Annotated in this window: 172 protein-coding genes and 1 tRNA gene; 75 read left to right on the forward strand and 98 right to left on the reverse strand. The window is 37.0% G+C overall.

What is annotated here, in order from left to right; all coding sequences use genetic code 11:
* Positions 1 to 157 precede the first annotated feature (157 nt).
* Together E0Y80_RS11355 and E0Y80_RS11360 are read right to left on the reverse strand one after the other, a co-directional pair.
* Positions 158 to 883: a YebC/PmpR family DNA-binding transcriptional regulator gene (locus E0Y80_RS11355; protein ID WP_156307793.1), complete on the reverse strand. Its 726-nt coding sequence runs from the start codon at positions 881 to 883 to the stop codon at positions 158 to 160.
* Position 884: 1 nt separating this feature from the next.
* Entirely contained in the window at positions 885 to 1,835 is a 951-nt protein-coding gene (locus tag E0Y80_RS11360) for an NAD-dependent epimerase/dehydratase family protein (RefSeq protein WP_156307794.1), read from the reverse strand.
* 371 nt (positions 1,836 to 2,206) lie between these two features.
* Between E0Y80_RS11360 and E0Y80_RS11365 the strand changes: the two genes are divergently transcribed.
* The gene (locus E0Y80_RS11365; protein WP_156307795.1) at positions 2,207 to 3,196 is read left to right on the forward strand and encodes an aspartate-semialdehyde dehydrogenase; all 990 of its coding nucleotides are present in this window, start codon (positions 2,207 to 2,209) and stop codon (positions 3,194 to 3,196) included.
* 140 nt (positions 3,197 to 3,336) lie between these two features.
* On the opposite strand, the gene E0Y80_RS11370 is transcribed toward E0Y80_RS11365, so the two are convergent.
* Both E0Y80_RS11370 and E0Y80_RS11375 read right to left on the reverse strand, forming a co-directional pair.
* Positions 3,337 to 4,329, reverse strand: a complete 993-nt coding sequence (locus E0Y80_RS11370; protein ID WP_156307796.1) for a Kelch repeat-containing protein — start codon at positions 4,327 to 4,329, stop codon at positions 3,337 to 3,339.
* A gap of 3 nt (positions 4,330 to 4,332) precedes the next feature.
* Positions 4,333 to 5,724 carry a DUF4270 family protein gene (locus tag E0Y80_RS11375; RefSeq protein ID WP_156307797.1) on the reverse strand — a complete coding sequence of 464 codons (1,392 nt, stop codon included), beginning with the start codon at positions 5,722 to 5,724 and terminating at the stop codon, positions 4,333 to 4,335.
* Between the two features lie 274 nt (positions 5,725 to 5,998).
* Here E0Y80_RS11375 and E0Y80_RS11380 point away from each other — a divergent pair, with 274 nt between their 5' ends.
* Genes E0Y80_RS11380 through pncA form a run of 3 tightly spaced genes read left to right on the forward strand, consistent with a single transcriptional unit; the run spans position 5,999 to position 8,716 of the window.
* Complete coding sequence (locus E0Y80_RS11380; RefSeq protein WP_156307798.1) at positions 5,999 to 7,441, forward strand: sensor histidine kinase; 1,443 nt, start codon at positions 5,999 to 6,001, stop codon at positions 7,439 to 7,441.
* The gene (locus E0Y80_RS11385) at positions 7,438 to 8,112 is read left to right on the forward strand and encodes a response regulator transcription factor (protein ID WP_156307799.1); all 675 of its coding nucleotides are present in this window, start codon (positions 7,438 to 7,440) and stop codon (positions 8,110 to 8,112) included. The genes E0Y80_RS11380 and E0Y80_RS11385 overlap by 4 nt, the downstream gene beginning before the upstream one ends.
* Before the next feature lie 13 nt (positions 8,113 to 8,125).
* Complete coding sequence (gene pncA, locus E0Y80_RS11390) at positions 8,126 to 8,716, forward strand: bifunctional nicotinamidase/pyrazinamidase (protein ID WP_156307800.1); 591 nt, start codon at positions 8,126 to 8,128, stop codon at positions 8,714 to 8,716.
* A 3-nt stretch (positions 8,717 to 8,719) separates the two neighbouring features.
* Here pncA and E0Y80_RS11395 read toward each other — a convergent pair whose 3' ends face one another.
* Both E0Y80_RS11395 and trmB read right to left on the reverse strand, forming a co-directional pair.
* A complete protein-coding gene (locus E0Y80_RS11395; protein ID WP_156307801.1) occupies positions 8,720 to 10,156 on the reverse strand; it encodes a M28 family peptidase in 1,437 nt (478 codons plus the stop codon).
* 33 nt (positions 10,157 to 10,189) lie between these two features.
* Complete coding sequence (gene trmB / locus E0Y80_RS11400) at positions 10,190 to 10,846, reverse strand: tRNA (guanosine(46)-N7)-methyltransferase TrmB (RefSeq protein ID WP_156307802.1); 657 nt, start codon at positions 10,844 to 10,846, stop codon at positions 10,190 to 10,192.
* A 55-nt stretch (positions 10,847 to 10,901) separates the two neighbouring features.
* Here trmB and fcl point away from each other — a divergent pair, with 55 nt between their 5' ends.
* Positions 10,902 to 11,834, forward strand: coding sequence for a GDP-L-fucose synthase (gene fcl, locus E0Y80_RS11405; protein ID WP_156307803.1), 933 nt, complete (start codon positions 10,902 to 10,904; stop codon positions 11,832 to 11,834).
* Between the two features lie 17 nt (positions 11,835 to 11,851).
* Here the strand turns inward: fcl and E0Y80_RS11410 are convergent, their stop codons facing one another.
* From E0Y80_RS11410 to E0Y80_RS11425, 4 genes are all read right to left on the reverse strand, one after another.
* On the reverse strand, positions 11,852 to 12,406 hold the full coding sequence (locus tag E0Y80_RS11410; protein WP_156307804.1) for a hypothetical protein: 555 nt from the start codon (positions 12,404 to 12,406) through the stop codon (positions 11,852 to 11,854).
* Positions 12,407 to 12,410: 4 nt separating this feature from the next.
* Positions 12,411 to 12,860 (reverse strand): hypothetical protein, encoded by a 450-nt coding sequence (locus tag E0Y80_RS11415; protein ID WP_197091569.1) that lies wholly within the window; start codon positions 12,858 to 12,860, stop codon positions 12,411 to 12,413.
* A gap of 97 nt (positions 12,861 to 12,957) precedes the next feature.
* A complete protein-coding gene (locus tag E0Y80_RS11420; protein WP_156307805.1) occupies positions 12,958 to 13,227 on the reverse strand; it encodes a YtxH domain-containing protein in 270 nt (89 codons plus the stop codon).
* A 283-nt stretch (positions 13,228 to 13,510) separates the two neighbouring features.
* A complete protein-coding gene (locus E0Y80_RS11425) occupies positions 13,511 to 13,918 on the reverse strand; it encodes a VOC family protein (protein ID WP_156307806.1) in 408 nt (135 codons plus the stop codon).
* Positions 13,919 to 14,132: 214 nt separating this feature from the next.
* Here E0Y80_RS11425 and E0Y80_RS11430 point away from each other — a divergent pair, with 214 nt between their 5' ends.
* Positions 14,133 to 15,635 carry a YifB family Mg chelatase-like AAA ATPase gene (locus E0Y80_RS11430; RefSeq protein ID WP_156307807.1) on the forward strand — a complete coding sequence of 501 codons (1,503 nt, stop codon included), beginning with the start codon at positions 14,133 to 14,135 and terminating at the stop codon, positions 15,633 to 15,635.
* 520 nt (positions 15,636 to 16,155) lie between these two features.
* On the opposite strand, the gene E0Y80_RS11435 is transcribed toward E0Y80_RS11430, so the two are convergent.
* From E0Y80_RS11435 to E0Y80_RS11445, 3 genes are all read right to left on the reverse strand, one after another.
* On the reverse strand, positions 16,156 to 16,440 hold the full coding sequence (locus E0Y80_RS11435; protein WP_156307808.1) for an Imm27 family immunity protein: 285 nt from the start codon (positions 16,438 to 16,440) through the stop codon (positions 16,156 to 16,158).
* Between the two features lie 317 nt (positions 16,441 to 16,757).
* Entirely contained in the window at positions 16,758 to 17,381 is a 624-nt protein-coding gene (locus tag E0Y80_RS11440) for a hypothetical protein (protein WP_156307809.1), read from the reverse strand.
* A 40-nt stretch (positions 17,382 to 17,421) separates the two neighbouring features.
* Positions 17,422 to 17,877 (reverse strand): hypothetical protein, encoded by a 456-nt coding sequence (locus E0Y80_RS11445; RefSeq protein ID WP_156307810.1) that lies wholly within the window; start codon positions 17,875 to 17,877, stop codon positions 17,422 to 17,424.
* 53 nt (positions 17,878 to 17,930) lie between these two features.
* Here E0Y80_RS11445 and E0Y80_RS11450 point away from each other — a divergent pair, with 53 nt between their 5' ends.
* The 4 genes from E0Y80_RS11450 (at position 17,931) to E0Y80_RS11465 (ending at position 19,536) form a co-directional block, all read left to right on the forward strand.
* On the forward strand, positions 17,931 to 18,284 hold the full coding sequence (locus tag E0Y80_RS11450; protein WP_156307811.1) for a hypothetical protein: 354 nt from the start codon (positions 17,931 to 17,933) through the stop codon (positions 18,282 to 18,284).
* Entirely contained in the window at positions 18,284 to 18,634 is a 351-nt protein-coding gene (locus tag E0Y80_RS11455) for a hypothetical protein (RefSeq protein ID WP_156307812.1), read from the forward strand. The genes E0Y80_RS11450 and E0Y80_RS11455 overlap by 1 nt, the downstream gene beginning before the upstream one ends.
* A gap of 270 nt (positions 18,635 to 18,904) precedes the next feature.
* Complete coding sequence (locus tag E0Y80_RS11460; RefSeq protein WP_156307813.1) at positions 18,905 to 19,126, forward strand: hypothetical protein; 222 nt, start codon at positions 18,905 to 18,907, stop codon at positions 19,124 to 19,126.
* 2 nt (positions 19,127 to 19,128) lie between these two features.
* Positions 19,129 to 19,536 (forward strand): DUF4279 domain-containing protein, encoded by a 408-nt coding sequence (locus tag E0Y80_RS11465; RefSeq protein WP_156307814.1) that lies wholly within the window; start codon positions 19,129 to 19,131, stop codon positions 19,534 to 19,536.
* Between the two features lie 267 nt (positions 19,537 to 19,803).
* Here E0Y80_RS11465 and E0Y80_RS11470 read toward each other — a convergent pair whose 3' ends face one another.
* From E0Y80_RS11470 to rsfS, 7 genes are all read right to left on the reverse strand, one after another.
* Positions 19,804 to 20,088: an Imm27 family immunity protein gene (locus tag E0Y80_RS11470; RefSeq protein WP_156307815.1), complete on the reverse strand. Its 285-nt coding sequence runs from the start codon at positions 20,086 to 20,088 to the stop codon at positions 19,804 to 19,806.
* 1,219 nt (positions 20,089 to 21,307) lie between these two features.
* Positions 21,308 to 21,838, reverse strand: a complete 531-nt coding sequence (locus tag E0Y80_RS11475; RefSeq protein WP_156307816.1) for a hypothetical protein — start codon at positions 21,836 to 21,838, stop codon at positions 21,308 to 21,310.
* Between the two features lie 223 nt (positions 21,839 to 22,061).
* Complete coding sequence (locus tag E0Y80_RS11480) at positions 22,062 to 22,478, reverse strand: SRPBCC domain-containing protein (protein ID WP_156307817.1); 417 nt, start codon at positions 22,476 to 22,478, stop codon at positions 22,062 to 22,064.
* A gap of 78 nt (positions 22,479 to 22,556) precedes the next feature.
* A complete protein-coding gene (locus E0Y80_RS11485) occupies positions 22,557 to 23,186 on the reverse strand; it encodes a rhomboid family intramembrane serine protease (protein WP_156307818.1) in 630 nt (209 codons plus the stop codon).
* Positions 23,186 to 23,833, reverse strand: a complete 648-nt coding sequence (locus E0Y80_RS11490; protein WP_156307819.1) for a LutC/YkgG family protein — start codon at positions 23,831 to 23,833, stop codon at positions 23,186 to 23,188. Before E0Y80_RS11490 ends, E0Y80_RS11485 begins: the two co-directional genes overlap by 1 nt.
* A gap of 51 nt (positions 23,834 to 23,884) precedes the next feature.
* A complete protein-coding gene (ftsH, locus tag E0Y80_RS11495; RefSeq protein WP_156307820.1) occupies positions 23,885 to 25,957 on the reverse strand; it encodes an ATP-dependent zinc metalloprotease FtsH in 2,073 nt (690 codons plus the stop codon).
* Between the two features lie 33 nt (positions 25,958 to 25,990).
* Positions 25,991 to 26,365 (reverse strand): ribosome silencing factor, encoded by a 375-nt coding sequence (gene rsfS, locus E0Y80_RS11500; RefSeq protein ID WP_156307821.1) that lies wholly within the window; start codon positions 26,363 to 26,365, stop codon positions 25,991 to 25,993.
* Positions 26,366 to 26,477: 112 nt separating this feature from the next.
* Here rsfS and E0Y80_RS11505 point away from each other — a divergent pair, with 112 nt between their 5' ends.
* The 4 genes from E0Y80_RS11505 (at position 26,478) to pfkA (ending at position 30,575) form a co-directional block, all read left to right on the forward strand.
* Positions 26,478 to 27,206 carry a biotin--[acetyl-CoA-carboxylase] ligase gene (locus E0Y80_RS11505; RefSeq protein WP_197091570.1) on the forward strand — a complete coding sequence of 243 codons (729 nt, stop codon included), beginning with the start codon at positions 26,478 to 26,480 and terminating at the stop codon, positions 27,204 to 27,206.
* A 96-nt stretch (positions 27,207 to 27,302) separates the two neighbouring features.
* The gene (locus E0Y80_RS11510; RefSeq protein WP_156307823.1) at positions 27,303 to 27,755 is read left to right on the forward strand and encodes a protein-disulfide reductase DsbD domain-containing protein; all 453 of its coding nucleotides are present in this window, start codon (positions 27,303 to 27,305) and stop codon (positions 27,753 to 27,755) included.
* Positions 27,756 to 27,828: 73 nt separating this feature from the next.
* Positions 27,829 to 29,547 carry a protein-disulfide reductase DsbD family protein gene (locus E0Y80_RS11515; protein ID WP_156307824.1) on the forward strand — a complete coding sequence of 573 codons (1,719 nt, stop codon included), beginning with the start codon at positions 27,829 to 27,831 and terminating at the stop codon, positions 29,545 to 29,547.
* A gap of 53 nt (positions 29,548 to 29,600) precedes the next feature.
* Positions 29,601 to 30,575, forward strand: coding sequence for a 6-phosphofructokinase (gene pfkA, locus E0Y80_RS11520; RefSeq protein ID WP_156307825.1), 975 nt, complete (start codon positions 29,601 to 29,603; stop codon positions 30,573 to 30,575).
* 55 nt (positions 30,576 to 30,630) lie between these two features.
* On the opposite strand, the gene E0Y80_RS11525 is transcribed toward pfkA, so the two are convergent.
* Positions 30,631 to 30,840, reverse strand: a complete 210-nt coding sequence (locus E0Y80_RS11525; RefSeq protein ID WP_156307826.1) for a hypothetical protein — start codon at positions 30,838 to 30,840, stop codon at positions 30,631 to 30,633.
* Positions 30,841 to 30,978: 138 nt separating this feature from the next.
* Between E0Y80_RS11525 and E0Y80_RS11530 the strand changes: the two genes are divergently transcribed.
* Both E0Y80_RS11530 and gloA2 read left to right on the forward strand, forming a co-directional pair.
* On the forward strand, positions 30,979 to 32,283 hold the full coding sequence (locus E0Y80_RS11530) for a UDP-N-acetylmuramoyl-tripeptide--D-alanyl-D-alanine ligase (protein ID WP_156307827.1): 1,305 nt from the start codon (positions 30,979 to 30,981) through the stop codon (positions 32,281 to 32,283).
* Positions 32,283 to 32,672: an SMU1112c/YaeR family gloxylase I-like metalloprotein gene (gloA2, locus tag E0Y80_RS11535; protein ID WP_156307828.1), complete on the forward strand. Its 390-nt coding sequence runs from the start codon at positions 32,283 to 32,285 to the stop codon at positions 32,670 to 32,672. The genes E0Y80_RS11530 and gloA2 overlap by 1 nt, the downstream gene beginning before the upstream one ends.
* Here the strand turns inward: gloA2 and E0Y80_RS11540 are convergent.
* The 9 genes from E0Y80_RS11540 to xseA all read right to left on the reverse strand — a co-directional run bounded on the left by E0Y80_RS11540 (position 32,669) and on the right by xseA (position 45,968).
* On the reverse strand, positions 32,669 to 33,115 hold the full coding sequence (locus E0Y80_RS11540) for an RrF2 family transcriptional regulator (RefSeq protein ID WP_099369382.1): 447 nt from the start codon (positions 33,113 to 33,115) through the stop codon (positions 32,669 to 32,671). The genes gloA2 and E0Y80_RS11540 overlap by 4 nt on opposite strands.
* 47 nt (positions 33,116 to 33,162) lie before the next feature.
* Positions 33,163 to 34,803: an alkaline phosphatase PafA gene (gene pafA / locus E0Y80_RS11545; RefSeq protein WP_156307829.1), complete on the reverse strand. Its 1,641-nt coding sequence runs from the start codon at positions 34,801 to 34,803 to the stop codon at positions 33,163 to 33,165.
* Positions 34,804 to 34,814: 11 nt separating this feature from the next.
* Positions 34,815 to 37,622, reverse strand: coding sequence for an excinuclease ABC subunit UvrA (gene uvrA, locus E0Y80_RS11550; protein ID WP_156307830.1), 2,808 nt, complete (start codon positions 37,620 to 37,622; stop codon positions 34,815 to 34,817).
* A gap of 83 nt (positions 37,623 to 37,705) precedes the next feature.
* The gene (locus E0Y80_RS11555; RefSeq protein ID WP_156307831.1) at positions 37,706 to 38,830 is read right to left on the reverse strand and encodes a cytochrome-c peroxidase; all 1,125 of its coding nucleotides are present in this window, start codon (positions 38,828 to 38,830) and stop codon (positions 37,706 to 37,708) included.
* A gap of 8 nt (positions 38,831 to 38,838) precedes the next feature.
* Complete coding sequence (locus E0Y80_RS11560; RefSeq protein WP_156307832.1) at positions 38,839 to 40,347, reverse strand: DUF6850 family outer membrane beta-barrel protein; 1,509 nt, start codon at positions 40,345 to 40,347, stop codon at positions 38,839 to 38,841.
* A gap of 4 nt (positions 40,348 to 40,351) precedes the next feature.
* Positions 40,352 to 41,554 (reverse strand): DUF4876 domain-containing protein, encoded by a 1,203-nt coding sequence (locus tag E0Y80_RS11565; RefSeq protein WP_156307833.1) that lies wholly within the window; start codon positions 41,552 to 41,554, stop codon positions 40,352 to 40,354.
* Between the two features lie 13 nt (positions 41,555 to 41,567).
* On the reverse strand, positions 41,568 to 44,330 hold the full coding sequence (locus tag E0Y80_RS11570; protein WP_156307834.1) for a TonB-dependent receptor: 2,763 nt from the start codon (positions 44,328 to 44,330) through the stop codon (positions 41,568 to 41,570).
* 161 nt (positions 44,331 to 44,491) lie between these two features.
* Positions 44,492 to 44,707 (reverse strand): exodeoxyribonuclease VII small subunit, encoded by a 216-nt coding sequence (gene xseB, locus E0Y80_RS11575; RefSeq protein WP_156307835.1) that lies wholly within the window; start codon positions 44,705 to 44,707, stop codon positions 44,492 to 44,494.
* Positions 44,697 to 45,968 carry an exodeoxyribonuclease VII large subunit gene (gene xseA, locus E0Y80_RS11580; protein ID WP_156307836.1) on the reverse strand — a complete coding sequence of 424 codons (1,272 nt, stop codon included), beginning with the start codon at positions 45,966 to 45,968 and terminating at the stop codon, positions 44,697 to 44,699. Before xseA ends, xseB begins: the two co-directional genes overlap by 11 nt.
* Positions 45,969 to 46,056: 88 nt before the next feature.
* Here xseA and E0Y80_RS11585 point away from each other — a divergent pair, with 88 nt between their 5' ends.
* Positions 46,057 to 47,787: a serine hydrolase domain-containing protein gene (locus E0Y80_RS11585; RefSeq protein WP_156307837.1), complete on the forward strand. Its 1,731-nt coding sequence runs from the start codon at positions 46,057 to 46,059 to the stop codon at positions 47,785 to 47,787.
* Complete coding sequence (locus E0Y80_RS11590) at positions 47,787 to 48,959, forward strand: dipeptidase (protein ID WP_156307838.1); 1,173 nt, start codon at positions 47,787 to 47,789, stop codon at positions 48,957 to 48,959. The genes E0Y80_RS11585 and E0Y80_RS11590 overlap by 1 nt, the downstream gene beginning before the upstream one ends.
* Before the next feature lie 377 nt (positions 48,960 to 49,336).
* Here the strand turns inward: E0Y80_RS11590 and E0Y80_RS11595 are convergent, their stop codons facing one another.
* Positions 49,337 to 49,876: a DUF2892 domain-containing protein gene (locus tag E0Y80_RS11595; protein WP_156307839.1), complete on the reverse strand. Its 540-nt coding sequence runs from the start codon at positions 49,874 to 49,876 to the stop codon at positions 49,337 to 49,339.
* A 96-nt stretch (positions 49,877 to 49,972) separates the two neighbouring features.
* Here E0Y80_RS11595 and ung point away from each other — a divergent pair, with 96 nt between their 5' ends.
* Positions 49,973 to 50,644 carry a uracil-DNA glycosylase gene (gene ung / locus E0Y80_RS11600; protein WP_156307840.1) on the forward strand — a complete coding sequence of 224 codons (672 nt, stop codon included), beginning with the start codon at positions 49,973 to 49,975 and terminating at the stop codon, positions 50,642 to 50,644.
* A gap of 20 nt (positions 50,645 to 50,664) precedes the next feature.
* Here the strand turns inward: ung and E0Y80_RS11605 are convergent, their stop codons facing one another.
* Together E0Y80_RS11605 and E0Y80_RS11610 are read right to left on the reverse strand one after the other, a co-directional pair.
* The gene (locus E0Y80_RS11605; RefSeq protein WP_156307841.1) at positions 50,665 to 51,729 is read right to left on the reverse strand and encodes a DUF6695 family protein; all 1,065 of its coding nucleotides are present in this window, start codon (positions 51,727 to 51,729) and stop codon (positions 50,665 to 50,667) included.
* A 9-nt stretch (positions 51,730 to 51,738) separates the two neighbouring features.
* Positions 51,739 to 52,209, reverse strand: coding sequence for an Lrp/AsnC family transcriptional regulator (locus tag E0Y80_RS11610; RefSeq protein ID WP_093101265.1), 471 nt, complete (start codon positions 52,207 to 52,209; stop codon positions 51,739 to 51,741).
* 326 nt (positions 52,210 to 52,535) lie between these two features.
* Between E0Y80_RS11610 and sufB the strand changes: the two genes are divergently transcribed.
* From sufB to E0Y80_RS11630, 4 genes are all read left to right on the forward strand, one after another.
* Positions 52,536 to 53,987, forward strand: a complete 1,452-nt coding sequence (sufB, locus tag E0Y80_RS11615; RefSeq protein ID WP_156307842.1) for a Fe-S cluster assembly protein SufB — start codon at positions 52,536 to 52,538, stop codon at positions 53,985 to 53,987.
* Positions 53,988 to 54,003: 16 nt separating this feature from the next.
* Positions 54,004 to 54,762, forward strand: coding sequence for a Fe-S cluster assembly ATPase SufC (gene sufC, locus E0Y80_RS11620; protein ID WP_156307843.1), 759 nt, complete (start codon positions 54,004 to 54,006; stop codon positions 54,760 to 54,762).
* A gap of 48 nt (positions 54,763 to 54,810) precedes the next feature.
* Positions 54,811 to 56,118, forward strand: coding sequence for a Fe-S cluster assembly protein SufD (gene sufD, locus E0Y80_RS11625; RefSeq protein ID WP_156307844.1), 1,308 nt, complete (start codon positions 54,811 to 54,813; stop codon positions 56,116 to 56,118).
* A 311-nt stretch (positions 56,119 to 56,429) separates the two neighbouring features.
* Positions 56,430 to 57,653, forward strand: coding sequence for an MFS transporter (locus E0Y80_RS11630; RefSeq protein WP_156307845.1), 1,224 nt, complete (start codon positions 56,430 to 56,432; stop codon positions 57,651 to 57,653).
* Positions 57,654 to 57,657: 4 nt separating this feature from the next.
* Here E0Y80_RS11630 and E0Y80_RS11635 read toward each other — a convergent pair whose 3' ends face one another.
* The 3 genes from E0Y80_RS11635 to E0Y80_RS11645 form a co-directional block, all read right to left on the reverse strand.
* Complete coding sequence (locus E0Y80_RS11635) at positions 57,658 to 58,023, reverse strand: PH domain-containing protein (RefSeq protein WP_156307846.1); 366 nt, start codon at positions 58,021 to 58,023, stop codon at positions 57,658 to 57,660.
* 124 nt (positions 58,024 to 58,147) lie between these two features.
* Positions 58,148 to 58,223, reverse strand: a tRNA-Gly gene (locus E0Y80_RS11640).
* 74 nt (positions 58,224 to 58,297) lie between these two features.
* Entirely contained in the window at positions 58,298 to 59,845 is a 1,548-nt protein-coding gene (locus E0Y80_RS11645; RefSeq protein WP_156307847.1) for an NAD(P)/FAD-dependent oxidoreductase, read from the reverse strand.
* A 153-nt stretch (positions 59,846 to 59,998) separates the two neighbouring features.
* Here E0Y80_RS11645 and E0Y80_RS11650 point away from each other — a divergent pair, with 153 nt between their 5' ends.
* From E0Y80_RS11650 to E0Y80_RS11665, 4 genes are all read left to right on the forward strand, one after another.
* On the forward strand, positions 59,999 to 60,577 hold the full coding sequence (locus tag E0Y80_RS11650; protein ID WP_156307848.1) for a LemA family protein: 579 nt from the start codon (positions 59,999 to 60,001) through the stop codon (positions 60,575 to 60,577).
* Positions 60,578 to 60,662: 85 nt separating this feature from the next.
* A complete protein-coding gene (locus E0Y80_RS11655) occupies positions 60,663 to 61,097 on the forward strand; it encodes a TPM domain-containing protein (protein ID WP_156307849.1) in 435 nt (144 codons plus the stop codon).
* A 5-nt stretch (positions 61,098 to 61,102) separates the two neighbouring features.
* A complete protein-coding gene (locus E0Y80_RS11660; protein WP_156307850.1) occupies positions 61,103 to 61,930 on the forward strand; it encodes a TPM domain-containing protein in 828 nt (275 codons plus the stop codon).
* A 45-nt stretch (positions 61,931 to 61,975) separates the two neighbouring features.
* Complete coding sequence (locus E0Y80_RS11665) at positions 61,976 to 63,103, forward strand: TlpA disulfide reductase family protein (protein ID WP_156307851.1); 1,128 nt, start codon at positions 61,976 to 61,978, stop codon at positions 63,101 to 63,103.
* A gap of 72 nt (positions 63,104 to 63,175) precedes the next feature.
* Here the strand turns inward: E0Y80_RS11665 and radA are convergent, their stop codons facing one another.
* Positions 63,176 to 64,564, reverse strand: a complete 1,389-nt coding sequence (gene radA / locus E0Y80_RS11670; RefSeq protein WP_156307852.1) for a DNA repair protein RadA — start codon at positions 64,562 to 64,564, stop codon at positions 63,176 to 63,178.
* 69 nt (positions 64,565 to 64,633) lie between these two features.
* Here radA and E0Y80_RS11675 point away from each other — a divergent pair, with 69 nt between their 5' ends.
* On the forward strand, positions 64,634 to 65,140 hold the full coding sequence (locus E0Y80_RS11675) for an RNA polymerase sigma factor (protein ID WP_156307853.1): 507 nt from the start codon (positions 64,634 to 64,636) through the stop codon (positions 65,138 to 65,140).
* Complete coding sequence (locus tag E0Y80_RS11680) at positions 65,140 to 65,781, forward strand: hypothetical protein (protein ID WP_156307854.1); 642 nt, start codon at positions 65,140 to 65,142, stop codon at positions 65,779 to 65,781. Before E0Y80_RS11675 ends, E0Y80_RS11680 begins: the two co-directional genes overlap by 1 nt.
* A 15-nt stretch (positions 65,782 to 65,796) precedes the next feature.
* On the opposite strand, the gene E0Y80_RS11685 is transcribed toward E0Y80_RS11680, so the two are convergent.
* The 4 genes from E0Y80_RS11685 to E0Y80_RS11700 all read right to left on the reverse strand — a co-directional run bounded on the left by E0Y80_RS11685 (position 65,797) and on the right by E0Y80_RS11700 (position 69,394).
* The gene (locus tag E0Y80_RS11685) at positions 65,797 to 66,270 is read right to left on the reverse strand and encodes a hypothetical protein (RefSeq protein WP_156307855.1); all 474 of its coding nucleotides are present in this window, start codon (positions 66,268 to 66,270) and stop codon (positions 65,797 to 65,799) included.
* 9 nt (positions 66,271 to 66,279) lie between these two features.
* On the reverse strand, positions 66,280 to 66,753 hold the full coding sequence (locus E0Y80_RS11690) for a DUF4293 domain-containing protein (protein WP_156307856.1): 474 nt from the start codon (positions 66,751 to 66,753) through the stop codon (positions 66,280 to 66,282).
* 101 nt (positions 66,754 to 66,854) lie between these two features.
* Positions 66,855 to 68,852: an ATP-binding protein gene (locus E0Y80_RS11695; RefSeq protein ID WP_156307857.1), complete on the reverse strand. Its 1,998-nt coding sequence runs from the start codon at positions 68,850 to 68,852 to the stop codon at positions 66,855 to 66,857.
* Positions 68,853 to 68,935: 83 nt separating this feature from the next.
* The gene (locus E0Y80_RS11700; protein WP_156307858.1) at positions 68,936 to 69,394 is read right to left on the reverse strand and encodes a hypothetical protein; all 459 of its coding nucleotides are present in this window, start codon (positions 69,392 to 69,394) and stop codon (positions 68,936 to 68,938) included.
* A gap of 197 nt (positions 69,395 to 69,591) precedes the next feature.
* Between E0Y80_RS11700 and truA the strand changes: the two genes are divergently transcribed.
* The 3 genes from truA to E0Y80_RS11715 all read left to right on the forward strand — a co-directional run bounded on the left by truA (position 69,592) and on the right by E0Y80_RS11715 (position 72,733).
* Positions 69,592 to 70,350, forward strand: coding sequence for a tRNA pseudouridine(38-40) synthase TruA (gene truA, locus E0Y80_RS11705; RefSeq protein WP_156307859.1), 759 nt, complete (start codon positions 69,592 to 69,594; stop codon positions 70,348 to 70,350).
* A gap of 10 nt (positions 70,351 to 70,360) precedes the next feature.
* A complete protein-coding gene (locus tag E0Y80_RS11710; protein WP_156307860.1) occupies positions 70,361 to 72,124 on the forward strand; it encodes an ABC transporter ATP-binding protein in 1,764 nt (587 codons plus the stop codon).
* Positions 72,125 to 72,187: 63 nt separating this feature from the next.
* Complete coding sequence (locus E0Y80_RS11715; protein ID WP_156307861.1) at positions 72,188 to 72,733, forward strand: putative glycolipid-binding domain-containing protein; 546 nt, start codon at positions 72,188 to 72,190, stop codon at positions 72,731 to 72,733.
* 41 nt (positions 72,734 to 72,774) lie between these two features.
* Here E0Y80_RS11715 and E0Y80_RS11720 read toward each other — a convergent pair whose 3' ends face one another.
* The gene (locus E0Y80_RS11720; protein ID WP_156307862.1) at positions 72,775 to 74,901 is read right to left on the reverse strand and encodes a M3 family metallopeptidase; all 2,127 of its coding nucleotides are present in this window, start codon (positions 74,899 to 74,901) and stop codon (positions 72,775 to 72,777) included.
* 160 nt (positions 74,902 to 75,061) lie between these two features.
* Here E0Y80_RS11720 and E0Y80_RS11725 point away from each other — a divergent pair, with 160 nt between their 5' ends.
* From E0Y80_RS11725 to E0Y80_RS11750, 6 genes are all read left to right on the forward strand, one after another.
* The gene (locus E0Y80_RS11725) at positions 75,062 to 76,150 is read left to right on the forward strand and encodes a DUF4407 domain-containing protein (protein WP_156307863.1); all 1,089 of its coding nucleotides are present in this window, start codon (positions 75,062 to 75,064) and stop codon (positions 76,148 to 76,150) included.
* A 50-nt stretch (positions 76,151 to 76,200) separates the two neighbouring features.
* Complete coding sequence (locus E0Y80_RS11730) at positions 76,201 to 77,376, forward strand: DmpA family aminopeptidase (protein WP_156307864.1); 1,176 nt, start codon at positions 76,201 to 76,203, stop codon at positions 77,374 to 77,376.
* Positions 77,345 to 78,460, forward strand: a complete 1,116-nt coding sequence (locus E0Y80_RS11735) for a serine hydrolase domain-containing protein (protein ID WP_197091571.1) — start codon at positions 77,345 to 77,347, stop codon at positions 78,458 to 78,460. Before E0Y80_RS11730 ends, E0Y80_RS11735 begins: the two co-directional genes overlap by 32 nt.
* Before the next feature lie 14 nt (positions 78,461 to 78,474).
* Positions 78,475 to 79,227, forward strand: coding sequence for a cysteate racemase (locus tag E0Y80_RS11740; protein WP_156307866.1), 753 nt, complete (start codon positions 78,475 to 78,477; stop codon positions 79,225 to 79,227).
* A 41-nt stretch (positions 79,228 to 79,268) separates the two neighbouring features.
* Positions 79,269 to 79,778, forward strand: coding sequence for an ecotin family protein (locus tag E0Y80_RS11745; RefSeq protein WP_197091572.1), 510 nt, complete (start codon positions 79,269 to 79,271; stop codon positions 79,776 to 79,778).
* Positions 79,779 to 79,869: 91 nt separating this feature from the next.
* Positions 79,870 to 81,279: an aldehyde dehydrogenase family protein gene (locus E0Y80_RS11750; RefSeq protein WP_156307867.1), complete on the forward strand. Its 1,410-nt coding sequence runs from the start codon at positions 79,870 to 79,872 to the stop codon at positions 81,277 to 81,279.
* Here E0Y80_RS11750 and E0Y80_RS11755 read toward each other — a convergent pair.
* The 4 genes from E0Y80_RS11755 to E0Y80_RS11770 all read right to left on the reverse strand — a co-directional run bounded on the left by E0Y80_RS11755 (position 81,276) and on the right by E0Y80_RS11770 (position 85,478).
* Positions 81,276 to 81,587, reverse strand: coding sequence for a Rieske (2Fe-2S) protein (locus tag E0Y80_RS11755; RefSeq protein WP_197091573.1), 312 nt, complete (start codon positions 81,585 to 81,587; stop codon positions 81,276 to 81,278). The two genes, E0Y80_RS11750 and E0Y80_RS11755, sit on opposite strands and share 4 nt — an antisense overlap.
* Before the next feature lie 141 nt (positions 81,588 to 81,728).
* Entirely contained in the window at positions 81,729 to 83,534 is a 1,806-nt protein-coding gene (gene typA / locus E0Y80_RS11760; protein ID WP_156307869.1) for a translational GTPase TypA, read from the reverse strand.
* Positions 83,535 to 83,724: 190 nt separating this feature from the next.
* Positions 83,725 to 84,915: a glycine C-acetyltransferase gene (kbl, locus tag E0Y80_RS11765; protein ID WP_156307870.1), complete on the reverse strand. Its 1,191-nt coding sequence runs from the start codon at positions 84,913 to 84,915 to the stop codon at positions 83,725 to 83,727.
* Between the two features lie 149 nt (positions 84,916 to 85,064).
* The gene (locus E0Y80_RS11770) at positions 85,065 to 85,478 is read right to left on the reverse strand and encodes a DUF2147 domain-containing protein (protein WP_156307871.1); all 414 of its coding nucleotides are present in this window, start codon (positions 85,476 to 85,478) and stop codon (positions 85,065 to 85,067) included.
* A 150-nt stretch (positions 85,479 to 85,628) separates the two neighbouring features.
* On the opposite strand from E0Y80_RS11770, the gene E0Y80_RS11775 reads away from it, so the two are divergent.
* Positions 85,629 to 85,976: a phage holin family protein gene (locus E0Y80_RS11775; protein WP_156307872.1), complete on the forward strand. Its 348-nt coding sequence runs from the start codon at positions 85,629 to 85,631 to the stop codon at positions 85,974 to 85,976.
* Between the two features lie 137 nt (positions 85,977 to 86,113).
* Here the strand turns inward: E0Y80_RS11775 and E0Y80_RS11780 are convergent, their stop codons facing one another.
* From E0Y80_RS11780 to E0Y80_RS11790, 3 genes are all read right to left on the reverse strand, one after another.
* Complete coding sequence (locus E0Y80_RS11780) at positions 86,114 to 87,586, reverse strand: PepSY-associated TM helix domain-containing protein (protein ID WP_156307873.1); 1,473 nt, start codon at positions 87,584 to 87,586, stop codon at positions 86,114 to 86,116.
* A gap of 78 nt (positions 87,587 to 87,664) precedes the next feature.
* Positions 87,665 to 89,017, reverse strand: coding sequence for a hypothetical protein (locus E0Y80_RS11785; protein ID WP_156307874.1), 1,353 nt, complete (start codon positions 89,015 to 89,017; stop codon positions 87,665 to 87,667).
* A 22-nt stretch (positions 89,018 to 89,039) separates the two neighbouring features.
* On the reverse strand, positions 89,040 to 91,463 hold the full coding sequence (locus E0Y80_RS11790; protein WP_156307875.1) for a TonB-dependent receptor: 2,424 nt from the start codon (positions 91,461 to 91,463) through the stop codon (positions 89,040 to 89,042).
* Between the two features lie 89 nt (positions 91,464 to 91,552).
* Here E0Y80_RS11790 and E0Y80_RS11795 point away from each other — a divergent pair, with 89 nt between their 5' ends.
* The gene (locus E0Y80_RS11795) at positions 91,553 to 92,497 is read left to right on the forward strand and encodes a helix-turn-helix transcriptional regulator (protein ID WP_156307876.1); all 945 of its coding nucleotides are present in this window, start codon (positions 91,553 to 91,555) and stop codon (positions 92,495 to 92,497) included.
* A gap of 109 nt (positions 92,498 to 92,606) precedes the next feature.
* On the opposite strand, the gene E0Y80_RS11800 is transcribed toward E0Y80_RS11795, so the two are convergent.
* Together E0Y80_RS11800 and nagB are read right to left on the reverse strand one after the other, a co-directional pair.
* Positions 92,607 to 95,027: a TonB-dependent siderophore receptor gene (locus E0Y80_RS11800; RefSeq protein WP_156307877.1), complete on the reverse strand. Its 2,421-nt coding sequence runs from the start codon at positions 95,025 to 95,027 to the stop codon at positions 92,607 to 92,609.
* Positions 95,028 to 95,184: 157 nt separating this feature from the next.
* A complete protein-coding gene (nagB, locus tag E0Y80_RS11805) occupies positions 95,185 to 97,107 on the reverse strand; it encodes a glucosamine-6-phosphate deaminase (protein WP_156307878.1) in 1,923 nt (640 codons plus the stop codon).
* 264 nt (positions 97,108 to 97,371) lie between these two features.
* Between nagB and E0Y80_RS11810 the strand changes: the two genes are divergently transcribed.
* A complete protein-coding gene (locus tag E0Y80_RS11810) occupies positions 97,372 to 98,037 on the forward strand; it encodes a peroxiredoxin family protein (RefSeq protein ID WP_156307879.1) in 666 nt (221 codons plus the stop codon).
* A gap of 386 nt (positions 98,038 to 98,423) precedes the next feature.
* Here the strand turns inward: E0Y80_RS11810 and E0Y80_RS11815 are convergent, their stop codons facing one another.
* Complete coding sequence (locus tag E0Y80_RS11815) at positions 98,424 to 99,245, reverse strand: SMP-30/gluconolactonase/LRE family protein (RefSeq protein WP_197091574.1); 822 nt, start codon at positions 99,243 to 99,245, stop codon at positions 98,424 to 98,426.
* A gap of 132 nt (positions 99,246 to 99,377) precedes the next feature.
* On the opposite strand from E0Y80_RS11815, the gene uxaC reads away from it, so the two are divergent.
* Positions 99,378 to 100,784: a glucuronate isomerase gene (gene uxaC / locus E0Y80_RS11820; protein ID WP_156307881.1), complete on the forward strand. Its 1,407-nt coding sequence runs from the start codon at positions 99,378 to 99,380 to the stop codon at positions 100,782 to 100,784.
* A gap of 4 nt (positions 100,785 to 100,788) precedes the next feature.
* On the opposite strand, the gene E0Y80_RS11825 is transcribed toward uxaC, so the two are convergent.
* The 4 genes from E0Y80_RS11825 to E0Y80_RS11840 all read right to left on the reverse strand — a co-directional run bounded on the left by E0Y80_RS11825 (position 100,789) and on the right by E0Y80_RS11840 (position 106,252).
* Entirely contained in the window at positions 100,789 to 101,376 is a 588-nt protein-coding gene (locus E0Y80_RS11825; protein WP_156307882.1) for an LOG family protein, read from the reverse strand.
* A gap of 238 nt (positions 101,377 to 101,614) precedes the next feature.
* A complete protein-coding gene (locus E0Y80_RS11830) occupies positions 101,615 to 104,044 on the reverse strand; it encodes an outer membrane beta-barrel family protein (RefSeq protein WP_156307883.1) in 2,430 nt (809 codons plus the stop codon).
* 57 nt (positions 104,045 to 104,101) lie between these two features.
* A complete protein-coding gene (locus tag E0Y80_RS11835) occupies positions 104,102 to 105,892 on the reverse strand; it encodes a PspC domain-containing protein (RefSeq protein ID WP_156307884.1) in 1,791 nt (596 codons plus the stop codon).
* Positions 105,893 to 105,916: 24 nt separating this feature from the next.
* Positions 105,917 to 106,252 (reverse strand): PadR family transcriptional regulator, encoded by a 336-nt coding sequence (locus E0Y80_RS11840; RefSeq protein ID WP_156307885.1) that lies wholly within the window; start codon positions 106,250 to 106,252, stop codon positions 105,917 to 105,919.
* A gap of 190 nt (positions 106,253 to 106,442) precedes the next feature.
* On the opposite strand from E0Y80_RS11840, the gene E0Y80_RS11845 reads away from it, so the two are divergent.
* On the forward strand, positions 106,443 to 106,829 hold the full coding sequence (locus tag E0Y80_RS11845; RefSeq protein WP_156307886.1) for a VanZ family protein: 387 nt from the start codon (positions 106,443 to 106,445) through the stop codon (positions 106,827 to 106,829).
* A gap of 20 nt (positions 106,830 to 106,849) precedes the next feature.
* Here E0Y80_RS11845 and E0Y80_RS11850 read toward each other — a convergent pair whose 3' ends face one another.
* Positions 106,850 to 107,542, reverse strand: coding sequence for a ComF family protein (locus tag E0Y80_RS11850; RefSeq protein WP_156307887.1), 693 nt, complete (start codon positions 107,540 to 107,542; stop codon positions 106,850 to 106,852).
* Between the two features lie 150 nt (positions 107,543 to 107,692).
* Between E0Y80_RS11850 and E0Y80_RS11855 the strand changes: the two genes are divergently transcribed.
* The 3 genes from E0Y80_RS11855 to rlmN all read left to right on the forward strand — a co-directional run bounded on the left by E0Y80_RS11855 (position 107,693) and on the right by rlmN (position 110,802).
* Entirely contained in the window at positions 107,693 to 108,727 is a 1,035-nt protein-coding gene (locus E0Y80_RS11855) for an LLM class flavin-dependent oxidoreductase (protein ID WP_317163545.1), read from the forward strand.
* Between the two features lie 69 nt (positions 108,728 to 108,796).
* On the forward strand, positions 108,797 to 109,687 hold the full coding sequence (locus E0Y80_RS11860) for a DUF4349 domain-containing protein (protein WP_156307888.1): 891 nt from the start codon (positions 108,797 to 108,799) through the stop codon (positions 109,685 to 109,687).
* A gap of 32 nt (positions 109,688 to 109,719) precedes the next feature.
* Entirely contained in the window at positions 109,720 to 110,802 is a 1,083-nt protein-coding gene (rlmN, locus tag E0Y80_RS11865; RefSeq protein WP_156307954.1) for a dual-specificity RNA methyltransferase RlmN, read from the forward strand.
* 51 nt (positions 110,803 to 110,853) lie between these two features.
* Here rlmN and miaE read toward each other — a convergent pair whose 3' ends face one another.
* Positions 110,854 to 111,435: a MiaE family protein gene (miaE, locus tag E0Y80_RS11870; RefSeq protein ID WP_156307889.1), complete on the reverse strand. Its 582-nt coding sequence runs from the start codon at positions 111,433 to 111,435 to the stop codon at positions 110,854 to 110,856.
* Between the two features lie 75 nt (positions 111,436 to 111,510).
* Between miaE and E0Y80_RS11875 the strand changes: the two genes are divergently transcribed.
* On the forward strand, positions 111,511 to 112,740 hold the full coding sequence (locus tag E0Y80_RS11875) for a glycosyltransferase (RefSeq protein WP_231596029.1): 1,230 nt from the start codon (positions 111,511 to 111,513) through the stop codon (positions 112,738 to 112,740).
* A 38-nt stretch (positions 112,741 to 112,778) separates the two neighbouring features.
* On the opposite strand, the gene E0Y80_RS11880 is transcribed toward E0Y80_RS11875, so the two are convergent.
* Entirely contained in the window at positions 112,779 to 113,186 is a 408-nt protein-coding gene (locus E0Y80_RS11880; RefSeq protein ID WP_156307891.1) for a hypothetical protein, read from the reverse strand.
* 168 nt (positions 113,187 to 113,354) lie between these two features.
* Between E0Y80_RS11880 and E0Y80_RS11885 the strand changes: the two genes are divergently transcribed.
* From E0Y80_RS11885 to E0Y80_RS11895, 3 genes are all read left to right on the forward strand, one after another.
* Positions 113,355 to 114,410, forward strand: a complete 1,056-nt coding sequence (locus tag E0Y80_RS11885) for a sugar phosphate isomerase/epimerase family protein (RefSeq protein ID WP_156307892.1) — start codon at positions 113,355 to 113,357, stop codon at positions 114,408 to 114,410.
* 497 nt (positions 114,411 to 114,907) lie between these two features.
* Positions 114,908 to 118,384 carry a SusC/RagA family TonB-linked outer membrane protein gene (locus E0Y80_RS11890; RefSeq protein WP_156307893.1) on the forward strand — a complete coding sequence of 1,159 codons (3,477 nt, stop codon included), beginning with the start codon at positions 114,908 to 114,910 and terminating at the stop codon, positions 118,382 to 118,384.
* Between the two features lie 10 nt (positions 118,385 to 118,394).
* Positions 118,395 to 119,771: a RagB/SusD family nutrient uptake outer membrane protein gene (locus E0Y80_RS11895; RefSeq protein WP_231596031.1), complete on the forward strand. Its 1,377-nt coding sequence runs from the start codon at positions 118,395 to 118,397 to the stop codon at positions 119,769 to 119,771.
* Between the two features lie 72 nt (positions 119,772 to 119,843).
* On the opposite strand, the gene E0Y80_RS11900 is transcribed toward E0Y80_RS11895, so the two are convergent.
* Entirely contained in the window at positions 119,844 to 121,652 is a 1,809-nt protein-coding gene (locus tag E0Y80_RS11900) for a hypothetical protein (protein WP_156307894.1), read from the reverse strand.
* 240 nt (positions 121,653 to 121,892) lie between these two features.
* Between E0Y80_RS11900 and E0Y80_RS11905 the strand changes: the two genes are divergently transcribed.
* From E0Y80_RS11905 to E0Y80_RS11915, 3 genes are read left to right on the forward strand one after another with little or no spacing between them, the layout of a single operon-like run.
* Entirely contained in the window at positions 121,893 to 122,231 is a 339-nt protein-coding gene (locus E0Y80_RS11905) for a hypothetical protein (RefSeq protein ID WP_156307895.1), read from the forward strand.
* Position 122,232: 1 nt separating this feature from the next.
* On the forward strand, positions 122,233 to 122,772 hold the full coding sequence (locus E0Y80_RS11910) for a hypothetical protein (RefSeq protein WP_156307896.1): 540 nt from the start codon (positions 122,233 to 122,235) through the stop codon (positions 122,770 to 122,772).
* Positions 122,773 to 122,777: 5 nt separating this feature from the next.
* A complete protein-coding gene (locus E0Y80_RS11915; RefSeq protein ID WP_156307897.1) occupies positions 122,778 to 123,674 on the forward strand; it encodes a hypothetical protein in 897 nt (298 codons plus the stop codon).
* A gap of 25 nt (positions 123,675 to 123,699) precedes the next feature.
* Here the strand turns inward: E0Y80_RS11915 and E0Y80_RS11920 are convergent, their stop codons facing one another.
* From E0Y80_RS11920 to E0Y80_RS11950, 7 genes are all read right to left on the reverse strand, one after another.
* Positions 123,700 to 123,966 (reverse strand): hypothetical protein, encoded by a 267-nt coding sequence (locus E0Y80_RS11920; RefSeq protein WP_156307898.1) that lies wholly within the window; start codon positions 123,964 to 123,966, stop codon positions 123,700 to 123,702.
* A 214-nt stretch (positions 123,967 to 124,180) separates the two neighbouring features.
* Positions 124,181 to 124,576 carry a hypothetical protein gene (locus E0Y80_RS11925; protein WP_156307899.1) on the reverse strand — a complete coding sequence of 132 codons (396 nt, stop codon included), beginning with the start codon at positions 124,574 to 124,576 and terminating at the stop codon, positions 124,181 to 124,183.
* Positions 124,566 to 125,180, reverse strand: coding sequence for a class I SAM-dependent methyltransferase (locus tag E0Y80_RS11930; protein WP_231596032.1), 615 nt, complete (start codon positions 125,178 to 125,180; stop codon positions 124,566 to 124,568). The genes E0Y80_RS11925 and E0Y80_RS11930 overlap by 11 nt, the downstream gene beginning before the upstream one ends.
* Positions 125,181 to 125,308: 128 nt before the next feature.
* Positions 125,309 to 126,046, reverse strand: coding sequence for a DUF2071 domain-containing protein (locus E0Y80_RS11935; RefSeq protein ID WP_156307901.1), 738 nt, complete (start codon positions 126,044 to 126,046; stop codon positions 125,309 to 125,311).
* A gap of 1 nt (position 126,047) precedes the next feature.
* A complete protein-coding gene (locus E0Y80_RS11940) occupies positions 126,048 to 126,446 on the reverse strand; it encodes a DoxX-like family protein (RefSeq protein WP_231596033.1) in 399 nt (132 codons plus the stop codon).
* Positions 126,447 to 126,566: 120 nt separating this feature from the next.
* Positions 126,567 to 128,207, reverse strand: a complete 1,641-nt coding sequence (locus tag E0Y80_RS11945; RefSeq protein WP_156307902.1) for a hypothetical protein — start codon at positions 128,205 to 128,207, stop codon at positions 126,567 to 126,569.
* 30 nt (positions 128,208 to 128,237) lie between these two features.
* Entirely contained in the window at positions 128,238 to 128,420 is a 183-nt protein-coding gene (locus E0Y80_RS11950) for a hypothetical protein (RefSeq protein WP_156307903.1), read from the reverse strand.
* Between the two features lie 700 nt (positions 128,421 to 129,120).
* On the opposite strand from E0Y80_RS11950, the gene E0Y80_RS11955 reads away from it, so the two are divergent.
* Positions 129,121 to 130,011 (forward strand): helix-turn-helix domain-containing protein, encoded by an 891-nt coding sequence (locus E0Y80_RS11955; protein ID WP_156307904.1) that lies wholly within the window; start codon positions 129,121 to 129,123, stop codon positions 130,009 to 130,011.
* Between the two features lie 48 nt (positions 130,012 to 130,059).
* Here E0Y80_RS11955 and porM read toward each other — a convergent pair whose 3' ends face one another.
* From porM to E0Y80_RS12040, 17 genes are all read right to left on the reverse strand, one after another.
* On the reverse strand, positions 130,060 to 131,592 hold the full coding sequence (gene porM, locus E0Y80_RS11960; protein ID WP_156307905.1) for a type IX secretion system motor protein PorM/GldM: 1,533 nt from the start codon (positions 131,590 to 131,592) through the stop codon (positions 130,060 to 130,062).
* A 30-nt stretch (positions 131,593 to 131,622) separates the two neighbouring features.
* Entirely contained in the window at positions 131,623 to 132,435 is an 813-nt protein-coding gene (gene porL, locus E0Y80_RS11965) for a type IX secretion system motor protein PorL/GldL (protein ID WP_156307906.1), read from the reverse strand.
* 59 nt (positions 132,436 to 132,494) lie between these two features.
* Positions 132,495 to 133,664, reverse strand: coding sequence for a type IX secretion system ring subunit PorN/GldN (gene porN, locus E0Y80_RS11970; protein ID WP_156307907.1), 1,170 nt, complete (start codon positions 133,662 to 133,664; stop codon positions 132,495 to 132,497).
* Positions 133,665 to 133,697: 33 nt separating this feature from the next.
* Positions 133,698 to 134,984 carry a T9SS ring complex lipoprotein PorK/GldK gene (gene porK, locus E0Y80_RS11975; protein ID WP_156307908.1) on the reverse strand — a complete coding sequence of 429 codons (1,287 nt, stop codon included), beginning with the start codon at positions 134,982 to 134,984 and terminating at the stop codon, positions 133,698 to 133,700.
* 53 nt (positions 134,985 to 135,037) lie between these two features.
* Complete coding sequence (locus E0Y80_RS11980) at positions 135,038 to 135,727, reverse strand: outer membrane beta-barrel protein (protein ID WP_156307909.1); 690 nt, start codon at positions 135,725 to 135,727, stop codon at positions 135,038 to 135,040.
* A gap of 587 nt (positions 135,728 to 136,314) precedes the next feature.
* A complete protein-coding gene (locus E0Y80_RS11985; protein WP_156307910.1) occupies positions 136,315 to 137,970 on the reverse strand; it encodes a RagB/SusD family nutrient uptake outer membrane protein in 1,656 nt (551 codons plus the stop codon).
* A gap of 21 nt (positions 137,971 to 137,991) precedes the next feature.
* Entirely contained in the window at positions 137,992 to 141,153 is a 3,162-nt protein-coding gene (locus tag E0Y80_RS11990) for a SusC/RagA family TonB-linked outer membrane protein (protein WP_156307911.1), read from the reverse strand.
* Positions 141,154 to 141,487: 334 nt separating this feature from the next.
* Positions 141,488 to 142,486, reverse strand: a complete 999-nt coding sequence (locus E0Y80_RS11995; RefSeq protein WP_156307912.1) for a DUF5007 domain-containing protein — start codon at positions 142,484 to 142,486, stop codon at positions 141,488 to 141,490.
* Between the two features lie 2 nt (positions 142,487 to 142,488).
* Complete coding sequence (locus E0Y80_RS12000) at positions 142,489 to 143,178, reverse strand: fasciclin domain-containing protein (RefSeq protein WP_156307913.1); 690 nt, start codon at positions 143,176 to 143,178, stop codon at positions 142,489 to 142,491.
* 4 nt (positions 143,179 to 143,182) lie between these two features.
* Positions 143,183 to 144,628, reverse strand: a complete 1,446-nt coding sequence (locus E0Y80_RS12005) for a RagB/SusD family nutrient uptake outer membrane protein (protein ID WP_156307914.1) — start codon at positions 144,626 to 144,628, stop codon at positions 143,183 to 143,185.
* An 11-nt stretch (positions 144,629 to 144,639) separates the two neighbouring features.
* A complete protein-coding gene (locus tag E0Y80_RS12010) occupies positions 144,640 to 147,792 on the reverse strand; it encodes a SusC/RagA family TonB-linked outer membrane protein (RefSeq protein ID WP_156307915.1) in 3,153 nt (1,050 codons plus the stop codon).
* 310 nt (positions 147,793 to 148,102) lie between these two features.
* Complete coding sequence (locus E0Y80_RS12015) at positions 148,103 to 149,431, reverse strand: glycoside hydrolase family 99 protein (protein WP_197091575.1); 1,329 nt, start codon at positions 149,429 to 149,431, stop codon at positions 148,103 to 148,105.
* Positions 149,432 to 149,483: 52 nt separating this feature from the next.
* Positions 149,484 to 149,795, reverse strand: a complete 312-nt coding sequence (locus E0Y80_RS12020) for a DUF3823 domain-containing protein (protein WP_156307916.1) — start codon at positions 149,793 to 149,795, stop codon at positions 149,484 to 149,486.
* On the reverse strand, positions 149,732 to 150,214 hold the full coding sequence (locus E0Y80_RS12025) for a DUF3823 domain-containing protein (protein WP_156307917.1): 483 nt from the start codon (positions 150,212 to 150,214) through the stop codon (positions 149,732 to 149,734). Before E0Y80_RS12025 ends, E0Y80_RS12020 begins: the two co-directional genes overlap by 64 nt.
* Before the next feature lie 15 nt (positions 150,215 to 150,229).
* Positions 150,230 to 152,197: a RagB/SusD family nutrient uptake outer membrane protein gene (locus E0Y80_RS12030; RefSeq protein WP_197091576.1), complete on the reverse strand. Its 1,968-nt coding sequence runs from the start codon at positions 152,195 to 152,197 to the stop codon at positions 150,230 to 150,232.
* Between the two features lie 14 nt (positions 152,198 to 152,211).
* Positions 152,212 to 155,409: a SusC/RagA family TonB-linked outer membrane protein gene (locus tag E0Y80_RS12035; protein WP_156307919.1), complete on the reverse strand. Its 3,198-nt coding sequence runs from the start codon at positions 155,407 to 155,409 to the stop codon at positions 152,212 to 152,214.
* A gap of 279 nt (positions 155,410 to 155,688) precedes the next feature.
* Positions 155,689 to 158,253, reverse strand: a complete 2,565-nt coding sequence (locus tag E0Y80_RS12040; RefSeq protein WP_156307920.1) for a hypothetical protein — start codon at positions 158,251 to 158,253, stop codon at positions 155,689 to 155,691.
* A gap of 553 nt (positions 158,254 to 158,806) precedes the next feature.
* On the opposite strand from E0Y80_RS12040, the gene E0Y80_RS12045 reads away from it, so the two are divergent.
* Positions 158,807 to 161,398 carry a TonB-dependent receptor gene (locus E0Y80_RS12045; RefSeq protein WP_156307921.1) on the forward strand — a complete coding sequence of 864 codons (2,592 nt, stop codon included), beginning with the start codon at positions 158,807 to 158,809 and terminating at the stop codon, positions 161,396 to 161,398.
* 54 nt (positions 161,399 to 161,452) lie between these two features.
* Here E0Y80_RS12045 and E0Y80_RS12050 read toward each other — a convergent pair whose 3' ends face one another.
* Entirely contained in the window at positions 161,453 to 161,905 is a 453-nt protein-coding gene (locus E0Y80_RS12050; protein ID WP_156307922.1) for a hypothetical protein, read from the reverse strand.
* Between the two features lie 227 nt (positions 161,906 to 162,132).
* On the opposite strand from E0Y80_RS12050, the gene E0Y80_RS12055 reads away from it, so the two are divergent.
* The 5 genes from E0Y80_RS12055 to E0Y80_RS12075 all read left to right on the forward strand — a co-directional run bounded on the left by E0Y80_RS12055 (position 162,133) and on the right by E0Y80_RS12075 (position 170,278).
* The gene (locus E0Y80_RS12055; protein WP_156307923.1) at positions 162,133 to 164,553 is read left to right on the forward strand and encodes a hypothetical protein; all 2,421 of its coding nucleotides are present in this window, start codon (positions 162,133 to 162,135) and stop codon (positions 164,551 to 164,553) included.
* A gap of 199 nt (positions 164,554 to 164,752) precedes the next feature.
* Positions 164,753 to 166,591: a right-handed parallel beta-helix repeat-containing protein gene (locus tag E0Y80_RS12060; RefSeq protein WP_156307924.1), complete on the forward strand. Its 1,839-nt coding sequence runs from the start codon at positions 164,753 to 164,755 to the stop codon at positions 166,589 to 166,591.
* Between the two features lie 69 nt (positions 166,592 to 166,660).
* Positions 166,661 to 167,551 (forward strand): alkaline phosphatase family protein, encoded by an 891-nt coding sequence (locus E0Y80_RS12065; protein WP_156307925.1) that lies wholly within the window; start codon positions 166,661 to 166,663, stop codon positions 167,549 to 167,551.
* Between the two features lie 65 nt (positions 167,552 to 167,616).
* A complete protein-coding gene (locus tag E0Y80_RS12070; protein ID WP_156307926.1) occupies positions 167,617 to 169,143 on the forward strand; it encodes a sulfatase in 1,527 nt (508 codons plus the stop codon).
* A gap of 118 nt (positions 169,144 to 169,261) precedes the next feature.
* On the forward strand, positions 169,262 to 170,278 hold the full coding sequence (locus tag E0Y80_RS12075; protein ID WP_156307927.1) for an acyltransferase: 1,017 nt from the start codon (positions 169,262 to 169,264) through the stop codon (positions 170,276 to 170,278).
* Positions 170,279 to 170,289: 11 nt separating this feature from the next.
* Here the strand turns inward: E0Y80_RS12075 and E0Y80_RS12080 are convergent, their stop codons facing one another.
* From E0Y80_RS12080 to E0Y80_RS12100, 5 genes are all read right to left on the reverse strand, one after another.
* Positions 170,290 to 170,862 carry a hypothetical protein gene (locus E0Y80_RS12080; protein WP_156307928.1) on the reverse strand — a complete coding sequence of 191 codons (573 nt, stop codon included), beginning with the start codon at positions 170,860 to 170,862 and terminating at the stop codon, positions 170,290 to 170,292.
* Positions 170,863 to 170,947: 85 nt separating this feature from the next.
* The gene (locus E0Y80_RS12085) at positions 170,948 to 171,511 is read right to left on the reverse strand and encodes a hypothetical protein (RefSeq protein ID WP_156307929.1); all 564 of its coding nucleotides are present in this window, start codon (positions 171,509 to 171,511) and stop codon (positions 170,948 to 170,950) included.
* Between the two features lie 260 nt (positions 171,512 to 171,771).
* Positions 171,772 to 172,005, reverse strand: a complete 234-nt coding sequence (locus E0Y80_RS12090; RefSeq protein ID WP_156307930.1) for an ABC transporter permease — start codon at positions 172,003 to 172,005, stop codon at positions 171,772 to 171,774.
* 452 nt (positions 172,006 to 172,457) lie between these two features.
* Positions 172,458 to 173,141: a response regulator transcription factor gene (locus E0Y80_RS12095; RefSeq protein ID WP_156307931.1), complete on the reverse strand. Its 684-nt coding sequence runs from the start codon at positions 173,139 to 173,141 to the stop codon at positions 172,458 to 172,460.
* Positions 173,131 to 174,507: a sensor histidine kinase gene (locus tag E0Y80_RS12100; RefSeq protein ID WP_156307932.1), complete on the reverse strand. Its 1,377-nt coding sequence runs from the start codon at positions 174,505 to 174,507 to the stop codon at positions 173,131 to 173,133. The genes E0Y80_RS12095 and E0Y80_RS12100 overlap by 11 nt, the downstream gene beginning before the upstream one ends.
* Before the next feature lie 77 nt (positions 174,508 to 174,584).
* On the opposite strand from E0Y80_RS12100, the gene E0Y80_RS12105 reads away from it, so the two are divergent.
* A complete protein-coding gene (locus E0Y80_RS12105) occupies positions 174,585 to 176,960 on the forward strand; it encodes an outer membrane beta-barrel family protein (RefSeq protein WP_231596034.1) in 2,376 nt (791 codons plus the stop codon).
* 399 nt (positions 176,961 to 177,359) lie between these two features.
* On the opposite strand, the gene E0Y80_RS12110 is transcribed toward E0Y80_RS12105, so the two are convergent.
* Entirely contained in the window at positions 177,360 to 180,332 is a 2,973-nt protein-coding gene (locus E0Y80_RS12110; RefSeq protein ID WP_231596035.1) for a DEAD/DEAH box helicase, read from the reverse strand.
* A gap of 200 nt (positions 180,333 to 180,532) precedes the next feature.
* Here E0Y80_RS12110 and E0Y80_RS12115 point away from each other — a divergent pair, with 200 nt between their 5' ends.
* The 7 genes from E0Y80_RS12115 to E0Y80_RS12145 are packed head-to-tail and all read left to right on the forward strand — an operon-like array spanning position 180,533 to position 192,484.
* Positions 180,533 to 181,333: a type IV toxin-antitoxin system AbiEi family antitoxin domain-containing protein gene (locus E0Y80_RS12115; protein WP_099369292.1), complete on the forward strand. Its 801-nt coding sequence runs from the start codon at positions 180,533 to 180,535 to the stop codon at positions 181,331 to 181,333.
* Positions 181,334 to 182,200, forward strand: coding sequence for a nucleotidyl transferase AbiEii/AbiGii toxin family protein (locus E0Y80_RS12120; protein ID WP_099369291.1), 867 nt, complete (start codon positions 181,334 to 181,336; stop codon positions 182,198 to 182,200). It begins immediately after the preceding gene.
* Entirely contained in the window at positions 182,200 to 185,268 is a 3,069-nt protein-coding gene (locus E0Y80_RS12125) for a type I restriction endonuclease subunit R (RefSeq protein ID WP_156307933.1), read from the forward strand. The genes E0Y80_RS12120 and E0Y80_RS12125 overlap by 1 nt, the downstream gene beginning before the upstream one ends.
* Before the next feature lie 3 nt (positions 185,269 to 185,271).
* Positions 185,272 to 186,912, forward strand: coding sequence for an HsdM family class I SAM-dependent methyltransferase (locus tag E0Y80_RS12130; RefSeq protein WP_156307934.1), 1,641 nt, complete (start codon positions 185,272 to 185,274; stop codon positions 186,910 to 186,912).
* Positions 186,905 to 188,818 carry a restriction endonuclease subunit S gene (locus tag E0Y80_RS12135; protein ID WP_156307935.1) on the forward strand — a complete coding sequence of 638 codons (1,914 nt, stop codon included), beginning with the start codon at positions 186,905 to 186,907 and terminating at the stop codon, positions 188,816 to 188,818. Before E0Y80_RS12130 ends, E0Y80_RS12135 begins: the two co-directional genes overlap by 8 nt.
* A gap of 5 nt (positions 188,819 to 188,823) precedes the next feature.
* The gene (locus tag E0Y80_RS12140; protein ID WP_156307936.1) at positions 188,824 to 191,622 is read left to right on the forward strand and encodes an N-6 DNA methylase; all 2,799 of its coding nucleotides are present in this window, start codon (positions 188,824 to 188,826) and stop codon (positions 191,620 to 191,622) included.
* The gene (locus E0Y80_RS12145) at positions 191,615 to 192,484 is read left to right on the forward strand and encodes a DNA-binding transcriptional response regulator (protein ID WP_156307937.1); all 870 of its coding nucleotides are present in this window, start codon (positions 191,615 to 191,617) and stop codon (positions 192,482 to 192,484) included. Before E0Y80_RS12140 ends, E0Y80_RS12145 begins: the two co-directional genes overlap by 8 nt.
* A gap of 167 nt (positions 192,485 to 192,651) precedes the next feature.
* Here E0Y80_RS12145 and E0Y80_RS12150 read toward each other — a convergent pair whose 3' ends face one another.
* Positions 192,652 to 193,446, reverse strand: coding sequence for a MerR family transcriptional regulator (locus E0Y80_RS12150; RefSeq protein WP_156307938.1), 795 nt, complete (start codon positions 193,444 to 193,446; stop codon positions 192,652 to 192,654).
* A gap of 467 nt (positions 193,447 to 193,913) precedes the next feature.
* On the opposite strand from E0Y80_RS12150, the gene E0Y80_RS12155 reads away from it, so the two are divergent.
* From E0Y80_RS12155 to E0Y80_RS12175, 5 genes are all read left to right on the forward strand, one after another.
* Positions 193,914 to 194,189 (forward strand): helix-turn-helix domain-containing protein, encoded by a 276-nt coding sequence (locus tag E0Y80_RS12155; protein ID WP_156307939.1) that lies wholly within the window; start codon positions 193,914 to 193,916, stop codon positions 194,187 to 194,189.
* On the forward strand, positions 194,182 to 194,487 hold the full coding sequence (locus E0Y80_RS12160) for a hypothetical protein (RefSeq protein ID WP_156307940.1): 306 nt from the start codon (positions 194,182 to 194,184) through the stop codon (positions 194,485 to 194,487). The genes E0Y80_RS12155 and E0Y80_RS12160 overlap by 8 nt, the downstream gene beginning before the upstream one ends.
* A 4-nt stretch (positions 194,488 to 194,491) precedes the next feature.
* Complete coding sequence (locus E0Y80_RS12165; RefSeq protein WP_156307941.1) at positions 194,492 to 195,037, forward strand: BfmA/BtgA family mobilization protein; 546 nt, start codon at positions 194,492 to 194,494, stop codon at positions 195,035 to 195,037.
* A 2-nt stretch (positions 195,038 to 195,039) separates the two neighbouring features.
* The gene (locus E0Y80_RS12170; protein ID WP_156307942.1) at positions 195,040 to 195,960 is read left to right on the forward strand and encodes a DUF5712 family protein; all 921 of its coding nucleotides are present in this window, start codon (positions 195,040 to 195,042) and stop codon (positions 195,958 to 195,960) included.
* 190 nt (positions 195,961 to 196,150) lie between these two features.
* Positions 196,151 to 196,621, forward strand: coding sequence for a JAB domain-containing protein (locus tag E0Y80_RS12175; RefSeq protein ID WP_156307943.1), 471 nt, complete (start codon positions 196,151 to 196,153; stop codon positions 196,619 to 196,621).
* Positions 196,622 to 196,644: 23 nt separating this feature from the next.
* Here E0Y80_RS12175 and E0Y80_RS12180 read toward each other — a convergent pair whose 3' ends face one another.
* Both E0Y80_RS12180 and E0Y80_RS12185 read right to left on the reverse strand, forming a co-directional pair.
* Complete coding sequence (locus tag E0Y80_RS12180; protein WP_156307944.1) at positions 196,645 to 198,345, reverse strand: HEPN domain-containing protein; 1,701 nt, start codon at positions 198,343 to 198,345, stop codon at positions 196,645 to 196,647.
* Positions 198,335 to 198,811, reverse strand: coding sequence for a hypothetical protein (locus E0Y80_RS12185; protein ID WP_156307945.1), 477 nt, complete (start codon positions 198,809 to 198,811; stop codon positions 198,335 to 198,337). Before E0Y80_RS12185 ends, E0Y80_RS12180 begins: the two co-directional genes overlap by 11 nt.
* Positions 198,812 to 198,976: 165 nt before the next feature.
* Between E0Y80_RS12185 and E0Y80_RS12190 the strand changes: the two genes are divergently transcribed.
* Entirely contained in the window at positions 198,977 to 199,372 is a 396-nt protein-coding gene (locus E0Y80_RS12190; protein WP_156307946.1) for a helix-turn-helix domain-containing protein, read from the forward strand.
* A 92-nt stretch (positions 199,373 to 199,464) separates the two neighbouring features.
* Here the strand turns inward: E0Y80_RS12190 and E0Y80_RS12195 are convergent, their stop codons facing one another.
* The 3 genes from E0Y80_RS12195 to E0Y80_RS12205 all read right to left on the reverse strand — a co-directional run bounded on the left by E0Y80_RS12195 (position 199,465) and on the right by E0Y80_RS12205 (position 203,189).
* Positions 199,465 to 200,682, reverse strand: a complete 1,218-nt coding sequence (locus E0Y80_RS12195; RefSeq protein ID WP_156307947.1) for a site-specific integrase — start codon at positions 200,680 to 200,682, stop codon at positions 199,465 to 199,467.
* A gap of 744 nt (positions 200,683 to 201,426) precedes the next feature.
* Positions 201,427 to 202,140, reverse strand: a complete 714-nt coding sequence (locus tag E0Y80_RS12200; protein WP_156307948.1) for a LytR/AlgR family response regulator transcription factor — start codon at positions 202,138 to 202,140, stop codon at positions 201,427 to 201,429.
* Positions 202,137 to 203,189: a sensor histidine kinase gene (locus tag E0Y80_RS12205; protein ID WP_156307949.1), complete on the reverse strand. Its 1,053-nt coding sequence runs from the start codon at positions 203,187 to 203,189 to the stop codon at positions 202,137 to 202,139. Before E0Y80_RS12205 ends, E0Y80_RS12200 begins: the two co-directional genes overlap by 4 nt.
* Positions 203,190 to 203,397: 208 nt before the next feature.
* Here E0Y80_RS12205 and E0Y80_RS12210 point away from each other — a divergent pair, with 208 nt between their 5' ends.
* Positions 203,398 to 205,824: an outer membrane beta-barrel protein gene (locus tag E0Y80_RS12210; protein ID WP_156307950.1), complete on the forward strand. Its 2,427-nt coding sequence runs from the start codon at positions 203,398 to 203,400 to the stop codon at positions 205,822 to 205,824.
* Positions 205,825 to 205,877: 53 nt separating this feature from the next.
* Here the strand turns inward: E0Y80_RS12210 and E0Y80_RS12215 are convergent, their stop codons facing one another.
* Positions 205,878 to 207,095 (reverse strand): site-specific integrase, encoded by a 1,218-nt coding sequence (locus tag E0Y80_RS12215; RefSeq protein ID WP_156307951.1) that lies wholly within the window; start codon positions 207,093 to 207,095, stop codon positions 205,878 to 205,880.
* Between the last annotated feature and the right edge of the window lie 203 nt (positions 207,096 to 207,298).

Genomic DNA, 207,298 nt, shown 5'->3' on the forward strand with positions numbered 1-207,298 from the left:
GAATAGCCATGGAGCTCCGGGATATGATAACTGCTATTCTAATCATATTTGCAGGAGGCGACCCAGGTAAAGTTTTTAAAACATAAAAAATGGTCGGAATTTCTTCCGACCATGACTAGCTTAACACCCTCTTTTAATATTTTTTATGGATCAATCCTTAGTCCATATTATGATAAACTGCTTGCACATCATCATCCTCTTCAATTTTATCAATTAATTTAAGAACATCAGCAGCTTGTTCTTCATTAAGAGTAGAATGAGATAGGGCAATACGCTCTAATTTCGCAGAAGAAACCTCAATACCTTTCTCTTCTAAAAGTTTTTGCATGTTTCCAAAGTCTTCAAAAGACGTTTGAACCACAACGATATCATTACCCTCTTCATCAGACTCCACATATAATTCCTCTAAACCACCATCAATCAATTCCAACTCTAATTCTTCAACATCCAATTCTTCACTCGCAGGAAAACGGAATATAGATTTTCTTTGGAAGATAAAGTCAAGAGATCCGGTTTTCCCTAAAGAACCACCAGATTTAGTAAAGTAACTTCTGATATTAGCGACCGTTCTATTGGTATTATCGGTTGCAGTTTCAATTAACACAGGAACACCGTGCGGGCCATACCCTTCATATACAAATTCTTCGTATCCTTTAGAATCCTTTTCAGAGGCTCTTTTTATAGCAGCTTCAACACGGTCTTTCGGCATGTTTACAGCTTTGGCGTTTTGAATAGCCGTACGTAATCGGGAGTTACCCTCCGGGTGAGGACCGCCTTCTTTTACTGCGATTGCAATCTCTTTTCCAAGACGCGTAAATTGAACGGCCATCTTGGCCCAGCGTTTAAATTTTCTTTCTTTTCTAAATTCGAAAGCTCTACCCATTTTATTTTAGTTTTGTTTTAAGATTCTCCAGCATGTCTTTTGCCATCCCTGCCAGATCAAATGTTGGCTGCCAGCCCCAGTCTGCTCTTGCCTCATCATCGTTGATGCTTTTTGGCCATGAATCAGCAATTGCTTGACGCGGATCATTGTCTGAATAGGAGATTTCAAAATTAGGGAGAATTTTTTTAATTTCTTCAGCAATTTGTGTAGGAGTAAAACTAACTCCTGCCAAATTGTAGCTTGAACGAATTGTCAAAGCCTCTGATGGAGCGTCCATTAGCTCAATGGTTCCTCTTACTGCATCATCCATATACAACATCGGTAACTCAGTCATTTTGGATAGGAAGGAGGTATATTTCCCTTGCCTAATCGCTTCAAAGAAAATGTGAACTGCATAATCAGTGGTACCACCTCCCGGTTCTGTTCGCCAAGAAATAATTCCAGGATAACGAACACTACGGATATCTAAGCCATATTTGTTGTGATAGTATTCACACAAACGCTCTCCAGCCAACTTGCTGATCCCGTAAATACTATTTGGATCCATAACACAATATTGCGGAGTATCGATTTTCGGAGAGTGAGGCCCAAATACTGCAATGGAACTGGGCCAGAAGATTTTCTTGATTCCCAATTCAACCGCTAAATCCAAAACATTCAAAAGACCGTTCATATTTAAGTCCCATGCCTTTTGTGGATATTGTTCACCTGTTGCTGACAGCATCGCTGCCAATAAATAAATCTGTGTAGGTTTATATTTTAAGATTAAAGCTTTGATAGCTTCCTTATCTAGGACGTTCAATGTTTCAAAGATCTCTCCTTCAGCGATTTCCTTTGGAGCTCTAATATCTGAGGTTATCACATTTTCGTTCCCGAACTTAATACGCAATGCTGCGGCTAATTCAGAACCAATTTGACCATTGGCTCCGATCATCAAAATGACTTCTTTCATTATGGCAATGATAGTTTTATAAATTTAGTTATTTCAATAACTTCTAAAATAATATGGCGAAATTACCAATTAAATGCCTGAATATGATGCTTCCCAACATTTTGCGCAAACGTATGATTTAATTTTTTACAATCAAAAAGCTAAAGCAATATTATCCTCTCCAAAAGCATTTTTTCAATGACATATTGTCAACGAAACACTTCTTTAACTGAACGAATCACATCAAATTATCCAACTTGTTGAATTTTATTCTATCATTGTGATAATCAATTATTAAAAGCTAAAATATTCCAAAAATGTTGAGTTTTATTTAGTATGTTTGTTACCTTAAGAAAATCTATAATAATTAAAATTTAAAGCAAATAAAATTTATGAAAGTTGCAGTAGTAGGCGCGACAGGTCTTGTCGGGTCAGAAATGTTAGCAGTTTTAGCGGAGCGTAATTTCCCAGTTACAGAATTGATTCCTGTTGCTTCTGAAAGAAGTAAAGGTAAAGAAATCGAATTCAAGGGAAATAAGTATAAGGTTGTTACTCCTTCTGAAGCTATTGCACTTAAACCGGATGTTGCTCTATTTTCAGCAGGCGGAAGCACTTCTACTGAATATGCCCCATTATTTGCTGAGGCTGGAATCACTGTAATCGATAATTCATCCGCTTGGCGAATGGACCCTACTAAAAAATTAGTAGTTCCAGAGGTAAACGGCGATGTATTGACTGCAGATGATAAAATTATTGCAAACCCAAACTGTTCTACCATCCAAATGGTAGTAGTGTTAAAACCTCTTCACGAGAAATATAAAATCAAACGTGTTGTTGTTTCTACTTACCAATCTGTAACCGGTACAGGTGTTAAAGCAGTAGATCAATTAATGAATGAGCGTCAAGGAGTCGAAGGAGAAAAAGCTTATCCTTATCAAATTGACCTAAATGTCATCCCTCATATTGATGTGTTCCAAGAAAATGGATATACCAAAGAGGAAATGAAGATGATTCTTGAAACGAATAAGATTATGGGTGATGACTCTATCAAAGTTACCGCAACAACGGTGCGTATTCCTGTTATTGGCGGACACTCTGAATCTGTGAATATTGAGTTCGAAAACGAATTTGAACTTGCAGATGTTCGTGCAGCTTTAGAAGCTCAAGATGGCGTTATTGTAGTTGACAATCCAGCAAACTTAGAATACCCGATGCCTAAAGATGCTCATGGTAAAGATGAAGTCTTTGTAGGTCGTATCCGCAGGGACGAAACCCAGCCTAAAACACTTAACCTTTGGGTGGTTGCAGACAACCTTCGTAAGGGTGCTGCTACAAATGCTGTTCAAGTAGCCGAACTTTTAAACGCAAAAGGATTAATCTAAGAATTAATCTTTTCTGAATACAATAGCCTGTTCAATTAATTGAGCAGGCTATTTTTTTATGAGTTTGCTAAATAAGTTTTACAACCATAAAAAAAGGGATCTCCTAATGGAAATCCCTTTTCTATCGTTATATAAAATTATTATCTAACTGGAGTGAACACGTATGTGTCATCGAAGAATGAAGTTCCGTTATTTCCAGTAGTGATATAACCTTTACCTTTAATAGCGAATGAAACAGCTTTCTCACGTGGTGAAGGCAATGCTTGACTACCATCAGTCCATGAATCATCAGATGGATTGTATTTCCAAACTGTAGAAACAACACCTGACTGAGAACGACCACTTACAACATAACCATTGTTACCGATTGCAAATGCTCCTGCTCTAAAACGTCTAGCATCTTTGTTGTCTTCGTTAAGAGCTTTTTTCTTAGTCCAGTTTGTACCGTCAAATGCATAGAAATCTTCTGTAGGAATTCCGTTTGAGTATCCACCACCTACATAAGCAACATTATTGATCACGAATGCATATGCATCGCCTTTTTTGTTGCTAAATGAAGTTTTAATCTCTGTCCATTTATCAGCTGCTGGATCATATTTATAAAAATCTGAGAATGTCTCATCAGTAGCATCAATTCTGCCTAATCCAACATATGCAGCATTACCTAAAGTAAATGCAACAGCCGAATGACGAGCTTCACCTGGAAAATCAGCGATTTTCTTCCATGTGTTAGCCGCTGGATCAAATTGATAAAAATCTTTTAACGCACCTGTTGTTTCTCCATCAGTACCATAACCTAATCCTACATATCCTTTACCTGCTACGGAAAAACCTACAGCACTATGTCTTTTAGGACCTGAAAAATCAGCTTTCTTAGTCCATGCAGTTCCATCAAATGAATAAGAATCACTTAATATCTCTGTAGTTTTCATCTGACCACCTACTAAATAAGCTACATCATTTATAGTAAAACTAGCAGCACCATTTCTTGGTTTACCAGTAAAAACGATAGATTTCTCCCATTCAGTCGGACCAGAATCAGTTTCTGTTTCTTCCTCTTTCTTACACGAGTTAAAAGTAGTAATTGCGAAGGCTCCTATCAAAAGTAGTACAAGCCAATTTCTCTTATTCATAAACTATTTAAATTTTGTATATACGATATTTAATTTAACTTTCGGTTTATTGTTTTCTGTCGCTAAGACAGTGGTATAAGGTGTAAACCCTAATCCGGCATCACGCTGCAAAGTTAAGAATAATGATTTATCCTCTGAATTCGCTTCTGTAGCTGATTTAATATATTGTATGAGGTCAAAAAGGTATCTACCCTTTTTACCCGTATTATTCCCCACTACATAACTCCCTACTTGCGCTCCCCCTAAAAATGGTGCGGTAACATAAGATACAGGAACGCCTGCCTCTGCAATCATTAATACAGGATATGGAAATGCTGGGAACATACCTGTATGTGGTGTTTCCAATTCAATCTCCAATTCCGCCTTATTAATGGCAACTCCTGGCTGCGATAAGAATTCCTTCAATGCCGGGAATTTTATCTCAGTAACTACACCCGATCCTGCTTGTACATAAGTCACCCCATTTGTACTTGTGCTTGGAATTGACTTGCTCGTACTTAATCCCGCAAAAGCAGTTCCAGCAACATTTTTCTCAAATTGACTGTATAATAAGTTTCTATCCCCCAAATTCAACACTTTCGCCCCTACCTTTTTAAATCCATCAGATCCAATATAAGAATAATTTACCCGTACTTGAACCGTATCTGAAAAGGCCATCATAGCTGTATTGGTCTCTGCGGAAACCAAACTCAAACCTTTAAAATATTCTTGAAAGTTAGATGGAGAATTAAATGCAATATCTGATGCCTTAATTTTACTAAAGAATTCTTTTCCTAATGCATCATTCAACCTCATTTTCACCGAATCTTTCCTATTCACTTTAGGAAGGAACTTTACAGATCCTATAGCCTCCGTTGCATAATTGAACTTCATATCACCGAACATTGCAGGCCCAGTTACATAAACTGGAACTGGTAATCCTGTTAATGAATTATCAATTGTCTTAACTTCTAAAGATTGGCTTAAACGATGTGCTGAGATTGTTTGGTATTTGGTTGTATCTCCGTAGACAATTTTTCTTGCACTTGGGATCAACACTAAATTTAATGAATCGAAAATTGCATTTGTAGGAATGTCATTCGTAATTCCTGTTGGATTTAAACGGAAATATGAAGTTGACTTTAAACTACCTGTTACTGGATGGTTAATTTTACCAACCAAGACCATAAATGGTACACCACTTCCATTCTGCATGATACCTGTCCCTGAAGTAGGAATATTAGCCATTTGAACTGTGGAGACCGTAGCCGTCAGTGTATCATCTGAAGTCACGTTCAGGTTGTCTAGATTATCGTTGTCCAACGAAACAGACATGTCCTTATCGCAACTAACCGTAAATAATGCAGCACTTAAACCAAGGGTAGCAAAAAGAATAACTCGTAAATATTTAATCATAAAATCAATTAGTCTAGCAAAAGTATGGATTGCAATTAGATATCATTTGTTATTATATGTTAAAACTCTGTATTTTTAACATACAAACCACTGATTTTCTATTCATGCAATCGAAAATCTTTTGTAAGCAGCATAAACCTTTTGAGCAATTAACGTAAAAATATCTTAAAATGCGACAATTTAACCCTACACTTTGTTAATCAGTGTTATAATTTGTTAAAACCCATCCAATATTTATGCGGAGCAAATCTACTAATTTAAATTTGTTTTAATTATGTTAAAAAAGTATAAAATATTGTTAGCTTCCATTGTCTTAACAATCGCCGGAATAATCGTCGTATTGGGGTTTTGGCTATTTGGAAGTTATTTCGGACATAAACAGTTCTACCTAGGAATGACCGAACATGAACTTTTTGATGCAGTTCAAAACTTTTATAATGAAAATGAAGAACAGATTCAGAAAGAAAATCAAAACCAAAGGACCTTAAGGATTGAAAGACTATCTGCTGCTTTTAAGGAAAAATACCCTGAAATCAATGTCGATACCGTCAAAAACATTATTGAAAACCAAAATTTTGGCCGTAGAAGCTCCAATGCGAATGACAAAACAGGAAATCCAGACTCCACTGACAATAGTAAAAAGTCCATGTCAAGGCAGTATATATCATCTTATGTAGTCCGAACAATCAATTGGAATGATACAACATTAGATTCTTTAAAAGTTCGTTTGACGACCTCCCTTAAAGATAAAGGCATGTATTCACCATTTGATTTACGCCTTTCTGTCCTTCCTGATGAAGAACATAGAAATAAACAATTCTATCATCAAAGATATCAAGACAGCAAATCAAAGCCAATCCTTGTAGATCAGGGTGAAAATCTGTATTTGGAAGTAGACTATATCAACCCTACTGCTTACCTAATCTCTAAAATTGCCTGGCAGCTTATTTTCTCAATCGTCTTAACTATTGCCTTAATAGGAACCTTCTTAGCTCTTTTAACTACAATTAAGAAACAAAATCAATTAGCAAAAATGCGTAAGGCATTCGTCAACAACATGACGCATGAACTGAAAACACCGGTATCAACAGTCATGGCAGCTATTGAATCCATACAACGATTCGGAGCGAAAGACGATAAGGAAAGAATGAATAAATACCTATCCATCTCTCGTCAGGAATTAGAACATCTTTCTGATATGATTGAAAGAGTGTTACAAGTTGATGTCGCTGAAACAAATGGAGTTCAGCTTGATAAATCTTGGTTTGACTTGAATAGCCTAACAGAAGAATGTATTGAAAACGCAAAAATATTTGCAAAAAAAGAGGTTGAAATTCAAAAAAACAGCTCTGGGAGGTCCTTTAATTTATTTGCTGACCAAGCTCATATAAAAAATGTAATCAGCAATTTATTAGATAATGCGATTAAATATGCCGATGGTCCTGTTAAAATTTCAATCAATTTGAAAGAAAATCAAAACAATTTAGTATTATCAATAACCGATAACGGAATCGGAATCCCTAAGGCATACCAAAAAGGTGTATTTGATTTATTTTTCAGGGTGCCTTCTGGAAACATCCATAACGTAAAGGGATTCGGATTAGGCCTAGCCTATGTGAAGCAAATTGTTCTCCAACACCAGGGAAGCATTAATTTAACGAGTGAAGAATCGGTTGGCAGTACTTTTGTAATAGAATTACCAAAAGAGGTGAAATGACGAACATTCTCTATGTTGAAGACGAAGAAAGCTTAGCGATGATAGTTTCAGACAGCCTGGAAGCTCATGGCTTTATGGTTCGTCATGTACTTAATGGCCAACAAGCTTTGGTTTTTCACAATAAATATAAACCGGATATTATTGTGATGGATGTTATGATGCCCATTATGGATGGTTTTACCACTGCAAAGGAAATCCGAAAGACAGATCTCCTGACGCCCATTATCTTTTTGACAGCTATGACACAAACTGAAGATGTGGTGAAAGGATTTAAACTTGGCGCAAATGATTATATCCGAAAACCATTCAAAATCGAAGAGCTTATTGTAAGGATTGAAGCAGCATTGAAAAAGATCGGACAAAGTATGTCTCCAAGCAAACTTATCCTCGGCAATTACACGCTGGATAGTGCGAAGAGCATATTGTCATTTGGAGACAGCTCTGAAAAACTATCTTACCGGGAATCAGAATTACTCAAGCGACTCATTGAAAACAAAGACAAGGTTGTTCCTCGAGACGAAATAATCCGAACCTATTGGAGCAACGACACCTATTTTACAGGTAGAAGTCTGGATGTTTTTATCAGTAGAATCAGAAAATACTTAGCACAGGACGAAAGAATTAAAATCACAAATATTCGTGGTGTGGGCTATATGTTATCCGTAGATTAAACACGAAAGAAAAATGAAAGCATTAATTATTGTAGATGTACAATATGATTTTCTCCCGGGAGGCTCATTAGAAGTTCCTCGAGGCGATGAAATAATCCCAATTATTAATAATATTCAAAAAGATTACGATTTAGTGGTAGCAACCCAAGACTGGCATCCCGCTAACCACTTGAGCTTCGCTAGCCAGCATGAAGGCAAATTACCCTTCGAACAAATTGATTTGGATGGACTTGACCAAATTTTATGGCCGGACCATTGTATCCAAGAAAGTTACGGCTCAGAAATATCTGAAGAATTAAACACTTCCCGAATTGAGGCTATTTTCAGAAAAGGAATGGATCCGAATATCGATAGTTATAGTGGTTTCTATGATAATGGAAAAAGAAAAGATACAGGACTATCTGGATATCTTAAAGCCAGGAAAATAGATGAAGTCCATGTATGTGGTTTGGCAGCAGATTTCTGCGTTTATTTTACAGCAATGGATTCAATAGCTGAAGGATTTAAAACCAGTATTATTTCCAAAGCAACAAAAGCAATAGATAAAGGTGAATTCATGGAAAAGAAAAACACCTTTATCCAGGCTGGTGGAACATTAATCTAATCATTATTTCCCCCAGCGCCATTCTCCGGAAATCATCAAAGGTTCTTTAAGTCCTTTCGAATCTAAAAACTTAACAATTTCCGCATCTGAAAAACGCTGTGCTGGAATATCTTTGACGCTCGACAATCCGTACAGATATGCTGCACCTACTCGGACTGTCTGTTCCAATCCTCGTTTATCAACTAATTTGAAAACATCATTGTCAGAATGATAATATAATCCTGCATCATTAGGCAATTGCCCTCCTGTTCCTGATCCGCTCGGAATTCCCTGTAGCATAAAAGGCTGATGGTCACTATGAAGCCCAGCACCCGAGCTATTCTTATTTTTAAAGTCCGAATCAATGCTTGAATACAGCAAACCAATCGAATCCAACAAAGGAATCATCTCGTCACGACTGGTTGAAAATCCTATTGGAGCATTGACCATATCAAAATTCAACATATATTTTACCTGACCTAAAGTCCCGCTCTTGATAGCCTCTTGAACATAAGCTTTAGATCCTAGCAACCCCTGTTCTTCACCCATAAATAAAACAAAATCAATAGATCTTTTAGGTTTCAATCCCAATTTCTTGAATGATCTCGCCATATCAATAATGGCATAGGAACCTAATCCATTATCAATCGCTCCGGTCGCTAAATCCCAACTATCCAAATGGCCTCCAATCACAATTTTCTCCTCAGGATATTCTGAACCTACAATCGATACAATTACATTTCTTGCAGTAGCCTCATCCGATTTATTGTGCATCTTAATGTCCGCAACAACCTTTTCTTTGGCTAGTTTTTCCTTCCACTTCATCCCATCTTCAAAACCAATACATATAGCAGGAATTTCGATTAACTTCCCTGTAATGGAGGCCGTTCCAGTTAATAATACATTTCCTTTGACACTATTGATGAATACAATTCCTTTTGCACCGTATTTACTTGCAAGAGCAGTTTTTTCTGAACGATGTAGATTTTTTAGGTTTTCACCAGAATTAGGTAGGATATGCAGGAAAACCAAAGCTATTTTGCCTTTAATTTTACTGCCAATTTTTTCATAGTCTGTTTCCAGTCCATTTCCCAAATCGACTAAATCAGCCTGCAGATCCACTTTAACCGGCGAATGAGCCAATGAAACCGATGGTACTGTAGTTTTATTTAAAGTTAAGCTTAGTGATTCCCTTGCCCAGCTTTGTGCCGAAAATGGCTGATATTTAACATCATATCCATATGATTTCAGAAGATTATAAACATGCTCCTCAGCTTTCTTACCCTGCTCTGAACCCGTGAGACGGTGACCAAGATGTTCTGTGCTGTATTTTAACCGTTCATAAGCTTCCGAATTCGTATTGATATCCTCGTAAATCCTTTGGAAGGTACTTTTTAAATCATCTTGTGCTTGGGCAAAATGACAACTTAATAATAGGCAGATTAGGTAAATTCTTTTCATAATAAATGAATTTACGAAATCCTTCTTAATTCCTTATGCTTTAACGAATTTCCACTGTACGTAATTAATATTTTTGTCCTCTGCCAAATACTTCTTTTCGTAATAGGTTTTGATGGATAGGACTTCATCAACTAAATCAGAATGGTAAAGATCTGTCGTTTCCTTCAACTTAGGTAAGTCTTGAATCTCTATCTGCTCCAATGTATAGGCATAGAAGCCATCATTATCTGTTTTCAGGTGCATTATCCCTTCTGGAACCAGGATTGTTTTATACCTTTCCAAGAATACTGGATTGGTTAGACGTTTTTTCTCTCTACTATCCTGAGGTTGAGGGTCTGGAAATGTAATCCAAATCTCAGCAATCTCTCCTGGATTAAAATGCTCTAAAATCGTTTCAATTTGAATTCTCAGAAACCCAACATTATCAATCCCATCCTCTAAGGCTGTTTTTGCCCCTCTCCAAATCCGGTTACCCTTATAGTCAATACCAATGAAATTCTTCTCAGGAAATAACTTGGCCAGATTCACGGTATATTCTCCTTTTCCACAGGCCAATTCTAAGATTAATGGATTATCGTTTTTAAAAAATTCCTTAGCCCATTTCCCTTTATATTCTTTCCCTGCATCCAATTGTACAACATTCTTAAAGGTAGAAACCTCTGCGAATTTTCTTAGTTTATCCTTACCCATAGCTGATAATTAAGTCGCAAAATTAACCTTATATTTGTATAAATAATATATTCAGGTGGAAAAACAAGCGAAAATTTACGTAGCAGGACATCGTGGAATGGTTGGATCGGCCATTTATCGTAGATTAAAAGAAGAAGGCTATACGAATATTGTGGTTAGAACGTCCAAAGAACTTGACCTTCGTGACCAACAAGCCGTTAAAGAATTCTTTGAAACTGAAAAACCTGAATATGTATTTCTTGCCGCAGCAAAAGTTGGTGGCATCATGGCAAACAATATCTATCGCGCCGATTTCCTCTATGAAAACCTGGCAATCCAAAATAATGTTTTCCATTTTTCTCATGAGAATCAGGTTAAAAAATTAATGTTCTTGGGCTCTAGCTGTATTTATCCAAAAATGGCTCCTCAACCCTTGAAAGAAGATTATTTACTTACTGGAACCTTAGAGCCAACCAATGAACCCTACGCGATTGCAAAAATTGCAGGAATAAAAATGGCTGAATCATATCGTCTGCAATACAATGACAATTATATTTCTGTCATGCCAACAAATCTTTATGGTATAAATGATAATTATCACCCGGAAAATTCTCATGTTCTGCCGGCTCTAATCCGTAAATTCCATGAAGCAAAAGTAAATAACAATCCTACGGTTAATGTTTGGGGATCAGGTAAGCCCTTACGTGAATTTATGTTTGCCGATGACCTTGCAGATGCATGTGTCTTCCTGATGGAAAACTATAATGACCTGCAATTTGTCAATATTGGGGTAGGTGAGGATGTAAGTATCCGCGATCTGGCCGAATTAATTCAAGAAGTTGTAGGTTATGAAGGTCAATTGGAATTTGACAGCAGTAAACCAGATGGAACTCCAAGAAAATTGATGGACGTAAGTAAACTCAACGCTCTAGGTTGGAAGGCTAAAACCAAACTAAAGGATGGAATTAAATTAGCGTACGAAGATTTCCTTAAGAATAATATAGATTAATGATTAGGATTTAGAGCCTAATATGCTTCACTATCCTTAGGGATACCATAGGCATTGTCTTGAACACTTTCCTCTGCCGTAATCATTGGAGGATGATTGGGAGGAATCGGTGTAGCTTCAACGACAGCTTCTACCTCCGCTTTTTTCTTTTTCTTCTTTTTGGGTTTTATGATCGAGGCAAGTTTGTCTATCACTGCAGTTACCTTACTTTGATTTACATTGCTTGCAACAGTTTCTGAGCCCAAAAGCACTAAACCTTTCTTTAACCAGCCTGCATTTTTCAGCAACGTACGATTTAGAACTAGTGGTAGTCCCAATTGTAAGGTTTTAGTCAACCAATCGGCCTTATTATTTTTATTGGTCACTTGACCGATACCCGAAACTAAACCCTTAATTGTAGAAACGCCCGGAACACGGTTAAATATCATATTAGCAATACGAGCAGGAGCCTCAACTTTATGCTTTAATAATTCGTATTGATTTAATAAAAATGCTTCTTGCTCTTTCTTCTGAACCTTTAAGCGAGCAATCTCTGAACTCAATTCATCAAAATTCGTAACCTTTGTCCTCATAGCCTTAAACTCGTTCTTTTTCTTCTTTAATTTCTTCCTCTACTTCTTCCACTGCTTCACGCACTTTTTCCTTGATTTCTTCTTCGTCTAATTCATCGTCATCATCAACATGCCATTTAGACATAATTCTTTTTATGGAAATGTTCATGAACTTCTCTTCTAATTTTGGTTCAAATGCCCTAATCAATAGAAGGAATACAAAAAAGATTCCACCTGTCGCTAAAAATCCTAAGGAATAACTCCCCAATAATTCCCCCAAATAAAATCCTAATGCCAGTGACACAAAAAACACAATCAGCAAAGTCAACAATACTTTACTCCCGTCTACAATTAATGAACCCACTATTCGTGAAGACCTGGATAAAGCCTTCAATTTTGCCAATTCAATCTGGGTTTCTAGGTATTCTTTAGACTTTTCAAATACTTCAGAAAAAGAAAATTTTTGTTCTTCCATGCACGTAATTCCATATCATAGAATCCATGGCTATCAGGTAATAGCCATGAATCTATTATTTAAAAACTCATTAATAATCTTTGGCTTGACTTATCGCTTAAGCATGTTCTTCGATTTCTTCATCGACCATATCCTCAGCTCTACCAAGTTTAGATTTTACCGCCGCAACGATTTTATCTTTAAAGTCACTTAACTGATCGAATTGCTCCTCAGCACGTTCTTTAATCGCATCGCCTAAATCAGCTAATGACTCATTTAATTTCTCTCTGGTTTCACTACCCTTTTCAGGCGCGAAAATAATACCCAAAACTGCACCTGCGGCTAACCCAGCCAACAGCGCTGTAACAATTTTACCGTTATCCTTCATCTTTTACTGCAATTTAGTTGTTAAACCAATTTCATCTAATACTTATTTAATAACAAAAAATAGACCGAATCGTTTTCCTTTTTTAAATTTTGGTCTTTCCTGTCAATATAAAACCACAACATTTTATTGTAATTCAGTAAAATATAAGGATTTTATAGCAATTACTCCATATAAATTAAATCTTGATCATTTTTTTACCTTTAAAACACATAAAAAAATGCCACCCTTTCGAGGTGACATTTCAACAGTAAATCATCTTGATGGGTTCTACTATCAGTTATGATTATTCTGTAGGAAATTTTGACTCATCCATATAAAAAAACTCCCAGGTATTTCCATCTGGATCTTCAATGGTACGCTGCTGCATAAAACCATAATCCCTAATTTCATTGGGCTCTTTTCCTCCTGCCCCTAAGCCGGATTCAATTATCTTGTTCATCTCCGCTACCGAATCAACTGAAATCGTATATATCCCTGCAATACTAGTCTTGGTATCCGCTAGAGGCTTGTTGGTAAAAGATAAAAACTTCTCATGGTTTAAAATCATGACATAAATTGAATCGCTCCAAACCATACAATTACCAGTATCGTCGGAAAACTGTGGGTTATTGCTAAACCCCAAAGCTGAATAAAATGCTTCAGCCTTTGCAAGGTCTTTAACAGCCAAATTAATAAATACTTGCTTTGCCATATCGTTATATGTTATTTGTTTATTCTAATTTCTAATCAAATCTAACGAGACTTTAAACAAATAAACTTTCCATAGGACAAGTAAATTCATTTTCAAGAATATATCTCATAGATTATTATCAATGATTATATTTCTTTTGGATATTTTTATTTAATTTATGAGAAATAAAAATAAGTTAAAATGTTAGTTAACATTTTGTAGTGCCGTTTCTGGAATAAATGCAACCAGCATTACCGTTGAAGTAAGTGTTTCGCCAGGAATCCAATATTTTATCGTTGGCCTACCTGATAATGCCATAAAAGAAAGCATCCAAAGGGTTGAAAGCGCCATTATTTCAACAGGTTACCATATGCCAAGACAAAAGATCATCATTAACCTTGCCCCCGCAGATATTAGAAAGGAAGGGTCCTCCTATGACCTGGCTATTGCTATTGGGATATTGGCTGCCTCCAATCAACTACCTATAGAAACGATACAGCAATATATTTTTTTAGGCGAATTATCTTTAGACGGAAAGGTTCATCCCATTAAAGGTGCACTTCCTATAGCGACTCAATCGAAAACAGACGGCTTTAATGGAATGATCCTTCCTGCAGTAAATGCGGAAGAAGCTGCAATTGTAAGTGGAATAAAGGTCTATGGAATTCGTACATTGGATGAAGTCATTCGTTTTATCAAAGGCAAACTCCAAATTGAAGCCACTCAAATTAATATCGCAGAAAAATTTGAACAGCTGCTTAATAGCTATGAGTTGGATTTCGCTGAGGTGAGGGGTCAGGAAAACATCAAAAGGGCATTAGAAATTGCAGCTGCAGGTGGACATAATGTCATCTTAATAGGTCCTCCCGGTGCTGGAAAGACCATGTTGGCGAAAAGATTACCCACGATACTCCCCCCATTAACAATTGATGAATCTTTAGAAACCACAAAAATACATTCCGTCTCCGGAAAATTGCCCAGTTCAACCTCCTTACTCACCATACGCCCTTTCCGATCACCCCACCATACCGTTTCCGATGTAGCTCTCGTGGGTGGTGGAGCGAACCCTCAGCCCGGGGAAATATCGCTTGCCCACAATGGCGTCTTATTCCTCGATGAGTTACCTGAATTTAAACGTTCTGTTCTTGAAGTTATGCGACAGCCCCTTGAAGCCAGATCAATAACCATATCCAGATCTCGGTTTTCCGTAGATTATCCCGCAAGCTTTATGCTCATTGCCGCCATGAACCCATGTCCATGCGGATACTACAACCACCCTATACGCCGCTGCATCTGTAAACAACATGTAGTCCAAAAATACATCAGTAAAATATCTGGCCCCTTATTGGATCGGATTGATATACATATCGAAGTTACTCCCGTCGAATTTAATGAATTGACAGAAAGCAGGCCTTCCGAAAAAAGCGAAGTAGTAAGGAAAAGGGTAATAAAAGCTCGGAAAATTCAGGAACAACGGTTTAAAAAATATCCCAACATTCACAGCAATGCTCAAATGCGGTCAAGAAATATCCAGGAAATCTGCATTATCGATGAAAATGGAAGAAATCTTTTAAAAAAAGCCATGGAAAGGCTCAACCTTTCCGCCAGAGCATATGATCGAATCCTCAAAGTTGCCCGAACTATAGCCGATTTAGAAGGTTCTGTAGAAATACTAAATCAACATCTTGCCGAAGCAATTCATTTTAGAAGTTTAGACCGAGAGAATTGGTCGGGATAAAAATCCTTTCCTCTAGATACAGGTTGTAATATTGGGGGAGGAAACTTGCGTTTCTTTTTCCATTTCCCATTGCTGTAATAGAATGGTTCCTTGAACAATGGAGTTTTTCATGATCTCTTAGCTCTTTTTCAAATTGTTCATAAAGGTTTATGTTTATCGTATCATTATCCCTAATAAAAAAAAATATGTATGGAAGCTTTTCCATCTTCTCTAATAATTTTTTTTACAGATGGTTGAGCATTGCATATGCAAAAAACAACTAAAAGACAGCAGGTTAAATATGTTTTCATCTTATCGCGAATAATAAATTGAATCTATTAATTCCTGGGTTGATTCCGGTTTCCTCTATAATTTTTTTAATTTCTTCTTATTCATTGTCCTTACCCCCTTTGAGGTCTGACCTGATTTAGTATTTTTTTTCTTATCCCTTGAATTCCTTTTATAATGCAATTTGTATAAATTAATATTTACTTACTCCAAAGATTTTGTGCTTTAATTTTTACTTAGTAGACTACTGGATTTAAATTAAGTTATATTTAATTACGGCCTCTTCTCTTAACAAATATTTTAAAGTCGGAGCACCTCCACCTTGCAATTCACTATTAGAATAAAAAAGTTCCCAATATCTCCCATCTTTTGGGTCTATAAATAATCTATTCCAACCACTAGAATCAACTTTTACCTCAATTAAATAATTTTTTATAAGAGAAAATATTCGATTACTCACATCATCGTACTCAATTGAATTTAATTGATTAGTTATCTCTCCTTTTAATAAAATTTCTTCCTTTTCTAACTTTGTCATCTTGAATCAACTGGATTATTTTTATGTCTTTTTCTTACTGTGGGGTTTCAAAGTGATAAAGAAGACTTTGAAATGCAAATGACCTTTATTATAGATGAAATTAGAGAATTTTTAATTCATTTGTAAGAGCTATTATCGTGAATTTTCGTTAGCTATATTTTTAAATAACCCAGGGAAAATCGTTCCTTGGATGCATTTCATATCTAAGTTCCAAGCACAATGCGAATTCCAGTTAAGTTTACTATGAGAATCGTTATCTTTCAAATGGACAAAAGCTACAGAATGTGATTCGAGGAGGAACACATACGTCCCTTTTTTCATTTCCTTTTCTGAAAAAAAACACGTTTCTTGATCAATCGAGTTCCGTCTTTTGAATAATAAGATTTTCTTCCATACAACCATACATATCTTCCATCATTAAAAGGATAGTATTTTGGTATCTTTCCATCTTTAATGCATTGCTCAAACCATTTTCGATAGGAATCAAAAACAATTTTAACCTTTTTGGGGCAGTTATTGATTTCTATGTTTTCAAGAGTATCATACAGGACCGGCGCTGGGGAATAGTCCTCAGTACCTCGCCCATAAGCTATTTTATCGATAAAACGCAACGCTTTAATTTCTAAGGTCGTAAACGTAGATTTGGGAGAAAATCTTAGTGACCTTGCATTAGGTTCATAATAAACAGGATGTACCATGCCAACATGTCTTGTAGTATCCCCTTGAAATTTCAAAAGACATTCAATTAATTGAAGTTTTTCATGATCTCTTAGCTCTTTTTCAAATTGTTCATAAAGGTTTATGTTTATCGTATCATTATCCCTAATAAAAAAAACGTGTATGTTAACTTTTCCATCTTCTCTAATAATTTTTTTTACAGATGGCTGAGCATTGCTTAGGCAACAAATAAGTAAAAGACAGCCGGTTAAATATGTTTTCATCTTATCGCAAATAATAAATTGAATCTATTAATTCTTGGGTTTATTCCAATCCAGTATCCTCCATAATTTTTTTTAATTTCTTGTTATTCATTGTCCTTACCCCCTTTGAGGTCTGACCTGATTTAGTATTTATTTTCTTATCTTTTGATTTTCTTCGAAAATACAAATTGTTCATAATAATACTTCCTGCCATTGCCGTTTCATAGTTTACATTTAATGTTGGAAGTCCTTCACCATGATCCGCTGAAAAATTTGAAACGCTATATTTTAAGACACTATGTACAGGGCGATTATCATCGTCTATAACTACAATTAAACTTGCATTAGAATAATCAGATACTATATATCCATCGTCATTAAGTATGGCGGTAATGGCATCAGCATTCTCGGAGATATCCTCGATTATAATATTTCCTCCAGCTAATGATAAACCATGGCAATTACAGTCAGTCCCTACGCTAGAGGGATCCACTTTTCCTAACCATTCATCTCTCATTCACGCCCATAGGTACTGTCTTTGATATCAAAGCAGCTATATCTGGAGAAGATATGAGTGGACAACAACTTTCGCCAATATGGCGATTTGCTGGCTTATTACCTTTTATGACCGAAGCAAAGAAAGTTCAAAAATTACATCATATATTTAACAGCAAGAATGGGCATGCGTTGGAAAGTTTGGTTGAGACGTTTGGTAGCCAAGAAAAAGCATTTGAGGCAGTCGAAGCAGCTGCTAATAAAGCATTGAAAGAAGGTAAATTAGATGTCTTTTCTAATGGGATTCTTCCAAGCGGCAATAGTGGTAATATAATTAAGGTAGGCGGAATGGATGTTAGGTTAATTAGAGGGCGAGTAATAAATGGAAATCAAATAGAAATATCATCTTTTAGTAGAAAAGGATTATAATGGATCAGTTAAATGTTTTTGAATTAGCACTTCTTTTTGCATTGGCGGAGAATTGCCCAAGTTTGTATACTCATATAGATAAATTGCGTGTTGTTGAAAGAGAATGCACTGGTGTTGGACAGTATATTTTTTTGAAATATAATAATGAGAATGATCTTTTGTTGTTTTCTGAAAATATTTTGTCTAATGATAAGTTGATTGAAATAGAGGGACTTGAGGTCGGTTTAGGTTTTGTTGGGAATGCCAATGATGGTAAATTAATTAATATTGAGATTTTTGTGTACGGATCCGATGATTGGAATTGTGATTATACAGGTTTCCGTCTTAGGGATTTAAGGCTTTCTCAGTGAAAATTCAGCAGTTTAGCTTATATTTAAAGCCCAATCTTTCACCGGATTGGGCCATATTGTTTATTGCGCTTATGCTTTCCTCGCCTTGTAATCCCTTATAAGCGCATCAAGGAGAAGAAAAATCTGTTTCTGATCGTCTTTCGGGCATCACGGATATATAATTTATTTTCTTATCTCTTGAATTCCTTTTTATAATGCAATTTGTATAAATTAATGTTAAAATGAAAAATAGGATATTAACCATGTTTATGCTACTTCTGATAAGTAGTTGTGTTTGCACAAAAGGCTGAATTTGTAAAAGGGAAAAACTATAAAGGTTTTATCTTTCCAAAAGAGCATCCTATTAGGGGCTTCCCTCCAGAAAGTGGCCGATATGCGCCAAGTGCAGAAGATATTGTGAGAGCGGAAAAAATCTTAAAAGATAGCATAAGTACAGACTACGTAACAGGTAATCAGCAACAATATAAAACACAGCTCATTAACAACAAATAAATATGGTAGAGAAGAATCAGATATTACTAAGTCTTTGTATTTTTGGATTTGATGATGTTTCACATCAGGAGATTTCTAATCTTCTTGGAATACAGCCTTCAAAAGTCCATACAAAAGGTTTGAAAATAAACCCAAAAGTCGATCGGCTGGCAAAAAAAAATGGATGGTTTTTAGATGCATTTCAAAGTGATAAAGAAGACTTTGAAACTCAAATAAATTTTATTCTAGATGTAATTGAAAAGCAATTAGAGAATTTTGAATTTATTTGTAAGAGATATTATTGTGAATTTTCGTGTGCTATTTTCATAAATAACCCAGAGGAAAGTGTTCCATGGGTTCATCTCGGACCAAGGTTTAATCGAGTTAATGCAAATTTAGGAATTGAATTTGACTTTGATATTTATTGTTAGTTGTAGAATAAATCAACATCTTGCCGAAGCAATTCATTTCAGAAGCTTAGACCGAGCCGCCAGTTAAAAATAGCATTGGTCTTGCCGAAGGAATGCTAGAACTTTTAATTTTTATTTTAATTCAGAAAAAATTGACCTTCTACAATCCGCAGCCCAAAATAACAATGATATAATAAAAAGGGTAACTATGAGAACAATAACAATGGTAAGATGATTTGCTTACTCCAAAGATTTTGTGCTTTAGTTTTACTTAGTAGACAACTGGATTTAAATTAAGTCATATTTAATTATGGCTTCTTCTCTTAACAAATATTTTAAAGTCGGAGCACCTCCACCTTGCAATTCACTATTAGAATAAAAAAGTTCCCAATATCTCCCATCTTTTGGGTCTATAAATAATCTATTCCAACCACTAGAATCAACTTTTACTTCTATTAAATAATTTTTTATAAGAGAAAATATTCGATTACTCACATCATTGTACTCAATTGAATTTAAGTGATTAGTTATCTCTCCTTTTAATAAAATTTCTTCCTTTTCTAACTTTGTCATCTTGAGTCAACTGTATTAATTTTTTTGTTTTTTTCTTCCTGTGGGTTTTCAAAGTGATAAAAAAGGTTTATGGTTATCGTATCATTATCCCTAATAAAAAAAACGTGTATGTTAGCTTTCCCATCTTCTCTAATAATTTTTTTTACTGATGGCTGAGCATTGCATAGGCAACAAATAAGTAAAAGACAGCCGGTTAAATATGTTTTCATCTTATCGGGAATAATAAATTGAATCTATTAATTCCTGGGGTTGAGTTAAATACTGATTTAGTATTTATTTTCTTATCCCTTGAATTCCTTTTTATAATGCAATTTGTATAAATTAATGTTAAAATGAAAAATAGGATATTAACCATGATTATGCTACTTCTGATAAGTAGTTGTGTTTGCACAAAAGGCTGAATTTGTGAAAGGGAAAAACTATAAAGGTTTTATCTTTCCAAAACAGGAAGTTTCACCTTTCACATACTAAAAAAAGTGTTGAATATGAATATGATTAAAACATTTCTGTTAGTTATATTGGTTATGTTGTTTTCTACTAATACTACATTCGGACAGACCAGTTGTATCTCTGAAATCTCTTCAAAAATCACGAAGATACAACTGAAGAAAAAGCTAATTGAAAGAAGAAATGGCAAAGCTTTTTATGAGGATATTCGCAACAAGTTAATTGCTCAGGATAGCTTGAATTTTATCGGCGTATGCGATACCGTTTTTTTTTCTTGAAACATACGATTTAGAAACTGGTATTTCGTACGGTAGGATTTGGAATAGTAGAAAGGCTATTTCATATGAGTACTTTAAGGATGGTTTTACCTTTAGGATCATATCTTTTTTTGATGCTGAGACATTAAAATTGGTGAATACTTGGGATGTCAATAGCTTACGCAAATACGAGTCTGAAAATTCTACAATGACATCTCCACTTACAATTTTCGCCTCAAGAGCTATATTGAATAGAGGGAAGATAGAAGTAGACTGTTTAAAATTTGATGAGTTCTATATACGTTGATGTTATTATAAATGAATCTAAATACTACCGGGCCTAATCTTTATCGTATTGGGATTCGTTGTCATTGCGCATATATTTTCTTCGCCTTATAATCCTTTATAAGCCCATCAAGAACCAGGAACACCTGTCCTTTGTCATCTTCGGGCATCACGGGTATCTCCCTGATCCTACCCAACCATTTTTATTCTTTCCTTGACACTGGTGATTTTTAATATTCACTTACATTTTCCGACTCTAATACCAATGGATGGTATTCATCTCTAATTTCAGAATTTGTCTTAAGATCCCTATACCCAAAACACCATACAAAAGGACTATATAATCTGCTTTTCAATTCGCGATAATTCAACTTTTCAATTTTTACTGTTACATTTTCATCCCACTCATCAGCAAATGCAATTATTATTTTCTGAAGGCTGCTACTGCTTAAAGAATCAAAAAAATTAAACAATTTTGGTTGATCACAAATTTTCTTATCCCATTCAGTGGATATATAATAATCAGAAATTTCATTTATAAGTGGACCCGAATAGAAAGTATCCCCTTTTTCTAAGCTGTCCTCAATAAGAATTCCTGCTTGATACAGGTTGTAATATTTTTTTAACTCAACAACTCCTTTTTCCGCCTCAATCCTATACTCTTCATAGTTCCACTCTATTTTCAGACCATTAATGTTAGCAACTTCTTCAATTAAGCAAATATCATCTTTGCTGTATACTCCTAAAATTATTACATCCATTATCGTTTCCCTTTTGGTATAATAGAATACCCTCGTAAATATAAGATTTCCAGCCCTCTTTTATATTGTTCATATATAGACCTTGAATCAATCTCGGATGAATATTACTAAAGGTGACGAATTTGTAAAAACAGAGTTGTTGGAAAAAATTTATAATGACTGAAGAGAATAAAGGTATCGAATTCTAACGATTGAATTACTATTCGCTTGGTCGGGATAAAACCTACCTCCCTTCCTCTACAAAACTTTTAAACTTATTTAATACAGATTGACAGAATTCCAGCTGAAGTTCCAAATCAGTTGTCTCCTCGGGCTCGAATCGTTCAGTAATAACAACATGATTACCATTATTTTCAAAGGTTACTTCGGTTTTTCGTCCATCATCTTGTAAAATCAAGATCCTTGAAAGTGGATCTACATGAAGATAAATTCCTTTATAATCGAAACCTTCGGAACCATCCAGTTTCTCCATTCGAAAATGAAACTCTCCGTCGGTTTTTATATTATTTAAAACATAGGGACAATGCCAATCGGAAAAGGGAACATTCCATATTTTGATACACTCTGAATCAGTCCAGGCATTCCAGACACTCGCCAGATCAGCATCAATTTGTACAGAGGCTTCAAGTGGATTTTTCATAAGATTGAAATTTAAAAATAAAACTAACTCCGTTTATTTTTAAAACACTTGACATAAGACAAGAAATATGGATAATCCCTAAAACTGAGCTATAAAATGCTTAATTACCCCCGGGTACATAAGGATGGTAAATATTAACCCCGTCAATGCACCAAACAAATGGGCATCATGGTTAATTCCATCCCGAGCGTTCTTAGATGCCCAAACACAGTAAGCCAGATAAACAAAAGCAAAAATATAGGCTGGCATTGGGATAATCATAAAGATTCCCAACATCATTTTGGGATTGAAGAGGATATAGCTGAAAAGCACCGCACTGATGGCACCCGATGCTCCCAAACTATGATAATTATAATTATTCTTCTGTTGAATAATTGTTGGGATATCACTCAAAATAAGAGATATAATATAAAGTAACGCAAACAATAAATGACCTAGAGATCCATATATTTGAACAAAAATTTGTTCTAGACCAAACCCAAAATAATAGAAGGTGATCATATTAAAGATCAGATGCATCCAATCTTTATGGATCAAACCACTGCTGAGCATCAGATACCATTTACTTTTATCTCTGTAAACAGTATACGGGTGCAACATCAACTTCCCATACAATTGGGGATTTGAAAAGACATAAATACTTAAACCTATGGTCAGTGCAAAAATAAGGCTTGCAACGGGAGTAGCGGAAAGATAATATTGAATCATTAAAAACGGTCTTCTAATAGGAATAAATAAAGTTCTTTAGGTCCATGCGCACCTAATACCAATCGTTTTTCGATATCAGCGGTTCTGCTTGGTCCGGTAATGGTCGTAATCATGGTAGGCAGCTCTTCGCCATAACGTTCCTTGATTTGAGCCATGGCATGCTTTACATCCATAACCAATTGCGAAGCTCTGGCAATAACGATATGAACGGGAGGATAGACACTTAGCCTTCGTCCAGACTCTGAAGCATTAGAGATCATAATGGAACCATTTCTGGCAATCAACGCTTCACAACCTGTTATACTGGCTTCGATCTCTTCCAAGGCTTGCTGGGATTTGCGATATGGAAACCCATACTGATCCATCATCTGCTGGATTGGCTTCTCCCAAATATAAATTTTACTAATATTGATTTTTTCTATCAGGATAATCAGGTTTTCAATCAGATTGATCTCACCATCGCAATAAATGAATTTACCTGACATTTGAGTAAACTCTCTAGCAAATGTCACATCCAATGATTCTTCCTCATCACGGTAAAGAGGACTTTCTTCAAACATAGGATGTGGATTATCCCGTTTCTGAAGCAAGGCCTGCCGAATTTTCTTCAGCATCTTCTCTTTAGCTGTTGTATTCCTGATATTCATATCATAAAAACAGACAGGACCGCTTAGTCCTGTCTGTTATATTTTTTTAAATTATTCTGAATCTAATTTCTTCGGTTCCTCTGGAGAAGACTGAACATCCTCTCTGTCGGTATTAGGAATTGGCAGATCTGTCTGAGGTACTCCTCCACCGTCTGCTCCTCCATTTACAAACTCATCATAAGTCGTTTTATTTGAAAATGGACGCTTCCCTAAAATTTCTTCCAAATCAGCTTGGAAAAGAATTTCCTTCTCTAATAATTTCTCGGCAATCTTGATCAAGCCCTCTTGCTTTTCCATCAATAGGTTCTTGGTTCTTTCATACACCTCTGAAATTAATACTCTAACTTCATCATCTATTAACTCAGCTGTTTGATCCGAATATGGCTTTTGGAATTGGCTATCTCCAGAACTATCTCTGAATGATACATTACCAACTTTATGATTCATACCATATACGGCAGTCATTGCATACGCTAACTTCGTTATACGTTCAAGGTCATTCTGTGCACCGGTACTAATTCTTCCAAATGTGATATCTTCAGCAACACGGCCACCCATCGTCATACACATACTATCAATCAATTGCTCAGTAGTATATAAAAACTGCTCTTTTGGCAAATATTGTGCATAACCTAATGCAGCAACGCCACGAGGAACGATAGATACTTTAACCAATGGGTCAGCATGTTCTAAGAACCAGCCTGCAATTGCGTGCCCAGCCTCATGATAAGCAACAATTTTCTTCTCTTCTGGAGAGATTATCTTATTCTTTTTCTCAAGACCACCAATCACACGGTCAATAGCATCTTGGAAATCCTGCATTTCGATTGCCTTTTTATTCTTACGGGCAGCAATTAAGGCAGCCTCATTACATACGTTGGCAATCTCAGCACCGGCAAATCCCGGTGTTTGTGCAGATAATTTCTTGGCATCAACTTCTTCTGCTAATTTTAATGGTTTCAAGTGAACATTAAAAATCTGTTCACGACCGATTAAATCAGGTTTATCAATGGAAATCTGCCTATCAAAACGTCCTGGACGCAATAACGCCGAGTCAAGAACATCTAAACGGTTAGTCGCAGCAAGGATAATAACCCCTACGTTGGTACCAAAACCGTCCATCTCAACCAATAATTGGTTTAAGGTATTCTCACGTTCGTCATTACCTCCCATGATGGAATTCTTGCCACGGGCACGTCCAATAGCATCAATCTCATCGATGAAAATGATACATGGTGCTTTTTCTTTTGCCTGTTTAAACAAGTCGCGTACACGTGACGCTCCTACTCCAACAAACATTTCCACAAAGTCAGAACCAGACAAAGAGAAAAATGGAACTTGAGCTTCACCTGCAACCGCCTTCGCCAATAAGGTTTTACCAGTTCCCGGAGGACCTACCAATAAGGCTCCTTTTGGTATCTTACCGCCTAAATCGGTATATTTCTTAGGGTTTTTCAAGAAGTCTACGATCTCCATAACTTCTTGTTTGGCTTCTTCTAAGCCTGCAACATCATTAAATGTGATGTTGATTTGAGATTCTTTATCAAACAACTGCGCTTTCGATTTGCCAATATTAAATATGGCACCACCTCCACCGCCTGCTCCACCGTTCATACGGCGCATCAAGAAGATCCAAATCACAACAATGATCAGCAATGGCAACATAAAGGAAATAAACCATCCAGCCCATGGATTGGTTCGATCTTCATAGGACACACCAACTTTAGGCTGCCCAACTGCCAAACTGTCTTGAGAAGCCTTCAGCTTCTGCTCCAAGATCTCTGCTGACGGCTCAGTAAACTGATACTGAGGACCTGTTGAATTTGAAAAAGATAAACTATTTGGGTTTGTAGAAATATCTTTGTATTTCTCTTGGTCCAATCTATCCTTCTTAATATAAACTTCGACATCAATTAAATCATTGCTCTTATACGCAATTAACTTATCAACATCTCCAGGAATAAGCATTTTTTGTTCAAAATCCTTGTAGGTAATTTTCTTAGACGTCTCTCCACTAAATAAGTATTGAAGCCCAAAAAACCCTACGATCATCGCAATCCAAAGCCAGATCATGTTAAATTTCGGTGGCATTGGCGTAATCTTCTTACTCGGAACTTTCTTCATTTATAACTCTTATACTACGTTTCACATCAATTATTACGCGCTTTGGTACTTGCTCATTGCAGCGTCACCCCAAAGGTCTTCTATCCTATAATGTTCCCTTTTATCCGTCTTAAAGATATGGACAACCACATCGACAAAATCAAGTAAGATCCATTCGCCATTCCCCTGACCCTCTTTATGCCAAGGATCCTGACCAAATGCTTTATAAACTTCATCCTCAACGCTTTTTGCAATAGCGTTTACTTGAACATTAGAATCGGCATGGCAGATTACAAAATAGTCAGACAAGGCTCCGTTCACCTCTCGCATATCCATCCTCACGATTTCGTTGCCTTTTTTCTCCTGCATCCCGTGAATGATCACGTCTGCTAACTTCTCCGACAACGAAGTTTTTTTGTTTTTACTCATTAAGATTTGTTATACTTTTGACTAATAAATTGTTTTCAAACTGTTTTAAATACAATACCTCTTGCAAAATAACACATTTTCGGGACATTCACTACGCCAAACATTAATTGTTTTGGACGAAATCACATCAACCAATGATTATTTAAAATCTCAATTGTCAAATTTCAAGCCACTTCAAGAGTGGTCTGCCATTATGGCAAAAAATCAAACGCATGGCCGCGGACAAAGGCAAAACTCCTGGACCTCAGAACCTAACTCCAATATCACCTTTAGTTTCTTAATATTCCCTAAGCATCTAGCCCTTCAAGAACACTTTACCTTAAACATGCTGATCAGCTTAGGAATACTAGATTGGTTGAAGTCCATCAAAGTCCCAGCATCCATTAAATGGCCCAACGACATCTTAATTGGAAACAAAAAAATTGCTGGTATTCTTATCGAAAACACAAGTAACAGCAAAGAAATTAAACAATCTATTATCGGCATCGGTGTGAATGTCAATCAAAAAGAGTTCTCACAGGATTTATCAAAATCCGCAAGTTCGATCCTCAATGAAACAGGATATTCAATCGACAATCTAGAAGAAGCCTGTCTGAATTTATTATCTTTTATTTATACCAGATACGAAAACCACAAAAACAAAAAGCTGAATAACAGCGACTTGCTGAAAGAATACAATGAAAATCTGTATAGGAAGAATATTCCCGGTCTATATTCCTCTAATGATTTAACCTTCGAAGCAATATTAATGAAGGTAGACGAGAACGGTAAGTTATACCTGTTAAAGGACAATGAAGAAATTACCTATTATTTTAAAGAAGTTGTATTTATAATGCAATAAAATGATTACAACTTCATTTATTAATATAGTAATACTAACTTTGAATTAAACTTTATACTGACATATAAGTCATAATATAGAATAAAACGGTTTTTTATGAAAAAAATAAATCTATTAATTGCTTTTTTAGTCTTTGCCGTATCTAGTGTTTTTGCGCAAGTGGAAAACCCTGTTAAATGGTCTGTGGGATTTAAGAAGGTTTCTAACACTGAAGCTGTAATCTTATTAAAAGCGAATGTTGAACAAGGATGGCATATCTATGGATTGAATGTTCCTTCAGGTGGTCCGATTTCAACTTCATTTACTTTTACCCCCGCAAATGGCGCTAAAGTAACTGGAAAACCAGCTGCCAAAGAACCTAAGACTAAATTTGAAGATGTGTTCAAAATGAATGTCCCTTATTACAATGGTGAAGTTGTATTCCAACAAAAAGTAACGTTGGCAAACAACAAACCAACGACTGTTAAAGGTGTTGCAACCTTTATGGCTTGTGATAAAGAACGTTGTTTACCACCAGATGAATACGAATTTGCAGTTACAATCAAGTAATTGATATTCTCGAGAAATACCAAAAGGCAGGTTGACCCTGCCTTTTTCTTAGTTTCCCTATTAACAATCGTTTATGTTTAGTTTTAAAAATGCTTTAATAGCCTTTAGCTGGCTTTTTTTAATAGCAATTACTCCATTAAAAGGAATTTCCCAAGATACCCTCATAAATTTTGATGACGTAGAGTTTAGTTCAGGCCAAGAAGAGGCTTCTACAGCCGACACGCTGATTACCGATCTTGAAGGAGTTACTTTCTCCGATGGAGCAGATACTTCCAGTCAAGACTCCTCAAACAACGTTGCTCCTACCGTTATCTCTTCAGAAAATAGTTCGGAAAATACATCCCTTTGGGGCATTTTTATTGAAGGTCTTCTCGGCGGATTTTTGGCTTTTCTGATGCCTTGTATATTCCCGATGGTACCTTTAACCGTAAGTTTTTTTACTAAAAAATCAGCCTCTAAATTACAGGCTGTTTCCCAAGCATTGACTTACGGACTTTTTATTATCGTCATCTATGTGGCTTTAGGAATGCTGATTACCTTAGCATTTGGCCCTGAAGCTTTGAACGCCCTTTCTACAAATGGCATTTTCAACTTCTTCTTCTTCCTGATGCTGGTATTTTTCGCTGCTTCCTTTTTCGGAGCTTTTGAAATTACTCTGCCAAGTTCATTTGTCAATAAGATCGATTCAAAATCCGACAAAGGTGGTTTGCTGGGATATTTCTTTATGGCAGCTAGCTTAGCGGTGGTTTCCTTCTCATGTACCGGTCCTATTATTGGTACCGTACTTGTAAACGCCGCTGTCAAAGGCGACCGTTTAGGTCCTGCTATTGCCATGTTTGGATTCTCATTCGCATTGGCAATTCCATTTGTACTTTTTGCCATGTTCCCAGCTTTATTGAAATCAATGCCTAAATCTGGCGGTTGGTTGAACAGCGTTAAAGTAGTCCTAGGATTTCTGGAACTTGCATTAGCCATGAAATTCTTATCCAACGTCGACTTAGCCTATAATTGGCAAATCCTTGACCGTGAAGTATTCTTGGCATTATGGATAGCTATTTTTGGCTTAATGGGACTTTACCTTATTGGAAAAATCAAATTTGCTCATGACAGCGACCTGAAATTCCTATCAGTTCCCAGAACCATCATTTCTATCTTTGTATTTTCCTTCGTCATCTATATGCTCCCAGGTATGTGGGGAGCACCATTGAAATCCATTTCTGCTTTCTTACCTCCAATCGGAACTCAAGACTTTGACATTTCCGCTGGCGTAAGTTCCGCTGTGGGACATGCGACCTCAACTGATGCAAACAGCAGAAAATACTTTAATCACTTCCACGATCGTGCAACGATCAAAGGAATGGATCCTTATTACGATTATGACGAAGCATTAGCCGCAGCTAGAGCACAGAATAAACCACTATTGGTGGATTTCACTGGCTGGAATTGCGTCAACTGTCGATCCATGGAAGCCAAAGTCTGGTCTGACCCAGGTATTAAGCAAATGATCAATGAAAACTTTATCCTCGCAGAATTATATGTGGATGATTACGTTTTAAAGCTTCCGGAATCTGAACAATATATTTCAAAAACAACCGGAAAAAAAATAAACTCGGTAGGTAGAAAAAATACTGATTTTCAAATTTCTAAATTCAACAGTAACTCACAACCTCTTTACGCATTGTTGGACAATGACGAGAATCTTTTGGTCCCAACAAGTGGTGCAAATTATAACATTGAAAGCTATAGAGCATACTTGCAATCTGCTATCGATGCCTATAAAGCTAAGAAATAGGCTTTATTATATTTTTGTACATTAAAAAATAAGTATTTAGGTATATTTGACGTATGAGCAACATTAATAACATCGCAGTATTAACGTCGGGGGGCGATTCCCCAGGCATGAATGCAGGTATTCGTGCAGTAATCAGAACAGGAATTTATCATGGTAAAAATATGTTTGGTATCCGTAGAGGATATGATGGATTGGTTCAAGGAGACATTACTCCGATGGACGCTAAATCCGTAGCAAACATTATTCAACGCGGTGGTACCATTCTAAAAACTGCAAGAAGCGATGAGTTCCGCACCTTAGAGGGCAGACAGAAAGCTTACGAAAATTTAAAGAAACTTAATATTGATGCATTAGTTGTTATTGGTGGTGACGGAACATTCACAGGTGCATCCAAATTCATAGAAGAATTTGATATTCCAATCATCGGAATGCCCGGAACAATCGACAACGACCTGAATGGTACTGATTTCACCATTGGATATGACACGGCTATTAACACCGTCGTTGAAGCTGTTGATAAGATTCGAGACACAGCTGAATCCCATGACCGCCTATTTGTTGTTGAAGTGATGGGTAGGGACTCGGGATTGATCGCATTACGTTCAGGAATCAGCACGGGTGCTGAGGCTGTTTTAATCCCAGAATTAGAAGTGGATTACGACGCCATCATGAAGCGTTTGGACAAAACAAGGAAGAATAAATCATCACGTATTATCATTGTTGCTGAAGGAGATAAAGAGGGTGGAATGGTTGTAGCAGAAAAAATTCAAGCGAATTTCCCAGCATATGACGTACGTCTATCCATTCTAGGCCATATTCAACGTGGTGGTTCACCAACTTGTATGGACCGCGTTCTAGCTAGCCGCCTTGGTGTAGCTGCTGTTGAAGGATTGATCGAAGGCCGCAAAGGTGAAATGGCAGGTTTAATCTGTGGAAATGTACAATTTACGCCTTTCAACAAAGCAATTAAACATATCGATAAATTAAATGAAAATCTAACACGAATCGTGGAGATCTTATCATTATAATAAAGAAACAAGACTTTTTTTAAAAGGGGAATCCAGTTGGGTTCCCCTTTTTTTGTTATCTAAAATTTCTACCATTGGATTCAAAACCTGGACCTCTTAAGTTTTCCATTGAATTGCTCCTATTTTCCAGTGGATAGCTGGGCTCTGTATTGGTTCCGGTCGGGTATCGCTCGGGTTTTGCTCGTGTCTGGTCCGCACCTTGCAAGGATATTGTCCACAGCTCGTCCGCTTGTGAGCGGACGAGCTCCGGATAAGTTTTGGACAAGCTGCGGATGAGACACGAGCGAAACACGAGCAAGACCAAAGCCAAACCCAAGGAAAACACCGTTATGGGTTAGCCTTATTTTGAATTCTTTAGTTAATTTTAGATAAGCATGTTTACCTTTGTTTAAAATTAATTGCAATGCAGATAGCCCAACTCTACCAGATTTATAAAGAATTTCCAAAAGTATGTACAGACACACGTCAAATCAGTAAAGACTGCCTGTTCTTCGCCTTAAAAGGAGATAATTTCAATGGCAATAGTTTTGCTGAAAAAGCATTGGAAGCTGGAGCAAAATATGTTATTGTAGATGACAGAAACTTCTATAAAGAGGATCCAGCATATATTTTGGTGGATGATGTTTTGGGTGCTTTACAGGAATTAGCAAGGTTCCACAGGAAACATTTATCGATTCCTTTTGTTGGCATAACCGGCACCAACGGAAAAACAACAAGTAAGGAATTATTAAATAGCGTCCTCTCTCAAAAATTTAAGACTTATGCCACCAAAGGCAATCTCAATAACCATATCGGGGTTCCTTTGACCATCCTTGCATTAACTGAAGATATAGAGATAGCCATAGTTGAAATGGGCGCAAATCATGTGCATGAAATTGGATTTCTCTGTGGAATTTCTCAACCAACGCACGGCTTTATTACGAATGTGGGCAAAGCACATTTGGAAGGGTTTGGATCATTCGAAGGTGTGATGAAAGCTAAGGGCGAACTTTACGATTATTTAAAGGAGAATAATGGTCAAATCTATATTCAAGGAGATAATGAATATTTGATGCAGATGGCTCATGATAGAGGACTTAATCAGGTAATCTATTATGGTTATTCTGATAGAAATGATATTCAGGGCGGTTTAGTGGTTGCAGATCCCAATTTGACAATTTTTTGGAACAGCAAGGGTGCGGAACTGAGAAATGAAGTCAAAACAAATTTAACAGGTGCATACAACATCGAAAACATGTTGGCGGCTGTGGCATTAGGGAAAACATTTGGATTGAATACAGAGGAGATTAATCAAGGTTTAGGTGAGTATGTTCCTCAAAACAATAGATCTCAAATTACGAAAACTGAAAAAAACACGATTATCGACGACTATTACAATGCAAATGCTAGCAGTATGGCTGCAGCTTTGGGCAATCTTGCTGTAATCCAAGCTGACAGAAAGGTTGCGATTCTTGGCGACATGTTTGAGATGGGCGATCAAAGCGAGTTGGAGCATAAGAAAGTCATTGAGCAGGCTAAAAGTCTAAAGCTTGATCGATTGATATTTGTGGGAAAAGCATTCTATGCCTTGAGAGATGAGGAAGCGACTTATTATGAGAGCACAGAAGATTTAAAAAATGCACTGCTGGAAACTCCGTTGGAAGACTATATGATCCTTCTGAAGGCTTCTCGAGGCATGGCCTTTGAGAGATTAATGGAGGTATTATAATGTTAGACCTAAAGGGAGTACACCATATAGCCATTATCTGTTCGGACTATAAAAAATCAAAAACCTTTTATACTGAAATTTTAGGATTCGAGGTTATTCAAGAAATTTATAGGGAACAAAGGGATTCCTACAAGCTTGATTTAGCATTGCATGGCAACTATATCATCGAATTGTTTTCCTTTCCAAACCCCGCAGAAAGACCGAGTTATCCAGAAGCAAGCGGATTAAGACATCTTGCTTTTCAGGTAGTTGATATCGAGAAACAGGTTAAGATCTTGACTGATTTTGGTATAAAAACAGAGCCCATCCGTGTTGATGAAACAAGTAATAAAAGATTTACTTTTTTCACCGACCCCGATGGGCTTCCATTAGAACTTTATGAAATTTAGTCCTTACCTACCTCTAGGTTAAGTTCCTTTTCTTTATTAATTAGATTCGAAATACTGGTATCGTTTAAGATCTGCAGCATTGCATTTCTAACTTCGACAAAAGTATCTCTGATACCGCAAGCATGTTCTTCTACACATTCCTCGCAAGAGCGGTAAAAATTTAAGCTGACACATGGTAAAAGGGCAATTGGTCCATCAATAAGACGCATCACCTGAGACAAGTAGATGTCTTCAGGAGCTTTATTCAAGCTATATCCGCCACCAGCACCTTTTTTAGAATAAAGAATTCCGGCATTACGCATTTCAAGCAGGATTTGCTCCAAGAATTTCTTTGGAATTCGTTCTTCCTCTGCAATCTTGCCGATCTGCATAGGTTCTTTACCATAATTTCTACCCAATACCATTAGGGCTTTTATCGCGTATTTCGTTTTTTTCGACAGCATATCAAACCTCTCTGGTTCTTAATCTTCAAAAGTATAAAAAATAAAGCTTATTTCTGCAATACCTCAACAATCGGATTGCCTATAGAACCATTTGGTTCCATAACATGCAATAATGCCGAAATTGTTGGCGCGATATCCGTTATACCCACTGTTCTGTTGGAAGTACCATGTTTTATACCCCATCCCATAAACACCAGTGGAATATGAGAATCATAAGGTGTCCATGTACCATGCGTAGTACCAGTAGATCTTGGAGTACCGTCATACCACTGAGGTTCGGTAATAATTTGAATGGCGCCGCTGCGTTTACGGTTATAGCCGTTTATTATCTTTTCACGGATTTCAGCTGGAACCATCATGTTCTCGCCGCCTTCCATATCCACAACATAAGAAACCCCATCTTCATGTCTCAGCATTTTGATAATGGATTTCTTAATTTTTTCCTCATCCAATTTTGCCTTGTCAATTGCGGCATAGTTCAAGTGAACTTGGTAGTTCATCAAACTAATAACTAGGTTATCTGTACCAAATTCTTCTTTCAATTTGTCGTTAATATTTCTCTGCAATTGTCTTGAGAAGAAATACCCTCCGTTTCCGCGCATATCCATAAAATAACGTGAGTTATAAGAAGCGGCGTGGTCTGCAGTCAAGAAAAAGGTATAGTTACCTTTACCCACCGATTCGTCAAGATATTTAAAGAATGCTGCAAGTTCTTGATCTAGGCGAAGATAGATATCTTCAATTTCAACCGAAGACAAAGAATAGCGGTGCCCCACATAATCTGTTGCTGAAAGACTTACACAAAGAAAATCGGTTGCTTTTTTAGGGTTATTACCTAACTTTTCATTCTTGATAGCTTCTTTTGCAAAATCTAAGGTTAAGGTATTGCCATAAGGAGTAGACTTGATTAATTCATAGCCGGCATCCTTCATCAATAAAGAAGTTTTACGAGGGAAGGCAGCTGTTTCTTCACCGGCCCATTTTCCTTCATAAACATTATCGTCATCAATACTATTCGTTTTATAGGTATCGATTGGATAAAGTGTATTCCAATCTTGTTTTAAGTATTTATCAGCAAGTTTTTGTTTATTAAATCCGTTTACCCAATCAGGAAGGTTTTCCATGTAATAGGTACTGCTAATCCAATCTCCAGATTTTGCTTCGAACCAATAAGCAGCATTGGCAAAGTGACCAGCAGGTAGGATTCCGCCCCTATCTTTGATCGCAATACCAACAACTTTTGAATTGAAGTTTGTTGCCAATTTCAGTTGGTCAGTCACTGTTGAAGCCAAAAGGTTTCTTGGGGACTGTTTACCTTCTTTTTCTGTTGTACCTACACCTGCGACCGCATCATCTTGAGTACAATACATCGAGGTTCCAGTTTGCTGTTCGATCCAGTCATTTCCCGCAATGCCATGGATAGAAGGAACACTACCTGTGTACACAGAGCTATGACCAATAGCCGTAAAAGTTGGAACATAATTGATCACCGTGTTTTCACAGGAGAAACCTTCACGCAACAAGCGCTTAAATCCATCATTCCCGTAACGGTCCGCAAATCTGTAAAGGTAATCCCAACGCATTTGGTCTACCATTAATCCAACGACTAACTTTGGCCGCTCTACCTGTGCTGAAAGCAGGGTACAGAAGCATAAGAACAACATAGAAATACTTAACTTTCTATACATTATTTAAAAATTTAGGGTTTAAAATTTAGGTGACGTTTTAAGAAATCACCCGTATAAGAGTCTTTACATTGAATTAAATCCTCCGGTGTTCCAGTAAATACAATTTTACCACCTTTATCGCCTCCTTCCGGACCAATGTCAATGACCCAGTCAGCGGATTTAATCATATCTAAATTATGTTCGATTACTAAAACAGTATTTCCTAAGGCTATCAAGGCATTGAAGGCCTTTAATAGTTTGCTGATATCATGAAAGTGGAGTCCGGTCGTCGGTTCATCAAAGATGAACAAAGTTTTCTTTTGGTTATTCCCTTTGATTAAGAAAGACGCCAGTTTAATCCTTTGTGCTTCCCCGCCGGATAAGGTACTCGAAGACTGACCCAACTTAACATATCCTAATCCCACTTCTTGCAAAGGAATTAATTTATTGAGGATCTTCGGTTGATCTGCAAAGAACTCAATTGCCTCATCGACACTTAACTCTAAGATATCTGATACTGACTTCTCTTTATATTGCACATCCAGGACATGTTGTTTGAAACGCTTACCTCCACAAGCTTCGCATGGCAAAATAATATCTGCCATAAATTGCATTTCAATCTTCACGACACCTTCTCCTTGACAAACCTCACATCGTCCCCCTTCCACATTGAAAGAGAAGGCGGAAGGTTTTAATCCATTCGCTTTCGCCGCTGGCAAAGAAGAATAGAGGGATCGAATTTCATCCCAAGCTTTTACATAAGTTACCGGATTGGAACGGGAAGAACGCCCGATAGGATTTTGGTCAACCATCTCAATCTGTTCAACCTGATCGATAGCTCCTTCAATTCCATCGTACAAACCAGTTTGTTCACCCGAATAGGATCCGATTGCCTTTTGTAAGGCCGGATATAAAATTCGCTTAACCAATGATGTTTTCCCTGATCCGGAAACACCGGTTACTACCGTAAAGACGTTCAAAGGAAAGTCTACATTGATGCCTTGAAGGTTATTCTCTCTTGCGCCATTGATGCGTATGCTTTCATTCCACTTTTTGCGCTTGGCAGGAACTTCAATAGCATTTTCTCCATCAAGATATTTTCCGGTTAGGCTATTTTTATCTTTTAATATCTCTTTATAGGTTCCTGCAAAAACAAGTTCGCCCCCATTAATTCCGGCCTCCGGGCCGATGTCAATGAGGTAATCTGCAGCCTCCATCATTTCTTGTTCATGCTCCACGACGATAACCGTATTTCCTGCATCACGTAAGGATTTCAGGACTCCGATAAGTTTTTGTGTATCCCGAGGATGGAGACCAATACTAGGTTCATCTAACACGTAGATAGATCCAACTAAGGAAGAACCCAATGAAGTCGCCAGATTGATCCGCTGGGATTCACCACCCGAAAGACTATTACTCAGACGGTTAAGCGTTAGATAACTCAATCCTACATCACAAAGAAACTGAAGCCTATTTACAATTTCTGCTAACAAGCGTTTTGCAATAATCGCTTCATTTTCAGTAAGCTTTAGATTTTTAAATAAATCCAATGCTTGTTCCAATGGGAGCAATACCACATCCGTGATGGAATGACCGTTGATCTTCACATAGGAAGCATCCTTGCGAAGCCTAGTTCCTTTGCATTCAGGACAATCCGTTTTACCTCTGTACCTAGAAAGCATTACCCTATATTGAATTTTGTAGGTCTGTTCTTCCAGTTCTGCAAAAAAGTCATTTAATCCGCGAAAATATTTATTACCTGTCCAGATTAATTCCTGCTGTTCTTTGGTTAAATCGGCATAAGATCGATGAATTGGAAAATCAAATTTAAGAGCAGATCTAACGAGTTTATCTAACCAAGTCCCCATTTTCTCGCCTCTCCAAGGGGCGATAGCACCATCAAATACGGACCTGCTTTTGTCGGGAATGACCAAATCAGGATCAATCCCTATAATTTTACCGTAGCCTTCGCATCTTTTACATGCGCCATACGGGTTATTAAAACTGAAAAAGTTTGCCGTAGGCTCTTCGAAAGTAATTCCATCCAACTCAAACTTGTCCGAGAATTTGAAAATTTCATCATCAATCTGAACCTCACATTCACCTTTCCCTTCGAAATAAGCAGTTTGTACCGAATCTGCAAGCCTATTGATGGTATCATCATTATGCTCCAATCTGACACGGTCAATAACAATATGGACATCATCTGCTTTAACGGAAGAGTTGGCGATTGACTTATCTTCGATAATCGTTTCGATTTTTTGAATTTCATCATGGAGCTTCACCCTCACGAATCCTTTTTGAAGGAGCAATGAAAGTTCTTCTTTTAACTTTCTATTATTACTTGGAATTAAAGGGCTGTAAATGGTAATGGTAGCATCCTCAGGATATGACAATATCTTATCAACAATAGATGTTACGGTATCCTTACTTACGACTTCGCCAGAAATTGGGGAGATTGTTTTACCAACCCTCGCAAATAGGAGTTTCAGGTAATCATAAATTTCAGTTGAAGTCCCTACGGTTGATCTCGGATTACTGGAGATGACCTTCTGTTCGATGGCAATTGCAGGAGCAATTCCCTTTATATAATCTACGTCAGGTTTATTCATGCGTCCCATGAATTGCCTAGCGTAAGAGGATAAACTTTCTACATATCTGCGTTGACCTTCAGCATATAGGGTGTCAAAGGCAAGGGATGATTTTCCGGAGCCAGACATTCCAGTCACAACAACCAGTTGATTCTTAGGAATTTCAACATCAATATTTTTGAGGTTGTTGACACGTGCGCCTTTTATCTGAATATGGGATTTTGGAGTATGAGTAGCATTTTTTTGCATAACTTTCAAAGTTAGGCAAAACAGATGAAAAGACGCCCCGGTAAACTAAACAAAAAGAATTAGTTTACAACATAGTTACAAAATTACCGAGGTAGTTTTTCGGGTCTTGGCATACGGTATTTCGTCGCTGTGATAGCTTCAAGGAAAGCTGCAACCTGCCTGATTTCATCTCTAGTTAGATCCAATTTTTTCATCAATGGATCAATACGAGGGTGCATAGGGTCGGCTTCTTGTTCAGCATTTTTAGGGTTATTCATCGCCATGCCGGAATTATACATGTTAATGACACCAATGATATTATCAAATAGACCATTATGCATCCATGGATTTGTATTCATGACATCCCTTAATGAAGCGGTCCTAAATTTCCCAACATCTTTAGGGTCTTTCGTCACGTTATAACGCCCTAAATCCTCATATTTACGTTTGTAATAGGTTAGTCCAATATTGTGAAAATCTTCATCAGTAAAATACTGACCATTATGGCAGTTCATGCATCGAGCTTTGGTTCTGAAGAGATGTAAACCGGCGATTTCATCATCATTCAACGCTTCATATTTACCATCTAAGAATTCATCAAAACGGCTTCTTTTAGAAGTTAATGTGCGTTGAAAGGAGGCAAGTGCACTCATTATTTCCGGCATAGAGAAATCTTCATCACCAAATGCTTCTTTAAAAAGTCTTTTGTATTCTGGGATCGCTTTTAGTTTCGGGACCAATTTGGTTAAATCCATAGCCATTTCATTATGAGCTTCGATTGGACTTAATGCCTGTTCTTCGAGGGAATTTGCTCTTCCATCCCAGAACATGCTTTTTCTAGCAGCAACATTCAATAAAGAAATTGTATTTCTATTTCCTACCAAATGATCATGCCCTACCGGTACTGTAGAATGATCGCCCCAAGAGGTTTGAGGATTATGGCAAGAACTGCAGGATATCTGGTTAGAACCCGAAAGTATAGGATCAAAAAACAGGAACTTGCCCAGTTTTACCTTAGGCTGCTCCATTAAAGAAAAATAGCTGGTATCTAGCTTTGGTAATGATTTGAACTCCTCGTACACTACAGCAGAATCAATAGTAGGTTTAGGCCATTCACTAATTGGTTTGCTATATAAACCCCTTAGATCTTGAAAACCTTTGTCATTTAGGAAAGCAGTACTTATTACAGTAATTCCTAAAACCAAACCTATAATTAATATTCTCTTCATTTTAACTTCTAAAACATTAGCCCAAGGGATAATGAATAATATTTTTGTTTTATTTCAGTAGATGTTTGGGCATGCGCCTTTACAAAAGGTTTTATCTGTTTACTTAACACAAAATCATATCGCGCTTCAGCAGCAATTTGAAATGGTTCGGAAGTGAGATAAGCATAATTATGATTTAATAAATCAGCTAAAGCTATTCCTTGCGAAATATTGAAAGTCGATTTTTTATCAATAACCTTTTGCTTCTGCAAATTTAAACTAATTCCAAATAATCCCTCGTTTAATTCAAACAAATACTGGCCCTGTACTCCAACTTTTACAATATCAGCGACTTGCTCACGAAATGGATTGATATATTGTTCTTTCAACTGGGAATAATTTGCATAGGGTTTGATACTCCAATCTTTCTTCCCAAAATAAGCTTCTAGGTTATAATTGAAGTTATAATATCGATAGGAAGAAATTTCAGATATTTTGGTATATCCACCGGTATTCGCGCCATCGTTATTAAATAATCCTTCGGAACCTTTTCTGGTTTGAAGGTCAATAGTTGCCAAAGCTCCGTATCTTAAATCAGCAATCTCATTGAAATACCCTAATTTTCCGGAAATTATCTGATCTGTCCAGTTATTCGCACTTGCAGAAGATAAGGGGAGTGTCCTTTCACCAGTATTTTGTACTATAGCCGCTTCTGCAAATAGGCCATTCTGATTTTTTGGGGCAAGGGAAAATTTTGCATTGAAACCGTTTACAGCATAAAGGTTTGCCCCGGAAGATTCTGAAGACCCGGATAGAAGCGCATTATATGAGGCTAAGCCATTGAAATGATATATACTTGGCCTTCCAATTTCTGCTACAAAGGCTAAGGTATTTCGCTGTTTGTAGGACCTGGCACCAAAATTTACGGATAAAACAGAATTAGAAGTAATGGAATATCCTAAACCAAGGTTTGCATAAATATCTGAGGAATTATTATTCGGCCGTGGATCTATTTTTCGATGGGATAGATTGGCCTTGTAGCCAGCTTCTCCTGCAAAAACCCAATCTCCATACTCCTTTGCTATACCTCCTGAAAATTGATAGGTTTCCATATTTAAATTTCCACCAACAGAGTCAGCAATGACATAAGGAAATACAAGTTCAAAATCCGAAGTTTCATTGAATTTTAGGTTCTGAACCTTAACATTTTCATATTTAGCATTTCCCCAAAGTGTCATATTCGGGAATGCATCCTTCATATAAGAATCCGTGGCTATTTTAATACCCTTATCACCGGAGCCTAATTGATAATTATAGCGTTCTTTATTTTCGGAAATATAAGAGATATCCACAGGAGTCATTGATTGTTTATATTGAAACGGTCTCAAGGCCGGACTTTTATAAAGATTATTTCTAATAGCAGCAGCCTGGTCAGTCCTTTCCTGAATTCCCTGTAAATGAATCTGCAGGGAATCCTGAGCTTTTACCACAGCAAATGATAAACAAACAAAAACAACTATGGATAGCAATCTTATCATTCCCTTATTTAATTGAAGGTGTAGTAGCTGGATTAAAGTCTACCGTAGAGTTGTTCGTATCTTGAAGAAATTGTTTACCATCAACCAATGTTCCTAAAGGCTTACGCGTTACTGCCTTGCCATATCTTTCCTTATCTGCTTTCACCAAACCGGCATAAGACCAGCCCATATCTAATGTTGGTGCTGTGACTAACCATTCAAATCCAGTTTTTACGGAAAGATTAACAGCATCAATAATATAATTGTTAGGCACTTTATAAGAATCAAAATTCATGGTCCTGCCATTTGCTGCTACATAGCTATAAGTATATGCATTGTCAGATTTGAACTTTTCTGGGCTCATTCCTTCAGGCAATCGACCCATAACATATGCTGTATATCCTTGGTTGTGCATTAGCATATTTCCAGAAATATTGATGGCATTTGGAACTTGTGGGTTATCGATATTGATCGTTCCGATTAATTCGATTTCAAAATTCGCATTGCTTAAATCAATAGAGTTCGGGTTTGCCTCTTTGTGATTTATAGCATTATTTGCGATAACAAAATCACCTCCCGGAGCAATAGGATATTGCTTTCCTGTACCTGGAAGCATGAAAATACCATCAGAAGTCACCGCATCTTTCATGATATCCGGAGAATAATCCCTTTTGGTAATCGTTAAGAAATCAGACTGAGCAAAAAATAAACCGTCTGCATACAAGGTATCTGAGGAGTTATTATGGATTAAGAAATACTTATCTCCGTTATATTGTTTTCCCTCAGGGGTCATGGTTCCGGTAAAGAAAATTTCCTTGAACACAAAGTTTGCAGAAGGATCAGAAAGGAAAGTCTCCAAGGAGATATTAGTTGTTTCTGAATTGACAACAAGATTTGATTTTCTTGCCTTAATTTTCATTTTCTTATCATTACCATTCACTTTCAAAGTGATGTCCCCTTCCAAAGAAGCGGTATAGGTACCATAGGTCAGATTTGCTTTAACGGTATCTTTTCCCGTACCAAGCGATGAGGAAGTGATAACTTGGGTGTTAATCTCCTGCATTTGAACCGTTACATTTTCTATAGTATATTCTCCAACCAGTTTGGAGTTATCTACCTTTATTAAAACATTCGATCTCGATTCTAGGAATTCGTCCTTCATACATGAGCTGAGCGAAAACAGCATAAGACCAAAGTAAAGCCAGTTTAAAAGTGATTGATTTTTCATTCTTGTTGAGTTACTAAATTTTAATATTTATTTCCATGCCGAAATATGGATTATCGGCAGCATTATTTCTTCTTATAAAAGAATTGCCATATTGCGTGTAATTAGGTTTATAGATAAATAATCTATTGACAAACATGGCAATCCTAATTTTTTCCTTAATTACCTTGGTCGCTTTGACATTGACCAAAAGATCGATAGGCTCTGTGAATTTATTATATAAATAGGGATCTGTTTTCAGATCAAAACTTCTCAATATTGGATCGTTGCGATCCGCTTCCGTATACGTATGATAGTTTTGGTCAATATCGTAATATCCGATAGGCAGATCGTCTCTGAATAGTCTTTGGCTAGTATTATACCAACTACTTTGAAAGGACACGGAAAGATTAAATCCTAATTTTGGCAAATAGGAGTCGGCGGTTAAGTTGGTATTAAAAGCTTCATATTCCCCACCATTTGTACCATTTTCATATAGAGCAACGAATTGCCTTACTTTGCCATCCGTCACTAAGTTTGGACTGATAACCGAATAAACAGGCTGAGTATTTTTATTGAAAATTTTAAGCCATGCTCCATTAATAGTAAATCGGGTGTTGATTCCCGGGATTCGTTTTGAACTAAATTGATATTCAATACCGCTCTTTTCCGTCAGACTACCATTCTCATTTTTTGTATAACCATGATATTCTGATTGATCAACATAGGTAAAATCTTCAATGGATGGTTTATTCGTGAATGTTGCAGGATCAACCGATGTAACATCATATTTTCTTAATGCAATTCTATTAAATAGAATAACCTCCCTAAATCCATTGTTCATTTTCTCGTTAAAATAATTAACAGACAGGGTATTCCCTCCAAGATCTAATTGAGTTCCTACTTCCCATTTTTTGTTCGTTGCGGGTTTTAGGTTAAAATTTGTTGGGTCATAAATATTTGTTATTCCCCAAGCAAGTCTATGATCAGGGTTGTTTGGATAATAGGCAAGTTCAGCTATATCATTATAACGTAGGGTTGGATATAACAAATTTTGAGTTGGCATTAATGTTTGGATCCCAACTCCTGCAAAGACATTTGATTTCAATGGCTTTCCAAAGATCAACACTTGTGGCAGATGAAACTTTCCATTATAGCGAGGCTCTGCAAATACTTTACCTGCAATATCATATTGCTGATCTAAATTCAATTGGGTGAAAGCCCGGATACCCAAATTGTTTTCGAACAATACATTACCCAAAATAATAAAGAACCTATCTTCGGCAAATAATGCCAGGCTGCTCATTGCTGGTATTTCACTCAAGTTTCTAGGTCTAGCAGAAATAACACTACTTAATGGTTTATTCAAATCATATTGTTGTCCTTTTCCCAAATTCTTAGCATAGCCATATTCAAAACCAGCTTTTATTTGATGCTTCACGAATGCATTCAAGCTCCAATTGCTAATTCCTTTGAAATTAATATCTAAGGGACGGCTATCTGTTTGCATTTCTGCAATGTAACTGGACGTTAAAAATGACATTTCACGGCTTCCAGCAACCAGCGAGTTCATTAAGATATTTACGGATAGCGGTTGGACTAATTTCGTTACGTCAATCTGATTTGAAGCATGATTAACATTCAAGCTTAAGGTCGCATTTCGAAAGGCTTGTTTTGGCTTCGAGGAAAATAATTTCAAGCTATTACCTACGCTAATCCGTCTGATAGCATTGCTGTATCGATCTGTATTGGCGTAGTCATTGTCAGGGTCGAACCTTTCGTTATCAATGGTTGTATTAAAGTCGATGTTATGATTCCAGGTAAGGCGATATTTCTCAAGGTTCCATGCTTTCTCTCCTCTTGCAGAACCATTAATCCTTTTAAAATTATTAAATATGTTGGTGACATCTTGATTTGAAGTGAGATAACCCGCATCAAAGTTCAGTTTATAATTCTTTTTAATTTCAAACCCTTTAGCAATGCTGAACAGTTTACCATGACCATCCGCTTTTAATCTTGCCGACCATGGTTCATATCCTTTTATCCGTTCAATCTTCACAACGCCACTGGTGAGATTTCCATGTTCAACAGATGGAATTCCTCTGATGATCTCAATTTTTTCGATATTATCCGTGGCAATCGTACGCGTATCAATACCAATATTGGAGGCATTCCTACCGTCATTCACATTTCCGATTCCCAATCCTACCGTCGGATCGATCATAGACTGCGAGTTTAACGTCATGCCATCGACTGAAAACATGGTTCCTAATGAATTGGTGGAATAACCAGACATAGCAGCCCCAAAAGGAGTTCTTAAATTAATTCCTCTAACATTTTCAAGGCTTTGAGAACCTGTTCGACCACCAGGAAGCAGCTCCATAAGATCTGCAAAACTTGAAGGCTGAAGGTGCTGCATGGCATCTCGCGTAATGATAGAGCTGGTACTGATGTTCTTTGACTCGATGGCAGTGACATGAACCGCATCGATATTGATTTCATTTTGATTAAAAACTACATGGGTTTCACGATTAGCGTCAATTTGGAATGAACGTGTAATCGGTTTAAAACCTATATGGGAAAATTGCAATTGATAGGTTCCTTTGGGGAGATTATCAATGATGAAAAGGCCTTGCTCATCAGTTAAGGTATTGAAGCTTGGATGCTCTTTGACCTCAATGGATACACTGTTCAAGGGTTCACCTTTATTATCCTTTACTGACCCAGAAATAGAATATAACTGGGCAAGGCTGTATAGAGGTGCGAATACAGTAATGAGTAATATATATAAACTTTTCAACAAAGAGTAATTAAGACTAATTCTAAACTACGCAAAATAACGCAAAAAAAATTAGACTCTAAAACCGATTTTCAAATTATTAGGTACAATACTTGGTTTTAAGCCGTTTATAAACAATTAAGTTTAAACAACTTAAAAAAAGCAACAATAAGAATTTATGCTTAATCTTCTTCTTGATTTTCTGATTCAAGTTTCTGCAGGAGTTTTTCCACTTCAGCTTCCGATGCTGTTAATTTGGCTTTACAAATGGTCAACAATTTAGAAGCCCGATTAATTTTTTCAGTTAATTCATCGACGGCTATTTCACCGGATTCGATATCTGAAACGATTTCCTGCAATTCTTCGAATGCTTCCTTATAAGTGTAGTTATTTTCCATGTTCTTCCTCTTTTTTAATCACTTCAGAGATGATTTTTCCATCCTCCAATTGGATCTCCAAATGCGAACCAATCTCTACTTGATTTAATTTATGTACTGATTTACCGTTAATCCGGACAATGCTGAAACCTCTTTTGATGAGGTGGATAGGATTGACTATTCCTAATATTCGTTCTAGATGATGAATTTGCGCCTGACTTTCCCTTATCGTTTGCCTGCTGAACCTTAACAAGTGCAATTGAAGATTGTTAATATCCGCTTTATCTTTTAATAGAAGCGTTTTGCTATTCCAGGAAATAGCAGAGACCATATGTTTTAGCTTCGCACTTTCTTCTTCAAAATTACGGCGTACGGCTCTCAGGATGCGCTCTTGAGCCAAATCTAATGGGATTGCAAAATTATGGAATTTCTGAAGGAGGAAATCAGCCAATTCACTAGGCGTAATGGCATTTTTATAAGCCACCATTTCACTTACAGTTTCATTGGTGGAATGTCCAATCCCGGTAAGAACCGGAATAGGAAAAATAGCAATGGCTTTGGATAAGAAATAATTGTTGTAGGAACTGAGTCCAACATCCCCGCCACCACCACGAATAATTGCAACCGCATCAAACTCCTCTAATTTACCCGCAATGACCTCCAATTGATTAATGATCGATGTAATCGATTTGTCCCCCTGTAGCAAAGCAGGAAATAAGGTACATTCTATTTTATAGCCCCATGGATTTCCATTGATAATCTTAAAGAAATCCGAAAGCCCCTTGCTGGTTTCTACAGATATTATAGCCAACCTTTTGGGAATTAATGGGAAAGGAAGCTGCTTATTCGCATCAAATATACCTTCCTCAGTTAATTTTTTGATGCTTTCTCGCTTTTCTTTTTCCAATTCTCCTAGAACAAATGTTGGATCGATATCGACGATCTTGAGGCTGAACCCGTAAAGCGGGTCATAGGAAATTGCCGCTTGAAACAACATGGTGATCCCTTCGCGAAGGGGTTCGCCCAGGACCTCTTTGAATTGCCTGTTTATGCGCTGATAATCCATTTTCCACAAAATGGAACGCATTTCAGCAACGACCTTTCCTTCTTTTTTCTCAAGCAATTCGGGATAGCAGTGACCAGAATGGGAGTAATGATTGAGTTTATTCATCTCTGCTTTTATCCAATAAAGGCTTTTATATCGCTCTGCAATCGTCTTTTGAATGCTTCGAGATACTTCCGATAAGGTAAATACAGTTTTGTCGTCCACTAATTCAGGCATAGTTCAAATATACAGAATTATTACACGCTCATCATGCGTGTTTGTGCGTTTTATTAGTACATTTACTGTAAGAAATCCTAAAACAATTATGATTCGTTTATTAAACTTTCTAGCCTTATGCCTTATTTGCGGCTTATCTTCTGTTCAGGCTCAATATAAACAAGTGCTCAAGAATGAAACCGTATTATTAAACAACAATGGCAACATAATTCCATTTGCGCGCTTGGATAATCGCAGGATAGCAGTGATCACCTCAGACAGTGTAAAATATGCTCCATTCATTCAAACTTTGCAAAGGTATGCGGAAGTCCAAAGTTTTGGGTTCAATCAATATGATGAGCACACCAAATACTATAATACGATCATAGTAGCAGGTAGTGAGGAAGAGTTAAGACCTGATTATTTGGCAATGGTTTTGCAATCGGCAGTAAATCGTAAAGATGTAATCTTATGCAGATTTGGGAAGCAAACGAATTATCTGAATATAGGCTTATCTGCAGCGAACTTGAGTCGTTTTGCAAGTATCCTTAGTGCGGGAAATCTGGATGAACAAGGTCAGGAAAATGCCGCAATGTCCATTTTTGGAGGTCTAGGTATTACAGAAGGCAATATTAAAACTGCACAAACCCGTCTTCAATATTCAAGGGGTAAACAATCGGGATTGGATATTGCCAAAATGACCAATCAAATTGATGCAATAGCAAAAGATGCGATTGAGCAACATGCAACGCCCGGCATGATGGTCATGGCAATCAAAGATGGTCAGGTGATTTTCGAAAAAGCCTATGGCTACCATACTTACGACAAAAAAGTAGCGAATAATATTCACGACATCTATGACCTTGCCTCTATCAGTAAGATTGCAGGCACAACTCCGGTCGTAATGCATTTGCAGGAAAAGAACATTATCAATTTGGATAGCACCATGGGGCATTACCTTTGGCAAGCGAAAAATACAAATAAAGCAAACATTACTTTAAGGACCGTATTACTTCATGAGGCAGGATTTACACCTTTTATTCCATTTTATAGAAGCCTTAAACCAGGGGATATCAGTAGAACGCTGGATAATGAGCATCAGGTTAAAGTTGCCGATAATGCCTATTTAAAAACTAATTACTACAGAGATGTCATGTGGCCAGAGATGCTAAAATCTGATGTAAAGCCCATTGGAAATTATGTATATTCTGACATCAGCATGTACGTCATGAAAGAGGTTTCAGAACATGAAACATCAACCCCTATGCAGGATTATGTTCAGCAGTTATTGTATAGACCAATAGGAATGAAAACCGCGGGATATCTACCGAGAGATCGATTCTACAAAGATCAGATCGTACCTACCCAAAATGACACGGCTTTCCGTAAGGTATTGCTGCAGGGCTATGTACATGATGAAGGAGCTGCCATGGCAGGAGGTGTAGCGGGCCATGCAGGTTTATTTGCTTCTGCAAATGACCTTGCTATCTATGGACAGATGCTATTAAACAGAGGGGAGTATGGTGGTGCCAGATACTATAACCCTGAAACCATTGATATGTTTACTTCGAAGCAATCGAAAACTAGCAGAAGGGGATTGGGTTTTGATAGATATGATCCAAAGAAAGGTGCTGATTATCCCTCTAAACTGGCGAACCCATCTGTTTACGGGCATACCGGCTATACTGGAACATGTATCTGGATTGATCCAAGCAATCAATTTATTTACATCTTCCTTTCAAACAGGGTGCATCCTCAGGTTTCCACAAAAATTTACGATTTGAATGTTAGAAGTAGGATTCAGGACGTTATTTACGAGACTATCTTTAACGCTAAATAATGAAAAAGCTTTTCATATTGACTTGCCTAATCGGCGGAATGGTTATCAGCAGTAAAGCTCAAGACTATAAAAAGATCCATGAGGACATGATTGTCGTTGATGGGCATAACGATGTCATTATTACGAGCATTTTGCCGGGAAAGGACATCGGGAAAAGATTGAAGACTGGACATACGGATTTGCCTAGGTTAAAGGAAGGTGGGGTAGACGTTCAGGTATTTGCTGTATGGTCTGATGATAAAAAGTGGAAGAAGAATGCCTTTAAGCATGCAAATGATCAAATTGACGCGTTAGAAAAGCAAATCAATAATAACCCTGACAAGATTGAGCTGGCAAAAAGTTATGCCGACATTGAACGAATAAATAAATCGGGCAAGATTGCAGCAGTAATAGGAATTGAAGGTGGAAATATGATCGAAGGTAGTGAGGATAATCTGGAAGCGCTTTACAATCGTGGCGCAAGATACCTCACACTAACATGGAACTATAATCTTCCATGGGTTACCGCTGCAGCTGAAGAGGTGAAGACGAAAGATAAAAAAGGTAAAGGATTAACAGAAAAGGGTAAATCCATAATCCGCAAGATGAATGAGCTTGGCATGATGGTCGACCTTTCCCATGGTGGTGAACAGACTTTTTATGATGTATTGAGCGTCACTACGAAACCGATATTAGTGTCGCACAGCAATGCCGCGGCATTGACTCCACACTACCGTAATCTGAAAGATGCCCAATTGGAAGCTCTAAAGAAAAATGGCGGCGTAATCGGTGTGAATTTTTATTCAGAATTTCTAGACTCTGATTATCCAAAAAGAGTTAGAAATCTTTATTTTAAATCGCACAAGAAAGATAGTACGAATAGGAATTATTCAATCGGGAAAATGTATTCTGGACTATCTGCAAAACAGAAAAACCTCGCGAATGCACCTCTTGAAAGAGTACTGAAACATATCGACTACCTGGTAAGTAAAGTCGGAATTGATCATGTCGCTATTGGTTCGGATTTCGACGGTATTGAATCTCCTCCTCAAGAATTAGAAGATGTGTCTAAATTCCCTACTCTGACCAAAGCTCTGCTCGAAAGAGGCTATAGCAAGGAAGATATCGCCAAAATTATGGGGCTGAATTTTTTAAGGTTATTGAAGGAGAATGAGGGAGACAATAGACAGTAGACAGTAGACATAAGATTTTTCTGGCGGGATAAATGTTTTGGTTGTTTTTTCAATGCCAGAGGCATGACATATCTATAGAAAAAATAGAAATAAAACACACAAACGCCGTAGGCGTGGCATGTTTATAGCCAAATAAGAAGGGGCTTTGAAAACGTTTCATCGCAATGCACCTTATCGGGACTTCGACAGGCTCAGTCACCGATAACAGCTCGGGACTTCGACAGGCTCAGTCACCGAAAGGGACCAACACCTCATCCACCGATAGCGTCATGTTTCCTTATGCCAATATAAAAAACAAAAAAGGTCAAGGAGAACTCATTCACCTTGACCTTTTAAAACTATCTAGACTCTTATGTCTTATGTCTATTGTCTTATGTCTACCTCGAGTATCTAAACTGCTGTTTGTCCATCATACCCATCTGAGCTTTCATCATTTTGATCTGCTCTTCTAAAAGTTTATTCTTATCGGCTTTTTTAGCTTCAGCAAGTAATTTTTCTGCTTCACGTTTATTTCTTTTTGCCATTGCAATACCTGCCAAGCTTAATTTTGCAAGAGCAACGTTATGGTCCATATGAAGGCCCATTGTCAATGCTTTCTTGAAATATTTTTCGGATTGAAGAGGAGCGCGTTGAGATTCAATTAACCCCAATAGCATATGGTAGTAACCGTGTTGAGCAACGATCAATTCCTTTTCGTAATTTTTAATCTTATTAAGCCATACTTCTGCTTTGTCCATACGTTCTTTACGTAGGAACCATTGAGCGATTAACATTTTCTCATTAAAGAAAACGGTAACCCAAGCTAAAATAGTAATCAGAATTGCTAAAATTCCCCATCCCCATTGGCCAATCCAAAACAACGCAACCGTGCCGATTACCAACAAACTACAAATTATAATTCGAACTATATTTGACATAATAATGCTTAATACTGTAAGTTTGCAAATATCCGTTTTATTGCTGTAGTATACAACTTGTTTACAGCAAAATAATGTAAAATTTTATATAAGCATATGTCAGAACGTTACGACACTTCATGGGACTCCCTGATAAAACCACTGTTTCAAACTGAAAAAATGAAAGGTTTATCGGAATTTGTAGGACAAGAAAGATCATTATATAAAGTATTTCCAGCGAAGGATTTGGTATTCAATGCATTTAAACTAACCCCTTTTACTAATCTTAAGGTTGTCATATTAGGACAGGACCCCTATCATAATGATGGTCAGGCGCATGGGCTTTCTTTTTCGGTTCCTGAAGGAATAGCTATTCCTCCGAGTCTTCGAAATATTTACACTGAGCTAGTAACCGACATTCCGGGCTTTAGATATCCCAATCATGGCAATTTAACGAAATGGGCTCAACAAGGTGTGTTATTATTAAATGCAACCTTAACAGTACGTGCTCATGAGGCAGGATCTCACCAAAAGAAAGGTTGGGAAAACTTTACCGACGAAATTATTAAAGGAATTTCAGATCAAACAGAACATGTTGTCTTCCTCTTATGGGGCAGTTATGCAATAAAGAAATCTGCTTTGATAGACAGCAATAAGCACCTTATATTGACGGCAGTTCACCCTTCGCCACTTTCTGTATATCGAGGATTTTTTGGCTGTTCACATTTTTCAAAAGCCAATGAATATTTAGGAAGACATCAAAAAATGCCGATTGATTGGCAGGTTTAGCTTGCTTTCAAGCAATCCAATTAAGCGTAGCGTTCAATAAGATTTTTAAACTTATAATCTTCTGTGGATAGCACTTCAATATGATTGATTCTTATTTTTTGATTGTGCTGTAAGATATGAGTAAACATTAAATGGCTATCATAGGTAATTTCCCATTCACTATGAAAATCGATTGCCTGCATGGCCTCCCCTAATACGACATATTCCAGGTTACCTTGTGTTGTATATCGACTGATTTCAATGTGGGAATCCGGCCTTTCCACCAAGTAATACCATGCTCCATCGCCTACGCCTCCTAAATATTTTGCATGCTTAGGAACGGTGATAGGTTTTGACCCAAAGTTTACTGCGCCAATAATGAGGTCATTAGGCAAAAGACTTGCTTTATTTCGAAAAACATTATCCCCTAATTGTTTAACCAAGAAACAAAAGGACTTCCAACGATTCATTTTAAATGTTCTAACCCCTTCATCAGGGGTATAACTACTGACCATTCTACTATCGCATACGTTAACGATATTGCTAATAGGACTTGCTTTGATTGTTTCAGGAAGATTGATTCCATGCCAGAAATGATATTTTGGGGAGGATTTCATCAGCATTCTGGTGATGAATCGAGAGCAATTGTTGTTATTTTTCGCCACGGCACCATAAGGGTAGGTACCTGCTTCGACGCACTGATCACCATAGGTTTTTGCAATCTCAAAATCAATTTCTTTAGCAACACTAAAAAACAGTCTGCCTTCCCCATACATCGCAGCTTTTAATCCCTCGAAGTAAGCGACAATTTCATCCAGATTCTGAATATTTCCCTTTGATATTTTTGCTTTTATGTCAATTTTCAGCATAGGATCGGAATCCTTGGATCTTGCACGTCCGTAACCTCTTGGAGTTATATATCTGCCAAAGTCGTAGAAGAACATTTCTCCGGATTTATGGTCTACCAATACAACACCGGTATGTCCCACTTTAAAATTTAAGTTTTTAACAACACCAATCTTTTTGAAAAACATCATCCATTTTTCATCGCCACGAATCGTAGCGTCAGGCCATGTCAATATGATTGCGAAATCTTGAAATGCCATAGGATCAGTTTAATATTCTAAAGGTACAATAGGTTCTTTTTTACTAGTTGACATGATCATCATGGTCTGAAAAGTCTTCACAAAAGGAATTTTGGAGATTTTTTCCATAATAACTGCTTCGTATGCTTTGATATCTTTCACATACACCTTCAGCATGAAGTCACAATTACCGGTTACGTGGTGGCACTCGGTCACTTCCGGAATTGCACGGACAGCCTCAACAAATTCAGGAATTGCGTTATGGGTGTGAAAATCCAGGGAAATCTGGATAAAAGATTTTATTCCTAGTCCTAGTTTTTCTTCATCTACAAAAGCATGATAACTTTTGATAAATCCAGAGTTTTCTAATTTGCGTACTCTTTCCAATGTTGGAGCTGGCGAGAGACCAATATTGGTCGCCAACTGCAAATTTGTAATACGTCCGTTCTCTTGAAGGAGCTTCAAAATTTTTAAGTCCGTTTTATCTGGCTGGTAAGACATAGGCTTTTCAATAAAATTAAAGAACGATAAATATACAAAATAATATTTGGTTTTTACCAATGTCAATTTCCAATTTGTTGGCAGGGAACGATATAAATACCCTCTATATAGTTCATGGTGTCAAATCAATTTTTATTATAACAATCATTAAATTGTCATAATAAAACGATTCTAAATAGCCTTAAATGCACAAGAAATGACTTTTGTCATTTTTTTAATCAAAACTGGTGTAAGTAGAACACAAAACAGGCTATTTTATGCTTTTTAAGTCGTAACTTTGCAAATCAAAACAGTGGGGGAAATCCCATTAATAAAGTGAAAGAGATATGAGCACCAAAGACGACGATTTATTAAAAGAGTTAGAGCTCGAAGAATATAAGTACGGTTTTACGACCGACATCGAGATGGAGATTGCTCCGAAAGGGCTAAATGAAGATACAATTCGTTTAATTTCAAAGAAGAAAAACGAACCTGAATGGCTATTGGAATGGCGTTTAAAGGCTTATCAACATTTTTTAAAGATGAGCATGCCAACCTGGCAAAACTTCAAGAATCCAGAAGTTGATTTCCAAGATTTATCTTATTACGCTGCACCTAAGCCGAAAAAGCAATTGGAGAGCATGGATGAAGTGGATCCTGAATTATTGGCAACCTTTGCAAAACTAGGAATTCCCTTGGATGAGCAAAAAATCCTTGCCGGAGTTGTTGCCGTGGATGCCGTGTTCGACTCGGTATCTGTAAAGACAACTTTTCGTGAAAAACTGAAGGAACAAGGGGTTATTTTCTGTTCATTTGGTGAAGCGGTTCAAGAACATCCAGAATTAGTTAAACAATATTTGGGAACAGTAGTTCCACAGACTGATAACATCTATGCAGCATTAAATTCAGCTGTATTTTCTGATGGATCATTCGTATATATTCCTAAAGGCGTTCGTTGCCCGATGGAACTTTCTACCTATTTCCGTATCAATGCTCAAAACACTGGGCAATTTGAACGTACCTTAATTATTGCGGATGATGATTCTTACGTTTCTTACCTAGAGGGCTGTACAGCTCCGATGCGTGACGAGAATCAATTGCACGCTGCTGTTGTAGAATTGATCGCGATGAAAAACGCTGAGATCAAGTATTCAACTGTTCAGAACTGGTATCCAGGAGACAAAGACGGTAAAGGTGGTATCTATAACTTTGTAACTAAACGTGGTATCTGCAAAGGCGACCATTCAAAAATATCTTGGACTCAGGTAGAGACAGGTTCAGCAATTACATGGAAATACCCAGGAGTTATCCTGAAAGGAGATCATTCAGTGGGAGAGTTTTACTCTGTCGCGATGACCCGTAATATGCAGTTAGCGGATACTGGGACTAAAATGATCCATTTAGGAAAAAATACTCGTTCAAAGATTATTTCCAAAGGTATTTCTGCTGGAAAGAGTCACAACAGCTACCGTGGCTTAGTTAAGATTGGCCCTAATGCAGACAATTCAAGAAACTTTACGCAATGTGATAGTTTATTGATTGGCGACCGTTGTGGAGCACATACATTCCCATATATCGAGAGCAAAAATAAAACGGCGACTTTAGAGCACGAAGCAACAACTTCAAAAATTGGTGAAGACCAAGTTTTTTACTTGAATCAACGTGGTATCGATTCAGAGAAAGCGGTTGGTCTAATTGTCAACGGTTATGCGAAAGAAGTATTGAATCAATTACCAATGGAATTTGCCGTTGAGGCACAAAAATTATTAGCGATCTCATTAGAAGGATCGGTAGGATAGAAATATAGAATAGAATATGTTAAGCATTAAGAATTTGCATGCGTCGATTGACGACAAACAAATATTAAAAGGACTGAATTTAGAAGTTAAGGCCGGAGAAGTTCATGCGATCATGGGCCCTAACGGTGCAGGAAAGAGTACATTAGGAAATGTACTTGCTGGTCGTGACTCATATGAAGTTACTGATGGGGAGGCTATCCTAGATGGTGTTGACTTATTGGAATTATCTCCAGAAGACCGCGCTCGTGAAGGACTATTCTTAGCATTTCAATATCCTGTTGAAATCCCTGGAGTATCAAATATCAACTTTTTGAAAACGGCTGTTAATGACATCCGTGAATATAAGGGATTACCTCCAATGGAAGCAAAAGACTTCTTAAAGATGGTAAAAGAGAAACAACAATTGGTTGAATTTTCAGCAAACCTGGCAAACCGTTCATTAAATGAAGGTTTTTCAGGTGGCGAGAAAAAGCGTAATGAAATCTTCCAGTTAGCTATGTTGAATCCAAAATTATCCATCTTGGATGAGACGGATTCAGGCTTGGACATTGATGCATTGAGAATTGTGGCAAACGGTGTAAACCATTTGCGTTCCAAAGACAATGCGTTTATCGTGATTACACACTACCAACGTTTGTTAGATTATATTGTGCCTGATTTTGTTCACGTATTACACAATGGTCGCATTGTAAAATCTGGAACGAAAGAATTGGCATTAGAATTAGAAGAAAAAGGTTACGACTGGTTAAAAGAATTAGATACGCAAAACGCCTAATCAGTTGAATTTAGAATCGAGGTAATGAGCGGATTGACAACAAATAACATGAGTACAATAGTAGCAAACTCCTTATTCCAACAGTTGACATCAACATTTCAGGAATTGGAAACGAGCAATGATACGCCAGCGGTGAAGGCACTTCGCGAGGAAGCTTTTACGCGTTTTCAAGATCTTGGTTTTCCTACCGTTAAGAATGAGGATTGGAAATATACAAATATCCATGGATTAGTAAACAGAAACTACCTTTTAAATGAGGATGTGGATGTTTCTGATTTAGATCTGAGTGTCGCTGATATCCCAGGATTGGACGCTCACCGCATCGTGTTGATCAACGGTCAATATATATTGGCTTTCTCTTCATTAGAAGATGAAATTGGTCTAATCGTTAAACCGATTGAAGAAGCACAGCATGAGGTGAAATTCCAACAGCATTTTGCAAAACATGCTGATCAGACGGGAAGTACAACAGTTGCATTAAATACGGCATTTCATACGTCCGGTATATTTTTGCAAGTAAACAGAAATAAGGTTGTTTCAAAACCTATTCAGATTATACATGTTGCTACTGGTAGTCAGGATTTTTTTGCACAAACTCGTAATTTATATATCCTTGAACAGAATGCAGAAGCAGAAATCATCGAATCTTTTATCACATTAGATGGCTCGGCTTTTAACTTGAACAACAAGGTTACAGAAATCGTAGTGGAAGAAAATGCTAAGCTGCAGCACTATTATTTGCAGTTAGCATCAAACAATAGCCATTACATCAACCATACTGAAGTTTATCAAACTAAACATAGTTTGTATAACAATTACAACTGTAATTTTCCGGGTGTTGCTTTTGTTCGCAACGATTTAAATGTGCGCTTGGATGCAGAAGAAGTTGAGTCTCATCTTTACGGGATCAATTTATTGGCTGATAAACAATTTGTGGACAACCATACAGTTGTAGATCACATGAAACCTCATTGTGAATCTTACGAATGGTATAAGAATATCCCACAGGATGAATCGACTGCTGTATTCAACGGTAAGATATTTGTTCGTGAGGATGCACAAAAAACGAATGCTTTTCAACAGAACAACAATATGTTGATTGGAGATAAAGCGACGATTTATACAAAACCCCAGTTAGAAATATTTGCAGACGACGTAAAGTGTTCTCATGGTTGTACGATGGGACAATTTGACGACGAAGCATTGTTCTACCTTCGTGCACGTGGTATTGGCGAGGAAAGCGCACGTATTTTATTGGTACATGCTTTTGCTTTCGATGTTACTTCAAGATTTTCTGACGAAAACGTAAGGAATTTTGTTGAAGACCTTGTTGCCAAAGGTTTAGAAAGAAAATAAATAGTAGTGTAGTTTTAGTATAAAAGCGTTTTGGCGAAAGTTAAAACGCTTTTTTTTATGAATGAATTCCAAGGTTATAAAAGCTAATCTATTTAATATCCTAAACTTTTAAACTTAATCATAAAAAAATTAATCGGTAAAGTATTTGGATTTCAATGAGTTTCATTACCTTTACCATATGAGCACTAACCAATATACAGCATTAATCAAAAGCCCTTTGCTTTACTGAGTTCGTAAATATTTTAACAAACTCATTATCTATCCGTTGTCTTTACAACTGGCTGTAGTATTCACATTTTCAATATTTTTTCATGGAAAAGAAACATTGGTTTAAAACCTATATCTATATATGGGTAGGGCAATTCATCTCTTTAATTAGTAGCTCTGCCGTCAACTTTGCAATCATTATTTGGTTGAGTTTAGAATTTAAATCTGCCGAAGTTCTTGGCTATGCTGCCATAGCAGCTCTATTGCCACAAGCGATTATTGGTCCATTCGCAGGGGTTTATATTGACCGTTGGAACAGGAAAAAAGTGATGATTTTCGCAGATGCATTCATTGCTACCTGCACAATATTGATGACTATAGCTTTACGTGATGGTCAGGTACAGTTGAATTTAATGTACTTATTAATGGCAAGTAGATCATTGGGATCTGCATTCCATCAGCCTGCAATGCAAGCTATCGCTCCTTTGATTGTTCCGGAAGACCAACTATTAAGAGTCTCTGGGATAAATCAAATCCTGCATTCAATCAGTTCAATTGCTGGGCCTGCTTTAGGTACCTTGGCAATCGCCTATCTCCCTATCAATCAAGTCTTGTTTCTTGACGTCTTAGGAGCAGCTGTTGCCATCACAAGTCTTCTGTTTATCAGTATTCCATCTATTAAAATAGAAACTAAAGCGTCCTTAATTCAGGTGTGGCGTGATCTTAAATTAGGCTTTTTAGCTATTCATCAAAATACCGGTCTTAACAGAATGTTTATGTATTCCATATTAGCAACTGTAGGGATAATGCCCGTTGCCATTATGTTTCCGCTATTAACCATTAATCATTTTGGTGGGGATAAGTTCGAAATGAGTGTCATTGAGGTTATTTGGGGGGTAGGCATGTTGGTCGGCGGATCTGCACTAAGTGCTTTCAAAATCCCATTCAGGAAGGTGATTATGATCAATAGCATGCATATTCTGCTAGGGCTGACCTTTGTCTTTTCTGGGGTCTTACCACCAACGTTTTTTATTGTATTTGTAGTCTTAACCGCAATTGGTGGGGCTGCCATGTCAATCTATAATGCTGCTTTCATGACTATTATTCAAGAGGAAATAGCTCCAGAGATGTTAGGGCGTGTTTTTTCTTTGTATTTCAGTTTTGCGATCATTCCAAGTTTAATAGGGCTATTGTTTGCCGGGCATATTGCAGATAATATTGGCGTAGCCAATGCTTTTATCATTGCAGGAATGCTGTGTATCGTTTTGGGAGTCATATCATTTATGACCCATAGTTTGATGCGAATTGGGCTCAAAGAAATCAAATAAACTATTATTTAGATTCCCGTCTTATGATTTCGATATCCGGTTTCCTTTTTAGAAGTTCTTGAACAAATTCTTCGTTATTTAATGGAGAAATGTAGATTTCTTCATATTTATTGTAATGAATTATTAACCCATTTCTGGCAAATGCGGGTCGCATACCTACATACAAGGTTTTTCCAACATCAATTTTATGGATCTTTTCAATCTTAATCTTACCATAAAAAATAAACAACAATCGATACCTTAAGTATTCATCGTCTATTTTATAGATTATTGTGAGATAAATGGTCAAAAACAATAAGGTCATTACTCCTAAGATGCTAGGTATTACAATTAACTGATCTCTCAATGGCGCTTTAGTTAAAAGCATCATAATGAAAAGTACAGGAATGAGGATTGCATAAATTAGCAAGAAATTATAGGTGTCCCACTTAGATTTGGCTTGGAAGATTGGCATAGCCTAAAATAAAGAAAGCTTCCCATATAAGGAAGCTTTTTGGAGCGAAAGACGAGATTCGAACTCGCGACCCCAACCTTGGCAAGGTTGTGCTCTACCAACTGAGCTACTTTCGCTTGAAGTGGTACAAAAATACAATAAAACTTGATTTATGCCAACATCAATTGAATATTTTATAAAATTAACGGACCTACAAGGACGCTTTAATTGCATCTACGCAATTCATTCCATCAATTGCTGCAGATACAATTCCGCCGGCATAACCAGCACCTTCAGCACATGGATATAAACCAGCCACTTGTGGATGTTGTAGTGTTTCTTTGTCCCTCGGAACCCTTATTGGTGATGATGTTCTCGATTCTACTCCAACCAATATAGCTTCATTGCTATAATATCCTTTCATTTTACGACCAAAGATCGGCAAAGCTCCTTGCAAGGCTGAATATACAAACTTAGGCAGCACTTCCCTCAAGTCCGCTGACCGTGTTCCAGGTTTATAGGAATTCTCCGGTAGATCCAAGGAAACTCTATTTTCGACGAAGTCAACCATTCGCTGTGCGGGAGCTACTAAATTTCCCCCACCAACTTTAAAAGCCTGTTGCTCGATCTGCCTTTGAAAATCAAGTAGGGCAAATGGGTCTTTATCAGATCCAATTACATCTTCAAGATTGATCTGTATTACAGTTCCAGAATTAGCATGTGGATTATTTCTCTTTGAAGGCGACCATCCATTGACCACTATTTCATTCTGTTCAGTTGCACAAGGTGCAATTATTCCTCCAGGACACATACAAAATGAAAACACACCACGACTATCTACCTGTTCTACCAAGCTATAGTATGCTGGCGGAAGGTTCTCAGGACGAACAGAACAATGGTATTGCGCAGAATCAATTACTTCCTGGGGATGCTCTATCCGAACTCCTAGGGCAAATGGTTTTGCTTCCAGCAACCAATTTTTGGATCTAAATAATTCAAATATATCTCGAGCGGAATGTCCAGTTGCAACAATAACATGATTAGCACGAATGATTCCAGCAGATTCGGTATTCACCCCCTCTACTTTCCCAAACTGTTCAAAAATATCCGTCACTTTACAATCAAAATGAATCTCTCCGCCCATTTCAATTATCCTTTCCCTGATGCTTTCAATGATATGGGGAAGCTTATTCGTACCAATATGTGGGCGGGCATCAACCAAAATATCTTCAGTTGCACCATGTTCTACAAAAATTGACAATACCTGCTGAACATCACCACGTTTATTTGACCTTGTATAGAGTTTTCCATCCGAATAAGTTCCTGCACCACCTTCTCCGAAACAATAATTTGATTCAGGATTTACAAACCCTTCTCTGTTAATCTTGGCAAGGTCCCTTCTTCTATCCTGTACCTTTTTTCCTCTTTCCAACACGATGGGTTTCAATCCCAATTCCAAGCAACGATAGGCAGCAAACAAACCAGCTGGACCAGCACCGATAATAATTACCGGCTTTCCATCTTTAACGTTCTTCAGTTGAGTATGATAGTCCGGAAGCTGCACAGGTTCATCGATAAAATAAACAACACGCATTCTAAACAGCACCTGTTTACCACGTGCGTCGATGGATCTTTTACGAATATGATAACCGGAAATTTTATTTAATGGAATTCTTAGCTTCTTAGAGCCTTCGGATAAGATTCTTTTTTCGTCCTCTAAAAACTCAGGACTCAGGGCAATTTCAATTTCTTTTTGCATAATAGTGTTGGGGTTTTATCCCAAAAAATCTAAGCAAAGATACCAAAAAGCTGACATAATTTCGTTTTGTTAGCGGTTTGGTATATCATTTGATATTGCTTTTTTGTGAAAACAAATTCTTACTTTTAAATATTACTTGTTAAAACATTACACATGAAAAGATTATTAATCGTATTTGTTGGTTTATTAACTGCACTTTCCTTTAGTTCTTGCGGGTACAACACGATGGTATCCAAGGATGAAAACGTAAAAGGAAAATGGGCACAGGTTGAGAATGCCTACCAACGTAGAGCGGACTTGATCCCGAACTTAGTAAACACTGTAAAAGGAGCAGCACAGCATGAAGAAGGGACTTTAACTGCAGTTACAGAGGCTCGTGCAAAAGCTACTTCTGTACAAGTAGATCCCAACAACTTAAGTGAAGAATCCATTGCTAACTTCCAACAATCACAAGATGGATTGTCACAAGCAATCGGTAGATTATTGGTAAGTGTTGAATCATATCCAGACTTAAAAGCTAATGCGAACTTTCAAGAGTTACAGGCACAGTTGGAAGGAACAGAAAACCGCATCTCTGTAGAGCGTAGAGCCTATAATGAAGCTGTTCAAGACTACAACACCACTGTACGTAGCTTCCCTAACAACATTATGGCAGGAATCTTCGGATTTAAAGCTAAAGGAACATTTAAAGCAACTGAAGGGTCAGACAAAGCGCCTACAGTTCAGTTTTAATGATTTTCTATTGTTGTTAACATAACGTAAAGATGAATGTTGGGGGCTTTCACTTCTGCATTCATCTTTTCTATTTTAAGGCCCTATGGAAATTTTTAATCAAGAAGAACAAGAAAAAGTGGTCCATGCCATCAGCTTAGCAGAAAACATGACTTCCGGAGAGATCCGATTGGTTGTAGAGCGCAAGGTGCATGATATGGATGCTATTGACCAAGCAAAATACTATTTTGAAAAGCTAAAGATGCATCAGACAACATTACGTAATGGGGTTTTGATTTATTTAGCTACCGATGACCATCAGTTTGCCATCATTGGTGATTCAGGCATCGATAAAAAGGTTCCTGAAGATTTTTGGGAATCGACAAAAGAGTTGATGCTTGGATATTTTAAAAAGGGAGATTTTGCTGTTGGATTAATTGCAGGAATCGAAAAAGCAGGTGAGCAACTAGCCACCTATTTCCCTAGGAGAGCGGATGATGTGAATGAACTTCCGAATGATATTTATTTCGGCAAATCTTAATTTTTATGCAGAAAACATCACAAATCGTGAAATTTTCAACAAAGATATTCTTTAGTTTTTTAATTGGCTTAGTCTTCCATTTGCAAGCAATTGCTCAGGATTTTCCTCCTGTTGCTACTGCGCTGGTTACAGATTATACCAACACCTTGACAGCTGGACAGAAGCAGCAATTAGAAAACAAACTACTTGCCTTTGAGGACTCTACGACCATTCAGATTGCAGTTGTCGTGATGAATTCCACAGGTGATTACGATATTGCGGACTATGGAGATCGTCTTGCTAAGAATTGGGGCGTAGGAAACAAGAAATTCAATAATGGTATCTTATTCCTAGTTGCATTAGGCGACCGGGCAGTGACGATTCGTACTGGTTATGGGGTGGAAGGAGCGGTCCCCGATGTGATTGCTTATCGAATTATTGAAAACGAGGTCAAGCCTGCATTTCGCCAAGGCGACTATTTTCAAGGGATCGATGCAGGAACGAACGCATTGATTTCTTACAGCAAAGGTGAATATAAAGCGGATCCTAAAGAAAGCTACTCCACAGAAGGTGGTGGTGGAATTCCAATTATTTTTATTGTCATAGTGATCATCATTGTTATTTCTGTGATCTCGAAATCTGGAGGAGGCGGCAAAAACGGTGGTGGACGAGTGATGGGCGGTAGAGGTTCTTCAGACTTATTTTGGTGGACCCTATTGAATTCATTGGGTCGCGGCGGAGGTGACAACGATGGCGGAGGCTTTGGTGGCGGCTTTGGCGGCGGCGGAGGCGGAGGTTTCGGCGGCTTCGGCGGTGGTGGATTCGGTGGCGGTGGTGCCAGCGGAAGATGGTAATTGGAATGATATGTGTATTAGATAATAAAAAATAAAATAAGAGATATGAAAAAAACAATGTTAGCTGTACTGGCAGCAGTACCTTCTTTACTTTTTGCCCAAGAAGATTTTTCGATCAAAGGCAATCTGAAGAATGTAAATGCTCCAGCTAAAGTGTATTTGATGTATGTAGATGCCGGCCAACGCCATATTGATTCTGCTAATGTTGACAAAGGACAATTCACTTATAATGGTATTGTCTCCGAACCTACTCAGGCGCAATTAATTCTTTCTAATGATGGTAAATCATTACGAGAGTTAAGCAATCCAGATATGACTATGCTTTACCTTTCAAAAGGGGTAATCAACATTAACGGGGAAACCTTAGCAGCTGCCGAAGTTTCAGGAAATGATATCAATAAGGATTTTTCGAAATATAAAGCTTCTATTAAAGGAATAACCGATCAATTTGCAGAGTTGAATAAAGAGTTCCAAGCTGCAACCCCTGAACAACAGGAAGATGATGCTTTCGTAGGAAAACTACAGGAAAAAGCACAAGGGCTTTTTGACCAACAGGTAAAGATCAACGAGGAATACGTTAAAGCAAATCCTAGCAGCTATGTAACCTTAGGTTTGTTGGATGAGATGATTAACGCAGAGAATGTGAACAGCACGGTAGCACCTGGTTATGAGAAGCTATCTGCAGCACTAAAAAACACAACTCGCGGAAAAGCATTGGCGGCAAAAATCGATAAACTTAAAAAAGTAGCAATCGGTTCAGTTGCTCCTGAAATTGCATTACCTGATACAACAGGGAAAGTAGTTAAATTATCTTCATTACGCGGAAAATACGTATTGATTGATTTCTGGGCAAGCTGGTGCGGACCTTGTAGACATGAAAACCCTACTGTTGTTGCTGCATTCAATAAGTTCAAAGACAAAAACTTTACCGTATTTGGAGTTTCTTTAGACCGCGAAAGCGGTAAAGCAGACTGGTTACAAGCGATTAAAGATGATAATCTATCTGCATGGCCTCAAGTATCCGACCTAAAGTTCTGGCAATCTGAGGTTGTTGAGCTATATGGTATTGAAGGAATTCCACAGAATTTCCTTTTGGATCCAGAAGGTAAGATCATTGCGACAAACCTACGTGGCCCAGCACTAGAAGCTAAATTGGCTGAGGTCATTAAATAGATAACAATCTACTACAAAATAAAAAAGCGAGCTAAGGATACCCTAAGCTCGCTTTTTTATTTAACCACTTTTTTATCCAAAAAGTATTCTAAATACATCTTCTAAGGTTGCGACTGGACGTACCAGAATTTGGTATCTTTTAACATCCAATCCTTTGGTATTGTACTTAGAAATAAATATCTGTTCAAAACCAAGTTTCTCAGCTTCTTGAATTCTTTGTTCGATGCGATTGACGGCACGTATTTCTCCGGAAAGCCCTACTTCGCCCGCAAATGTTATGTTAGATGGCAGTGCTATATCCTGCTGTGAAGATATCAAAGCGGCGATAACAGCCAGATCTATTGCAGGATCTTCCACCCGTAATCCACCGGCAATATTTAAGAACACATCTTGAGCACTTAATCTAAATCCAAACCTTTTCTCCAGAACGGCCAGCAACATGTTCAATCTTTTGGTATCAAAGCCCGTAGAGCTCCTTTGCGGCGTTCCATAAGCCGAGTTGGACACCAAGGCTTGCACCTCGATCATCAACGGCCTCATCCCCTCTAACATTGCGGCTACGGCAATTCCACTCACCTGTTCCTCGCGCTGCGAAAGCATGATTTCAGATGGATTGGAAACCTCCCTCAATCCTGAGCCTTGCATTTCATAAATCCCAAGCTCCGAAGATGATCCAAAACGGTTCTTTACCGCCCTCAAAATTCGATAAACATGGTTTCTATCGCCTTCAAATTGGAGAACCGTATCTACCATGTGTTCCAAAACCTTTGGGCCTGCAATGGAACCATCCTTGGTAATATGCCCAACAATAAATACCGGGGTGTTCGTTTCTTTTGCAAATCTTAATAGCTCGGCCGTGCATTCCCGCACTTGAGAAACCGACCCTGGCGCTGACTCAATCTGGGCAGAATGAAGAGTCTGTATAGAGTCGATTACCACCACATTGGGCTCAACCTGATCGATCTGCTTAAAAATATTCTGCATGGATGTTTCCGTCAAGATATAACAGTTTGCGTTAGAACTTTGAGATAAGCGCTCCGCACGCATCTTGATCTGTTGCTCGCTCTCTTCACCAGAGATATAGAGTGTCTTTATTTTTGGAATTGACAAGGCCAATTGAAGCATCAAAGTAGATTTTCCGATACCAGGCTCACCACCAATTAACACCAGTGACCCCGGCACAATGCCTCCTCCTAAAACCCTATTGAATTCCTTATCAGGAGAAAGAATCCTTTGCTCCTCAGAATATACTATCTCATGGATGACAGCGGCTTTATTCGTACGTTTTTGCACTCCAGGAGTGACCGTTGTACTTCTCCACTCCGGCACTCTGCTGGATGCTTTTTCCACAACCTCTTCAACAAACGTATTCCATTGTTTACAGGAAGGACATTGGCCTAACCACTTAGGTGATTCATAGCCACATGATTGACAGAAATATGCTGATTTTGTTTTAGCCATTGAGCGAATTTAAAAAAATGTATCTACATGTTGTAACAATACCTTACTATTGTCGACAAATACCAATAAATGAACAAGAACCTGGAGCAAGAATTTGTCAATCTTTTGGAGGATAATCAAAATATCCTGCATAAGATATGCAAGCTCTATACCGTTGATCTAGCATCACATCAGGACTTGTTCCAAGAAATGGTAATACAGCTCTGGAAATCATATCCTAAGTTTAAAGGAGATTCAAAATTCTCAACTTGGGCATATCGCGTATCATTAAATACCGCCATTTCTCTCTACCGAGGAAAAAAAACTAAAATTGAAACCGTAGACTGGGACTACTCATTGGCCAATATTCGTTATGAAGAGTACAACTCCGAAACCGAAGACAACCTAAAGCATCTCTATGATGCTGTCCGCCAGTTAAATGACATCGACAAGGCATTGGTTTACATGTATCTTGAGGATAAAGATTACACAGAAATCGCTGAAACCTTGGGTATCAGCGAAGTAAATGCCCGGGTAAAAATGAACCGAATTAAAAGCAAATTGAAACAAATGCTAGCAAAGAAAGGAGTGGTATAATGGATGAATTGGACATTCTAAAACAACACTGGAAAAAAGACCAAAACTTCCCTAAAGTAAATAAGGAAGAAATTCGTCGTATGCTTTATAAAAGCTCCTCTTCATTAGTGAAATGGATCTTTATTATATCAGTTATTGAACTGTTTGTGGGATTACTTATCAACTTTTTGGCTTATAAATATGATATTTTTGAAAAAGAGGAGAACAATCCTTTTGAAATATTCACCAATATCATTGATGTCATATCCTATTTGGTGATCTTTTATTTTATTTATGCTTTTTTCACATCCTATAAAAAGATCAAAACCACAAACAACACCAAAGACCTGCTTTCGGACATCCTATTTACGAGAAAGACTGTCGGAAATTACATCAAGTTTAATATCTACATGATTATCTTTTCGATCGGAATTTCCACCGTACAATTGGTTTGGGAAGAGGATATCATCAATAAATCAGTTGGTCACAACATCATGTTTTTTACCCTTCTCTGTATTGTGATGTTTCTTGTAGGCTGGTTGACCATTTCGCTGATCAAGCTATATTACCGAGTGATTTATATCCGACTTGTTAAGAAATTAGACCAGAATTATGAAGATCTGGTTAAATTGGATCAAGAAGAAAATGCAATTAATATTTAAATAAAGAAGAGGGGCCTAAAGCTCCTCTTCTTTATTTAAATCAATGAATGCCTCCAAAAACTGGCCCTCATCATCTAAAGCGTTAAAGACGATTTTCACCAACTTTGCATTTTTAACCTCTTCCGTTAGGGGCGATAATTTCAACTTAATATTGACTGGTTTATCTTGATGCAACAGGTAGTTCAAGTAATTCTCCCTATCAGCTAATTGAACGATTACCCTATCGATTTGAACCGAAGTAAGCATATGCGATTGGTCTTCTGAATCGATAATTGCCGAAGCAAAAACATTTAATCTGAACTCACGCGGATTCTTTTCATACGAAATAGCAAATAGGTCGACAACCAATGTGTCTCCTGATGCTGTAATTGACCTTAAGTCGAACTGAATATCGTCTACGATATTTAAACTGGAATCTTCTTGAGCAAATGTAAGTTTTGGTAATGCCAATACAAACATGACCCCAAGAAAAATAATAAATTGTTTCATAGCTATTAATTAACGAAGCCTATCGGCTGATTTAATTAACTTATTATCATTTCTTATGCCACGAATTGCAAAGGCTAAACAAAGGATGGAAACTGGCAATAAAAAGAACCCAATACCAATGTTACTTGCACCTATGCTTTGATTGATTAATCCTAGAATATTGTTCGCTGAGACAAACATCCATACCGCAAATAGACAGATTAAAATTACTTGAACCAGAATTAAGGTCAATTGCAATTTTCTGTTTTTAAACTGGAATATAATAAAGATGGGAATCAATGCTAAAACAACGGTAGCAATGCTCATTAACAAGAAGCTGCTCTCTTTGGTTGTTACATTATTTGCTGATGAATAAACACCGGTTACATAAATGTTCTTACCCAGCCCTACTAAATCAATGTAACCAACAAATGGAAAAATAAAGAGTCCTAAAAGAACTAGGCTAGAAAGCAATAACCAGATGGTTTGAATTCGTTGTATCATATCTAAAGATTGTTAATTACGCAAATATAATACAAACAACTTAAATAGAATTTGGTTTCTAATGGGGAGTGTTAAAGCTTTGGCTATTTTTAAGTTTTCTTCTAGACAAAAAGTTCAATATCTATACTTGTTCCCTTTCCTATTTCAGAACGAATATCGAGCTTACCATGAAGATAATTCACTCTAATCTTGACATTTTTTAATCCAACTCCAGCCTTGACTCCTTCATTAATTCCGTTCGCTTGAAAACCTACCCCATCATCCTCTACCGTAATAAATACCACATTATCCTCCATACTGCATTGAACCAAAATATGTTTTGCATCCGAATGTTTTAATGAATTATACAGTAACTCCTGTATAATTCTGTAGATATGGGTTTGCTGCTCCATAGAAAGATCTACAAAGGAGCCATATAGTTGTAGTTCTATCTTAGTTTGGCTATTCTGCAAGCTCTTACATAAATCGCCCAAAGAAATCTCAAGTCCAAACCTCCGCAGAGATTCAGGCATCAGATTATGCGATATACGACGCATTTCCGTGATTGCATAGTCCATATCGATTAATACGGAATTCACCTTGTCATTGGGATTGGAGAGTTGAAGGTCAAGTACTTTGTATTTGATGGATGCTAAGATACTGCCCAGTCCATCATGTAAATCCCTTGACAAACGGTTTCGCTCCTTTTCCTCACCTTGCAGCATCGCATCTAAGGACATCAGCTTTTGCTTCTGCTTTTCTTCCAGTAATTTCTGTTGATTATTAATCTCCTGTTGATGCAATAGCCTTTTATTTTTCTGATGATTCTTGAATAAAAAGTAGCCAATCAATATTAAGATTAAAGCTATTAAGGCTATAATAATACGGGTATTTCTAATATCGCTTTCCGTTCTTTCTTTTTCAGCCTTTAAAGACAGAATCTCACTTTCCTTTTCTAAGGTTTGATACTTTACTTCATAACCAAGGATAGACTCTCTAATTCTACGATTATACATCGTATCCTGAAGAACATCCTTCTTTTTTACCCAGGCTAGTGCATTTTTATAGTCACCTAAACCTTCATATACTTTTACATAGGAAAGCGCAACATTCAGGCTATCTTGAAAAAAAGCACCTTTGCTATTTAGTTGATTTTCTACATGGTTATGCAGGTCATGATATGCCGCGACAAAATCACCTTTGCTGATGTTAATAAGTGTTCTTTGATAATACAGCTCCCCGATGGAACGTGGGTGTGTATTACCCATCTTTTTAAATTCTTCAATAGCCAGGTCCATGTATTTTAAGGATTGATCAAAATTTTTCTCAAACCGATCATGAACGGCATGAACAAAATAATAGTCTTTTAATGGTATTTCCCCTTTATGTTTTTTAGAAAACCTTTCAAAATCAGCCATCAAAGCTTTCGCTTTGTCCTTTTCTTTCATCGCATGAAGGGATACAATTAAGAGTTTATAGACTTCATTTAAGGTCAAGGGATCATAATTTCCCTTTTTTAGGTAGGCTAATGCATCGCTAAAATATCTATTCGCCTCAGCATATTGGAGGTTGTTCCAAAAATTTATTCCAATTTTATAATGGATGTTTCCAGTGATCACATCATCCTTAGCTTCTAAAGCAACTGGTAAAGCCTTATTAATTAATATATCCAGCATTTTTACATGCTTATCCTGCCATTGATAGGCGGTAGCTATATTATTAAGTGTTCTTGCACGCAGACGCTTTGCTTGTATGGAGTTGATCTTGGAAAGTTCTACTTCAGCAATTTCCATTAAACCAATGGCTTTATTTAGATCATAATCCATGTAGAACATGCCTTCATAGAACTTTCCCATACTTCCAATAATGGGAGCTTTATCCTTCATCGCCAAACCTTGATTCAGGTACTGATGAGCTTTTGTAGAATCTGAAAAGGAATAATAATAAGAAAGCTCAAATAAAGCAACAGCCTTGTCTTCAACCTTCAAATTATCATTCAAAGTTAGGGTCAGACTGTCTATTTCTTTCTCATAGGGAAAGGAAACCTGCTGGGCGTAAGCAGAAAAACTACCTGCTATCAAGAGCAGAAATACCGTATAAAATATACGCCTAGCATTCATATTCAATGTTAATCTATGGTCTTTTATTAAATAGAAATAGGCAGTGATTTTCACTGCCTATGCATGATAAGTATAAAGATAAACTATTTTTCTATTTTAATAGCAATACCATCATCCTCAATTGCCTGTACGGTTTCATCCGTAATCATAAGCGATGTTTTCTTAAGTGCTTCAAACAATTCTTCGGAATCTCCGCTAAAAAGTACCGTTAAAGACGAGCCTGTAGCTTTGTATTTCATCTTTACCTCAGAAACCTTTTTATTTGATTCTAACCCTGTGGATATTTTTTTCAAATCGGCCAATGAAACTCCTTCTATCAGAACTGTCAAAGCTACCCCTTCTGCTTCCTTATCACCCTTTTTACCGATTAAGCCGTTTAATTTCCCACCAATTCTTCCCGCTTTTCCCGAAGCGTTATCTACTTTATTTGTGGTATTCTCTACCTTGTTCAATGCCCTGTCTATTTTATCCAAAAATCCCTGGGCGCTTGCTGCAAATGTGCAGCCTAAAATCAATGTTAATATTGCTACTATCTTTTTCATAATCAATACATTAAATACAACACTAAATTAGTCGGTATCAGCCCCTTTTTATATACCTACTTCAGTGGTAATTTTTGTACATGAAAACTTGTACAACTCTTTAATAATAAACAGGTAAATTCTCATATTTCAGATTTTTTACGTGTTACTTACCAAATGCTGATAAGAGCTAATTCTATATTAATTACCTTTGCAAAGTGGAAGAACAGACACCTAAATACTTTTTGGAAATTGCGTATAATGGAACGGCATATCATGGCTGGCAAATTCAAGAAAACGCGGTCTCCATTCAAGAGAAACTGAATGCTGCTTTAGCTATTCTTCTGCGGGAAGAGGTGGAAACAATTGGTGCAGGTCGAACTGATGCCGGAGTACATGCAAAACAGCTCTATGTTCACTTTTCAAATGCGAGTCAGATTTTGAAAAACTCTGATAAATTTATCCATTCCTTAAATGCCCTATTACCTTTCGATATTTCTGCAAAGCGATTACTTGTAGTCTCTAATGATGCGCATGCAAGGTTTGATGCTACTCAACGTAGTTATGAATATCATGTACATTTTCAAAAAGATCCTTTTCTACACCTGTTCTCTTGGCAACTGAGGGATATGCCAGATGTAGAAAAAATGAACATTGCAGCGCAAGATTTGTTAGGAAAACAAGATTTTTCCTGTTTCAGCAAATCCAACACCCAAGTATTCACTAATAATTGCGATATTAAACGGGCTGAATGGGTTTGGGAAGGAGACAGACTTATATTCCATATCACTGCAGATCGTTTTTTGCGAAATATGGTTAGAGCTATTGTCGGAACACTAATGGAAATCGGCTTAGGAAAAAAGCCTGTGGAACATATAAAAGAGGTAATTAGAAGTATGGATCGATCTAAAGCTGGAATATCCGTTCCTGCCTGTGGATTATATCTAACAGAGGTTGCCTATCCTTATATTGATTAATAAAGAAACTTTGGAAAAAGATAAAATTTCAGGAAACGCATATGACAGTAAATTACTAGGGAGGCTGGCTAAATATATCCAACCCTATAAAACTGTTTTTTGGGTATCTGTTTTCCTGACTATCCTTCTAGCTGCCGTTGCTCCGGCGCTACCGTTATTGGTAGAATATACCTTAGACCATTATATCCTTTCGGGTAAAGGGGAAGGTCTGACCAATATGTTAATCCTCATGTTTGCTTTATTGATTGCGCAAACAATCATTCGATATTTCCACACCTTGATGACCAATACACTGGGTCAGTCTGTCATTCGTGATATTAGGATTCAAGTTTTTAATCATATTACCAACCTAAGACTCAAATATTTTGACAACACGCCGATAGGAAGACTCATAACCAGGACTATTTCCGATCTTGAAACCATTGCAAACATTTTTTCAGAAGGGTTAATTCAAATTATCGGCGACCTTCTTCAATTAGTCGTCATATTAGGGGTCATGTTTTACACGGACTGGAGATTAACGCTCGTAGTCCTGATTCCAATGCCTTTGATGATTGCAGCAACCTATATTTTTAAGGAGGCTATGAAGTCGGCATTTCAAAGCGTTAGGCTTTGGGTGTCAAACTTAAATACATTCCTGCAGGAGCATATTACGGGAATGAATGTTATCCAATACTTTGCTCGTGAAGATCAGGAAATGAGGAAATTCAAATCCATCAATGCCGAGCATAGAAATGCCCATATCCGTGCGAACTGGTATTTTTCAATCTTTTTCCCGGTTTTAGAGGTTATTGTTGCTATTGCCACCGGTTTGTTGGTTTGGTATGGTTCCAAACAAATTCTAGCAGACGTAATTTCTCCAGGGGTAGTGGTCGCTTTTATCATGTATATCAACATGATCTTTAGACCAATCCGCGAGCTAATCGATAAATTCAATACCCTCCAAATGGGGATGGTATCTGCAGAACGTATTTTTGATGTACTAGATACCGATGAATTCACGCCAAATAAAGGAACCTATAAACCAGAACATGTAAATGGAGAAATCTCCTTTAAAAATGTATGGTTTGCATATAATGATGAGAAATGGGTATTAAAAGATGTAAGCTTCCATGTTAAGCCTGGTGAAACACTCGCTTTAGTAGGTGCCACTGGAGCTGGCAAATCTTCAATTATCAATATCCTAAGCCGATTCTATGAAATACAGAAAGGTGAAATTCTTTTAGACGGTGTCGATATCAGGGAATATGACCTGACTTTTCTCCGCCAAACTATTGCGACGGTGCTGCAAGATGTATTTCTGTTTTCGGATACCGTTTTGAACAACATCAACTTGCATAATCCGGATATTAGCTTTGAATCCATTGAGGATGCAGCAAAAAAAGTAGGAGCTTATGATTTTATCATGCGTCTTCCCGGAAACTTCAATTATCAGGTTCAAGAAAGAGGTTCCACTTTATCTGCAGGGCAAGCGCAGTTAATTTCTTTTATCCGAGCTTTAGTTCACAACCCTAAAATCTTAATCCTTGATGAAGCAACATCATCAATCGATACCGAAACTGAAGAATTAATCCAGCATGCGATCGAAAACCTAATGGAAGGACGTACATCCATTGTCATTGCACACCGTTTATCAACTATTCAAAAAGCCGATAAAATCATTGTCTTGGACAAGGGAGAAATCAAGGAGATCGGAACTCACCACGAATTGCTGGAATTGGAAGGCTATTATCGAAATCTTTACGATCTACAATTTAATTCCGCAGGAATCTAGAATCTCTTTTTAAGCAAACAATATCACCTTCAATAGTATTTATTCTGTACTAATTCTTGTACTATGATAAATATAATTTGGAAAGGAGTCTACTATAATTCATTAGAATACTTAAAGTATTATGCTGATTCTAAACAGAACATCATCCAATCAAAAATTATTGGATGCTTAGATGCACAGTTTTGGTATGTAGATTACATAGTTCAAACCAATGAAAATTGGCAGATAAATTCTTTTGAATTATCCATTGATCTAAACGGAGAAATATCAACCCTTACCGGAAAGGTAGAACAAGGTGTCTGGTCTATCAATAATGTCGAAAGAAAAGAATTTAAAAATTATAAATTCATTGATATTTCACTCAGCCCCTTTACAAACACACTTCCAATCAATCATTTAAAGATGGGCATCTCGGATTCATATGAAATACAAGTTATCTATATTAATATCCTTGAAGGGAAGGTCGAACCAAGGAAGCAAAAGTACAGCAGAAAAAGAAATAGAATTTACAGTTACCAAAATATCCCAAACACCTTTAGTGCTGATATTAAAGTAGACAAATTTGGATTCGTCATAAACTATCCGAAACTCTTTAAAAGAATAATCTAATAATAAAGGGCAGGAATTATTTCCCGCCCTTTATTATTAGATTAATTCAATCCTCTTTTCTTCATCAAGTGAATTGGATCAGGATCTGCGCCACGGAATTTACGATACATTTCCGCAGGATTTCCTGTACCACCTCTTTCCAGAATATTACTACGGAAAGAAGCAGCTGTATTTTGATCATACAGGCCTTTTTCTTTAAATGCAGCAAAAGCGTCTGAATCTAAAACTTCCGACCAGATATAGCTGTAATAGCCTGCTGAATAACCACCACTAAAGATATGTTGGAAATAAGAACTTCTATAACGTGGAATAATCGCATCGATCAAACCGATTTTATCCATAGCAGATTTCTCAAATTCATTAGCTTTTACCTGGATAGGAGCTGTCGCGCTATGGTAATTCATGTCTAACATAGAAGCTGCTAAATATTCAACAGTAGCAAATCCTTGGTCAAAAGTACCTGCCTTCTGCATTTTTTCGATTAATGCATCAGGGATTGCTTCTTTGGTTTGGAAATGCTTCGCATATGTTTTCAAAACTTCTGGATCAGAAGCCCAGTTCTCCATGATCTGAGAAGGAAGCTCAACGAAATCACGAGGAACGGAAGTACCTGCTAAGCTTCTATATTTTACATTTGAGAATAAACCGTGTAGAGCATGACCAAATTCATGGAACAATGTAGATGCTTCATCAAAGGTCAATAATGCTGGCTTGTCGCCTACCGGTTTAGTGAAGTTACAAACGATAGAGATTACCGGAGCAACACGCTTGCCATTCACTCTATCTTGGCTTCTGTATGAGGTCATCCATGCTCCTGAACGCTTTGATGCACGCGGGAAAAAGTCAGCGTATAACAAGCCTAAATGTGAACCATCTTTATCACGAACTTCATAAACTTCAACTTCCGGGTGATATACCGGAACATTATTCAATGCTACAAACGATATACCCCATAATTTATTTGCTGTTGCAAAAGCTCCTTCACGAACATCCGTTAAACTGAAATAAGGTTTGATTTCTTCCTCATTTAATGCGAAACGCTTTTGGCGGATTTTCTCTTGATAATAACGCCAGTCATATGGAGCTACCTTGAATGTATCTTTAGCTGCTTCAATTTCTTTTTGGATATCTGCCGCTTCAACTTTTGCTTTTGCTAATGCCGGTGTCCAGATTTTATTCAACAATGCATTAACATTTGCAGGATTCTCTGCCATTGACTCTTCAAGAACATATGCCGCATGTGAAGAATAACCTAATAATTTTGCTTTCGCTAAACGTAGGTTTGCAATCTTAATCAAGATTTCTTTTGTATCTGCAGTATTGTCATTATTTCCACGCAATTGATAGGCTTCCCAAATCTTTTTACGTAAATCGCGATTATCAGCATATTGCAAGAAAGGCATTACTGACGGGTTTTGTAATGTAAATACCCATTTTCCTTCTTTACCTCTGCTCTTAGCTTCTGCAGCAGCGGCCTCTTTTAATCCACTTGGTAAACCCGCAAGATCTTCTTCCTTATCAACAACCATCTCGAAGGCATTTGTCTCTGCCAATAAATTCTGCCCATATTGTGTGGATAGAACGGAAAGCTCAGAATTGATTTTCTTAAGCTTTTCCTTGTCGGCATCATTTAAATTCGCACCAGAACGGACAAAGCCCTTGTAAGTCTCTTCTAACAATTTTAAATCTTCAGCATCTAAACCAGCATTTGCTCTTTGGTCATAAACCGCTTTAACACGTTTAAATAACTCAGGGTTCAAATTGATCTCATCTCTATGCGCTGAAAAAACAGGTGCTAAATCCTTCGCTATAGCTTGAATAGTGTCATTCGTATTGGCACTGTTCAAGTTGGAGAACACCGTAGATACTCTAGACAATAATTGTCCTGCATTCTCTAAACCTAAAATTGTGTTAGCAAAGGTAGCGGGATCCTCGATTTTTAAAATTGAATCAATCTCCGCATCATGTACTCTTAATGCTTCTTTAAAAGCAGGTCTGAAGTGCTCGTCCTTGATCAGATCAAACGGCGGAACTTCAAAGTTAGTTTCGTACTTGGCTAATAATGGATTTTTCAAATCTACTGTTTCCTCTTTTTTAGTTTCGTTGTTACACCCTACTAACATGCTGGCAATCACCACGCAGTAAGGTAAAAACCCTTTTTTATTCATTCTTTTTTAGTTTGTTTCAATTTTTGTGCAAAGGTAGTAATTCTTTGCCTAACAATCGATTTCTTTGTGGCTTACAAACTACTAACATTTTCTAAAATTTTTACTTAATTAGCTGTAACAAAGTTGACGCGCTAACGTCTAATTACTAAAGCTTTATAACATGAAAGAATTCTTTTTCTGGTGTGCAGGGGTTCACAAGGATACTTTAGACCGGTTTCCTGAAGAACAGAATAAATATATTAGCATAGGCGCAACTATATTTTTTACGGGTTTATTTGCTTCCATTGCTGGTGGTTATGCCTTATATTTTGTTTTTAGCGGTAGTTCATTTGCACTGTTTTATGCTCTCCTCTTTGGAATTATATGGGGACTCGCCATCTTTAACTTGGACCGATATATTGTTTTGAGTATTGACAAAAGCCGAAGTGGCTGGATGCAACTCCTACAGGCTCTTCCCCGAATTTTATTGGCAATCCTGATTGGTTTGATTATTTCCAGACCTTTGGAACTCAAAATATTCGATAAGGAGATTAAAGAATATTTAAGAGCGGAATATTTGGTTCAGCAAAATGCCAAAATCGATACCTTAAATAAAACCTTTGAAAATAAATACCGTGTGGAATATGGGCAATTAAAAACTTTAACAGCTCATGCAGATTCTTTAGAATCATCTATCAAGACCTCAAGACAGCAGTTAAATCATGAAATCTTCGGCACAAAAACCCAGGAGACATCTGGAGTAATGGGTTATGGGCCTTATGCGAAAATGAAAGAAGCCGATTTAAACAAACAACAAGGTTATTTGGATAGTTTGAGAGCAAGGATTAATGGCAAAGAATCCGAGCTATTGCAACGAAAAACTTCTGAAGGTTTAATGAATCAAAGAATCTTATCTGACAAATCATTGGACAGTGCAATTAATGTGGCTGGATTTGCAGATCGAAATGCGGCCTTGAGCAATCTGCACAAGAAACCTGATGGTACAATCAATAAATCAACAGAATACGCTGTTATATTCATTGCTTTGCTATTCATTTTCTTTGAATGCCTTCCAGTATTTGTCAAATTAATGAGTGGAAGGGACGCCTATGACAATGCATTAAAAAATCAAAAAGAAGTACACAACTACGAATCAAACACAGGAGTTACTGTAGAAAAGACGGCAATAGATAAAATTGACGATTACAGAATCGATGCTTCCATCAAAAGGCGGATGGACAAACTTCAAAAAGAATTTGCGGACGAATAATTTGCCTCTGTAAAGAAATCTGTATACTTGCTCAAATTAATCTAGATTATATGAGCAAGCGATACATTCTTTCTGCGCTGGCAATTATTGCTGCATTCAATATGAGCCATGCACAGGAAAAACGTGGTAGAATTCGTGATTTTGGAATCCAAATAGGTATTCTCCCTACTGGAACAAATAACGCTATTACAGATGTTTCTGGTGTAACGGTCGGACAAAAAACCATCATACAAGGAGACTCTGTTCGCACCGGTGTAACCGCCATCATTCCCCACCAAGGTAATATGTTTCAACAGAAGGTGCCCGCTGCAGTATATGTTGGAAATGGCTTTGGAAAAATGATGGGTATTTCTCAAATCGAAGAACTCGGAAATATTGAAACCCCAATTTTGTTGACCAATACATTAAACGCCTCAAAAGTTGCTAATGGATTGATTGACTATATGCTGGCTCTTCCAGGAAATGAAAATGTTAGATCCGTTAACTCCGTAGTTGGCGAAACCAATGATGGTGGACTAAACGACATCCGGGGCAGACATGTTGAATCAAAGGATGTTTTAGAAGCATTAAAAAATGCAAAGCCAGGAAAAGTGGAAGAAGGCAATGTCGGTGCTGGAACAGGCACGGAATGCCTTGGCTATAAAGGTGGAATTGGAACCGCATCTCGAAAACTTCCAAAATCTAGAGGTGGATATACAGTAGGTGTCTTAGTGCAAACCAATTTTGGTGGAGTACTAAACATCAATGGTGCTCCGGTAGGCCGTGAATTGCATAACTTCTATATGCAGGAGCCTAAGGAAGCCCATAAAGTGGATGGGTCATGTATGATTATTATTGCTACGGATGCCCCATTATCTTCCCGAAACCTTGAAAGACTGGCAAAGAGATCTTATATCGCTTTTGGCAATGTTGGCTCCTTCTCATCGAATGGTAGCGGTGATTATTCCATCGCTTTCTCAACAAACCCAGCCAATTTTATTCCCCATGAATCCAAAAATATTGAACTACAAACTCAAGAAGTTGGAAACGACTATATGTCGCCCCTCTTTATGGCTGTTTGGGAAGCAACTGAAGAAGCAATATTAAACTCCATGTTTATGGCGGAAGATATGAAAGGCATAAATGGTCGTACCGTTAAGGCATTACCAATCCAAGAAACCTTGAAAATCATGAAAAAATATAATGCATTGGATTATGATAAATTACCTAAGGCTGTTAATAAATAATTCAACTTCGCTAATTATATTCGTTGTAATCAGTTTGCTCTCTTTAGGAAAGGTTTTTCCTCAAGATAAGACGCAGGGGTTTCAAGAAATTGTCAAAAAATTTGATATTCCCGCAATTCAATTAAACTATCTGAAAAATGGTAAAGAGCATTTTTACAACTATGGTGTCAAAAATGTGGATAGCAAGGATTCAATCGACCAAAATACGGTATTTCAAGCTGCATCCTTAACCAAAGTCATTGCAACCTATGCCTTTCTTAGGTTAATGGACAAAGGTTTGATAGAATTGGACAAACCTTTATGGGAATATTACCATTACCCACGCCTGACCAACAATCCGAATAAGGATAAGATCACTGCGAGAATGGTCCTAACCCATCGCACAGGCTTATTAAATTGGGAAGGTGATGTTGGTACAGCATCATGGAAAAAAACGCCTCTAACGTCTCAATTTGAGCCTGGAACTGATTACATGTATTCCGGTGAAGGATTTTATTTTCTCCAGGAAACAATGGAGCAAATAACCGGAAAGTCCTTCCAACAGTTAGTAGAAGAGGAAGTGCTTATTCCACTCGGGATGAAAAATTCAGCCATTGTCTGGAATGATGAATTGATTCACAATGCTGCATATGGACATTATGAAAACGGTAAGGCTAGAAAAATGGGTATGTACCGAAACAGTAATGCTGCATACACTTTATATACCACAGCAAAGGATTACAGTATTTTTCTGAACAGCTATGTAATCAATGGAACAGGACTTAAGAAAAAGACCCACAAATTCGCTTTATCCCGTTTATCTGAAGCAAAGAAAGCCTCTCATAAAAGTCCTGATGATCAGCATGTCCCCTGCGCATTAGGGATGCGTATGCAGATCAATGAATTAGGCACAGCTTATTGGCATACCGGCTCAAACCCCGGTTTTCGATGCTTCTTTTTAGCCTATCCAAAAACAAAGGAAATATTGGTTGCGTTCAGCAATTCAGATAACGGTTTTGTAACAATTCCTCATTTATTGGCGTTATTTTTGAATAATAATCAGACATTCTGGATGTATAAATGGCGCCAGGGTGAATTGGACTAATATAAGACATAATCATGATTGGAATTGTTGGAGGTGTCGGACCATTAGCAGGTGTCGACATCGTAAAAAAAATTATAGAAGAAACGAATGCAAGGCGCGATCAAGATCATCTACCTGTGCTTCTTTCTTCACAGGCGCATAGAATTGCCGATAGAACAGACTATCTCTTGGGAAAAGAACCCATCAACCCAGGAATAGCAATATCCGAAATAGCATTGGAATTAGAGAAAGCCGGTGCCACCGTACTCGGAATCCCTTGTAACACTGCCCATTCGCCTCGGATATTCGAGGTAATTCAAGAAGAATTGCTAAAAAACAACTCAAAAGTGAATGTTCTACACATGGTTGACGAGACGGCAAAGTTTATTCAAGCAAATTACCCAGATGCAACTGTCGGGGTACTTTCAACCAATGGAACTAGAAATACAGGATTATATAAACAGGTACTTGAAAAACATGGTTTAAAATGTATCGAACCTAATGATGCATTACAAAACAAAGTGCATGCGGCAATTTATGATGAAGGTTATGGTATAAAAGCTTTCTCCTCTCCTGTAACAAATAGGGCACATGATGAATTACTTGCTGCTATTCAGGAACTAAAATCAAAATCTGCACAAGTCATTATCTTAGGTTGTACGGAATTACCTTTGGCACTACGAGAAAAATCTTACTATGGTCTCCCGGTCATTGACCCTAACCGGATATTGGCAAGAGCTCTAATTGAGGCCATTAACCCGTCAAAACTTATTCCTGTAGCAGAATAAGCCGTTTTATCGTTTAAGAATTAAACACAAAATTGAAAAACATGAAATTAAATGCAGTACCAACCCTTATCGTTTTAATGTTGGGATTATTCTTAAGCCCTAACGCAAGCAATGCCCAAGCAACTTACTTAAAAGTAAATACAGACATCTTTCCTAAACCTAAAGAGGGTTTCAAGAAAATGGTAATCGAAGTTCCATTATCTCAGAATGATGACCAGAAAAAAATAGAATTCTCTGTAGGAAAAATGATGGAAGTGGATGGCTGTAATCATTATGGGTTGAATGGATCATTGGCTACAAAAGACTTGGAAGGTTGGGGATACCAATACTTTGAATTCGAAACGGATGGTCAGGTTATTTCCACACAAATGGGCTGTCCAGATGCCCCTAAAAGACATCTTTTCGTCTCTGCCCAACCAAACACAGTTAGATATAATGGCAAAATGCCGATTGTAATCTATGTCCCTGAAGAATATGATGTTCAATACAAAATATTTACAGCTGGCGACGACATCTACCAAGCATTAGAAGCTAAACCCAGCAAACAATAATTCAGCATATTGAAAGAAGCTTAAAAACCCAGACATGAATATGACCTGGGTTTTTATTTTATTGATTAAATTTAGGCTTCACAATTCCTCTATGGCATTTACAACAGTTTCAGAAATTGATAAAATTTATTCCGCACAGCTAAAAAACAAAGCTGAAATCAAGCATAGCACCGCAGAAAAAAGAATTTCTTGGTTAAAAAAGCTTCTTTCAAGTATTATTGCCGAAGAGAAAGCTATTGAAAAGGCGCTCTATCTAGATTTTCATAAATCCGGTATTGAAACCGCAATTACTGAAATCCTTGCTGTCCAGGTTGAATTAAAGCATATCATCAAGAATTTACGAGGATGGATGAAAGACAAATCGGTCCGCCGATCTTTAATGATGCCTAACGTTAATGCCTATTTACATTACGAGCCGAAGGGAAATGCTTTAATTATCACCCCTTGGAACTACCCATTCCAACTACCCATCGTTCATTTAGCATCCTGTATCGCTGCTGGAAATACAGCAATTGTGAAACTCTCTGAGTTCTCTCCCAATACCAATAAGCTGGTTAAGAATATTATATCAAATCTATTTTCAGAAGATCATATTGCCGTTGTGGAGGGTGCAGTGGAAGAAACAACACACCTATTAGACTTGAGATTTGACCACATCCATTTTACCGGATCGCCAAAAGTCGGAAAAATAGTAATGGAGGCCGCCAGTAAAAACCTAACGGATATTACTTTGGAGCTTGGGGGTAAATCTCCTGCCATCATTGATAAAAATGTGAACCTTAAAAAGGTCGTTAAAAACTTAATCTGGGCTAAATTCGTCAATGCTGGACAAACTTGCATCGCTCCAGACTATATATTGGCGCATAGACATCAGAAACATCAAATCGAAGAGCTATTTCGCAAAGAATTAGTTGAAGCATTCGGAAATGATGCATTCAACTCACCTGATTATGCCAGAATCATTAATGAAAAACAATTCCAAAGACTTCAAGACAATTTGAATGATGCGAAAAATTTAGGCGCAGTAATAATTAGTGGCGGAAATTCAGATTCTAAAACAAACTATATAGAGCCAACCGTCATTACTAACGTGGCATCAACCAATCCCTTAATGACGGATGAGATTTTTGGACCAATCTTACCGATCGTTTATTATTCACAAATTCAAGAAGCTATTGATTTTGTCAATCAAAAGGAAAAACCATTGGCCCTATATGTCTTTAGTAAAGATGACAACTTTAACAAACATATTATTCGATATACTAGTGCTGGATCTACCTGTATAAACGATGCCATGATCCAAATCATGCATCCAAACCTACCATTCAGTGGAGTAAATAATTCTGGAATAGGTCAATCAACTGGTCGATATGGTTTTATTTCTTTTTCTCATGAAAGAGCCGTAGCAAATGTGAAAATAACTCCAATATCATCAATGTTTTGGTTTCCATATACAGAAAAAACCAATAAGATGCTCCAATGGATTAGAAAGATCGTCTAACCGAAGATCTTATTCCATAAACTCTTTTTAATCCCAACATAAAAGTCGCCGTCTTCTTTCTTTAGCGGATAGATACGGATAAAATTATGCTGAGGTTCATCACCTTTGCCGCTTTCGATATTGAATTTATGTCTATGGAAAGGACAGACCAGCTTGCCTTCCTCGCACCATCCATTCGTTAGGTCGGCTCCCGCATGCGGACAGCGGCTTGAAGTTACCGACAAGACATCGCCTTCCTTTATTAGACACAGCTTCTTTCCCGCAATATGCAAGGCCTTTACATAATTGCGACTTTCATCTATCTTCACCGGAACTTTATGCCATACGAGTTCATCATCTTCAAAATGCTCCATCTCCATATATCGTTATTTTTAGGCAATTTAAACATTAGAAAATAAAAAAAGAGGCTATCCATTGGCTAGCCTCTTATATCTTAGTTTATTTAATTCTTAAACGAATCTCTTAGCGTTTACTTTACGCTCGTTTTCTGTTAGATAAATCTTACGCAAACGAATACTTTGTGGTGTAACCTCAATGTACTCATCAGCTTGGATGTATTCCATACATTCTTCTAAAGAGAATTTAATTGCCGGTGCAATACGAGTATTATCATCAGAACCTGATGCACGCATGTTGGTCAATTGTTTTCCTTTAGTCACGTTGATCGTTAAGTCATTGTCACGGATGTGCTCTCCTAGAACCTGTCCTTCATAGATATCCACTCCTGGATCAACGAAGAAACGACCACGGTCTTGTAACTTGTCAATTGAATATGCTGTAGTAGATCCTGTATCCAAAGAAATCAATACTCCTGCCATACGGCCAGGGATTGTACCTTTCCAAGGCTCGTATCCTTTCAAACGATGAGCCATTACAGCTTCACCAGCTGTAGCAGTCAATACGTTGTTACGTAATCCGATGATACCACGTGATGGAATAGAGAATTCCAAGTGCTGCATTTCACCTTTTGACTCCATAATCAATAACTCACCTTTACGCTGAGTTACTAACTCGATTACTTTTCCAGAAACCTCTGCAGGAACATCAACTACCAATTCTTCAATCGGCTCGCTTTTTACTCCGTTGATTTCTTTAACGATTACTTGTGGTTGACCCACTTGTAATTCGTATCCCTCGCGACGCATCGTCTCGATCAATACGGATAAGTGAAGAATACCACGACCATATACCAACCATGCATCCGGTGATTCCGTAGGAACAACACGTAATGCTAAGTTCTTTTCTAATTCTTTTTGAAGACGGTCATAAATGTGACGTGAAGTCACGAATTTACCCTCTTTACCAAAGAATGGCGAGTTATTGATCGTGAACAACATGTTCATTGTTGGCTCATCGATGTGCATAACTTCCAATTGCTCTGGATTTTCAAAATCAGCGATTGTATCACCAATTTCAAAACCGTCAATACCTACTACCGCAACGATATCTCCTGCTTGTACTTCCGTTACTTTAACACGACCTAATCCTTCAAATAATTGAAGATCTTTAACACGTGATTTAACAATCTTGCCATCACGTTTTACTAAAGATACAGGTTGGTTTTCACGGATAGTTCCTCTTACAACACGACCAATTGCAATACGACCTACGAAAGTAGAATAGTCTAATGAAGTTACCTGCATCTGTAATGTACCTTCTGATACTTTTGGTGCAGGAATATGGCTGATGATTGCATCTAATAATTCAGTGAAGTCAGTCGTTGGTTTAGTCCAATCAGTTGACATCCATCCTTGTTTTGATGAACCGTATAATACAGGGAAATCTAATTGATCTTCTGTTGCGCCTAAGTTGAAGAATAAATCGAATACATTCTCGTAAACTTCTTCTGGACGACAGTTTTCTTTATCCACTTTGTTTACAACAACAATAGGCTTAATGCCTAATGCTAAAGCTTTACCTGTAACAAATCTCGTTTGAGGCATTGGGCCTTCAAATGCATCTACTAAAAGAACAACACCATCCGCCATCTTCAATACTCGCTCAACCTCACCACCGAAATCGGCGTGACCTGGGGTATCAATAATGTTAATTTTTGTGTCTTTATATTTTACAGATACGTTCTTTGATACGATTGTAATACCACGCTCACGTTCCAAGTCATTGTTATCCAAGATTAACTCTCCTGAATTCTCGTTGTCCCTGAATTGGTTGGTGTAATGTAAGATCTTGTCAACTAGGGTAGTTTTACCGTGGTCAACGTGCGCGATAATCGCTATGTTTCTGATATTCTGCATTGAGCAATAATGTGTTATAAAAAATAAGAGGTGCAAAGATATATATTTTGCACCTCATTTTTAACATATTACTGTTAATATTTTATTAGATTCTTATTTATTTATGATTAATTCTCAATTACTTGTCGAAAAAACCGCATTTAAATACCATTAAAGTTTATTAAGTTGGCATATTATATAGAAACTCCTTCTATTTAATCACCCCCAACTCTTTCCCAACTTTAGTAAATGCTGCTATAGCTTTATCTAAATGTGCTCTTTCATGTCCCGCAGATATCTGTACACGGATGCGCGCCAAATCCTTAGGAACAACTGGATAATAGAAACCGATAACGTAAATGCCCTCATCTAACATTTTGGATGCAAACTCCTGCGCTAGTTTTGCGTCGTAAAGCATGACCGGAACAATTGGATGGAATCCTGGTTTGATATCGAAACCTGCTTCCGTCATTTTTTCACGGAAATATTTTGTGTTCTCTTCTAACTTATCTCGCAACTCAGTTGTTTCGCTCAACATATCCAATACGGCTACTGAAGCGCCTGCAATAGCTGGTGCCAAAGTATTTGAAAATAGATATGGACGTGAACGCTGGCGTAACATGTCAATAATCTCTTTACGTCCTGAAGTAAAACCTCCAGATGCTCCTCCAAGAGCTTTTCCTAAGGTCCCTGTAATAATATCTACACGATCCATGACATTAAATAATTCATGTGTCCCACGTCCTGTTTTCCCGATAAATCCTGAACAGTGCGATTCATCAATCATAACCAATGCTTCGTATTTATCCGCTAGGTCACAGATCTTATCCAATGGAGCTACTGAACCATCCATGGAAAATGCACCATCGGTAACAATGATTTTATGTCTGGCGCCAGATGCGGCTTGCAACTGTGCCTCTAAATCTTCCATATTAGCATTCTTATAACGGAAACGCTGTGCCTTACACAAACGAACTCCATCAATAATGGATGCATGATTCAACTCATCGGAAATGATCGCATCTTCAGCTCCTAATAAGGGCTCAAAAACTCCACCATTCGCGTCAAACGCAGCCGCATATAAAATGGTGTCCTCTGTACCTAAAAACTTAGAGATCTTTGCCTCCAACTCTTTATGAACATCTTGTGTACCACAGATAAAACGAACCGAGGACATACCATATCCATGGCTATCGATCGCTGCTTTTGCAGCCGCAACTACTTTTGGATGTGATGATAAACCCAAATAATTGTTCGCACAAAAATTAATTACTTCCTGTCCAGTACTAATCTTAATGTCTGCGCCCTGTGGAGTAACAATTATACGTTCTTCTTTATATAATCCTGCATCTTTTATCTCTGCAAGTTCCTTTTCAAGGGCTGGTTTTAGAGTCTTATACATAGTATTTCAATTTATCCGCATAAAGATAACCTTTTTTTGCATCACCTATTTACGAAAACGTTTGCCCAAATTTTATTAAATACTCATTTACAGATTTCTAAAATGAACCCATAAAAAAAGGGCTTCTAAAGCCCTTTCTAATTTTTTCATTATTTAATCCGTTTCCATGTTTCTGTTCGGCCAATCAGGCTGATCCCCATATACCCGCGAATGTCCAGCTGATCATTCCCTTTTAATGTCATCTTACAGCTATAGGTCTTTCCCGATTTGGGATCGTAAATCTCTCCCCCCTCATAGGTCTTACTATTCTTGCTAAAGTTGGTCAAAATCTCAGTCCCCTGAATGTTCCTGGAACGCAGTTTTGGATCCGGATTCTTAGCATCTTTCTTCGCCGAATCCTTTATCCAGTACAGTTTACCATAAAATTTGTTGTTCTTCTTGTAGATTTCAATGCGGCCCTCTCCACTTGGATTTTCCCATTTCCCTAAAATGGGATCACTTTCTTGCGCAAATAATGCAATAGAAAATATAAGAGCACAGAATGTTGCAACTATTTGTCTCATAACCTTTATGTTTAAAATTGTAGGTTGAATATACATATATTTTTCTATGTTAGCATAATAATATTTTTGTTACCCCTATAATTCTACCTATTTAATCAACTTTATGGCATTAATTTTGAACAATTATTATCTACACAAATTATTAAAGTTATGAGGTTCATTATTAGTCTCTTAGTTACAGGTTTAGTAGTTGCAATCGCATCATGGATCATCCCAGGGGTAACTGTTGCAGGATTTGGATGGGCTATCCTAACCGGATTGGTTATTGGATTCGTGAATGCTATTGTAGGAGGAATTCTACGATTATTTACTTTCCCATTAAATTGGTTAACCTTCGGTTTGGTATCATTTATCATTACTGTTTTGATGATTATGTTATCCGATAAGATTATGGGTTCAAAATTTGATGTCGCTGGTTTTTGGCCAGCAGTATTCTTCGCAATCATCGTTGCAATTATCGAAATGATTATCGGAAGAATGGGAACTGATAAAAAATAATAAATCCCAAAAAACCACTATTTTAAAACACAAAGGAAAGCCCTCACATATTGCGAGGGCTTTCTTGTTTTATTCAATAAAAAATGGACTCAACCATGACAGTCAAGCCCATCCGTATAAAGAGAGAGATTTTAATTCTATTTTTTTGTTTTCTTCATCTTATTAATCCAGATCATAACACCGGTAACTGGTAATGAGGTGGCAATTAAACAGGAAATAAAGTAAAGCAATTTTGTAAACGGACCATAAATATCACCTATATGTAAGGCCTTAATGGATGCAGATGCTCTTTCATTGAATGGTTTTTCTCTAAAGATATCTTTCTCCAATGCTTCTCCACTATATTGATCCAAGGTCAATTTATCTCCTGCTGATGGAGCAAAAAATCCAACCCTGTTTTTACTCACCGCAACAGTTCCTGTACTGTCTTTTGCAAACGTTATGGTTACATCTCCATCATATGGAAGAATCTTATTGACTGCCAATATCGTTTCTTCAATATTCAACGGTTTTTTCCCATCTGCAGGTATTGTAGAAAGAACCGGTACTTTCTCTTCCTTAGGGGCATCTGGAGATTTATAGGTTCCCCATGTTTTTTGCCATCCCGCGCGATACCATTCAAAAGACCAAAACGGACCCGTAACGGACATCAGAAACAAAAGGATGCAGCTATAGAAACCTAAAGTGTTATGTAAATCATGGTTTAATCGCTTCCAATTTGCAGTCCAACGGATGTTCAAACCGTTTTTCCATGACCTCATCTTATTCGGAAACCAAATAATAAATCCCGTTATCACCCCAAAAAGGAATAATAAGGTCGCTGTTCCTGTTATCCAAGAACCAAGTTTTCTATTTTCAACGCCTTCAATTAAGGGTTCTTCAATTTCATTCAATAATAACCAACGATGTAAACCAAACATTTTCTGCATAAATTCTGCAGTCTTGGTTTTTACCTCTGCCGGATCCCCAATAACCTGACCGCTATAGGGATTCACTGCTAATTGGTTGGATCGTGGTCCACGTCCAGCCCCTGGCCCACCTGGTCCAGCTCCTTGTGCCCCCTTTTTCTCAGGATTCTTTAGTTCTGCTGAAGGGTTTTTCTCTAAAGATTGATCTGATTTAGCTTTTTTATCTTCTCCTGTACTAGGATTCGGTATTTCTGACTTCCTTTCGCCCTGAACCTGCTCCACTTGAGCTGATGCTTCTTTGTTTTCAGATTTGCCGCCTTCAGCACGTCTCCCATTCCCTTCTCCTGATCCCCTTCCTTCTCCTTCTTTTCCCTCTTTTGCCTCTTTTTCCTTCTTATTGTACATGAATAATGTTGTTGCATTTTCAGCATACGGAACTTTTACTCCTACAATCTGCCCTTTTACTTCGGGCTTTACCATGGCTAAGAGTTCATCATTATTCTTCTTTTCTCCATCAACCTTAACCTTGTTAAACTCAGGCATCGCCCAAGCACGGAGTTCCGTATTGTAGGTATAGATTGTTCCTGTAAAACAAACTATAAATACAACAATGCCTGAAATCAACCCGCCCCATAAATGGATATCGTTAAAAAACTTTCTAACCTTCATCCATGTTGTTGACTTTTGTACTCGCTTACTCATTTTTCTCTTTATACTATTTGAAATCAAAAATCAGGTGAGCATATGATGCCCACCTGATAACAATAATTATTTGAGGTATTAATAAACTCCGATATATTGATTACCTGTTTTATTCTTAAGTTTTGCCCCTACAGACATATCCCCTGTTTTTCTATTGAAAACATAGATATTTCCATCTTTTCCTATAGGTGCAACAGCAATAAATACATCGTCTCCTTCAAGTGTAATATTTTGGATCTGACGGAATTTCAACTCCGCTTCATTTGGAATGCTGTACTTCTTAGCCGTATTGTTGTTTAAATCAATTCTGGCAATATAACCGCCATTTCCTCCAACATTGTAAACGACATAACCTATTCCGTCGCCCACATATTTCCATGTTTCGATGTACGAATCTTTAACTCCTAACGCTTGGTCTAAGCTGAATGCATAAGATGCATCATATTCATTGGTATTGGAGTTAATTCTTAAGATTTTTGAACCTCCGGTACCTTTTGCTTCGCCAGATGTTGCTTGGTAAACATGTCCATCTGTTCCAACATACTGTAATGTACTGCGGTATCCATTGGTATTTCCTCTTGTTTTATTGGATGTTAAAATTTTAGGATTCGCTAAGGATGGATAATCTAATACCAAAGTTTTTGCCCAGCTTTTTTCACCCTTACTGTCGGAATCCCATGTAGGCTTGCCATCAGTACCCAATGTAAATGAATTTGTAAGATGTTTGGAAACTGCTGCTCCAATAAAGACTTTATCACCTGCTTTATTAATTACTGGCACATCAATACGACTTACATAGTACCCTGCTGCAATCTCTTCTGCTGTTAATTTCAGATCAAAACTTGTAGTCTTGGTAATTTTCGGATTGTTCAAATCCAATGTAATGACGTCAGTTTTTGCAGTTCTTTCTTGGTACACAAAATTTGGGGCTGTGCCTGTATAGACCGCATCTTTTGCCGTTGCCCTTACCGCAACTCCAACTCCTTCTGCAGCTTTTAGCCAACGCGGTGATGCACTTACATAGGTTGCTGTTTCAACCTCAGGCCCTTCAGGAATTAAGTTCTTTCCGCCGCGAACTCTGTATTTGTTGAAAATACCCCCATCATCTCCTGTATACTGAATATTGTAAAGATATTTCCCATCTTGAGATGCTTGAAGACGCGCCGTTCTTGAAGATTTTACGTGCTGTCCTTTGTCAAATACATTAATCTCATAAGCAGGATTTTTTGCCTCCTCAGGTTTCAAACTGAATACCATCGTACCAGCATTACCATCTCCTGGCTCTGTATCCATTAATGCTCCTGAAACAGTGATCCAACGAATATTGTCCTCATTATCTATTTCTGAACCACTTTCTTTCGTACAGCTTGTAAAGCTGATCGTAGAAACAACAGCTCCTAGTAAGGCTAATTTGAGTAGGTTTGCTTTCATTATTTTATTTTTAAAAGAGTAATTATATATTGTTTATTGAGTAATTCAACTTCAAATAGAAACCGCGACCTGGCTTTTGAACACCAAAATTGTCGTAGATCTCCGCATTAAAAATGTTCTTCACATCCAACGCTAGAATAAACTTCTTGCTAGGAAATACATAGCTCATCCCCAGGTTTTGTGCATATTGTGCTGGTGTTACAAACCAATCTGAATCTGGCCAAACTGTACTGAATGGAGCCACATATCCTATATTGTAGAACAAATTCAACTGGGATGCCTTCTGGATCATATTATCCAGACGATAGTGAATATTCCCATTCATGGTATAGAAGGGTTCATTGGGAATCTGCTTGTTATAATAAGTCATCTTCTGACCTGATGCCGGATCAAACTCCTGTTTGAACAAGGAATTGAACTTCGAGAAATTGAACATTACCGTTAAGTTATCCTTATGGGCATAGGTTAACTCCCCCTCAAAGCCTAATGATTGTGATAAACCTAAATTGATATATTGGGTTAATTCGATCTCTTGATTGTTGATCAATTCATTAGCCCTTGGCATAATTCGATCCTTGGTATTTCTCCAGAATACATTGGTACCTAGTGAAACCTTATGATCATTAAACTGATAAGTGCCCAACCTAAATCCTGCATTGTAGTTATCACTTATTTCCGGAGAGATGCCCGGGTTTGCCAACACATTTTCTTCAGGACTTCCAAAGGTTTCCATATCCACAGGCATACGAACCGCACGTTCTGCAGATGCCAATAGTATTAATCGATTGAAAACCTTAAACGAGGCCGCCAATCCGTACCCGGAATTAGTTCTGCTATCCTGACTCTCATTCTTTACAATCTTAGTCTCACCGTTCTCTACAACCCCTGTATAACTTGTACTACCAATAGATTGCTGATAGAGCTTGTAGAACAAATTCGTGGTCAGTCGATTTCCAAAGGTCTGTGCTTCATAGTTAAAAGAAACTACGTTTTTTGCCAAATCATTGGAACTATTTATGCCAGCATTGCCGTCCTTGATCAATAGGTTCTTATCTTTTCGGTCTACCGTATAGAAAACATGATTGACCGAAAGTCTATGTCCTGAAAATATATCGTAGCTTAGGTTCGTACGGATATTAGTGACTTGACGGTCTATATCCGTCATGGCAGGCTTTCCCTGCTGTGCTCCATCTGGTCGACGGATAGGATTACCATTGAGGTCATGGCGAATCTGCCCATCCCAATTATAGGCCCAAGGCACTGTATCCAATATAGCGGTGTTTCGAAAACTGTGAACCGCATTCGTAGATAAATTTAATCCTGGAATAAAAAGATCCTTCTTGTTGTAGGTAAGGCTGAGCACATTAGCAGATGCGTCGGAAGTTCTTCCCATATAGGGTGTGCCCATGGTTTGTCCGTGCTGAATTTCTTTGTGAGAATCAGAAATATTATACCCTAAGAAAAATGCATCGGCCCATTTGACATCCGTGAAACCAAATTCAAATCTTCCAGATAATGCCCTGTAACCATCAAAAAACCTCTTAGTCCGGTAATTGCGCTGAACAACACCATTGGGTTCTATATATTTTGAAAATTTGCCCCAAATTTCGTAATCGTTATCTGAATTTAAATAGCTGCCAGATACCCGAGTGGTAAAACCATTTTTTGGGTTCCTATACAATCCACTAACATCCGCTTGAGTGGTATTGAATGACCCGTAGGAAAGGGAAGCGGAAAGATTGTTTGTTGAAGTACCCTTCTTAAGTACAATATTAATCGCACCTCCTAATAAATCTCCAGTTAAATGCGCCGGAAGAACTCCTTTGTAGACTTCAATCCGTTCAATCATCGCTGGCGGAATATTGTTCAAATTGAATGATGAACCATAGGTCGAGATTTCGATTCCATCGATAAAGATCCCTACCGAACGGCCGGTCATCCCATTTAAATTATATTGAACTTCCGAACCCAATCCTCCACTCTGTCTAACCCGCACACCGACAGTACGGTCCAATAACTCATTTGTCTGTATATTACGTGTAGATGCTTCTTTTGTCTCTATAACATTGACTGCAAAGCCTTTGGTCTCTATCTCTCTTTTAACTGAATTTCCTTGTACCCGAACCTCATCCAAACTAATATCTCCTCTTGGGTCAATGTGGATATGCAAATCATAGCTTGGCTTATTAACCTCAATAGGAAGTTTTTTGGATTTGATCTCTACCGAAGTAACCAAGATGGTTTGCTTTCCATAAGGAACTCCCTCTAATCTATATAAACCCTGTTCATTGGAAACTGATACAATCGTTGATCCTTCAATACGTACGGTAGCATTGGCAACCGCTGTTCCGTCCAGTAAATGTACCTTACCCGTTATGGTTGAAGTCTGCGCCAATACAACACTGCACAGCAAGAAAAATAAATTGGTAAGGTAAAAATGTTTCATTATTAAAGATTAATATACTAACTTCGACTTTCTTTAGAACAAGTCTAAATAAATACTGCTGCAAATGTAGAATTATTCTAAATAACAAAATGACGCAATCGGAAAAAAAAGCTATACAATCGGAAAATTTAACCGATGACAATATGGGTTTATCTCCTAATATGCTCGAATTAGGTACGTTGATGTACTTTACTGTGCTCAAAGGGAGACAACGCTTTAACTTTATTTCTCCGATTGAAGGTTATCTTAACTTATTAGTCCTCGAGGATTCTGCTAACTGCAATCTCCAAATTCAACAGAATAATTACCTCTTACATTCCGGCGAAAACATCCTTATCCATATGAATAAAGGCGATCATTTCGACCTTAAAAGCATATGTTCTGACAATAGGATCCTGTTGATCCTTATTCCAAGTGATAAATTCGTCGCATTCCATGAAAAGTATCGTGCGGATCAAGAAAGATTCCTGCATGGACTGTTGACAAAGGCGGATGGAAGGATTTCCCTAGCTTTACAGCAAATATTTGAACTCTATGAAGGTGATTCCTTCATCAATCAATTGAAAATCCAATCTCATTTATTGGAAGTAATCATACATCAGGTGGAAAGCCTTTACGTAGAAAACGAAAACAAGGAGATCATTTCCAATAAAAACCATTTTGAAAAGATTCAGCTGGTTAAAAAAATGATTGATGAGGATCTATCGAAAAACCACAGCATTTCTGAGCTTGCAAAGGCTGTCGGTACCAACGAACAGTACCTTAAGAAACATTTTAAACAGTATTATGGCAAAACGGTAATGAACTATATTACCGAAATGAAAATGGAGCACGCGAAAAAGCTTATTTTAATTGGAAATCACCGCATATCCGATGTAGCTAGATTAACGGGTTATAAACATCCTACTCATTTTACAACCGCTTTTAAAAAGTATTTCGGCATTATTCCGAATTCTTTAAGATATACTTTTCTGATCGCTCACGAAGGTGTACAGGCAATACCTGAAATTCTTAGCTCAATCACCTTATTTTAGCATTATTTCAGCTAGCCTTTTCCACAGCCCAATCTTTCTTGCCCAATAAAAAAGCCGTACCAAAATAAAATTCGATACGGCATTATTATACAATTGATTACTAATACACTTAAAATTTATAGCTCAGCGTTCCTGTAAAGCTCCTTGGAGGTATTGGGTTTACGCTGTAATTCTCATGAACATAATAATTGAAAGCATTTCCAATATTACTTACCTTCCCCAAAATACTCCAGTTTCTGTAAGAATAACCAGCGGAGAAATCAAATGTCGTAAATGGATCTACTGCTATCAAACGATCAACACCTTCCTTTTCATTCACCTTGGTATTATTCCATCCCGCATTACGCTTTCCAGTATAGAATGTAGAAAACCCTAACTTAAGACCCTTTAAATTTCCATGCTGTAAGGTGTAGAAAACGGTTCCATTGGCTGAATGTGCTGTAGTTCCTACCAATCGAACTCCCTCCACATTTCCATTTTCATTCGTCTCCAGATAACGCATAAAGTTATAGCTATAACCAGCAATAATATTCAGCCCATCTGTAATTCTTCCGGTTACATCTAGCTCTACGCCATCTGAAGCCGTCTTTCCTGTAAATTCTTTCATGTTCGAATCCTTTACTTTTCCGTCAGCATCAATAATGGTCTGCGCAAACTTATTGTTCTGGATTCTGTACCATGTTAAATTTGCTGTTAATCGGCCCTGAAAGAAATCATTTTTAACACCCGCCTCATACTGGTCGATCAAAGACGGACCCATGGGTTGGTAATTGACATCATAACCCGCATTGGAAGTAAAGTTATTTGCATAGCTTACATAGAGGCTCATCGTTGGGATCGGTTGATAGATCAAAGCTAATTTTGGAGACCAGGCCTTATCAACTTTGCTTCCCATATCGACTCCATCTTTTCCTTTATTTGGCGTAATGCTCGTTTCCCCTTTTGCATAGTCATAGACCGAAGCATTATTCGTCTTTTGATAGGTATATCTAATTCCTGCCAATACCTTGAATTGGTCTGTTAATGAGATTAAATCCTGAACAAATCCTCCATAGCGATAAATATCTGTTGTTGTCCTAGTTTTCAAATCCGCATTTGGAATATCCGTACGCATCCCAGACTGATAAGGATTAAATACATTGATCACATCATAGGCGGTTGTTACAGAATCCGGTAGGGATGCAATTCCATAAATATTGAATGCATAGTTCTTCGTGTTGGACTGATCGGCATCTGCTCCTACCAAGATTTGGTGCTTGATGGTACCTGTCATAACCGTACCTCTCAAATTCAATTGCTGATTGAAAGATAGTTCATCTGATTCTGTTCGGTTCAATGCTCTAGGAGCTAGTCCATCGGCCTTCGCTTGAATACGTTCCGAACCATAATAGTCTCTTCCATATTGTTGGTAGCTCGCAATGGCTTGTAAATCCCAATTTGATGAAAATTTATGCTCAAAGTTAATCTGACCATTTGAAGAATTTGTCTTATTATAAGCCCATGGTGTATTTATGAAGGTATTTCTACCGACTTCTTTATTAATCTTTCCATCAACCGATCCAATCCCAAAGTCTGGTGTATAGTCTGATTTTAAATAATCAAACATAAAATTCAAACTTGATTTTTCTGAAATTTGGTATAAAAGGGAAGGGTTTATATAAACTCGCTTACTTTCGACATAATCTCTATAGCTTTCTGCATATTCTCCTGTTCCCACTACGCGAAAAGCGAGTTTTTTGGAAAGAGGACCGTACACATCTACGATCGGCTTATATTGATTGTAACTTCCAACCCGCATAGAGACTTCGCCTCCATATTCAAACTTGGGCTTCTTCGTCACCAAATTGACAACAGCACCTCCAGTTACGCCTCCGTATAGTATCGCCGCACTTCCTTTTAGGATTTCTACAGATTCTAAGGTACTCGCTTCAATGGATCCTCCATTATTCGTCCTTGCACCATTCTTAAAGATGTTGTTCGCACCAAGGCTATATCCACGGGCATAAAAATTCTCGTTAACACCTCCTCGATTTGCTCCCATTGCAATACCATTCGCATTCTTTAATGCATCACTAAGTCTGTTGACTTGCTGATCTTTGATGACTTGGGCATTTATAATCTGTACGGCCTGTGGTAAATCGCGATCCAATATCCCAGCTTTCCCAATGTTCAGGACTTTATCATTTAAAGAATTATAGCCGGTTACTTCTACTTCCTCAATATGTTGGTTGCTGTGTCTAACGACGATGGTACCTAATAGGGTCTGGTCTTCTTTTGGATTTACCAAGATCGTTTCTCGTTGATAACCAACTCCGGTAACCTCAACATTAAAGGATCCGGGAAATGGAACGTACAGTTCAAAGTGCCCGCCACTGTCTGTCATGGTCACCTTATCTTTAACCTTAACAGTTAATCCCGATATGGATTCATTATTATTGCTGCTGACTTGGCCTTTTATCGTTGTCTGTGCATTTGCGGCTGTATAGAATGATGTCGTCCCAAGAAGTACGAATAGGTGTGATAATTTCATTTCTTTTTATTTGTACTAATTCTAAATAGTGTTGCAAAAGTAAGCCCTAGACCACAACCAAAAAATAAACAATCAGACAAAAACATTCATAATCCGAAATTTTTGACATAAAAAAGCCCCACCGTGATCGGTGGGGCTTCCAATATGCTAATTCATATTAGTCAAATTTCCAACGTACGAAAGCCTCAATTGCTTCGTAATTTGCTAGACCAAGTTGGTGGTATAAGCCTGCTGTTTCGCTCGTCCTATCCTCCGCACGTACCCAGAATTCTCTTGGATCATCCCCAGGAAATACAGGTAAGTCCTTTTGTGATTGGTGTTTAAAGATTGCCAAACGCTTGCGCTTAACCTCCTGCGGCGAAAGTGGAACTGCCATTTCAATATCATGAATTGGATATTCATGCCATGCACCACGATATAACCATAACCAACAATCTTTCGTCCACTCGTCAGTTTCTCTTAGACGTAATAATGCCTCAAGAATAATATCGAAACATACTTTATGCGTACCATGTGGATCCGCAAAGTCACCCGCTGCAAAAACTTGCTGTGGTTTTACCTGACGCAATAATTCCATCGTCTGTTGAATATCATCCTCAAAATCAATTTCTTTTGAGAATTTTCCACGATCGTAGAACGGAAGGTCCATGAAATGTATGTTCTGATCAGGCAAGCCTACAAAACGTGCACCTGCAATCGCTTCGCCTTTACGTATTAATCCTTTAATGGTACGGATGATTTCAGGATCAACCTGATTAGGTTTTTTAATCTTAAAGAACTCACGCGCCTCATCATAGATCTTGCGGGTTACCCCATTATCATCTTCAACTGCTACTGCAAAATCCTGAACAAACTCTAAATAACGCAATACATCGTCATCCCATACAGCCGTATTACCCGAAGTTTGATACGCTACATGTACATTATGTCCCTGATCAGCCAAACGGATAAACGTACCTCCCATGGAAATCACGTCATCATCCGGATGTGGTGAGAATAAGATAACATTTTTATGAGCCGGTTCAGCTCTTTCTGGACGGCTTGAATCATCAACCCCAGGCTTTCCTCCTGGCCATCCCGTAATAGTACGTTGAAGCTCGTTGAAAATACGGATGTTGATGCTATAAGCGGTACCTTGCTCCGTAATCAACTGAGCCATACCGTTATTGTTATAATCATCATCAGTCAATTTCAGGATAGCCTTATCTAAGTGTCTAGATAACCATACTACCGCTTTCTTAACTAATTTATCTGTCCAGATCACGTCATGTGCCAACCATGGTAGGTTAAAACGTGTCAATGCAGAAGCTGCATCTTGATCCAGAACAAACTCAACATGGTCAGACATCTGTAAGTAGGTCGCCGGGATATCCGAAGAAATCTCACCTTCCACTGCTTTCTTAACGATCTCTGCTTTCTTCTCATTCCATGCCATCAATACAATTTCCTTAGCCTTGAAAATTGTACCTACACCCATTGTAATCGCTTTTGTTGGTACGTTTTCCTTACCCCCGAAATCGCGTGAAGCGTCTCTACGTGTAAGGTCATCTAAGGTTACCAAGCGAGTACCTGAGTTTGGCGCAGAACCAGGTTCATTGAAACCGATGTGTCCTGTACGACCGATACCCAAAATCTGGATATCTAACCCTCCATAATTGGAGATCTTTTGTTCATATGCTTCACAAAAAGCTTGAACATCTTCTGGTGCTAATGTACCATCAGGGATGTTGATGTTTTCCTTTGGAATATCAACAAGGTTGAACAATTGCTTGTTCATAAAAGCTACATAGCTTTGCTCTGCCGTTGGAAGCATCGGATAATACTCATCCAAGTTGAACGTTACAACATTGTTGAAACTCAACCCTTCTTCCTTGTGCAATCTAACAAGTTCTTTGTAGACTTTTATTGGCGTTGCACCGGTGGCTAAACCTAGAACAGCCTTTTCCCCTTTTGCTTGCTTATCTTTAATGATAGCAGCGATGCGCTCAGCAACTTTTACAGAAGCTTCGTCTTGAGAGGGATATACCGTAACCGGAACTTTCTCAAAGCGGGTTTCCTCTAATAAATTTAATCTTGCCATTTAAATTGAAAAATACCTTAGTGAGCCTCAAATTTAACAATTTATAAGGCTATAAGTATATAAAATACAAATCTTTTTGATTTTGTGGATAATTCCTTAGAAAATCATACCGCATACAATATTTTTAACCATTAATTACACTATTCTTATTTAATTATTTATTAAGAAAATCAACAAAGTTTGTTTTTAGCAATGATAATTTTACAAAATAAACTCTACTAGTTTAGTAGTTTATTTCTAAATTTGAAACCATAAATATAGATCATGAAGAAATTAATATTTTTATTAGCGATTATACCCAGTATCCTATTTGCCCAAACAAAAGAGGAGTTAATTGCTCAGGTCAAAGCAAATCCTAAGGATGTAAACTCCATTCGATTGATTCAAAAAGTTGGCGGATATTATCCCGAATATCAAGAATTAGCAGATTTATTTAAAACGTTGGACAAAAAAGTCAGAAAAACCAATGACGGAAAAATCTTCGAACGTTATTTAGATGCTTTGAAAAATACCATGCCTGGCAAAAAAGCTCCAAGCATTACCCAATTGGACTTAAACGGTGAACCTTATGCATTATCGGATCTAAAAGGAAAATATGTCCTGGTAGATTTTTGGGCATCTTGGTGTCCTCCCTGCCGCGAAGAGAACCCCAAACTTGTCAAAACTTATGCGGAATTCAAGGATAAGAATTTCGAAATATTAGGAGTCTCTTTTGACCGGGAATTTAATGCATGGGCAAAGGCCGTTAAGGATGATAACCTAACCTGGAAACATGTCTCGGACCTTCAGGGATGGAATAGCTCTGCCGGTCAGTCTTATGGAGTAAAGGCGATCCCCCAAAATATCCTTGTCGATCCCGAAGGAAAAGTTATTGCTAGAAACCTTCATGGTGATGACCTTAACAATAAACTTAGGGAAATCCTCAAATAAAAAATACTACCGAAAAACATATCAGCCGTTTCAACTTATGAAATGGCTTTTTTTATCCCTTAAAAACCACTTTATGTAGATTATCCTCATAGGATTTATACAATCCTCTATTTCCTCCTTGCTTCGTGTTTCAGTCGTGTTTTGGTCGAGACTTGTCCACACCTTGGTTTGACATTGTCCACAGCTCGTCCGCTTGTGAGCGGACGAGCTCCGGATGAGTTTTGGACAAGCTGTGGATGAGACACGAGCAAAACACGAACAAAACACGAGTAATACCAAAGCTGGGCCTGCCCAACCTCCCTTAGCATGTAAAATGTCTTATAAAAAAACATGGACCCTAAGTCTCCTTAGAATCCATGAAAATTATGTTTGTAAAAAGCTTAAACTTAATTCAGTTGGTAAGCAACTACGCTATTGTTTAAAAAGGTGGGTACATACAGAATTTTATCCTTTTGATTATATCCTAAATCTGCTGTTTTCATTTTATCACGAACATCTAAAAGTTCGGTTACAGTACCGTTTGCTCCAATATGGTAGATTAATCCTCCCCAACAAGTAACCAGGAAACTTCCATCACCTACCGGCTCTAATCCATCACCACCTAATTGTAATCCTTTCGCAAGAACTGTATAGTTTTTGTTGGCATCAATTTTCCACAACTCAGGACCAGCCATAGCATAAAGCGAACCATCAATAACTCTTAAACCGTTTACGTCTTTTACATCCTTCATAAATAAGGTAGGCTTATTATTATGGATCAAATAGATTTCTCCTTTTCTAGTATCTGATACGTACACTTTACCATTGCTGTCGGTCGCAACATCATTTAGAAATTGAGCCCCAGGAACTTTAATTTGATTAATTACATTACCCGTAATCATATCAATGACAACGACCTCGTCAATATCTGCAACATATAACAAGTCCTTGTACATGGCCAAACCTTTAGGGGCATTTAATCCCTGTACCCATGTTGCATCTTTCAAGCTACCATCCATGTTTAGGATAGCAATGCCACCCATTCCATCTTTGGCAGAACCATCGCCATCGATTAATGAAACATATAATGCGGATTTCTCAGGAGCATAGAGCACTGATTCAGGGGTAGGCAACTGATCTTTTGATTCCCAAAGCTGGGTTAATTTTTTTTGACTAAATCCAACTTGTGAACAGATGAATAATAGCGCGAATAAAATGGTAGTTTTCATGATAGTCGGGTTAATTTTTAATCTAATACTTTTAAATATAACATTTTTTAAAGGTTTTTGTTAGGTTTTAGATGAGAAATCCTTATTTTCAGTGACTCTCAATTCTAAACTTAAAAAATACATCGAAAGGATATGAAACCATTTTTGGACGAAAATTTTCTCCTGCAGAGCCGGGTTGCTGAAGAGCTCTACCACGACTTTGCAAAGGACCTACCCATCATCGACTACCATAATCACTTACCTCCAAATGAGGTCGCTGCCAATAAACAATTTTCAAACATTACGGAAATTTGGCTACATGGAGACCATTATAAGTGGAGAGCAATGCGTGCAAATGGAATTGATGAAAAATTTATTACCGGCTCGGGAACTGATCAAGAGAAATTTAAGAAATGGGCAGAAACAGTACCTTACACCCTTAGAAATCCCCTCTATCATTGGACTCATTTAGAGCTACAGCGCTATTTTGGGATACACGATCTTCTATCAGGAGAAAATGCCGATGCTATCTATGAAAAGACGAGCCAGGACTTGGGCAAACCGGATATGTCGGTGCATGGGTTATTGCAACAAATGAAAGTCGAAACCATTTGTACTACCGACGACCCTATAGATTCCTTGGAATTCCATCAAGTATATGCTCAGAAACCGGGAGGATTTGACATGTTTCCAGCATTCAGGCCGGATAAAGCGATGAGTCCCGAAAATACGGAGGCATTCAACCAATACGTCGACAAATTGGCGGAGGTTTGCAATACAGAAATTCAGGATTTCCAAAGTTATATCGAGGCATTAAAATCGAGGCATGATTACTTTGCCGAAAATGGCTGCTGTGTTTCTGACCACGGCCTAAGTCACCTTTACGCAGATGACTATACCGAATCAGAAATTATTACGATCTTCCAAAAGGTTAGGACGGGGAACGCATTAAATAATGAAGAAACAAATAAGTTTAAATCAGCATTGTTGATGTATTTTGCAGAATGGGATAATGAAAAGAATTGGGTTCAACAATTTCATGTTGGTGCATTTAGAAATACAAATGCTGCGGCGCTGAAAAAATTAGGCCCGGATACTGGTTTTGATAGCATCGGAGATTATAGCCAAGGCTTGGGTCTTGTTAAGTTTTTGGGGAAGCTATCGGAAAAAGGTCAGTTGGGCAAAACGATTTTATATAATTTGAACGCTTCGGACAACGATTTATTTGCAGCGATGTGCGGCAATTTTAATGATGGTTCAATCGCTGGTAAAATCCAATATGGATCTGCCTGGTGGTACCATGACCAAAAAGATGGCATGACCAAACAGATAAATAGTCTATCCAACATTGGGTTGATCAGTCGATTTGTAGGTATGTTGACCGACTCAAGGAGCTTTTTATCCTTCCCTCGCCACGAATACTTTAGAAGACTTCTTTGCAATATTTTTGCAGAAGATATCGTCAACGGCGAACTTCCACATGACATCAAATGGATTGGAAAAATCATTCAGGACATCTGTTATTACAATGCCAAAGGATATTTTCCATTCAAGAAATAGTCCATTAAGACCGTTGTATATTCAGCCATTTTGGAACAGGTGGAGCTTCATAAGCCTCCATTTGTTCCAATAAATCTTCAATATTATCGGAATATAAAATCATTTTTTGATTTTCCTCCTTTAACAGTCCGGAATCCACCATATGCTGTATAAAGGCAATTAAATGATCATAAAAACCATTGACATTCAGAATACCGATAGGTTTTTTGTGCAGGCCAAGCTGTCCCCAAGTGGTCATTTCAAATAGTTCTTCCATCGTTCCAAATCCACCGGGCAAAGCAATTACCCCATCACATAATGCATTCATTTTAGCCTTGCGCTCATGCATCGTATCAACCTCAATCAATTGGGTAATCCCACTGTGACCAATCTCTTTGCTATTTAAGAATTGTGGTATAACCCCAATCACCTGACCATGATTTTCCATAGCCGCATCAGCAACAGCACCCATTAAACCAACTCTCCCACCACCATACACCAAAGTAATTCCTTTATCCGCAAAAACCTTCCCAACCTCTTGAGCTGCCTCAATAAACTCAGAGCCATGACCAGGACTCGACGCACAGAATACAACGATTTTTTTAAGTTTCATGGATAAAGATAGTTAAAAGTAGTTAGTAGTTAGTAGTTAGATGAATGCATGGTTGGATAGTAGTTAGTAGTTAGATTGAATGCATGGTTACTAATTAGTAAGTTTTATAGGCTCTTATGTCTTTTGCCTTTTGTCTTTCGTCTAACTACTAAATACTTTATACTAAATACTAACCAAAAGGCCCCAGTGTAGGAAATCTGGGACCTTAATTAACTAAACATTGAAACAAAGATTTTTATTAGTTTGATGACGCGCGGTCTTTTTCTTCGTTTTTGGAGTCACTTTTTCGGATCTGTTGTTTCAGGTTACCGAATTTATAGGTGAATGTTAAACGGACTGCCTGCGAATCATTGTATTGTCGAATTTTCGATTGGTATTCGAAGAAATCCGTTGACAAGTTATTTCTGTTTGTTCTGAACACATCGGTTACGGCAAGTTTCAAGGAGCTTTTCTGGTCTTTAAAGTTATAGTTTGCACCAAGATCAGCATTGAACCTTCCGTGGATTTTAAAGGTGTTATAGATGAAAGGCGTATTGCCGTTCAAAGAAGCCTCTAAAGACCATTGCGGATGGATTTTGAAACTATGGAAACTGTTTACCTGAACAAAGAATGAACCTTGGTCTACATGGTATCCCGCAATAGGACCCTTGAAGTGCATATAGATTCCGGTAATATTATTGTTCATGGTCCAGATCTTACCCACTTTGAAAGGAATGTTCATATTTAAGTAGGAAGTTGTGGATTTACCTAAGTTTTCACGAGTAACCCAAGTCGTATTGGTCGTGGTATCCTGCCCCATGCTTTCTACAATCGCATCGTTTGTGAAATCACTACCCAATGTGAAATTGAACATCTTCATTAAGGTGTAGTTTAATGTAAAGCCATGCGTATATTGAGGATTTACATAAGGATTACCTTCTTGATAGGTCAATTTATCAATATAATATCTAAATGGATTTAAAAACCTATAGTTCGGACGAGTTACTTTCTTGGCATATCCCAAAGAGAAAATATGGTTTTCGCTCATGTTATATCCAATATTAGCAGAAGGGAAAAGGTCTAAATAATCACGTTTTACCCTTGTGCTATTGGTAATAGAATTACCGTCGGAGATGGTATATTCAGCTCTTAAACCTGCTTTTGCCGTCCATTTTCCGAATACACGGTTATAATCTAAGTAGGCTGCAGCGATCTGTTCATCATAAATAAATAAATTGGATTTGCTTATCACATTTTGCCAGGTGTCACCAATCAATTTGTCGAAGACCATATTGTTATCAGATTTCACCTTACTGTATTTCAAACCAGCTTCCAGTCCTCCGTTTTTTAATGGTTTCACATAGTCTAATTTACCTACATAGATATCGATATCGGTAGGCATATTACTTCTTTCATGCTCTTCAGGTTTAAAAAGATCGCCATTAGGTCTTTCCGTTCTGTAGGTATAGTTCATGTTTGAACGATTTTTGAAAGTACTCCAGTCTAAATCCAAAGTCAACTTTTGACCAAGGGTATCCATTTTATATTCGTTATTGAAATTAAATGACATGCGATCCAAGCTCATTTTATTTCTAGATGGAGACATCAAAATCGTATCGATGGAGTTCAATCCAAAGCCAATATCGGTTTGAGAATTATTTGTTGCATTTTCAGCATAGGAATTCCCCGACACTTGGAACATCATGGTATTCATTTCAGATGTTTTCTGTTCGATACCAACACGATAGTTATGACTATTATTTTTCTCGATTAAAGCTGCATTTTGGTCAAAAAATGTAGATTTAGAACCATCAGGGATTTCACGGAAAATATTAATATCCATCTCCTCTTTATTGTTGGTATAAGCATAAGACCCAAATAAAGTAGTATTGTTCTTTTTATAATTCAGGTTCAGCGAGCTGTTACCACGCATATGTCTACCGTGAGCAGCAGAAGCCACGAAAGTACCATTATATCCTTCGGTTCTATTTTTCTTCAGTACGATGTTAATCGTTCCTACGGCACCTTCAGCATCATCTTTAGCTGATCTGGTGGTCGTAACTTCCACACTTTTGATCTGACCTGCATCGGTAGATTTTAAGAATGTTGCCAATTGTTCGCCAGACATAAATGTTTGTCTGCCATCAATTGTTACGTTAACTCCTTGTTGCCCCATCAATTGAAGATTATCATCTTTATCCACACTTACCCCAGGCGCACGTTTCACAACTTCAAGGGCATTGTTTCCAGCAGCTAAAGTTGAATTCTCCACATTAAGGACCAGCTTACCATTCACATTTTGTACCATTGGTACTTGGCGCTGAACAGTCACGGCTTCAATAGCTTGGCTATTCGAGCTGATAATAATATCAGGAACTTCGAAAGTTTTATCACCCAATTCGAACACAGCTGATTTGCCCTTGCTGAATCCTACTGAGGTAACTTCGATATAGTAAGTTCCTTTCGGTGCTTTGAGAATGGTATAAGCTCCATTTTCATCTGTCACTGCACTTTTTATTAAAACATTTGCTGAAGAGGACATCAGGTAGATTGAGGCAGATGCTACAGGTTGGTTATCCTGATTGAGCACCTTTCCTTTTATATCTGTATCCTGAACAGCAGGTCCGGCTAGGGCTTTGCTGGCAACTGCAGCGATAAAGAGGATAATGATTGTAATTATTCGTCCCATTTTTAATATTGGCTAGTATGTTTAATTTTTAATAGTTGGTTTGGTAAAATATGTATTTTAAGCATTGCTGTCTACTGTAGACGACTCCTTGTCTTCAGAGGTTGCTTCTGTTTTATCTTTTTTCGTTTCGTCAGCTTCTTCCTTGGCTTTCTTTTCTTTTTCTTTCTTTTGTTCCTTCAGTTCCTCAAGGCGTTCTTCTTCCGCTTTAGCTTTTTCTTCCTCCAATTTCAAAATACATTTCAAACCACTTTTAGTCATAATCCATTCTGAAGTCTTTGAATTTCCTTCAGCTTTGCAATTCCAGGTTTCAATTTCCCTAAGTTTATTTTGAAGGTTTTCATCTATTATAACTTTCGTTCCAACAGGAAGGAAAAGATTCACATGTACATGTTGAGCACGGATCAGCTGTTTCTCCTGTAATGTAAAATGGCTATTGAAATAAATGTTATTATCTTCTTGTTTAACCGAATAGTTTATTTTACCGGCTCTATTGGAAGCATCTGCATATGATCCTCCTTTTGCAAAATAATTGTACTGTAGATAAGGGGCTTTTAATGAATCCAATGGTTCAATATTTAAGGATATATCTTTGCGCAAATAATTGCCGACCAATGATCCAACTTTGAATCCATTTTCTCTATTGTTATTAAAATCTTCATCCGTTGTTTTAATCACCCGAATGTCGTTCTCAGAAAGAATATAGGTATCCTTAGGCTCAATTGTCTTCTCTACAGAGATTGTACTTTCTTGATTGGTGTCTTGATTCGTAACGACAACAAAATAAAGAATCATGACAATCGATACAATCCAAGCCGCCAATAGTGACATGCTCGCATAATTATTCATTGGCCTAGTTTTAAATACCACGCGAAGCATGATAAAGAAAATCGCCAATAAAGGAATAATGATCGCGGCACAACCGGCAAGGATGGCAAAGAATGCTGAAGTAGGATCCAGAACTTCTAAAGGATCGAAGAAGAGATCGTTCGTGTATCCCATAATATTCAGAACGTTGAATACAAAGAATATAAACATACCGATGATACTAAGTCCGGCCCAAATAAGGACTAAAACGCCTAAAATTTTACCGATTACCGAGAAAAAAGACCCTAAAGAGTTTCCAACCGAACGAGCTCCTCGACTAATATGCTCGCCGGCTCCGGAAAAATTTTCACGGACACCTTTCATTTCTTCGTCAAAAGATTTCTTGAAGTTGTGGAGGTTAGCTTGTTCGCCACGCATAGCCAATTTATCGGCACGAGTAGTAGCTTTCGGCATTACTGCCCATAAAACGAAGTACAACAATACACCTGAACCACCAAATAGGAAGAAGAGTACGAAGATAATTCTCACCCATTTCGCTTCAATGTTAAAGTAGTGACCTAATCCACTACATACTCCGCTAAGGACTTTATCGTCCATATCACGCATCAATTTCTTAGATGTCAAGTACTCTGTAAAACCGAAATCGGCATTCTGTTCTTTATTTTCTTTGCTTTCCTCTTGTTGAGGTTCTGCTTGTTCAGCTTGATCCGCAAAAGCCGCTTTAGGTTCTGCTTCAGCACGTGGTTCGTCATCAATTTCAACATCGAAATCGCTAACTCTCCCCATTTGAGCAATAACCTGATCGACATCTTCACGATTAATAACTTCCTTACGACCCGTTTGGATGCGTTCAGAAAACATTTCCGCAATACGATTTTCGATATCCTCTAGGATTTCACGGCTATCTTCAGAATTCCCAAAGTGCCTTTTAATCTCGATCATGTATGACCGCAGGGTCTCATAGGCATCCTCCTCAATGTGGAAGACGATACTGTTTATATTGATAATTATAGTCTTGTTCATGGCTGTATTTAGTTAATGGTATAGTTAAATTTCTCGGTTTTGTAAGGATATTTCAACGGCGAATACTAATTCTTTCCAGGTGACATCCAATCGTTTTAACACTTCCATCCCCTCGGAAGTGATTTGATAATATTTTCGAGGTGGACCAGAAGTTGACTCCTTCCAGATATAGCTCAAAAGACCATTGTTCTTCAATCTCGTAAGCAGTGGATATAGTGTGCCTTCAACCACCAACAATTCAGCTTTCTTCAATTCGCTGATTATGTCTGAGGCATATATTTCTCCCCGAGAAATAATTGAAAGAATACAGTATTCCAGTATTCCTTTCCTCATTTGGGTTTGTGTATTTTCAGCTATCATAACAATACAAAGATATATCCTTTGGATGGTACTTTGCAATACATAGTACTATATTTTTATGAATAAAAGTTATAAACATCTGATATTCAAACGAATAATTTTTAAATAAATTTTTACAGGACTTAAAATGTTTCAAAAAAAACAGATAAAAGCTTTTTAATTTGAGTTTTAAATACGATTTTTAACAACAATGAATTGGATAATAAATTATGCATGGGCAATTTTATGGGCAATAATTATGACGCTCCTATTATTGTTACCCGCCAATGACTTTCCTACAGAAGGATTTTTTCAAGGCTTTGACAAATTAGTACATACCGGTAGTTTTTATTTATTAACGACTTTAATCTTATTTGGTCGCATTGTTGACACGAAAAGACGGGCCACAAAAGTGAAGACTTTTATCGTCGTCTTCTTAGTATCATCCTTATTTGCATTCTTTACAGAAGCTGCGCAAATGTATTTTACGAGCAGCAGATCTGCAGATTGGTGGGACATCTTTGCAGATTATGTCGGAATTGGTATGGCTCTATTTAGTTATTTACTTCTTTACAACCGTAAATTCCAGTATTCATAACTGTATAATGGGTTATTCAATTAAGCTATAGCCATTGTTGCGATATAAATTTTGCAATCGGGTATAGACTGAAGGATCTCCTCAGCAGCAGAGCTGAGGGTTGCACCTGTGGTAAGCACATCATCGACCAATAAAATACATTTCCCCTTAGCTTTCTCAGGTGAAATACAAGAAAATGCTCCTTTAACATTCTGATATCGATCGGACGATGCCATTTTTGTTTGGCTACTCTGATATTTATTTCGCTTCAAAAGAGAAAAATTCACTGGTTTCAATAAGGATTCTGACAGCCCTTTTGCAAAATATTCACTTTGATTATACCCTCTTTTCCGCCTTCTTTTTTTATGTAATGGAATCGGTACAATCAGATCGATGTCTTCAAAAACAGGTGAACTGAGCAGATCCTCTCCATATCGCCTACCTAAGAAAAGTCCAACTTGAGGATGGTTGTTATATTTTAAATTATAGATCAAACTTTCAGAGATAGAGTCAGGTTTTAAATACAGCATGGAGCAGGCAAAGGCAAAAGGGACCTTTCCTTTAAACAGCTGAACTGCTTCATTATTAGCATCTAAATGAAATTTTGTAAGGGGTAAATGAAAAAGACAGGAAGTACAAATTATTTCTTCTTGATCCAGTAGGGATTGATTGCATCCCATACACAGTTCAGGATAGAATAAATGGATGATTGCATTTAAATACTTTTGAATCATGGTTTATTTTATTCCTAAAAATAATCAGGATCTATCAATAAAACATTGCTATAGGGTTATCAAAAAATAAAATTTAGTGTTTCTTATCATATATCAATAATCATAAACAATGGACCTATTACCTTTGTAGTATTAAAAAAGAAAGATAATATGATGGAATTAGGAATAGGCATGTTTGGAGACTTGCAAATTGATTCCCAAACAGGAAAAATACAGGCGCCCCAACAAAGGCTACATGAAATAATCGAGGAAATTAAATTAATGGATGAAGTTGGTGTTGATTTCTTTGGAATGGGAGAACACCATAGAGCAGACTATGCAGTAGCAGCACCCGAAATTATTTTGGCTGCAGCCGTAACGGTTACCAATCGGATAAAATTAGGTTCAGCAGTATCTGTCTTAAGTTCCTCCGATCCGGTTAAGCTCTATCAGGATTTTGCAACCGTTGATTTGATTTCAAATGGTCGGGCAGAGATTATGGCAGGAAGAGGGTCATTTATCGAATCATTTCCACTTTTTGGATACGATTTGAAGGACTACAGTTCCTTATTTGAAGAGAAACTTGATCTTTTATTGAGAATAAATAATTCTCAGACTGTGAACTGGACCGGAAAGCACCGCGCGAGTTTAATTAATCAAAGCATTTACCCGAGACCTGTGAATGACAAACTTCCGATTTGGATAGCAGTTGGCGGAACGACGGAATCTGTTATTCGTGCGGGGAGATTGGGCTTGCCAGTAATGTTTGCCATCATTGGAGGTTCGCCGATAAATTTCAAGCCCTTGTTCGAAGTTTATGAACAGGCTTATCAAGACAATGGCCATGATATGAGTAAATATCAAGTCGGGGTACATATGCATTCGTTCTTTGGAGAAAATTCAAAAGAAATTGCGGATTGGTACTATCCTTATTATTCAGCGCAGATGAATAGGATCGGAGCATCACGAGGATGGCCTCCATATCAAAAAACACAGTATGATTATGGCCGTTCAAACCATGGACATTTAATTGTCGCAGATGTCAATGAATCTGTTGATAAGATCCTTCAATTGCAAGAAACCTTCGGTTTAACTAGATTTTCTGCCCATATGGATGTAGGAAGTCCTGATCATAGTAAAATGATGAAAGCAATTGAGCTTTATGGAAATCAGATTATTCCGAAAGTGAAAGATGCGATAAAATAAAAAAAAGGGCTTAGGCCCTTTTTTTTATGGAATTCGGTAATCTACTGCATCCCCTAATAAATTATAGATATGAAAAGAAATAATTTATGGGTCCTGCTGTTGCTTATCAGCATGGGATCATGTGGAAATAAATTTGCAGAGCAGAATTCAGAAGAAATGAGTTCAAAAGATTTTAATGAAACAGCAGCAGCAACATCTCAAGACGCGGGGATCTCTCCATTGGTTTCTCCTGAAATGACATTAAAAGAAAGTATGCCTCTGGGAACAGATGATGTTGCACAACAATCAACTTCCAATATCAAAATAATAAGAAGCGGTAATATTTCACTTGAGTCCAAAAAAATTGAAGCCAGTAAAAAAAATATAGATGCCCTTCTGAAGAAATTTAATGCTTATTATGAGCAAGAGTCATCAAACAATAACAATAATTTCACAAGTTATAATTTAACGATTCGAATTCCAACCAGCTCGTTTGATAACTTCCTGATAGCGATGGAAAATGGTGAAGACAAAATTACGGACAAGAAAATTAGTGCTGAGGATGTAAGTATTACCTATCATGATGTTGAATCCCGATTAAAGAGTAAAAGAGCCTATCTTTTACGTTATCAGGAAATGGTTTCTAGCGCCAAAAATGTAAAAGATCTTTTAGAGATTCAAGAACAGATTCGACAACTGCAGGAAGAAATTGACAGTAAGGAAGCAGTGCTAAGAAATCTGACGAATCAGGTAAATTACAGCACATTGACCGTTGATTTATTTGAGTATCAAGCCAATCTTCCGATGGGAAGTAAGTCCTTTTTTGCTAAGGTAAAAACATCCTTAGAATTTGGCTGGAACCTGATTCAAAACATTGCCTTGGGAATTATTGGGATTTGGCCAGTTTGGATAGTGGTCGGCTTGATCATTATTATTATTCGTAATTTCAGAAAGAAAAGAAGAATGGGTAAAGCGGATTAGGAATTATTATTACTTCTAGCTTATAATTTTTGATGTATCTTTGTACCGTGGAAAAAGCAGTAAAATTGGTAGATATCAGGAGTTTGAGTTTGGCTCAATTAAAGGATTCATTAGTCAGCATGGGAGAGCAGGGTTTTAGAGCCAAGCAGATCTATGAATGGTTATGGCAAAAATCCTGTACTGATTTTGATGAGATGAGCAACTTAAGTAAGTCACTTCGGGAGAATTTAAAAGCACACTTCACGATCAATGCGGTTAAAGTAAAACAATCTCAAATAAGTTCTGACAAGACCATAAAAAGCAGTTTTAGTCTATATGACAATAATATCATTGAAGGGGTTTTAATACCTGCCGACGATCGTATGACGGCATGTGTAAGTTCTCAGGTTGGATGTAGTTTGACCTGTAAATTCTGTGCTACGGGATATATGGATAGAAAGCGGAATTTAAATGCAGATGAGATTTATGATCAGGTCGTATTGATAGCCAAGCAGGCCGAGGAGAAATATGGTCATCCGCTTACGAATATCGTTTACATGGGAATGGGCGAACCCCTACTGAACTACAGCAATATGATGAAATCGGTAGAGCGAATTACCTCAGCAGATGGATTGAATATGGCTGCAAAACGTATTACCGTTTCCACAGCAGGTATTGCCAAAATGATTAAAAAGTTAGGAGATGATGAAGTTCGGTTTAACTTGGCACTATCACTTCACGCTGCCAACGATAAAAAGAGAAATGAAATTATGCCTATCAATGAGCAGAACTCATTGGCTGCATTAGCTGAAGCATTAAAATATTTTTACGCGAAGACAAAGAACCCCATCACTTTTGAATACATTGTTTTCCACAATTTCAACGATGAGATTCAAGATGCCAAAGAGTTGGCAAAATTTTGCAAGAATGTTCCTTGTAAAGTAAATATCATTGAATATAATCCGATAGCATTAGCAGATTTTGTGAATGCTGAGGCCGATAAGATTGAGGAATTCGCGAATTATTTAAAGAGTCAAGGGATTATTACCAATGTCAGAAGAAGTAGAGGAAAGGATATTGATGCGGCATGTGGACAATTGGCCATTAAGGAAAAAGAAGCTGACCAGGTAAACTAGTTCAAAAAATATAAAAAAACATAGGGTTGAAAATTTCAACCCTATGTTTTTTTATCCGTGTATCTGTTCTTTTTTGCCATAGGATTGGATAAGCTTTCCTTCAAATTCCAACCATTCTTGCCATCTCTTTTCAACATTGACATCAATGGTATATTTTTTTGCAAAATTGAGGAAAGTAGTATAGTGATTTGCTTCAGATACCATGAGGTCATGATAGAATTTAGCCAATTCCTGGTCTTCAATATTTTTAGATAGCACTCTAAAACGTTCGCAGCTTCTAGCCTCAATCATAGCGGCAAACAATAACCTATCGATAAAAGCTTGATTACGAGAACCGTCTTTTTTGGAAAATTTCATCAGCTGTCCCACATAATCATCTTTTCTTTCCCGACCTAATTCATAACCTTTTTCTTTGATGATATCGATTACCATTTTGAAATGTTCCATTTCTTCAATAGCAATGGCAGTTAATTCATGTACTAAATCTTCCAGTTCCGAGTTTTGCGTAATCAGAGAGATAGCATTGGAAGCGGCTTTCTGTTCGCACCAAGCGTGATCAGTAAGAATCTCTTCAAGATTTGATTCTGCAATATTTGCCCATCTAGGGTCCGTCAAAAGTTTTAGTCCTAACATAACAAGAAAATATCCACAAAGGTAGTGAAAACAAAATCATCCCCCTAAATACATGAAATAATGGTAATTTGCGACATGCGAAAAAAGATGCTTGTCATTGGATTGGTATGGCCAGAACCTACATCTTCAGCTGCCGGCTGGAGAATACTTCAGATCATTGACTTATTTATATCAAATGGTTTTGAGGTTACATTCGCATCTGCAGCAAGTAAATCAGAATTTTCATACCCATTGCAAGATAAAGGGATAGTAGAGCAAGAGATTGCTTTAAACGATTCCACATTTGATCAATGGATACAGGATCTAGAGCCGGATTATGTACTATTTGATCGATTTATGGTTGAAGAGCAATACAGTTGGCGAATATCACAATCCTGTCCGACTGCGGTCCGAATATTGGATACTGAAGATTTGCATTTTGTTCGCAATGCAAGGCAGGAAGCCTATAAAAAAGGATTAGAAGAGGAAAAATCAATGTACTATTCCGATCTTGCGAAACGGGAGCTGGCATCCATATATCGTTCGGATTTAAGTATATTGATTTCAGAATTTGAAATTAACTTACTGAAGGATGAATTTAGGATAGATCCGGCTTTGATTAGTTATCTACCCTTTCGATTAGAATCAAGAAACAAGATTGAGGTACCAAGCTTTGAGGAGAGGTCGAATTTTATGTTTATTGGCAATTTCATCCATGAACCAAATTGGAAGACCGTGCAAGTTATTAAAGAAATATGGCCAATAATCCGAAAGAGACTTCCTAAGGCCGAGGTTCATATCTATGGAGCATATCCAAGTGAAAAGGTTAACCAACTCCACAATGAGGCACAAGGATTTTTTATCAAAGGTCGAGCAGAAGATGCTGTGGAGACGATGAAAAATTATCGAGTATTATTAGCACCAATACCGTTTGGAGCTGGGCAAAAGGGTAAATTTATTGATGCGCTTTATGCCGGTACCGCATCGGTAAGTAGCTTAGTAGGTGCTGAAGGTATGTTTCAAGGTTTAGCATGGCCGGGGTATATAGCAGATACAACTGCTGAGTTGATTGAGAAAGCTATTTTACTCCATGAGGATAAAGAAGAATGGGAAATCTCGAGGCAAAAATCCTTAGAGATCCTAAGGCAGTTTGACGGAATGAATTGGGGTCAAAACCTGATGAAACAAATTGTTGAAATAGAAGACGATCTATCAAAACATCGCTCTAAGAACATGGTGGGTCAAATTTTATGGTCTAGTCAATTCCTATCCACAAAATATCTATCTCAATGGATTGAAGAGAAGAATAAAAAAGCGCAAACGTAAAAACGCATGCGCTAATTCTCAAAATTAAGTTTAAAAAACTATTTTCTTTTAAACTCGATTGTAGTTGTTTTAGTTTGATTCGTATTCTCAAGGGTAAACTTTATCGTTGATTGAATAATATTTTCTTTGATGGTATAAGACACTTTATCAAAATTCATTGACTTGCTTGTAGGCATATCATAAGAAAATGATTTTGACCCACCTTTACCGTCAAATACATAAGCGAAGCCATCCTTATCAAAATCTAGATAAGTTCCTTTAGATTCTGCAGCAATTGTATCTCTTAAGACTTCTTCGCCACCTACTTTTTCTACCTTAACTACGTTTGTCCACTCAAAAGATCTGATAACATTCTGGGCAACGTCCCTTCCAGCGCTATCTAAAGTTTCTTTGCTACAAGAAGAGAATCCAATAGCCACTAAACCCAAGATCAATAACTTTTTCATAATGCTTTATTCTAGTTTCCTTTATAATTTCATTAACTCAGGTGCTTACTTCCAATCATTATGCCAATATGTGAAAAAAAGTAAAAATAAGCTGTTAAAGTGGAAATTAGTGTTCAAAATACACGGTTTAACGGAATGATTTATTATATTTAGTAAAACTATTATTTTATGAAAACATTAAAAGGTCCGGGTATCTTTCTTGCCCAGTTTATAGCTGAAGAAGCACCATATAATAATTTAGAAACCATTAGTAAATGGGCAAGTTCATTGGGATTTAAAGGAGTTCAGATTCCGACAAATGATCCTAATTTCTTTGATATGCAAAAGGTTGCAGAAAGCAAGACTTATGCAGATGAGATTAAAGGGAAATTAAAAGAGCAGGGCGTGGAGATTACTGAACTTTCTACCCATTTACAAGGTCAATTAGTTGCGGTACATCCAGCCTATGACCAGCTTTTTGATGGGTTCGCACCTGAGAAGTTAAGGAATAATCCAAAAGCAAGAACAGAATGGGCAATAGATCAGTTAAAATTAGCGGCAAAAGCATCTGCAAATTTAGGTCTTAATGCACATGCTACTTTTAGTGGAGCATTGTTATGGCATATGGTCTATCCATGGCCACAGCGTCCTGCGGGAGTTGTTGAAACGGGATTCAAGGAATTGGCGAAAAGATGGTTGCCTATTTTAGATGAATTTGATAAGCATGGTGTCGATGTTTGTTATGAAATCCATCCTGGAGAGGACCTACATGATGGCGTAAGTTATGAGCGGTTTTTGGAGGCTGCAAACAACCACCCGAGAGCATGTTTATTATATGATCCGTCGCACCTATTATTGCAGGGGATGGATTATTTAAGTTATATCGATCATTATCATGACCGCATCAAGATGTTCCATGTGAAAGATGCTGAGTTTAATCCTACGGGAAAACAAGGTGTGTATGGAGGTTATTCAGGTTGGGTTGAAAGAGCAGGTAGATTCCGCTCATTAGGAGATGGACAGGTTGATTTCAAGGGTATTTTCAGTAAACTGGCGGCTTATGATTTTGATGGATGGGCTGTCATGGAATGGGAATGTGCATTGAAAAATTCTGTGGACGGAGCAACCGAAGGTGCAGAATTTATTAAAAATCACATTATCAAAGTGACGGATAAGGCATTCGATGATTTTGCGGCGACCGGTACCGATGAGAATTTCAACAAAGAGGTATTGGGTATATCGTAGTTGTTGATTAGAATATTTGAAAATAGAAAAAGGGCTGTTTCTTATTGGAGACAGCCTTTTTTTATGTAAAAAACCTCTGTCATTCACGAGCTTTAGCTCGAGAAACCATTTTAACGTTAATTTATTGACGTTGGCATATGGAGTTTGGAAATATGTCACACCTACGGCGTAAAACGGGTCTTGTGTCTTATGTCTACTGTCTACTGTCTACTGTCTCTTAAGAAACAAGTCAAAATATTAGCCAAATTAATCTTCCATTAAGAATCGTTTTCAGGCTATTAGGGCTCTTGTACATAGTCTTAAAATGTAATCAAATTAATTATTTTACTTTTTTTAACAACAAAATAGGTTTGTTGCCGTTTAGTACATGTATATCTATGTAACAAACTTGATATAATGCTCGTCGTTAAGCCTTCTAATTGGGTTCCCAAATTAGGCTATAAAAAACACTTACAAGCGAAATTTTGAGATAAAATTACCCTGTAAATAATTAATATATGATGCACTACCTTTACCGTTCGCTTTTCATAGCATGTACTCTCATGCTCTTTTGCCATCAAGGACGGGCAAGTACTATTGAAAAGTACAACAATCGAAACGCAGATTACTTAAATCTTATCAAGAATAAGTCCTTGGATTCCCTCGATATCATTGGGAAAATTACTGATTCAACAGGAACCGCAGTTGAAGGGGTAGTAATTACAGAAAAAGGGACCAGCAATAGTACCTTATCCGACCAGAACGGCGAATATAAAATTTCTGCCAATCCAAATGGAATAATTACCTTTTTAAAGTCTGGATATGCCACACAAGAATTGCATGTGAATAATCAGAAACAACTAGATGTTAAGTTGACAACAGCTACAGAAGAAACTGAAAAATTAGAGATTGAAGGGGGCAATGCTGTGGATACTACAGCGCAAGACAGTAGCGGTACTCAAGTAGATTCAACAGTTGTCAATTCAGACAGTAGTTCAACGCAAAGCGCAACTGCGGCAGCGCCTACTGGCCAAAATATTGTAACCGGTACAGTAACAGGTCCTACAGGACCATTACCGGGAATTACAGTAAAAGTTGTAGGAACTGAGCTAACCTCGAGCACGGATGAAAACGGGAAGTTTCAGATTGCCGCAGACGCAAATAGCAAGATTCGTTTCTCATCTGTAGGCTACAAGACGGTAACTCAAACGGTGGGCAATCGACAAGACATTCAAGTTGTCTTAGCCACAGAGACCAATACCATTGAATCCGTTCAGGTTGTAGCAGTAGGATATGGTACCATGAAAAGGGCAACCCTTCCAACAGCCGTTTCAAGTATTGGAGCAAATGAAATTGAAGATGAAGTCTTACCCAGTGTTACGCAAGCCATCCAAGGTAAGGCTGGCGGTGTTCAAGTTACTCAGAAATCGGGATCACCGGGAGGCGGGATTAGCATTCGTGTACGTGGTACGACATCTATTAACGCAAGCTCAGACCCCTTATATGTAGTGGATGGAATTCCTGTCAACAGTACGACAAACTTTACCGGAGGATCCACATTTGATTTTGGTGGCGGAACCCAAGGGATCAATGTTCTTTCCTCTATCAATCCTTCGGATGTTCAATCCATTGAAGTGTTAAAAGATGCGGCATCTTCATCAATATACGGATCAAGAGCTGCCAATGGTGTTGTCCTTATTACAACCAAAAAGGGAGCTGTTGGCCAGAGCCAATTTAACTTCAACATGTATGAAGGGTTTTCTCAGGTACCGAAGGAAAGATATTATGATTTCATGAATACGGAACAATACCAGGATTACATGAAGGATTATTATAGAATAGCAATGGAGGAAGATCCATCAAAGTCAATTCCTGATCAGATCTTTTCAAATCCAGGTATCAATACCAATTGGCAAGATGCTATTTTTAGAACATCGCCAACCAGGAATTATGAGTTATCAGCAAGCGGAGGTAATGAAAAGACGCAATACTATACATCGGTTGGATATATGAAGCAAGGTGGTGTCTTATTATATTCTAATTTTGACCGGTTGAGCGGTCGAATCAACCTGAACCATCAACATAGCGAAAAATTAAGGTTTTCGACCTCAATCAATTTAACCAAAGCAACGAATCAGCGGGTTCAAGAAGAAAATTCAAAAGAAGGGGCGACAAAATCAGGGATTTTCTCTCCTCCGAATATTCCGGTCTATGACGGCCAGGGGAATTATTTTTATGATCAGGTTCGTCTAACCAGAGAGAATCCGGTAGCCATGTTGGAGCTACCAACCAACAAAGCAAACACCTACCGTATTTTAGCCAATGCAAGTGCTGAATACAACATCATTCCGGAATTATTGTTAAAGACAAGTTTTGGGACCGACCTAAGCTTTATAGACGAGACATTCTTTATGCCTCCGACAGGACTACGTTCCTATGCTAGTCAAGGAGGTATTGGAGCCAGTCGGAGTACAAGAGATCAGTTATGGATCAATGAAACAACATTAACCTACGACAAGGGGTTTGGAGATCATAGTATAAATGCATTGGCGGGGTTTTCGGTTCAAGGATCAAGGCTAGAATTCACGCATGCGCAAAGGTCAGGGTTTCCAAACAATGATATTCCTTATGTCACTGCCGGCGGAGTAATCACGGGAGCAAATGCCTATCCTGAAGAATGGGCAATTGCCTCAGGATTTGCACGTGCTACCTACATCTACAAGGATAAATATATTTTAAATGCGAATGTTCGTATGGATGGTTCCTCACGATTCGGAGCAGATAACCGTTGGGCAATTTTCCCTTCACTGGCAGGAGCTTGGCGACTTTCGGAAGAGGAGTTTCTAAAAGGCAACAGTACAATCAGTGATTTAAAATTAAGGGCAAGTTGGGGTATTACTGGAAATCAAAATATTGGAAATTATGCGAGTAGATCACTTTATACAGCTGGCAACAATTATATGGGTATAGCGGGATTTGTTCCGAATGTATTGGGAGATAAAGGCTTGAAATGGGAAACAACTAGGCAATGGAATGTTGGGGTTGATGCCGGTTTTTTCAATGATAGAATATCATTGTTAGCTGATTACTATTACAAAAAGACATCTGACCTCTTAATAGGCCTACCTATCCTAACAAGCTCCGGGTACATGAACAGATTTACAAATTCCGGAGACATAGAAAACAAAGGATTTGAGTTTGAGTTGAGTAGCAAGAACTTAGTTGGTGACTTTAAATGGAGCACTTCCCTTAACATGACTTTCAATCGGAATAAAGTCCTTGCATTACCAGAAGGATTAACAGAAATGCGTGGCGGAGTTGGTGATCTTAACCGAGCGATCCCGGGTCAGCCATTAGGAGTATTTTATGGCTGGAAAGCATTGGGTGTAAATCCAGAAACGGGGATGATTGACTATTTAGGGAAAGATGGAAGTGCTGTTACTCCAACAAACTATGAGGATCATGTTATGATTGGAGATCCGAATCCACAATTTTTCGGAGGTATTACCAATAATTTTGAATACAAGAATTTTGATTTAAGTATCCTTGGTCAGTTTTCTTATGGCAATGATATTTTCAATTATAATTTAGCTTCAGGATTAGAAGGATTCAATCCAAGTTCGAATCAATTTGTGGACTTTGTTGACAGGTGGCGTCAGCCTGGAGACATCAGCAACGTACCTAGACCGGCACCGGGCAGTTTAGACAATGGTGCGGTTTCATCAAGATTTGTTGAAGATGGTTCATTCTTCAGATTAAGAAATATTACTTTAGGATACTCCCTACCCACAGAGGTTGCAGAACGTATAAAAATGAAAAGATTACGTTTCTACGTAACAGTTCAAAACGCCTATGTTTTTACGAAATACAGAGGATATGATCCAGAAGTAAGCTCAAGCCATGGCGGTGCGAATACAGGATTAATTTACGGTTATGATTACGGAAGTTATCCTCAACCAAGAATATTCACGACAGGTATTAATTTAACGTTCTAACATCTTCACAATGAAAATAACAAATAAAATTTTATCCATATGTTTCGTTACGATGATGGCAATAACACAGACGTCATGTAACAAGTTTTTAGACAAAGACCCATTAGGGCAGATTACAGAAGATGAATTTTTTAATTCGGAGACCAATGCAAATGCGGCAGTAATGGGCGCTTATCGATCCATGATGAATTCATTTTCATATGGACAGTCCACGATTATTGTACCTGAATTTTCGGCAGTACATGTTCGACATTCAGCGGTGTATCCAGAATATGAAACTTTCGCGAGCCATGAAGTTCAGGCAATCAATCCGTGGACATCGAATATGTGGCAGGCCCTTTATGCGACCATCAATGCGGCGAACAATATTATTGATGAAGTTCCAAACATGGATGACAGCATGATTTCAGCAGAGAGAAAGGATTATTTCATAGGTGAAGCCAAATTCATTCGAGCACTCCAATACTTTTTCCTGGTACGAGCATTTGAACGTGTTCCTTTGAAGTTAAAAGCCACAAAGGAAGGTGACGATTTAAATACTCCACAAGCAACGAAGGAAGAAACATACAGCCAAATTATTAAGGATCTGACGGAATCAATAGCATTACTCCCTACCGAGAATCCTTACACGGGTGATGAAAGCCGAGGCAGGGCATCTAACTGGGGAGCTAAAGCATTGTTAGCAAAAGTTTATCTATACCAAGCTTCATTTACAAATGACTATAAGAAAGCGGCCGACTTAGCAAACGAGGTGATTCAAGCAGGAGGTTATAGTTTGGTTTCGGACTTCAGTACAATTTGGACTACACAAAATACCAACGAATCTATTTTTGAACTTCAATTTGATGATCAGGCCACAAACCCTTTAGCGTCGGTTGCCAACGATAATCCTTCCGTGTTATTTTTTGCGAAGGACTCTACGGTTTTAGATCTCTATGAAAATGCGGATAAGAGAAAGAACTTTACCATTAAAAAAGGTAGTAACGATAATTACTTTATGGGAAAATTTCCAAACTTTTCTCCGGCAAGTCAAAACGTTTCAGTTATTCGTTTAGCAGAACTTTATCTTATACATGCAGAAGCAAAAGCAAGGGTTGATAATAGAGTTAGTCAAGCTGCATATGCTTCCCTAAAAATGGTTCAGGACCGCGCCGGAATTACAAAACCCATCAGTACATACAATGGGCTAGCGTCATTCATTACTGCGGTTCAAGAAGAGAAAGAAAGAGAGCTTATGTTTGAGGGGGAAACCTGGTTTGATTTTGTTAGAACGAAATTAGCACTGAAAAAATATAAGACATTAACAAAAGCAGAGTATATGATATATCCTATACCTACTGCCCAGATTTCATTAGGTGGGGGCCTAACTCAAAATCCCGGTTATTAATTTCAGTTGAAGATAACATAGTAAGAACAAGCCGCATCAAAAACTCAAAATTTGATGCGGCTTGTTTATTTTTTACGACCCTACTTCTTGAAGAAATGATTCTAGGTCACTTTCTTTAGATAATCCAAATTTTTGCTTTAGTCGATACTTAAACATCCTAACCGATTGAGCTTCGACATGTAATACCTGAGCAATTTGTTTTGTAGACATCTGCAAGTAGATGTATGCACAATATTTTAAGTCTAAAGCTGTTAGTTTTTGATTTGATTTTTCAATCAATTGGGAAAAGAAGTTCGGATGTAATTGTTGTAATTGCCATTTGATATCTTCAAAATCTGCATTTAAAAGCGTTTCCTCTTTCAATAGTTTTTGAATATCTCGAGGATCTCCATCTTTCAATTTAGATTGAATTTGTTTGAGCATATCATTTTTATGCTCAATAATTAAGGAGTTCGCCAATGCTTCCTTTTGAAGCTGCTGATGTTTCAGTTCCAATAATTCCTGTTCAGCTTTAAGTCTTGCTTGTTCCTCTATTTCAAGTTTTAGACGCATTTCAGCATTCAGTTCAGCATCTTCTTTTTCTTTAGCTAATTTTTTCTCTCTTTCAATCGAATACCTCAATTTAAAGTGGTAAGCCCTAAACATAAAAGCTAATCCCAACATAGCCAGAACCGCTAAGCCACCATAGAGGTAATTCTGATTTTTTCTCAATTCCGCTGTTTCTCCCAAAAGTTTAAGCTGTTGATCTTTTTTTTCGGTTTCATATTGAATTTCCAACTTTTGCGCATTCGTGATTTGCTGTTGATCGAAATTTTGTTTCAGCACCGCCTCAGCTTTCTTTTGGTAATTCAATGCAGAGTTTATATCTCCTTTTTTCTCTGAAAGGTCAGCAAGATGTTTATACAATGAAAATTCAAGGCGCAAAAGACTATTATCCTTTCTGGAGTCCAACCTGCTGATTGCTTCAATTAAATATTGTTCAGCCAGCTGAACATTCCCTTCCTTTAAGGCAAAGTCACTGCGTATTCCATATATATTAATCCATCTACTAAATCTTGCTCTATCATTTTTTAATTCAACTTCAGCACTATCCAAGAATTTAAAAGCAATTGCTTTACGATCCTGTATTGGTGCATTTGCAAATTCCAGTTGATAGTTGGCAAGGTTTATACAGGCAACGACAAAAGTGTTGCTGCTTACTTCAGAGGGATATTGTTCAAAGATTTGATAGGCCTTGTTTAAATGATAGAAATTGCTATCCAAATCATTTTTCTGATTATTTTTTCTATACTGATTTAAATAAACACTAGCATATCCTAAATGAACTTTGGCAATATTATTAGGATTCTTCGATAGCTTAGCAAATTTTTCACATTCTTTTATATAATGCAACATTTTATCCGACTCATCCCATCCACTATAGGTTGCATAGATTAGGTAGTTAAAATAATATTTTAAGTTATATGCCTCTTTTTCCTCGTCTAGGATTTTGAGAGCATCCTTAGAGTCTTTAATAACCTGATCCGTTAGGTTTAGATAGCTATTTAGATAAGCTTTTGCCCTTAGGGCCATAACCTTAGAAAGAGGTTTCGAAGTTTGTTTTGCATAATCTAAACATAAATCGACCAATTCATTTCCTAATTTCAAACTATCATTTTCAAGGGCAATCCCACTTTTATAAGAATATAAGTAGATCAAATCATCAGGTCCGTTTGCTGGATTTTTTAAAGCTTGGTCAATAAGTTCAATGGCTTCCTTATCTTGATTCTTAAGTCCCATTTGCTCGACTTGATCAATTACAGATTGAGTCCCCTGCAAGGTACTTTGACTAAGTACAGGAAAAACCGAAAGTACAAATAGGATACATAAAATGATTCTCATAAAACTATAAGGCAAGAAAAATAGTCTGGGCAATCTATAAATTATTTTGCTAGTAAAAGATATAAAATAACATATCAAAAACCCCGCCAACACATAAATATTCCTGATTATCAATTATTTATATTTCGTGTATATACTTTGTATATACTGAATTCTAAGCATGTTAATGGATTGTAGGTTAAATTAAGAGTAAAACAAGCGGAAGAATCTGAACTTTAATAAAACAAAAATCGAGACGATATGAGTTCCAAAATTCAATCTATATTAAGCTATTTAGGAATATTCTGGTTCATTGCATTTTTCGCAGGCAGGGAAAAAAGGGATCACTTTAGTGTGTATCATCTAAAACAAGGATTAGGATTATTTGTCTCTACTGTAATATTCTATCTTATTTTAGGATTATTAATGTTTGTTGCTCCTACCCTAGCATTCATTGTTAACTTACTGAGCCAAATGATTGTTATTCTCATGGTTGTCGGAATACTTCATGCTACAAATCGTGTTGAAAAACCTTTACCTATCATTGGAAAGTATTTTAAGGATAAGTTTAATTTTATTGATCAATATAAAAATTCATGATATGTCAGAACAAAGTTCATTATTTATAAAAATTAATATTAAGAAGGATAAATTAAATAATTTCTTAGACTCCCGACCTGTAGGAAGTGTATTAGATAGCAATTGGTTGTCATGGTGGGAATCTAGAGATATGTATTCCAAAACTGAGCTTAAGAACATTCAAACCTTTAATTCAGAGAGTAACCGTAGTATTTTGGAAGATATATTGAAGGACAAATATATAATTGCGAAGCAAGAATATAATGATTCAGAGGAAATCTGGTACTTATTGGCATTGCAATATTCAGAGAATTACAATGAAATATTACCGATAATATCTTGGATAAAGGATTTGGCCAGCTATCTTGAAAATGATGATAAGGGATTTGCCTTTATTTATGATTATTTATGGGGGGACAATACGGTCATGGCCTATCTACAGATCGAAAATAGGAAAGCCTTATTAAAGAACATTAACACGACGGCACAGATAGAGCCCAAACTTTTGAACGAGGCGAATAAAAAATTTGAAGAATTTATGAATAGCTTTGAATCAAATTAATATCCATGGACGAGATCAAAATTTTCTTTATCATTATTGGGACATTATTTATGCGGGAACAGCCATCACTGGTTGCAGAAAAGGCCATTATCCATGTCGACCCAATTCAAAAAACTATTTCCATAGAACAGAAGAATCTACTATCCACAACTGAAATCGAGGATGTTGCCAAAACAGAGGAATTTTTGAAATTAAAGAATCAAAAATTGCATTGGGTAAAAGAATTGGAATCATTTAGCAACAAGAGTTATGAAATAAAAGAGAATAATGGTCAAATTTCAATTTTTATTCATTTTTCATACTCAGATCCCAAAGACTTAAATTCTTTAAGTATTGGTCATTCTGATGGGCAATATGCTGTTTTCCAAGAGGAAAAATTAGAAGTAATTTCGGGAAAATCAAGCATTTCAGCACCATACGTTTTATTCAAAGATGATGAGGCATTTTCGTATTCTGTCAGCATATTTGATGACTGGTTAGACCAGGATTCAGATCAAGCAAAATTCAACCCTGCTTATATCAATCAACCCTTAGTGAGGAGAAAGTCGGATGTAGTGAGAGGAAAGGGATTAAAACAGGTAGACAATTTGCCGACCTTAGGTTCTAAGCCTAATTATACCCAAGACGGATTATCAATATTCTTTTCAGAAGATCAGGATTTTGCTTTACTTAACCAAGAGCATGAGGTTGACGTTAGGTTTATGGATAATGATATGTTGATGATCAAAATCACTGAGAATTTTCCAAAATCATCTGCCTTAAGCCAGGGGGAGCAATACTTTATTTTTAGTGCGGATGAACTTAATAACACGATTACCTTAACACCTTCAGATAATGAAGGAAAAATAAAGGACGCACAACATGTATTATATTTTTCTACTATGCCAGAAGAGGAATATTAACAGGAAAATAATCAGAAAAAGAATTTTAAGACCTTGAGTAAACTACCTCAGCGGTTTTAGATCTTAATAAAGAATTTAATTTAATAAATCTTAAGATAGAAGGAAGAATACTTAAGACCGTAGCAGAAGAAAGCACGAGCATAATTATATCGGTATCTTGTTTTACGAAAAGGCCAACAACTGTCATAAGCGCGGACATTAAAAAAGCTCCGCCAAAAATAATTGCAACTGAAACCTTACGTTGTAAGGTCAATTCCTTTAATGTAATATCTGTGTATCTGTTGCTTTCCATAATGCCCTTTTGTTAACTGCTGATAATTAAACAATGAACGTAATGTTAAATTTAGCTAAATCTTCCGATTTTGTAGCTACAAATTTACAAAAGTTGTGAATATCCACCTAATATTTTTTAAAAATTTGTTGTAACATCTATAATATCATCTATTTTTTTACAGAAAAACGTGAATTTTATTTAAAAAATTAATGAAAAGGAGATCGATTGAATCTTAGGAAAAAGTTGCCCAAAAGAATGAAAAAGCTAGATAAGTCCAAAAAATACTTGCCAAAATGTGCATGGTCAATTCAAATTTTTTCCCTTTCCATAATTCTTTAGGATAGACAAAAAATTGGAAGAAAAGCCTGATTAACCAAAAGATTCCCAGGCCAAAACAGATTCTTTTTCCCAACTCGGAATGTAACAAAGCTTCAGAAGAAGTAAAACAAAGTATGCCCATTAGGAATACCGTTAGAGCAATAAAGAAGGTGTGAACCTTTAACATCGATCTGTTGATCAGTTGAAGTGGCTGCAAATCCACCTTCCAATTAAAATATTTTGGAAATATGATATGAACCATTGCCAGGAGCATTAAAAGGAATCCAATAATCTTGAAATTACTTTCCATTCGATCGAAGAATAAATGTTGAAATAAATGGATTAACTTTTACTTCTCTTTCTAAAAATAAACCTGCTTTATGAAAACAGTTAAACCAACTATTCTTAGAATAAAAGTGAAGGAATCCTATATTATAGGCTAAAAAATTGGGGATATCCCTTAAATGTTCTGTTATAATAACTTCTCCAGATATACGAATAACCCGCTTTAATTCATTCAGAAATTCGATTCTCTGATTCATATTTCGGATTTCATGAGCAGAAAAGATGCAAATGACCTTATCAAATGTTTGATCGGGGAATGGAATATTATTGGTCTTCGCAAGAATGGTTCCCGGCATAGCTGGATATTTTTGTCTAGCCCTTTTTATTGAGACTTCCGTATGTTCGTTAGGGTCGTAAAAGTCACAAATCTTCAGATCAATCATTGAAAATTTTTCAGTCAATATTTGACTAACTTCATCAAAGCCGGCATTGATATTTAGTACTTTCTTCTGATTAAGATTACCTAAAGGATGAAACTCATATAAATTTGAAAGATCATACACATAAAAAGAAATAAATAGGGAAACTAACATTCCAACAATTGCTAGTCCGATTAAACAAAAAATCATACTTCGATGTTCAGGAGCTAGAAAACTTGCTAGGATAGTTAGAATTATACAAAAGATTAAGGCAATTACATATTTATGCCAATTGAAAAGAATTATATTGGAGACACCTTGAAATCTTTTGCGTTTATTTACCATGTATCCAATACCCCTTTCTTCCAATCATAGTCAACATCAATTATTTCAAAAGCATTGGCAAGCTTTATGGATTTAAAACCAAATCGATTAATAAAATCTACGTAACTGGACTGGACTTGAATAGGGTTTGACTTCCAATTATCTCTTAATCCTTCGATAATTAGAACCTTCTTTTGTTCCTGGTTAACTTGAAAAGTAAAGGGCATTGGTCCTACAAACTTTCTTGCCTCCTTCCAGTTAGGAAAAATGGATCCTTCAGGAAGCGAAATTAATTCTTCATCAATCCTATTAAATACGATATTAAAATTTGACTTCTTTGAGCTGATTTCAATTTGGTTATTATGGTCCTTCTGAGTGAGATCTATTGTTTGATAATTATAATTCGTAAAAATATTTCCAAGGATTTCCATTTTCTTTTTATTTGTCTCAGACTTCAGAATATATAATCCTCTTAAATTTCTTCCAGTTGAGGTTTTATACCGCACAAATATTCTATACCCAATTAAGAAAAAATCATTTCCGAAAATCTTAGGGAATGCTTTAGGCCTTAAGTTTTTGGTATCCACCATAGCAACGGTGATAAAAGCCCATTTATCTAGGTATAGGTCTAAAATTAATGGCTTTGGAATCAGGTCGATGAGTTCATTCTTGTCGACAGAAAAAGTTAGAATTATCGAGGAATCAAAGTGAGCTGAAACTGCAAAAGGATGATTTTTTAAGGGATTGGCCATGTTAACGAATTTTAATAGCAGCTTCTAAAATAAATGCTTGATAATAAATCAACAACATTAAACCCAAGGCAAATATTAGGTTCATTTTTCCCCATAATAAAAGGTCGGGAACGAGGAAAAATTCCAAAATATTCATCGTTCCAATCACTACAATTTGAATTATTGCGCATAAGCGACTAAATCTTCGGGACAGAATCCAAATTGTCATGAATATTTCTGCAATCCCAATCAAAATGGTTAATTCTCTTGAATACGTTTTTCCCAGAATCTGAGCAACAATTTCTTGATGCCTTGGTACGAGATTTAGAATTTTACAGAATAAACCATTTACCATCCATATCAAGGAAAAGAATAGGGTTAAGGCTTTACTCAATAAATCATATCTCGTTTTTACCATCATCAATCATTCAATAACTAAAAATAGATTTATTCTCTAATATATTAAACAATAGTCCCTAAAGATTTAAGATAAAAAAACGTCCCCAATAATGGGGACGCAAAAGAAATGATTAGTCTGCACTTAGTTTCTTACGCATCTTATGTTCTTAAAGGGAGTTTGTATGACATTTAAAGTTCCCAACAAACCCACGTTCAACAGTTCAAGGTTAACCGAGCTAGCGATGGAATTACCAAAATAATACCATCCACCGAGGGAAATCAAAACATTTGCCCCCTCAGTGTTGCTCCACAAATGGGCGGAATTACCGTAAGTAGTTCCAAAGTTGAGGCCTATTAAATTGAGCACATCAATAGCAACACCCTGTCCATTGAAATTGATTCTTAATCGATTGCTTGGATATGGCGCGGCTGTTCCCGTTGCAGTATATTCAACATAGCCCAGACCTCCAACAGAACCGGTCGTTCTAGATTTTAAAACAAGATTTGAATAATCGGCGGCGGTTGCATGCCTCCAAACACCTATTGGATAAACTTCATGGCATGGGTCGATATTTTCATTTACCACAGAGAAGTTCTCCGGAAGATGAGATTTGAATGCAAAATATGAATTACGTTGATTTTTATGTGCATAGGTATGGTGGAAACGGTAAGGGTTATGACCAGCCTGATAATATAGATTGGCGCGGCCCCAGGCAATTCCGTCAACAGTTAAAGGAGATTCAATTAGATCAATGTTAACTGTCCGGCTTTTCCCTAAAGAAGAAGCTGGGATTCCTGATGCAACATTAAAGGTTGTGGTTGTGGTAAAAGTTCGATTCGTATTATCATCTAATTTGATGGTTAAGGCATTAAGATTCACCTGAAAGGAACTAATTGCATCAGGATTAGCTGTATAGAAATAAGCTACATTTCGATCTCCGTAGGCATAACCAGGAACTTGAACAAAATTGGAACTTATAGGAGATGTTGAATAGCTTCCTTCATCGGAGACGGCACCATCATTAAGGTTTAATCGTCCTTTATTAAAATAATTTCCAGGAAAGGATATGCTTGCTGAAATTAGATCCGCAAACATTCCCATTGTATTTAATTCAACGGCAATTCTATTCAGTACATGATTAAAAGTAATGCCCAGCGGAGTATTTCCGGAATTTGCGATTGTAATATTATCTGAAGCATACAGCACATCAAATCCTTCTCCTGTAGAAACGCTTGGATTCACCCGGTCGGAAATGTCAGGTAAAGTAATAGTAGGATCTTCATTATAGGAATAGGCAATCCATCTGTAGGTATCCCCTTTTACGACATCAATGGTTAAAGGAGTTCCCGCGATAGCCAGTTGATTGGCATATAGCGTGCCGTCCATTTTATAAATTAACATTCGGAATTGTTTTCCAGGAGTCATTGCCAAGGCTTTTGCAGCAGCATTTCCTTTATTCACTTGCGCATTACTGACAATCCTGCTTTTAGGAATTTTATAATCATCATTTTTTAATCCGACAATGGCATCAAATCCGTTATGCGATTCAATTTTAGGGACTGTAGTCGCAGCGGATCGATTCATTGCAATGGATGATTTCAAAGTTGCTTGGGTACCATCAACCAAATCGGCTACCCCAATAATATTGACATTTAATTTGGTTAATTCCTGATTTTGTGTTTCCGTTGAATCCTGAGAACAGGAAACAAAGGTATATTGGAATAGCAATGCCACCAAACATAGAAACATGGCTTTCCATAGAGATAAATTATTAACTTTCATAAGGCCCGCTAATAAAGATTAATTTATAAACTAGAGATCACCTCTGGAATATCCTCCATTTTCTTCTGCTCCCCATTCTTCGACGTCGGGAGTAAATTCCGATCCATTTACTCCGCCCGAAATGGTTGCGGAAGAAATTGCCAATCCCTGTTCCAATTGCACTGGGATACATTCAACTTTAGGTGCAACATATTTTTTCTTTTTGTTTTCCATAGCCGTCGATTTTAACGTTCTTAATACATGATGAAAATGATAGATTAAGCGGCACAGCCTTCCATTGAGATTTATGGACGGCCTAAACATATTTTATCCTATTTTACTATTTATTAAATTAAAAATTAATAATAAAAACCTGAATGTATGATTGGGAATGCGGTACTATACAAAAATGGCGCTTTAGCAACAATTGGTTCTATATATGCAAATATAAACACTTTAGATTTAAACTTTTAATAGCTGTAAAGTGTTTTCTAATTAATTTTTATAGATTTTAGTCTAAATAGTTAATAAACAGAGAATTAATATTTTATTATTTAAATATACTAATTCTTATTAGGACTATTTTTTAACCACGATTGTCATATTTATGAAAAAATTTAATGATTTTTGATAATCGAAAAAGCAGTTAGAATTATTTTAGCCAACGACCTAGGTTAATTTCTCAGGTTTATGGTAGCAGAATAGGTTGAAAGGAGAAATGGAGAAAATTTAGCTATTCAAATCAATGGCGTAAAAAAGGCCATCCCAGATTTAACAGCCATAACCTCATGAAACAATGAAAAAAAATATCCGTTTAAAAAGCCTAAAGAATTAAACATTTTACTGTTTTTACAACCATTATTACTGAAATGTGACTGTACAATGTAGAATAAAGATTTTCTATTTCTATTTTAGAATAATTAATCCAATTCAGATGGAAGATATCTTAATTTTTGATCATATAAGTGAGTATAATGCTTTCAATAATAATGAAACATTACATCCATTAATTTCAATTGTAAATCTTGACAAGGCGAACGAAAGAACCTTACGTAAGATGCGATATGATTTTTATTTAGTTTTCTTAAAAAAAATTAAATGTGGAGATCTTCGATACGGATTAAATAATTACGATTATGAGGAAGGCACATTAATATTCCTATCACCAGGTCAGGTCATTGGCGAGAATGGCACGGAATCTTATAAACCCCAAGGAACTGCCTTGGCATTTCATCCAGATCTATTAAGTGGCTCTGCTCTTTCAAAGAAAATCAAGGATTATCATTTTTTTAGCTATGCTGTCAATGAGGCTCTCCATCTTTCTGATAAGGAAAGGAAGATAATTCTAGACTGTTTTCAAAAGATTGAATATGAGCTAGAACAAAACATCGACAAACACAGCAAACAGCTTATCGTATCCAATATTGAACTCTTTTTAAATTATTGCGAACGATTTTATGATCGACAATTTATTACTAGGGATCATGTCAACAAAGGGATTTTATTAAGGTTTGAGGAACTATTGGACGAATACTTCAACTCTGACTATCCAAGCACATTGGGAATTCCTACCGTATCTTATTGCGCCGATCAATTACATCTATCTTCTAACTACTTCGGCGATTTGATAAAGAAAGAAACAGGAAAGTCTCCACAAGAGTATATTCAAAGTAAATTGGTCAATAAAGCAAAGGATATGTTGTTCGATAAGGACAGGAGCATTAACGAAGTTGCCTATGAATTAGGATTTAAATATCCTCAGCATTTTTCTCGGTTTTTTAAAAAGTTAGTAGGCAGTAGTCCAAACGAGTTTAGGAATAACTAATGGAAATAGAAATAAGGAAGCCCGATTAAATCGGGCTTCCTTATTTTATTAATTTGCGGTTAAGGCAACTGCATTCAACTGTCTTGGGGTTCCATCGGGACCAACGGCGATAATATTATCAAATATCACCCTAGATCCTGGAGTAATTCCATTCATTGCGGATTTCATTGCAGAACTCAATTGGTTGCCAGAAGTTGACAACACGACTGCATCAGCTCTAGGCTTTGCAATAATCAAGGAGAATTTTGTCACCTTAAATGATGCATCGAAATCAAAGTTGTCCAGTTTAGCAAAGATTGCGTTTTGTGCTTTAATTGCCACTGTTGCCATTGCGCCACCAGTTTTACCGGCAAATTGCGCAATTGGATCAGGAATTCTTTTCACACGGAATTCTGTAGTACTCAAGGTTTGAGTCTTACCTGGAGCGATCTCAGCAGAAACAGAAATTCTTGCTGTTCCCGGAGAGCTAACTTTAACATTATATTTTCCAGCAGAACCACTAATGCTACCGCCGCTCATGCTTACTTTCACCTTATCTGTTGGAGTACCCGGTGCAGAAACTGAAATTGGATTATTAACACCAATATAAAGTACGTTCATCTTATCAGGAGATACAACGGCAGATGGCCTTGCAACTTGATAAGTTTGAACAGGAGTACGATATTCCTTAATTGAACCATCGGTCTGTTTTACTTTAATAACACCCGACCAAGTAAAAATACCCTCTCTGTTAGTTGGTACACTATATACCCCTTTACCATCGACCACGTTAAGGTTAGCACCATTTACACTGATTGAAGGTTGTGACTTAGAATCCGAAGCCGTAAGAAATACTTCTGCCGCATAAGGCTGTCCCTGTACTAGGTAGGAGGTTGGTGCTACCGCAACTGCAGCGAACTTATCAAGATTAACCACCGCTTGATCCATCTTTCCAAGAATCAATTTTACGACATCAGATTCTGCGTTCTGAGCATCTGTTTGGATCTTGGTAAGAATAGTCATCGCTGCAGTCAGTGGAGTACCACTCCCAAAATTAATCTCTTCCCATTTACGCTTACCATTTACGGCCTTTTCAGGATCATTCGCTTCAAGCGAAAAAGAAACCGATTTTTTTTCCTCAGGTGTTAATAGCGCCAATAATTTTGACCTGGTACTATTTATTTTTTCTTTAAGTTCAACACCTTTTTTACCGTTGATCATGATGTTTGGAGCAATATCTTCGTTTTCACGCATTTTAAGGTCTCCGGTTTTTTCATCATAACCACCGCCCTGATCTACAAATTCCTCTTTTATCCCATTTATATATTGATTGAGGTCATTTATAATAGCCTGAGCATTTTTAGCTTTATCATAGATTGGCTTAGCTCTTCCGGGCTCATCTTTAAGTTTGGTGCTTTCAAAAGCTGAAAACAGTTGTTGAACGGAATTATTTACATTTGTTTTGGATGTTTCCAAACTGTTGTTGATATTTTTAAAGGCATCCAATATTGAATCGGGTACATTTAATGCGAGCAAGGCAAGCAACACGAGATACAAGATGTTTATCATCCGCTGCCTTGGCGTCTCTCTTCCTAATGCCATATTTTTCGTTTAAAATTTTACTTGGATGAATTATACTCGAGGTTGGTTCATTGCGCTTAGCATGTTGCCATATACGGCATTCAATGCATTTAAGTTTTTCGCCAATTTATTTACCTCCTCTTTGAACGCTTTGGAATCATCCAACGATTCATTGAAGTTATTCATCGTAAATTTCAAATTCTCATAGAAAGAATTCATAGACTGTAGGTGAGATGCAGAGTCTCTAAGTTCTTTTTCGTACATTCCATTCAGTTGACGCAGATTAGATGTAAGGATTTGAACTTGTTCATGATATCCTGTAGTGTCTGTATTTGTATTTGACATCGCTACAAGGTTCGCTGAAGCTTTTTCAAAAGCAAGGCCTAGATTATCGAATTTTGAGGTAGCAGAACGTAGTTTTTGCGTAAACTCGTCGGTTGCCAAAGAGACATCAGAAATTCTATTGATTGCAGATACCTTTTCACCGAAATCCCTTAGTCCTCTTCCAAGGTTTTCAATAGTTGCGGGCTCTATGTTAGCATCAGCAAACATTTTATCTAGTGCAGCAGTTGCCGAAGGTCCTTGGGGACTAGCCACAACCTGAGCAGTTCTAGTAGGCAGTTCACCTTGGAACTTTTCATCTAACTCAGGATAAACCCTTGTCCAATCAGGCTCTTCTGGAGGAGGGTTGAAACCCATTAAGAAGAATAGGATGGCCTCTACGGCAAGCCCTAATCCAATCATGTAGTTTGCCATCGATCCTCCAATATGTAGGATTTTAAACAATACACCGATAATTACGATACTTGCTCCCCAAGAAATGGCAACATGTAGCCATCTGGAATTGTCTTTCTTTTTACTCATAATATAAATTTTGAATGCCCTGTCTTATTGGGTTTTTATGGGTTATAAAATGGATGTTCTTAGTTTAAATTTTCTTCTAAATTACCCGAACCTTCTTCGGTGGTTCCTTCTTCAGTACCACTCTCCGTTTCTTCCTGATTCTGTCCGCTTTGTTTTAACAACTCTTCCAGCTGTTGTTCACTTTGCTGTTGTTGTTGAGATTGTCTGGTTTGATGCTGTTGTTCCATCAATTCCTTTTGTCTCTTTTCTTCTTCCTGAATCTTCAGATCTTGTTCATGGCCTTCTAATTTTTCAGCTTTTACACCTTTAGGAGTTGTCCATAATTTCTTTTTATAACTTTCTAGTTTGTCTTCTAAATTTGCTGAGTTGTCTGTCTGGGTACTATCTGTTCCAGCATAAGTTGCTTGCTGCAACATGCCAGGTGAAGATTCACGGATAATTTTACTCGCAAATTTTCTCTGGACAAAGAGATCATCCATGGTCATATCATAAAGGCCACGGTCTGGATCAGAAATATCCACTTTTACAAGGCTATATCTAAGTTGTGGAAAATATAACCAGAATGCTGGAGTCGATCCTACGGAAGTTGCCAGTTCTGAAGAAGTGGTAATATCCATTAAAGGCGCCACACCAATAATCCTAGTTTCCAAGCGTCCTCTTTGTTTATCAAAGAAAATGTCTTCTTTAATTCTAAACTTCGTAACACGCTCAGGGTTGAATTCATTTAATGCCATTTTGGAATCGATCTGGTTACCCTCATCGTCAAAGATGGGTACCAATACAGAGTCGGCAAAACGGGCAATTCCCTCGGTAGCTGAGAGCTTTCCTTTAAAGGAATCATCTTCGGGGTTATAAGGTGTTAACTTACCCGTTTCGATTCCTTTCATAATTACCTCCATTAGGGAATTACCAGGAATTGCATAAATGTAATTACGTTCGTCCTTTAAATCAATATCTCTCCATACCCTTTTGTAGAAACGAATATTTTTCAAGTTTACTTCAGGATAAGCGAAAGGAACGGCATCCTCAAGGTTATTAACTTGATAGAACCCGTCAGTCGTAGGTATGGTGTCAGCTAAAATTTCTCCTTGCACAACTACATTGGAGTCATTGATAGGCTGAATAATAGTCTGAGTCATAACGGTGCTGTCTGGTATCGTATCGATACTTTGCGCTAAGGTTGGGGAAATTCCCAATGCCAAAGCGATTACCATCATCCAATTTTTCATTTTTAAAATCTTTAGTTCGTAAACAAATCCTTGTTAATATTTTCGGGTCTTACTTTGTATAGTTGGCAATTCAAATGCTGACATTACACAACGGAACCCTATATATGAATGTGGTTCATAGTCCACGGAATAATTTCTGGTTTCACTATTTAGTTGTTCACCATTATCTTTCCAGGACCCACCACGTACCACTTTTCTTTTCAACGCGTCAGCGTCTTTCACATCCGCATCATATAATAAAACTGGATTTAAGTCATTGACAAAGGCAACAGCTGAAGGGCTATAAGCGTCTAAAGTCCATTCAGAAACATTACCAGCCATATTATACACACCAAATTTATTAGGCGTATATGATTTTACAGGCAATGTGAATGTTGCACCATCACGAGAATAAGTACCTTCCCCTTGTTTATAGTTGACGGCAAGTTTTTCTTTGCCATCTTGTCCATCTATGGTCAATTTAGTTCCTGCAATAGTATCACGTGGATCTATTTTACCTTCGGCAGCATATTGCCACTGAGCTTCAGTTGGTAAACTAAAGGTTAACTGATATCCGCTTAAATATGAATTCTTCATTAAGTTGGCCATCATTTCCTTTCCTCTCCAATCAGAATATGCCCGAGCCTGTCTCCATGAAACTCCCACTACCGGATAATAGTCGAAAGATTGATGCGTAAAATAGTTAGCATCCAATGATGTCAATTGTGCATTCGGGAAATCTTTGGACCAGATATCTTCAGCTGTCAATACAGATACCGTATCGGTAACATATTCTTTTTTCAAATTACCTTTGGTCTTTAGGTATGAAAATCTGTATTTAACAACTTCTGGATTTAGACCACGCGTAGATCCTTTCATTTCAATCATTGGAGCGATTCGCTCAGCAATTGAAGGATCGGTACTGCGCCAAATTGGCGATACACTTTTTACTTTTTTCCAATTAATTCTTTTTCCTTCCCCATCTTCACTAGCGATATCTAAAAAGTACTGATCGTCCTGAAGGTAATCAGTTACGGCAATAGAATCCGCAACCCAATTGACAAATTGACGATACTGCTTGTTAGTGACTTCCGTTTCGTCGATAAAGAAAGCACTCAAACTGATGTTCTTACCAACATTTCCACTATCTAGTGAACCTTTGAATAAAATAGTTCCAGAAGGAATATATACCATTCCTGGGGGCGCTGGAAGTTTCCCTCCTTTAAAGGCTGATACTTTTGGAGCATTATAGAAATTATTGGAAGAGTTACAGCTTGCTATTGCCAAAGCGAACAGTAAGCATGCTGCAATATATATTCGATTTAGGAATACTCTTTTCATACTTTTCGTTGTTTAATTTTATAGTATAGAATATGTAATGATTGATTTAGGCATTAATTTCTTTGAAACAAGGCATATTTAACACCAAGTGAAATATATCCATAGTGATCTTTTTTACTGTTAATCACTGCATCTAGATTATCATTCGTGGTAATTGTATGTTGATAATTAAGATTGATTGCCCATTGCGGTCCATATAATCCTCTTCCAAAAGGGACATCAACACCAACATTGATAGGCACTACAAAATGCCATCCATCTAAATCTGTGGATATCTCACCTCCACTGGCAATGACCGCATCAGCATAATTAGTAGACACGCTGCTTTCGATGTCGTTTTTCATAACACCAGCACCAGCACCAACATAGACGTTTGCAAGGATTTTATGGAAAGTACTAGATTGGAGATTATAATAGCTATAGTTGTCAGGAAGGTTCATAAATTGGCCTAATCGCACTTTCGCATTCGCATTAAATGCGTAATAATCATTCTTAAAGGTACTGGCATAACCATTCCCGCTCAGCCTACCTTTCTCTGCATGTATTCCGGCTGATAAGAAAGGAGTAATTAATCCATCAACATCAATATGACCAGCAAATTTGGCTTCAACATTAGCCAAATCGGTCAGATTTATTGTAGGTCCTCCACCTACACCAACACTAAGCGGACGTGAAAATTGAGCTTGTGCTGATTTAAAACCACAAACAGCAAATAATAGTAAAGAAAAAATAGTTTTTTTCATATTAAGAATTCTTGTTAGCATACAATACATTATTATTTAGACGAATTCTGAGCCCTTTTATTGTAAGTTCAATAAAATAATAGGCTCAAATTTATTAAGTCGTAAAAAAACGTCGGTTTCTCTTGTCACAAGAATCTTACCAAAAACACCCCTAGTGAAAATTATTAAAGGTGTTTCGACATTGAAAAATATTCATAAAATGATTAAAAAATGCGGTATCCGAAGAGTTACTATACAATTGGGAGAGAAATTATTGATTAAAAAAAGATAAAAAATAATTTTATATTTTTTTAATGAAGATATATTTTTCACTAATCGGAAAAGATTAGAGGACAATTAAAAAATATAAAAAATACCTCAATTTTATTGAGATTCAACAATTATGAGCCTTGATTAACGTAAGAATTTTAAAGATCTTTTCTAAGTTTAGTAACCTATCTTTATAAGAATAGATGTTTGGACATATTTCTATCTTTTAAGTAGGATTTGATTCATCATTTTATAGAAATAATAACAAAATTGAATGGGACGGAAACAAAAAAAGCAGGCAATGAAATTGCCTGCTATAAACTGAAATTTTATTTTTATTAATAACCTGGATTTTGAGTCAACACTCCATAAGCCAAATCAATTTGAGCTTGCGGAACAGGCATTAAATATAATTTATTATCCCATAAACGTTCCTGAGCCAAAGATCCTTTGACGTTTTGGATGCTTTTCATGACTTCTGGTGCAGTTTTCCAGCGACGGATATCCATATACCTCACACCTTCTAAAGCAAGTTCTACTTTACGCTCCTGACGGATTGCCTGACGTAATGTTTCCTTAGAAGCATATTTACTACGATCTAATTTAGGCATTCCAGCTCTTTCACGGATTTCATCCAATGCCGCATAGATTGTTGCATCAGGTCCAGTAGCTTCATTTTTCGCTTCCGCATAGGTTAAAAGCACTTCTGCATAACGGATAAGGATGATGTTACTATGGTTGTCAATATTATCACGGTTAGCTTTTGGATCCACCATTTTTCTAAAGTTATATCCTACCTTAGACATATTACTAGCGCCGTCAACCCATTTAAATTTATAGCCACCATCAATTGTCAAGGCATTCCAAGGAGCAGTTTCAAATAAAATGGAAGCATAGAATCTAGGATCTCTGTTTTTGAACTCTTGGACAAAACTAGACTTATCAGCTTCTGCATATCTTTTGGCTCTTTCCTGAGGAGTTGGCACAGCAACCTTTTCGCCGCTTTTAAAGCTTTGATAACTATCCACTAAATCTTGTGTAGGGGTAACAGAACTCCATCCACCAACAGCACCTTCTAATAGATAAGTATTCAGGTAATTTGGCTGCGCCTGCTCAACATATTGTCTTTCTAGAATCACTTCTGCATTTCCTTCGTTAGCTTGATGGAAAATCCCTTCATAGCTTCTTAATGCAGATCTAAATTTAGCCTGTTCGGCAGCATCTTTAAAATCTACGAATTTAGCATAGTCATCTTTAGCATCAATTTCAGACTCTTGTGTCGTTTGGAACAATTTATATCCAAGCCCCATAACTTCCTGAGCTGCTGCTGCAGACTCGGCATATTTTCCTTCAAACAAGAGCAATCTAGCTTTTAGAGCTAAAGCAGCCCCTTTGGTAATTCTACCTTTTTCATTTGATTTACCACCAGCATAAGAATTCGGGAGGATTTTAGAAATCTCATCCAATTCTTTCAGGACAAAATTCAAAATATCTTCTTTCGAAGAACGGGGTACATTTAATTCTTCTTCTGTAAAGCCAAGGACTTTGGTAATCAAGGGAACGCCAGCAAATTTATTAGCCATTGTAAAATACTGGTAAGCACGCATAAAACGAACTTCGGCTTTGAATCTATTTTTCAGTGCATCGTCCATATTTGCCTTATCGACGTTTTCTAAGAAATAGTTGGTTTTGCGAATGGTTTCATAATTCCACCCAGCATTTAAAGAAGTACTAACAATTCCAGAAGAAACGGCCGTTGCCGTACTTTCCCAAGGATATTGCGCAAAAGAAATGTCAGATGCACCATCCTCATAAATAATCCCTTCACCCGGAAGTGTTGCATAGATACCATTTACGGCTAGGTAGACATCATTTTCAGTTTTCCAAAAGGTCTCTTCCGATACCGAGTTCAATGGAATTCTATCCAAGAACTCGTCCTTACATGAGGTAAGGGATACAGCAGCAAAAAGACCGATATATAATAATTTTTTCATTTTTACTTTAATAATTGCTCGTTAAAAATTAGCGTTGATACCGATCGAGAAAGTCTTAACTCCTAAGAAGCTAGCTCTTCCAGATCCAGTTTCTGGATCATAATCAGATAATCTCTTATCAGCCATAAAAGTGAAAGGATTATTTGAAGAAGCGAATACTCTTAGATTAGACATTTTCACTTTTTCGATAAGTTGCTTGTCAAAAGTATATCCTAATGTAATTGCTCTAATACGGAAATAGTTACCGCTGAACAACCAGAAATCAGAAGTAATGTAGTTTTGTTGAGCATCACCTGTTAATGTAATACGAGGGAAAGGAGCATTGGCACTGTTGTTTTCTTCTGTCCAACCTTCTAGCCATTCTTTTTTGATATTACCACCATTGAAGAATGGATGCGCTGCTTCTTGTTCGAAATAGGTTTTAACGCCTCCAACACCGTAAGTCAATACGTTTAGGTCAAATCCTTTATATGAAGCATTCACTGCAAAACCATAGTTAAACCAAGGCACATCATTTCCAAGAATCGTTCTATCTTGAGGGTCTAATACTCCATCGCCATTTACATCGACATATTTAATATCCCCAACTTTAGAATTTCCGGCGATACTTTTCTGACTAGGGTGATTATCGATTTCTTCTTGAGAAGTAAACAAACCATCTGATTTATATCCATAATAATCTCCTACAGAACCACCTACTCTGTTAATGTAATATCCACTCACGATTTCATTTCTTCCAGTTCCCAGGTTAATGATTTCATTATTGATTTTAGAGATATTTCCAGAGATTGAATATTTGAATTCATCGCCAACATTTCCATTGTAAGTTGCCATGATTTCAATACCCTTGTTCTTAGTTTCACCTTGATTAAAGTACGCAGCAGTTTCCCAGCCAGATGTTGCCAAGAAAGTTGGTTGCAATAAGATTCCCTTCGTATTCTTGATATAGTATTCAGCAGTTAAATTCACTTTACCATTGAAAAGGGTTGCATCCAAACCTACGTTTGACTGATAAACTTTTTCCCAAAGAGCCGCTCTATTTACAGCAGCGGTCTGCAAAGCACCGTCCACAGGTACACCTTCAAAGCTATAAAGTGAACTGATTCGGATTAAGTTGAAGTAATTTCCGATAGCAACCGCATCCTGATTACCCAAAGCACCCCAAGATCCTCTAAGTTTTAAGGCATCAATCCAATTTACATTTTGCATGAAATCTTCTTTATCTATACTCCAACCAGCAGATATTGAAGGGAAAATCGCTCTACGAACTTCAGGGGCAAAACGAGAGGAATAATCCATACGCATATTCGCTTCGAATAGATATTTCTCCTTATAATTATAGTTAAAGCGTCCGAAGAATGAACGGATAGCCCATTCATCTTGGATTGTTCTATTTGCCAATCCTGTTCCATCGCTGCTTACATCAGTTTGAGCAGATGAACCGTTGATGATAGTTTCCAAATCGTTATTCACGAAGTTTTTACGTCCTAAGAAAGCTTCACGATAAGTATTGGATTCCTGTGTAACACCGGCAGTAATCTTTCCATAATGATCATCAAATCTACGTTCATAGTTTGCTGTTGCCTGCAACAACAACTCTTCGCGCTTACCCCAATATTCCTTCAATTCATTGATGGGAACAGCGGTAGAAGCCAACGGTTGGCCGGTTAAGAAATCATTCAACGGGTCCAATCTATTGATGAAATCCCAGCTGTTGGTATTTGTATATTTCAAAGAGACTAACCCATCTAGTGAGAATCCTTCAAAAGGAGTCAATGAAGCATTACCAGCCAATTGCAAATAGTTGTCTCTATTTCTTCCCTGACCAGCTTCATTAATATTTCTTAATTGATTGTTTTTTGCAATGGTAGCGTTTGTGGATCCATTAGAGATTGTCCCATAATCACCATTCGATTGTCTCATGACCGTTAGAGGCAATGCCCTTCCCATTTCTACCCAACTGATCTCGCCACCTGTACGATCATAATCTTGTTTTAAGAAGGAGATGTTTGTTCCAATTTTCAAGAGGTTTTCAATCACATCGCTTTGCGTATTCAATTTAATATTGATACGATCTTGTTTCATTCCCGGAACGATAGAGTTCTGATCGAAGTAATTAAGTCCTAAGTAATAATTGGCAAGTTTTCCCGGAGCATTTACATTTAAGCTAATGTCTCTTTGCGGGGCAGCTTGATCGATGATTTCATCGAACCAATTTGTATTGGGATACCTATCCAAATCCGAACCTGACCTATATTTTTCAATGATATCTTCGGTAAAAGTAGTTTGCTTTCCGGCATTTTTCATTGCACGGTTGTAAAGCTCGATATACTCCAGAGAGTTTGCGAAATTAGGGAGGAAAGTTGTGCTTTGCCAGCCTTGATTTGCTGAGAAACCGATAATTGCACGGTCACCTCCACCTCTTTTGGTCGTAACTAATATGACACCATTCGCTGCTCTAGAACCATAAAGTGATGCTGAGGCAGCATCTTTCAGGACAGACATACTGCTGATATCAGCAGGGCTGATTGCTGCAAATTCTGCACCTGAGGCTGGTATACCATCAATAATATACATTGGACTTGGAGATCCTAAGTTAGAACGACCACGCACAGTAATTGTGGCATTGTTTCCCTTTTTAGGAGCAACCGGTCTACTAATTACGGTAATTCCGGGTGAAACCCCTTGCAAAGCATTTTGTAAGGATGTAACAGGTCTCTCTGCTAATTGTTTCGGCGTAATAGATGCAACGGATCCTGTTAAATTCACTTTCTTTTGTGTACCGAAGGCAACGACTACCACTTCATCAATATCTTGATTGGAAGAGGAAAGACTAACATTTAAGGTGTTAGATTCTACAACCTTTTCTTGAGAAGCGTAACCGATAGCGGTGAAAACCAATGTTTCACCTAATGGTACTTGGATGGAAAAACGGCCATTTTCATCAGTAGAGGTAGCTACTTTTGAATTGCCTTTAACAGAAACAGTAGCTCCAGGAAGAGGTCCATTTTCATCAGACACAGTTCCAGTGACCGTTTCCTGGTTTTGAGCAAACAAAGAACTTACATTCGTTTTAGCGGTATTCGCAAAGCTGAAACTTGGCAGAGTAATTCCAAGCATAAGAGCTGCAGCTAATGGGTAAGTTTTGTTTACTAATAATTGCTTAGTAAACCTTTTTTTCATTATAAATTATCTATTGTTTAATGGATTAGATTCGTTTAAAATAATTATTAAATTAATGTTGCGCGAATGTTAATAAAACGAAATCGATTGCGTAGATTATGCAAACGATTGCTTTGTCATAGATAAAATATTAATTATTAGATAATTTAAATATCAGTTGACAATCAGTTTGAATGTTTAAACATCAACTAAAAAGGTGTAAAGCAAATGGTTATAAAATAATTGACCTGTTAAAGAATTTGTTTTTATTAAAATCAAGGGTTATAAACAAGAAAAAAGGCGGTCAAAAGAATTGACCGCCTTAAAACTCTGTTTTTATTTATCTAATTACCATTTACTTTTTTGGAACTCTTGTTACTAAAGGGACTATAACATCCACTTGGTAAGTACCTGGAGCAAACACTCTTACATTAAATCTTGCATTACAAGAGTAGGTATTGTAAGGAAGCTCTAGGCTAGGGTCGAACTCCACATAGGGAGCAGGAATACGATAATAGTAGTTAAACCCATTCCCTAAAGAATTTAATGGGAAAGGAACCACACCAAAATCAAATTCCATTCGATCATCAAACAGATGTGTATCTAAAGCATAATCTTGCATTGTTTGCAAAAATCCACCTTGGTTACCTGAGTTAGGTCTTCTCGCCAGTTCACCCGCTTTAGGATTAAACGGTTTACCGTTCTGATCCAAGAACCTTACAATAATTTTATTACCGGTTTCTGAGATTCTCTTGGTAACCTGGTGAGAGGCATTGCTAGGAATGGTTTTCGTTTTTGTTTCCTCACCAACTTTCATTGCCACCGTTGATCTTACCGCATCAACCACAAAGAATGGAGCATCAATAAGGTCAAACTCACCAACACCCTTATAAACTCTCGTTTCAACAGCGTTACCGATCTCTAAATCAAACTTATATTTACCAAGGGGTAAATTAACAGTTGTGTAATTAGCTTCAATCTGTCCAGAAGCAGGATTGATTGAAATAGGAGTAATATCAACCTCTTTACGTTTTGCTTCAATTAAAGCGATCGTTGTATCTACCTTAGGATCATACAGTGCTGTCCAAACCTTATGTTTATATGTTTTAGTAAAAAGATCGGTAACATCTTTACCCGTTTCTCTATCATAAACATTTAACAATTTAATTTTTAAAGGTTTTGTAGAACCTTCAGGATTAATCGCAGTAGAGACAAAATCTCTACCTTGAGGAATTTCAATAGGCAGCTCCTCATAACGAATAATGTTACTTAAGTTTCCGTCAGGGATTTTTTTACATCCGGCAAAACCTAATGCAAGAATAAATCCCAAACTATATAAAAGAGTCTTTTTCATAATTATCTGAAGTAAAATAATGTGTGGTTATTATTTAGAACTTGCACAGCTCCAGTTGTTGTACGAACATTAGAGGTTTGAACCAAAGTTCTAATCCCAACAGGATATTGAATTTGAGTTACATCAAAGTTTGGATCTAATTTTTGATATAGATACGTAAAATATACCACCTTAGGTCGCAAGGAAGAGTTTGAGTTATTACCCATATCCGTGTTCTCTGTTTCTTCATAGGAAACTACAACCTCGTTATTTTTTAAGTTTTTAAAGATGGTACCGTTCTTATTCAAATCATCATTTACTATGTTTTTATTTACAAAGTAAATATTCAATGAATCTGCAAACCTTGCCATATCATACTTCAAGATAGAATCCAATGTCCATTTTTTAAAAGGATCTACTCTTTGAATTTTTAGTGTTCTTGCTAGGATATAATTATTGATAGCATAGTCCGTTGGAGCAAAGAAAGTTTGATTGGACTGGTTCAGTTTTTCTTTAAGTCCTGCTTTATCGATAAGCAAAATCAAAGTATCAAATGTGCCATACTTATTACTTTTCAAGAAGTCATAGGTAGACATTTTCACATTTGGGTCGTGGAGTTCACCACCAATTCTATAGTCATCATTTTTACAGGAGAAGATAGAAGTGGTTAAAATTAAACCCAAGATTCCGATAAATATTTTTTGAAATTTCATAATCTTAATTGTTTTTCCACCAAGGGTTTTGAGTTAATAATTCATCCTGAGGCAATAAAGCACGCATATCCAAAGGCCAATAATAACCTTGTTTTTCAATTCTAGATTCGGTATAATAATCTGAGAATTCCAATTTGTTCAGGAAACCCATTCGAATCACATCAAATTGAGTAGAACCCTCCCCAATTAATTCTCTTCTTCTTTCTTTAAAGATTTCAGTAAATAAATTATCACCAGAAGCATTTAATTTTTCCAACCCAGCTCTTTCACGAATACGGTTTAAATCATCCAACGCCAATTGTGTTTTACCATTTTTATAGTATGCTTCGGCTCTTAACAGGTACATATCAGCCAGTCTGAAAATCACCAAATTATTGTTGATTGTATAATTTGTTGTTGGTAGTTGGTAATAATTAACGTTATCATATTTTCTTAAGAAAAATAGATTAGAACCATCTCCCTTTCTGAAGACCGAATCAAAACGAGCTTCATCTTCATTAAAGTATTCCTCTAAAACCTGTTGGTCTAACCTCCAAGCACTATTTACACCTTTACCTTTAACAACAGGATCCGCCAAGAAGATGTTATAAAAATTAGCATCATTTTCGCCATCTTTTGTATCAAATTGCATATAGATTTCAAAGATGGATTCTTTAGAGTTGCCTAGCCAGATTTTACGATAATCAGCAGTGGATTCTAAACTATATCCTGCATTAATTACCTCATTTGCATATTTTTCAGCATTCACATAATCGTGAGACCAAGCATATACATGTGCTAAAAGAGCCTGGGCAGCGCCTTTATTTGCAATAGTCTTTTTAGTTGTGATTAAATGATCAATTGCAAATTCTAAATCTTCAATACAGAAGTCAATGGTTTCTTTTTGTGGAGATCTAGCAATTGGCGGAATATTCTGCGGGTCGTTATAACTCTGTTTCACTAAAAGGATATCACCCCAAACTCGCTGCATATAGAAATTTACAAATGCACGTGTAAAGCGAGCTTCCGCAATTAATGAGTTTTTTTGTGCCTCTCCATCTTCAAAATTCTCAGCTGGAATTAATGGAGTATTTTCAATGATTCTATTTGCTTGGTTGATGATTTCATAGAACCTGGTCCAGTTCCAAAGAGCTCCTTCTAAATAGGCCGCGTAATTGAAATAAAAGTTTCCAGCCTTACTAAAATCTGTCATATTCCAATGGTCAGGACCAACCGCGAAATTTCCAGCGGCAACATCACCAAAGATAAAATAGGAACGTTCATTTCTTAGGGCATTCCTAAGCAAAAGATAGCCTCCAGTTGTAGCCTTGGAAATATTGTTGGCATCTTTCCAAAAAACTTCATCATAGGTGCTGTTTTCTGGTTCAAGATTGATATATTTTTGACATGAACTTAAGCTGGCCAATACCAATAGGTAGCAACAAGCTCTTTTTATATAATTTAATTTCATTGTGCTCTGTATTAAAAATTAATTTCTACACCCAATGTATATTTCTTAGGTAATGGATAAGCTCCACCATTGTATTCACCCTGAGGGGTAACTAGCTCTGCGTCTGGCACAGTAGAAGCCTGAACAGTGAAGATGTTATCAAGCATTCCATAGAACCTTACGTTTTTAAGGCCTAGTCTGAAGCTATTGATAAACTCCTGAGGTAGATTATATCCAACCGTAATTGTTTTAATTTTAAAGAAGTTACCGTTCTCATTAAACATTGTACTGAAAGGCAAGAACTGATAGTAATACGATTGATAAGGATTAATGGAAGGAAAACCAGCTTGGTAATTTGGATCCTGCGCTTTTTCTGGAGTCCAGTAATCAACACCTTCCAAGTCTGGTAGTCTTGTATTAGCAAATTTATAGGCATTACCCATAATTCCATTGTATTGGCCACTTTTCAAGTTATTGATAATATCTCTTCCGAAAACAAAAGTGCTTAACACACCTAAAGTGAAGTTCTTATAACTGAACTCATTGTAGAAACCACCAGTCAAAAATGGATTAGGATCTCCAGTTGGCACCAAGTCACCATCTGCAGCACCTCTGTCAGAATTATCCCATACATCCCCATCTGCATTTACATCCAGCCATTGTGGAAAACCAGGTTTAACAACTGTATTGCCTTTGAAATAGGTTAATACCTTTCCAGTAATTGGATCTACTGGGATTGCATCCTGATGGTTATATACTCCTTGGTTAATTATCTGTCCCCAACGGTAGATTGGGCTTCCAACCTTATAAAGCATTTGTTGATTATAGTTATATGAACTAGAATAGAATGCTTTATTACCGAATGGTAATGATCCGATTCTATTTTTATTGAATGTTAAATTCAGGTTCGAATTCCATTGGAAAGGATTTGACTTACCCATGTTTCTTGTAGCAAGGGTAATATCCACACCTTCATTGTAAATGGTCATTGGAACGTTATATGAGAGTCTTGTATAACCTGTATAGAATTGGAATGGGAATGACATAATCGGATCTCTGGTAATTTTTCTATATCCATCCACTGTCAAAGTAATTCTATCGTTGAACATTCTTAAATCAAAACCAATATTGGTTTGTTCAGATTTATTCCATGTTAAGTTTGGCAAGGTTAATGGCTTTGTATAAGATGGGGTTGCCCCTCCTTCACCATCATAAGTAATAGTAGGTAGGTCCCAAACATTGAAAGGTGCGTAGAAATCTTGTGGGAGAGTACCTGAAAGACCCCAGCTACCTCTGAATTTCAAGAAATTTAACCAAGAAACTTCTTTAAGGAAATTTTCATCGGAAGCAACCCATGCAAGGGAAAGTGCCGGGAAATTACCCCATTTGGTGTTTTTACCAAAGCGTGATGATGCATCTGCTCTAAATGATGCATTAAAGATATATTTCTCTTTATAGTCATATGAGAATTGACCTAAATAAGATACCAGCCCAGACTTTCTGATATTGCTGTTTCCATAGAGATTTTTTTGATTCACACCTTGAACTACGTGAATATCATCCGTAGGTAGGTTTTCACCATATAAATAAGTTGATCTATAATCATCGTATTGGAATGATTGCATTGCAGTTACCGTAATACCATGCGCATCATTGAACTTTTTATTATAGTTCAAAACGTTTGCGATATTATAGATATAGGCATTGTTTTTATTGGATTGCGCAAAGTTCCATCCTCTGGTAATTTCTCTTGGCTGAAACTGATCTCTGGTATCAAAATTGGCCTGTACTGAAGCTTCTAGGGAATATTGCAGTCCAGGTAGGATATCCACATAGGTTTTAGAGAACATATTCAAGATATCGGTTTGGTTATCGTCCATAATCTTGTCATACTGTCCCATATAGAATTCATAATCCAAATCGGAAAGGGCTACAAATGATGAGGGCATGCTACCCGCATCGATAGGCACCACGTTGTTAATTCCTTTGCCCAGGCCTCTTTTTCTATCCATTCTTGAGGCAGAAAAAGTGAAGTCAGATTTCAGGAATTTAGCAAGGTTGAAACTAAAGTTTCCACGTAGTGAATACCTTTTGAATCCGGTTTGGCGAACGATACCATCTTCATTGTAATAGCCCAATGAAAGTCTGTAATTTACAATATCGGTACCACCGGCAATACTTCCGTCCATATTGTCAATATTACCAGCTTGATAGAATAAATCCTGCCAATCGGTAGCATTGTTATAGCTATTGTTCAAACTGTCTGTTAGTGCCTGAGGAAGAGTTGCCCACTGATTGTGGTTTGCATATTGTTGTAGGATATCCAATTTAGTTCTTCTTTCAGTTGCACCAAGGAGCGTGTTTTGAAGTTCGGGACGTTGAGTCAATCCTTTGTAGTAGGAAACGCGAATTTGCGGTTTACCAGATTTACCTGTTTTTGTAGTGATTGTTACTACACCATTAGCACCACGGGAACCCCATACTGCGGTCGCAGAAGCATCTTTTTGCACGACGATGCTTTCGATGTCATTGATGTTGATTCCGGCAATGTAGTTCGTACCCGTAGCAGATGAAGAAGCTAAATCTGTCACTGACATAGGCATACCGTCAATAATATACAATGGCGTACTCATGGTATTTGCCAAGTCAATTTCCGCATTTAAGTCGGGAGAAATGGTGGAGTTACCACGAATGGTAAACGTATTTCTAGCACCGGGTTCACCCGTAAAGTTTTGGATGTTTACCCCAGATACACGACCCTGCAATAAACTCTCAAAACTTGGCGCAGCCATATTCTCGATTTCCTTTCCAGAAATCACCTGCACGGCACTAGTAGTTTTTTTCTGAGATTGTTTTTGATAACCAACCACGATTACCTCATCAACGACGGCACCGTCTTCTTGCATGCTGATGGTAACTGGGTTTAAGTTTTGGATTGGAGTTTCGGTTCTCTTATAACCGATACCTGTTGTGACAATCGCTGAGGGTAAACTTCTAAGATTTAGAGTAAAACTTCCTTGCGAATCTGTCTGAGTTCTATTGTCAGTACCTTTCTCTGTAATTGTCATACTTTGAAGAGGAGTACCATCATCTTTCGTCACTTTTCCTGTGATTGTATTTGTTTGTGCAAACACACTTGAAGTGAAGAATACGAACCCAATAATAGTCAGTAGATGTCTCATCATAATAAAGGGAAATTTGGTTTTATATTGAAGCAAATATATTGAGAAGGAATCCTCAAACAAAAAGGTTGCATATGCATCCACTTAGCCTAAATTTAACATTTCTTAACTAAATGCACAATTCAACCGATTGCGCAATTTTCAGGCAAACGTTTGCACAATTTTTTAATAAAGGATAAAATAATATACTCCAGATACATATTTGTTGATAAATAGAATGATTTTGGGAAAAAGGGATAAAAAGAAAAGCGAGCATAAAGCTCGCTTTCCAACCACTATAATATAACTAAAACAAATCAGCCATACACAAAAATTAAGGTCTTACAGGTCTTTGACTTGTATACCCAGTTCCCCCTTTGATCCACTTTGCAGATTCACCACAAAGCCATAAGTAATGATCGGTCGGAAGATCATTTTCAATACCGACAAACTTTAAACGGTCACCATTTAAAGGGGTATCTTTTTCTCTTGCACTTTTAAAAATTGCGGTACCTTCATCAATTTCGTCGAACATAGCAACGTATAAGGACATAGCGCCAGCGCTAATGGCATTGGACATCTGCTTCCAGATAAAATCGCCTTTTAGCCGTGGAATAGCATGGTAGATTTCAGGGTTATTTTGGAGATTTCCCCAGCTGAATCCAGGAAATACCAAAGGAACATAATCCACTTTATTCTGTGATGCCCACTGCATGTCCTCCCTAACTATATTGGGGTTAAAATCATTGATATTGTACCTTCCAACAGCCCAAGGCATAATAATATCCACCTTTTTGATTAAAGTATGTAATGCCGTATTATTCTCGGTATCTCTATCCAGGGTCCTCCAATAGTATGGAATACCTAGCATTATAGATACTTTTTTATCACCCGATTTCAATTTATCCACCAATTTATCAACATCTTGAGTCTTATATTTTCTGCCATCATCAAAACCCACTCCCCAAAGGGTCATCAGCGGCTTTCCATTATGCCATAAATATGTAGGATTTGCGGCCTTATCATACAGTTTATGCGTTTCAACAAGTTCCTTCCAATCCTGTTCCAATGCAGCAAAGTCCTCCGGTGAAGAACCACTAAGGTCATACATGATACTTATAGCCCGGCCATATTTTTTAGCTGCTTTTAAAGCGCTGGTTAGCACTTTGTTGAAATGAGCTTTTCCGGAAGGATTGCTTGGTTTAACCTCCCCTAAAAATCGCTGCATGTGGACTCCATCAATTCCATATTCCTTCATCCATTTAAAATGACGGTCAATGGTTTCTTCATCATAGGAACTGAAAAGGTAGGCATCTGAACCATCGGCAAATTTAAATGGAGACTTGTATTTCTTGCTGTATTCGGTCATATCCGGCCAAAAGTCCACCTTGGTATAACCTGGTTCAAATCTATTGTTAGCCCCTTGATAATGGTACCAACCTCTATTTGCGCCATCTCCTTCGGCGTTGAACCATCCTTGGTAGCCCGCCATCACAAGACCCTCATATTTAGGATAGACTAAGCCAGAAGTATCATATCCATCGGGATTCTCAACAGGGTCGGGCTCATCAGTCTTGCCATTGTCTTGATTTCCAGTTGTTTTTGAACATGCTGTAAGTAAGCCCAGCATTAAGGATAGTACAATTAAATGAATTCGTTTCATGTCTAAAATCATAGTTAAAGTTTATAAATATGTTAGCTTACTTTTTTAATTATTACGGCACTTTGATTTCAACTACTTCAGAATAATTAAATTTTTCAAAAGTATCTCTGACTTTGGCTCCCATTCTGAAATAATAGGTATATCCGGATTTAAGTTGAAGATCCTTAATAATATACGTTTCATTTCCAATTCCAGTATTCATATTGCCAATTTCATCCCAATTCTTATTGATCAATACCCTAAACTCATCTTTATAGTAAGCATCAATTCTATTTCCGGCGCCACAATACGGCGTAAGGCTTAAGAAAGGTCTGACCTCAATAACTTGAGGATGCCTTGGGTAATGGGAGCTTCCAGTGTACAGGAAACATCCATTTTAGCGCCTTCTTTAAGCACAAACTTTGCGTTTTTAATTTTAAGGTAAGGAGTTACCTGAAAATCCTGTGTTCCAGATCCGTTCAATTTAAAGTCAGTTACAATATCTGCTGGCCAAAATGCACCTGCATAAGGCTGTAGGGAAAATGTCGCTGAGAACAGCTTATTATTGATGAATGATCCATCTTGTTTCACTGGTAAGTCTTGAGGAGCTGGATTTTCACCATAGCTGGTCTCAAGTAGGCGGATCGCAAATTCCCCAGGTCCAGTTAGAAATGGACTATTCGAGGTCTTGTCTATCACATTTCCAGATAGTGTAGCATCAGGAGCATCAAAATTGTCTATATCGGCACATGAGCTTAACCAGATAGTTGGTATCAAGGCAAATAATATAAATATCTTTTTCATTTTCAGTTTATTAGATTAATAAATTGGGTTTTGAGGATATAGATTTGGATTCTTATTCAATTCTCCGCCTGGAAGAGGTTCGTAATACCATTTCTTCTCAAAATTAAAAGTCTTGTTCCAAGGCTCTCTTTCACAAATGAATATATAAGAGTTAATACGTTCACCATTTGGTTTATACTTGATTTCATCAAGGACCAAATAAGGCATCAGGGAGTTTGGAACGAAGTTATTCAATTCCACATCCGCAGTTCTCCATCTTCTGATATCCCACCAATGATGGTTTTCAAAACATAGTTCTCTTTCTCTTTCCTCACGAATAAACTGTAGGTTTCCATCGATAGGATATCCATATTTTGTAATGTTTGCTGCAGTTGGATTATACACATAAGTCTTAGCACCGGCACGGTCGCGAACCTTAGCGATATAAGTGAAAGCTTCTGTTTTTAGAGATTCGTTAGATTTCAACAATCCTAACTCATAAGCGGCTTCCGCTTTGTTCAGAAGGATTTCTGCAAGACGGATAACCTTCCATGGTTGTGTGCTGTTATATAATTTTACCTCTTTCGTTGATATTTTATAATTGATGTATTTACGCACGAAGAAACCAGTTCTTGTATTGTTCGCATGACCATCTTTCCACATACCGTGTTCGCCAGTAATTCCAATTTTGGTACCTTTATAATCGTACTGAGTATTTTTAGGTCCTGCAAGAATACGGTTGGACTCTCTATTGATCGGAGCGGATGTTGACCCCATCTGAGCATCACTAGCTTTACCAGGATAGCTTAGGTACAATCCTCTCAACATATCGAAAGCTCTTTTTTCTGCTCCATCTCGGAGTTCCATACCAGAGAAGTAGACTGAACCGCGAAGGCGGGGTTCTGCATCTGCATATAACTCTTTGCGGTCTGTATAACGGATTGGAGTACCTGTTGCATCATTCAATGGAAGTTCACCAAATAGTTCAACAACATTGTAAACTGGGTATGCTCCAGATTCACTGTCACTAGAAAATGTTGGATTTGGCAATAAGGTAGCATCGTAACTATGTTTTAGACGAGTTCCATATGGTGCTGTGATATCATATTGCTTGATGAGGATATCCTCAGGGCTATTTTCGTCCAAGAAAAGGTCAACATAGTTCAGCTCTTTATCTTCTGGTTTTTTATTGTATAATGAATACGGACCGTTGATCACGACGGTTGCTGCATCATAGGCCTTTTGAAAGAACCATTCTGCTTCCTGTCTAGGAATTCCTGCATAGCCTTTTGTCGCAGCATCCCCCTGCAAATTGGAATAAAACCCATATTTCGCAATACTTCCAGCATATAACATTGCACGAGAAAGCAATGCTGCTGCCACGTATTTGTTTGCACGTCCTTTTTCCGATGTAGGAGACATATTATCTACAGCAAACTGCAAGTCTTCCTGAATAAATTTATAGACATCCGATTCCTTATCCCTTGAAACCAATAAAGTTTCCTTTTCAGCTTGTGGATCCTGAACCTCTTTGATGATTGGAATACCACCATATCGCTTCACCAGGGAGAAGTAAAAAAATGCTCTCAAGAAATGAGCCTCACCCAGGATATTGTTATATCCATCTTCTGTAAAGTTTTCCTTGTAATTAGGCAGACCGCCAATAAATCCATTGATATTTCTGATGCGGTCATATGGCCAATACCCAAATCCCTGTGCTCCGGCAACACCCCAAAACTGCCCTGTCATTTCTCCGGACATTGAAGCCATGTTTTCAAAGTTAACCCAGTAATTATCCCATCTGAATCCTCTTTCCGGATGATAGACGAAATCTTCGATAGGAAGATGGCTATAGATACCTGCAACAAATTTTCTTGCGCCATCTTCATTTCCATATAAGGCCTTCTCGTCCAATACGCCTAATGGTTCTAAATCCATTTTTCGACAGGATCCTACTAAAACTAGGAGAAGGACAGCCAATATTTTTGATAAATTAGTTTTCATAATGTTCATTAAACTTAGAATTTAATTGATGCACCAATATTATAGGTTTTATTCAATGGATACTTGTAGGTATCGACCATGTGGGACGATGAACCGCCTTCAGATCCTGGATGCTCAGGGTCAGAATATTTCATCCCGGTCCAAGTCATTAGATTATAACCACTCACATACAGCCTAAAGCTTTTCACTTTAATAGACTCTAACCATTGACTTGGGAAAGTATAACCCAATTCAAGTGTCTTTAACCTTAAATACGAAGCATTTTCAATTGCTCTAGTGCCCTCTGCCATAGGTGAACCTGTTGAAGGATAATATCCTGAGATCCACTGTGTATTCGGGTTGAATAAATCCGCATTTGGATCAACCGGTCTCCATCTGTCCAAGAATTGGGTTAATGCACCACCCTGGAATTGCAATGGCGCAGCCAATACCTCTATATATCGGGTATATACTTTGTTTGCTCCTTGGAAATTCATAGATAGGTCAACGCCTTTCCACGATGCACCGATATTGAATCCATAATTGATCAATGGCATATTAAAGGTTGCAATTGGATGATCGTCATTTCCATTAATAAATCCGTCACCATTCCAGTCCTTGTAGTAATAATCCCCAGGAAGAGTTCCACTACCTATTTGGGTAGGGTGATTGTAGATTTGGTCATATGAAGTAAATTGTCCATCATATTCCTTGCCCCACCAGATGTCTTTATATCGATCAGCATAGCGGTTTCTCCAATGATCGTAGGAGTTTCCTGCCGGCGACTCTATTCGATTTTGAAATTGACTTTTTGTCGTTGAAACTTGGCCAGAAATAAAGTAATTAAGGTCATTGATGTGATTGCGATGTGTTACAGAGATTTCGTAACCAAATGTTCTATCACTTTCTAAATTTTCTTGAGGAAGGTTGGCTCCAACAGTTCCCGGAATCAGATCCAGTCTTGTTGCCAATAACCCGTCTCTATATCGGTTAAAATAATCGAATGTCATTCCAAATTTTCCATTCCATAGATCCACATCCAAACCGATATCTGCAGTTTTCGACGTGTACCAGGTTAAATTCGGATTTGGAATTGCTGTCGGTAATGCGCCGCTCACTAAGTCTTCGCCAAAGATCCAACCTAAATTATTAGGATCTAATGCGAATCCAACAAAAGTTGAAGGATAGTTACCTGCCGAACGGTCATCCCCTAAGACACCATAAGAACCTCTAATTTTTAAGTTATCAATGAAGGTCAGGTTGTCTTTAATGAAATTCTCTTCACTAATTCTCCAACCAACTGATGCTCCCGGGAAGAAACCCCAACGTTCGTTTTTAGGAAATTTTGAGGAACCATCATAACGGAAACTGAATTCTGCTAGATATTTCCCTTTGAAATCGTAATTGAATTTACCCACGAAACCACGAGCAGTACGCTCACCGATCCCTTCCATATCAGCCAATTGATTCTTTGCTTCCCCAGCAAACAGGTATTCCGAATTAACCTTTATTTCTCTCTGTGCATAAAAGCTATCCCATTTGTTATATTCTTCAACAAATAATAGCAAACCCGAGACATTATGACCTATTCCAAAAGATTTATTATAGTTCAAAGAGAACTGCATTAAATTGTGAGAATCTGGATAAGATGACCTGCGAACAGATGATGGCGCATTCTTCTCATGGGCATTATATTTTTCAGGAGTTACGACTTCTCCATTGGGTCCTAAAACCGGTGGGGTGTAACTATATAAAGAATACGATTTCTTAAAATCTGTGTTGTCTGTATATTTAAAATCATAGTTATACGTTCCTTTAGCGGTCAATCCTTCGATATAAGGAATCTTGTATTCTAAGGAAAGAATTCCATTGAACTGTTTTCTTAAAAACTTACGATATCCGGTTTGATTAGCATCTGTTACGGAAACAGGATGCTCATTGTCAATCATATCAAAGTTTGGATATAGCGGGTTATTATTCAAGTAAATTGGAATATCGGGTCTTTGACGCCAGGCTTGCTTATAGACTGCCCAAATATCTGTCCTTGGCTGATTGGTCTCATCAGCATATCCACCCAAATCCAATGAAGCCTTCAGACGGTCTGTTATCTTAACATCAACATTTGACCTCAAGTTATAACGATTATAATTTAAGCTCTTACTTTTATATGAACCCATTTGATCCATATAACCTAAGTTGAAGAAGTAATTTACTTTTTCAGAGCCACCATTAACGGTTAGGTTATGCTGTTGCTGAGGGCTTGTCTTATCAAATGCAGCATCTAAATAATTCGAAGACTGTTTCGTACCGTCTTCATATTCTTTGATACTAGCTTCGTCCCAAGTTGCAGGCAGTCTATTTGGATAGTTATTGTTAAAATTTCTCCAAAGTTCTTCGTTTCTCAACTTTCTATAATCTGCGGCACCCACTGTATTAGGCACGTATAGAAATTGTTGAAATCCTTGATTAAAAGCATATCCAATTTCAAAGCCTTGATCTCCACTTGCTCCTCTTCGGGTGGTCACTAATAATACCCCATTTGCAGAACGAACTCCATAAACCGCAGCGGAAGCATCTTTCAATACCGAAATGCTTTCGATTTCATTCGCGTCCATTCTGGAAAGGAAATCTTTATCCCTTGGAATTCCATCCACAACGATTAAAGGTTCGCCCATTCCGCGGATATCAATATTGGACTCAAATGCTCCAGGCTGCCCAGTTTGTTGGGTAATGCGTACTCCAGGAAGTTTCCCTGTTAGCATGTTTACCACGTTCTCATTTTTGGTAATGGTGATTTCCTTGTTCGTTACTGAAGAAACCGCACCAGTTAAAGTTGCCTTCTTTTGCGTTCCATAACCTACCACTACAACATCTTCCAATGTTGTGTTGTCAGTAGGCAATTCTACCTGAATATTGCCGTTGTTTTCTACAACGACCTCCTGACCTTGGTATCCTACATAAGAAATCACCAATCGATCACCCGGAGATACAGAAATAGAAAATAGTCCTTTTGAATCTGATGTTGTGCTGATTCCAGTTTTGGTGTTTTTGATAGTCGCTCCAGCAAGCGGCTTGGCATCTGTGGATTTTACAGTACCACTTACATTTCGTTGTTGACCAAATGCTGTTCCTAAGGAAAGTGTCAGTATTGGCAGGATTGCCAAACGCCAGGACAGTCTCTTAGCTTGCCTGCCCCAAAAAGAGGTGCAGGAATTGATAATTTTAAATCCCATAATTTAGTTTGTATAAAATTGGTTGTTAATCTTGATGCTGCCATCAAGCAATAAAATAGGTGCTGATAACGCTCCTGGTCTTACAAACCAAAAGCTCCTTTTCAGGATTATGTATCAGGCATGAAAAAGGTTTCTTGCTTTCGTATCATAGCTTATAAATTGATTACGAAACAAGATTAAATTGGAGGGCATAACAAAGTATTAATAAAACATTAATACAGATAAATATTATTTTAAATATCTGATTATCAGTATTATAATTTTTAATATTTTTTTTAATTAAACAATATCCCTATAGGTTTTAGTGTAAGATTCACCATATAATTGTTTATATACTTGGGAAAAATTCTCAAAACATTGATGTGCCAGGCTATGGTAACCTAGAAAAACTAAAGCTTTACATTTATAAACCATCGCTTCTTCATTGACCGAATCAAAATGAAAAATACGATTAGCAATTTCAACAATCGTCTCAGAGTCCACTTCCAATTTCAGTTGATGCAATATTCCAGATAAGAGACCGATGGCATGTATCGATATTTCATCTTTAATTCCATCTAACCATTCATAATCCGTATCAAACATAAATCCACCTTTTTCAAGGAGAAGCAATAACTTGTTTATCTCGTCAGAGCTGATATCGTTGGCTTTATTGAGGAGATCCATAAATTCAGACAGATCTACCTTGATACTTTCAACATTTTCTAATCCCCAATAACCACTCTTCTTCGATATTTTAACATCTCCAAGCTGCTCTAAAAGGCTATTGATTTTTGCAATGTTTACTGATCTATTGTTAGTAGCGCTAGCATTAGACTTATCGGACCAGAATAATTCTACTAATTTTTCTGAGCTAACCCCTCTACCCCGATATAAAGTTAATACCACAAACATGGTCAACAACTCCTTTAGCAATGGAGAGAATTGTTTCGTGATTTCATTACCTTCTCTATCAATTATTTGCATATCCCCACGAAACAAGAGTAAGTTGGGTCCGGTTATCTTTTTTGGAGTTTGAGCTACTTGTTTATTTTGGGTAATATTTGGTTGTATAGATTCGCTGTTTATTAATTCTTGACCCTGTACAACAGACTTGCTTTTGTTTTTTTTCTTAGATAACAGAACAAATAAAATTGCTGAGAAGCTTAACACTATCCCAGACAAAATAATCCAAGGTAAATAAGATTTTGAGCTATCCTTTTCTCCCTCATTTAGTTCATAAGGTAGAGCTGGAGCCAACAAGCTATAAACTCTAACACGGCTTTGGCTCAGTGCACTATCGTAAAACAGCGTGACAGCGACAAAACGGTTGGATTCTTTAGAATAGAAAAAATCCGAGAAGGATTTGATATCATGAAAATCAAATGGGATGGTGCTACCTAATTCCTGTAAATTTTGTCCATCAGCAGAGATGGAAACGAGCTGAAGGAAAGACTTAAATTTATTGCGAGGAAACATCAATCCGTAGATAACATTTGCTTGATCATCTACCACCAATGAGTTTGCCCAAACCGCTTCTGGGAATGGAAACTTGATTTCATACAAAGTTTTAAAAGACTTTGAATGGATGTCCATTTTTACAAAATCATTGGAAATTTTAGGGTTTAACATTTGATCACCGGTTGAACTCCCATATCCACCTAAGAGATAAACCCCTTTTTCACCCACTCCCAATGCTCCTAAATAATGCGGGAATAAATGATCCCCAGTAAAAGTTAAACTATCCCAAGATTGAGTGGGAAGATGATATTTGTGAACCGAGTTTTTGTATAAGAAATGTCCATAGCCGGAAACCATATAAATACTAGAGTCCTTTGGAGAATAAAACTTATTAAAATCCAAATAATGTGTACCATGGGAAGGATGGAAGAAGTTTTTCGACCAATTTCTTGTTAGCGTATCAAAACTAGAGACTACCTTTTGATCAATGGATATATTTAATAGGTTGCCCGATAAAGGATCAAGCATTGATTGACTTCCATTAGCCATGTAGAGAGGACCATTTGCATAAGGCCACGAAGTACTTACGGTTGCTCCTAAATACGTACGGACCAGTGAATCTTCAGAGATAATATAGACACATTCTCGTTTTTGATCAAAAGTGACGCTAGCCTGACCGGAAACATAATATTCATTTTCCAAGCTCCATTCCTGTCGTTGCCTCTTTATCCAAGATGGGTTCTTGGATTTAGCTTTTAATGAACCTTTGCTATCAGAAGCTGTTAAACCGGAGGTTTCATCAAGTTTCCAGTGGTGACAGACCTTGTCATTGCCTTTAATAATGACATCCTTAATCCGCATAGGAGGCAGATCAGAGCTTTGGAAAGTGCTAAAATCGTTAAAACCAAAAAACAGCTTGTAAGCTGATTTTCCCTTAAGATCCATTTTATGGGTAAATGTTGATTGAGAGGTTGACAGTGTCAGAACGCCTTTTTCAATATCCAGGTGAAGCTTGATAGGATTCCATTTATAAAATAATTTTGACTTAGGGATATCAAAATTTATGTCCGTAAATTTATCTCCAACTACTAATTTAAAATGCCGACCATTATCTTGCCTTCTATCATAGATTAGATCAATATTTAGTTTTTCATCAAGAATTAGTCTAAAAATATATCCGAAGTAATCCTGTTGGTAAGGCTTAAATTGTAGGTCAAAAGAAAATTCAGTTTGATTTTCAAGCTTGATAGATTTGTCCTCAGCAATTGATAAACTTGTTCTCTTATCCAATTCATTTTCATGACTTGAAAACTCCAATCCGTATTGTGCATAGCTGATCTTGAAAGAAAAAACTATTAGAATAGCATAAATCGCAGTAAAATAATTTACAAGGTTACTTCTCACTTTATTAGTATTGGCTCGCTGTTATATAATTTCTCTGTAGCAGATTGTAATTTACTTTATATTCGCTGAATAGCAAAAGAGTTTTTAAGCAAAACAAAAAATTACGTTATTTTCACGCAAATTTTACTGTATAAAATTTGCCTGAATTTCTCCTTCGGAACTATTATTTTTGTAAAACTTCCTTCCAAAAAGAATACAATTATCAATTCAAATTGTATTAAATAATAATTTTATTTTACTGTATATCAATTAATTACATTATTTTTAAATAAAGTCTATAGAATTAGTAGATTATTTAAAATAATACTCATTACATTTGTCTTAACAAACAGGCTAAACTAATCAAATGAAAAGACTAAGAACAACAATTAGATTTAATCAGTCGAAGCGACAAACAAACAACATAAACACACATGAAGTTTGCTTCTGTCGAATGTGTACCGAAACTATCTTCCCCAAATAGGATATTGCGGGAATTCAGTTGAGTTCCCGCCTATCCATTCTTAAATCGAGTTCAATCAGGGCTCATTTTTTTATCACTAATCTTACTTAAATGAACACAAAGAAAGCTTTTAGATTTCTATACCTCTCTATTGCCTTTATTTTCCTTGGTCTAATTGCTAAAGCGCAAGATCAACCGAAAGCCATTATAAACGCAACATTAACTGGAAAAGTCTTGGATTCATTAACCAACGAACCTATACCCGGGGTAACACTTCAATTGGAAGGCGTTACGCACCAAGTCAAAACAGACCGAAATGGTGAATTTAATTTTGTCACTGGCCAGAAGCTGCCATTTAACCTCATCATTAGCCGAATTGGTTATCAAAAAAAGAGAATTGTCATTGATGAATCACCCACCGTTATTAGCTTACAACCTTCTTCTGAATCCATTGATCAAATCGTAGTCACCTCAAGAAGAAGAAAGGAGCAGCTGCAGGATGTCCCGATTCCAATCACCACCATCAATGCCGCAACGATAGATGATGCCGGGGCGTTCAATGTAAATCGCATTAAGGAATTAGCACCTACCGTTCAGCTCTATTCATCCAACGCTAGAAATACGACGTTAAATATTCGTGGCTTGGGTTCAACATATGGCTTAACCAACGATGGAATTGATCCTGGGGTAGGTTTTTATTTGGATGGCGTTTATTTGGCAAGGCCAGCAGCGACTTGGTTAGACTTCATAGATATAGAGCAAGTTGAAGTATTGAGAGGTCCTCAAGGAACATTATTCGGTATGAATAGCACGTCAGGAGCATTTAATGTAACATCAAGAACAGCAGAATTTACACCTTCAGCAAATTTCGAATTAAGCTACGGTAATTATGGATTTTTACAAGGAAAGGCCTCCATCACCGGTCCAATTAGCAAAAAGCTAGCGGCGCGAATTTCATTCTCAGGAACACAAAGAAACGGCACACTATTCAATACAAATACCAATCGAGCAATCAATAACATGAACAACTTAGGTTTAAGAGCTCAATTGCTCTATAAACCTAATGAAAACATTCACATTAAGGTTGCTGCAGATAAGAGCATACAAAAACCAGATGGATATGGTTGGGGAGTTGCTGGCATTGTTCAAACCCAAAGGGCAGACTACAGACAATTCAACAATATTATTAAGGACCTAGGCTATGAACTTCCCTATCAGGATGCGTTCGACAGAAAAGTTGATTTAAATACCCAATCAAAAGCCGACAATGAATTAGGAGGGGTATCTGTAAATGCTGATTTTAAAATTGGGAATGGGACATTGACCTCAACGACGGCTTGGCGTTATTGGAAATGGGTGCCACTTAACGATAGAGATTATTTAGGATTACCGGTATTTACAATTTCAGCCGGCAATTCAAAACATGATCAGTATTCTCAAGAATTTAGATATTCTGGAAAATTAAATGACAATGTTGATTTGGTTGTTGGGTTATTCGGAATTTATCAGGACCTAAGAACAGATCCTGTTCACACAGAAGAGGCTGGTTCGTCCCTATGGAGGTTTGCTCAAAATTCAACAAGCGAATTATGGAAGACTCCCGGATTATTCGACAGCTTTGGCATTAGAACAAAGTATGGGATAAAAACCAGCAGCATAGCGGCATATTCGCAAATTGATTGGGCGATTACCGAAAAACTACATCTACTTCCTGGAATCCGATACAATTATGATAAAAAAGAAGCAAACTATGATAGGCAAACATACGGGGGATTACAAACGGAAGATCCTGCATTAGTAGCTCTAAAGAACTCCGTTTATACAAATCAATCTTTTAATACGGATGCTTCTGCTGGTAATTTCTCCGGACAGATATCAGCACAATATAGATTTAAAAGAAATTTAAACGCATTTGCTACTTATGCATTAAGCTACAAACCCGTCGGTATTAATGTTGGTGGTCTTCCAACGTCAAAAGGCGAGGTCCTATTAGACCTAGCAAGAGTAAAACCCGAATCTGTTAACCATAAGGAGGTAGGATTAAAATCCAGCCCTAGTAAGAATTCTATCTTGAATATTACGGTTTACCAAACTGACATTAAAGATTATCAAACTTTGGTACAGACACCCGAGCCTGGTGTAAACAGAGGCTATCTGGCAAATGCAGAAAAAGTCAGTGTCAAAGGAATTGAGCTTGACGGTTCATTGCGCGTAGGAAATTATCTTAGGCTTAATGCTGCCGCTGCCTATACTGATGGAAAATATGTAAAATTCACGAATGCGCCAGTTCCATTGGAAGAAGTCGGTGGTGCTGAGGCATTCAAAGACATATCTGGCGGTAGGCTACCTGGTATTTCAAAATGGTCGTCATCCATTGGAGCTGAATTATCGCAGAAAGGAAAACTTATCGGTTTGGAAGGAGCATTTTTCTTGGGTACCGATTTATTTTATCGATCTGAATTTTCATCCAGTCCATCCCCTTCAAAATATCTTAATATAGATGGCTATGCATTATTGAATGCAAGATTAGGTTTTAAAGCCGATAATGGAATTACCGTTTCGGTATGGAGCAGAAATCTAACAAATAAAAACTACTATGAACAATTACTTGCCGCTCCTGGTAGCTATGGGCAATATGCTGGAATAATTGCAGATCCTAGAACTTATGGTCTTACAATTAGATATAATTTGAATAGTTTCTAATAATAAATAGGTTATCGTTTGAGCCTAGCCAAACCCCACGGCTAGGTTCTTTTTTTAGTACCCCTTAAATTTCAAGATGTAATCTCCTTCAAAAGGATCTCCTTGCATTAGGCTTTCACCTATAATTAATTTATACTCTCCTGATTGATCCAGTAAGTAGTTCAGATCCTTTCCAAAGGGCCCATCACTGCTTTTATCTGGCATAATAATTTGGTTAAACCTAATATTTCCAGCAGGAACGCCATTGACCTCGGCATTGAGGTTTTTATACGCTCCAGGATTAAAAGTAATTGTATCCGATTCCTTTCCAATTTTATGAAGTTTGATAGAGTCCCATTCTGATTTTAATTCTATGGCCTTGGAAGGTATGGGGTCAAAAACATCTGGTTCGATAGACTCGATAATTGAATCCGCAGAATTAGAGGATTCTTTTGCTGTTTCAGGGTTATTACAACTATATATTGCTATTGTAACTATGGATGAATACAGTAAAATCTGATATTTCATGGCTTATTTTTTTAAATTTTAGTATCATTGGTACAACAGTTAAAAGTAGAAAACTGTTCAATACAACAGTTAAATTTGTTTGAAAGTATAACTTTTGTTATTTTAACAAAAGGAACTAAATTCAACCTAAAAAATCCCCTCAGAAGAAGTTCCAATCAGATTTACTTGATGAAAAAGTTAAGAATATAACTTTTTGAAAATTTTTTATGAATTAATCTAAAGATCATATGAATAATCTAAAAAAAGGGGGAATAAAAGCTATTTGCCTTATTATTTCAGTATTGGGTGCTATTTCTTTAAAGGCCCAAGAACTAAAGTCAAATTCAACAATCATTTCTGTCAATGAAAAGGGTTTTTACCGTTCGATAAAAGTCGATAATCAGGAAATTCTAGGAAATGGTGAATATCCCATGATTTCAGCAGTTAAATCCAATAAAATTATTTTGCCTATAAAACTTACTGTTACACAGAATAAGTACACATTGAAGATGGAAGATGGCGAAGAGATTGAATTAAAAATTGAGCAGAAACCAGAAGCCATCACTTATGAGGTGATCAAGGTCAATCCTTCTTATAATAGTTTGATTTTTGGGCCAATTAAAATTACATCAAGAGAAGTGGTCGGTGAAGTAATAGGGGTTGTCCAAGATGGAGATATTGCTTTTGGAATCCAAGCTTTAAATGTAAAGACTAATGCAGGCTTACCACAAGAAATCGCTGCTGAAGTAAGCAGCAAGTTTAATTATAAGGGATTAAGCACAGATTTATCTGTTGAGAGTATTGGCTACAACAAATTTGCTGCAACCCAAGTTGAAGATGGGGCTGTTTTTCAATTTTCTGTTAGAAACAGAAAAAATACTGAATATAGAAAGGTTCAACAATTGGACTCATCCCTTACTATGCCGGTTAAAGGTCCGGACGCAGATATTACGGGAGCAAAAATTGCTTTATTTGGGGAAAAACGAGTAGATGTTCTCAGCAGAATAGGAGCAATTGAAAAAGAATTTGGATTACCGCATCCATTAATTAACGGAGAATGGAGCAAAAAAAGCAGAGAATCTATGCGTTCCTACTTAATTTCCAACTTCTCGAAAGATGATTTAGCGTTTATTATAGATAAGTCAAAAAAGGCAGGCTTTAAAAACATCTATCATACAGATCCCTTTGAAACCTGGGGGCACTTTAAATGGAAACCTTCCTTGTCAAGCACTGGGGACGCAGGCATTAAAAGTCTAGTTGAGCAGGCAAAAAAAGAAGGTATAGATATAGGTGTTCATACTCTTTCCAATTTTATTACGACGAACGATGAATTTGTAACTGCCAATCCAAATCCAAAGTTACTGTCACAAGGAGAACTATCATTAACAGAAAACATCAGCGCTGAGCAAACTGAAATTACTATATCAAATAGCAAATTATTTGATGTTCCCTTAACTCTAAATGCGATTCGAATTGCTGAAGAAATATTGACATTCGGATCCATTGAGAAACAAGCAGATCAAATCATTCTTAAAAACTGTATTAGGGGAGCTTTTGGAACAAAAGCATCTTCACATAATAAAGAAGTAAAACTTGCTAAACTTTGGGACTACCCATATAAAACGCTATTCCCAGATATAGAGTTACAGGATGAAATGTCATTACGATTAGCAGAAATCTTCAATAATACGGGGTTGAAACAAATATCATTCGATGGACTAGAGGGTTGTGCTTATACGGGTCAAGATTATTATGCTACAGGAAAATTCGTCAATAATTTCTACGAAAAGCTAACTGACAAGACAAATCTAATTAATGATGCAAGTCGATTAGAACATTATCTATGGCACATCCACACAAGAATGAATTGGGGAGAGCCTTGGGGAGAAGAAATGAGAGAGGGACAAGTTGAAAATAGAATTAAAAACCAGGCATTCTTTAAAAGGAATTTATTTCCAAGAATGTTGGGTTGGTTTTTAGTGAGGCTAGCAGACAGAAAATTTGAGACGACATCATTAGAGGATTTAGAATGGGCGCTTTCAGAATCAGCAGGGTTTGATGCCGGTTATGCAATGAGTATAGACATGAGAACCTTAAAGAATCATGGCCAAATAGACCTTTTATTAGAGGCTATGAAAAACTGGGATAAATTAAGGCTGGCGAATGCATTTAGTGAGTCTCAGAAAGAAAAGCTAAAAGATCCAAAGACAGAATGGCACTTGGAAAAAATGGATGAAAAGAATTTTAATTTATACCCTTTATATATATCAGAACGTTTTAGATGTGACCTCAGCGAAATGCAACCCGGACAACCGGGAGGGGCAGATTGGAGCTGGAGCAGTCCAGTTGATGGTACCTATGCGTTGAAAATTAAAGTAGAAGGCGATGGAGCAATCTCCAACCCTACTTTTAGAACAAGTTCAAATGTCCTAAAAATTAATGGCACCATAGAGGCTGGTCAATACGTAATACTTGACCATCATGGAAAAGCTACTTTAACAGACAAAAACTTCAAATACATTTCAGACCTAATCATTGAAGGCAAGCCAGAACTTAAAAATGGATCTTCTGCAATCGCTTTTTCATGTGATAGCAACGGAGACGGCGTGCCAGAAGTGATTGTACGTTATTCTGTGAGAAAAAATCCAGAGAAAATCACATTAAAATAGATATCAAAATAAGGATGGAGAATCAGGCAATGTTTCTCCATTCTTGTTTAACAAGTACATTATAAACCTTAGATGAGTGCATAAAAACAAACATTGTTTACTCTAATTAAACAATGTTAACAAAACCATATAGGTTCATTAAATAAATAATGTATCTTCATATCAAATTAACCTTGCAAGAGCATCAATTCACTAATTTATGTCATCACCTAAACTATATACCTTATTCTTTTTCTTCTTTCTCCTATCAACACAAGCCTCTTTCAGCCAGGAAACCATCTTTGCTAAAGATTATGGATTGATTCCAAACAGCTTTGTCGACCAATCCGAAAACATGCAAAAAGCTTTGGAGGCATGCAAGAAGTCATCTGCTAAAAAACTAATCTTAGAGAAGGGACGATATGATTTCTTTCCAATTTCAGCATCAAAAAGAATTCTATTTATCAGCAATACCGCATCTGAGGTTGAATGGCCAGATAAAACGAAACATATTGGACTATTGATTGAAGATCAAAACAATTTAACGATTAAGGGAAACCAATCAGAATTTGTCTTTCATGGAAAGATGACGCCTTTCGCGATAATCAGATCATCAAATATCAGAATTGAAGGTATTAATACCAATTTTGAGAGACCCACCATGTCGGAATTGCAGATCCTAAGCAGTTCAGATTCTGAAATAATAGCCAATGTACATCCATCTTCTAAATATTCCATCCAAAATGGAAAAGTACTTTGGTACGGCGAGGGTTGGTATAATACCCCAGAATTACACACTATACTTTCTGATACTGTTCAGGGAATAAATCAATATAGTTCTTTCAAACCTTTTCAGGAGGCAAATGCAGAAGAATTGGGAGTTAATCGATTGCGGTTTACCGGTAAGTTTGATCCCCAAAAATATCCTGTCGGTGGAATCTTAAGCATGCGAAATACGATTAGGGATGAAGTTGGAGGTTTTGTATATAGATCTAAGAATATTGAATTATCGGATTTGAATATACATTACATGCATGGGCTGGGAATTACCTCTCAATTTTCTGAAAATCTGACTTACAAAAACATCAATATTACACCATCTAAAGGTCGGGCAATTACATCTTTTGCAGATGGCATGCATTTTTCAGGCTGCAAAGGAAAAATACTTATTGAAAATTGTCATTACAAGGGATTACATGACGATCCAGTAAATATCCATGGAACTTATCTCCAAATTGTGGAAAAGATAAATGACAAGGAACTTTTGTTAGAATTTAAACATCACCAAAGCTTTGGATTCGACGCTTTTCTCCCTGGAGATACAATTGGGGTAGTTTCTCAAGAGGCAATTCAGCCGCTGGGTAAACTGATTGTTGAAAAGGTTGAAACCATTTCCCCACGTAAGATTAAAATCACTTTTCAAGGCAAACTAAATTCGAAGGTAAAAATTGGAGATGCCGTAGAAAATCTAACCTGGACCCCTGAAGTTATTGTGAAGAATTCCAGATTCGAGGGTACTAATACTAGAGGAATGCTCGTAACTACACCTAAAAAGGTGATTATTGAAAACAATACATTCTTTCGAACAGGTATGCATGCAATTTTAATCGCTGCGGATGTAAATAGCTGGTTTGAATCTGGTGCTGTATCGGATGTTACAATAAGGGATAATAGGTTTATAGACTGTGGATATAACCTCTCGTCAAACAATTATGCGATTGCCATTTTACCAGAAAACAAAAAAATTGTAAATGGACATTTTGTACATAGAAATATCAGTATTGAAAATAATTCATTTGAGACCTTCTCTCCCAACATTTTAATTGCGAACAGTACACAAGGTCTAAAATTTATCAAGAACAAAATTAATATCGACGAAAATAAACCTGCATTTGAAGCTTTTCGGAATAACTCTGGGAAATTCATAGTACTCAATGATGTTAAGGATGTTATAATTAAAGATAACCAGTCCAATAAGTCAGATATCTATATTGAATTAAGCAATTCAAATAAAAAAGAAATTTCTACTGATCTTAAAACAACGATAATAACAAATTAGAACTTTATTTCCAGAACATTCGAGCCAGTAAATACAGAATAACATAATTAAAATAACCTCTATTATCTCATGAAATTTATAGCATACGTAATCATTCTTTCTTTATCATTGATTTCCTTTAACACATTAGGGCAAAAGAAAGCAAAGCATGTCATTGTTGTTGGATTTGACGGATTGGGGGCCTATGCAGTTGAAAAAGCTGATATGCCAAATCTTAAAAAAATGATGCAGGAAGGTGCCTATAATACACATGTAAGAACTGTTTTGCCGTCCTCGAGTGCAGTTAACTGGGCATCTATGCTTATGGGAACTGGACCTACCATGCATGGATATACAGACTGGGGGAGTCAGACGCCTGAAATCCCTTCAGCAACTGTAACCCAAAACAACAGATTCCCCTCTATTTTTACTGCAATTAAAAAACAAAAACCTCATGCTAAAATCGGATCGGTATACAGCTGGGGAGGTATTGGATATTTATTAGAAAAACCGATCCTAAACTTTGATCTTCCAACCGAAGGAAATGAATTGGAAACTCAGAATAAAGCTGTTGAGTTGATCAAGAATGAAAAACCAAGCTTTTTGTTTATTCACTTCGACCAACCTGATGGGATTGGACATAATGCTGGACACGACAGTCCTGCTTATTATGAAGAGCTTAAAAATGTAGATAAGAGAATTGGAGCAATTCAGAAAGCGATTCAAGATGCAGGAATAGAAAAAGAAACTTTGCTAATTGTTTTGTCTGATCATGGTGGAATAGAAAAAGGGCATGGCGGCAAATCATTAATGGAAATTGAAGTTCCTTGGGTAATGACAGGGCCAGGCGTGATCAAGGGTAAAGAAGTAAAAGAACCCATCATTGTTTACGACCTCGCACCAACGGTAGCCTGGGCATTAGGAATTAAACCCGAAGATGTTTGGAGAGGAAAGGCTATTACTAGCTTCTTTAAAAAGTAGGAATTGAACAGATTTAAACAAAATAAAAATCATTAGTTTATTGCTAAACGGCCAATTGTAAATCAATGAAAAAACTAAAACGACTTGTTTTCCTTGTCATATTTCTCTTTTCTAATTCGATATCTGCGCAAACTAAAGCCCCCAACATTGTACTATTTTTAGTAGATGATATGGGATGGCAAGACACTTCGGTTCCATTTGCAAAGGAAATCACCGATAACAATAGAAAATTCAGAACGCCAAATATGGAAAAGCTTGCAGCAAAGGGCGTAAAATTTACTTCTGCTTATGCAAGTAGCGTCTGTTCCCCAAGTAGAATCAGCTTATTTACTGGATCAAATGCCGCAAGGCATCGTGTTACGAATTGGACTTTGCATAAAAATCAAAAAGTTGATGAAAAGCATCCTATTTTAAACTTTCCTGAATGGAATGTGAATGGCATGTCTCCTGAGCCTGGCATTGAAAAAACATTTCACGCACAATCACTTGCTCAGATCTTAAAAAATGCGGGGTATCAAACCATACATACAGGAAAAGCTCATTTTGGTGCAATTGGAACTCCCGCTGAAAATCCTATTAATATAGGATTTCAAATTAACATTGCTGGCCATGCTGCAGGAGGTCCGGGATCATTTCTAGGTGAAGAGAATTATGGAAATAAAATATTCAATGGTGAAAAAAGTGTTTGGGGAGTTCCTGGATTAGATAAATATCACGGTACGCAAACCTATTTGACCGAAGCATTAACTATTGAAGCGTTAAATGCATTGGATAAAAGAGATTCTAACAAGCCTTTCTTTTTATATCTTTCTCACTATGCGGTCCATGTACCAATCGCAAAGGATAAGAGATTTTATCAAAAATATATTGATCAAGGTTTAGGCGAAAAAGAAGCGACCTATGCAGCCATGGTTGAAGGGATGGACAAAAGCCTTGGGGATGTAATGGATTACCTACAATCAAATAACCTAGAAGAAAATACTATCATTCTTTTTATGTCAGATAATGGAGGCTTGAGTGCCTCAAATGCATTAGGTGGTGAAATGCATAAACACAACAAACCATTAAACAGCGGTAAAGGGTCTGCCTATGAAGGAGGAATAAGAGTTCCAATGATTGTTTATTGGCCAGGTAAATCCAAACCAATGTCCGTCTGTGATCAATATGTCATTGTGGAAGACTTCTTTCCTACGATTCTAGAAATGGCTGCTGTAAACACCCCAAAAACGCCTCAAATTATAGATGGAAAAAGCTTTGCAATATTCATATCCAATCCAAACAAGAAACATAATTCGCAAAGGTCCCTCTATTGGAACTTTCCCAATAATTGGGGACCAACTGGACCTGGAATTGGTCCATCCGCAACTATTCGTAAAGGAAATTGGAAATTAATTTACTATTACTCAGACCAAAGAAAGGAATTATTCAATCTTCAAGAGGATATTGGAGAATTGAAAGACTTGGCTGAATTAAATCCTAAAATAACAAACTCATTATCTAAGGATTTAGGGAATTATTTAAGAAAAGTAAATGCTCAAAGGCCTATTTCAAAAACATCGGGGAATGCTATCAAATGGCCTGATGAAAATTAAATTCTAAAAAATATAAAAAGCGAATCAAATGATTCGCTTTTTTCAAGTCCTAAAAATATCCACAGATTAAAGATTGTAATTTCAGATTGATTTATCCAATTATCCATATTTTTACAATATGGCTGAGAAAAACTCTTACATCATTTATCTACGTGTCATTGCAACATTTTTTGTGGTCATGATTCATGCCTCAACCGGCTTCCTTTACCGCATCGACACCGGGGCTTTTGATTGGAGTTATGCTAACTGGATAAATGCAGCAACAAGATGTTCTGTGCCCATATTTGTAATTATCTCAGGATACTTGTTGCTACATAAAGATGAGAACACCTGGTTATTTTATAAAAAACGTATTCCTAAACTGTTCTATCCTTTTGCGTTCTGGACTTTAATTTACCTTGTTTATTATTTCTATCGATATACCAACTTCGAATCACTTTCTTCAGAAAAGATAGGCTCAATCATACTTGATAAGATATTGCATGGTGCCAATGCACATTTGTGGTATCTATATATGATCATTGGCCTTTACTTAGCTATACCATTCTTAAGAAAGATTATGCAGCAATCAACAAAAAGGGAAATTGAAATCTTTTTATTTTTCTGGATGCTGTCGATGTGCTTCACAAGCAAACCCCTTTATTCAGTAATGCCTAAATTCGATTTGACCTTCTTTTCTGGGTATGTCGGCTATTTGGTGTTGGGTTATTATCTCAGCATTCAAGATTTTAAATTTAAAAACAGGACTTGGGTTTTTGCCATAACATATATACTTATGGTTGTAATTGGGGCTATAGGGACAAACATCCTCAATCAAGGCGCAAATAAGCTAAATACATTTTTCTATAACTATGTTTTTGTCACAACAGCTATTGCAGCAGCCTCCCTTTTTCTTTGGGTCAAAGAATCTGTAAAGCAGGCAAAAGTTCCAAACTGGATTTTGATCATTGACAAATACAGCTTCGGGATATATTTAAGCCATATCATCCCTTTAAATTACCTGCACCCGCTTATTTCTAAATACCTCAGTACAGCATGGGTAATTCCGTTGGCAACTATAAGCACAGTCATTGCCTCTGTCCTAATCACCTTGATCATTAGAAAAATTCCTTACGGTAAATATGTAAGTGGATAGTACCTTTCCAGTTAGTTGGACTGAACTGCTTTTGAAAGTCTATAGGTCATGATTTCGGTACCCTTAGATTTTCTCACAATTTCTTTTGTATTTCTAAGAATTAATGTGTGAGTTCCAAGTTTGCTGTACGAAACAAAATCTCCTTCTGGTGTTTGTTTGCAAATTACAAACATATGCCAGCCTGGGTCGGATGGAAGTGAGATAATTACCATTCTTTCAGCCTTAAGTTCATTTTCTATAGTTCTGAAAAGACTATCTATCGGAAAATTTTCATCTCGCGGCAATGCGAATTTTTGCGAAAAAGTAATCCCAAATAATTCTTTTTGGTCAAAGTTACGAAAGGAACCATCACTTTTGTTTTTCCATTCATATTGTAAGTCATAAAAGTCAAAATCAACTACATTATAATACTTCAGTATCATTTCTACCGTTGAAGGTATACAAGACAATTCAAAGAGTTGATTGTGATTATTTACCACAAAATCTAAATAACCAGGATTAAAAGTTTTTTGTGATTGCGCCTTCGAATTAAGGCTAATGGATGTTAATATTATAACTACTAAACTAAATAGTATCTTTTTCACAATTTAATTAATTATTGTTTACAATCAGTCCTAAAGAATATAATGAATATGAACCTCTATCATGATTCATTAAAGCGATTACCCTCTAAAAGCTTGGAGATTTACTATAGGTCATAATTTCAGTACCATTAGACCTTCTCACAATTTCTTTTGTATTTCTAAAAATTAACGTATGACCTTCATGCTTGCTGTATGAAACAAATTCTCCATCCTTAGTTTTTTTATATACTACAAAAATAGGCCAACCCATTTCAACTTGTAATGCAATGATTACCTTTTTCCCAGATTTCAGTTCATAATCTATTGTGTTAAACAGACTATCTATCGGAAAATTTTCATCCCTAGGCAAATTAAATTTCTGAAAAAAAGTAACCCCGTTCAATTCTTTTTTGTCAAAGTCTCGAAATGAACCATCTGATTTATTTTTCCATTTGTTTTGTAGGTCATAATAGTTAAAATCAACAACCTTGCAATATTTAAGAATCATTTCAACAGCAGAAGGAATACCAGAAGCTGGAAAAATTTGATTATGGTTATTTACAACAGAATCAAAAAAATCATAATTATTGCGATTTTTTATTTGGGCATTGGAATGAAAACTTACTAAAGTATATATTAACACAATTGAACTAATGGTGATCCTTTTCATAAATTATTGTGTTTTATTGTAGTAAAATGTTGTTTTATAATTGGTTTCAGACTACAAGTTAATGAATCATGTTTAACTATTAAACATGAGATTATCGAATCTCAACTAGAACCCTTCGACGAGCAGGGAGCCGAGTTCCGGCTTAGGAGTATGCTCTCAGGGCCATGGATGGCTATAGGAGAAACTTTACATCTTTACCAACCCTGCTTCCGCCATAGGTCTCTCTACTAAATACTAACAACTATATACTAAAAATGCAGTTATTCATCCTTCAAACTATCTATGGGATTTGATTTTGCTGCTCTTACAGACTGATAACCTACTGTTAACAATGCTGATGCTATAGTCAACAAACTTCCCCAAAAAAATGGTCTCCATGAAATGTCTATGCGATAGACAAAATCCTTCAGCCATTCATGAGAGGCCCACCAAGCAAGTGGAGAGGCTATTAGGACAGCTATAATGACCATCTTAACAAAATCTTTTGTAAGCATGGCCGCTATACCAGAAATGGAAGCCCCTTCTCAAAGCTAAGTTCATAGCTCACGTATTTATAGATAACCCAACATGAACTGATACCTATGGTCAATCCCAGAACATTAAGAAAAGTAAAGAGTGGATTTCTTTTTAGATGTCTTAAACTGTTTTTGAGCAAAAACCTGAACATAGAATATTGGTGAATAAGTTAATAATTACAGTACTATTTTCAATTAGTCCAATTCACCTGCCAATTTAATAACTATATTGATAAACAGAACTTTAACTTATCCACTCTTTGGATTCTGTTCAATTTCGAACATAAAATGTTCATTATTGTACATCACTAATCTCGAATAGAACCAATCCAAAAATTCCAAAACCTTGAAATCAATTCAATTAAGAAATCTAGAATAGAAAGGTGATTTATTATACGCCAAACTCTATATAACTATTCTTTTTTTTGAGATCATAAATCAACTTTAAAGCCGATACCTCTTAAAGACTGAATACTTAAATTTTTATCTTGCTGCAAATACTTCCTCAGTCGAGAAATAAATACATCCATGCTTCGACCTGCAAAGAAATCATTGCTTTGCCATACTTCCATTAAAACATCTTCTCTTGCAATCAGTTGGTGTTTGTGCTGAATAAGATAAGAAAGTAATTTAGATTCCCTTTCAGTTAGTTGCACCGAACCACTTTGAGGATGTAATAGTAGCATTTTCTCTTGATCAAATGTATATGTCCCTAATGGTATGACCTGTTGTAAAGCTGGTTGAGTTTTTGTTCTTTTTATAATATTGTGAAGACGTAATGTCAGCTCTTCAGGATCGCATGGTTTGGTCATATAATCATCGGCTCCGATCTTTAGGCCTGTCAATTTATCAATTTTTTGGTCTTTGGCAGTTAGAAATAGGATAGGCAGTTTAGGACGTATAGAAATTAATAATTCGGCAAGCTTAAACCCATTCATATGAGGCAACATTACATCCAAAATAGCAATATCATATAAAGAAAGGGAATCAAGCCTATCTAACATTTTACGAGGATCATCTATCCATTCCACTTGCATATTGGAATATTCCAGGTATTGCTGCAACATTGCTCCGAAGTCGTTATCATCCTCAACTAATAAGACTTTATTTTCCATACGGCAAAACAATTAAGAATTCTGACCCTTTGTTTATTTGGCTCTTTACATTGATATTTCCATTAAACTGATCTACCACCTTTTTCACAATGTAGAGCCCTAATCCAAGACCCTTAGTATTATGAATATTGTCCTTTTGTACACGATAAAATTTCTCAAAAATATATGGTATTTCATTTTCATCAATCCCCTGTCCATTATCAAGAACTTTAATATGCAACATATCATCAATTAAATTTACAGAAAGACTTACCTCAATCGCCCCATATTTGAAACTGTTTGTTATCAAATTGCTAATGATGGTTTCAAATAAAACCTTATTAACACGAATTGACTCTTTAGGAAAAGATAATAAATTGACCTGCCCATTTATATCAGCTGTCTGTAAATCAAATAATAAATGGTTAATATCTCTTAAATCATATTCACTTGTTTCGGTTGTAACAGCAGGATCGGTAAGTGGCTGCAATAATTTCTCCAACCGAAGTATCTGACGATCTAAAACTGAGAAATTACAATCATTGTGCTTTTTCTGCAAATTAACTGAAGCTAATTTCATCGTAGATATAGGTGTTCTCATTTCATGTGAGACATTATCTACCATATCATGAAGAACCAAAACCTGTTTCTTCTGTTTAAGAAGATTTTTATAAGTAATATAGAATATATATAGAATGGCAATTAAGATAAGTAGGGAAGCTACCACAAACAACAATAATTCTTTGAATATAATCCAATAAAGATTTGCAATAATAAAAGTAGTTTTTCTTGAAACCAAAAAGCTATAGCTTATGATTTTTTCATCTTCTTTAACTTGTTCATTTATCTTTTCTTTTTCTGAAGTTGACTTGGAATAGGACATTTCCCAGGTTCCACTTGTAAGAGAATTTTCCTTCCCCTTATCCCCTGAAGACTCATATATAGTGATATTCTTAGTAAGAAGATCACGGTTTTTAGTATGAGAATAAATTGAGGTTAATTCTTTTTTCACCGCGACTTGATAGCCAAGGTCCATGAATAAGCTATCTACATATTTCTTTAATTTCCTAGAAACCGTATCTGATCGATCATTGTAGAATCTCCGAACACTATCTTCATTGATTTTATTATCATCTAATGCAACAAATAATTCAAGATAGGTTTTGTTCTTCATGTAATAAGAATCATCGAATCTATCTACATCATCTTCTAGGTCCTTTAATTTTAAGCGAACAGTTTCAACTATCTCCTTTTGCCTCAATGCATAACTATTGACCAGAAAATAAACCTGCATACCGACTAATACAGTAAAGAGTAGCAAAAACGACAGAATATATGTAATCGGTCTATTGTTCATATCACAAATATAAATTAAGGATTTCAACATTAATGCACATTAACCCCTCATTAACCGTTCGTTAACCATCCTTTCAAAACTCAATGATCAATTTTGAAAAAAAAATAATGATGAAATTCGTTTTAATGCTTCTATTATTTCCCCTGTCACTGTGTGCTCAGGAAATAACCCTAAATGGTCGTGTATTTTCTGAACTACAAAAGCCGGTCAATTCGGCTACTATCACTTTTAAAGATTTCCAAACAAAGCAACCCCTAACATCTGCGGTTTCTAACAATGATGGAACCTTTAAAGCAACTTTCAAAGCTCAGGACAGTTTGATATTGGAAGTTTCGCATTTAAGCTATGTAACCTATTCTGAAGTCCTTTTCCCCAATTCTATTGACAGCTTGTTGATTCAACTCTATGCCAAAGGTAATCAGTTAGAAGAGGTCTCTGTAATCGGCAAAAAACCTTTAATAACTCGCAAGATTGATCGATTGGTCTATAATGTCGAAAATAGCAATATTACTTCACTTAACAGCTGGGAAATCCTTAAGAAAACTCCATTGGTCAGTGTTCAAGGTTCAACTATAAGTGTAAGGGGCAATTCCAGTATCAAAATATTAATTAATGAAAAACCCGTGATGCTAAGTGGTGAAGAGTTAAAAGCACTATTGGAAAGTAACAATGGATCTGATATCGAAAGCATTGAGGTTATTACAAATCCGCCTGCAAAATATGAAGCATCCGGATCTTCAGTCATTAATATTAAAATGAAAAAGACCAATTTATTTGGCTATAAAGGTGTTCTCACAGCAAGACACACGCAAAGCGACTATGCAAAAGAACTACTTGGGATCAGTAATTTCTTTAGGTCTGAAAAATGGAATATCAAGGCTACCTATAATTTCATCAGTGGAACTTATGCCCGATATGGGACCGATTTTATTTATTATCCAAAGGACGAAACGGAATGGAAAACAGAATTAAATCGGGTTGATCATGCAAAGAAACAAAGCAGCTATTCAATTGGAGCAGACTACTTAATCGATAGTACATTAACTCTTTCTGTTGGAATCGATGGATATTATGATCCCAAGACATATGGATATTATAATGTACCAACTAGTATTTCAAACAATAGTGGAACTGTGATTTCAAGATATCAAACCCTCAATGACCATATCCGAACAAATAAGAATAATAACTTTTATACCCAATTGAGCAAGGTATGGTCAGAAAACAAAAAGCTAGATTGGACAAACTATGCTTCATTCAGCAACAGTACTCATTGGCAAGATATACAAACCCATCTCAACTTTGTAAATCAGCCTACGGATACATCTCATTTTAGTACTGATAATATAAATAAAATCCAGATGTATGCCAGCCAATTGGACCTAACTAATTCATGGAAAGGTGTTGGTTTGGAGTATGGTGCGAAATACAGCTTTGTTAAGACCCAAAGTGATTTACTGTTTCAAGAAATGGTGAATGGAACAATGCAACATATCCCTGAAAAAAGTAATCTCTTCAATTATAAAGAACATAATATAGCGGCTTATTTATCGGGCAGTTATTCTTATAAAAAATGGCAATGGAAGGCAGGATTGCGAGCTGAACAAACGTTATTAAATGGCACTGTTGAACCAAGCCTGGATTTTAACAAACAAAATTATCTAGAATTTTTTCCTACTTTCTACACACAATATGATTTTGAAAAAGCCGGTCAGATAGGATTTTCATATGGAAAGCGGATTCGCAGACCTTCATACACTTGGTTGAACCCTGCAAAGTCATTTTACAACCTTTTCTCCTATTTTCAAGGAGACCCCAGACTTCGCGCAACCATTAGCCATAATCTCAACTTGAATTACACCATAAAGAATTGGAATATCGACCTTTTCTATCAATATGAAAAATGGCCAAATATGGAAATTTCATTTCAAAATAATGAGACAAATGAGCTGGTATATAGATATACAAATATCCGAAAAAGAGAGTTGGGGGGACTGAGTATAAACAAGAATTTTGTACTCTACAAAACTTGGCAACTTCAGACAGATCTAACTGGTTATTTTCATGAAAACCAATTCATGGGAATGGATCAACAATTATACTTAAATAATGTATTCTCTTTTAACAGTCGAATTAATACTAGTCTGGTTATTGACCCGAAATCTAAGTGGAACTTAGAGGTTGGCTATAACTTCTATTCACCTTCTATCCAAGGCCCATTCACAATCTCCTCTTTTTCCAGCACCTATTTAACTACTTCAAGAAAATTCTTCAAAGAACGGTTAGAGCTCAGTCTTTCCTTTCTTGATATTTTTAAAGATGAAGGGACTACAATCAGAACGCGTTATGCGGACCAAAACAATTACTTTTTAGATTATGCTGATGCACAAAGAATTGTAGGAACCCTTAAATATTCCTTCGGAAATCAAACATTGAAAAATGGGAAGTCTGTAAAACAGGCAGAAGAAAGAGGAAGATTTTAAAAAACTACTATATACTAAAAATGCTCAGCCTTCGCTGAGCATTTTCCGTAGCCCGTAGGGGAATCGAACCCATTAGGCAATAATCTCTTTGTCAGTATTTTACAAATATTATGTATCTCGACTCACCGAATTACTCACTGATTTGATATATTTTTTTGCTGCAATTTGCTATTAAATAAATTTAGTAATTTTTGTTAATATTATTTAATTGTAAAATTTATTTTTTTATTAACTTCAGTGATTCGAATGCTGTCGTTTTGATAAAAACTACTGATAATCAGCTGGTTTTTTCTTTTTCGGATAGAATCCCTAAAGCTGGAGAAAGTCGGGGCTTGTTACATTATTTTTTATATTTCCCAGTATGACACGGTTTTAACTTCAACCTTAAACTTATCTTTCTCAATGAAGGATTTCTTCCAAGCATGCTTTCCAGAGAATAAAACCTCTATCCGGATCGCTATAATCATGTAAAATACGGTTGAAGTTCGCAGGGAGATTATTTTCCAAGAATCTTTGTCTACCTTTTTCACGAATAATCTGCAGATCTTTATCTATCGTCACAATGGCTTCTTTCAGAGTAGTCCTATCTTTTTCTATGTGCCAGATATATGTTGCCTCCTCGGTATCTAGGGTTTCAAGAATTACGTGGTACTTCTGATCACCCGACAGAAGAAATACAAACGCGAATGGACTGAGAACAAACCTAATCTTCATTATATTACTTTGGTGGTGATCTGCTAAAAATTGAACTTGCCTAGAGTGTTTGTATTTTCGTAGTTTAAGGATTTCAGATAATAATTCCTCTTCGTTTGCATATACAGTCTCACCATCCTGTAACTGGTCCGAAGTCAAAATATTTTGCTTTTGAAAAGGCAGCTTGCTTAATACCCCCTTGTTCAGAAACTGAAATTTTACCCCTTCCACAATTTCTTTATTTATCCGTTCAATATCTTCTGATGTGGCAATCTGTGCAACCAGTTTTCCATACTCAAATTCTGCGTTTAACTGAACTTTGATGTTTTTAGTTTTCAGTATCTTGATAAAGTAAGGTTTTAATACCTCAAACTCAGGCCTAATCTCCAAATTTTCGATATGAAATTCTAAAACTGTATGCATCTCTTGAACCTTGTAAGTAAAGGCTACATAGCCATAATGGAACGATAGATCCTCAACGGCTATTTTGGCACTCTTTTCTAAAGTAAATAGGTGACCGGTTTGAGGTTGGTAATCCATTGTAGGTTCGTCAAAAAGCGTTGCCTGTTTGGTTATTTTACGGTAATATATATTTCGTTTGAGAAACATTTTGTCTAGGTAATCGATCTGTACATCCCGATAGTCGTATATCGTTGGATTGATCTCGGATCGCTGCACCCGACCGATGTATTGAATCAATTTACCATGGAAAGCAAAGGGATAGGCCAAAAGAAGTGTGCTGATATGCTGAATATCCGAACCTTCGCCAAAATACTGACCTGTCGTAATAAGTACTTGAAAATTCCCTTCTGACAATGTTTTCCATTTCGCTTTCTTGCTGCTGTCTGAATCATCTCCGCTGAGCGTTATGGTTTCATAATTTGATTTTAGCAATAGATTAAGCGTCTCGATATGTTCTTTTCTTTCGGTAATTATAACCGCCTTTTTCCCTTGATTTAGCTCTGCGGATACATCGTCTACTATTAATCTGTTTCTTGCTGTATCATGAATTAGAATTTGGGAAAGTGTTTCGAAACTGTCGCTTTTAGAATTATAGGGAATATGGAGTTTGGTATTCCGGACGATGATATTTGCCCTTTTGTAATCTTCAATTTCTTCTGGTTGGATTTCCATAATGATATCACCGAGATAAGTAAAGATCAATTTATCATCATTATATTTCCGAAAAGGAGTCGCTGTGAGACTGTAGCAATAAACACTGTTCAGTTTTCCGACGGTAGTACGGTAAGATTCCGCCGGAACATGATGGCATTCGTCGATTAGAATTGTGCCAAATTTGTCCTGAATAATTTCGATATGTTTTGGAAGACTTTGTATCGTTGCAACGGTTATTTTACCAGTACCCAATTTTACTTTTCCCTGCCCTATAATTCCGATATCTGCTTTTGGTATCCCCAAGAATGATTCTATACGTTCTACCCATTGATCTAACAACTGTTTACGGTGCACGACAATAAGTGCAGGTTGTTGTTTGACTGAAATTATCTTCAAGCCAATAACAGTTTTTCCCGTTCCTGGTGGTGCGACGATTACCCCGAAATCTTTTTTTCGTACTGCGCCTACAGCAGTGGTTTGATGTTTTCGCAACGCGGCATTAAAAGAGAATTGGATTGTCGGGAGTTCACGCCTATTGTCGACAAAGTCATGTGCTAAATGTGCTTCTCTACAGAATCGTAGCAATTTCCCAATAAATCCTCTTGGGATGAGGATTTCATTTTCCGTTTCTTCAATTAATTTAAAAAATCTTGGCGTTTCGAAAGTGCTTCTCCCTGACTTTTTCTTGATAATAAAGGCTGAATTGGCAAAATTAAGTTGCTCCTTCAAAAAATTGATGAGTACAAAAGGTATAGCGTGACTATTTAGACGGATCGTATTGCTTAGGGTAATCTTAAGTTTTTCGTCAATAGCTGGGATATAGCTATCTGCACTAGTAGCCCCAGTATCGTTATATAATTCCTCAAGTAAATTTAAACTTACTCTTTTTACTTCTTTTAGATATGCGATTTGATCAGGAAATGGATCCATTGTTTTAGGATCGACAAAGGAACTGTTGCCCTTCTGTACAGCCGGCAAATATAAGGGCAGCGCAATTAGGTTTCCTAAACCTTTCCCTGACAGGCGATCTTGATTTGGAAACAGACGGTCAAAGCTGGAACTCTTATCAAATGGCGAGAATGCACCGCATTGTTCCAAAATATTTATAAATAGCTTACGGCTCTTGCTTGCTGGATAAGGGCTCTCAAAGAAAATCCAGATGTGTGCGCCATTGCCGGAACGGGACCGTTCAAGATAAGCGGGAACGTTTTTAGCAGTACACGCTTCTAAAAATTTCAATGCCTGTTCTTTCCAGTCGGATTTATCGAAATCAGCTACTAAAAACCAAGAGGTATTGTCTTGCAATAGCGGATAAATTCCGACCTGTTGAAGGCCTTTAAGATGTTCAGCAACTTCCATTTCTGACAATGGCAGGTAAGTTTTGTGTGCATAGCTTTGAAAAGTACCACCATTAGCTTTATGTAGTCGATAATGGTATGGATCATAGCTATAGGCCGGCATATACCCGCTTTTATTTCCCTTCTCCCAGCGTAAAGCAAATACGTCTTCGCGACCTTTAAAAAGGTTGAGAAGATAGCTTATGTCGTCGTTAGTGAACTCCACTTGTTTTTATTTTGGTATTAAGATAACGAATTGGAATATACATCTTAAAAATATTAATAAACTGGTACGCTTTAGTTTCTTTCAGAGGTCTGTTGAGATTTGTTATTAAACGTTGCTTTTTGAAGAATTGTTACTTATCTTTACCAATCGTGGAACGATAAGACCCAATTTTTAGGTCTTATCGTTCCACAAAAGGTAATATGGCAGACAGCGTTTATATATCAGAAAACCTCACTAAACCCCAACTCGAGTTCTTGAAGTTGCTGGATGACTATGAAATTCAGCTATTCAAATTTACCGAAATCGAACAGTTATTGGGGCAAAAGTTTGACAACTTAAGTGAAATCCTAGAAAATCTGGTAGACAAGGAACTGCTTGTACGGATTGAGAAGGGCAAATTTTGCAAACAAGGTTTTAGGGATGAATATGTCATAGGGACTTTCATCGCAGACAACAGTGCTGTTGGGTATTGGTCTGCACTCAATTTACATGGGTTGACGGAACAGTTTTCTAATACTGTCTTTATTCAAACTACACATAAAAAATATGACAAATCAATTCTAGGTACTTCTTATAAATTCGTCAAGATTGCGCCCAATAAAAAACTGGGTATCATACACAATGGTTATGGTAATCTTCAGTACCCGATCACTGATATAGAAAAAACAATAGTAGATTGCTTTGATTTACCTCAACATTCCGGGGGCTACGCGGAACTGATCAGAGCCGTCGGACAAGCGAAATTGCAATCAAATAAATTAGTCGAATATTGCCAGGCTATTAATAATATAGCGGTTACCAAACGAATTGGCTACTTGGTCGAACTTCTCCAAATCATAGGTATGGAACCTTTTATAGATTTTGCCAAGAAACAGGTAAATAATAGATACAACTTGTTTGATCCCCAGGGATTGGAAGAAGGTGAATTTGTTTCGGAATGGCGATTAAGGTTAAATATCAGCCGGGAAGAATTGTTAGACATATCCAATAAACAATACTAAATGATACTGAAAAAGGAAATAGAAAAAAAAGCGTTGGAACACGAAGTGTCCAGAAGTACCATTGACAAGGATTGGGTATTAGGTCATTTTGTCGATGCTATATTTTCGATAGATTCCTGTAGAGAAGCGTTAATATTCAAAGGAGGAACATGTTTACGAAAATGTTATATCCCGGATTATCGTTTTTCAGAAGACTTAGATTTCACATCCATCAGTCCTGATTTTCAATTGGATGAAGATTTATTGCGACAAATCATATCAATAGTACAAGAACGTACTGGTATGCAATTACATTTAGAAAAGCTCACCGATCTTCGACATAACGATATGCCAACTGGCTACGCTGCGATTGTAAAGTTTTGGGGAGCCGATCATTCGAAGGACCAAATTCCGCCAGATCCTTCCCGTTGGACGACTTCGATTAAGATTGAAATTATTTTGTACGAGAAGATGCTGTTTGAACCTAGTATGAAAACAGTGTACCATGACTATTCTGATCAGCTGAGTTCTGCAGTCAATGAAATTGTCTGTTACGATATAAGAGAAGTGTTATCTGAAAAGTTAAGAGCTCTGATTCAACGCTCCTATACAGCACCTCGAGACTATTATGATATTTGGTATTTGTCGAAATATGTTGACAATCTGCCTTGGTCAGAAATTAAACAGGCTTTTTTAGAGAAAATGGCATTTAAAGGACTCGAGTTTACGGGTGTAGATCAGCTTCTGAATGCTAAAATTGAAAACACGGTGAAACGAGCATGGAAAAATAGTTTAGGGCATCAGATCGCAAGTAGAAAGCTACCGGCTTTTGATGAAGTTAAAAAGGACTTGGAATTATTGTTTAATGAAATCTTCGAAACGAGATAATGGCATTTAATGAAAACTCACGAGTAAAGATTCCTGCCCTCCTCCACTTAATGAAGCTGGGTTACACCTATATTCCCTTAAGAGAACAAGTCCGAAGAGAAGATACCAATATTTTCGAGTCGATATTTTTAGAAAGCCTGCAGAAAATCAACCCGAACGCTCAACTAGATGAGTTAAAGAGAGTGTTGGATGAAGTTAGCTTGGAACTCGATTATGAAGATATTGGTGAGAAATTTTATCAACGATTAACGGCTACTTCCGGCATTAAGATGATTGATTTTAAAAATTTCAATAACAATAATTTTCACGTCACCACTGAATTGATCTGCAAGAATGGAGATGAAGAATTTAGACCAGACATCACCTTGCTCATCAACGGAATGCCACTCGCATTTGTAGAGGTAAAGAAACCACATAATAAAGAAGGCGTCTTGGCAGAAAGACGCCGTATCAACACGCGTTTCAAACAGAAGCATTTTAGAAAGTTTGCCAATGCGACACAATTGATGGTGTTTTCCAATAATATGGAATATGAAGATGGTATTGTAGAGCCCGTTTTTGGAACTTTCTATGCTACTTCAGCCTATGTTGATTTGAATTTCAATTATTTTCGTGAAGATGCCGATTATCCGGTAAAACAAGAATTTTTAGTACTGTCTGATGAGCTGGAAAATTTTGTTTTGAAAGATAATAATCTACTGGTCATCAAACATAGCCCGGAGTTCAAAACCAACAAGGAGGCGTATACACCTACGCACCGTATGCTCACATCTTTGTTTAGTAGAGAGCGGTTGGCTTTCCTGTTGCGTTATTCTATTGCCTATGTTCGCGAAGAAAACGGACTGCAAAAGCATATCATGCGGTACCCTCAGGTATTTGCAACCATGGCGATTGCTGCAAAATTAGAAGAAGGAAAAACGAAGGGCATCATTTGGCACACGCAGGGTTCGGGAAAAACAGCTTTGGCATTCTATAATGTAAAGCATCTTACCGACTATTACCAAAAGAAACACATCATTCCCAAGTTTTACTTTATTGTAGACCGCTTGGATTTATTGATCCAAGCCTCCAATGAATTTGCTAAACGTGGGTTGAAAGTCAATAAAGTTAATTCCCGGCAAGAGTTTGTTGAAGATTTACAGGTGGTTGGTGCCATTCATAACGATAGCGGACAGGCTGAAATCACGGTTGTTAATATTCAAAAATTCAGCGAAGACTCCACCGTTCCCGAAGATATCGGGTACGATATCAATACGCAGCGCATTTTCTTTTTAGACGAGGCGCACAGAAGCTACAATCCAAAGGGCAACTATTTAGCCAATCTGATTAATTCCGATAAAAATGCGGTGAAAATTGCGCTAACCGGTACACCACTCTTAAAAGAAGTGGCGAAAGAGTATGATTCAAAGCTACTCTTTGGAAATTATATCCATAAGTACTATTACAACCGTTCCATTGCTGATGGGTATACCCTAAGACTGATTCGTGAAGAAATTGAAGGCAGTTTCAAGATGGAGATGAAAGAAGTCATGGAGCAAATTAAAGTGCTCAGAGGTGATATCAAGACATCTGATGTCTATGCTGACCGGAGATTTGCACAAGGACTGTTAGATTATATCGCCAAAGACATTGAGGATTTTAGAGATTTTTGGAGGGATGAAGCGCTCGGCGGAATGGTGGTTTGTGATTCGTCCAAGCAGGCTAAGATGCTCTTCCAGTTATTTGAAGAAAGGTATGGCCAACAAGAGATAAATGTACAAAATTTATCGATAGCTGCTGACCCCGGAGTTCCCTATGGCGATAGACGAAAAGAAAAGCTGACTGCAGCTTTGATATTACATGATGAGAATGATAAGCAAATCCGCAAAGATTTGATCGAAGCCTTCAAAAGCAGAAAGATTGACATTCTATTCGTTTACAATATGCTGTTGACTGGGTTTGACGCCAAACGATTGAAAAAGCTGTATTTGGCTCGGGTTATCCAGGACCACAATTTATTGCAGACATTGACGCGGGTGAACCGTCCCTATAAAAACTATCAATATGGCTATGTTGTAGATTTTGCAGATATATCAAAAGCCTTCGACCGAACAAACCAGTTGTATTTTCAGGAGTTACAGGAGCAATTAGGCGATGAGATGGAAATGTATTCACATTTATTTAAATCCGAGGCCGAAATCCGCACTGAAATAAATGAAATTCAGGAAACATTATTTCATTACGACACACAGAACCAAGAAATTTTCTCCCAGCAAATAGCAGCGATACACGATAAGCATGAATTGATACGATTGGTCAAAGCACTACGTACGGCCAAGGAGCTGAAAAATATTATTGCGATAAATGGATACGAAGGTCTTGGAGAGTTAGTGAACTTTGCCGTGCTGAACCGTTTACTCTTGGAAGCACAAAGCAGATTGGATAATCTAAACTTTGTAGAAAGCCTCGAGAGTAGTGATGAAACCCGTAACCTGCTAGACGCCGCACTGGAAGATATCGTTTTCCAATTTATTAAAGTTGGGGAAGAAGAATTGCGTTTAGCTGATGAGTACAAAGACCAACTTCGTAAAACAAGAGAAGCCCTACAGCAGAATTTTGATACTGGCGATCCAGCTTTTATCAGTTTAAAAGAAGAACTGGAACGCATCTTTCGGAAAAAGAATCTTTCTGAAACAAATCAGGAAGACATGGTGGAAAATATGCAGTTACTCCGTCAAATTTATGATCAGGCAAAGGAGTTAAACCGTAAAAATGCCTTGCTACGAGCGAAGTATGACCACGATGAAAAATATGCACGTATCCATAAACGTTTAATTGAAAAAGGAAGCTTAACGGCTAAAGAAATGCAACTGCACCGTGCCCTGATACAAGTGAAGCTCGAAGTGGATGAAAAACTGGAAGGGCAAGAAGACATCCTGGAAAACCAAGCATGGTTTGACCGTTATGTTGTCAAGTTAGTTGCTCAACAGTTTGTAGTGAAAGAAAAAATGGAACTGGACGCTACAACGCGTCAAAACATCAGTAATCTAATTGGAAAAGAATATTACCAATTACGCGGAAATATATAAAACATGACACACGATATTACCTATACCACAAAAACCAAACAGCTGATTGACAGTCTGAAAAGCGTATGTGCCAATTACGGTTTGGGCAACGATGGTAATGAGTTTAAAATTATAACACAAGTCTTTCTTTATAAGTTCTTAAACGATAAATTCCGGTTCGAAGTTAAAAGACTTAGACCCGAACTGGCCGAACACAAAGAGTTTTATCAGAACCTTAAAAACCTATACGATACACAAAGTGATCAGTATGAGCTATTGATGGATTTATTGGATGAAAATGTACCTCGTATGAAACCCCATCAACTCATCTCACATTTGTACAACATCCAAAACTCCGAAGACTTTGCCAAAACATTTGATGATACATTACGGGATATCAGTATAGAGAATGCCGATGTATTTTCTATCAAATCGTTTTCGGGAGCAAAAGATAAACTATTTAACGATCTGAGCAACTACATCGAAGACTCGTCCCAAAGGGATGTCTTTTGTAAGGCATTGATCAACAAATTGTTTGAATTCAGTTTTGAAGAAAGTTTTGAAGATTATTTTACAGAAAAGTACGATTTTTTTAAAGATATTTTCGAGTATCTTATTAAAGATTACAACTCAGATTCTGGTAGTGTATATGCTGAATACTATACACCCAACGCCGTAGCGCGTATCATTGCTAACATATTAGTAAAAGGTGATGTGAAAAAAGCCCGCTGTTATGATCCTAGTGTGGGATCGGGGTCTTTATTGATGTCCTTAGCTCACAACATTGGCGAAGACCGATGCACCATTTATTCGGAAGACATCTCGCAGAAGTCGAGTACGTTGATGCGTTTGAATTTGATTTTAAATAATTTGACGCATAGCATTCCGAATGTCATTAGGACTAATACTATGGCAGAACCTTACTATCTGGAAAAGCAAAAATTTGACTATATTGTTTCTAACCCACCCTTTAAATTGGATTTCTCAGATTTTAGAGAAAATTTAGACACAGATCGTTTCAAAGAACGTTTTTTTGCGGGTATTCCGAAGGTAAAACCGAAAGATCCTAAAAAGATGGAAATCTATTTGCTATTTATCCAACATATTATGTACAGTTTGAATGATGTCGGTAAGGCAGCCATTGTTGTACCCACAGGATTTATTACAGCACAAAGTGGGATTGAAAAGAAAATACGTGAAAGATTGATTGACAAAGGTTGGTTACTCGGTGTGATCAGTATGCCAAGCAATATCTTTGCCAGTACCGGTACCAATGTGTCGGTTTTGTTTATCGATAAGCAAGCCGGCAAAGAACAGATCGTGTTAATGGATGCGAGTAAATTGGGCGAGACGATAAAAGAAGGAAAGAATCAACGTACAGTACTTGCCCCGGAAGAAGAGACAAACATAGTCAACACTTTTCATAATAAAAATGCAATAGAAGATCTAAGCGTGATTGTCAATGCCGATGAGATCAAGGGGAAAAACTATAGCTTCTCAGCTGGCCAATATTTTGAAGTAAAGATTGAGTATGTAGATATCACGCCAGAGCAATTTCAGCTTAAGATGAACGGCTTTACAAAAAATTTAGACCGATTATTTTCTGAATCTGCCCTTTTGGAAAAGGAAATTAAAAAGCAACTGGGAGGCTTAAAATATGATTAATTGGAACCAAACTTCAATCGGAGAATTTATAAATTTTAACCCTTCTGAAAGTTTACCTAAAGGTGTGGAAGCAAAAAAAGTCCCAATGGAAAGATTGGGCACTTTTGAGAGAAAAATAAAAGGTTTCGAATTATCTCCTTACAACTCTGGACCAAAATTTAAAAATGGGGATACATTGGTGGCGAAAATTACACCTTGTTTGGAAAATGGAAAAACCGCGTACGTCGATATTTTAAATGAAGGCGAAATAGCTTTTGGCTCATCCGAATTTATAGTATTACGAGAAAATGAGAAATCTGACTCTAAATTTATATACTACTTAGCAAGAAGTCCTCTATTTAGAGAACGTGCTATAAGTTGTATGGAAGGAACTTCTGGAAGAAAAAGGGTAAACGAGGGTGCTCTAAAAAGACAGGAAATTTTAGTTCCAAACGTATTAACCCAAAAAAAAATAGCATCTGTTCTTTCCGCATTAGACGATAAGATTGAGCTTAACAATAGAATAAATACAGAGTTAGAGCAAATGAGTAAAACTCTGTATGATTATTGGTTTGTACAATTTGATTTTCCGAATGAGGCCGGTAAACCTTATAAATCTTCAGGCGGTAAAATGGTATATAACAATGTCTTGAAAAGGGAGATCCCAGAGGGGTGGGATCACGAAAAGATAGCAGATTTAGGTACAATAATAGGAGGCAGTACGCCCTCAAAATTGACAAAGAGTAATTTCGCGCCCAAAGGGATGCCCTGGATTACCCCAAAAGATTTATCGGTAAATATTGGTAAGAAATTTATCACGAGAGGTGAAATAGATGTCACGGAATTGGGGATGAAAGAAGCTTCTTTAAAAATACTACCTGCTGGTTCAGTATTAATGTCTTCAAGAGCTCCAGTGGGTTACCTTTCCATAAATAGAGTTGACTGTACTACTAATCAGGGTTTTAAATCGATAGTTTGCGATAAAACGTATTCGTGCGAATATGTGTATTATGTTTTAAATAGGTATATGCCAGTTATTGAAGCAAATGCTACAGGTTCTACTTTTAAAGAGATATCGGCATCTGTTTTTAAATCAATCAATATTTTAAAGCCGAATCATCAAATTGTAGAGATGTTTATTAAAGTTATCAAACCAATTTTTGACAATCAAAATAATCTGGAGCAGCAAAATCAAGAACTTGCTCAGCTCCGGGATTGGTTATTGCCTATGCTCATGAATGGTCAGGTGAAAGTTGGTGACAATTACAATATAGAAAGTGATGCTGTTTCAATTGCTGCAGAACCAGACGTAAGTTATGGTAGCACTGAGCCATTAGATATCCCTACCAACAAAAAAGGATTTGCACGGCAAGTTTTGGCTGGAAAAGTCGTGTCAGTATTTAAGGATGATCCAAATTTTTCCAATATCAAATTTCAAAAAGTCCAGTTCTTGGCTGAACATATCATCGAGGCAGACTTGAACCAGAATTATTACTACCAGGCTGCAGGTCCGTATGATAACGCTTTTATGAAATCGATAAACGGACATTTCAAAACACAGAAATGGTTTGACTCGCAAAATCAACGCTTCGTAACTTTGACAAAAGAGGAGAAAATCGAGGGATATTATCAAGGTTATTTTGCACGGGGACAGGATCGATTGGATAGATTATTTAATTTGCTTTATCGAACAACAGAAGCAGAAGCAGAGATAATCGCAACCATGTATGCCGTGTGGAACAACAGAATTATTCAAGGAACGTCAATAACTGATAATGAATTGATTGAAGACTTTTATCAGTGGAGCGATCGGAAACAGCAATATACTAAAGATCAAATATTGGTTGGGTTAAACTGGTTAAGAGATAATAATTTGGAGCCAAAAGGGTTTGGAAATTTGATAAAGAAAGCTAAAAATACAAAATAAATATAATGACTTTACACGAAGCGATACAAACAGTATTAAACGAAAATAATCGTCCTATGCGGGCGAAAGAAATTGCTTCAGCAATAAATAGCAATGGATATTATTTGCGTGGTGATAGAGAGCCCCTAAAGGTTAATCAAATATACGCTCGTGTAAAAAATTACCCATCTCTTTTCCAGAATGTAAATGGACATATTGTCCTCGTGCATGATTACTCTTGGAAAAATATATTGACAAGCTATGATTACCTAACTCATGTCCTAAGGGGTATATTTATTCAAGCTGACGTACAGTTTATTATTGCTGTCTTGTTTTATTACAAAAGGTTGGTAGATATTAATCACCGTTCGGGCCGTAATTATCCATTGGCCTTTGACAAGCACTTATTAAATTCTTTAGACGGGCTCATCGATGGTGGTCGATCACTAATAAATGGGCTTCATTCTTTGGAAGATTATCGCATTGCGCCCGAAGGAGTCTTCGAGGAATGTTCTCGTTTGCTTTCAAAACTTGACAAATCAAAAATTCAAGAAATATGGTCTGTGGTCAGCCAAATAGATACAAAACATTTAAGTGATGATGAGTTCGGTAACATATATGAATATTTAATCACTATAGTATCTTTAGATGGTAATAAATCATCTCTCAACCATACGCCGTATAGTTTGCGAGAATTAATGGTCGAGTTGTTAGATGTAAAAAATGGGGCATCACTATATGATCCTGTAGCTGGAATAGGCGGCCTACTTATTGAAGCCTCACTTAAAGCATATGATGGTTTTTATGCTTATGGATCAGAAATTAACAGACGTATAGCTCAACTGGGCAATATGAATCTTGCAATGCACGGTTTAAATGTGCGCATTGAGGCTGAAGATTGTTTCGGTCAAATAAATAACCAAAAAGAATTCGATTATATCATAGCTGACTTACCCGCAAACGGTATTACAAATTCTTTGGAGTACTTTGAACTTTATAGCCAATATAATCTTCCTGCTCCTAAATCAGGAAAAAGTTTTGGGGCAATGGTGTTATTTGCTTTGTCTAAATTGAAAGGTACTGGTAAAGCAGTGTTAACAGTATCTGATGGATTTCTAGTAAAAAAAGGGATAGAACAAAGAATAAGAGAATTATTAATCGAAAACGATGTTATAGAAACAGTGATTAGCCTTCCGTATGGTACGTTGCGCCCCTACACTGATTCTAAGTCTTCAATACTTATCCTTAACAAAAACAAGGCTGGACAACTACGTAATCGTATCCACTTTATAACAGCCAATATTAGCGATCAGACCACAAAATCTGTGATTTTGGATAATGACGAAATTATTCGCTTATATCTTGAAAAAGAAACTTTTGATAAGAATGGGCAGTTAGTAGATCTTGAGGATCTAAGACCAGATGCAAATTTACTGGCAGAATCTTATGACACACAGTTTTTACTAGCCAATTCAATGCTTAAAGAAGGGAAAGCAAAGTTTTTGACTGATCTGGTGGATGTAAAAGCTGGTGTTAGTCCCGAAAAAGCTGCTGTTTCTGCGGATGGAGATATTCCATTGATTAAGGTAGAGAGGTTATCCAAAGATATTTTAGATAATAATCTAAATATTCAAAATATCGACGGTATAAATGATTCCATTCGATATGGACGAAATATTGTATCTGAGGAATGTATATTAGTAGCTCGTATAGGTGACAACTTAAAGGCAACAATTTTTAAGCCTACAAATGAAACTCCGAGAATTTTACCTCATAACAACGTGTACGTACTTATTCCAAATAATAGAATAGAATTAAGTATTGAGTACTTGTATTATCAACTTCACTCTACTTTCATTCAAGATCAAATCGAAAAACGCAAGTTAGGCGCGGTAATGCCTTATATCAGTATAGCGGGCCTGAAAGAAACTGTTATACCCTATATGACTTTAGATGCACAGAATGAGTTTGTACAATCCCAAAAAGCCAATCTAATATCAGAAGAGAGAAAACGCGTTGAAGATCGTATTAAAGCATTAGGGTATAAAGAGGAAACCAAACAGGCAGAGGCGGATGTTATTAAAACACTAACACATCAGTTAAGGCCAACTTTTTCAGGATTAAATGGCATTACCCAACGTATAGAACGAATTGTAAGAAGAGAAGATATTGGCCGATTAAAAGAATATGACAAAATTGAATTGGATGTTGATCCGGAAATTGAGCAACAAATAACTGTTCCTGATAATTATACATTAAATCAGTTAATAGACAAGCTTTCTAAAGAAACGCAGCATTTAAACGATATCCTCACCAATGTTGATAAGGTAATGAGTTTTAAATTGTTGCCAGAAGACCTCACGGAAGCTAATATACTAGATTTTCTACAAGACTATAAAAATCAAAAGGCTGTTGAACAAAACGCTAAGTATAGTATAGAAGTTAAAGGCGATCCAGTTACAGTTCTTATACACAAACCTTCTTTCAAAGAATTGTTGGATCAATTACTTATTAATGCAGAAAGACATGCATTTAGTAACCAAAGTAAAACCAACAAGATTATTTTTACCGTTCGTTATTCAAGCAGGAGAAACGTCGTTTCAATAGAGTACTCTAACAACGGAAATGCTTACGATTTAACCCAAAAAGATTTTATAACAGCGTTTGAGAAAGGAAACAAAAGTAAGGGTTCAGGGATTGGAGGAAATTATATCAGTAGAGTTGTTGAAGCACACAAAGGAAAGCTTATTATAGAAGAAAAAAATAAAAAAGGCTTCTCATTAACCATAGAATTACCAACACCAAATAGCAAAATTCATGAATAGTATTATCATAGTTGACGACGATCAGGATTTTATAAAGGACTTTACAAATCAGGCATTTGCAAAAGGTATAACCGTTGCCCCTGCTAATAGTCTGGAAGGATTGCAAAAACTATTGCCCCAGTATGTACATAGATACGCAGCTGTTGTTTTAGACATCAAATGTCTTCTGAAGGACGACCAAGCGAAAGAAGACTCCTCTTTTATTGGTAGCGCTTTAACGTACTTAAATTCCACTACTCCTGGTTTTCCTCGATTCATTTTAACCGGTGACGAATCCGAGTTTGATTCTTTAAAAAGGTACCATGCTGACGAAAATATGTTTATTAAAAAACCGGATGATCAAGAAAGACTTTTATATGAACTTTTATATTGTATTCAAAATGCTGATCTATTAAAGATCAAACGAGAATATAACGTGGTTTTTGATATTTTCGAATCAGGAAAAATGAACGACCTCGCAGAACAAATGCTTCTTAAAATATTGAAAGAAGGTTTGATTGAAAAGAATTTTAGAAACTTCAAGGGTGTTTTGGCTGATGTAAGGAGTTTTCAAGAAACAATTTACAAATCCATTAATATCAGGAATAAAGCTGTGGTTCCTGATAATATGTTTAGGCCTAACGGAATGATCAAGTTTAATGAACTAATGAAACATCTTTCGGGAGGAGTCACACCACCTACAATGCCACTTAGACCTGTATACCAAGTACCTACGGTATTCTATCTGTCCAATACATTGTACTGGTCTAGTGGAGAATATATCCATGAAGATCCAAATAGAAGTTATTTTATTAGCGAATTCACAATTAAATCCCTCATAAATAATCTATTAGAGCTAATTATTTGGTCTAACCAATATTAGTGTCGTATGAGGAGATATTTTTTTAGGTTAGTTTAGATGTCAGAAGTCAAAACTCACAATGAATAAAGGTCGAGCTAGTCGTATTGTCAATTGTTGGAACCTCTAAATCTATAGCATGCGGTAGTGTAAATCAAACTGCATCCAGCAGGCGTTAGATTTTTATGAACTTAAACATCCGGAAGCCCTTGGTGTCTCCGGATGTTTCGAAAGGAATCCGCCATCCATCCCATGGCAGTTTTCATCTGTATAAAATCGATGAATACTTCGCCTGAATTAGTATCTCCGCCATACCGAAATGTTGTGCCATATGGATCAAACATATCGAAAGTCATAACAATATTTGTAAACCAGTCGGGACAGTCTTGGTCATATTTTTCTTTAATCCTTTTCTTAAATTTTTCAAATAGCGTTTTTAGATTATGAGTTTGCTTAGATGAGCCAAACACAGACTTTAGGTATAGCTCTGTTGCATGGCGGTAATTGTATACAGCTGGACAAAACAAATCCCATGGTGCTTCATTCTTGAGAGCAGCACCTATTAATTCATCTCCAGCTAGTTTGTAAGATTTTGCAAGGTAAAATGTATCACTAAACTCTGATAATCCGCCAAACAATACACCGTGCTTCCACGATTCATCAATTTTATCGTGGTAATCGAAAACAAATGGGCTTATTTTTAAGATTAGGTCATCTATCAACTGATCATCAAAATGATCATGAGAGTTTAACCCCATTTTAATATACTCAAAATCTGGTTGACCTTCCCAATAATAATAAATGTGAGCCATTACCCTAATGTCATCTAATTCAAAGTAACGTTGCTTACCTTTTATTGGATTTGCTTCAATGCTCAAGTATTCGGAAAAAGTTTGTACCCATATTTTGACGGTCGAAGTATTCACCTTAAAAAGCTTAGCTAAATAGGACACTGAAAATTTAATCTTTGATATTGAACTATTCATTACTGTATATTTACGTCAAGGGCAGCCTAAGCTTGATCCGTCCTGCATAGGATGCTTTTTTATGTCAATCGACAGAATAAAAACATAATATTCAATAATTTCGGTTTCTAGATTAATTACCGCGTAAACTAAAGGTACAATAATTTTTATACTTACTACTTTGAGGAGTAAATGTAAACCCATAATAGGACGAGTCAATTGAGCAAGCGGAAGTTGGGCAAGCCCTACTTTTTAAGCCTTCATGCTACGCAATTGGGCTTTTGAGCATCCTCCGGGGATGCTTTTCTGTTTTCATTGCGTACAAACCAACTTTTCGGAATTCCCCTAGAAATTCCCTGCGACAGTTTAAAGGCAATCCTATCTAAAATCTAAACAGGTTCTTTTGTTAATGCTGATTTCCTTAGTTTTATTTTCCCTTTCCTGAATGCCCTTTAAATAAAGCACTGTGTATTTAAACGAAATAAGATATGGAAATCAGAGTAGTGACGATGGAAGACCTTCGTCAGCTCAAGATGGAGCTGATCGAAGAGATGAAGGAAATTTTCAACCTTAATGCAAAAAATAGCAACGACAGGGTATGGCTAAAGAGTGTAGAGGTCAGGCAACTATTAAAGATATCGCCGGGAACCCTTCAGAATCTGCGCATCAGGGGACTTTTGCCCTATCGCAAGATCGGAGGGAGTCTTTACTATCACAGGAACGATATCGGCTCCATGATGGAAAGGAGCAACAGCGATGGCTAATAGTTCCCAGGCTAATAATGAAGGTTCTTTTGAAGGGATTTTTGAAAGGATAATGAATGACCATAATCTGCTGACTTCACAGTTAGGTCTGATCATGGCACTCTATTATTATTCTCACTCGAGCAACCTAAGCCTCCCATTTCAGGTGAGCCGGAGAAAACTGATGGCATTCTCCAAGATAAGGTCCATATCGACCTACCATAGGTGCGTAAAGACCCTTGTAAGACTTGGATATATAGATTATGTCCCCTCTTACCATCCATTGCTGGCCAGTAATTTTCGATTCTTAATACCCTAGAACTATGGAAGGAAAGATAGAGAAAAACAGATCGGTAAAGTTCAGCCTGCAGGTGGATACAAAGCTTGATAATTTGGCAAGGAAGCTCGGAAGGACAAAGCGGGCTCTAGTGATCCAAATGATCGACTATTTCTTCAGTACAAAGAAAGATCCAGCTGATATCAACGACCATGCGCTTAGAAATCAGCTGTCCCAGGGGATCAATAGGATATTGTCCTTCATCAAGCAGCAGGAAAAAGACCTGCTAGTGCCCAATTTCAACCTTTCCAGCGAAGTGATGAAACTCTTGCACAATCAGGTTTGCGAATCTGCGCAGCATTCCCAAGCATTGCACGATTTATCCATCCTACTAAAAGGTATGAACCGAACACTTGATTCCCTTAACAGACAATTGGATTCCGAAAAAATAAAGAAATCGGTATTGATTACAAATGCTGTTAATTTAGTTAGCAGCTTTTTGAAAGAAAGGGATGCCATTGGTTGGAGCCTGAATTCGGCCAAGAAGGATGAGCTCTATAAAAAGCTTATCTCCGATATCTATAAGCTCTAATCATGTTCATTAACATTTCTAAATCCGAGACGGGCAGCCATACTGGAAGCTGCGGGGCACTGGTCAACTATCTGGAAAAGGAGAACAAACTCGTTAAAAACCTTTCCGATTCGGAAAAATGGTTCAATGGGCATTCAGATGAGATCCTTCCGCATGAGGTCAGGATGGCGATCGATGCCAACATTGCCAAACTGTCCAGGAATGACGGTAAGTTCTATCTGATCAACATCAATCCGAGCCAAAAGGAGATCGCCTTTCTATTGGAACGCTTTGGTGAGCCGGGGGCCAAGCTCCAACTTAAGGAGTTTGCCGTCAAAATGATGGATGCCTATGCCAGGAACTTTCAGCGAGATGGGGTTAATAGGCATTCTGACCTGCTGTGGTTTGCCAAATGGGAGAAGAACCGCTATTATGGTCATCAGGACAAAGCGGTAATCGGAGGAGAGAAAATGCGAGGTGAGCTCAAGGAAGGCCATCAGTTTCACATTCAGATCATCGTCAGCAGGAAGGATATCACCAACAGGATCAAGCTTAGTCCTCAGAATACTTCTAGGGGAAGAAACAAAGTTCATTCCCAGAAGCTCGGACAGTTCGACCGAAAGGCGTTCAAGGAATCGGGAGAGTTTATATTTGATAGGATGTTTTCTTATGACCGGGGATTGAAGGAAACCTTCCAGTTTTCCAATAGCGTAAAGAATGGTAGTTTGCAGGAACGCAGACGGATTGATCACATCTTGCAGTTTTCTAAAGTCGGGGATGAACTTGGAACTGACCGATTTCGGGAATTGCTTTCCAGTAAATCCGCTAGTATGGAACTAATTTCAAATCTGCTTTCCCGTGATGCAGTCCAACCCGAGGGAATGGAAAGATTATTCCGAAGAAAGCGAAAAAGACGCAAAGGGAAACGACTAGGCAGGTCGTAGATCTTTTATTCATTCAATCCATGATAGGGATCAAAGTTCGGACACCGGCCTTCGGGGCGGGACAAGAAATTCCGACATAAACACATCCCCTTCCCACGCCACCATCCTTTATTTCGTTGCTTCTTGCCCTTGCTCGGCCAGGTCCGGTGCGTGCTCCATAATCATTTCTTGAAACTAAAAAAAGAACATTATGGAAAGCAGAAAAAAAAGAAACCTTCTGTACAGGGTTGCAGAGGTTCAGCTGAGTTACAGCAATCGGATTCCCAGCTCAAAGATGCCCGTGGTAACCTCTTCGAGCGAGGCCTACAGCGTGATCATGGACAGCTGGCAAAGTGAGAGCTTGGAGCTTTTCGAACGCTTCAGGGTACTGCTGATGAATACGGGCAACCGCGTGATGGGCGTTTATGATGCTTCCAGTGGCGGGATATCGGGAACCGTGGTCGATATCAGGTTATTGATGGTCACGGCGCTGAAGGCGATTGCTACAGGTATCATCGTCTTTCACAACCACCCATCTGGAAATCTCAAACCCAGTACGGAGGACAGGAAGCTGACCCAAAAGATCCATGAGGCAGCAAATTATTTGGACATCAAGCTGCACGATCACCTGATCGTGGGCAGGGAAGGATATCTTTCCTTTCGGGATGAAGGGCTTTTATAGCCCTTTTTTTGGTCTTTTGGGTTTTATTCCAGATCCGGATTTCCATCAATCAGTTCTGTGCATTTCTGTAGAAATTGTGCTGTCCTAGCTTCATAACGATAGACCTCCTCCCAGTCCTGGTCCGTACATCCCATCAAGCGTTCTTCCGTATTGGAATTGGCCAGATTATCGAAGAGTTTAATTTCTTCCTGAGAGGACCTAGGAAAGATATTATTGGGAAATTGCCAAAGGCTCGAGCAGAGTTCATAAAGAAACTTCATATCAAGGTTATAGGGTATAAAATCGAAAAAGTATGCAAATAACCCAAGGCAGGACTGTCCGATGGCCTGTTGGTAAAGCAGGATCTTGATATGGACCTCTTCGGAATTCTCCAGACTGTTTGCTGCATTGAAAAAGGTTTGGAAGTTCTGCCTACACCGATACCAGTTTTTTTTGCAGCTTGTCTTCTGAGCTTCGGACATAGTTCCTTTTTTGGGATGGATATAAAGTTGGGAAAATAACTTATTGTTTTTATTTGTTGGGTTTAGTCCAAAAAGAATTTTATGGATGAGCGGACTGTTCGTGTCGAGCAGCTGCTGGATCTCTGAAGTGCTGTAATTTAGGATCAATATTTTGATCTGAAACCGTTCCTTTATATCCCTTGTCAGCTGCTCTATTCGATCCCTAATGGGTTGATCGGTGATCAACAGGATATCCAGATTCCTAGAAAGGGAGGTTTCTTGTAAGCCTTGAAAGTTAATACCCTGCATCGCAAAGGTTCGGCTCCGTGCTCCGAAGATCTGGATATATTTGTCCTGCTGTATTTCTTGATCCAGGTATTCCAGTACGGGATTGATCCCTTCCATTATCTGTTGATCTGGAATTTTAATCGCAACCATGTTGTCCGTTTCGTTAACAAGTAAGTATTTACGCCTGAAATCCGTTGTGAACTTAATGGTCAGGGTATCAAATAATTCGCTCAGCGCTTTCATCTTCTGCTCGATCTTTTCAAGGGTTTCCAGATTGACCCGGAAATCATCTTCGTACCTAGTTGCCCGGTAGATATCTTCCAGGTTATTTAAAAGATGATCGTCATCCCATTGATCGGCATCAAATACAGGTTTGCCGTAGGGATATATTTTATATAGGGTGCCCTGATGGCACCTGATGGAATGGGTGGTCTTGTCCTTTCCCATCAGAATGATCTCCAGGTTCCTATAGGTCAGTTCCAATACCTGATGGATCATAAAGGCTGCCATAGCATAGTTTGATCTGGCTTTGAAGTGAAAATAACCGTCCCTGAATTCATCTATCTTTTGAGCTTCCCTTTCTTGGAGCTTTTGGAAGAGATCAAAGCACTCCATTGGATCGAAGTCATTTGGAATTGCAAATAATTTGGAGTCGGTTTTTTGATAGACCAGGTTTTCGGGCTGGCAAGTGCTAAAAAGGAATAGGTTCCCCTTTTTGATTTTCTCCCTGGCCTGGAAAGCGACAAAGCATCTGATGTGATAGGTATGAAAGCTCTTAATACTTGTGACCATCTTCGGGGTAATTTCACCAATTATTTTGACATACTTATTCGATACCAAAAGGACAAGCTCTATATGTTCTGTTGATCCATGGAAGTCACTCCGATAGATGCATTCGATCAGGAAGTTAGAGGTCAGGATCTGGATCACCTCGTGCAACTTTTCATCTTTGTTCAATTCTTTGGAAATCATAGTTTTAGTAGATTTATATCTCATCCAATAATGAGATCTTTTGAGGATTTCTGTGTTTATTAAACCACCATTGAACCCATTTTTGGTTAAAAATATGGTATCCTGCATAAAAGACATCGCTCTCGCTAGCTTCGATGTCCAAGCTGAATGATCTGGAAAAGTAGGCTCTGTTAATTTCCAATTCTGCCAGCATCTGCTTGATCTCTTTTCTGTCGTAGTCACTTTTTTCCGTTCGGCAAGAGAGAAAGAACCTGTCGGCCAAATCCCTCTGTTTCTTTGTGGCATCGCTTTTATAACCGAAGGCAAAGCTGTCCAGGTATTCTTGGATGATCTTCTCAGGAGTTAGACCGAGTATGGCACAGAGGTACCTAATATTGGCATGAACCAGAATGGAATACTTTTTACTGCGTGAAGAGTAGCGTTTATCGATCTCATGGTATTTACTGCAGACCTGTTCCATGGAAAGGAACTTTTTTCGTAATCTTTTCATATGGCTGTTGTTTTAGAAATATGAAGTTCAGCACACTGGCTCTACTATGCAATTCCATATCTGCATAAATTATCCTGGAAAGTGCATATGTTATCCGTGAAATATTCCTTAAATTCGTGCTAGGGTCGATCGAAAGGTCGAACTTTAACAAATTGACATCGAATTATGGAAAGGACACAACATATCCACGAAGGAAGAAATATCAAAAGGTTCAGGGAAATGCTTGGCATGAAGCAGGAAGCTCTTGCTTTTGAACTGGGCGAAGACTGGACTCAGAAGAAAGTCTCACAGTTGGAAGCTAAAGAAAAGATTGAAACGGATATTTTAGAACAAGTGGCCAAAATCTTGAAGGTACCAGCGGAGGCTATCCAAAACTTTGATGTTGACCAGGCTGTAAATATAATTTCCAATACATTCAATGATCAATCAAACGGATATAATTACTATCCCAATTTTCATTTCAATCCTGTTGATAAAATGATCGAACTATACGAACGGATGTTACAGCAACAAAAGGAAATGATTGATAAACTTGAGAAACTATTGAGTTCTAAAAACTAATATTAAAACTACCTTATTTAAAGTATCCCTGGTGAATTTCAACCAGGGATACTTCTTTTAATCAAATCCTTATTAAAATCAATATGCAAAAGTCAAATGATGTTAAGTTTAGTGACAAGATCTTCCATATCCTTACTAATCCTATTATCCAAAAGCTTTGCATAATGTTGGGTTGTGCGAATATCAAGATGGCCAAGCATTTTTGATACCGTTTCTATCGGAACTCCATTTGAAAGTGTAATGGTAGTTGCAAATGTATGCCTAGCAATATGGAAGGTCAGTTCTTTTGTTATTCCACAGAGATCAGCAATTTCTTTCAGATAGCTATTCATTTTCTGATTGCTCAATATGGGCAATAATTGCCCAGTAGATTCACAAGGTGGATAATCCTTATAGGCCCCTAATATTTCTAGCGCTTTTGGAAGAATCGGAATAGAAGAAAGAGTATTAGTCTTTTGTCTGTTGATCTTTATCCAAAATCTATTGTCAATCCCTACCTCAATATTTCGTTTGGTTAATTTTGAAACATCCGCATATGATAATCCCGTATAACAGCAGAACACAAAAATATCCCTAACATGCTGGAGCCTCAGAATATCAAGTTTCTTGTTTTCGATCCTTGTCAGTTCGTCTCTGTTCAGATAGGATTTCTCTTTTGGCTTGGCATTTGTCTTATAAAACTTGAACGGATTTTTGGCAATCCACCCATGGGCCAGGCAAAGATTAATAATCTTTCTCAGATGCTTCATGTATTTGGCAGCTGAGATATCAGAGCATCCTTTTTCAGATCGAAGATAATATTCATAGCCTACCACAAAAGAATGGCCAATTCTGGGAAGTTCAATATCTGCAGTTGAAAATTGCTTTGTAATATAGCTTTCTAAATGCGAATAGGTCGTCCTGTATCCCTTTAAGGTATTTTCCCGAAACCCATTACCCAACAAGGATTCCATTTTAAGATTATGGTCTTTTAGAACCGATAATAACGTTCTTTGGATTTCTTCCTTCCCTGTAATTTTTGATTTAAGAATTTCAATGGTAGGGATTTCTCCCATTTTCAAGATTTCAAGGTGGATGGCGGCAACTTTTAGATTCAATGTTTCCAAATAGCTGTTTAAAGTTTTGATTTCTTCGGTATTACCTTTCGATCGATTTGCTTTGGAATTCCATCGACTGGGGTCACAATTCTTTCCTGTGGAGATTTCACATACCGATCCATCGATCGTAATTCTCATGTAAATGGGCTTAGCTCCACTTACATAATTCTTTGGTTTCTTCAAGTAGAAGAGCAAGGAATAATTTGTACTCATGATCTAACATTTAAAATGTGTAACAAAATTAGCCTTGCAGCAAAAACACATCAAGATGTTCGATTATAGAACATGTTGTAAATCAGTTGTTTGAATACGTTTCAGTGAGTACTTCAATCAAATTTGATGACTCACCGAATGACTCACTAAAAGATTGTGAATTTCTGAACATTTTGACCTGCCTTAAAAACAAAAAAGCCTGCAAACGTTCAATTTGCAAGCTTTTGTATGTTTTGATCTTCGATCTGGTAGCCCGTAGTGGCACCGGCCAGATTGTCAAAGAGCTTGATTTCTTCGAAGGATGACCTGGGAAAGATGCCGCCAGGAAACTGCCAGAAGCTCGAGCAGAGTTCATACAGGAATTTCAAGTCAAGGTTGTATAATTACTACCCAAATTTTCAATTCAATCTTATTGAAAAGATGATTGAACTATACAAAAGGATGTTACAGCAACAAAAGGAAATGATTGATAAGCTCGAGAAGTTATTGAGCTCAAAAGACTAAAATTACTTATCATATAATGAAGTTTTTATTATTCCAATACAGATGAGCAATTATTTAAAAGATTCAACTTATTCACTGATAATGGAAATAATATCTTAATCTACAACATGAATATTAAATCTGAATTATATAGGTAATTCTGTTTTATTTGGCAATGCACCTAATTAAATCATCATTAGTTGTCTTGAGATTTAGGTAATTAAATAAGTAGCTCCTCTTGCGGAATTTAAAAAATTTTGGCTATAAACCACAGGACTTCAAAAATGAGTCTTTATAGCTTGAAGAAATTGGCAACTCTTTCCCCGAAATAAAAATTCTGTTACCCTCAATATGGCTGATTTTATATTTGTTGACAATAAATGATCTATGGATCTTTAAAAAATAATTTGGTAGAATTTCTTCAAATGATGATAATGTAGACATTGGTATCAATAAATTATCCATCATATGGATCCTTGTATAATTTCCATAGGCTTCTAAAAAATGTATATTCATATAATCGACATTAAAGATCTTACCTTCGCTCTTGATAAATACTGGATCTAGTCTTTGATTTATTGTTATTTCCTTTGAAGTTGCATTTTTTAAATTTAGACCTATTAATTCTATTGCCTTATCTACAGAAATAATAAACCTTTCGAAAGAAAATGGTTTCATCAAATAATCACATGCTGAGAGTTCAAAAGCATCAAATGCATATTCTTTATAGGCGGTCGTGAAAATTACAAGAGGGGGATTATTAACGGTCTGAAGAAATGATATTCCGGACAATTTTGGCATATTAATATCCAAAAACATCACATCGACAGGATTCTGTTTCAATAATAATTTTGCTTCGATAGCATTTTCACAGGAACCAACAATTTCCAATACTGGATATTGCTCAATATATTTTTCTATGATCTGTCGTGCTATGGGTTCATCATCAACTATCAAACATTTTAATTTATTCATCTGTCTACTCTTAAATGAAGTACAACCTTAAATTTAGAATCTTCGTTAAGTATTTTTAAGTCATGCCTTTTTGGATAAAGTGCTAAAAGCCTCTTTTTAACATTGTTTAAACCAAATCCCGAAGATCTTTTATCTATCATCGATTCATTCTCATCAAAACTATTTTCCGAAGAGAACATAATCTGATTTTCCCACACCTTCAATACGATATTTATATTAATCTCTCTTGAAATACTTTCCTTAGAATATTTGAAAGCGTTTTCAATGAAAACCAGCAAAAGTAATGGTGCTATAACAATATTATCGTCAAATTGGTCATCAAGAGTGCAATTCAACCTTAACCTTCCACCTATCCTTATTTTTTCAAATTCTACATAGTTTTTTATGTATTGAATTTCATCTTTAAGAGGAACGAATAATTCATTGGCTTCATATACCGAATACCTCAATAAATCAGAAAGTTTTAGCAATAAATCAGGAACCTTTTTCGGATCATTAATTGACAAACCATACAAATTGTTCAGAGTATTGAACAGAAAATGAGGGCTAAGTTGGGATTGTAATAATTGAAGCTCACTCTTACTTTGTATTGCAAGGGCATTTGCCCTATTAATCTTTAAAAAGAATACTTGCGAAATGAAATTCAAAAGTGCTCCTGTAGATAAGCAAAGTACTATAAACAACATCCAAAAAAGCAAAAGGTTAAGGGCGGGCTTTCCTGCAAATTGGACATCTGCATGGACAAATAGGCCAACAAAACAGAAAACAACCATTGCCCCCATTATCCACATTGCATTATTTATGCTTCGGTCCATTAAATTCTTCTTTAAGGAAGAAAAGAACCACCCCATGTAGACCAAAAGAAAGAAGACTAGAGTTAAGGCAAAGCCTAATTCTTCTCCCGGAGTTGAGTGCATTACCAACTGTAGGTAGAACATGGTTGCCCAAAACATTGGAACAGATGCAAGGATGGTAAATATGGTCAGAATTAATTTTCCGTTCATATCTAACTGGATTCCTAAGATTGATATTTTCCTGTCTATTTCCATATTATCTTTTAAACGAAAATGTCAATAAAATTTAAATTTTAGAAAATCAAATGTCCAACTCGCTATATCGACTGCCGGAATGATTCTTACAGGTGTCCAAATATTTTATCATCAAATATATGCTTTCTGCCATCAATAAATAATATCCTATCATTTTAATTCTTTGTTCCCTAACCGTTTATTGAGATTTAAGAAAAAAATACAAATCATGGAAAGGATCAGAAGTTATTTTATACAGTCATTTTTTTTATTGCTCTTGCTCATCAATATTGCAGAAGCTCAGATAACAAATAAAAATGTTTTTGGAACTATTGTAGATTCAACCTCAAATTTGCCATTACCCAATTTGACGATAACATTGATAGATTCAGAGGATTCTGTTATTTTAAAAACATCCAGTGATTTAAATGGAAAATTTGACATCCCTCTCCAAAAATCTAATACAAAAGTCGTCCAAATAGAGGGTGTAAATTATCATACAAAGCGTAGGTTTCTAAACCAAGAAGACAAAGGTCTTAACATTTGGTTAGGAACGATAAAAATGAGTCCAATTCAAAATAATATTGAGGAAGTCAAAATAATCGGAAAGAAACCACTCGTTAGTCAGTCAAATGGTAAATTGATTTATAACCTCGATGCAGATCCCTATAGTAAATCCAGTAATCTCCTTGAAATCATGCGAAAAGTTCCTTTGCTTAGCGTGGACGGAAATGAGAATATCCAGCTAAATGGAAGTGGGAATTACAGAATTTTTATCGACGGTAAGCCCTCTGGATTGATAGAGTCAAATCCTAAAAATATCCTAAGGAGCATTCCATCTTCAACAATAAACAGTATTGAAATCATTACAAATCCACCTGCTAAATTTGATGCAGAAGGGTTAGCGGGAGTAATCAATATCGTCACTAAAAGACAGAATCTCAATGGTTATCAGGGATCACTCAATATAGGTTACAGAAAACCATTAGGTGGTCCAACAATAGGTAGTAACCTCGCAATAAAATATGGAAAGTTCGGATTTACAGTCATATCTGGAATTAATAGGTATGAAGATCCAATTTCCTATTCAAGCCTCACTAGGGAATCCATATTGGCAAAAGGTAGCAAATTGAATCAAATGGGTCATAAATCTTCCCATAACAAGACGGGGTATGCAGGAATTGACATAAATTTTTCGCCAGATTCATTAAATCTGTTTTCGTCACAATTTAGCTGGAATGCTAACAATAATTCAGCAATTTCATCACTGTTTTCTGTAGAAGTTGATTCCTTAACAGTTTTGCAGGATTATAGAATGCAAAATAATAGATATTCAACTATTAAAAATCTAGAAGCCTCTTTAAATTATCAAAGATCCTTTAAAAATGACAAGAGTAAATTGCTGACCTTATCTTATAGATTTCTAAACAATAAAGGAATTCTATCTTCAAATTCAAACATTATAACCGAGGGTTTGAAAGAGAATATAAATCTAGATCAGGAGAATCTGGAGAGTCTCACAGAAAACTCATTTCAAATTGATTATGTTCAAACCTTTGGGATTGTCAATGGAAATTTGGGAAGTAAAATCATATTAAGGAGTAATAACAGTAACTTTCAAATTTCAGAAACCCAACCTGAGAGTAACCAACCAATCGGAAGTAATAGTCACTTAAGCATATTCAATAACGAGCAAAAAGTAGTTTCGTTTTACAATTCTTACGAATCAAACTATAAAAGTTGGTACTTTAGGGCTGGCTTGAGATTAGAAAATACATTAATTGATTTTGATAATTCAAAAATTCTCGAGACAACTAGGCAGTCTTATTGGAATTTTGTTCCCAATTTAGCAGTAACGCTTAAACTTAATGATTTCAATAGTATAAGCTTGGATTTTAATAGAAGAGTACAACGTCCTGCAATTTATCAGATGAATCCTTTTGTTGAGAGAATTTCTCTAAATACTGAAAAATCAGGAAATCCTACTTTACGACCGATTTCAAGAGATCTTTATCAAATTAGTTATTTGATGAATAAAAAAATCGTATTCAATATAGGAGTTGGATTTATGGCTTTTGATAACGTAATAAGCGAATTTACTACTTTTGACTCTGAAAGAAATGTGTCAGTAACCTCATTTGAAAATTTCACATCAGGTCGAGTACTAAAATCAAACATCTATTTATCTTATCAAGTGAACAAATCCTTAGGCATGACGCTAAATGCAGATTTAAGAAGGGTTGTATTTAACGTCAAGGACAATCTTATAAAAAACAAGAATGAAGGAAACATGGCCTATGTTAACGTTTCAGCGAATTACCGATTAAATCCAGGATGGCGTTTCATAGCCGATTTGACTGTTAATACAGGAGGCGTTTCAGGAGCACAGACAAGAACTAATGGTTTTGTCGGAAATAACCTAACTTTAACAAAGGAATTTTTTAACGGCAATATGGATATATCTTTTACTGCCGAGAACTTATTTTCCAAAAAAAGAATTATTAGAGAAAATATTTTTTCGAATGATTTCCTCCAATCTACGACCAACCAAGTGTTTTATAGAAACTTTGGAATCACACTTAACTATAGAATTGGAAAATTAAACAAAACAATAGATAAAAATAAAAAAGGAATTGTAAACGATGATCTTCAGTAAATAAGATTTACAAATTAAATTATCCATTCTTACCAATTGAGATGATTTAAAGGTCATGACCTATCGAGTTTTGTAATAAGACATTCCATATCCATGCTAATTCTATTATCTAACAATTTAGCATAATGCTGGGTGGTGCGAATATCAAGGTGCCCGAGCATTTTTGAAACGGTTTCTATCGGAACTCCATTCGAAAGTGTAACCGTGGTGGCAAATGTATGCCTGGCAATATGGAAAGTTAGTTCTTTAGTTATTCCACACAGGTCTGCAATCTCTTTCAAATAGCTGTTCATCTTCTGATTGCTCAAAATAGGCAGCATTAGACCTTTAGATTCACAAGGTGGATAATCCTTATAGGCCTCTAATATTTCTAGCGCTTTTGGAAGAATCGGAATAGAGGATAACGTGTTCGTTTTTTGTCTGTTTATTTTTATCCAAAATTTATTATCAATGCCCACCTCAATATTATCCCTGCACAATTTTGACACATCTGCATAGGAAAGTCCGGTATAACAGCAGAACACAAAAATATCCCTAACATGTTGAAGCCTTAGAATATTAAGCTTTTTGTTTTCGATTCGTGTTAGCTCGTCTTTGTTCAGATAGGATTTCTCCTTGGGCTTGGCATTCATCTTATAAAACTTGAAAGGATTGGACGTAATCCACCCATGAGCTAAGCATAGATTAACGATCTTTCTTAGATGCTTAATGTATTTGGCAGCCGAGATATCAGAGCATCCTTTTTCAGATCGAAGATAATATTCATAACCTACCACGAAAGAATGGTCAATTTTATGAAGTTCAATGTCAGCAGTTGAAAATTGCTTTCCAATATAGCTTTCTAAATGCGAATAGGTCGTCCTGTAGCCCTTTAAAGTATTCTCCCGAAATCCATTACCCAGCAAAGATTCCATTTTAAGGTTATGGTCTTTTAGGACCGACAATAATGTCCTTTGACTTTCTGTCTTTCCTGTAATTTTTGATTTAAGAAGTTCAATGGTAGGCATTTCTCCCATTTTCAAGATTTCAAGGTGGATGGTGGCAACTTTCAGATTCAATGTTTCCAAATAGCTGTTTAAAGTCTTGACTTCTTCGGTATTGCCTTTCGATCGATTTGCTTTGGAATTCCATCGACTTGGGTCACAATTCTTTCCTGTGGAGATCTCACATACTGATCCATCGATTGTAATTCTCATGTAAATGGGCTTAGCTCCACTTACATAATTCTTTGGTTTCTTCAAGTAGAAGAGCAAGGAATAATTTGTACTCATGATTTAACATTTAAAATGTGTAACAAAATTAGCCTTGCAGCAAAAACACATCAAGATGTTCGATTATAGAACATGTTGTGAATCAGGGATCAGTTTCAAAACCTGTGGACTAAGCAAATAATTTGGTTAACCTGAACAGGAAGAAATTGATGTCACCTACACCTCTAAACTGGCTTCTGAAAGCCTTTATCTTTGCATTGAAA

Origin of the sequence: Sphingobacterium endophyticum (genome assembly GCF_009733535.1) — a bacterium.
In the GTDB taxonomy this organism is placed as follows: Bacteria; Bacteroidota; Bacteroidia; order Sphingobacteriales; family Sphingobacteriaceae; genus Sphingobacterium; species Sphingobacterium endophyticum.

Excerpts from the sequence above, each read along its gene's own strand:
- E0Y80_RS11775 (WP_156307872.1), top strand. The coding sequence starts at position 85,629 with ATGAGGTTCATTATTAGTCTCTTAGTTACAGGTTTAGTAGTTGCAATC.
- E0Y80_RS12170 (WP_156307942.1), top strand. The coding sequence starts at position 195,040 with ATGTTCATTAACATTTCTAAATCCGAGACGGGCAGCCATACTGGAAGC.
- E0Y80_RS12000 (WP_156307913.1), bottom strand. The coding sequence starts at position 143,178 with ATGAAATTTCAAAAAATATTTATCGGAATCTTGGGTTTAATTTTAACC.
- E0Y80_RS11855 (WP_317163545.1), top strand. The coding sequence starts at position 107,693 with ATGATGGAATTAGGAATAGGCATGTTTGGAGACTTGCAAATTGATTCC.
- E0Y80_RS11450 (WP_156307811.1), top strand. The coding sequence starts at position 17,931 with ATGAGTGGACAACAACTTTCGCCAATATGGCGATTTGCTGGCTTATTA.
- E0Y80_RS11715 (WP_156307861.1), top strand. The coding sequence starts at position 72,188 with ATGATAAATATAATTTGGAAAGGAGTCTACTATAATTCATTAGAATAC.
- E0Y80_RS12050 (WP_156307922.1), bottom strand. The coding sequence starts at position 161,905 with ATGAAATATCAGATTTTACTGTATTCATCCATAGTTACAATAGCAATA.
- nagB (WP_156307878.1), bottom strand. The coding sequence starts at position 97,107 with ATGGCAAGATTAAATTTATTAGAGGAAACCCGCTTTGAGAAAGTTCCG.
- E0Y80_RS12145 (WP_156307937.1), top strand. The coding sequence starts at position 191,615 with ATGAATAGTATTATCATAGTTGACGACGATCAGGATTTTATAAAGGAC.
- E0Y80_RS11465 (WP_156307814.1), top strand. The coding sequence starts at position 19,129 with ATGGTAGAGAAGAATCAGATATTACTAAGTCTTTGTATTTTTGGATTT.
- E0Y80_RS12160 (WP_156307940.1), top strand. The coding sequence starts at position 194,182 with ATGGCTAATAGTTCCCAGGCTAATAATGAAGGTTCTTTTGAAGGGATT.
- E0Y80_RS11435 (WP_156307808.1), bottom strand. The coding sequence starts at position 16,440 with ATGACAAAGTTAGAAAAGGAAGAAATTTTATTAAAAGGAGAGATAACT.
- E0Y80_RS11935 (WP_156307901.1), bottom strand. The coding sequence starts at position 126,046 with ATGGCCAATCCCTTAAAAAATCATCCTTTTGCAGTTTCAGCTCACTTT.
- E0Y80_RS11675 (WP_156307853.1), top strand. The coding sequence starts at position 64,634 with ATGAACAAGAACCTGGAGCAAGAATTTGTCAATCTTTTGGAGGATAAT.
- E0Y80_RS11360 (WP_156307794.1), bottom strand. The coding sequence starts at position 1,835 with ATGAAAGAAGTCATTTTGATGATCGGAGCCAATGGTCAAATTGGTTCT.
- E0Y80_RS11925 (WP_156307899.1), bottom strand. The coding sequence starts at position 124,576 with ATGGAAAGTAATTTCAAGATTATTGGATTCCTTTTAATGCTCCTGGCA.
- E0Y80_RS11740 (WP_156307866.1), top strand. The coding sequence starts at position 78,475 with ATGATTGGAATTGTTGGAGGTGTCGGACCATTAGCAGGTGTCGACATC.
- E0Y80_RS11770 (WP_156307871.1), bottom strand. The coding sequence starts at position 85,478 with ATGAGACAAATAGTTGCAACATTCTGTGCTCTTATATTTTCTATTGCA.
- E0Y80_RS11445 (WP_156307810.1), bottom strand. The coding sequence starts at position 17,877 with ATGAGAGATGAATGGTTAGGAAAAGTGGATCCCTCTAGCGTAGGGACT.
- E0Y80_RS11555 (WP_156307831.1), bottom strand. The coding sequence starts at position 38,830 with ATGAAGAGAATATTAATTATAGGTTTGGTTTTAGGAATTACTGTAATA.
- E0Y80_RS12165 (WP_156307941.1), top strand. The coding sequence starts at position 194,492 with ATGGAAGGAAAGATAGAGAAAAACAGATCGGTAAAGTTCAGCCTGCAG.
- E0Y80_RS11915 (WP_156307897.1), top strand. The coding sequence starts at position 122,778 with ATGGACGAGATCAAAATTTTCTTTATCATTATTGGGACATTATTTATG.
- E0Y80_RS11895 (WP_231596031.1), top strand. The coding sequence starts at position 118,395 with ATGAAAATAACAAATAAAATTTTATCCATATGTTTCGTTACGATGATG.
- E0Y80_RS11610 (WP_093101265.1), bottom strand. The coding sequence starts at position 52,209 with ATGTCTTACCAGCCAGATAAAACGGACTTAAAAATTTTGAAGCTCCTT.
- E0Y80_RS11385 (WP_156307799.1), top strand. The coding sequence starts at position 7,438 with ATGACGAACATTCTCTATGTTGAAGACGAAGAAAGCTTAGCGATGATA.
- E0Y80_RS11475 (WP_156307816.1), bottom strand. The coding sequence starts at position 21,838 with ATGGATGTAATAATTTTAGGAGTATACAGCAAAGATGATATTTGCTTA.
- E0Y80_RS11440 (WP_156307809.1), bottom strand. The coding sequence starts at position 17,381 with ATGAAAACATATTTAACCGGCTGTCTTTTACTTATTTGTTGCCTAAGC.
- E0Y80_RS11750 (WP_156307867.1), top strand. The coding sequence starts at position 79,870 with ATGGCATTTACAACAGTTTCAGAAATTGATAAAATTTATTCCGCACAG.
- E0Y80_RS11585 (WP_156307837.1), top strand. The coding sequence starts at position 46,057 with ATGATTCGTTTATTAAACTTTCTAGCCTTATGCCTTATTTGCGGCTTA.
- E0Y80_RS12195 (WP_156307947.1), bottom strand. The coding sequence starts at position 200,682 with ATGAGTACAAATTATTCCTTGCTCTTCTACTTGAAGAAACCAAAGAAT.
- E0Y80_RS12090 (WP_156307930.1), bottom strand. The coding sequence starts at position 172,005 with ATGCTTACAAAAGATTTTGTTAAGATGGTCATTATAGCTGTCCTAATA.
- E0Y80_RS11395 (WP_156307801.1), bottom strand. The coding sequence starts at position 10,156 with ATGAAAAGAATTTACCTAATCTGCCTATTATTAAGTTGTCATTTTGCC.
- E0Y80_RS11720 (WP_156307862.1), bottom strand. The coding sequence starts at position 74,901 with ATGAATAAAAAAGGGTTTTTACCTTACTGCGTGGTGATTGCCAGCATG.
- porM (WP_156307905.1), bottom strand. The coding sequence starts at position 131,592 with ATGGCATTAGGAAGAGAGACGCCAAGGCAGCGGATGATAAACATCTTG.
- E0Y80_RS11735 (WP_197091571.1), top strand. The coding sequence starts at position 77,345 with ATGATAAATTACCTAAGGCTGTTAATAAATAATTCAACTTCGCTAATT.
- E0Y80_RS11745 (WP_197091572.1), top strand. The coding sequence starts at position 79,269 with ATGAAATTAAATGCAGTACCAACCCTTATCGTTTTAATGTTGGGATTA.
- pncA (WP_156307800.1), top strand. The coding sequence starts at position 8,126 with ATGAAAGCATTAATTATTGTAGATGTACAATATGATTTTCTCCCGGGA.
- E0Y80_RS11565 (WP_156307833.1), bottom strand. The coding sequence starts at position 41,554 with ATGAAAAATCAATCACTTTTAAACTGGCTTTACTTTGGTCTTATGCTG.
- miaE (WP_156307889.1), bottom strand. The coding sequence starts at position 111,435 with ATGTTAGGACTAAAACTTTTGACGGACCCTAGATGGGCAAATATTGCA.
- porN (WP_156307907.1), bottom strand. The coding sequence starts at position 133,664 with ATGAAAAATTGGATGATGGTAATCGCTTTGGCATTGGGAATTTCCCCA.
- E0Y80_RS12115 (WP_099369292.1), top strand. The coding sequence starts at position 180,533 with ATGGCAGACAGCGTTTATATATCAGAAAACCTCACTAAACCCCAACTC.
- uxaC (WP_156307881.1), top strand. The coding sequence starts at position 99,378 with ATGAAACCATTTTTGGACGAAAATTTTCTCCTGCAGAGCCGGGTTGCT.
- E0Y80_RS11355 (WP_156307793.1), bottom strand. The coding sequence starts at position 883 with ATGGGTAGAGCTTTCGAATTTAGAAAAGAAAGAAAATTTAAACGCTGG.
- E0Y80_RS11660 (WP_156307850.1), top strand. The coding sequence starts at position 61,103 with ATGCAGAAAACATCACAAATCGTGAAATTTTCAACAAAGATATTCTTT.
- E0Y80_RS11810 (WP_156307879.1), top strand. The coding sequence starts at position 97,372 with ATGAAGAAATTAATATTTTTATTAGCGATTATACCCAGTATCCTATTT.
- E0Y80_RS12060 (WP_156307924.1), top strand. The coding sequence starts at position 164,753 with ATGTCATCACCTAAACTATATACCTTATTCTTTTTCTTCTTTCTCCTA.
- E0Y80_RS11365 (WP_156307795.1), top strand. The coding sequence starts at position 2,207 with ATGAAAGTTGCAGTAGTAGGCGCGACAGGTCTTGTCGGGTCAGAAATG.
- E0Y80_RS11655 (WP_156307849.1), top strand. The coding sequence starts at position 60,663 with ATGGAAATTTTTAATCAAGAAGAACAAGAAAAAGTGGTCCATGCCATC.
- E0Y80_RS11530 (WP_156307827.1), top strand. The coding sequence starts at position 30,979 with ATGCAGATAGCCCAACTCTACCAGATTTATAAAGAATTTCCAAAAGTA.
- E0Y80_RS12015 (WP_197091575.1), bottom strand. The coding sequence starts at position 149,431 with ATGAAACGAATTCATTTAATTGTACTATCCTTAATGCTGGGCTTACTT.
- E0Y80_RS12205 (WP_156307949.1), bottom strand. The coding sequence starts at position 203,189 with ATGGAAATAGACAGGAAAATATCAATCTTAGGAATCCAGTTAGATATG.
- E0Y80_RS12105 (WP_231596034.1), top strand. The coding sequence starts at position 174,585 with ATGATGAAATTCGTTTTAATGCTTCTATTATTTCCCCTGTCACTGTGT.
- E0Y80_RS11790 (WP_156307875.1), bottom strand. The coding sequence starts at position 91,463 with ATGAAACATTTTTACCTTACCAATTTATTTTTCTTGCTGTGCAGTGTT.
- E0Y80_RS12150 (WP_156307938.1), bottom strand. The coding sequence starts at position 193,446 with ATGAATAGTTCAATATCAAAGATTAAATTTTCAGTGTCCTATTTAGCT.
- sufC (WP_156307843.1), top strand. The coding sequence starts at position 54,004 with ATGTTAAGCATTAAGAATTTGCATGCGTCGATTGACGACAAACAAATA.
- pfkA (WP_156307825.1), top strand. The coding sequence starts at position 29,601 with ATGAGCAACATTAATAACATCGCAGTATTAACGTCGGGGGGCGATTCC.
- uvrA (WP_156307830.1), bottom strand. The coding sequence starts at position 37,622 with ATGCAAAAAAATGCTACTCATACTCCAAAATCCCATATTCAGATAAAA.
- E0Y80_RS11630 (WP_156307845.1), top strand. The coding sequence starts at position 56,430 with ATGGAAAAGAAACATTGGTTTAAAACCTATATCTATATATGGGTAGGG.
- E0Y80_RS12130 (WP_156307934.1), top strand. The coding sequence starts at position 185,272 with ATGACACACGATATTACCTATACCACAAAAACCAAACAGCTGATTGAC.
- rlmN (WP_156307954.1), top strand. The coding sequence starts at position 109,720 with ATGTATCTTTGTACCGTGGAAAAAGCAGTAAAATTGGTAGATATCAGG.
- E0Y80_RS11955 (WP_156307904.1), top strand. The coding sequence starts at position 129,121 with ATGGAAGATATCTTAATTTTTGATCATATAAGTGAGTATAATGCTTTC.
- E0Y80_RS11860 (WP_156307888.1), top strand. The coding sequence starts at position 108,797 with ATGAAAAGAAATAATTTATGGGTCCTGCTGTTGCTTATCAGCATGGGA.
- E0Y80_RS11840 (WP_156307885.1), bottom strand. The coding sequence starts at position 106,252 with ATGATAGCTGAAAATACACAAACCCAAATGAGGAAAGGAATACTGGAA.
- E0Y80_RS11605 (WP_156307841.1), bottom strand. The coding sequence starts at position 51,729 with ATGGCATTTCAAGATTTCGCAATCATATTGACATGGCCTGACGCTACG.
- E0Y80_RS11485 (WP_156307818.1), bottom strand. The coding sequence starts at position 23,186 with ATGATTCAATATTATCTTTCCGCTACTCCCGTTGCAAGCCTTATTTTT.
- pafA (WP_156307829.1), bottom strand. The coding sequence starts at position 34,803 with ATGTATAGAAAGTTAAGTATTTCTATGTTGTTCTTATGCTTCTGTACC.
- sufD (WP_156307844.1), top strand. The coding sequence starts at position 54,811 with ATGAGTACAATAGTAGCAAACTCCTTATTCCAACAGTTGACATCAACA.
- E0Y80_RS12025 (WP_156307917.1), bottom strand. The coding sequence starts at position 150,214 with ATGAAAAAGATATTTATATTATTTGCCTTGATACCAACTATCTGGTTA.
- E0Y80_RS11800 (WP_156307877.1), bottom strand. The coding sequence starts at position 95,027 with ATGAAATTATCACACCTATTCGTACTTCTTGGGACGACATCATTCTAT.
- E0Y80_RS11680 (WP_156307854.1), top strand. The coding sequence starts at position 65,140 with ATGGATGAATTGGACATTCTAAAACAACACTGGAAAAAAGACCAAAAC.
- E0Y80_RS11455 (WP_156307812.1), top strand. The coding sequence starts at position 18,284 with ATGGATCAGTTAAATGTTTTTGAATTAGCACTTCTTTTTGCATTGGCG.
- E0Y80_RS12010 (WP_156307915.1), bottom strand. The coding sequence starts at position 147,792 with ATGATGAGACATCTACTGACTATTATTGGGTTCGTATTCTTCACTTCA.
- ftsH (WP_156307820.1), bottom strand. The coding sequence starts at position 25,957 with ATGAAGAAAGTTCCGAGTAAGAAGATTACGCCAATGCCACCGAAATTT.
- E0Y80_RS11695 (WP_156307857.1), bottom strand. The coding sequence starts at position 68,852 with ATGAATGCTAGGCGTATATTTTATACGGTATTTCTGCTCTTGATAGCA.
- E0Y80_RS12155 (WP_156307939.1), top strand. The coding sequence starts at position 193,914 with ATGGAAATCAGAGTAGTGACGATGGAAGACCTTCGTCAGCTCAAGATG.
- E0Y80_RS11380 (WP_156307798.1), top strand. The coding sequence starts at position 5,999 with ATGTTAAAAAAGTATAAAATATTGTTAGCTTCCATTGTCTTAACAATC.
- E0Y80_RS11690 (WP_156307856.1), bottom strand. The coding sequence starts at position 66,753 with ATGATACAACGAATTCAAACCATCTGGTTATTGCTTTCTAGCCTAGTT.
- E0Y80_RS11700 (WP_156307858.1), bottom strand. The coding sequence starts at position 69,394 with ATGAAAAAGATAGTAGCAATATTAACATTGATTTTAGGCTGCACATTT.
- E0Y80_RS12035 (WP_156307919.1), bottom strand. The coding sequence starts at position 155,409 with ATGGGATTTAAAATTATCAATTCCTGCACCTCTTTTTGGGGCAGGCAA.
- E0Y80_RS11470 (WP_156307815.1), bottom strand. The coding sequence starts at position 20,088 with ATGACAAAGTTAGAAAAGGAAGAAATTTTATTAAAAGGAGAGATAACT.
- E0Y80_RS12070 (WP_156307926.1), top strand. The coding sequence starts at position 167,617 with ATGAAAAAACTAAAACGACTTGTTTTCCTTGTCATATTTCTCTTTTCT.
- E0Y80_RS11510 (WP_156307823.1), top strand. The coding sequence starts at position 27,303 with ATGAAAAAAATAAATCTATTAATTGCTTTTTTAGTCTTTGCCGTATCT.
- E0Y80_RS12140 (WP_156307936.1), top strand. The coding sequence starts at position 188,824 with ATGACTTTACACGAAGCGATACAAACAGTATTAAACGAAAATAATCGT.
- E0Y80_RS11850 (WP_156307887.1), bottom strand. The coding sequence starts at position 107,542 with ATGATTCAAAAGTATTTAAATGCAATCATCCATTTATTCTATCCTGAA.
- E0Y80_RS11410 (WP_156307804.1), bottom strand. The coding sequence starts at position 12,406 with ATGAGGACAAAGGTTACGAATTTTGATGAATTGAGTTCAGAGATTGCT.
- E0Y80_RS12085 (WP_156307929.1), bottom strand. The coding sequence starts at position 171,511 with ATGAAAAGGATCACCATTAGTTCAATTGTGTTAATATATACTTTAGTA.
- E0Y80_RS11990 (WP_156307911.1), bottom strand. The coding sequence starts at position 141,153 with ATGAAAAAAAGGTTTACTAAGCAATTATTAGTAAACAAAACTTACCCA.
- E0Y80_RS11650 (WP_156307848.1), top strand. The coding sequence starts at position 59,999 with ATGAAAAGATTATTAATCGTATTTGTTGGTTTATTAACTGCACTTTCC.
- E0Y80_RS12200 (WP_156307948.1), bottom strand. The coding sequence starts at position 202,140 with ATGAATAAATTAAAATGTTTGATAGTTGATGATGAACCCATAGCACGA.
- E0Y80_RS12190 (WP_156307946.1), top strand. The coding sequence starts at position 198,977 with ATGGAAAGGACACAACATATCCACGAAGGAAGAAATATCAAAAGGTTC.
- E0Y80_RS11490 (WP_156307819.1), bottom strand. The coding sequence starts at position 23,833 with ATGAATATCAGGAATACAACAGCTAAAGAGAAGATGCTGAAGAAAATT.
- E0Y80_RS11590 (WP_156307838.1), top strand. The coding sequence starts at position 47,787 with ATGAAAAAGCTTTTCATATTGACTTGCCTAATCGGCGGAATGGTTATC.
- E0Y80_RS11845 (WP_156307886.1), top strand. The coding sequence starts at position 106,443 with ATGAATTGGATAATAAATTATGCATGGGCAATTTTATGGGCAATAATT.
- E0Y80_RS12095 (WP_156307931.1), bottom strand. The coding sequence starts at position 173,141 with ATGGAAAATAAAGTCTTATTAGTTGAGGATGATAACGACTTCGGAGCA.
- E0Y80_RS11785 (WP_156307874.1), bottom strand. The coding sequence starts at position 89,017 with ATGAAAGCAAACCTACTCAAATTAGCCTTACTAGGAGCTGTTGTTTCT.
- E0Y80_RS11835 (WP_156307884.1), bottom strand. The coding sequence starts at position 105,892 with ATGAACAAGACTATAATTATCAATATAAACAGTATCGTCTTCCACATT.
- E0Y80_RS11875 (WP_231596029.1), top strand. The coding sequence starts at position 111,511 with ATGCGAAAAAAGATGCTTGTCATTGGATTGGTATGGCCAGAACCTACA.
- E0Y80_RS11815 (WP_197091574.1), bottom strand. The coding sequence starts at position 99,245 with ATGAAAACTACCATTTTATTCGCGCTATTATTCATCTGTTCACAAGTT.
- porK (WP_156307908.1), bottom strand. The coding sequence starts at position 134,984 with ATGAAAAGAGTATTCCTAAATCGAATATATATTGCAGCATGCTTACTG.
- E0Y80_RS11995 (WP_156307912.1), bottom strand. The coding sequence starts at position 142,486 with ATGAAAAAGACTCTTTTATATAGTTTGGGATTTATTCTTGCATTAGGT.
- E0Y80_RS12185 (WP_156307945.1), bottom strand. The coding sequence starts at position 198,811 with ATGAAAAGATTACGAAAAAAGTTCCTTTCCATGGAACAGGTCTGCAGT.
- E0Y80_RS11730 (WP_156307864.1), top strand. The coding sequence starts at position 76,201 with ATGAGCAAGCGATACATTCTTTCTGCGCTGGCAATTATTGCTGCATTC.
- E0Y80_RS12055 (WP_156307923.1), top strand. The coding sequence starts at position 162,133 with ATGAATAATCTAAAAAAAGGGGGAATAAAAGCTATTTGCCTTATTATT.
- ung (WP_156307840.1), top strand. The coding sequence starts at position 49,973 with ATGTCAGAACGTTACGACACTTCATGGGACTCCCTGATAAAACCACTG.
- trmB (WP_156307802.1), bottom strand. The coding sequence starts at position 10,846 with ATGGGTAAGGATAAACTAAGAAAATTCGCAGAGGTTTCTACCTTTAAG.
- E0Y80_RS12030 (WP_197091576.1), bottom strand. The coding sequence starts at position 152,197 with ATGAAAACTAATTTATCAAAAATATTGGCTGTCCTTCTCCTAGTTTTA.
- E0Y80_RS11515 (WP_156307824.1), top strand. The coding sequence starts at position 27,829 with ATGTTTAGTTTTAAAAATGCTTTAATAGCCTTTAGCTGGCTTTTTTTA.
- E0Y80_RS11540 (WP_099369382.1), bottom strand. The coding sequence starts at position 33,115 with ATGCTGTCGAAAAAAACGAAATACGCGATAAAAGCCCTAATGGTATTG.
- E0Y80_RS12125 (WP_156307933.1), top strand. The coding sequence starts at position 182,200 with ATGGCATTTAATGAAAACTCACGAGTAAAGATTCCTGCCCTCCTCCAC.
- E0Y80_RS12135 (WP_156307935.1), top strand. The coding sequence starts at position 186,905 with ATGATTAATTGGAACCAAACTTCAATCGGAGAATTTATAAATTTTAAC.
- E0Y80_RS11420 (WP_156307805.1), bottom strand. The coding sequence starts at position 13,227 with ATGAAGGATAACGGTAAAATTGTTACAGCGCTGTTGGCTGGGTTAGCC.
- E0Y80_RS12005 (WP_156307914.1), bottom strand. The coding sequence starts at position 144,628 with ATGAAATTAAATTATATAAAAAGAGCTTGTTGCTACCTATTGGTATTG.
- E0Y80_RS11560 (WP_156307832.1), bottom strand. The coding sequence starts at position 40,347 with ATGATAAGATTGCTATCCATAGTTGTTTTTGTTTGTTTATCATTTGCT.
- E0Y80_RS12065 (WP_156307925.1), top strand. The coding sequence starts at position 166,661 with ATGAAATTTATAGCATACGTAATCATTCTTTCTTTATCATTGATTTCC.
- E0Y80_RS11945 (WP_156307902.1), bottom strand. The coding sequence starts at position 128,207 with ATGAAAGTTAATAATTTATCTCTATGGAAAGCCATGTTTCTATGTTTG.
- E0Y80_RS11950 (WP_156307903.1), bottom strand. The coding sequence starts at position 128,420 with ATGGAAAACAAAAAGAAAAAATATGTTGCACCTAAAGTTGAATGTATC.
- E0Y80_RS11595 (WP_156307839.1), bottom strand. The coding sequence starts at position 49,876 with ATGTCAAATATAGTTCGAATTATAATTTGTAGTTTGTTGGTAATCGGC.
- E0Y80_RS11795 (WP_156307876.1), top strand. The coding sequence starts at position 91,553 with ATGACGCAATCGGAAAAAAAAGCTATACAATCGGAAAATTTAACCGAT.
- E0Y80_RS11910 (WP_156307896.1), top strand. The coding sequence starts at position 122,233 with ATGTCAGAACAAAGTTCATTATTTATAAAAATTAATATTAAGAAGGAT.
- E0Y80_RS11830 (WP_156307883.1), bottom strand. The coding sequence starts at position 104,044 with ATGGGACGAATAATTACAATCATTATCCTCTTTATCGCTGCAGTTGCC.
- E0Y80_RS11940 (WP_231596033.1), bottom strand. The coding sequence starts at position 126,446 with ATGATGGTAAAAACGAGATATGATTTATTGAGTAAAGCCTTAACCCTA.
- E0Y80_RS11645 (WP_156307847.1), bottom strand. The coding sequence starts at position 59,845 with ATGCAAAAAGAAATTGAAATTGCCCTGAGTCCTGAGTTTTTAGAGGAC.
- E0Y80_RS11930 (WP_231596032.1), bottom strand. The coding sequence starts at position 125,180 with ATGATTTTTTGTTTAATCGGACTAGCAATTGTTGGAATGTTAGTTTCC.
- E0Y80_RS11980 (WP_156307909.1), bottom strand. The coding sequence starts at position 135,727 with ATGAAAAAAACTATTTTTTCTTTACTATTATTTGCTGTTTGTGGTTTT.
- E0Y80_RS11415 (WP_197091569.1), bottom strand. The coding sequence starts at position 12,860 with ATGGAAGAACAAAAATTTTCTTTTTCTGAAGTATTTGAAAAGTCTAAA.
- E0Y80_RS11725 (WP_156307863.1), top strand. The coding sequence starts at position 75,062 with ATGAAAGAATTCTTTTTCTGGTGTGCAGGGGTTCACAAGGATACTTTA.
- E0Y80_RS11905 (WP_156307895.1), top strand. The coding sequence starts at position 121,893 with ATGAGTTCCAAAATTCAATCTATATTAAGCTATTTAGGAATATTCTGG.
- rsfS (WP_156307821.1), bottom strand. The coding sequence starts at position 26,365 with ATGAGTAAAAACAAAAAAACTTCGTTGTCGGAGAAGTTAGCAGACGTG.
- E0Y80_RS12210 (WP_156307950.1), top strand. The coding sequence starts at position 203,398 with ATGGAAAGGATCAGAAGTTATTTTATACAGTCATTTTTTTTATTGCTC.
- E0Y80_RS11920 (WP_156307898.1), bottom strand. The coding sequence starts at position 123,966 with ATGGAAAGCAACAGATACACAGATATTACATTAAAGGAATTGACCTTA.
- E0Y80_RS12120 (WP_099369291.1), top strand. The coding sequence starts at position 181,334 with ATGATACTGAAAAAGGAAATAGAAAAAAAAGCGTTGGAACACGAAGTG.
- sufB (WP_156307842.1), top strand. The coding sequence starts at position 52,536 with ATGAGCACCAAAGACGACGATTTATTAAAAGAGTTAGAGCTCGAAGAA.
- E0Y80_RS11825 (WP_156307882.1), bottom strand. The coding sequence starts at position 101,376 with ATGAAACTTAAAAAAATCGTTGTATTCTGTGCGTCGAGTCCTGGTCAT.
- typA (WP_156307869.1), bottom strand. The coding sequence starts at position 83,534 with ATGCAGAATATCAGAAACATAGCGATTATCGCGCACGTTGACCACGGT.
- E0Y80_RS11375 (WP_156307797.1), bottom strand. The coding sequence starts at position 5,724 with ATGATTAAATATTTACGAGTTATTCTTTTTGCTACCCTTGGTTTAAGT.
- E0Y80_RS11635 (WP_156307846.1), bottom strand. The coding sequence starts at position 58,023 with ATGATGCTTTTAACTAAAGCGCCATTGAGAGATCAGTTAATTGTAATA.
- gloA2 (WP_156307828.1), top strand. The coding sequence starts at position 32,283 with ATGTTAGACCTAAAGGGAGTACACCATATAGCCATTATCTGTTCGGAC.
- E0Y80_RS11425 (WP_156307806.1), bottom strand. The coding sequence starts at position 13,918 with ATGGCAAAGCAAGTATTTATTAATTTGGCTGTTAAAGACCTTGCAAAG.
- E0Y80_RS12175 (WP_156307943.1), top strand. The coding sequence starts at position 196,151 with ATGGAAAGCAGAAAAAAAAGAAACCTTCTGTACAGGGTTGCAGAGGTT.
- radA (WP_156307852.1), bottom strand. The coding sequence starts at position 64,564 with ATGGCTAAAACAAAATCAGCATATTTCTGTCAATCATGTGGCTATGAA.
- E0Y80_RS11985 (WP_156307910.1), bottom strand. The coding sequence starts at position 137,970 with ATGAAAAAATTATTATATATCGGTCTTTTTGCTGCTGTATCCCTTACC.
- porL (WP_156307906.1), bottom strand. The coding sequence starts at position 132,435 with ATGAGTAAAAAGAAAGACAATTCCAGATGGCTACATGTTGCCATTTCT.
- E0Y80_RS11480 (WP_156307817.1), bottom strand. The coding sequence starts at position 22,478 with ATGAAAAATCCACTTGAAGCCTCTGTACAAATTGATGCTGATCTGGCG.
- E0Y80_RS11780 (WP_156307873.1), bottom strand. The coding sequence starts at position 87,586 with ATGAGTAAGCGAGTACAAAAGTCAACAACATGGATGAAGGTTAGAAAG.
- E0Y80_RS12215 (WP_156307951.1), bottom strand. The coding sequence starts at position 207,095 with ATGAGTACAAATTATTCCTTGCTCTTCTACTTGAAGAAACCAAAGAAT.
- E0Y80_RS11665 (WP_156307851.1), top strand. The coding sequence starts at position 61,976 with ATGAAAAAAACAATGTTAGCTGTACTGGCAGCAGTACCTTCTTTACTT.
- E0Y80_RS12045 (WP_156307921.1), top strand. The coding sequence starts at position 158,807 with ATGAACACAAAGAAAGCTTTTAGATTTCTATACCTCTCTATTGCCTTT.
- xseB (WP_156307835.1), bottom strand. The coding sequence starts at position 44,707 with ATGGAAAATAACTACACTTATAAGGAAGCATTCGAAGAATTGCAGGAA.
- xseA (WP_156307836.1), bottom strand. The coding sequence starts at position 45,968 with ATGCCTGAATTAGTGGACGACAAAACTGTATTTACCTTATCGGAAGTA.
- E0Y80_RS11370 (WP_156307796.1), bottom strand. The coding sequence starts at position 4,329 with ATGAATAAGAGAAATTGGCTTGTACTACTTTTGATAGGAGCCTTCGCA.
- kbl (WP_156307870.1), bottom strand. The coding sequence starts at position 84,915 with ATGTATAAGACTCTAAAACCAGCCCTTGAAAAGGAACTTGCAGAGATA.
- E0Y80_RS11885 (WP_156307892.1), top strand. The coding sequence starts at position 113,355 with ATGAAAACATTAAAAGGTCCGGGTATCTTTCTTGCCCAGTTTATAGCT.
- E0Y80_RS12100 (WP_156307932.1), bottom strand. The coding sequence starts at position 174,507 with ATGTTGAAATCCTTAATTTATATTTGTGATATGAACAATAGACCGATT.
- E0Y80_RS12075 (WP_156307927.1), top strand. The coding sequence starts at position 169,262 with ATGGCTGAGAAAAACTCTTACATCATTTATCTACGTGTCATTGCAACA.
- E0Y80_RS11900 (WP_156307894.1), bottom strand. The coding sequence starts at position 121,652 with ATGAGAATCATTTTATGTATCCTATTTGTACTTTCGGTTTTTCCTGTA.
- E0Y80_RS11880 (WP_156307891.1), bottom strand. The coding sequence starts at position 113,186 with ATGAAAAAGTTATTGATCTTGGGTTTAGTGGCTATTGGATTCTCTTCT.
- E0Y80_RS11685 (WP_156307855.1), bottom strand. The coding sequence starts at position 66,270 with ATGAAACAATTTATTATTTTTCTTGGGGTCATGTTTGTATTGGCATTA.
- E0Y80_RS12180 (WP_156307944.1), bottom strand. The coding sequence starts at position 198,345 with ATGAGATATAAATCTACTAAAACTATGATTTCCAAAGAATTGAACAAA.
- E0Y80_RS11890 (WP_156307893.1), top strand. The coding sequence starts at position 114,908 with ATGATGCACTACCTTTACCGTTCGCTTTTCATAGCATGTACTCTCATG.